Genomic DNA, 227,671 nt, shown 5'->3' with positions numbered 1-227,671 from the left:
ACGGTGACGCCACCGACCTTCTCGATCAGCTGGTGGTCACGCGTGACGCGCGCGCCAGGCGTCAATCCGCCTCCCTATGTCTTCCAGGAGGCTGAACGAATGGACGCGATTTCTCGGCCAAGCGTTGAGTGAGGGTTACCCGCCAACTCAGGAGTTGGATAAAGAAAAGCCGGCGCGGACGCCGGCTTTTATATCCGTTCGGAACTGAATCCGCTTACGCAGCGCGGCGGATCAGGATGTGCTTCTTTTTACCGAGCGAGAGCTTGATTACGCCGTCGGCGGTGATTTCGTTGCTGCCGATCAGACGGCGTTCGTCGCTGACCGCCTCGTCGTTGATGCGCACCGCGCCGCCCTGGACGTGTCGGCGCGCTTCGCCGTTCGAGCCGGCAAGGCCGGCGCGGACCATCAGCGAGAGCAGGCCGATACCGCCGTCGAGTTCGGTGGCAGGGATATCGACCGACGGCAGGTTTTCCGAGAGCCCGCCTTCTTCGAAGGTCTTGCGCGCCGTTTCCGCGGCCTGCTCGGCGGCCGGACGGCCGTGGAGGATCGCGGTAACTTCGGTCGCCAGGATCTTCTTGACCTCGTTCAGCTCCGAGCCGCCGAGTGCCGAAAGCCGTGCGATTTCATCCATCGGCAGCGTGGTGAAGAGCTTGAGGAAGCGCGGCACGTCGGCATCCTCGGTGTTGCGCCAATATTGCCAGAAGTCATAGACGGGGAGCAGGTCGGCATTCAGCCAGACCGCGCCGGATGCCGACTTGCCCATCTTGGCGCCTGATGACGTCGTCAGCAGCGGTGAGGTCAGCGCGTAGAGCTGCTGTGTCCCCATGCGGTGACCGAGATCGATGCCGTTGACGATATTGCCCCACTGATCCGAACCGCCCATCTGCAGACGGCATTCGTAGCGCTTGGCAAGCTCGACGAAGTCGTAGGCCTGGAGGATCATGTAGTTGAATTCCAGGAAGGACAGCGACTGTTCGCGGTCAAGGCGCGTCTTCACGCTGTCGAAGGACAACATGCGGTTGACCGAGAAATGACGGCCGACATCGCGCAGGAACTCGAGGTAATTCAACGAACGCAGCCATTCGGCATTGTTGATCATCAGCGCGGCATTGCCTGACTTGTCGTAGTCGAGATAGTTCGAGAAGCAGTTCTTGATCGAGGCGATATTCTGCTCGATCGTGTCGATCGTCATCAGCTGGCGGGCCTCCTCCTTGAAGGAGGGGTCGCCGACCATGCCGGTGCCGCCGCCCATCAGCGAAATCGGGCGGTGACCCGTCGCCTGCAGCCAGTGCAGCATCATGATCTGGGTGAGATGGCCGACATGGAGGCTGGATGCCGTCGGGTCGTAGCCGATATAGGCCGTCACGGTTTCCTTGGCGAACATATCGTCGAGGCCGCGTTCATCGGAGACCTGATGAATGAAGCCGCGCTCTTTCAGCGTGCGGAGGAAATCGGACTTGAACTCGGACATGGCTTTCGTCTCTTGGTGTCTGCGCTTGACCCATATGGCTTCGCGCAAGTTCGTTGTTGTTGATCTGTCGCGGCGCGTTTAGCACTGTTTTTATAAAAGTGCATCCGGGAATCGCATGGGAGGCAAGCCTGATGGATGTCATCAGAACCGCGATCGGCCTGATGAGCGGCACGTCGATGGATGGAATCGACGTGGCGCTGATCAAGACCGACGGCCGCGGCTTCATCGAGCGCGGGCCGTTCCTGGGCGTGCCCTACGAGGCCGATTTCCGCGGGCGGCTGAAACGGGCGCTGGAACTGGCGCGGCCGCTGACCGACAGGAACGGCCGCCCCGCTGAACTTCGCGACATCGAGCTTGAATTGACCCGACGGCATGCAATTGCCGTTACGGCATTCCTGGAGCGTTTCGGGCTTGCTGCCGATGCCGTCGATGTTCTCGGCTTCCATGGCCAGACCGTGCTTCACCGGCCCGACGAAGGGCTGACGATCCAGATCGGCGACGGCGAAGAATTGGCGCGCCGAACCGGCATACCGGTGGTCTATGACATGCGCGCCAACGATATGGTTCATGGCGGCCAGGGCGCGCCGCTGGTGCCGGCCTATCATGCTGCACTTGCCGGAAAATTTCAGCAGGCCGGGCAGGCTGTCTGTTTCGTCAATATCGGCGGCATCTCCAATCTGACCTTCATCGGCACGGACGGACGGATATCGGCCTTCGACAGCGGCCCGGGCAATACGCTGATCGACCAGTGGGTGGAGATGCAGACCGGCAGAACCTACGATCCCGGCGGCGAGATCGCCGGACGCGGCAAGGTCGTGGCCGCCCTGGCGGAGCGTTATCTTGATAACCCATTCTTCCGCGGCAATGTTCGCCGCTCGCTCGATCGCGGCGATTTCGCGCCGCTTCGGGACGGCGAAGCGAGCCTCGAAGACGGCGCCCGGACGCTCGCGCATGTCGCTGCCGCCGCGATCGTCAAATCCGCCGGTTTCCTGCCCGAGAGCCCGTCGACCTATATCGTCTGCGGCGGCGGGCGGCTGAACGCCACTGTGATGGCGGAGTTTTCGGCCATGGCCGAAGCGCTGGGATCGCATGTATTGACCGCCGAGCAGGCCGGCTTCGATGGCGACGCAATGGAGGCCGAGGCCTGGGCCTATCTCGCCGTCCGCTCGCTGGACGGGTTGCCATTGACATTTCCCGGCACGACGGGGGTCGGCGCCCCCGTCAGCGGCGGGATGCTGGCAAGGCCATGAGCGATGGTATCATCCTGAGACGACGCGACCCAGTTTCCTCAGTCACGACCATGCGGCCGGCAAAGCCCTAACTCTTTATGGCGACTGGCCGGACATTGGATCCACGCCCAGCCTGATTGCCATCCTCGACGCCTCTGACCTGGGCGATGAACGAGAACTTCTTGCGAAGGCCGAGGATCGGCTTCTCGATGAAATGCCAGGACAGCACCGCGACGGCGAGGGCCGAGGGCAGGCCGACGAGATAGAGCGCCAGTGCGCCATATTTCGGATAGAGAAAGACCGTGGGGAACGAGCTGATCCAGATCTGCAAGAACGGATCGTGGTAGAGGTAGACGCCGTAGGAATAGTCGCCTTTCCTGAAAAAGGCGGGAATGGGCACTTCCGACAGACCGATGAAGACGGTGATATAGACAAGGGAAGTGATGACGAGCGGCCGGTTGATCACCGACTCCACTGCGCGGCTGTCGAGCGTGACAATGGCGACGATGCAAACCAGGCAGGCGGCGGCAAATAGCCAGCGGGAATGCGGAATGACCGCTTTGAACTGAAAAGCGACGATGCCCATCATGAACGCCGTTATCAGCTGCGAACCCCGGCTCATGAACAGGAAGCGCGCGATCGGCTTGATCGAGCCTGGGAACAGATAGGGCATCTTCTGCACGATCAGGCCGAGGACGATATAGGCGGCCGTCACGGCGAGCAGCTTGTAGCGCGTCTTCACAATGGCGGTGACCATCAGGAACGACATGATGATGTAGCAGAAGATTTCCCAGGGAACCGTCCAGAGCGCGCCGTTGACACGCTGGCTGGGATTGTCCTGGAAGACACCCGGCAGCTCGTAATGGATCCAGCCGACGATATTCAGGAAGTATTTGAAAAATCGCGGATCGGTAAAATAGTCGGCGTGATAGACGACCGTGATGATCGGCCCGATGATCAGCGAACAAACGACGATATCGACGGCCAATGCCGGGACGATGCGCAAGCCGCGATTGATCAGGAAATTCCGCAGGCTCAGGCGCTGGGCGCTGCCGGCGATCAGAAATCCGCTCAATGCGAAAAACATCGGAACAAGAGCGTATTCGGTAAACCAGAATACCGAGCCTCTGATGAAGGCATCATTCCTTGTCAGCAAAAAGGAATGGGTCAATACGATAGAAAAGGCGAGCCCAATTCGAAGAAAGTCGAACCCCGGACCGATACCCCTATACTTATCCAGGACTTCCCCGAACGACTTGGTCATTGCGGACCTCGCTTTAGTTAGGATCGCGAGGAACCTACCGCACTGCAATATAGATTGCAACACGGTAGGTGATCTGTTCCGGCACAATCGACCCAAGCGACCTGGATCGTGCCGAGCGAGATGGTTTCGGCGCTATGAGGTCAGCGGATCCGCTTGGCGGCCGGCTCCGGCACCAACTCGCCGTTCAGGCGGCGATCGAGGTAGTCCTCGCATTCGCCCATCAGCGTTTCCACCTGGCCGTTGAAGAAGTGGTTGGCGTTGGAAACGGTGCGGTGGGTAATCAGAATGCCCTTCTGGGTCTTCAGCTTCTCCACAAGGCCGTTGACGTCCTTTTCCGGCGCTACCTTGTCAGCCTCGCCGTTGATGATCAGGCCGGAGGAGGGGCAGGGCGCCAGGAAGGAGAAGTCGTAAGTGTTCGGCTGCGGGGCAATCGACATGAAGCCTTCGATCTCCGGCCGGCGCATCAAGAGCTGCATGCCGATCCAGGAACCGAAGGAATAACCGGCGACCCAACAGGTCTTCGAATCAGGGTGCAGGCTCTGCACCCAGTCGAGCGCCGAGGCGGCATCCGAAAGTTCGCCGGCGCCGTGGTCGAATTCGCCCTGGCTGCGGCCGATGCCCCGGAAATTGAAGCGCAGCGTCGTGAACCCGCGCTTCTGGAACATGTAGAAGAGCTGGTAGACGATCTGATTGTTCATCGTGCCGCCGAACTGCGGATGCGGATGCAGAATCAGGGCGATGGGCGCGCTTTTTTCCTTGGAGGGCTGGTAGCGGCCTTCAAGACGGCCGGCTGGGCCGTTGAAAATAACTTCGGGCATTGGTACTCCGGGTTTTATTTCGCGTTCGCGCTGCGTCGGACGACAACATGACTTGACTAGTGTTGTCAGCTTTTCTAAAACGCAGTTTAGAACAATTCGAAACTTGCATGGCGATCCACGCATCGTGAATGTGTCATAAGGCAAGCCCGGCGGAAATTTCAAGAAAAATGAACCGCGGGTGCTGAAGCAAGCTCGTCAAGCGCAGGACTGAAGATCATGGCGCCGCCACGCCTTTATCTCGACTGGAATGCCACAGCGCCGCTGCACCCTGCAGCCCGCGAGGCGATCATGCGCGCCATCGACATATTCGGCAATCCGAATTCCGTTCACGGCGAAGGCCGTGCCGCCCGCGCCGCAATCGAATGTGCACGGCGCAAAGTGGCGGCGCTGGTCGGCACCGACGCCGGCAATGTGATTTTTACCAGCGGCGCCACCGAGGCCGCCAATCTGGTGCTGACACCGGATTTCCGCATGGGCCGCACGCCGCTTCAGCTCGGCCGCCTCTACTTCTCGGCAATCGAGCATCCGGCGGTGCGCGAAGGCGGCCGCTTCGCCAGAGAGAAGATGACCGAGATCCCGGTCACGTCAGCCGGCATCGTCGATCTCAATGCGCTGGGCACGCTGCTTGATGCGCATGACAAGGCCGCCGGCCTGCCGATGGTCGCCATCATGCTCGTCAACAACGAGACCGGTATCGTCCAGCCTGTGGAGGCGGCGGCAAAGATCGTCCACGCTCATGGTGGGCTGCTCGTCGTCGATGCCGTTCAGGCGGCCGCCCGTATCGGGCTCGACATCGGCAGGATCGGCGCCGATTTCATGATCGTTTCCTCGCACAAGATCGGCGGGCCGAAGGGCGCCGGCGCGCTGATTGCCCGCGGCGAGGCGCTGATGCCGCGGCCACTGATCCAGGGTGGCGGCCAGGAGCGAGGTCACCGGTCGGGGACACAGAATTCACTGGCGCTGATCGGCTTCGGCGCGGCGGCGGAAGCCGCGGCCGACGAACTCGAGGCACGCAATGCGGCGATCGGCGCGCTTCGCGAGCGGCTGGAAGCCGGCATGCGTCAGGCGGCAACCGATGTGGTGATCCACGGCGAAGGCGGCGAGCGTGTCGCCAACACGATCTTCTTCACCCTGCCGGGGCTGAAGGCCGAAACCGGGCAAATCGCCTTCGATCTCGAAGGTGTAGCGCTTTCGGCGGGCTCGGCCTGCTCATCCGGCCGGCTCGGCGAAAGCCACGTGCTGACGGCAATGGGGCGCGATACCAAGCTCGGCGGCTTACGCATCTCGCTCGGTTTTTCGACGACGGAAGAGGATATCGACCGGGCGATTGGCGCTTTTGCAAAGATCGCCTGCCGGCGCAGGTCGGCGGGCGAGGCGGCCTGACCGCGTCATAAACTTGCGGAAACGCAAATTTCTGCTTGCCAACCGGGCTGAAAAGTCCCTTTTGGCCTCTTACATCAAGGGCAGGAATTTGCCCGATATCAAGGGCAAGGAATTGCCCGACATCAGGGGCAAGAGAATTGCCCATGCGCTACAAGCTGCCGGACCTTGGATCCGGCGAGATTGGAGAATGAAATGGCTGCCGTGCAGGAAACGATCGACCAGGTCCGCCTGATCGATGTCGACCAGTACAAATACGGTTTCGAGACCGTTATCGAAATGGACAAGGCGCCGAAAGGCCTGTCCGAGGACATCATCCGTTTCATTTCGGCCAAGAAGCAGGAGCCGGAATGGATGCTGGAATGGCGCCTCGAGGCCTATCGCCGCTGGCTGACGCTGGAAGAGCCGACCTGGGCGCGCGTCGACTATCCGAAGATCGATTTCAACGACATCTATTATTACGCCGCGCCGAAGAGCACGCCGGGTCCGAAGTCGCTCGACGAGGTCGATCCGGAACTGCTCAAGGTCTATGAGAAGCTCGGCATCCCGCTGCGTGAGCAGGAGATCCTGGCCGGCGTCGAGAAGCCGAAGATCGCCGTCGACGCCGTCTTCGACAGCGTCTCGGTCGTCACCACCTTCAAGGCCGAGCTGAAGAAGGCCGGCGTAATCTTCATGTCGATCTCGGAAGCGGTCCGCGAATATCCCGATCTCGTCCGGAAATATCTCGGCTCGGTCGTGCCGACCTCGGACAATTATTACGCGACGCTGAATTCGGCTGTCTTCACCGACGGTTCCTTCGTCTTCGTGCCGAAGGGCGTTCGCTGCCCGATGGAGCTTTCCACCTATTTCCGCATCAACGAGAAGGGCACCGGCCAGTTCGAGCGCACGCTGATCATCGCGGAAGAGGGCGCCTACGTCTCCTATCTCGAAGGCTGCACAGCGCCGCAGCGCGACGAAAACCAGCTGCATGCCGCGGTGGTCGAGCTCGTTGCGCTCGACGATGCCGAGATCAAATATTCCACCGTCCAGAACTGGTATCCGGGCGATAAGGAAGGCAAGGGCGGTATCTACAACTTCGTCACCAAGCGCGGCGATTGCCGCGGCGACCGGTCGAAGATCTCGTGGACGCAGGTCGAAACCGGCTCGGCGATCACCTGGAAATATCCATCCTGCATTCTGCGCGGCGACGACAGCCGCGGCGAGTTCTATTCGATCGCGGTCTCCAACGGCCATCAGCAGATCGACAGCGGCACCAAGATGATCCATCTCGGCAAGAACACGTCGAGCCGCATCGTCTCCAAGGGCATCGCCGCCGGCGTTTCCAACAACACCTATCGCGGCCAGGTCTCGGCCCACCGCAAGGCTTCGAATGCGCGCAACTTCACCCAGTGCGACTCGCTGTTGATCGGCGACAAGTGCGGCGCCCATACCGTGCCCTACATCGAGGCGAAGAACTCGACGGCGCAGTTCGAGCATGAAGCGACGACCTCGAAGATCTCCGAGGACCAGCTGTTCTACTGCCTGCAGCGCGGTATCCCGACAGAAGCGGCGATCGCGCTCATTGTCAACGGCTTCGTCAAGGAAGTGCTGCAGGAACTGCCGATGGAATTCGCGGTCGAGGCGCAGAAGCTGATCAGCATTTCGCTTGAGGGCTCGGTGGGCTGACATGAGCGAGGCGGACAAGAAGCGTATTCTTGAACGTCTGGAGAATATGCGCGGGGAGATATTGGCGAAAATTCGCCCCCGCGAGCAAAGAAACGAGACGGAAACGCCGCCGGAGCGGCCTTATGTGTTTCTCCGGCAGCGCATGGAAAAACCGGGAGAGATCATTCAGGGGATCCCGGAATTTCTCGAATGGGTTTGGCTCGTAACGGTCGCGGTTTTCCGCGTTTTCCGTTTTTTGGGGCGATAGCGCCGAGCACAACATGTCGATGTCCTTAGAAATTACGCGAGGCTCCGATGAGCTACGCAGAGAAAACGCAGGAACCAAAGATGCTTGAAATCAGAAACCTCCATGCCCGTATTGCCGAAGACGGCACCGAGATCATCCGTGGCCTGAACCTGACGGTGAAGGCCGGCGAAGTGGCCGCGATCATGGGGCCGAACGGCTCCGGCAAGTCGACGCTCTCCTACGTGCTGTCCGGCCGCAACGACTACGAAGTCACCGAGGGCGACATTCTCTATAATGGCGAGAGCATTCTTGAGCTCGATCCGGCCGAACGCGCCGCCAAGGGTGTCTTCCTCGCCTTCCAGTATCCTGTGGAAATTCCGGGTGTCGCCACCATGCAGTTCCTGAAGGTGGCGATGAACGAGCAGCGCAAGGCGCGGGGCGAGGACGAGCTGACGACGCCGGATTTCATGCGCCGCGTCAAGGATGCCGCCGGCAAACTGCAGATCAACACCGAGATGCTGAAGCGGCCGCTCAATGTCGGCTTTTCCGGCGGCGAGAAGAAGCGGGCCGAGATCCTGCAGATGGCGCTGCTGGAGCCGAAGCTCTGCGTGCTCGACGAAACCGATTCCGGCCTCGACATCGACGCGCTGAAGATCGTTGCCGATGGTGTCAACGCACTGCGTTCGCCTGATCGCGCCGTCGTCGTCATCACCCACTACCAGCGCCTGCTCGACTATATCGTGCCGGATACCGTCCACGTGCTCTACAAGGGCCAGGTGATCAAGTCTGGCGACAAGACGCTGGCGCATGAGCTGGAAGCCAATGGTTATGCCGACATCATCGGCGCGGCGGCCTGATCTCGGGTGGAAAGGACGACGTCCATGAACATGCAGACGACGAGCCGCCTTACTGCGGCCGAAACGGCGCTGATCGAGGCTTTCAACCATCAGATCGGCGATCTGCCGGGCAATGGCGCGGTGACGGCGCTGCGCGACCGGCTTCTCGATGATCTGAAGAAGGCCGGCTTGCCGACGCGCCGCATCGAAGCCTGGCATTACACCGATCTGAAAAACCTGCTGCGCACCTTGCCGCCGCAGGTCGGTGACGCCGGCTCCGACGCGCTTGAGCCGCTCGTTGACGGCTCCACAGTGCTGGCGGTGATCCAGGGCCATGCCAACCAGAAGGCTGCCGCCGACGGTCTTGGCGTTTCGGCCTATAGCGAGCATCTGCTCGACGGCTCTGCCGCGGACGGGCTCGATGCGCTCGGCAGCGACGATGCGGTCGGCCGCATCAATGGCAGCTTCGTGCGCGACGGTTATGTCGTCGACGTGCCTGCCGATACCGAGCTTGACGCTCCGCTCGAAATCCAGTTCGTCCATGCCGGCGGGCAGACACATACGCGTCTTCCTGTTGCCTTTGCCTCCGGCGTCAAAGCGACGGTGATCGAGCGTCATCTTGCGGTGACCGGCGATCCGGCGCTCGTGTCCCACGTCAGTGACATCACTGTCGGCGAGGGCTCGGAGCTGACCTGGATCATCCTGCAGCAGCACGGGGTCGAGGATACGCATCTCGGCCAGATCCGCATCGATCTCGGTGCCGACGCCAAGCTTCGCCTGTTCGTCATCAATGCCGGCGGCAAGCTGGTGCGCCAGGAGCTGCATATCAAGGTGACGGGCGAGGGCGCCGATCTGACGCTGCGCGGGATCAACTTGCTCGGCGCCGACAGCCATACCGACGTGACGATGGTGCTCGGCCACGACGTGCCGCACACCGGCTCGACCGAAGTGATCCGCAATGTCGTCTTCGACCGCGCCAAGGGTGTTTTCCAGGGCATGATCCGGGTGGCGCCCGATGCGCAGAAGACCGATGCCAAAATGGCCTGCAACACGCTTCTGATGTCCGACGATGCCGAATTCTCGGTCAAGCCTGAGCTCGAAATCTTCGCCGACGACGTGCAGTGCGGCCATGGGGCGACGGTGACCGATATCGACGCCAATCATCTCTATTACATGATGGCGCGCGGCATTCCGGAGAACAAGGCGCGGGCGATGCTCGTCAACGCTTTTGTCGCCGAGATCGTCGAGGAACTGGAAGACGAGGCCCTGGTCGAAGCGCTGGAAGGCGTGATTTCGGCCTGGCTCGAAAAGCACGCCTGATCGGATATAGCAATGGACAAGATCGTGCCGGCCACGCCATACGATGTCGACGCCATCCGCCGGGATTTTCCGATCCTGGCGGAGAAGGTGCACGGCAAGCCGCTGGTCTATCTCGACAACGGCGCCTCGGCACAGAAGCCGCAGGTGGTGATCGACGCCATCTCGCACGCCTACGCCCATGAATATGCCAATGTGCATCGCGGCCTGCACTATCTCTCCAATGCTGCGACGGATGCCTATGAGGCGGCGCGCGAGAAGGTGCGCCGTTTCCTCAACGCTCCTTCGGTCAACGACATCGTCTTCACCAAGAATTCAACGGAAGCGATCAACACCGTCGCCTATGGCTGGGGCATGCCCGAGATCGGCGAGGGCGACGAGATCGTCCTGACGATCATGGAGCATCATTCCAACATCGTGCCCTGGCACTTCATCCGTGAGCGGCAGGGTGCCAAACTCGTCTGGGTGCCGGTCGACGACGAGGGCGCCTTCCATATCGAGGGTTTCGAGAAGAGCCTGACGGAGCGCACCAAGCTCGTCGCCATCACCCATATGTCGAATGCGCTCGGCACGATCGTTCCCGTCAAGGAAGTTTGCCGGATTGCGCATGAGCGCGGCATCCCGGTGCTGATCGACGGCAGCCAGGGCGCCGTGCATCTGCCTGTCGACGTGCAGGATATCGATTGCGACTGGTATGTGATGACCGGCCACAAGCTCTACGGCCCGTCGGGCATCGGCGTGCTTTACGGCAAGAAGGAGCGGCTTTCCCAAATGCGCCCCTTCCAGGGCGGCGGCGAGATGATTTTCGAAGTTGCCGAGGACGCGGTCACCTACAATGATCCGCCGCACCGCTTCGAGGCCGGCACGCCGCCGATCGTCCAGGCGATCGGGCTCGGCTACGCGCTCGACTATATGGAGAAGGTCGGCCGCGAGGCGATCGCCCGGCATGAGGCCGATCTTGCCGCTTACGCTGTGGAACGGCTGAAAACGGTCAATTCGCTGCGCGTCTTCGGAACGGCGCCCGACAAGGGCAGCATCTTTTCCTTCGAGCTTGCCGGCATCCATGCCCATGACGTCTCGATGGTGATCGACCGGCAGGGCGTTGCGGTGCGAGCCGGCACGCATTGCGCCATGCCGCTCTTGAAACGCTTCGGCGTCACCTCCACATGCCGTGCATCCTTCGGCATGTACAATACCCGCGCCGAGGTCGATGCCCTGGCCGATGCGCTTGAATATGCGCGCAAGTTCTTTGCTTGAGGAGTGTCCGTGATGAGCCTGGACGAAAGCGAACAGAAGATCGACGTGCGCGAAGGCATCGTGCATTCCAGCATTCCGGCCGATGAGCTGGCGCGGCTCAGCGACGACGTCATCAGCGCGCTGAAGACCGTCTACGATCCGGAAATTCCGGCCGACATCTTCGAACTCGGTCTGATCTACAAGATCGACATCGAGGACGACCGGATGGTGAAGATCATGATGACCTTGACCGCGCCTGGCTGCCCGGTTGCCGGCGAGATGCCGGGCTGGGTTGAAAATGCCGTCGGCGCCGTCGAGGGCGTGTCGGGCGTCGAGGTCGAAATGACCTTCGATCCACCGTGGACCCCGGACCGTATGTCCGAGGAGGCGCAGGTCGCGATCGGCTGGTATTAATGCGCCGGTATTGATCCGTTTACCTCGGGCGACTACATTTTGAATCATGAAGCACCGGATCTTGACCCCGGTTGTGGAAGGAGAATGGGCCGATGGGCTTTGCAGTGATGAGCATGACGGACGGGGCCGCGGCCCGCGTCAAGGCGATCGTCGAGAATTCCGGCCCGGAGGCCAAGGGTGTTCGCGTCGGAATCAAGAAGGGCGGCTGCGCCGGGATGGAATATACCATCGACCTGGTGACCGAGCCCAATGCCAAGGACGATCTGATCGAGCGCGACGGCGCCAGGGTCTGGGTCGAACCGTCAGCCGTGCTCTATCTGCTCGGCACCGAAATGGGCTTCGAGCAGACGACGCTGCGCTCCGGCTTCACCTTCACCAACCCGAACCAGACATCGGCCTGCGGCTGCGGCGAATCCGTCGAGCTGAAGCCCGCCGATCTCGCGGCCCTTGCCGCACAGCGCCAGAGTGAGCCGGCGCATTCTTGAGCCGTTAAAACGGCCACCGGCGCTACATCAGTGGCCGCGTAGCGTTGCGAAAGAGCGCTTAATCGCGCTTGATGCTCATCAGCATTTCCCACATGTCGGCGCCGGTCTCGAAGACTACGGCGTTCGCCTTGTAGCTCTGTTCGGCTTCGAGCAGGTCGGTGAGTTCTGTGGCCGGGTCGACGTCCGACGCCGTCGGGCTGACGGTCGCCTGGACTCCGCCTGATGCAACGGAGGTGAGGCTGGTGTTCAGCCTGGCGTAACCTGATGTGCTGCTGTTTGCGACGTTGTTGGCGATCGCGCCGATCCGCGTCGTCTGCGCCCGCATTCCCGAAAGGGCGGTGTTCGTGATGCCGGATATGCTCATCAGCCGTTTCCCCAGAACTGGATAATCGTCTTTTATCTGCAAGGATTTAGAGAATGCTGAAGGCATTGCCTTAGCAAAGACCTACAGGAGTGCGTCCTGCCTGTTCCGGATTGGCACGGAACCAGCTTCGCTATCGCGACGCCACCCAGTCGTGCCAATCGCTTTCATTGCCGTTGAAGACGTTGAGATCGATCTTGCCTTCGACACCTTCGGAAAGGCCGGAGCCGGAATATTGCCAGAAGAGCCATTTGCGGCCCGGATAGACCTTGGAGGGGTGGGCGGCGACCGAGCGCAGCCAGAAGGGATAGTCGAGCATCTGGCCCTTCAAATTGTCGCGGTAGAAATCCGGCGCGGTGTAGATGATCGGGCGCTGACCGTAGTAGCGCTCCAGCTTGTCCATGAAGACCTGCATCTTTTCCCGGACGCGGGCGGGGGAAATGCGCCGCTTGCAGCTCGATTCGCCATTCCATTCGACGTCGATGACGGGCGGAAGCGCGTTTGCTTCCCTCGGTACGTTGCGGATGAACCAGTCTGCCTGTTCGCCGGCCGTCCGGCACCAGTAGAAGAAGTGATAGGCGCCGTGTTTCAGGCCGGCTTCCTTGGCCCGGCGCCAGTTCTTCTTGAACATCGGATCGAGGTGATCGCCGCCGTCCGTCGCTTTGATGTAGACGAAGTTCGCGCCTTGCTTCCTCAAAGTCTCCCAGTCGATTTCGCCCTGCCAGCGCGATACGTCGACGCCGTGCACGGCGAGCTTTCTCGGCGAAGTGGAACCAAAATTGATCGGCTTGGCGTCGCGGAAGCGGTGGCCGTAAATCTGTCCGCGAGACGGCGATTTCCTGCTGGCATCGGGATCGGCGTCCGGGTTGGCGGGCATCAGCATCGCCACCGGTCTTTCCGTCGGCATCGGCATGCCGACCGGCCTGTCGGCGGGCACGAGCGCCTCAGGTTCGGGAACCGGCCCGGTCCAACTCAACGCTTCCTGTGGCGCGCTTGTCTGTGCCGTGTCGCCAACGGCGGCGGCCGGAATCGGGCCGTTCGGTTTGGTGATCGCATTGGTCGTCTCCGGCGACGGCACGTTGCCCAGCACATCTTCGGCGCCGGAACTGGCGGCGCATCCCGACAGGATCAGGGCGGCAAGGAGGATTGCTGGCAAAGCCGATGGACGCATGAGAACCTGCACGCAAAACAAAAAGGTCGACGGCAACATCCCCGCTAAGGAAAAACCGCCCATTTTCAATTGCTAACAGAGACTTGCTAAGAAAGGTTAAATTTGAACTCACTGCCTCGATACGGGCAGAGCCGAGTTCGGCGCCGGCCATGCATTGAGAGCGCCTGCGAGTAGCCCTTGCTAGTCGGCGAGGTTGCCCCTCATCCGGCTGCCGCCACCTTCTCCCCGTCTGACGGGGAGAAGGGGATTTGCCGCGACCTCTCCGTTCCTCGCTAAGCTTTCGCAAGGCACGTCCCCTCTCCCCGTAAGACGGGGAGAGGGTTAGGGTGAGGGGCAGAACTGGTTACGAACCGGACAGCGGGTTACTCTGCTGCTTCCGCATAGCTTTCCACCGGCGGGCAGGTGCAGATCAGGTTGCGGTCACCGTAGACATTGTCGACGCGGTTGACTGGGGACCAGTACTTGTCGACGCGGAAGGCGCCGGGTGGGAAGCAGGCCTGTTCGCGGCTATAGGGCCGGTCCCATTCGCCGACGAGATCTTCCACCGTGTGCGGGGCGTTCTTCAGCGGATTGTTCACCTTGTCCATGGGGCCGTCTTCGATGGCGCGGGCTTCCTCGCGGATTGCCAGCATCGCCTCGCAGAAGCGGTCGAGTTCGGCCTTGGTTTCGCTTTCCGTCGGTTCGATCATAAGCGTGCCGGCCACCGGCCAGCTCATGGTGGGTGCATGGAAGCCGCAGTCGATCAGGCGCTTGGCGACGTCGTCGACGGTGACGCCGGCGCTGTCGACCAGCGGACGGGTGTCGATGATGCATTCATGCGCGACGCGGCCGCTCTTCGACTTATAGAGCACGTCATAGGCTCCCTTCAGCCGGGTGGCGATGTAGTTGGCGTTGAGGATCGCCACCTTGGTTGCCTGCGTCAGCCCTTCGCCGCCCATCATCAGGCAATAGCTCCAGGAGATCGGCAGGATCGAGGCCGAGCCGAAGGCTGCAGCCGAAACCGCGCCGGGACGGCCGTCGGTTTCGGGATGGCCGGGCAGGTGAGGCGCCAGATGCGCCTTGACGCCGATCGGGCCCATGCCGGGGCCGCCGCCGCCATGCGGGATGCAGAAGGTCTTGTGCAGGTTGAGGTGGGACACGTCGGAGCCGATGTCACCGGGCCGGGACAGGCCGACCATGGCGTTCATGTTGGCGCCGTCGAGATAGACCTGGCCGCCATTGGCGTGCACCAGATCGCAGATTTCCTTGACGGTCTCCTCGAAGACGCCGTGCGTCGAAGGGTAGGTGATCATGCAGCAGGAGAGGTTTGCCGCATGCTCCTCGGCCTTGGCGCGGAAATCGTCGAGATCGATGTCGCCGTTTTCGCGCACCTTGACGACGACCACCTTCATGCCGACCATCTGGGCCGAGGCCGGGTTGGTGCCATGCGCCGAGGTCGGGATCAGGCAGACGTCGCGATGACCTTCGCCGTTGGCGATATGGAAGTTGCGGATCGTCAGCAGGCCGGCATATTCGCCCTGCGCGCCGGAATTCGGCTGCATGGAGAAGGCGTCGTAGCCGGTGACGGCGCAGAGCTTTTCGATCAGGTCGTCGATCATCTCGCGGTATCCGAGCGCCTGGTCCGCCGGCACGAAGGGATGAATGTCGGAAAATTCCGGCCAGGTGATCGGCAGCATTTCCGCCGTCGCATTGAGCTTCATCGTGCAGGAACCGAGCGGGATCATCGAGCGGTCGAGCGCCAGATCCCTGTCGGAGAGCCGGCGGATGTAACGCGTCATCTCGCTTTCGGCACGGTTCATGTGGAAGATCGGATGCGTGAGGTAATTGCTGGTCCTGAGCAGACCCTTCGGCAGCCGGTAGGAAGGCTCGAAATCGGCAATCTTGAAATTGCCGCCGAAGGCGCGCCAGACGGCTTCAAGCGTCGCCGGCCGCGTGCGTTCGTCAAGGCTGATGCCGATCTGGGTGTCGCCGACCTTGCGCAGATTGACGCCTTCGGCGACGGCGGCGCGCAGGATGAGGCCCTGCATGTGGCCGACATCGACGGTGATCGTGTCGAAGAAGCTTTCCGGCTCGACCTTATAGCCGAGCTTTTCCAGGCCCTTGGCCATCAGCACGGCCTTCTGGTGCACCTGCTGGGCGATCGCCTTGATGCCCTCGGGACCATGGAAGACCGCATACATCGAGGCCATGACGGCCAGCAGCACCTGGGCGGTGCAGATGTTCGACGTCGCCTTTTCGCGGCGAATATGCTGTTCGCGAGTCTGCAGCGACAGGCGATAGGCGCGGTTGCCGCGGGCATCGACGGAAACGCCGACGAGACGGCCGGGCATGGAGCGCTTGATGGCATCCTTGACCGCCATATAGGCCGCGTGCGGGCCACCGTAGCCAACCGGCACGCCGAAACGCTGCGAGGAGCCGACGGCGATATCGGCACCCATTTCGCCGGGCGATTTCAACAGCGTCAGCGCCAGGATGTCGGCGGCGACGATCGATATGGCGCCGGCCTGGTGCAGGCGGGCGATCAGGCCGGTGAAATCATTGATGTGACCATGCGTGCCGGGATATTGGAAGATCGCGCCGAAGACGTCGACAGGATCGAGATCGGTGAAGGGATTGCCGACGATGACGCTCCAGCCGAGCGGCTCGGCACGGGTGCGGATCAAGGCAATGGTCTGCGGATGGCAGTCGGCATCGACAAAGAAGGCTTTAGCCTTCGACTTGGCGACGCGCTCGGCGATCGCCATGCCTTCGGCAGCCGCGGTCGCCTCGTCGAGCAGCGAGGCGTTGGCGACGTCGAGACCGGTAAGGTCGCAAACCATGGTCTGGTAGTTCAAGAGCGCTTCCAGGCGGCCTTGGCTGATCTCCGGCTGGTAGGGCGTATAGGCCGTATACCAGGCGGGATTCTCCAGGATGTTGCGCTGGATGACCGGCGGCGTGATCGTGCCGTAGTAACCCTGGCCGATCAGCGAGACCAGCACCTTGTTCTTGTTGGCGGTCTCGCGCAGCTTGTCGAGCGCCTCGCGCTCGGTCATCGGCGCGCCCCAGACGAGCGGCGCCTTCTGGCGGATGGCGGGCGGCAGCGTCGCGTCGATCAGCCCGTCGAGGCTGTTATAGCCGATCACCTTCAGCATATCGGTCATCTCGGCCGGCGAAGGGCCGATATGACGGCGATTGGCAAAATCGTAAGGCTGATAGTCGGTGAATTGGAATTCGGTCGGCGTCGTCATTACGCGGTGAGCTCCTTATAGGCGGCCTCGTCGAGCAGGCCGTCGGCGTCCGCGGGATTGGCAAGCTTCAGCTTGAAGAACCAGCCGGCGCCTTGAGGATCGGAATTGACCAGCGACGGATCGGCAACGATTGCCGGATTGACCTCGGTGATCTCGCCGTCGAGCGGACAATAGACGTCGGAAGCGGCCTTGACGGATTCGACGGTCGCGGCATTGCCGTTCTTGGAGAAGGTCGCACCGACTTCCGGCAGTTCGACGAAAACCAGGTCGCCGAGCTGCTCGACGGCATAATTGGTGATACCAACCGTTGCAACGCCGCCTTCGATCTGCAGCCATTCGTGTTCTTCGGTAAATTTCAGCATTGTTCGTCCTCTCTGGAAAAGATTTAGCGTTTGTAGGTCGGCGTAACGAAGGGCAGGGCGCTGACGGTGATCGGCAGATATTTGCCGCGCACTTCGGCGTAGACGAGGGTGCCGGCCGCAGCATGCGAGACCGGCACGTAGCCCATGGCGACGGGGCCTTCGACGCTGGGGCCGAAGCCGCCTGAGGTGACTTCGCCGATTTCGGCCTTGCCCTCGGCATCGGCATAGAGCTTGGCATGGCCGCGCACCGGCGCCTTGCCCTCGGGCTTCAGGCCGACGCGGCGGCGGGCGGCGCCGTTGTCGAGTTCGGAGAGAATACGGCCGGAGCCCGGAAAACCGCCGGCGCGGGCGCCACCCGAGCGCCGCGCCTTCTGCATGGCCCATTCAAGTGCCGCTTCGACGGGCGACGTGGTCGTGTCGATATCGTTGCCGTAGAGGCAGAGGCCGGCTTCGAGGCGCAGCGAGTCGCGGGCGCCGAGGCCGATCGCTTGGACGTCGGGATGTTCGAGCAGCCGCATGGTGACATCCTCGGCCTTATCAGCCGGGATCGAGATTTCGAAGCCGTCCTCGCCGCTATAGCCGGAGCGCGAGACCAGACAGGACACATCGTGCAGGCGGCAGTGGCGCACGTCCATGAATTTCATGGCCGCCACGTCGGCCCAGAGTTCGGCCAGAACCTCGACCGCGCGCGGTCCCTGCAGCGCGATCAGGGCGCGGTTCAGCAGCGTGATGTCGCACCGGTCGCCGATATGGGTCTGCAGATGGGCGAGATCGGCCTCCTTGCAGGAAGCGTTGACGACGACGAAAAGGTGATCGTCGAGATGGCTGATCATCAGATCGTCGAGGATGCAGCCGCTGTCGTCAGTGAAGAAGCCATAGCGCTGACGGCCTTCGGCGAGGCCCAGGATATCGACCGGCACGAGGCTTTCGAGCGCCAGCGCCGCATCCTCGTAGCTGCCCGACTTCGCCTTCACGATGACTTGGCCCATATGGGAGACATCGAAGAGGCCGGCCTCGGTGCGGGTATGAATGTGTTCCTTCATCACGCCTGCCGGATATTGCACCGGCATATCGTAACCCGCGAACGGCACCATGCGGGCGCCGAGTTGGAGATGCAGGGCATGCAGCGGGGTTTTCTTCAGGGCAGCAGTATCGTCCAAAAGACGCCTCCGGGGTTTGCGCCTTCACAGGAAGGCGCGGGCTCAAATCTGAAGGCGCGGCTGCGCACTTCTCTCCTGAGCCCCCTCTGTCCCTTTGCCTGAGATTGTTATCCCTTCGGCGAGCGTTTCGAGAACGCTTCTCTCCAGAGTTCCGTCTGCCCCTTGCTGGTCCTTTGGCCTGAGAGTTTCCGGGGCGGTTGCTCCTTCGGCACCGGTGACAAGCACCGGATTCTCCCAACAAGGTTGGCGCAATTATCCGGCGGCTGTGGCTCTTGGCAAGCGCCAAATGTCGTCACCGGGCAAATTTTTGTCGTCTTATTCCAATCAGGCCTTAAACTGCGGCAAATCTGCTTTTGCATTCGGGGGCGAAACCGGCTATCGCGACTTGCTGTTGAAGGGGATCTTATGCGGCGGACCGGATTGAAAACGACGCTCTTCCTGCGCATGCTTTGCGCCTTGAGCCTGGTTTTGCTCGGCCTTGCGCATCAGGCGCCGCAGGCTGCCGCCTCCGACAGTTACGATGCGAGCGCCTATGTACTGCCCGACGGTACCGTCGCTTCGCTCTGCGTCACGGTGAAGGACGCCGACGGCAAAACCGTCGCCTTCAAGCCGAATTGCGAAGCCTGCCGGCTGTCGGCCTCCGTCCTTCTGCCGACGCCCGATGCGGGCTCATGGCTCGAACGCAAGCTCGCCTCGTTCGTCAATTCGCCGATCGAAACCTCAGCTGTTCCAGGCGCCAGGGCCGTCAGCCGGCCGAACTCCCGCGCGCCACCCGTCCTCGCCTGATCTGCCTTCGCACCTATGATGCAGCATGCCGGTCCGCCCGAGAGAAGTTCGCGGCCGGCGAGGAGATATCCGATGAAGATCAGCAAGACATTTGGCAAGACATTCGCGCTCGCCGCCCTTCTTTCCGCGACCGCATTCGCCGGCGCAGAGGCGCATGTGACCTTCCTCAACAAGGAGGCGACGCAGGACAGCACCATTCTCGCCACGCTGCAGCTGCCGCATGGCTGCGACGGCAAGGCGACCACGGAAGTGCGGGTCAAGCTGCCGGAAGGCTTCGTCTTCGCCAAGCCACAGCCGAAGGCCGGCTGGGAGCTCGAGGTGAGCAAGGGCGACTACCAGAAGAGCTATGACAATCACGGCGATAAGGTGAAGTCAGGCGCGGTCGAGATCCGCTGGAAGAACGGCAATCTCTCCGACGATTTCTACGACACCTTCGTCATCCAGGGGAAGGTATCGGGCGTCGAGGCCGGCACCTCGCTCGCCTTTCCGGTGACGCAGATGTGCGGCGACACGGTCGAGGCCTGGGATCAGGTGGCGAAGGAGGGCGGCGATGCGCATGGGATGAAAAGCCCGGCACCGCTGTTGAAGGTCGTTGCCGGCGAAGACCAGGGTCACGATCATGACGACATGGCGGGCATGGACATGACCAGTAAAACTGGCATGGATATGACCGGCAAAGCCGGCATGGATATGACCGGTAAAACCGGCATGGATACGAGCGGTATGGGGGCTGCGGCGCCGGCCGGAGAAACGGTCAAGGCCGGCGATCTCGAAGTCTCCGGCGGGTTCGCCAAGGCGATGCTGCCCGGCCAGCCGGTCGGCGGCGGCTTTTTCACGGTGAAGAATAACGGCCAGACGGACGATCGGCTGCTGTCGGTGACCTCGCCTGCAGCGGGCGAAGTTCAGCTCCATGAGATGGTGACGAAAGACAACGTCATGCGGATGCGCCAGCTGAAGGACGGCATCGCCATTGCGGCCGGCCAGACGCTCAAGCTCGAGCCCGGCAACCTGCATCTGATGTTCCAGAAGGTGAAGACGCCGTTCAAGCAGGGCGATACCGTGCCGGTGACGCTGACCTTCGAAAAGGCCGGCAAGGTCGAGCTGGTGCTGCAGGTGCTGTCGGCGCAGGGCAAATAAGCGCGACCGATCCAAACGATAAAGCCCGCGGCTGTGCGCAATCGCGGGCTTTCATGAGGGAGGCGGTTGCCTCAGACCTCTTCGTAGGATTGCAGGGCCTGCTTGAGGCCGGCCTGCGGCTGACGGTTGCCTTTGGCCATCAGGTCGAGCGCCACTTCGGTCGACTGGATGATGCTGGAGGGCTCCTCGGCCTGATCCGGGCTATCGGCCTTCAATTGCCGGTCGGCAAGGCGCTTTGCGTCGCGCGCCGCGGTGCTCGTCGCCACACGCTGGGGAATTCTCAGCGATTCGAAGGCAACGGCAGCGGTGTTGGCCGATATGGACAGAAGCTGTGTCATGCCGCTACGGTATCGGCATGATCTTGGCGCCATCATAAGAAAATCATTGGCATTTTACCGGATGGTAAGAATTCATTCCCTCCCGATTGGAATCCCTGCGCAGTTGCGATAAATCCGGCTGATGATCCAGGCTCTTCTCGTCGCCGTCGGCGGCGCTATCGGTTCCCTTCTCAGATATTATGTCGGCCAGTGGACGCTGAGGCTCATGGGCCCGGCCTTTCCCTGGGGAACGCTTGCCGTCAATGTCGTCGGCTGTTTCGTCATCGGCGTCTTCGCCGAGCTGATCGCGCGCCGGTTCAATGCCTCGGTGGAGCTGCGCCTGTTGCTGATCACCGGCTTCCTCGGCGGCTTCACCACCTTCTCGGCCTTCTCGCTGGATGCGATCTCGCTGTTCGAGCGCGGTGAGGCGGTGGCGGGCGGTATCTATATCGTTGCGAGCGTCGGGCTTTCGATGGCAGCAGTCATGTCAGGCCTTGCCGTCATGCGCGCTTTGGCCTGATTTCTTTTCCGGTTTCCGTTTTGCGTGAAAATGCTCTAAAGGCTGCGGCAAGAACGCCGGCTTGGCCCGTGCGGCAATTTCCGAAAGATTTTTTATGGCTGGCATAGAACATATCAAGGTTGAAGCCGACGAAGCGGGCATGCGGCTCGATCGTTGGTTCAAGGTACATTTTCCCGGACTCGGTTTCGGGCCGCTGCAGAAGCTTCTGCGCTCCGGCCAGGTGCGCGTCGACGGCGGCCGTGTCAAATCGGATGCGCGCGTACAGCCCGGCCAGACGGTGCGGGTGCCGCCGCTCGATGTCGATGCGAAGAAGTCCGGGCCGATCGCCGGCAAGGATCTCAAGCATTCGTCCGATTTCGAACTCCTGTCGCGCATGGTGCTGCATGAGGACGATAAGGTGATCGTGCTCAACAAACCGCCCGGCATTGCCGTGCAGGGCGGCTCCGGCGTGGCCCGGCATATCGACCAGATGCTCGAAGCCTGGACCAGCCCGAAGGGCGAAAAGCCGCGGCTCGTTCACCGCCTTGACCGCGATACGTCAGGGGTTCTCGTGATCGCCCGCACCCGCGGCGCCGCACAGAAGCTCACCGCCGCCTTCCGCGAGCGCGACACCAAGAAGACCTATTGGGCGCTGGTCAAGGGCGTGCCGCGCAAGCACGAGGACAAGATCTCGACCTGGCTCGTCAAGGAACCGACAGCCGATGGCGATCGCATGCGCATCGCCAAACACGGCGAGGACGGCGCCGATCATGCGATTTCCTTCTACCGCGTCATCGAAACGGCCGCCCAGAACCTCGCATGGCTGGAAATGGAGCCTTATACCGGCCGTACCCACCAGCTGCGCGTCCATGCCCTGCATATCGGCCATCCGATCATCGGCGATCCGAAATATTTCGACGACGATCCGAACTGGGATTTTCCGGGCGGCGTCCAGAAGAAGCTGCATCTGCACGCGCGCCATATCGACATCCCCCACCCATCCGGCGGCCGTCTGCGCGTCAGCGCACCGCTGCCGCCGCATATGGTGCAGACCTGGAACCTTCTCGGTCTCGACCTTGCCGGCGCCGAAAGGGACAGCGAATGAAACTCGCGCTTTTCGATTGCGACGGCACGCTGGTCGACAGCGCCGGCCTGATCCACGAAACCATGCGCCGCACCTTCGAAAAGTTCGGCAAGCCGGAACCGCGATTTGAAGATACCAAGGCAATCATCGGCCTGTCGCTCGATATCGCCATCGCCCGCATGCAGGGCAGGCCGCATGTCGAGCAGCAGGATATCGAGATGACGGCGCATTACAAATCGCTGTTCTCGGTGGTGCGCCAGGATCTCGACTACAGGGAGCCGCTGTTTCCCGGCATTCGCGAGATGATCGACGCGATATGCGGGCGCGAGGATCTGCTGATCGGCGCGGTGACCGGCAAATCCAGGCGCGGGCTTGATCTCGTGATGGAGACGCACGGCTTCGACCGACATTTCACCGTTGCGCGCACCGCCGACGACTGCCCTTCCAAGCCGCATCCGGCCATGGTGACGGAATGCTGCGACGAAACCGGCATGAATGCGCGCGATGCCATTGTCATCGGCGATGCGATTTACGATATGCAGATGGCAAAGGCCGCCGGCGCCAAGGCGATCGGCGTTGCCTGGGGTTATGCCAGCGTGGATGAGCTGATCGCCAACGGCGCCGATGCGATCGCCTATCATCCGAACGAGATATTGCGCCATTTTTCCTGAGGTGAGCCCATGCGCGACCTGCTGAACGACCTTTCCGAAGGTCTGAGCCATCCCGACCCGATCCGCCGGGCGCAGATCCAGATGAAGAAGCCGCTGCCGAAGCGTTTCTACGCGGAGGTCGCCGTTGCCGAGCATGAGGGTAGTTTTGCCATCACGCTTGACGGCAAGATGGTGCGCACGCCGGCGCGCCAGGTGCTCGCGGTTCCCACAGAGGCGCTGGCGCGTCTTGTCGCCGCCGAATGGCAGGCGCAGGGTGAAGAGATCGATCCCGTGACGATGCCGGTGACGCGGCTTGTCAACACCGCACTCGACGGTGTCGACGCCAACAGGCAGGCGATCTTTGAAGATATCCTGCGCTTTTCCTCGAGCGACCTCATCTGCTACCGCGCCGATGGACCGGAACTGCTGGTCGAGCGTCAGACCGAGCGCTGGGATCCCGTCGTCGACTGGGCGGCAAACGATCTCGGCGCCCGCTTCATCCTTGTCGAAGGGGTGATGCCGCGTGAGCAGCCGCGCGAGGCGACGGCCGCCTTCGCCGTCACGCTCGCCAGATATGACAATCCGATGGCGCTTGCAGCCCTCCACACAATCACGACGCTGACCGGTTCGGCGATCCTGGCGCTCGCCTTGGCCGAGGGTCACTTGACGATGGAGGAGGCCTGGTCGCTTGCCCATCTCGATGAGGACTGGACGATCGAGCACTGGGGCAGCGACGAGGAAGCCGAGGAGCGCCGCGCCAAGCGCTTTGCCGAGTTCAAGGCGGCGACGGACGTTTTTTTCGCCGTAAGCGCCTGAAACATATTGCCTTCCCAGGCATTATGACGAAATCTGCGACTCCAACGGAGGGGTGCAGGATTTGTCATGAATTGGCTGAGGTCATGTTTTTGCCGGGCCGCACTTGTCTGTGTCGCGCTCACGGCCTGCGTCAGCCTCTCGGGCCCCAAGCCGGCGGCGCCGGTCTATGATGTTCGCAGCGCCGTCGTCCTCTCCGGCCCGAACATGCCGGCCGATCTGCTTTCCGGCATCAACGACCGTGTCAATGCCGCCATCAACGCCACGGTACGCGATACCGTGCTGCCGCGGGTGGTGCTGACAATCCGCGTCGTCTCCGTCGAGAAGGGCCTCGGCTTCCAGAAGGACCGCAACATCGCCAAGGTCAGCATCGACGCTGCCTCCGTCGAGGACGGCTCGGTGATCGCCGTCAGCGCCTTCGATGTCACCAGCATCGCCGCCGATCCCAAGCTTGCCGACGAAATCCTGGCCGAGGACGTCGCGGCAAGGATACGCTCGGTTTTCTCACTCAGCGGGCGAAGCCACTAAAGCATGTCGCCAAAATTGTGCAGCGGTTTTGCGGCAACGGCATGCGAGAAAATAAAGACCTGAAGCGCCGGGAGCGAGTCTGAAAGATCGCGACGCGCTTCAGCACAAGCGGCGAGGGAGATCGCATGAAGGAAATTCTCGAAGAACTGGAACGGCGCCGCGGCGTCGCCCGCCTCGGCGGCGGCAAGGCGCGCATCGACGCCCAGCACAAACGCGGCAAGCTGACAGCGCGCGAGCGCATCGATCTCTTCCTCGACGAAGGCTCCTTCGAGGAGTTTGACATGTTCGTCGAACACCGCTCCACCGATTTCGGCATGGACAAGAGCCGGGTTGCCGGCGACGGCGTCGTTACCGGCTGGGGCACGGTCAACGGCCGCACCGTGTTCGTCTTCGCCAAGGATTTCACCGTCTTCGGCGGCTCGCTTTCGGAAGCGCATGCCGAGAAGATCATGAAGGTGCAGGACATGGCGCTGAAGAACCGCGCGCCGATCGTCGGCATCTACGATGCAGGCGGCGCCCGCATCCAGGAAGGCGTGGCGGCGCTTGGCGGTTATGCCGAAGTGTTCCAGCGCAATGTGCTCGCCTCCGGCGTCATCCCGCAGATCTCGGTGATCATGGGTCCCTGCGCCGGCGGCGACGTCTATTCGCCTGCGATGACCGATTTCATCTTCATGGTGCGCGATACGTCGTACATGTTCGTGACCGGGCCGGATGTGGTGAAAACCGTTACCAACGAGACGGTGACGGCGGAAGAACTCGGCGGCGCCGTGGTCCATACGACGCGCTCTTCGATTGCTGATGGCGCCTATGAGAATGATGTGGAAACGCTGCTGCAGGTGCGCCGGCTGATCGATTTCCTGCCGCTGTCGAATACCGCGCCGCTGCCCGAGATCGAATGTTACCAGTCGGTGACAGAGGTCGACATGTCGCTCGATACGCTGGTGCCGGCCAGCGCCAACAAGCCTTACGATATCAAGGAACTGATCCGGAAGGTGGCGGACGAGGGGGATTTCTTCGAGATCCAGGCGAGCTTTGCCGGCAATATCGTCTGCGGCTTCGGACGTGTCGAAGGCTCCACCGTCGGCTTCGTCGCCAACCAGCCGATGGTACTGGCCGGCGTGCTGGACAGCGACGCCTCGCGCAAGGCGGCGCGCTTCGTGCGCTTCTGCGACTGCTTCAACATTCCGATCGTCACCTTCGTCGACGTGCCGGGCTTCCTGCCGGGCACGGCGCAGGAATATGGCGGTCTCATCAAGCATGGCGCCAAGCTGCTTTTTGCCTATGCCGAAGCGACGGTGCCGAAGCTCACCGTCATCACCCGCAAGGCCTTCGGCGGCGCCTATGACGTGATGGCGTCGAAGCATCTGCGCGGTGATCTCAACTATGCCTGGCCGACGGCGCAGATCGCCGTGATGGGCGCCAAGGGCGCAGTCGAGATCATCTTCCGCAAGGATATCGCCGATCCCGAGAAGATCGCCGCACATACGAAAATGTACGAGGACCGCTTCCTCTCGCCCTTTGTCGCCGCCGAGCGCGGTTATGTCGATGAGGTGATCATGCCGCATTCGACCCGCCGGCGGCTGGCGCGCGGGCTGAAGATGCTGCGCAACAAGGACCTCGCCAATCCCTGGAAGAAGCACGACAACATTCCGCTGTGACATCCGAAAATGAATAAAGCTGCCGGCTCAGGTGTTTGCCTGCTGTCGAAAAAGTGAACGGCCGTCAGCGATCCGTGTGTTCAATCCCCGTCGGCGACGGGCTAACGCTCGGCTGCATTGTTTTAAATGGAGAGGTTTTATGTCAACTTTCGAGCGTCTTTCCGCCTATCGCCCCTATGGGCTGGCCGCTCTCAGAATCATCACCGCGCTGCTGTTCATCGAACACGGCACGATGAAGCTTTTCGGCTTCCCGGCTTCGCAGATGTCCGGCTCGCTGCCGCCGCTGATGCTGTTCGCGGCTCTTCTTGAGCTTGTCGGCGGTATCCTCATTCTCATCGGCCTGCTGACGCGCCCCGTCGCCTTCCTGCTCGCCGGCGAAATGGCAGTCGCCTATTTCATGGCGCATGCCCCGAACAGCTTCTTCCCGGCCGTCAACCAGGGCGACGCCGCGATCCTGTTCTGCTTCGTCTTCCTCTACCTGTTCTTCTCCGGTCCCGGCGCATTTTCCGTCGATAACCGCAAGGCAGTCTGAGCCGACACAGACTGCGGGGCATTTGCGATGCCCCGCAGCATTTTCTTCGTCAGGCCGTGAGTTTGAGGCCGGCGATGCCGCCGACGATCAGCATGATGCAGGCAAGGCGGGAGACACTTGCCTGATCGCCAAGCAGCCAGATGCCGAGGAGCACGGTGCCGACTGTGCCGATACCGGTCCACACCGCATAGGCGGTGCCGATCGGCAGGTGCTTCACCGCCAGGCCGAGCAGGACGACGCTGACCACCATGGATATGACAGTCAACGCGGTCGGCAGCGGCCGCGTGAAACCATCGGTGTATTTAAGGCCGATCGCCCAGCCACATTCGAAAAGACCGGCGAGAAAAAGCAGAAACCAGGCCATACGACTCTCCTTGTTCAAGAGCGAGGCCGTCCCCGCGACGGTTGCATCGGTAAGATGCCGCAGTCGTCTGCGATGACGTCTATATGCGTGAGGAGACGGCCGACTTCAAGGTAGGAATCGACATGGCTGCCATGCCACCCGTTTCTTGCCTGGGCGGGATTACGCCCCACCTGAGTCCGCGGAAAGGCTTTTGGCGCGGCGGCAGAGACGGTCGAAGGTCTCGAGGAAGCGCGAGCGGTCTTTCGGACTGAAGGCGGCGTTGTAACCCTTACTCTCGCCGGTTTCGCGCAAATGCGCGCCGAGATCGCGCATGGCGCTCGCCATGCCGATATTGGTTTCGTCGAATACGCGGCCCGTGGGGCCGCTGACGAAGGCGCCGGTGGCGACACAGCGCACGGCGAGCGGCACGTCGGCGGTGACGACGACGTCGCCTGCGCCGGCGCGCTCGGCAATCCAGTTGTCGGCAGCATCGAAGGCGTTGGAGACGATGACATTGTGGATCATCGGATCGCGGGAAGGGCGCAGGCCCGAATTGGCGACGAAGGTGACTTCGAGGCCGAGGCGTTCGGCGACCTTCAGAATTTCCGGCTTCACCGGGCAGGCATCGGCATCGACATAGATCATGACGGTATCCCTGCCGTCCGGATGGCCAGCTGGCGGACCATGTCGATATGGGGAATGCCGTCTTCCAGATATTCCTCGGACGCCACGCTGAAACCGAAGGCCTCATAAAAGCGGCGCAAATGCGCCTGCGCCGACAAGGCGATGGGGTTTGCCGGATAAAGCCGTTCGCAAGCGGAGATCGCTTCGCTCATCAATGCATCGCCCAAGCGTTTGCCGCGATGGGCGGGTGAGACGACGACGCGGCCGATCTTCGACGGATCATGCGGCGCGTGCGGTTTCAGGATCCGCGCCGAAGCCAGGAGTTTGCCGCTCTCCAGCAGCCGTAGATGCAGAGCATCGATATCCTTGCCGTCGAGTTCCGGATAGGCACAATTCTGCTCGACGACGAAAACATCGACGCGCATTTTCAAGAGGTCGTAGAGCTCCCGTGCGAGGAGCTCATCGACGCTATTGAGGTCGGCCGTGTAGGTCTTGGAAGGCATCAATAGACCACCACGCCGCGGATGCTTTCGCCCTTGTGCATCATGTCGAAGCCCTTGTTGATGTCTTGGAGTGGCATGGTGTGGGTGATCATCGGGTCGATCTGGATCTTGCCCTGCATATACCAGTCGACGATCTTCGGCACGTCGGTACGCCCACGCGCGCCGCCGAAGGCGGTGCCCATCCAGTTGCGGCCGGTGACCAGCTGGAACGGACGGGTGGAAATCTCCTGGCCGGCGCCGGCAACGCCGATGATGATCGACTTGCCCCAGCCGCGGTGGGAAGCCTCAAGCGCCTGGCGCATCACCTTGGTGTTGCCGGTGCAGTCGAAGGTATAGTCGGCGCCGCCGATCAGGTCGCCATTGCGCTTCGTCATGTTGACGAGATGAGGCACGATGTCGTCACCGACCTCCTTCGGATTGACGAAATGCGTCATGCCGAACTTCTCGCCCCAGGCCTTGCGGTCATTGTTGATGTCGACGCCGATGATCATGTCGGCGCCGGCAAGCCTGAGGCCCTGCAGCACGTTGAGGCCGATGCCGCCGAGACCGAAGACGATCGCCGTCGAACCGATCTCGACCTTGGCGGTGTTGATCACCGCGCCGATGCCGGTGGTCACCCCGCAGCCGATGTAGCAGATCTTGTCGAAGGGCGCGTCGGGATTGACCTTGGCAAGGGCGATCTCCGGCAGCACGGTGAAATTGGCGAAGGTCGAGCAGCCCATGTAATGATGGATCTTGTCCTTGCCGATCGAAAAGCGCGAGGTGCCATCCGGCATCACACCCTGGCCCTGGGTCGAGCGGATCGCGGTGCAGAGATTGGTCTTGCGGGAAAGGCAGGAATAACATTCGCGGCATTCGGGCGTATAAAGCGGAATCACATGATCGCCCTTCTTCACCGAGGTGACGCCCGGACCGACATCGACGACGATGCCCGCACCCTCATGGCCGAGGATCGCCGGAAACAGACCTTCCGGATCGGCGCCCGACAGCGTGAAGTCGTCGGTGTGGCAGATGCCCGTCGCCTTGACCTCGACCAGCACTTCGCCGGCCCGCGGGCCTTCCAGCTGCACGGTCATCACTTCGAGCGGTTTTCCGGCCTGAACGGCTACGGCGGCGCGAACGTCCATCTTCCCAATCTCCCTTTTAGCTTTATTTGACGCAGACCTTGGCATGGCCGGGAAGGCCGGCTCAAGAGAAAACAGCTGGCCGGCGCCGCTTTTGGTTCAGGCGAATTCCATGATCACGGCATCGACGGCCAGGCTTTCGCCGGCCGCGGCATTGATCTTCGAGACGACGAGGTCGCGGTCGGCGCGCAGCACGTTTTCCATCTTCATCGCCTCGACGATCGCAAGCGTTTCCCCCGCCTTGACCTCCTGGCCCTCGGCGACCGCGATGGAAACGACGAGGCCGGGCATCGGGCAGAGCAGCAGCTTTGAGGTATCGGGCGGCAGCTTCACCGGCATCAATCTGTCGAGTTCGGCATGACGCGGCGACAAGACCTTGGCCGTTACCGAAAGCCCCTGCCAGTCGATGCGCAACCCGTTGAGGACGGGGCGGATCTGCGCGGTGATATTCCGCCCACCGACCGTGCCGCTCCAGACGGGATCGCCTGGTCTCCAATCGGTGACAACGCTGCTGTTCTCGCCCGCTATCGCCATCTCCATATCGAAGGGGATGGTGACTAGGCCGTCGAGCAATCTGACAGCAACATGGCTGTCGCCTATTTTGACCACCCAGTGCTCGCGCAGCGCGCCCGATGCGGCGCGCAGGCGATCGGCGAAACGCTCGCGCCGGTTCGTTTCGATCAGCGAGGCGGACAGCGCAATGGCGGCAAGCGTGGCCTCTTCCGTGCTGTCCGGCTTCATCGGCGCGAAGCCATCGGGATATTCCTCGGCGATGAAGCCGGTGGATAGCCGGCCCTCGCGCCAACGCGGATGTTTCATCAGCGCCGACAGGAACGGGACATTGTGCTCGATGCCGTCGACGACGAAGCCGTCGAGCGCCCGGCCCATGGCCTCGATCGCCTCCAGCCGTGTCGGCGCCCAGGTGCAGAGCTTGGCGATCATCGGGTCATAATACATCGAGATCTCCGCGCCTTCGAAAACGCCGGTATCGTTGCGGACCACGATATTGCCGGTCCGGCCTTCGGCCGGGGGGCGATAACGCGTCAGGCGGCCGATCGAGGGCAGGAAGTTGCGATAGGGATCTTCGGCATAGAGCCGGCTTTCGATCGCCCAGCCGTCGAGCCTGATCTCCTCTTGAGCGAGGGCAAGCGGCTCGCCCGCGGCGACCCTGATCATCTGCTCGACGAGATCGATGCCGGTGACGAGCTCGGTGACGGGATGTTCGACCTGCAGGCGGGTGTTCATTTCTAGGAAATAGAAGTTGCGGTCGCGGTCGACGATGAATTCGACCGTGCCGGCGCTTTGGTAATCGACGGCTTTGGCCAGCGCCACCGATTGTTCGCCCATCGCCTCGCGGGTTTTTTTGTCGAGGAAGGGCGAGGGCGCCTCTTCCGCCACCTTCTGGTTCCGCCGCTGGATCGAGCATTCACGTTCGCCGAGATAGACGACGTTGCCATGCGCATCGGCCAGCACCTGAATCTCGATGTGGCGCGGCTCGACGATGAACTTCTCGATGAAGACGCGGTCATCGCCGAAGGAGCTTTTCGCCTCCGAGCGGGCGCGCTCGAAGCCATCGCGCACCTCGGCCTCATTCCAGGCGATGCGCATGCCCTTGCCGCCGCCGCCGGCCGATGCCTTGATCATGACGGGATAACCGATTCCGCCCGCGATCACTTCCGCATGGGCGGCATCCTCGATGACGCCGAGATGGCCGGGCACGGTGGATACGCCGGCGGCATTGGCGAATTTCTTCGATTCGATCTTGTCGCCCATCGCCATGATGGCCTTCGGCTTCGGGCCGATAAAGACGATGCCCTGCTTTTCCAGTTCCGCGCAGAAGGAGGCGCGCTCGGAGAGGAAGCCGTAGCCCGGATGCACCGCCTCGGCGCCGGTCGCCTTGCAGGCGGCAATGATCTTTTCGGCAACCAGGTAACTCTCGGAGGCCGCGGCCGGGCCGATATGCACGGCCTCATCGGCCATCTCGACATGCAGCGCATCCCGGTCCGCGTCCGAATAGACCGCGACCGTCAAAATGCCCATGCGGCGCGCAGTCTTGATCACGCGGCAGGCGATTTCGCCGCGATTCGCGATCAGGATTTTCTTGAACATCGAGACTCCACCCAGAAATGCGTTCCGGAGTTTTACGCACAAAACACCGGAACGCACAATCAGGCTTGAAGAGCATCAGGCAGGCTTGAAGAGCTTCAGGCGACAGCCGCTTCCGAGACCGGTTCTTCGTCGACAATGCGCAGCCAGCGGCTGCGCCGCGGCTCGGCATAGTCGCGCAGCTCGGCGGCGGCCATGATGCCGGCCCAGTGCGGATGATTGGCGCCGGGCAGCGTCGCCTGATCGATCTGCTGGAGCACGCCGTATTCGACCGACGAGACGGGAATGACGCCGCCTTCGGCGACGCTTCTGAAAATGCGCATGGTGAAATCGACGTCCTGGCGGGTAATGCCCCGGCGGTCGACGGCGCGCGACAGCTTGTAGCCACCGATATTGTCGGTGATCGCCAGGCGGAGCTGATCAAGCGCAAGCGCTCTCAATTCACCGGGGACATCGGCCGAAATCTCCATGACATGGAGAATGAGCTCGAGTTCCAGCGCCGAGTTGACGACACCATCGGTCGTGAACATGCGCATGATCCAGGCGACGTTGATCTCATCAAGCGAGCCCTGCGGATAGGTGTAATGGACGATGAAGCCGGCGAGCTGCTCGACGAAGAACGCGTTCCACGCGGCACATTTCTCGGGGCAGGAATTGTTGAGCGCCAACATCGCCACGACATCGTCGGATGTTCGGATGCCTTCCGGAAAAGCATGTTTGCGCAGCAGCACTATATCTTCGGCCGTCAGCCGATGCTTTCCGGCCACCACACAGGCCGGGAAAGCGAGACGAAATTCGCTCATGTTTTAGCTCCAGGCTTCATCATGAAGCCGGAAACTGTTTTACCGTCTGCGAATTGACGATCCCTCAAGAAGCGGAGTTAATCCGGTATTCCCGGGATCAGGAGGATTTTAGCGATCGCGCCTGCAGCCGCTCGCGCCAGATGATGAAGAGGCCGGATGCGACGATGATGAAGATGCCGATCCATTTGGATAAATTCGGGAAATCGTTGAACAGCGCATAACCGAGAACGGTCGCCGAGATGATCTCGAAATATTGGAACGGCGCAAGCAGCGACAGCGGCGCGAGCCGGAATGCCCGGACGATCAGCAAATGCGCGTAGCCGGAGATCGAACCGAGGGCGAGAAGCAGGACAAGACCGAGACCGGAGGAGGGCAGCGAGATGGCGAAATCGGCATTGCCGGAACCGCTGCCGACGAAAAGGGCGGCGGCCATGAACAGCGTTCCGCCGATGCCGGCCATCGTCTGCATGGTCAGCGGCGAATCGGCCTCGCCGATGGCGCGGTTGAGGAACAGATAGAGCGAGAACAGAAAGGCGCAGGCGACCGGCAGCAGCGCCTTCAGGCCGAATATTTCGTAGCTCGGCTGAATGACGATCATCGCGCCGCCGAAACCGACGACGATCGCCATCCAGCGCCGCCAGCCGACCTTCTCGCCGAGGAACAGCGCCGACATGGCCGTCAGCATGAACGGCTCGACGAAATAGATGGCGAAGACGTCGGCAAGCGGCATATATTTGACGGCGACGAAGAAAAGCAGGCTCGCAGCGCCATGCAGCACGCCGCGCAGCAGGTTCATCCATGGCCGCTTGGCCGAAAGCGCCTTCAGCCCGAAAACGGCGACGAGAATCGGCAGCGTGCAGGCGACCTGGAAGAAGAATCGGTAGAAAGTCACCTGGCCCGGCGACATCGCCTCGAAGGTCGCCATATATTTGGCGATGGCGTCCATGGTCGGCAGGATCAGCATGGCGCCGGACATGATGGCCATGCCCTGCAGGGAGTTTTGATGGGCTGGATGCTCTGACATGGCGGCCGATTCATGACGGGGATGACGCCATCAACCATGCGAAGGCCGGCCGATCAAGCCGAGCAACCGCAAATAGCGTCGAGGTGAAATCGAAATCGTCGCTTGGAAAGCGTTTCCCTGAAGGGAGATGGTGCGGTCGAGAAGACTCGAACTTCCACGGGTTGCCCCACAGCGACCTCAACGCTGCGCGTCTACCAATTCCGCCACGACCGCATCGTGGTAGGTGCCGATTTGCGTCGGCGGGGCAGCATGTAGCAAAAGCATTTGGGGTGCACAAGGGCGATATGACAGTTTTTTTCAAAACCGGTCACAGCATTTGAATTGGCCCCGAAACGGGTCCATATAGGTTTCCTGCCGCCCCTTTTTTCAGGCATTTCGGGGAGAGCGGCAAGGAATGGCCATGCTTCGCACCGATCTCGAATTCTCCATGCTCCCGAATCTCGGTAACCGCCCGGTGCGCTGGCGCATCGCCGATGGCCTCGTTGCCTATGAGGAGGCGGTGGAGACGATGGAGCGCGAAGTGGCGGTGATATCAGAGGGCGGCGACGAACTCGTCTGGCTCGTCGAGCATCCACCGCTCTATACCGCGGGCACCAGTGCCAATGCCGAGGATCTCGTCCAGCCGGACCGGTTTCCGGTCTTTGCGACTGGGCGCGGCGGTGAATATACCTATCACGGCCCCGGCCAGCGGGTCGCCTATGTGATGCTCGACCTGAAGCGCAGGCGGCAGGACGTGCGCGCCTTCGTCGCCGCCCTCGAGGACGTCGTCATCCGCACGCTTGATATGATGAATGTGCGCGGCGAGCGGCGCGAGGATCGCGTCGGCGTCTGGGTGCGGCGGCCGGAAAAGCCGTTGCTTGCCGATGGAACGATGGCCGAGGACAAGATCGCCGCCCTCGGGATCAGGCTGCGGAAATGGGTGACCTTCCACGGACTGTCACTCAACGTCGATCCCGATCTCGATCATTTCGGCGGCATCGTGCCCTGCGGAATCTCGGCCTATGGCGTGACCAGCCTGGTCGATCTTGGCTTGCCGGTGATGATGGCCGATGTCGATATGCGGCTGCGCACCGCCTTCGAGGCGGTTTTTGGCGAAACGATGAGCGAAAGCTGACGGCGATCGGACCTCAAGCTGCGGCACTCTGCCGTCAGGATCGGCAAAGCAAAAATCGCTGCTCCTTCAGATGTGAGCGAAGGCCTTAACCTATAATTAGCGATCGCGCAGATATAGGTTACCACAATCTCTTGATGTGGAAGTCTTACGAATTATGAAGAAACTGGCAGCGGCAAGCTCGTCATTCCTCGATATCTATTTCGTTCTCGATATCGTCGAAAAGGTCCTGATCTGCTATTTATTCGTTGCAATCGTCATGCGTATCGTGCCGCAGATGCAGGACAACAGAGCGATCATCGATGGCCTGCTGCTTGTTTCGGAAGGCGCAGCCGCCTTTCTGATCCTGACCCGCCGAGCGACGAGGAATGCGTCGCTACGGGTCTATGACTGGACTGTCACCGCCATCGGCACGCTCTTCCCGCTGCTCGTCTCGCCAACGACGACGGAGCCGCTTGTGCCGCTCTGGCTCTGTGGAATAGTGATGTGCCTCGGCTTCATCCTGCAAATATCGGCAAAGCTGGTATTGCGGCGGAGCTTCGGTCTGGTGCCGGCCAATCGCGGCGTCAAGATCGGCGGCCCCTACAGGTTTGTCCGCCACCCGATGTATGCGGGCTATTTGATGACGCATGTCAGTTTCTTCCTGGCCAATCCGTCGCTCTTGAATTTCGCCATTTATGCGACGGCTCTTGCCGCGCAATGTCTGCGCCTCCTGGCAGAGGAGCGTCTTCTCAAGGAGGATCCTGCTTACGCGACCTTCATGACCACGACCCGCTACCGGCTTGTTCCATTCGTGTTCTAAGATGATGTAGAAGCAGCTTGAAAAGAGAAGGGCCGGTTTCCTGGTTGGATTCCGGCCCGTTCTTTTGTTAGCTCAATGCGTGGCGCGGCATGCTTCCGTGCGGGAGGCGCCGCTGTCGGCACCCTTGGTGTGGGAGCCCTTCGGGCCAATCATGCTGTGGCATGGGGGCAGGGCGTTGATGCTCGCCGTGGCGGTCTTGTCGACGGCAGGGGCGGCCATGGCGCTCGGGGCAAAGCCGTCGCGGTCATTGGTGTAGTCGCTGGAATAGGCCGGGGCCTTACGGTTGGTGTAGTGAACGGGGGCCGGCTTGGACATCTGGCTCGGGGCGAAGCCGTCGCTATCGTTGGTGTAGTCGTCGGAATAGCTCGGCTGGGCGAAAGCGGCGCCTGCAAGGCTGACGGCGAACACGGACGCGGCAAGGGCAAATTTGATGCGCATGGGTCTATCTCCTCAATCTACTGTTGAATTTCACAACATAAAACCAACCCTCGGCGCATCAGAGTTCGCGCCCCAATTCAGGCAATTTTGTGATAAGACGGCGGCACAGCCGCGACCTTTTGTCCAAATGAAATCACAGTGTTGTCACTGAAATTGACGTTCGCGTTACGGAAGCCGCCTAAGCAAAATGACAGGATAGGGCTTCTTAAAAATCATGTTGCGATGCAATCTGGAATTGTTAACTTTTTGTAATGTTGGAAGGCGACACACCGAGGCGGCGGGAGGCTTTGCCGTCCCCGCCGACTATCCATGTCTTGCGCGTGAATCAGTCTTCATTCGGGATATGGGCGTCGACACCGGTCAGCTGCAATTTGTTGCGGACGTGGTGGACGCCGTCGACCGACAGCGCGCCGAGTTCGACCTTACGGGCGATGCCGATCGTCTCTACCGAACCTTCCAGCGTGACGACGTGCCCGTCGGCATGAACTTCGATGCTGTTGATGTCGACCTCGGGAATGTTTTCGAGATTGTCGTTCACCCGCGCTTCGAGTTCGTCGCTTTCATCGCGGTCGATGGTATCGGCCCGCAGCGAATCCTTCAGACGGTTCTCGTTGCCGTCTGCATCCGTGCCGTCGATCCGGAAGCCTTTGTTGGGATCGCTGTCGAAATTTGCCGCCGTCTCGCCATAGGGGCGGTTGGCCGGATCGGCACCGGTACCGTCAGCATAGGGCCAACCGTCGTCGAGATTGTGTTCCTCGAGGTCGCGATAGTCTTCCTCGCGGGAAAGCCCTGCCTTTTGGTCAAAAAGCTTGGCACCTTCGCGGGAAATGGGGGGCTTGTCACCTGTCCTTGCCATTGCAGTCGCTCCTAGTTTCTTTGGGGGGAAACGCTGGGTTTCTCTGCTGGAAACGCCGGCAGCGGCGAATGGTTCGGCGCGGGAGCCGATTTGTCAGGCGTGATCGTCAGTGCTTGATTGTCAACTTGGCGCCTTCTCCCATTTCTTCATGAGGCGGTCGCGCTTCAGCCGCGAGAGGCGCTGCAGCCAGAAAATGCCATTGAGCTGGTCGACTTCGTGCTGGATGCAGATGGCGAGGAAATCGTCGGCGACGTCCTCGTGCATGCCGCCCTCGGCGTCCTGATAGCGGAAGCGGATCGACCGCGGGCGCGTGACCTCGTCGGTTGCTCCCGGCATCGAGACGCTGCCTTCGGCATGGCTCATCGTCTCCTTCGAGAACCAGGTGATTTCCGGGTTGACGTAGAGGCGCACGCCGTCGGTCTTGTCGAGCTCCAGCACCGTCAGGCGGGTGAAAACGCCGATATGCGCGGCGGTGATGCCGACGCCGGGCGCGGCGCGCATCGTCGCCAGCAGGTCGTCGGCAAGTGCGGCAAGCGATGAATCGAAGACGGTCACCGGCGCGCAGACGGTCTTCAGACCAGGATGCGGGTAACGCAGGATCGGGCGAATGGGCATGGGGCGGTATTCCTCGGCTCGGATGCGTGGCGAAACTATCGCCGGCCGCGGGCATTGTCAGCAAGCGACAGGTTTGCTGCTTTACGGCAGGGATGCTTTCAGCTAGCAGGAGCTATGGATTCCGGCCGCGTGAACCTCGCGCGGGGATTCGCTTATCTGCTTGTTGACAATATGTTTTCCGCCGACATTCGCGAATGCGGCGCTGTAGTCGTTGAAATTCGAACCAGATGCGAGGGCGGCAGATGACGACGACCGATGGCGAAGACCGCATCCGCAGGCGTCCCGAGGACGAGGAAGCCGATATCTACGACGAGGACGGCAATGTCCGCAGCGATTTCCTGGCGCTGGTCGGCGCCGCGATCGCCGACCGCGACACGCTGTTCCTGCGCCAGAACGTTGCCCGCCTGCATGAATCCGAAATAGGCGATCTGCTGGAAGCGATCCAGCCGGATCAGCGCCTGGCGCTAGTGCGCCTGCTCGGCGACGATTTCGACATGACGGCGTTGACCGAGGTCGACGAGGCGATCCGCCGCGAGATCGTCGACCAGATGCCGAACGAGCAGATTGCCGCCGCAATCGGCGATCTCGATTCTGACGACGCCGTCTACATTCTCGAAGATCTCGACAAGGAAGACCGTGAAGAGATCCTGGCGCAACTGCCGTTCACCGAGCGGGTCCGGCTGCGCAGGGCGCTCGATTATCCCGAAAGCTCGGCCGGCCGCCGCATGCAGACGGAATTCGTCGCCGTGCCGCCGTTCTGGACCGTGGGACAGACGATCGACTACATGCGCGACGAGGAGGATCTTCCCTATTCCTTCTCGCAGATCTTCGTCATCGATCCGACCTTCAAGCTGCTCGGCGCCGTCGATCTCGACCAGATCCTGCGCACCAAGCGGCAGACGAAGATCGAGCAGATCATGCGCGAGACCAACCATCCGGTGCCGGCCGAGATGGACCAGGAGGAGGCCGCCCAGCTCTTCGAGCAGTACGACCTTCTCTCGGCCGCCGTCGTCGACGAAAACGGCCGCCTCGTCGGCGTGCTGACCATCGACGATGTCGTGGACGTCATCCACGAGGAGGCGGACGAGGATATCAAGCGCCTTGGCGGCGTCGGCGACGAAGAACTGTCGGACAATGTGCTGTCGACGGCGCGCTCGCGCTTCCTCTGGCTGTTGATCAATCTCGGCACGGCGATGCTGTCGGCGAGCGTCATCGGCCTGTTCGACGCCTCGATCGAGAAGATGATCGCGCTGGCGGTGCTGATGCCGATCGTCGCCTCGATGGGCGGTAATGCCGGCACGCAGACGATGACAGTGACAGTGCGCGCGCTCGCCACCCGCGATCTCGACATCTACAATGCCGGCCGCATCATCCGCAGGGAAGCGGGCGTCGGCATCCTCAACGGCATCATCTTCGCAACGATCATGGGTGCCATCGCAGGCGCCTGGTTCCACAGCTATCAGCTCGGCGGGGTGATTGCCGCGGCAATGATCATCAATCTGATGGCGGCAGCCCTTGCCGGCATCCTGCTGCCGCTGCTGCTCGACAAGGTCGGGGCCGACCCGGCAATCGCCTCGTCGGTCTTCGTGACGACGGTGACCGACTGTACCGGCTTTTTCGCCTTTCTCGGCATCGCCACCTGGTGGTTCGGTATCTGAGCTGTCAAAATTGACTATTACGTAAAAGTCAATATTATTGCCGGTTCATGACGGGGAACACATGCTGGTGAACAAATATTATAGCATAACGGAGCTGACGCGCGAATTCGGTGTCTCGACGCGCACGCTCCGCTTCTACGAGGACGAGGGACTGATCCATCCGGAGCGGCGCGGGCGCACCCGGCTCTTCCGGCAGGCCGACCGCCGGCTCATCGGGGAAATCCTCCGCGGCCGGCGCATCGGTTTCACCATTGCGGAGATCCGCGAGATCATCCAGGTCTATAAGGAGCCGCCGGGCGAGCTCGGTCAGCTGAAGCTGCTGATGAAGCGCGTCGACGAGAAGCGCGACGACCTGCGCCAGAAGCGCAAGGATATCGACGACACGCTGGTGGAACTCGACAATATCGAGGAGGCCTGCCTCGGCCGTCTCGCCGAAATCGGCGTCACCACCTGAGCCGAGCTGGCGTTATTCCACCTCGGCGCTGCATTCGCCGGCGATCGTCTGGACCCGTTCATCGTTTTGTACGTCGATCTGGTTTGCCTGCAGCTGAGTCAACAGGCTTTGGGCCTGCAATTTGCTCAGCGTGCATTGGCAGAAGCTTTGGCAGAGCGCTTCGCCCTGTTGCATGACGCAAGCGGAGTTGCATTGCTTCAGGTAAGTTTCGGCCGGATCCGGCTGCGGTGGCGGGACGAGAAGGGAAAGCCCGTAGGCGATGGCGATCAGCACCGGCTGATGGATGAGGTAGAAGGCGAGGCTGTGGCGGCCAAGCCGCGCCGGCCACCAGGAGCCGGTGCCAAGGGCGGCAAGCCGATGCGGCAGCCTGGTTCTGATGGCGATCGAGGCGATGCTCAATCCAGCGAAGAACGGCGTTGCCCAGGGAAACAATGGCACGTAGTCGTTCGACCGATCCGGCATGACGGCAAGGCCGATCCAGGCGAGATATTTCGGATCGAAGAAGGACGAGCGCAGCAGGCCGGGCGTGCCGAAATTATCGATGAGCCAGGCGGTAAGGAGCGCTGTTGTCACGATCAGCGTGGCGGCGAGCGGCAGCCTGATGAAAACGATACCGATCAGCGTCAGCACCGCGATACAATGCAGGATGCCGAAATAGATCCACGTCTCCGGCATGGCGATGCGCGTGGCGATCGAGATGACGGCGGCGGCCGCAGCGATCATGCCGAAACGCTTCCAGAAGGAGGGCCAGCGGACCTCCGGCTTGCTCGAAAGCACCAGGCTGATGCCGACGATGAAGAGAAAGGTCGTGGCGATCGCCCGGGCATAGATCTTCAGCCAGCCTGTCTCGGCCGTGCCCGGCGCGAGGTAACCCATGAACTCCATGTCCCAGCTGAAATGGTAGCTCGCCATGGCGATCAGCGCGGCGCCGCGCGCCGTGTCCAACAGGCCGATGCGCGGCGGTCTTGCCGCCGCATCGGCTTCGAATGCCGGCAATGTCATTACAGTTCCTCGGGCAAATCACGTCCGTCGCTCGACGGCATGTCGCGGCGAATGGCGGAAAGGTTGAGATTCGATGGCGGGCCGGCATCCATGATCGCCAGCCGGGCCTGCGAGAAGAATTGCCGCCGCGCCAGCACGAAGATGACGATCGCCGTCGTCGTCATGAAGACATAGGGGTTGATGAACCAGCCGAGATAACCGATCGACAGGAAGATCGCCCGGAGGCCCTCGTTGAAATTGCTGCCGGCAATGACATTCATGCGGATGACGCGTTCGGCGGCCCGCTCGGCGGCGATGATGTCGCTCTCGGCGTCGCGCAGCATCGGGATCGAGCCGAACAGGATGGTGCAATAATTGAACAGCCGATAGGACCAGCCGAACTTGAAGAAGGCATAGCCGAAAAGCGCTGCCAGCCCGCCGACCTTCATCTCGAAAACCGCATGGCCGCCATGCAAGACGAAGGGCAGGTCGGCGAAGACGGCGTCGACCTTCTCCGTCGCCCCGAGCAGCGCGAAGCAACTGCCCAAGGCGAAGATCGAGGTCGACGCGAAGAAGGCGGTGCCGTTCTGCAGGCCCGCCATGATCTGCGTGTCGATCATCTTCAGGTCGCGGCGCAGCGAATTATAGATCCACTCGCGGCGCCGTTCGATCATCGCATGGGTGAGGCTGGTGCGTCCGAAGAAGGTGCGGCCATGCAGCAGCCAGGAATAGCCCATCCAGACACAGGCAAAGAAGGCCAGAGCGATATAGTCCGCCGTCGTCATCAGTGATTCAGTCTCCGCATGAAGTGCGGCCACCTTACATATGCATCGAAATGCTGCAATGACTGGTAAGGCGGGCGTCATCGTTTTAATGTCCAGCCACAATGTCGCACCGGCTGCATGCGATGTCGGTGGTCCGCACGGACGGAAAACCGGCGTCGCTTAAGCTTGCATCCTCGTAATCAGAAGGCACATCCATGTTTCTCTCGGTATTCGATGTCTTCAAGATCGGTGTCGGGCCGTCGAGCTCGCACACGATGGGTCCGATGTCGGCCGCCAACCGGTTTCTCGCGCTGATCCTGTCGAACGAATGGCCGCGCCCGTCCTCGGGCGCGCAGGTCGTGGCGATCACGGTCAGCCTGCACGGTTCGCTCGCGCATACCGGCATCGGCCACGGCACGGGCAGGGCCGTCATTCTCGGGTTGATGGGCGAGGCGCCCGACAGCGTCGATCCCGACAAGATGGACGGTATCGTCGATACGGTGGAGCGCACCGGCCGCATCACGCCGGAGGGCCATCCCGGCTATCAGTTCCAGCCGAAGACCGACCTGATCTTCGACAAGAAACAGCCGCTGCCCGGCCATGCCAACGGCATGATCTTTTCCGCTTTTGACCGGGACGGCCGGCTGCTCGTCAAGCGCATCTATTATTCCGTCGGCGGCGGCTTCGTCGTCACCGACACCGAGCTGGAACAGATGCGGGCAAAGAAGAATGCGGCTGGCGGTACACGCGTGCCCTATCCCTTTGCCACCGCCAGGCAGATGCTCGACATGGCGGAGCGCTCCGGGCTGTCGATCGCCCAGATGAAGCGGGCGAACGAGGAGAGCCAGCGCAGCCCGGAGGAGCTCGATCAGGGGCTCGACCGCATCTGGGAGGCGATGCGCTCCTGTATCGAGCGCGGCCTCAAGGTCGAGGGCATCATGCCTGGTGGTCTCAACGTCAAGCGCCGCGCCCGCCGGATTCACGACAAGCTGGAGGAGGAGTGGCGCAGCAACCGCGTCAACCCGCTGCTCGCCAACGACTGGCTGAGCGTCTATGCGATGGCCGTCAACGAGGAGAATGCCGCCGGCGGGCGCGTCGTCACGGCGCCGACCAACGGGGCTGCCGGGGTCATTCCGGCGACGATCCGCTATTACGAGCATTTCCACGAGGACTGGGATCAGAACGGCATCCGTGATTACCTGCTGACGGCCGCGGCCATCGGCGGCATCATCAAGCACAATGCCTCGATCTCCGGCGCCGAGGTCGGCTGTCAGGGCGAGGTCGGCTCGGCAGCCGCGATGGCGGCCGCCGGCCTTGCCGCCGTTATGGGCGGCACGCCGGAGCAGATCGAGAACGCCGCCGAGATCGCGCTCGAACATCATCTCGGCATGACCTGCGATCCGGTCGCGGGCCTTGTGCAGGTTCCCTGCATCGAGCGCAACGCGCTCGGCGCGGTCAAGGCGGTCACCGCGGCATCCCTGGCGGTCAAGGGCGACGGCCAGCATTTCGTGCCGCTCGACGCCTGTATCGAGACGATGCGCCAGACCGGCAACGACATGAGCGAGAAATACAAGGAAACGTCGACGGGCGGCCTGGCCGTCAACGTCGTCGAATGCTGAGTTTGTGGACTCGTGCGTTAGAGCGGATCAGCGCTTCACGGAAGCGCTGATCCGCTCTAAGCTTTTGTTTTTACGCAATTCCGGACGGAAAACCGCTTAACACTTTTCCTGGAATTGCTTTAGATGCTTGACGCCTGCCGCCAAAAGGATTTCAACGGCGGCATGGCATTGCATCTCATCAAACTCTGTGTCGGCGCCGACTCGATAGACGATCTGCGCGAATGGGTGGCGGAGCGGTCGCTGCGCGCCATCGCCGCCGGCCTCGAGCCGCATTCGGTGCACACGACGCGCATGGTGCCGAAGCGCATGGAGGAGCTGCTTGACGGCGGCTCGCTTTACTGGGTGATCAAGGGGCAGGTACAGGCGCGGCAGAAACTGCTCGGCATCGAGAGCTTTACCGACGGCGAGGGCATCTCGCGCTGCCGGCTGATGCTCGGCCCGGAGGTCATCGAGACGGCTGTGCAGCCGAAGCGTCCCTTCCAGGGCTGGCGTTATTACACTGAGGATGATGTCCCGCGTGACCTGATGAGCCTCGGCGCCGGCACCGTCGAAATGCCCGCGGACCTTCGCCGCGAGCTGACGGAACTTGGCCTGCTCTAACGCCTGTCACCCAAAAACACGTCTCCGGTCTGGGCGGTAGCACCAAACTTTAGCGCAGGCGCAGTTGCACCGGCGCGCTGCCATCAGGCGAGGTCACATGCAGATGGATGCGGGCTTCGGGCTGGGAATAGCGCCAGGCGCGGGCACCATGGCAAAGCAGCAGATTGATGAGGTCGCGGGTCTTCGGAGACTTCGCCTTCGGCCGCTGCAGGCCGATCTCGGCTAGCCGCATCGCCGCCTCGTGCAACGGATGCAGCGATGAACGCCCCTTGGCTGCCATGCGGCGGTCTGAAGGCATTCCCGGAACATTCTCATTGATCGCCATTGTTTTCCCCGTACGCCATACTGATCGAGTTCAAGAACGATGGCCGGAAACGCAAACACCGATTCCGGCCGTTACCGATGCCGCCGGCCATGTTGCAGGCAGCACCGAATAGCTCATTGGGCAGCCGCCCAGCACTTGATACCGGCCTTCTTCAAGGCCTTGCAGGCATTGACCGCATCGTGCTGGTCGTCGAAACCGCCGAAGCGAGCGCGGTAAAGCTGGTCACCGCCGGCGGCATAGGCGACGGCGAAAGGCTTTGCCGAGGCCAGTGCCTTGCCGCCCTTGCTCTTGGCGCTCTCCAGAAGATCCATGGCCATCTGCCGGCTCGGCGAAACGCCGACCTGCACGACCCAGCCGGTCGGGCCATTATTGCTTGAAGCGGCGCCGGCCGAGGTTGGGGTGGTCGAAGCGGTGGTGACGTTGTCGACCGCCGTATCGGCCTGTTCCGGCTGTACGGAAGCGGGTGCCGGCTTCGGCGCGGTGAGCGATGCCTGCTGCTTGAAGGTCGTGGTCTTGACCTTGGTCGGCGCCGGCATCGGCTGGGCGACCAGCGGATTGTCGGATTTCGGCTGAGCGGTTTCGGTATAGGCGACTTCGGTCTCGGCGACCTGATAACGGGCATCCGGCAGCGGGCCTTTATGCGGCAGGCTGAGATCGGCAGCGGCTGCTGAAACCGGCGGCTGCGCTGCGGTGATCGTCTTTGCCACTTGCGGCTGGGCCTTCTGCGGCATGACCGGAGCCGGCGTCACGATCATCGCCGGGGCAGGGGCTGCCTCAGCGATCAGTGCCGACGATCCGCCGCGGCTCGATGCCTTCGGCAGATAGGTGGCGATCAGATTACGCATCTGGGCGTCGCGGGCAGGCGTCGAGGCGCCGCCGAGCACGACACCGACGATCGACTTGCCGTCGACCTGCACGGAGCTCACCAGATTGAAGCCGGCAGCGCGAGTATATCCGGTCTTGATGCCGTCGACGCCGCGCACCGAACCGACGAGGCGATTGTGGCTGCGGATCGTGCGGGTACCGAACTTGAAGGCGCGTGTGGCGAAATAGCCGTAATATTGCGGGAAATGCTGGCGAAGGGCGATACCGAGACGGGCCTGATCGCGCGCCGTCGTCATCTGCGCCGTATTCGGCAGGCCGTTGGCGTTGCGATAGGTGGTGCGGGTCATGCCGAGCGCATGCGCCTTGGCGGTCATCAGCTGGGCGAAGCGATCCTCGCTGCCGCCGCCGAGCATTTCGCCGAGCGCGGTTGCGGCATCATTGGCCGACAGGGTGACGAGGCCGAGAATGCCCTGTTCGACGGTGATCGTGCCGCCGGCGCGAACGCCGAGCTTGGTCGGCGCCTGAGCTGCCGCATGGGCGGAGAAGGGAACCGGCGTATCGAGACGGATGCGACCCTGCTCCAGCGCCTCGAAGGTCATGTAGATGGTCATCATCTTGGTCAGCGAGGCCGGATATTGCAGCCGGTCGGCATTCTCGCTGTAGAGAACGTTGCCGGTCTTGGCGTCGACGACGATGCCCGCATATTTCGAATTCGCCGCTTCCGCTTCGGCACTGACCGAATCGACCAGGACGACCGTGAGGGCCACCGAAAGGATCGCCATGAGCTTTGCAAAAAAGCTGCCGGATCGGGACGATGATACGGAGGAGACTGACCTTGACACTATTCCACTCTTCGCTTGCATTTCAGATATTTGGCATTCGGATTTCGGCGTCGGGACGGCACGCCTCCCGCAGTACAGCCCGTCTTTTGAATTTACCGATTGGGCGTTACCAATCCGTTTATGATGAATCGTTTATTTCGCTGTCCGGGGAGCATTTTAGGGACTTGTCGCAGAACGGTTCATAAGGCGCGCCTCCACAAAGATGCGGATAGCGGCATCAATATGTTCCCAGTCGTTAAGATGGCTGCTTGAAAAGCGGTAGAGGACGCTGAGATCCCTGCCGACTTTGATATCGCGCTGACAATCCCCGCTCGCTGCCTTGTCCGGGGCTGAAGGCAGGATGCAGCGCACGACGTAATCCGGCCCGCCCTTGACAGGCGCCGTCAGCAGCACCTCGTCGCCGTAACCCGCGTCGGCGCGAAGACGGTGCAGCGTCAGGCCGTCGCGGAAGGGCTCTGCCGGTCCTTCGAGCAGGTGTGAATAGATCGGCTCCAGCCGCCCGGACATATCGCGCGACATGGTGCTCTGGGTCAGTTGCAGGAAGATCAGGCCGGAGGATTGGCCGATATCGTCGAATCGAATGTGGTTTTCCTTGCCGTAGCCCTGCATCTCCGGCCAGGCGAGGTAGAGATCGACACGCTCGGCCGCACCATCATGCCTCTGACTCGGGAAGCGGATCGCATTCTCGGGGAATTTCACGGTGTCGCGGCCAATGGCCAGCGTGATATCGGCGGTGCTGTCGGTGTTGCCGGCAAGCGAGATATGCCGGCCAAACCAACGGCCGCCGATGCTGATGGCGACGGTCAGCACCGCAAGAACGGCGATCACCGCCATGGTGCGGAGGAGAAACCCCATGGAAATAAGCGGCTGCTCGTCGGGTGCGCTGTGCGCGGCATGGCTCATGGCGGTGCTTCGTGTTTCGGTCCGCCGCAGGAGGAACATGAGCCGCCGGTGCCGATGATGAGTCTGATCGGCATGATCGGACCGGCACGGTTAATAATTCACTAAGATTGCAGGGGCGTGGGGCGCCTGCGGACAAAAGCCTGTCCAAAAAAAGAGCGAGCCGTTCCCGGGACAGCGGGAACGGCTCTTGGGCGCCGGTCGGGGACGGGATGCGGGGACTGACCGGGCCGCAGGCTGCAACCGGCATGAGCCGGCAGGCTGTTCTTACTTGACGCTACCGACCGCGACAGCGCGCCCGTCCTGGAGCTTCGACCAGCGGGCCGGATTGTCGGCGGACTGACGCTTCAGGTAGGTGTATTCGGTATCCGACCACAGCAGCACCTTGTTGCGCATGTTGTCGAGAATGAAGTCGCCGTGATCGGTACGAACAGTCAGCACGGCATGGCCTTCGCCGTTCGGCTGCAGCACGACGGTGATCAGCGTGTCGGATGGCGAGAAGCCGTCTTCGATCAACATCTTGCGCTTCAGCAGGGCGTAATCCTCACAGTCGCCGACCGTCGTGGGATAGGCCCAGCGTTCTTCGACGCCGTAGATCTGTTCATCCGTCTCCGGCTGGATCGTCGAATTGACGGTGTAGTTGACCTTGAGAATTTCCTTCCAGCGATCCTCGGTGAGGATGGCCGGCCCGGCATCGCCGCCGGCAAAGGAACATTCCGTCGGATTTGCCTTGCAGAATTCATAGTGCCCGATCGGCGGGCTTGCATTGCCTGCCAGGGCCATGCTGGCGGGCATCGCTTGTCCCGAACCCGCCATTGCCATCATGAGGGCACCGGCCAGAAGGCCGCCTTTCCAGATGTTTGCAATTGTCATTGCCGTCTCCCCGTAAGTTGAGGCGACAATGACACGGACGTTTTTATCTCACGGAAAATTACGCAATAGAATTAAAGGCTTAGTTGATTCAAATGCCTGGAAAACTTGACTAAAAACAATCTCGAATGCGAATAAAATTCGACGCGTATTTGTCTCGAAATCGATTAAAATTGTAATTCCCGCAACAAGGCTTTGACCCGCGAAAAGCCTGCACTGCCGTCCTGGCGTTAAGGATTTTCGTTGAGCCGGGTAAGGGCCGTTTGCGGTCCGGCGGCGCGGAGCCGGCCGGCAATGCCGCTGGAATCGGCGGATTCGACGCGCTCGAAAGCTGGCTGTCGCTCGGATTCCGGATTTGGGCGGCAAAATTATTTTTGATGGAGATGGCGAAATCGATCGGTGGCGGCGACGATCGCGGCGCTCATATCGGGATTTGCGGTGGAATGGGCAGCATGCGGAAGAATCTGCAGCTCGCTTTGCGGCCAGGCGCGGGCCAGTTCCCAGGCAGTGACCAGCGGCGCCTCGATATCGAACCGCCCCTGCAGCAGGATCGCCGGAATGCCTGCCAGCCGGTCGGCATTGTTCAAAAGCTGGCCGTCATCCAGCCAGGCGCCATTGGCAAAATAGTGGGTGATGATGCGGGCGCGCGTCAGCAAATAAGCCGGATCGGCCCAGCGGCGCGGCAGGCCTTCAGGATCGGCGAGCAGGATGGAAGCCGCTTCCCAGTCATGCCAGTCGCGCGCCGCCTTCAGGCGCGTCTCTGAGTCGGGATGGTTGAGGAGATGATGATAGGCGGCAACCATGTCCTGGTCTTGCTCCCGGCTGCCCGATGACGCCGCCTGGCGGAAACGGTGCCATTCTTCCGGGAAAAGCGGCGCCATGCCGCGATAGAGCCAGTCGACTTCCGAGCGCCTCGTGGTGGTCACGCCTGATATGACGATCGCTGCGACGCGCTGCGGATGGGTTTCGGCATAGGCGAGCGCCAGTGTCGAGCCCCAGGAATTGCCGAAAACGAGCCAGGTGTCGATATCGAAGAAGACCCGCAGCCGTTCGATATCGGCAACAAGATGCCAAGTGGTGTTGAGGGAGAGATCGGTTTCGGGATCGGCAGCGCTCGGCAGACTGCGGCCGCAATTGCGCTGATCGAACAGAATGATTCGGTAAGCGTCCGGATCGAAATAGCGCCGTGCCGTCGTCGAACAGCCGGAGCCGGGCCCGCCATGCAGCACCAGCGTCGGCCGGCCAGCCGGATTGCCACTGGCCTCCCAATAGATCAGGTTGCCGTCGCCCGTGTCGAGCAGGCCATGATCATAGGGTTCGATTTCCGGATAGAGAGCCGACATCGTTCTGCCTGTCGCAGGTTGTTCTACTCATAATATCTATGGCTGAATGGTAGGAACGACTTGCGACAGGATTTCGCTCCGGGTTTCCGAAGCCTAATTCATTGCCGCTGGCAGATGTCTTGCCGTGAAACTCAAGCTTGTCAACAGGACCTGACCGGGTGCGCGCCCGGCAAGCGCATTGGCAGCACCGTCACATGATCAACTGTCTGCTAAAGCGCGTCGCGATCTTTCAGATTCGCTCCTTGCGCTTTAGCTCTTTATTTTTACGCATGTCGTTGCCGCAAAACCGCAGCACACTTTTGCGCGACATGCTTTAGAGGAATTCGCGTAGCGTCTCGCGGGACTGGATCGACAGGAATTCGATCGCCACACCTTCGACGAAATGGCGGACGACGCGGCCGCGCATGTTGCCGAGCCGCACTGCGGTTCCGATCGACGGGCGCATCTCGACGTCGACGGCGGCGCCCGATAGCGAAAGGTCCATGATCCGGCAGGTATAACGCGTGCCGTCCTCAAGCGTCAGTTCGGTATTCGTATCGCGTGGCGTCAGACGGTCATGGCGACGATCTTCCGGCAGGCCGAGCTCATGTTTGTTGGCAAGCCAGGTGAGCTGGGCGGCGAGCTTTTCCCGCTTCCGCTCGGTGGCGTTGATCGACATGGTGAAGCCGCGGCCATCAAGCGTCTGGACATAACCTTCGACGCGGCCGAGATGGTCGATATAGGCAACGACACGTTCGTTGGTGCGTGGCCGGCCAAGGCAGGTGACGTACATGTCGCCAGGCGACATGTCGATCACCATGCATTCGAACTCCTCGTAACTGGCAAGCATCAGCCGGCCCTGCATATTGATGGGCACACGCTGAAAAACGCCCTGTTCAGGGCGCGGCGCAGGTCTTTGCGTCTGAGCTGGCTGGAACGAGTGCATCAAAAGGCTTCTTTATGAAATCTGAGAGACCGATCATTACCCGCAATCCATTAACAGAAGGTTGTTTTGCCTCATTCTCATATAGCCGAAAACGAGTATGTCCGATGTCCTGAAACGGGACTGTCAGCGCGCCTCCGCACTCGTCAGCAACTGCGACACCATGCGGCGCATGACCTGGCCGAAACCGGCGCTTTTGGCGGCGACGATTTCGTTGATAGGGCGCAGCTCAGCGGCTTCAGCGTTGCCGAATTTTCCGGGCAGCAGACGGCTGCGGTCGAGAGCCAGGAATTCGAGCGGCACGATCTCCAGCCAGCTCGCGGCCGCCGTCGGTGCGATTGCGCCGAGCAGCCGGTCGCAGGCGCCGCCCGGCGAGCGCAGCGGCATCATGATGATCTCGAAGGAGGCCTGATGACCGACGGTGCTGTAGCCGGTGGCGTTGAACAGGGCCGGCAGGACATGGTCCATGACGCCCATCGCGGTGCGTTCGATGTCGGCGTGCTGGCCGTTTGCCCAAAGTGAGGAGAAGCGTGCGCCGCGCAGGTCCCGGCCGAACAGATCGCAGATGCGGGTGCCGGCGAGCCGGAAGGCGATGTCGCCTTCCTCGCGGGTCTCGAGAATGAACAGACTCTGGAGCAGATGGGGGACAGCGGAGGGTTCGACCTGCGCTTTCAGCGGCGCATCGGCTGCGCCGCGGATACGGTTCCAGTAGTCAAAAATTTCGATGGTCGTTTGCACACGCATTTTTCACCAACCTGTCCCATTCCGGGTCATTTTCGGGCAGTCATTGCCCCTACAGGCTCTACCTTGCGGATTTCATGCCAAGTCGCGGCGGTTAAGGTTAAGAAAGGGTTTCGGTTGAGATGCGGTACCTGTCGTGGCACTGTCCAGCCATCGCTTCGACTTTCGAAGTTCAGCACAACCTGCCCGGGCCGAGGTCTTTCCTTGAACTCCGGTATGCCGTCCGGCACTTCGGACGGCTTTTTTTTTGACAGGTGCTCCTGTATGGCTGTGGCCTCAACGAGGCGATACTGAAATGAATGAGCAGACGGCCGAGCCGCACAAGGCGCCCGAACCTCCCGAGGTCCAGCCGCCGGCAAAGCCGCCGCGCGTGCCGGTCTTCAACCTTCCACCGGCGCTGTTCTTCAGCCTTTGTCTGCTTGTGGTCATCTATGCGGTGCAGGAGCTCGTGCTCTCCGACGATGCGCTAAGCTGGCTGTTCTTCACCTTCGGCTTCGTGCCCGCCCGCTATGTGATTCCGCTGTCGCAGCAGGGGCCGGAGCTGTTCTGGACGCCCGTCACCTATTCACTCCTGCATGGCAGCGTCCAGCATATCGTCTTCAACGGCTTCTGGCTGATGGCCTTCGGCGCACCGGTGGTACGCCGCATCGGGACGCTGCGTTTTGTGCTCTTCTGGCTTTTCTCGGCCGTCGCTTCCGCGGCCCTGCACGCGGTGCTGAATTGGGGGGATGTGACGCTTTTGATCGGCGCGTCGGGCGTCATCTCCGGGCTGATGGGGGCTGCGTGCCGATTCGCCTTTCCGGCCGAACGGCGGCCGATGCTGCCTGCGCATCTCAATGCCCGGCTGTCCATCGCCGAGGCGCTGCAGAGCCGCACCGTCGTCATCTTCATGCTGCTCTGGCTGGTCGGCAACGCCCTGATCGCCGTCGGCATCCCGCTCGTCGGCGATAGCGATCAGCCCATTGCCTGGGACGCCCATATCGGCGGTTTCGTCTTCGGTTTCCTGCTGTTTTCACTGTTCGACCGGGCGCCGCGCCCACCAGTGATGGAAGCCGCCGATACGCAGAAGGATATGTTGCAATCCTGAGCCTGTCAGTGCACCATCGACCTATCCGCGATGGGGGGAGAAACCGCCGCGGATGCCTGTGACAAGTGGATCACGGACATAGGAGGTTCGAATGACCAGTTCAGTCAAAGCAATTCTCGACCTGAAGGGCAGGGACGTTTTCACCGCCGGGCCGAACACCACCGTCGCCGAAGCGGCGGTCATCCTCAGCAAGAAGAGGATCGGCGCTATCGTTGTCGTCGGCATGGAAAACCGGATTTCGGGCATGTTCACCGAGCGCGATCTCGTGCATGCCATCGCCAAACATGGCAAGGACGGCCTCGACCAGACGCTGGCCCAGGTCATGACCGCGAAGGTCTACCGCTGCCATGAGGAGACGACCGTCAACGAGCTGATGGAACTGATGACCAGCCGCCGTTTCCGCCACGTGCCGGTGGAACACAACGGCAAGCTTGTCGGCATCATCTCGATCGGCGACGTGGTGAAATCGCGCATCGCCGAAGTCGAGCGCGAGGCCGAGGAAATCAAGGCCTATATCGCCGGCTGAGGTTTTCGCCCTCCTTCGAGGGATGCCGTAGCCCGCGAAACGGCTACGGGCTTGCGGATGATGTCGATCAGGGGGAGCTGGCGTAGACTTCCTGCATGCGCTTGATTTCGGGGAGCCTGGCTCTGGCTTCCTCGTAGCCGCGTTCGATCGCTTCGCCGGCCCGATGGAACTCGGAAAGGCCGATATAACTCAGACGCGGCTGCAGCGAAATATCCGGCGGGTCGCCGGCAAGGCGGGCGCGGGCGATCCTGTCCTGGATGATATTGAAAGCCTGCACCATGACGCCGGTCATGCCGAGACGGGCATAGGGCGCCTCTTCCTGTTTTTGCACTTCCTGCGGCGAGAGGCTGGCATTGTGCCGGACGACGGCCGAGCGGCCATAGAGATCGTAATTGAGATTGACGGCGACGACGAGCGGCTGCTCGTAGGCGCGGCAGACGGAGACGGGGACGGGATTGACCAGTGCGCCGTCGACCAGCGTGCGGTGATTGCTGCGCACCGGCTCGAAAATGCCGGGCAGGGCATAGGAGGCGCGCAGCGCCGTGATCAGCGAACCATTGGCGATCCAGACCTCGTGGCCGGTATTGACCTCGGCGGCGACGGCGACGAAGGGCCGGTCGAGATCCTCGACGTTCAGGCCTTCGAGATGTTCCTGCATGCGCTTGGTCAGCCGCATGCCGCCGAACAGGCCGCTGCCGCCGATGGTGAGATCGAGGAGACTGGCGATCCGGCGCATGGTCAGCGAGCGGGCGAAACTTTCGAGTTCATCGAGTTTGCCGGCGAGATAGCAGCCGCCGACCAGCGCGCCGATCGAGGTGCCGGCAATCATGCCGATCTCGATTTTTGCCTCGTCGAGGGCGCGCAGCACGCCGATATGGGCCCAGCCGCGGGCCGCTCCACCGCCGAGCGCCAGCGCGATCTTGATTCTCTTGACGGGTGCGGGAGGCGGGATCGTCTCAAGTGTGGTCGACATGCCGGAACCGGGACCTTCGCCTTCAGAGCTTTGACGATGCAAATTCCAGCTCAGCATGGCGCTCTCCCCTCCCAGCAGAACACATGGTTTCCGATAGTGTGCCCGATCCGTTTCCAAATGGTATATAGAGGCGACTTCTGGCGCAATAAGGAGCAGATGCCGGGAAATTCCGGCTCCATTTTCCTAGGCTATTTTCCGGGCCTATTTTCCGTAAACGTCCTGCGGATCGAAATGACGCTCGTCGTCGACGATATCAAGCATCGGCTTTCCATCCCGAAGCGTGATCGTTCTGTAGAAGCAGGAGCGGCGGCCGGTGTGACAGGTGGCGTCATGGCCGGCGACCTCGACCTTCAGCCAGATGGCGTCCTGATCGCAATCGGTGCGAATTTCCTTCACCGTCTGGAGATTGCCCGAGGTCTCGCCCTTCTTCCAGATCTTGCCACGCGACCGGCTGAAATAATGGGCCGTGCCGGTCTGGATGGTCAGCGCCAGCGCCTGGGCATTCATGTGCGCCACCATCAACAGCTCGCCGTCGCCGGCGTCGGTGACAATCGCGGTGATCAGGCCACGGTCGTCGAAACGCGGCGTGAAATCGCCGGCGTCTTCCAACGCCGACTTGTCCTCGGATGGTTGACTGAAGATCAATTGGCTCATCGCGGCCCTCCTGAGGGAGCCGGTATCAGCGGCTCCGCACCATGGTCATGAAACGGGCCTGATCGGCCGGCTCGGTCTTGAACGTTCCGGTAAAGGTGGTCGTCAACGTGGTCGAGCCCTGCTTCTGAACGCCGCGCATCGCCATGCACATATGTTCGGCCTCGATCATCACCGCGACACCGCGCGGGTTAAGCGTATCGTCGATCGCCCGGGCAATCTGCGCCGTCATTGTTTCCTGGGTCTGCAGACGGCGGCCATAGATCTCGACGACACGGGCAATCTTCGACAGGCCGAGCACACGCCCGTCCGGCATGTAGGCGACGTGAGCCTTGCCGATGATCGGCACCATGTGGTGTTCGCAATGCGAGAAGAACGGTATGTCCTTGACGAGGACCATGTCGTCGTAACCGGCAACCTCTTCGAAGGTGCGACCGAGCACGTCTTCCGGCGCCATGTCGTAACCGGCAAAAAGCTCGCGGTAGGATTTGACGACACGCGCCGGCGTTTCGATCAGGCCTTCGCGCGTCGGGTTCTCACCGGCCCAGCGCAGCAGGACGCGAACGGCTTCCTCCGCCTCCTGCTGGGAGGGACGATCGGAGTCGCGGTTCGTCTGCGGAAAGTTCTTTACGATGGCGTCCATGAACAATGGTCTCCTGGTCCGCACCGCGGACCGATCTGTCGGAATCGCCACTGGTCAATCCCATGCGGGAATTCATGCACCTTTGGCAGGCTCCGGGGCTTTCGAGGCGCATTCAACACCCCTCCGGCACGGTTTCCCAATCAAACTTACACGAGGCCATTGCATTTTAATGGCCTTCGAACGACATACATATAGGAAGACGGCCATCGTATGTAAGTATCCTCAGATGACACGGTGTGTTTTTTGTTTCAATAACAATAACAGCCCTTATTGAGGCCGATCCGCAGCGATTTTGGAGCGGAAATCCAACATGGACGATATCTACAACAGCAAGATCCTCGAATTCGCCGGCAATATTCCGTTGACCGGCACCTTGGCGGATGCCGATGCGAGCGCCCAGGCCTATTCGAAGCTTTGCGGCTCGAAGGTGCGGATCTGGCTGAAGATGGACGGCGACACCGTCACCGGTTTTGCTCATGACGTGAAGGCCTGCGCGCTCGGCCAAGCCTCGTCCTCGATCATGGCGCGCCATGTCGTCGGCGCTACATCGGGCGAATTGCGCCAGGCACGCCAGGACATGCTCGCCATGTTAAAGGCGGATGGAGCAGGGCCCGAGGGACGGTTCGAGGATATGCGCTATCTGCTGCCGGTGCGGGACTACAAGGCCCGCCATGCCTCGACGATGCTGACCTTCGATGCCGTCGTCGATGCGATCGGCCAGATCGAGGCGAAACGGGCTGAGGTTATCGAGGCGTAACTGAGATGTGTGAGTTCTGCGCCCTGCAGGCCAGCGATGAAGAGGACGGTGGTGCCGCCGGACCCGAGAAGCCGCGTGAAAAGGTCGCACGCACTTCGCGCAATTATACCGGTCCGTTCCGAAAAACTCCCGACCGCCTGCTCGGCATGGGGCTCATCCGCCTCTACCAGCTGACGCTTTCCGGCTTTATCGGCAATTCCTGCCGCCATATCCCGACCTGCTCCGAATATGGCTACGAGTCGATCGCCCGCCACGGGTTGTGGGCCGGCGGCTGGATGACGCTGTTTCGCGTCGGCCGCTGCGGCCCGGGCGGCACCAGCGGCCTCGACCAGGTTCCGGAGATACTCGGCGAAGACTTCCGCTGGTGGACGCCGTGGCGCTATCTCTCCCTCGGACGCAAGAGAGGGTGCGCGCCATGAGCACTTTCATCGCTCTTCTGCACAGCATTGTCCTGACGCCCGACCGCCGCGTCATTATGGAAGATCTGCGCGCGCTTGCCAAAGAACTTGGCTATCGCGAACCGCGCACGCTGGTTTCCACGGGCAATCTCGTCTTCGAGGCCGATGATATGCGGCCGCACGAACTTGAGGTCGCGCTGGAAGAAGGGTTCGAAGAGAAATTCGGCAAACATGTCGATATCATCGTGCGTAGCGACTGCACCTGGATGGCGCTTTGCGGCACCAATCCGTTCCGAGACGGCAACGGCGACCAGGTCATCGTCCGTGTAATGCGCCTGCCGGTCGATCCGGAAAAGGTGGAGGCGCTGAAAGCGCTGATGACGGAGGGACAGCGCATCGCTGTCGTCGGCGGCGATCTCTGGATCGATTTCGCCGGCAAGCCGAGCCAGTCCAAGCTGCTTTCGGCGCTGACGACCAAGCGGATAGGCATCGGCACGATGCGCAACTGGAACACGGTCTGCGGCCTTGCCCAAATGATCATGTAGGCCGGCTGCTTCTTTACTCCCGCGGCAAATCTGAGTATCAGGCGGCAGCGCTTCCAACGAACGGCGGCGCTTCCGTTTCAACCACCCGCATTCGTTGGCGGGACTGGACAAGGAGAATTTCGATGTCTGAAGCCATTTCCCTGACATTTCCCGATGGTTCGGTGCGCAGCTTCCCGGCTGGCGCGACCGGCAGGGATGTCGCCGAATCCATTTCCAAGTCGCTCGCCAAGAGCGCGGTCGCCATTGCGATCGATGGCGCCGTGCAAGACCTTTCCGATACCGTCACCGACGGCAAGATCGAGATCATCACTCGCAAGGACGGCCGTGCGCTGGAGCTTATCCGGCATGACGCCGCACACGTGATGGCTGAAGCCGTGCAGGAACTTTGGCCCGGCACGCAGGTGACGATCGGCCCGGTCATCGAAAACGGTTTCTATTACGACTTCGCCAAGAACGAGCCCTTTACGCCCGACGATCTGCCGAAGATCGAAAAGAAGATGAAGGAGATCATTGCCCGCAATGCGCCCTTCACCAAGCAGATCTGGTCGCGCGACAAGGCCAAGGAAGTCTTTGCGGCCAAGGGCGAAAACTACAAGGTAGAGCTCGTCGATGCGATCCCGGCAGGGCAGGATCTGAAGATCTACAATCAGGGCGAATGGTTCGACCTTTGCCGCGGCCCGCACATGGCCTCCACCGGCCAGATCGGCACGGCCTTCAAGCTGATGAAGGTTGCCGGCGCCTATTGGCGCGGCGACAGCAACAACGCCATGCTGTCACGCATCTACGGCACGGCATGGGCTGACCAGGCTGATCTCGACAACTATCTACACATGCTGGCGGAAGCCGAAAAGCGCGACCACCGCAAGCTCGGCCGCGAGATGGACCTGTTCCACTTCCAGGAAGAAGGCCCGGGCGTTGTCTTCTGGCATGGCAAGGGCTGGCGGATCTTCCAGTCGCTCGTCTCCTACATGCGTCGCCGGCTCGCGGTCGATTACGAAGAAGTCAACGCGCCGCAGGTGCTCGACACCGCGCTCTGGGAAACTTCGGGTCACTGGGGCTGGTATCAGGAAAACATGTTCGCCGTGAAATCGGCGCATGCGATGACGCATCCGGAAGACAAGGAAGCGGATAACCGCGTCTTTGCGCTGAAGCCGATGAACTGCCCCGGCCACGTGCAGATCTTCAAGCACGGGTTGAAGTCCTATCGCGAACTGCCGATCCGCCTCGCCGAATTCGGCCTGGTGCATCGCTACGAGCCTTCGGGCGCGCTGCACGGGCTGATGCGCGTGCGCGGCTTCACGCAGGACGACGCGCACATTTTCTGCACCGACGAGCAGATGGCTGCCGAATGCCTGAAGATCAACGATCTCATTCTGTCGGTCTATGAAGACTTCGGCTTCAAGGAAATCGTCGTCAAGCTTTCAACCCGGCCGGAAAAGCGCGTCGGTTCCGACGCCCTCTGGGATCGCGCTGAGGCGGTCATGACCGACGTGCTGAATACGATCGAGGCTCAGTCCGAGGGCCGCATCAAGACCGGCATCCTGCCGGGCGAGGGCGCCTTCTACGGGCCGAAGTTCGAATATACGCTGAAGGATGCGATCGGGCGCGAATGGCAGTGCGGGACGACGCAGGTCGATTTCAACCTGCCGGAACGTTTCGGCGCCTTCTATATCGACAGCAATTCCGAAAAGACGCAGCCGGTGATGATCCATCGCGCCATCTGCGGCTCGATGGAACGCTTCCTCGGTATCCTGATCGAAAACTTCGCCGGCCATCTGCCGCTGTGGGTATCACCGTTGCAGGTGGTGGTCGCGACGATTACCTCGGAAGCCGACGCTTACGGGCTTGAAGTGGCCGAGGCGCTGCGCGAGGCCGGTCTCAACGTCGAGACCGATTTCCGCAACGAGAAGATCAACTACAAGGTCCGCGAACACTCGGTCACCAAGGTGCCGGTCATCATCGTCTGCGGCAGGAAGGAAGCCGAGGAGCGCACGGTCAACATCCGCCGCCTCGGCAGCCAGGATCAGGTTTCGATGGGGCTCGACGCCGCCGTCGAGAGCCTTGCCTTGGAAGCGACGCCACCAGACGTCCGCCGCAAGGCCGAAGCAAAGAAAGCCAGGGCGGCCTGAAAACGCCTCGATAAAACGTCTCTTTCCGGCAGCGCCATCGGCGCTGTCGGAAATCTGATATAAAACCGCAATATTGTCGCCACAAACGGGGAGCGGGTGATCCCGAGGCCGGCGTGCGCTTCAAAGAATTGTCCTATGCCAATGACCGAGATCCGCGGCTGAAGCGCTGGCTGATCCGCTCGATCGAGGGGCTTTCGGGCCGCGATCACTATGTCAGGCTCTACGACATCTGGCGCAGCGAGATCATCGGGAGGAGTGACCGGGTGTTCGCCAAGACGCTCGATCTCATCGACGGCGCGGTCGACGTCAAAGGCAACTGGCCGCTCGACCCCGTTCCCGCCGAGCCGATCGTCATCGTCGCCAACCACCCCTTCGGCATTGCGGTGCTGGCGCTTGCCGAACAGCTCGGCCGTCCCTTCAAGGTGCTGATCCACAACGACCTTTTGAAAATACCCGAGATGGCGTCCTATTCGCTGCCGATTTCCTTCGAGGAAACCAGGCAGGCAATGGCGATGAACTTGAAGAGCCGGAACGAGGCGGTGCGGCTGCTCAAGGAAGGCACCACCATCGTTGTTTTTCCCGCGGGCGGGGTTGCGACCGCGAGGCGAGGATTCGGCCGCGCCGAGGATCTGCCGTGGAAGATCTTTCCGGCAAAACTCATCCAGGCGGCGCATGCCAGCGTGCTGCCGATCTATTTCGAGGGTCAGAACGGCCGGCTGTTCCATCTGGCAAGCCTGGTATCGATGACGCTGCGCCTGTCGCTGCTGATCGGCGAGTTCCGCCGGCTGTCCGGCAGCACGATCACGGTGCGTGTCGGCAAGGTGCTGACCTGGGAGGCGCTGAGCAGCGGCGGCGACCGCAAGGGTCTGCTGGCCCGTCTCTATGAGGCCGTCTTCTCGATGGCGCCGCCGAAGCGCTCTCTCCAAACGTTTCGGCTAAGGCGAAACCGCTCGCGGTAAATCAATCGAGGCTGGTGTCGTCGCCGCCTTGCGGCGCGAGCTGTTCATAGGAAGGGAGCGGCGCCACCGGAGCCGGCTGGACGCCTGGCGGCGGCGGCGTTCCCACAGGCACTTGCTGTACCGTGCGGGCCGCGTCGTTCACCGGCGGCTGCGGCTGCTGGTCCTTCATCAGAACCTCGACATCGGTGTTCCTGCCGGCGACGACGGTGAAATCGCGCTGGTAGATCTTGTCCTTGTTGCGGGCGACGGCAGAATATCCGCCTTCGGCGAGAACCATGGTCGGGAAGGCGCTGACGCTTTCGCCGACGCTGTCGCCGGCCGCCGTCAGGATCGACCATGCCGTATCGGCAATCGCCTCGCCGCCAGCATCGGAGACCAGCTTGAAGGTGACCTGCGCGGCGCGATGCTGGATCGTCGCTTCGGTCAGCTTGCCGGCTTCGACCTGGATGTCGGCGCGGATAACGGCGTTGACGCTGCCATATTCGGAAACGATATGATAGGTGCCGGCATTGAGGCGGACGACGGTGTTCGGCGAGACATCGGCAACCACAAGCCCGCGCTCGCCATCCTCGCGCACTTCCGAGGAATAGATCGAAAAACTCAGCTGGTCGGGGCGGATGCGGGCATCGGTGCCGGAGACGGCATTGAGCAGCAGGCCGCCGGCATCGAGGACCATCACCTGCTTGTCGACCGCGCCGTCGGCGGGCACGGTGAGCTTCTTGGTTACGCCGGCGCGGCCGAAGGAGACGTTGACGAAATAGTCGCCGGGCGCGAGCTGGAAGGCAGCGGGTCCGCCCTTGGCGCTGGCGATCAGCGGCAGTTTGCCGTCGGTTCCGGCAATCGGGCTGAAGACATACCAGGATAGGCCTTCTTCGACTGGCGTGCCGTCCGCCGTCAGCTTGGCTTCCATTGGCACATCGCGCAGCTTGACCCCTTCAGGCGCCGTGCCGGGCGCGATGAAGGCATCGAGCTTCGGCATCTTCGACGTCGATTCAAGCTGTTTGAATTCCTTGAAGGCATCCTGAGCGCTGGCGCCTGGAGACGTCAGGATCGTCAGGGCAATGGCAAGGCCGATGCGTGCAAAAGGCGAAATGCCAAACATCTGTTTCGTGAACCGATTGACTTCTGAAATCGCAAAGGCCACTTCAAGACCAACGCGATGGCAAATTCAAGACCCAGCCTTTGCAGCAGCATAAAAATGAGAGTTTCTCCCGCATGAAATCCGATATCAAGCTGATCGACTACCTCGCCGTGCGCCGCTCCATCCCCGCTTTCCAGATGTGCGAACCAGGCCCCGAAAAGGCCGAAATCGAGGAGATCCTGCGTCTGGCCTCGCGTGTTCCCGATCACGGCAAGATCGCGCCGTGGCGCTTCATCGTCTATCGCGGAGGCGAGCGCGCTCGCCTCGGTGAAGAGCTTCTGACCTTGGCGCTCGAGACGAAGCCTGAGCTTTCCGAAGAGATGATCCAGGTGGAACGCGCGCGTTTCACCCGCGCGCCCGTGGTGGTCGCCGTCGTCAGCAAGGCGGGGCCGCATATCAAGATCCCCGAATGGGAGCAGCTGATGTCGGCCGGCGCGCTCTGCCTCAACGTCATCCTCGCCGCCAATGCCAGCGGTTATGTCGCCAACTGGCTGACGGAATGGTTCGCCTATGATGAGCGCGCCTATCCGCTGCTCGGCGTCGGGCCTGATGAAAAGGTGGCGGGCTTCATCCATATCGGCTCGACGACATTTCCGGCGATCGAGCGGCCGCGGCCGGAACTTGCCGATACCGTGACCTGGGTCGGCGGGGAGGGCTGATGTTTTACACCACCGACGAAAACCGGCACGGGCTGGCGCATGATCCGTTCAAGGCGATCGTGTCGCCGCGCCCGATCGGCTGGATCGGCAGCAAGGGCCGGGATGGTTCGATCAACCTCGCCCCCTATTCCTTCTTCAATGCCGTTGCCGACCGGCCGAAGCTGGTGATGTTTTCATCCGCCGGGCGCAAGGACAGCCAGCGCAACGCGGCCGAGACCGGCGTCTTCACCTGCAATTTCGTCGGTCGCGATCTCGCTGAGAAGATGAACCTCTCTTCGGCGGCGCTGCCCTATGGCGAGAGCGAATTTGACTTTGCCGGCCTAACGGCCAAGCAGGCAGAACTCATCGACGCGCCCTATGTCGGCGAGGCTTTCGCGGTGCTCGAATGCAGGGTTACCGAAATCATCGAGCCGAAGACGCTGTCGGGCGTGCAGTCGGAAAACGTCCTTGTCTTCGGTCAGGTGGTCGGCATCCGCATCGACGAGGCGATCGTCAGGGATGGCCGCTTGGACATGTCGATCGCCCGGCCGGTGGCCCGCATGGGCTACATGGATTACAGCGAAGGCAGCGATGTTTTCGAGATGTTCCGGCCGCATCTGCCGAAGGTCTAGATCGACCGCAAGGCGTACAAAGGCTTAAGAAATATGGTGAACCAATCTTAAACCTTTTGCCGCTACGGTCGCAGCATTGAATGAAGCGCGAGGGAATCGCGTTCAAGTGCTGGGGCGTCGCGTGATCATAGAAGCTTTCCTTCGGTGGATCGAAACGGCCAAGACCGGTGACCGGGCCCGGGCCGCAAACGCGCTCGGGCGGGCCTATCTGCAGTCGGAGATGACAGGGGACGAGCGGTCGGCAGCCGAGATGGCGATGACCTTCTTGCTCGACGATCCGTCACCGCGCGTGCGGCTGGCACTGGCCGAGGCGATCGCCTGGTCGCCCGATGCGCCGCGCAGCCTGATCCTCTCGCTTGCCGAAGACCAGCCCGAAGTCGCCTGCCATGCGGTGACCTGTTCGCCGCTTTTGAGCGATGCCGATCTGGTCGATCTTGCCGCGCGCGGCAACGGCGCCACCCGCATGCTGATCGCGGCGAGGGCGCAGGTAACGCGCCCGGTTTCCGCAGCGCTTGCGGAAGTCGGCGACGAGGAAGAGCTGCTCTGCCTGCTCGAGAACGACGGCGCGGTGATCTCCGGCCAATCCCTGAAACGCATCGCCGAGCGGCTCGGCGACGGCTGCGACATCCGCAACCTGCTTCTCGACCGCAGCGATCTTCCCGCCGACGCCCGCCAATTGCTCACCCAGCATGTCAGCAATGCGCTGGTCGGGCTGCCGCTCGCACAGGCGGCGATTGGCCTGCAGCGGCTGCAGCGCATCAGCCGCGAGGCGACCGAGGCTGCCATCGTTTCGATCGCCGGCGACATCGCGCCGCGCGAGATACCCGACCTCGTCGAACATCTGCGCCTCAACGGCCGGCTGACGCCATCCTTCCTGATGCATGCGCTCTGCGCCGGCAAGGTGGATTTCTTCGCCGGCGCAATCGTCGATCTGACGGGTTGCGGCGAGCGCCGGGTGCGCTCGATCCTGGCGACCGGGCGCATGCATGCGGTGCGCGCGCTCTACGAATCCGCCGGCCTGCCGAGGGATATCAGCGTGATCTTCGTCGAGGCGACGCTGCTGTGGCGCGAGGCCGCCAGGAAAGCGCCGGGCAGCGTGCTCGGCAATGTCTGCAGCCGTCTGCTTGAAAAATTCCGCCATCATGACGGCGCACATGGCGCGGTCGGCGAGTTGCTCGACATGGTGGAAAAGCTCGGGGTCGCCGAACAGCGGCAATCCGCCCGGGTCTATGCGGCGCTTGCGGCGGCTTAATCGGCCAGTCGCGTCACCACCCAGGAATAGCTGGCGGAGACGAAATGCACCGGTTTGGCGAGCGTGTCCTTGACGCTCCTGCCGGTGGGCAGATGGTCGCGGACCCGTCCGGCTATGTCGTCGGCAAAACCGAGCAGGCCCTGGGGGTGCTGTTCGGCCGCTTCAGGAAGGGCCGGCGGCACGGGAGCCGGCTTCGGCGGTTCGGCGGCAGCGACGGCTTTCGGCGCCTCGCAGACAGCAATCACCGAGGGATAGCTGACATTGGCATAGGTTTTCAGCCGACGTTCGGCTTCGGCATCGCAGGCGGCAACCGTCTCCCAGCGTTTGTCGACCGTCGCGACATAGCTGCACTGGCTGATGGAATCGTCGCAACCGAGAATGGTCATCGCGATCAGCACCGCTTGCATATTTTGCCTCCTTGGCTATTGAGCGTGTCATCGTCTTAGAGGGTGCAATTCCAACCGAATGAAGGCAGGGGCATTAACTCTTGGTCATGTCGGGAGAAATTGTGCCCTGCGCCAGCAGAAAGAGGCAGCATGTCCGTCACCATTGCCCTGGAGCCACCGCGTCAGGACGGAGTCATTCGCCTTCTCGACCTTTCCGATGCCTATGCGCAGTCGCTCTATCCCCCAGAGAGCAACCATCTGGTCGACCTCTCCTTGCTGGAGAAGCCTGCGGTGAGTTTTCTCGTCGCGCGCAACGGCGACGCGATCGTTGGGTGCTGCGCGCTGGTCGAGGCCGGCGATGGCACGGCGGAGATCAAGCGTATGTTTGTCGACCCCGAGACGAGGGGCCTGAGGATCGCCAGCGGCCTGATGGACGCGCTCGAAGCGATCGCCAAGGAAAAGCGGCTGTCGGCAATCCGGCTCGAAACCGGCATCTACCAGCCCGAGGCAATCGCGCTCTACCGCAAATATGGATATCGGGACATCAAGCCTTTCGGCAGCTATCTGCCGGACCCGCTCAGCCTGTTCATGGAAAAGCGGCTGGGATGACGGTCTGCGAAGGCCGGTTCAGCCTTCGGCGATACGGGGGATTGCCGGCGGGGCTTGCTCGTCGATGAGGACCTGCGGTCCCGTCTCGCCCTTTTCGGCGTTGCGGGCCTCGTGGATCCATTCGCGCCAGATGGCGACGATCAGCGCCATCAGCACCGGGCCGATGAAGAGGCCGAGGAAGCCCATCGTCTTGACGCCGCCGACGAGGCCGAAGAAGGTCGGCAGGAAGGGCAGCTTGATCGGGCCGCCGACAAGCTTCGGCCGCAACGTCTTGTCGACGATGAAGAGCTCGACCGTTCCCCAGACGAAAAGGCCGATGCCGGCGACATGCGAGCCGCTTGCCAAGAGATAGATCGACACCAGCGTGAAGGAAAGCGGTGCGCCGCCCGGTATCAGCGCCATCACGCCCGTCAACACGCCGAGCGTGACGGGCGAGGGCACGCCGGCGATCCAGTAAGCCAGGCCGAGCACGATGCCTTCGCCGATCGCAATCAGCGTCATGCCCATGACGGTGGAGCTGATCGTTGCCGGCACGACGCGGGAAATGCGCTCCCAGCGGTTTGGCAGGATGCGCTCGCCGAGCATGTCGATCTGCTTGGAGAAGGAAAAACCGTCGCGATAGACGAAGAACAGCGCGATCAGCATGAAGAGCAGCGTCAGCAGCAGGTGGAAGGCGCCGCCGCCGGCCGCAAGCACGGCACGGTAGATATTGCCGATATTGGCGCCGCTGACCGCCTGGATCAATTCGCCCAGAGCGCCGGGGCTGCCGATATATTTGGTCCAGGCTTCATCGAGATAGGAGCCGGCCCAAGGCAGTGCGACGATCCAGGCCGGTGTCGGGGCGCCGGCGCGGTTGGCATGGATTGCCCAGGCAACCCAGGTGCGCACCTCACCCGTCGTATAGGTGATCGCAAGCCCGATCGGGATGACCAGGAAAGTGACGATCATGATGATGGCGATCGTCGCGGCGATCGTCGTATTGCCGCCGACGCGGGCAAGAAGCTTGCGGTAGAGCGGCCAACTGGCGAAGCCGATGACCAGGGCTGCCAGCACCGGCACGAGGAAACCGTAGAAGAAGTAAACGCCCGCCGCAACGACCAGAACCAGCAGCCAGCGCGCCGCCGAGATGGAGGGTATCAGCGGCGTCCGTGTCGGCGCTGATGATCCGAGCCATCGTGGTTCATGATTGCTTTTCTGACGGTCGAACACACCCACGCGCGCCTCTTCTTATTCTTGTCTTCTGGTTATGGGCTATGAACCCGGCGGTTTCAAGGTCCGCACCATGAAAGCGTATCCAAAGCGTCGCTATTCGGCCGTCAGAGCCGATATCTTACTGTTGCGGACGGCGCAAAATCTTGAAAGCGTAGAACTGCGTCTTTTGCGCCGCCGAGAAATTATTGTCGGAGCCGAGAATGAGGACGTCGGTTCCATCCTTGGCCTTGCCGAGCGACATGGCCTCGATATTGTCGGGGATAAGGCCGATTGCTCTCAGATCAAGCACCTGGCTCTTGCGGGCGGGGACGACGCGCTGGTCGTTCTTGGCGAGCGAAGCGATGGCGGATATGTCGGTGGCGTCGGTCAGATCCATCATCATGATCTTGACGTTGTTGCCAAAGCCCTGGGCGTAGCTGCGCTCGACGGCGAGAAGGCGGTGATCGTCAAGAGCGAGCATTTCCGACATGCCGTTATCGTTGCCGCCATCGGCCTTGGTAGCGGCCTGCGGGATCGGTGAGATCGGGTAGACATATTGAGCCTTCGGTTCGCCGGTTGCGCCGTCATAACGGATGATGCGCGACAGGCTGCCCGTGGTCAGCGAGGGATTGGGGCCGTCCTGATAGAGCGCGGCTTCGACACCGACGAAAACATCGCCCGAAGGCGCCACGGCAATATCCTCGAAGGCGAGGTTGTCGCGGATGCCGGTCGACTTGTCGGCTGTGGGCGCAAAGCCTTCCGGCAGCTTGAATTCACGCACGAAAGAGCCGTCCGGCGCAGTCACGCGGACGAAGGGCGACAGCAGCGCCTTGGCGTCGCCTTCGCTGCCCCAATAGATGCCGTCCTTGCCGAGGCGGATCGATTCAGGATCGACGGTTTTGGCGGCGAAGGGCTCGCCGTTTTTGTCCTTCAGCGTGACATGTTTGACGATGGAAACGCCCTTGAGGCCCGACGCGTCGACATCGACGTCGAGTTCATAGAAGCGGGCCGGGGCCTTGTCCGAGCGGTCGTCACTGATGGCGATATAGTGGCCGGTGGCGGCATCGAAATCGAGGCCGGAAATGCCGCCGAATTCGACGCCGTTTTCCATCCGGCCTGTGGGGATAACGAATTCACCGAGATAGGACAGCGAAATGCCGGCGGCGCAATCGCTGAAGGGGCAGGCGGTCTCGAAGGTGGCGCCGATACCGGTGGCCCCAATATCGGTGGCGCTGACAGTAACTGTGCTGGACAGGAGAACGAAAGCGGCAGTCGCGAGAAAACGCTTGGTCATGGCAAAATCCGGCAAAGGGTTGAAAACGGTTCGAACCGGCGCAGCCGCTCTTCCCAGGGGGAGGCCGCACGCCGACCGCTTCATGCGCCGGTTGTTTGACGGAGTTGTTACGGTTCTTCGTCAGTTCCGTGAAATCGCAGATGCTAAAATGAGGGCCGAGCCGAACGGTATCTACTCCCGTTCGGCTCGGCCCGCAGATGCCTTAAATATCGAGGTTTTCGGCGAAGGCCGCGCGTTCCTGGATGAAGCGGAAGCGGGCTTCCGGCTTGGTGCCCATCAGATCGTCGACGGCGCTGCGGGTGCCCTCGAAATCCACCTCGTCGATCAGCACCTTGAGCAGGGTGCGTTTGGACGGGTCCATCGTGGTTTCCTTGAGCTGGGCGGGCATCATCTCGCCGAGACCTTTGAAGCGGCTGATCTCGACCTTGGCCTTGCCCTTGAACTCCGTCTGCATCAGCTCGGCGCGATGATTGTCGTCGCGGGCATAGGCGGATTTCGACCCTTGGGTGATCTTGTAGAGCGGCGGCACGGCGAGGAAGAGGTGGCCGCCGCGCACCAGCTCCGGCATCTCCTGATAGAAGAAGGTGATGAGCAGCGAGGCGATGTGGGCGCCGTCGACGTCGGCATCGGTCATAACGATGATGCGCTCGTAGCGCAGATCTTCGTCGCGGTATTTCGAGCGGGTGCCGCAGCCGAGCGCCTGGATGAGATCGGCGAGCTGCTGGTTGGCGCCGAGTTTTTCGCGGCCGGCGCTGGCAACGTTGAGGATTTTACCGCGCAGGGGCAGAATTGCCTGGTTGGCGCGGTTGCGCGCCTGCTTAGCCGAACCGCCTGCCGAATCGCCCTCGACGATGAAGAGTTCGGCGCCTTCGGCGGTGTTCTGCGAGCAGTCGGCGAGCTTGCCGGGCAGGCGCAGCTTGCGCACCGCCGTCTTGCGGTTGACTTCCTTTTCCTTGCGGCGGCGCAGCCGCTCCTCGGCGCGCTCGATCACCCAGTCGAGCAGCTTGGCCGACTCGTTCGGGTTGTCGGCAAGATAATGGTCGAAAGGATCGCGCAGCGCGTTCTCGACGATGCGCTGGGCCTCGACGGTCGCGAGCTTATCCTTGGTCTGGCCGACGAATTCCGGCTCGCGGATGAAGACCGAGAGCATGCCGACGGCCGAGATCATCACGTCATCCGTGGTGATCTGCGCGGCGCGCTTGTTCTGCGTCAGCTCGGCATAGGCCTTCAGGCCCTTGGTCAGCGCGATGCGCAGGCCGGCCTCATGCGTGCCGCCTTCGGGGGTCGGGATGGTGTTGCAATAGGAATGCACCTGCGGATCGCCGCCATACCAGGTGATCGCCCATTCCATCGAGCCATGGCCGCTGGTTTTCTCGGTCTTGCCGGCGAAAATCTCGCGGGTGACGGTGAATTCCTTGCCCATCGTCGCCTGGAGATAATCCTTCAGGCCGCCGGGGAAGTGGAAGACCGCTTTGTCAGGGACCTCGGAGCCTTCGGGCAAGACGCCCTGCTCGCAGCTCCAGCGGATCTCGACGCCGCCGAAGAGATAGGCCTTCGAGCGCGCCATGCGGAACACCCGGGCGGCATCGAACTTCATGTGATCCCCAAAGATCTGGGGGTCAGGATGGAAGCGCACGCGGGTACCGCGGCGATTGTGGACGTCGCCCAATTCTTCAAGCCCGCCCTGCGGCAGGCCGCGGGAGAAGCGCTGGCGGTAGAGCTTGCGGTTGCGCGCGACTTCCACTTCGAGATCGTCGGAGAGCGCGTTGACGACCGAGACGCCGACGCCATGCAGGCCGCCCGAGGTCTCGTAGGCCTTGCCGTCGAATTTGCCGCCGGCATGCAGCTTGGTCATGATGACTTCGAGCGTCGACTTGCCCGGCACCTGCGGATGGTTCTCGACCGGGATGCCGCGGCCGTTGTCGGAGACGGTGAGGTAACCTTCGAGGTCGAGATAGACCTCGATGAAATTGGCGTGTCCGGCGACCGCCTCGTCCATCGCGTTGTCGATGACTTCGGCAAAGAGGTGATGCAGCGCCTTTTCGTCGGTGCCGCCGATATACATGCCCGGGCGCATGCGCACCGGCTCGAGGCCTTCGAGGACGCGGATCGACGAGGCGCCGTATTCGTCGGCGTTCGACGTGGTGGGTGCCGGGCGCGAAGAGGCTCCCGCAGCAGAGGGGGCTCCAGCAGCAGGTGGGGCAGCCGCCACCGGCGGCCGTTCGGCCGCAGCCGCAGGCTTCTGCGCCTCCTCGCGTTTTTCAGAGAGGGGCATTCCGGAAAAGAGGTCGTTGCTATCGTCCATGGAGCCGTTCAGATCTTCATCCTGTCTTGGGTCTGGCTTGGGGCTTGCATCCTCCGCCGACCCAAAATCACCGCATTTCATGTCACGTTTGCGAATCAGGCAGATTTTGCCAGAAAGCACCTCTATACGCGACACCGCCAGTTTTGGCGGGCTTTTCACACATGATTTGCGTTGCCGGGCGCGGAATGGCAAGCGGCGGCAGGCTTCAGGAACCATCCGAATGCGAATGTCCACAAGTCATTGCACCATCATCACTGCAATTGCGGCGTTTTTTCTATCCGCGGCTGTCCTGACCGCTGTTGGCCCAGCGCGGGCGGGCGATGCGCTGCCGCCTTTCAAGGACGATCTGTTTTCGAAGCAGGCCATCTTGCAGACAGGTGATGACGGTGCCTTCGAGGTCATCGACTATGATGAGATGCGCGATATCAACGGCCGCGACCAGATCCCGCAAAAGCGGGTGCAGCAGAAATATGTGGCGCTCGGCATCCGCAAGGCCCAGGTCGACGAGACGCTGTCTCCGGACGGTGTCAGTCTCGATGTCACCAGGGTGGGACAGGCCCAGAATGCCGCCTTCACCGTGATTTTCATCCATGGCCGCGACGGCGATCGCCGGCTCGGCGCCAACGACTACAGCTTCGGCGGCAATTTCAACCGGCTGAAGAACCTCGTTGCCGGCAACGGCGGCGTTTATTATTCGCCGACCGTCCGGAGTTTCGACAGCAACGGCGTTGCGGCAATCGCCGGCCTCATCCGCTATGCCAGTGCCCAATCGCCCGGCCGGCCGATCATCCTGTCCTGCGCCTCGATGGGCAGCCAGGTCTGCTGGGGTATTGCGCGCGACGGCGACAGCGTCAAGCGGCTGAAGGGCATGCTTGTCATGAGCGGCGTCACCGATCCCGATTTCACCCGAAGCGCCTTCTATAAAGCGAAGCTGCCGCTCTGGTTCGCCCATGGCAGCCGCGACCCGGTTTATGCAGCGAGCACCCAGCAAGCGCTGTTCGAAAGCCTGCACAAGGCCAAATATCCGACGCACTTCACGCTGTTTCAGACCGGCAACCACGGGACGCCGATCCGGATGGTCGACTGGCGCCGGATCCTGAACTGGATTCTTGCCGGCTGAAGCGTGCCGCCGACCGATTTTCGGCAGAAATATAGGCGGGATCGCCGAGATTCCCCTTACGTCAAGGTATGATGCTTTTCTTTGCCGCGCGCTTTTGATATTGCCCAAGGCATATGGAAAATTTGGAAGGCTGGCATGACACCTGACGTGCGCCCGCTCGTGGCGGGAAACTGGAAAATGAATGGCATGCGTGCCTCCCTGGATCAGATCAAGGCGATCGCCGAGGGCGTTTCCTCGCCGCTCGCCGACAAGGTCGAAGCGCTGATCTGCCCGCCTGCGACGCTGCTCTACGTGGCGACCGCGCTCTGCACCGACAGCCCGCTGTCGATCGGCGCTCAGGACTGCCATCAGAATCCGTCAGGTGCGCATACCGGCGATATCTCGGCCGAGATGATTGCCGATTGTTTCGGCACCTATGTCATTGTCGGCCACTCCGAGCGCCGCACCGACCATGCCGAAACGGATCATCTGGTCCGCGCCAAGGCGGAGGCTGCCTTTGCCGCCGGGCTGACGGCGATCATCTGCATCGGCGAGACGGCCGATGAACGCCGCACGGGCCAGGCGCTCGACGTCATCAAGCGTCAGCTTTCCGCCTCGGTTCCGGACAGCGCCGCCGCCGAGAACACCGTCATCGCTTATGAACCGATCTGGGCGATCGGCACCGGTGTGACGCCGACGGCGGGCGATGTCGAAAAGGCACACGCCTTCATGCGCGCCGAGCTGGTGGGCCGTTTCGGCGGTGAAGGCCGCAAGATGCGTCTTCTCTATGGCGGCTCGGTCAAGCCGGCCAATGCCGGGGAGCTGATGGGCATCGCCAATGTCGACGGCGCGCTGATCGGCGGGGCGAGCTTGAAAGCCGCCGACTTCCTCGCCATCTACCGGGCCTATGAGGCGCTGCTCGCCTGAGGCATTGTTCATTCCCGGTTTATTCGTTTATTCCAGGGCGTATTCTGGGCCGAAGGGCTTGGAATAGATGAAAGCCTCATGTAAAGAGCCGCCAGAATTCTTAACTTTGTCCGTCTCCAAACGGGCAGGACTGGACCCATGCAGACCGTATTGATTGTCATTCATCTCATGATCGTGCTCGCCCTCGTCGGCGTCGTGCTCATCCAGCGTTCGGAAGGCGGCGGCCTCGGCATCGGCGGCGGTTCGGGCTTCATGTCGGCGCGCGGCACGGCCAATGCGCTGACGCGCACGACCGCGATCCTTGCGACCCTGTTCTTCATCACCTCGCTCGGCCTCGGCATTCTGACGCGTTACGAAGGCCGTCCGAGCGATATTCTCGACCGCATTCCGGCAACGGGCGGCCAGGGCAACGGCATTCTCGATTCGCTCGGCGGCGGCGCGCAGGCTCCGGCAAGCCAGCCGGCCGGCAACGGCGTTCCGAGCAGCGGCGCGGCAACGCCTGCACCGCAGGCTCCGGCTGCTCAAACCCCGGCAACTGAGGCTCCGGCTCCGGCAACGACCGCTCCGGCGGCCCAGGCTCCGGCGGCCACCGAGCCTGCAACGAGTGCCCCGGCAGCGCCCGCAACTCCGGCCGCGCCGGCACCGGCTCAGCCCGCCGGCGTCCCGACGGGACAGTAAACCGGTCTTCGACATAAACCGCCGGCAGGCCCTTGGGTCTGCCGGTTTTCTTTTGTTCAGATTCCTTCGCCACGCTCCGAAAATTCCGGAAAAGAGTTTTTGGGGCTGGTGGAATCGTTTTTGAAAAGGTATCCGGTGAATCCCATGGCGCGATACGTATTCATCACTGGCGGCGTGGTTTCCTCTCTCGGAAAAGGAATTGCGGCCGCGGCTCTCGGAGCGTTGCTGCAGGCCCGTGGATATCGGGTACGGCTTCGCAAGCTCGACCCCTATCTGAACGTGGACCCGGGCACGATGAGCCCGACCCAGCACGGCGAGGTCTTCGTCACCGACGACGGCGCGGAAACCGATCTCGATCTCGGCCACTATGAACGCTTCACGGGGCGTTCGGCGACCAAGACCGACAACATCACCACCGGCCGCATCTACAAGAACATCATCGACAAGGAACGGCGCGGCGACTATCTCGGCGCGACGGTGCAGGTCATTCCGCACGTCACCAACGAGATCAAGGATTTCGTCATCGAGGGCAATGACGACTACGACTTCGTCATCTGCGAGATCGGCGGCACGGTCGGCGACATCGAGGCGATGCCCTTCATGGAGGCGATCCGCCAGCTCGGCAACGACCTGCCGCGCGGCACCGCGGTCTACGTCCACCTGACGCTGATGCCCTATATTCCGGCCGCCGGCGAGCTCAAGACCAAGCCGACCCAGCATTCGGTCAAGGAACTGCAGGCGCTCGGCATTCATCCCGATATTCTGCTGGTGCGCGCCGACCGCGAAATTCCGGAAGCCGAGCGCCGCAAGCTTTCGCTGTTCTGCAACGTGCGCCCGTCCGCCGTCATCCAGGCGCTCGACGTCGCCAACATCTACGATGTGCCGATTGCCTACCACAAGGAAGGCCTTGATGACGAAGTGCTGGCAGCCTTCGGCATCGAGCCGGCGCCGAAGCCGCGTCTCGACCCGTGGGAAGAGGTCTGCAACCGTATCCGCACGCCTGAGGGCGAGGTGACGATCGCGATCGTCGGCAAATATACCGGCCTCAAGGACGCCTATAAATCGCTGATCGAGGCGCTGCACCACGGCGGCATCGCCAATCGCGTCAAGGTCAAGCTCGAATGGATCGAGTCCGAGGTCTTCGAAAAGGAAGATCCGGCGCCGTACCTCGAAAAGGTGCACGGCATCCTCGTGCCGGGCGGCTTCGGCGAACGCGGTTCGGAAGGCAAGATCCACGCAGCGCGTTTCGCCCGCGAGCGCAAGGTGCCGTATTTCGGCATCTGCTTCGGCATGCAGATGGCCGTCATCGAGGCGGCGCGCAATCTCGCCGACGTATCCGGCGCCTCCTCGACCGAATTCGGCCCGACCAAGGAGCCGGTGGTCGGCCTGATGACCGAATGGGTCAAGGGCAACGAGTTGCAGAAGCGCACGGCAGCCGGCGATCTCGGCGGCACGATGCGCCTCGGCGCCTATAAGGCGGCGCTGAAGAAGGGCACGAAGATCTCGGATATCTACGGTTCCACCGATATTTCCGAGCGGCATCGCCACCGCTACGAGGTCAATGTCGACTACAAGGACCGGCTCGAGAGCTGCGGCCTCGTCTTCTCCGGCATGTCGCCGGATGGTGTGCTGCCGGAGACGATCGAATATCCGGATCACCCGTGGTTCATCGGCGTGCAGTATCACCCGGAACTGAAGAGCCGGCCGCTCGACCCGCATCCGCTGTTTGCCAGCTTCATCGAAGCGGCGACGGAACAGAGCCGCCTCGTCTAATCACGATGAAGATCCAGATCGCGCGACGTCAAGCGCGATCTGGGCAAGTGCTTGTGGTGCTCTATATCGCCGGCATGGCCATCCGACGCAGCACGACCGTTTCACGCTTCATCGCCGCGCCGCCTGAACGCATCTACCGTGCCTTCCTGGATGCCGAAGCGGTCGCCACCTGGCTTCCGCCCGGTTCGATGCGGGGAATCGTCCATGCCTTCGAGGGCAGGGAAGGCGGTGCCTTCAGCATGTCGCTGGTCTATCCCGATGATGCGGCTGGGCAGCCAGGCAAGACCTCGGACAAGACCGACAGGTTCGAGGGCCGTTTCGCGCGGCTCGTGCCCAACGAGCAGATCGTCTGGGCCACGGTCTTCGAGTCCGACGACGACAGCTTTTCCGGCGAGATGACGGTCAGCACGACATTGTCGCCTGTGAATGGCGGCACCGATGTGACGATGGTCTGCGACGATATCCCGGCGGGCATTCGCCTTGAAGACAATGAGGAAGGCTGCCGTTTGACGCTCGACAACCTCGCCGCTTTCGTCGGCGGTTGAAGCCTGGGCGGCAGGAGCATGCCCCGCCGCCGAATTCGATCGTCAGGCTGCGGCCGGCAGCGGGCCGATATAGACCGAGCGCGGGCGAATCAGCCGGCCGTCGAGCGCCTGTTCGCGGGCATGCGCCAGCCACCCGACAGTGCGGCCGATTGCAAAGACGCCGGTGAAGGCCTCCCGCGGGAAGCCGAGCGCTTCGAGCAGCAGCGCCGTGTAGAATTCGACGTTGACGTCGAGCGGCCGGTTCGGCTTGCGCGCCTTCAGGATTGCCAATGCGGCGGCTTCCACGGCTTGCGCCAGCGTGCCGCGGGCGGGGTCGACCTGCCCGGTTGATATCAGCGGCTTCAGAGCGCCCTTCAGCGCATCGGCGCGCGGATCGCGGACGCGGTAGATGCGGTGGCCGAAACCCATCAGTCTTTCGCCGCGATCGAGCGCTTCGCTGAGCCATTGGCCGGCATTCTCTGCCGTTCCCACGGCATCCAGCATGTCGAGCACCGGGCCGGGCGCACCGCCATGCAGCGGTCCCTTCAGGGCGCTCAGCGCGGCCAGGACCGAAGAGGTGAGGCCGGCCTGCGTCGAGGCAATGACGCGCGATGCGAAGGTCGAGGCGTTGAGGCCGTGATCCGAAATGGTCACGAGGTAGGCGTCGAGCGCGGCCGTCTGCTCCTTGCTCGGCAATTGTCCGGTCAACATGCGCAGGATATCGGCAGCTTGCGGCAGCGAAGCGTCGGGCGCGATCGGTCTTTCACCGCGCTGCAGGCTGAGAATCGCCGGCAGGAAGACCGCAGGCGCCGCCAGAAGGCTGAGCGCGGTATCGAGATCCTCGCCGTCGGGCAGTCGGGCGATCAGCGCCCGCATCGCATCAACCGGCGGCAGCGTCAGCAGAGCGGCATCGGCGGCCCCGATGTGGTGGAAAATCCGTGTTCGGGCATTCGCCAGCCACGCGCGCAACTGCGCCTGATCGAAGCTTCTTTCGATCAGCCCGTCGAGCAGCAATGCGGCGACACCTTCATAGCTGCAGTCTGCAACCAGATGGTCCAGCGAGACGCCGCGGATGATCAGCCGCCCCGCTTCGCCATCGACATCCGAGAGCTGCGTTTCGGCGGCAATGACGTCTTCCAAGCCATTTTTCATATTGTTTCTCCTTTACCGCCCGGATGATCCGGCCTAGTTTCATTGACGTCAATCTTGATGCTATTGATCAATATGAGGCTCCGATGCCGTGGCTGACCGCCGAGGAGGCGCTGCAGGCGCTGAAGACCAAGCCGCAGACGCTCTACGCCAATGTCAGCCGCGGGCGCATCCGCGCCAAGCCCGATCCTGCCGACCCGCGACGCAGCCTCTACCAGGCTGCCGACGTGCAGCGGCTGGCCGAACGCCATGCCGGCCGGCGTAAAGCCGAAACGGTTGCCACCGAGACGATCCGTTGGGGCGACCCGGTGCTCTCCTCGGCGATCTCCACCATCATCGGCGGACGGCTTTTCTATCGCGGACGGGATGCCGCCGATTTCGCCGACACGGCGACGCTCGAGCAAACGGCGGCATTGCTCTGGAACGGTGCGGAAGCACTTGCTTCCCGCACCGCGGCGGGACATGCGGCTCCGTCGCTTCAGGCTGCGTTCCTGGCACTGGCAGCGCGGGTGACATCGGATCTGCCGTCGCTCGGCCGCTCGCAGGCAGCCCTTCGCCGGGAAGCAAGCGAGGTGCTTTGCACGGTCGCCGATGCGCTGGCGCCGGGGTCTTCGGATAGGCCGCTGCATCTTCGACTGGCGGAAAGCTGGCAGCGGCCGAATGCCGCCGATTGCCTGCGCCGGGCGCTGGTGTTGCTTGCCGATCACGAACTCAACGCCTCGACCTTCGCGGCGCGGGTGACGGCATCGGCGGGTGCTGCTCTATCAGCCTCGGTGCTTTCCGGACTGGCGACGCTGACCGGACCGCTGCATGGCGCCGCCTGGCAGGGCGTCGACGCCCTGATCGAGGCGGCTTCGGCTCTCGGGGCGGAGCAGGCGATTCGCCGCACGCTTGCCCAGGGCCATCGCCTGTCGGCCTTTGGCCATCCGCTCTATCCGGATGGCGATATCAGGGCTCTGGCGCTGCTTTCACACTTTCCCCTGCCGCAGCCGTTTGCCGAGCTCCGGGAAACCGGCGAGCACATGGTCGGCGAGAAGGTCAACGTCGATTTCGTGCTTGCCGCGATGGCCGCCGCCTTCGATCTGCCGCGGGAGGCGCCGATCATCATGTTCTCGCTTGCCCGTTCCACCGGCTGGCTGGCGCATGCGATGGAGCAGATCGACAGCGGCGAATTGATCCGGCCGCGGGCCCGTTATGCCGGGCCGTCGCCCGAAACCACCGCCAGCCCTTAAGAATTGGTTAGGGAAATATCCGAATTCGGCTATCATGCCCGACATGGAAGAAGACGGTTGGCGGGCGCTTTCGAAAAGCTGTCCGCACGGTCATGGGGGCTTTCCATGCATACGACCTTTCGCAGCCTGCTTGCCGCCGCACTCGCTGTCGGCCTTATTCCGCATGGAGCGGCCTTGGCGCAGTCTGCCGGCTGCACGATTGCGCGCGACGCCAGCGCCCGCCAGGTGTTCACTTGTCCAGGCGGGGTAAAGATCACGGCGGAGGCCGGCGCTTCCTTCCGCCTTGCCGACCGCAACCGTGACGGCAGCCCCGATTCGGCATCGCTGCGGCGCAAGGCGATCCTCGTCGATGTCGACAGCAGTCAGCATGTCGGCGGTTTCCAGGTGGTGACGCCACAGGCGATCGCTGCCGTGCGCGGCACCCAATGGGCCGTCGACGTCGCCAGTGGCAAGACTTCGGTGCTGGTCGTCAGAGGCAGCGTCGCCGTCCGCCGGCCGGCCGGCGAGCAGGTGGTGCTGTCGCCGGGCGAGGGTGTCGACGTCAGCAGCGGGTCGGAACCCCTCGTCGTGCGTCGCTGGCCGGCACCGCGCGCCGCCGCCCTTCTTGCCCGCCTCGGCCAATAAATCCATGAACCATCGCCTGCAGACGGTGATCGCGCTGCTGCTCGCCGGTCTTTGGGGAGCAGCGCTCGGCTATGCCAATCTGAAGGGCGGAAGCGGCCTGCTCGACCGGATGGAGGCATCGCTTGCCGATATCCGCAGCGTGGTCATCGGGGCGACGACACCGCCCCCCGTCGTCTCGATCGTTGCGATCGACGACCGCACCGCCGCCGCCCATGGTTATCCCCTTGATCGGGCCACGCTTGCGCGCCTCGTCGGCGCGATCACCGCCTTGAAGCCGAAGGCGCTGGCGCTCGACATTCTGCTTGTCGATCCGGGGCCGGAGGAGGGCGATGCGGCGCTGACGGCCGCGCTTGCAGAAGGCCCGAGCGTGATTGCCGCCGCGGCCACCTTTGCCAGAAGCAGCCAAGAGGTCACCGATGGGGCGAACGATCCGCTTGCCGCTATCCCCGAGGCAAACCAGATTCTGTTGCCGCTTGCCCGCTTCGCCGAAGCAGCCGCCGTCGGCATCGTCAATGTAGCAACCGACCAGACCGGCACGCCGCGGTTCATTCCGCTGATTTCGCGCGGCGCAGACCGATTGGATCCGGCCTTTCCGCTGCGCGCCGCGTCGGTGGCGCTCGGCGTCGATCCGACCATCGAACGCGATGCCATCATGCTCGGCGCGCTGCGCATTCCCACAGATATCGGCCAGCGCCTGCCGGTGACCTTCTATGGTGGGCGCGGCAGCATCGCCACATCAAGCGCCGCCGATGCGCTTGAGGGCAAGCTTTCGGCGGATGCGGTCGCAGGACGAATCGTCGTCATCGGCTCGACGGTCACCGGCGGCGGCGACGTCTTCCCGACGCCGTTCGATCCGGTCATGCCCGGCGTCGAGGTGATGTCGACGGCGATCACCCATCTCGTCACCGGCGACGGCATGGTGCGCGATCACAGAATGAGGCTGATCGATGCCGCCACGGCCATCGGATTGCCGCTGGTTTTCGTCTCGTTGATCGCCTGGCGGCGGAGCGCGGCGGGCTACATCATCATCGTGCTGACGCTGATCGTCTGGGCGTTGCTCAATCTGTCGGCCTTTGCGCATGGCTACTGGCTGAGTGCGGCGCTGCCGATCGCCGCGGCGCTGCCGCCGGCGCTGATTTTCGGTGCGGCCGAACTCTGGCTCGACCGCGGCCGCGCCCGCCACTTCGCCGAGCAAAGCGCGCTCCTGCAGCGTATCGAGGCGCCCGGCCTTGGCGAGTGGTTGGCGCGGGATCCGAATTTCCTTGCCCAGCCGGTGCGCCAGAACGCGGCCGTCATCTTCATCGATCTCTCGGGTTTCACTGGCCTCAGCGAAAAGCTCGGGCCGGTCAAGGTCAGCCAGGTGCTGAGCGGCTTCTTCGAACTGATCGACGAGGAGACGCGCGCTCACGGCGGCGCCATCACCAGTTTCATGGGCGATGGGGCGATGATCCTGTTCGGCCTGCCGGAGCCTGCCGATGACGATGCCGCCCGCGCGGCTGCCTGCGCCGTCAGCCTGTGCGAGCGCACCCGGGCCTGGCTCCAAGCGCATGCGGGCTTTGCCGAGAAGAAGATCGGCTTCAAGGTCGGCGCCCATTGCGGGCCGATCGTCGCCTCGCGGCTCGGCACCGGCGACCGGCAGCAGATCACGGCGGCGGGCGACACCATCAATGTCGGCAGCCGGCTGATGGAGGTGGCCGCCCTCCATGGCGTCGAACTGGCGCTGAGCGCCGAAATCGTCCGCTCCGCGGGCCCCGACAGCGCGCTGCTGCAGGCCGGCCGGATGGAGGGTCCGTTGGAAACGGCGCTGCGCGGCCGGGCAAGCCATATCGACACCTGGCTGTGGCGCAGCCGCACGCTTTGACAATCGCCGCCGGAGCGGCTAGGAACGGCGCAAATACCCCGCCGGCTGGCTCCGGCCATGGCGCAATTCGCGCCTGACAGCTCCGAAAGATCGAACTCATGACAGAATTCAACGGCGTCGTTCCGGCGATCGCCAAGGCGTTGCAGAAGCGCGGTTACGCCGAACTCACCCCGGTGCAGAAGGCAATGCTCGATCCGGCGCTCGCCGCTTCCGACGCGCTGGTCTCGGCCCAGACCGGTTCCGGCAAGACCGTCGCCTTCGGCCTGGCGCTGGCGCCGACGCTGCTCGAGGGCGGAGAGCGCTTCGGCAATGCCGGCGCGCCGCTTGCGCTTGTCATCGCCCCGACGCGCGAACTTGCCCTGCAGGTCAAGCGTGAGCTCGAATGGCTCTACGAAATGACCGGCGCGGTGATCGCCAGCTGCGTCGGCGGCATGGACATCCGCAGCGAGCGCCGCTCGCTCGAACGCGGCGCCCATATCGTCGTCGGCACGCCGGGCCGCCTCTGCGACCATATCCGCCGCAGGGCGCTCGACATGTCTGAACTGAAGGCCGCCGTGCTCGACGAGGCCGACGAGATGCTCGATCTCGGCTTCCGCGAAGATCTGGAATTCATTCTCGATTCGGCGCCGGACGAGCGCCGGACGCTGATGTTTTCGGCAACGGTGCCGGCGGCGATCGCCAAGCTTGCCAAAAGCTATCAACGCAACGCCGTGCGCATCAGCACCGCGGCTGAGGCAAAGCAGCATGTCGATATTGAATATCGCGCGCTGATGGTGGCCCCCAGCGACCGCGAGAATGCGATCATCAACGTGCTGCGTTATTACGAGGCGACCAACGCCATCGTCTTCTGCTCGACGCGTGCGGCCGTCAATCATCTGACCGCTCGCTTCAACAACCGCAATTTCTCCGTCGTAGCGCTTTCCGGCGAGCTGACGCAGAACGAACGCACCCATGCGCTGCAGGCGATGCGCGACGGGCGCGCCCGCGTCTGCATCGCAACCGACGTCGCTGCTCGCGGCATCGACCTGCCGGGTCTCGATCTGGTCATCCATGCCGACCTGCCGACCAATCCGGACACGCTACTGCACCGCAGCGGCCGCACCGGCCGGGCCGGACGCAAGGGCATCAGCGCCATGATCGTGCCGCTGAATGCACGGCGCAAGGCCGAGCGCCTGCTTGAAAATGCCGGCATTTCCGCCGCCTGGGCGCGGCCGCCGTCGGCCGAAGAGGTAAACGAGCGCGACGACGAACGGCTGCTTGCCGATCCGATCTTCAGCGAAGCGCCGCAGGAGGAAGAACAGGGGCTGGTGCAGCAGCTGCTTTCCAGCCACGGCGCCGAAAAGCTCGCCGCCGCTTTCCTGCGTCTTTACCGTACCAACCATTCGGCGCCGGAAGACCTTCTCGAGGTTACCGTGCAGGACGGGGGCAGCCGCAAGCGCCGCGACAATGCCGAGCCGTTCGAGCCGGCACAGAGGGGACCGCGCGAGGATTTCGGCGCCAGCGTCTGGTTCTCCGTTTCGGTCGGACGCAAGCAGAATGCCGAGCCGCGCTGGCTGATTCCGATGCTCTGCCGCAACGGCAATGTGACGAAGCGCGAGATCGGTGCGATCAAGATGCAGCCTGAGGAAACCTTTGTGGAGATCGCAGCAGCGAGTGCCGAAAGCTTCCTGGCAGCGATCGGACCGAACAAGGCGCTCGAACGCGGCATCCGTGTGACCAAGCTTTCCGGCACGCCGGATTTCAGCCGGGCGCCGTCGCCGAAGCCCTATGCCGGCAAGCCGTCGCGTGACGAGCGACCGGGCGACACGTTCCGCGAGGAACGCCGCAACAATAAGTTCGGCAAGGCTCCGGGCGGCGGATATGCAGCAGCCGACAATAGCGGCCAGCAAAGACAGGATAGCTGGAGCAAGAAGCCCGGCAAGCCCGGCTTCGATGGCCCGAAATTCGACAAGCCGAAATACGACAAGCCGAAATTCGAAGGCGGCAAATCCGAAGGCGCCAAATCCGAACGCCCGAAATTCGAGGGCAAGGGCGGCGCCGGGGCGAAGGGCAAGTTTTCGAAGAAGAAGCCCGGCTGATTGCGCCGGCAGCCCTTCGCCGGGTGAGGCGGAGGGCTTTATCAAGGCCGATAAGTGCTCCAGGAGCATTTCGGCTTCGTCGCGTGCGACGACGTGGAATTCCTCGACGGCGGCATGCCGAATCTCGCCCTAGCGGGCAGGGAGCATGATGATGAAGCGCTCCGATATGCCGCATCCCGTTCGGGTCACCTTCATCCAGGCCAATCTGCCGGTCTCACCCGTCCCGGCCATTCCCGAAATCCTCCTCCATACGGCAGGTCCTGCGAGTGGGCTCTGGCGGCTTGCCGGCCGCGAAGAAGCCGATCCGGCGCCCTACTGGGCCTATCCTTGGGCCGGCGGCGCCGTGCTTGCCCGCCATCTGCTCGATCGCCCGGAAGTGGTCGCCGGCCGCCGCGTCCTTGATCTCGGCGCCGGCTCCGGGCTCGTCGCCATCGCGGCGGCGAAGGCCGGAGCAGCCGCGGTTACGGCGGTCGATGTCGATGCCAATGCCATTGCTGCTATCGGTCTCAACGCGGCGATCAACGGCGTGGACATCGTTGCCGTCGCCGCCGATATCATCGAGGCACCGCCGCCGGAGGAGACTGATCTCCTCGTCGTCGGTGATCTGTTCTACGACCATGCGCTTGCTTTACGGGCGATGGCTTTCCTGCGGCGTTGCCAGTCCGCCGGCATCGAGGTGCTGATCGGCGATCCCGAGCGCGCTTACCTACCGCAAGCACAACTGAAGCGAATCGCGACGCATGCGGTTGCGGAATTTGGCGCGGGGTCCAGCGGCGGAATGGTGCAGGCGGGCGTGTTTTCGCTTTCCTGAAGCAGTTGGAAAGTCGGAACTATGCCAAAAGATCCGGCCGCAACAGCATGACCGGGCAGGGCGCTCCGGCCGGCAGTTCCGGCGCATGTGGCGGGCGGATGATGAGGCAATCGGCCTGGGCAAACACTTTCATCATCGAGGAATCCTGCTTGCCGAAGGCCTCGGCGAGCCAGGTTCCGGCGGCGGACTTCGACAGTTTCGCCCTGATATAGTCCTGGCGGTGGTCGTTGGCGCGCAGTGGGGTGGCTGCCCCCACCATTGCCTCGCGCCGCACCGGCGGCAGGGAAGCGAGCTTGCGGATCAGCGGTTCCAGGAAGAGCAGCGAGCAGACGAGGCTCGAGACCGGATTGCCGGGCAGGCCGAGCACATGGGTCTCGCCGAAGCTGCCCACCATCAGCGGTTTGCCGGGCCGCATGGCGATGCGCCAGAAATCCAGCTGCATGCCGGCCTCGATCAACGTCGCCTGCACCAGATCATGGTCGCCGACCGAAGCGCCGCCGAGCGTGACGATGACATCGGCCTCAGCGGCCCGCGCCGTATCGATCGCCGCGGTAATCCTCACCTTATCGTCCGGGACGATGCCGAGATCGAGAACGTCGGCGCCGGCTTTGCGGGCAAGGGCTGCGATGCCGAAGGTATTGGAAGCGATGATCTGCGAAGGGCCGGGCGTGCTTCCGGGCGGCAGCAGTTCGTCGCCGGTTGCGAGAATGGCAATCAGCGGGCGTTTGAGGACCTCGACATCGGGCCGGTTCATGCCGGCAGCGACCGTCAGCCGCGAGAAATCGAGCACGGTGCCGGCCGCGAGCACGGCTTCGCCTTCGGTAAAATCCTGGCCGCGGGGACGTACATGCTGGCCCTGCCGCACGGGGAAATTGGTGCGGACGCCGTCTTCGATCTTCTCTGCATCCTCCTGCAGCAGCACGCTGTCGGCGCCTGCCGGAACGGGCGCGCCGGTGAAGATGCGGACGGCCTCACCCTTGCCGACGCTTCCTTCGAAGCCGTGGCCGGCGGCAGACGTGCCGATGACCTTCAGCACGGCGCCCGGCTCCGGCGCATCGTCGCGGCGCAGCGCATAGCCATCCATGGCCGAGGCATCGAAGGGAGGCTGGGTTATCCCGGACTTGAGATCGACGGCCAGGACGCGGCCTTCAGCCTCGGCGAGCGGCAATGTCTCGGATGCCGCGACGGGCGTTGCGCGGGAGAGCAGCCGGCTTAAGGCCTCTGCGACCGGGAGAAGGTTCATCTCGCCTCCGGATGACGGAAATCGCCCGACTTGCCGCCGGATTTTTCGAGCAGCCTGACGCCGCCGATCTCCATTGCCTTATCGGCGGCCTTGGCCATGTCGTAGATGGTAAGGCAGGCGACCGAGACGGCGGTCAGCGCCTCCATCTCCACACCGGTCTTGCCGGTCAGCTTGGCGGTTGCCGTGACGCGCAGGCCCGGCAGGGCGGCATCTTCCTCGATCTCGACGGTGACCTTGGTCAACATCAGCGGATGGCAGAGCGGAATGAGATCAGCGGTGCGTTTTGCCGCCATGATGCCGGCAAGGCGCGCCGTGCGGATGACATCGCCCTTCTTGGCATTGCCCTGGCGGATCAGTGCCAGCGTTTCCGCCGCCATTTTCACATGGCCCTCTGCCGTGGCGATGCGCACCGTCTCGGCCTTGTCGGAGACATCGACCATATGCGCCTCGCCGGAGGCATCGATATGCGTGAGGCCGGGCTTTCCGCCGCTCATATCATTCGGCCGCGATGGCGGCTTCGCCGAAGAGCAGCGCGCGGGTGGCGGCCGTTACGTCGTCTTTTCGCATCAGGCTTTCGCCGACAAGGAAGGTGCTGATATCGACGGCCTGCAGACGCTTGCAATCGGCATGGGTGAAGATGCCGCTTTCGCCGATGAGGAGTCGGTCGGCGGGAACCATTGAAGCAAGCGTCTCGCTGACCGTCAGGCTGACCTCGAAGGTCCGCAGATTGCGGTTGTTGATACCGATGAGCGGCGAGGAAAGCTTCAGCGCCCGCTCCATCTCCTCGGCATCGTGAACCTCGACCAGCACATCCATGCCGAGCGAGAAGGCCTCGTCCTGCAGCCGCTCGGCCTCGTCATCGGTCAGCGACGCCATGATCAGCAGAATGCAGTCGGCGCCCCAGGCGCGCGCCTCATGGACCTGATAGGTCTCGAACATGAAATCCTTGCGCAAAGCGGGCAGGGCACAGGCGTCCCGTGCCGTCGTCAGGAATTCCGGGGCACCCTGAAAGCTCGGCGTGTCGGTCAGCACGGAAAGGCAGGCGGCGCCACCGGCTTCGTAAGCCTTTGCCAGCGCCGGCGGATCGAAATCCGGGCGAATGAGGCCCTTGGACGGGCTCGCCTTCTTGATCTCGGCGATCAGGCCGAAATTGCCGGCGTCACGCTGGGCAACGAGCGCCTTGTAGAAACCACGCGGAGCGGACTGGCCGGCCTGCATCGCCTTCAGGTCGGCAAGCGACACCGCAGCCTTGGCGGCGGCGATTTCCTCGCGCTTGTAAAGTTCGATCTTCTTCAGAATATCGCTCATCGGGCAATCCTAGTCGATATCGTTGGAAACGGCGATGAGTTTGTCGAGGGCAAGCGCGGTGGCACCGCTATCGAGCGACTGCGCGGCAAGCGTCATGCCATCGCGAATCGTTTCGACCTTGCCGGCGATGACGAGCGATGCCGCGGCATTGGCGAGCGAAATATCACGATAGGCGTTCTTCGCGCCGCTGAGCACCTCGCGAAGCGCTGCGGCATTGGCGACGCCATCGCCGCCCCTGATGTCGGCGAGCACGCAAGGGCTAACGCCGAAATCGGCGGGCGATAGCTCGAAGGTGCGGATCTTGCCGTCTTCGAGCGCGGCCACCTTGGTGATGCCTGTCGTGGTGATCTCGTCGAGGCCGTCGCCATGGACCACCCAGACGCATTCGGAGCCGAGATCGCGCATGACCTCGGCGAGCGGCACCAGCCATTGCGGCGAGAAGACGCCAAGCAGCTGGCGGCGGACGCCGGCCGGACTGGAAAGCGGGCCTAACAGGTTGAAGATGGTGCGGGTGCCGAGTTCGACGCGGGACGGGCCGACATGGCGCATGGCGGAATGATGAAGCTGCGCGAACATGAAGCCGACGCCGGCCTCGGCGATGCAGCGGGAGATGATCTCAGGGCCGACATCGAGCTTGACGCCGAGTGCGGCGAGATTATCCGCCGCACCCGATTTCGAGCTCAGCGCCCGGTTGCCGTGTTTTGCGACGGGGACACCGGCGCCGGCGACGATGAGCGCCGCCAGCGTCGAGATATTGTAGGTACCGCTGGCATCGCCGCCAGTGCCGACAATGTCGATCGCATCTTCAGGCGCTTCGACGGTCAGCATTTTCGAGCGCATCGCGGTGACGGCGCCGACGATCTCGTCGACGGTTTCGCCACGCACGCGCAGCGCCATCAGGAAGCCGCCGATCTGCGAGGGCGTCGCCTGGCCCGACATCAGAATGTCGAAGGCGGCGCGCGCCTCGTCACGCGTCAGCGGCTCGCGGCTTGCGGCCTTGGCCAGGAACGGCTTCAGATCGGTCATAAGGCCTCCTAGCGAAGCGTCGCCTGCTCGGCGAGCGTCTGGTTGATCTGAGCGCCGTACTGCGTCTGCAGCAGGTTGACCATCTGATCGAGAATATCGTCGCCGGCGGCATTGGCCATGGCGGTGATCTGGGCATCGCGGTTGTTCAGCGCGTCGCTGGTCGGCTCGCTGTTGACCTCGGTGACCTTCATCAGGATCTGCGTCGACGGATCGGCGCCGACGGCACTCGCGACCGCGTCGACGGGGCCGGAGAAGGCGGCGGTGACGCCGGCGCGGCCAAGCACCGGATCATCGGTGGCGCGGGTAACGCCGCTCTTGCTTTCAACGGCGATGCCGAGCGGCGTTGCGATATCGGCAAGCGCCGTACCCTTGGCGGCCTCGGCCTTCAATGCCTCGGCCTTTTTGGCAAGTTCGGCCTTCTGCTGTTCAGCCGTCCAGTCTTCGACCGCCTTTTCGCGCACTTCGGCGACCGGGCGCTCGCGGGTCGGGGTAATTTCGCGGACGTTGAACCAGACATAGCCGTCATTGCCGATCGGCAGCGGCGGCGCATCGACGCCGACTTCGGTCTTGAAGGCTTCGCCGAGCAACTGCTGCTTGACGGGAATATCCTTGACCTCTTTGCCGTCCTTGTCGGCGCCGGTCATATCGACGGCGTCGACGGTCACGGCCTTGAGCTTCAGCTGGCCGGCAATATCCTCGAGCGTGGCGCCGCCGGCGCGCAGATCCTCGATGCGGTCATGAACGTTGATCACCTCCTGCGAGGCATTGGAAAGCGCCAGCTGCTTGCGGATATCCTCCTTCACCTCGTCGAAATTCTTGGTGGTTTCCGGCTTGATGTTGGTGATGCGCAGGATGACGGAGCCGAAGGAGCCCTCGACGACAGGTGTCGTGCCGCCGTCCTTCGAAACGGCGAAGGCCGCATCGGCAACGGCCTGGTCGGGAACCTTGTCCTTGGTGAATTCGCCGAGCAGCACGTCGCTTGCCGTCTTGCCCTGGTCGGAGACCAGCTGGTCGAAGCTGGTGCCGCCCTTCAGCGCCGTTTCGGCGGCAACGGCAAGATCCTTGCTGGTGAAAGTCAGCTGTTCGATGGTGCGGCTTTCCGGCGTGCGGTAGGTGTCCTTGCTCTTGTCGAAAGCTTCGTGGATCTGGTCGTCGGTGACGGTCGCAGCGTCGGCGATATCGGCGGGCTGCAGCGAGAGATAGACGAGCTTGCGGTATTCAGGCGCCTGGTAGCGCTGCTTGACGCCGTCGAACCATGCCGCCAGCACGTCGTCGGCAGGCGCTTTGATCGGCTCGATATTGGCGTTGGTGAGCAGCAGATAGTCGATGCTGCGGCTTTCATTGCCATAGAGCTTCAGAGCGTCGATCAGCGTCTTCGGGGCGGTGAAGCCGTTCGAGATGGCATCGACGACCTGGCTGCGGACAGCGACCTTGCTGCGCTCCTTGATGTAATCGTCCTGGCGGATATTGGCGTTGCGCAGGCGCGAGATGAAGAGTTCACGATCGAACTTGCCGTTGACGGCCTTGAAAGCCGGATCGTCGGCGATCAGCTGGGCGAGGCGATCTTCGGACAGGCCGAGGTTCATGTCTTCGGCGAGCTGGTCGAGCGAGGCGCCGGCGACGAGCTGGGCAAGCACCTGCTGCTCGACGCCGAAAGCGCGAGCCTGTTCCGGAGTGAGACGCGTGCCGAACTGCTGGCCGAGGCTTGCCACCTGGCGCTGGTAGGCGAGGTGGAATTCGTTGACGTCCACATGCTGATCGCCGACGGTCACGACCGTGGTGCTGTTGCTGCCGGTAATCAGCGACCGGGAGACGCCCCAGATGCCGAAGGACGCGACCAGCAGAAGCATCAGCAGCTTGGCGACCCAAGTCTGAGCGGCTCTTCTCAGGATATGGAACATAGAAACGCAAACCTCGCAGTATCATTGAGCCGCGCGCGGGCGGACATTCGACGTTCCTTAGAACAAACCCGACAGGAAATGAAGAGTTTGTCGCGCGAAAAGCTGCGCCGGGCGGCGGCGGCCGCGTGGCGGCTCCGCGGCCAACAAAAGATCGGCTGCGGCGGAACCTTTCGGGCCGCCATTTCGTTGAAGCGGCATCCCATGCAACAGGAGCAGACCATGGCCGACTTGAAAACCGCTTCCGCCGAATCCACCGCTGCGCGCGTCAAGGCTGATATGGCAGCAGACGACCTGTCGGCGCAGGTCGCAGCCCTTCGCAACGATCTCTCCCGGCTGACGGAAAGCGTGGTCGCGCTCGGGCAGGGGGCAAAGTCGGCAGTTACCGACGAGGCGTCGCTGATGACGGAACAGCTGCGCGACAAGGTTCGTGAAGAACCGCTCATGGCGCTCGCGGTGACCGCAGGCATCGCCTATGTTTTCGGCCTGCTGAGCCGCCGCTGAAAGACAATTCGGGATAGAGAAAAGCCGGACGCCAAGCGCGCCCGGCTTTTCACCATGTCTGCGGCAATCAGCGACGGATGACGCGGCCGACGAAAATCAGAATGCAGGCACCGATGAAGCCGGTGATCAGATAACCCAGCCAACCGGCCAGCGGCTGGATGTGCAACAGACCCAGGATCCAGTTGGCGACGATGGCGCCGACGATGCCGAGCAATATGTTCATGAGCAAACCCATATTGCTGCTCATGACCTTTTCCGCCAGCCATCCGGCGATGCCGCCGATGATGATGGCTGCAATCCAACCCACGCCTGCGTTTTCCATGGTTATCTCCCTCCTGGCAAAACGAGTCACAGAATGCACGAAACGAAAGGAAGTTCCACTCCCAGTTACGAGATTGCCTGCCGCTTCAGCAACTTATGTGACTTACGGCTGCAGCACGGTCACGGGGGAGTTCAACGCGTATGAAGCAATCTGGAACAACAGGCCGGCAATGGCAATCATTGCGAATCCCAACGGCATGATGAGGCTTTTGGTAAACATTGTTCCTCTCCCCTTTGCATAAAGCATAAGCGGAAGCGGACGACGCGCAAGTATATTGTTAATGAATAGTTAAGTATGGCATTTAACTAAAATGTATTACATTGTCAAATGCTATAATACTTGCGGAAATTGAAATATTTCTTGTCTGTCATTTAAGGGTGCACGCGCCAAGATCCGGGTCTATTGCGCTCGGATCTATCTCGGCGGTTTGCGGAAGACGACTGGCGTGGGAATCTCTACGTCCGGTGAACGACGAGCATGAAGACGAGGAAGGACGCTGTCGCAACGGTCGCAGCGAAGGCAATCTGATAATCCATGTCGTGAACCCCGGTTGGATGGCTTCCGTAAACGCCGGTGGCGCCATTGAGTTCCGTATGCGGTGGATTGATTTTGCCGGGGAATGCATCATCTTTCCCTGATCGCCATTCCATCCGGGGAAAACTTGATGTCAAAAGCTGCAATCGCCTTTGCCTGCATTTGCCTGCTCACGCTGTCCGCCTGCGGCAATACCGCATACGGGCTGAAGAAGGATGGACAGGAAGCGAGCCACGCCATGGACAATGCGACACATCGGGTGCTTTCCGCAGGCGCCAAGAAGTAAGGCGGGCGCCAAGAAGTATGGCGCGGGAAAAAGAATCACGGCGAAAAAAGCCCGCCTGGGGTGAGGCGGGCTGGCAATAACAGGGAGAATGGACGGATAGACGCCGTCTCTGCTAATAAAGCACTTCCTTAAGCGCTTGGCTTTACGTCATTCGACGTATCCGCCACCGTTCCGGCAGCAGCCTATACGATGAGGCTTCTGAATCGGATCAGAAGTTGCCCCAGTTCTGGGCGCGGGCACGGGCGCGAATAATCCGGTATTCGCGACCGCCATAGAGCGAGCCGATTGTCAGCATAAGCGTCAGAACGTCCCAGATGATATGCATTTTATCCTCTTAGGTTGGACGGGCTCTGCCGTCGATCGGTTGATGCAGAATAGCAATCTTTCGAATGTGCTTATATGACAAGAAATCGGGATAAGCAGGAAGCTGGCAGGGCGCGCCTCACGCAGAGGAAAGCCGGCCCATGACGATTTTCTCCGTCCGCCACATCACGTCCTATCGTTACGTCAGGGATGTCGATTTCGGCGAGCATCGCTTGATGTTCCGGCCGCGTGACAGCTTCGACCAGCGGCTGATCGAAGCGTCGTTGACGATATATCCCGAGGAAAGTCATGTGCGCTGGATCCACGATGTTTTCGGCAATTGCGTGGCGCTCATCGATATTTCGAGGCCGGCGTCCGAGCTTCGTTTCGAAACCTGGATCACGCTCGATCATACGCCCCAGGTTGCCCTCGACCTCAAGGTGGACGATCAGGCGCTGACCTATCCGTTCTCCTACGACAAGGACGAGATCGCCGATCTGACGCCGGCCATGCAGCGCCATTATCCCGACCCCAACGACGAGGTCGGACGCTGGGCGCGCCGGTTCGTGCGCCAGGGGCGCCCGACCGAGACCGGGCATATGCTGATGACGCTCTGTTACGCCATTCGGGAAAGCTTCGTCTATGCGCGCCGGATGGAGCACGGAACGCAGACGCCGCTGCAGACTTTGCAGCTCCGCTCCGGCACCTGCCGGGATTTTGCGCTGCTGATGATGGAGGCGGCACGCGTCCTCGGCCTCGCGGCGCGGTTTGTCACCGGCTATGTCTATGTTCCCGACCGGGACGGCTCCACCGTGCTCGGCGGCGGTTCCACCCATGCATGGTGCCAGGTTTACCTTCCCGGCGCAGGCTGGGCGGAGTTCGATCCGACCAACGGCATCGTCGGCAACCGCGACCTCATTCGGGTCGCCGTCGCCCGCGATCCGCGTCAGGCCGTCCCGTTAAGCGGCAGCTATGATGGCGACGGGGCGGATTTCGACAGCATGACGGTGCAGGTCAACGTCACCACCAAGTAATCCTCGGTTTGGGCGCGGCGACAGTTGCGGCTGCGGGAACCGGGCAGCACGATCGGCGTTGCATAGTCACGCCACCTGTCGGGATGTTAGGACGCCACCATGAAGATACGCGCCGGGTTTCATCTGGGCTATGAATGCATACAGCCGACGCCGATGCTGCTCGCTCTCAACATTCATCCTTCGCGCCGCGCCGATCTTCTCAGCGAACAGGTGCTGACATTCGACCGGCCGATCGAGGCCTGGGAATATACCGACGGTTTCGGCAATGCCTGCAGCCGGATCGTCGCCCCGGCTGGAGTAACGACGATTTCCACGGCGTTCGAGATCTACGACAGCGGCCAACCCGACGTCGTTCCCGACGATGCCGTCCAGCATGCGATCAACGACCTGCCGGACGAGGTGCTCGTCTTCCTGCTCGGCAGCCGCTATTGCGACACCGACAGGCTTGCCGATTTCGCCTGGGCAACCTTCTCGTCGACGCCGCTCGGCTGGGCGCGCGTCCAGGCGATCTGCGATTTCGTCCATGACCATATTACCTTCGACTATCTGAAGGCCGATCTTCTCCGGACCGCGCATGGCGGCTTCGTCGACAAGGCAGGTGTCTGCCGCGACTTTGCCCATCTCGCCATCGCGCTTTGCCGATGCATGAATATCCCAGCCCGATATTGCACCGGCTATCTCGGCGATATCGGCGTTCCGGTCGATCCCAATCCGATGGATTTCAGCGCCTGGTTCGAGGTCTTTCTCGGCGGCCACTGGCATACGGTGGATGCCCGCCACAACACGCCGCGAATCGGCAGGATCCTGATGGGCACCGGCCGCGACGCCACCGACGTCGCAATGTCGACGGCCTTCGGGCCGGCAGTGCTTTGCCGCTTCGAGGTGATCACCGAGGAAGTGCCGCAGGAAGCAGCTGATAAGGCCGATCCTATGCCTTCTTGAGAAACTCCGTTTTCAACACCAGACCCTTGACCTGCTTGGTGTTGCACTCGATCTCACCTGGATTGTCGGTCAGGCGAATGCCCTTGACCAGCGTTCCGCGCTTCAGCGTCTCCGAGGTTCCCTTGACCTTGAGATCCTTGATCAGCGTTACGGAATCGCCGTCGTGAAGCTGGCTTCCGTTGCTGTCCTTTACGATGATGTCGGCCATGATGTTCCCACCTCACAATTCGCCTGATGATCTCGGGCGGGAAATCACGTCGACGCGGGATAGTCAACCACGACCATCCGATTGATCGTTCGTCGATCACGTTGCCGCGCAGGCCTCCCGAACGCAGCCGCGCAGCCAGCGGTGGGCCGGATCGGCATCCATCCTTGGATGCCACAGCAGGGAAAGCGTGATCTCGGGGATCGGAACGGGCAGGGGAAAACTGTGCATTCCCTGGCGCAACGCCCCCGTGTGCCGTTCCGGAACGCTGGCGATCAGATCCGAGGTGCGGGCAAGCGCCAGCGCTGTGGAGAACCCACCGACGATCGTGGCAATCTGCCGTTCGAGCCCGAGCGCATCGAGGGCTTCATCGATCCGTCCCTTGTCGAGCCCGCGCCGGGAGACGGCGATGTGGCGGCCGGCAGCATACAGGGCGGGCGTGACCTCACCCTGGCAGAACGGATGCCCTGTCCGCACGACACCGACGAAACGATCGCGGAACAAGGCCTGCGCCCGCACCTCCGGTCCCATCGTTTCGCCGACGACGCCGGTTTCCAGGTCGACGCTTCCGTCGCGCAACGGGGCGCTGTCCTTATCCGGTTTCTGCACGAAGCGCAGCCGCACGCCGGGCGCTTCACCACCGAGGCGGGCGATCAGATCGGGTCCGAAGGTCTCGGCGAAACCTTCGCTGTTGCGCAGCGTGAACGTCCGTACCAAGCGTTTGAGATCAAGCACCTCGGCAGGGCGCAGCACCGCTTGCGCATCCTCGACGATCCGGCCGACCCGCTCGCGCAGTTCAAGCGCCCGGGGCGTGGGGACGAGGCCGCGGCCGGCGCGCACCAACAGCGGATCGCCCGTCGTCTCGCGCAGTCGCGCCAGCGCCCGGCTCATGGCCGACGGGCTGAGCCGCAGCCTGTGGGCGGCGCGGGCAACGCTGCCTTCGGCAAGCAGCACATCCAGGGTGACGAGCAGGTTGAGATCGGTTGTCGACATGCATCCGATATAACACGGCTTCATATGGCGTCCAACGCACGAATAGAATGCAAATGCTGCGTGTTCCGCCATATTTGGCGGAGGACTATGTTTGCCGGCGGCTCCCATTCCGGAGCGAGAAAAACGGAGTCTACGGTGAAACCGATCATTGCAGGGCCCGGCGAGGCCGCCGCCGAACGCCCCTATTCCGCCCGCTGGGCGCTCGCCAGCCTTTCCCTCTCGATGCTGCTGCCATCGCTCGGCACCAGCATCGCCAATGTCGGCCTGCCGAGCCTGGCGCGGGGGTTCGATGCCGCCTTCCAGGATGTCCAGTGGATCGTGCTCGCCTATCTCCTTGCCATTACCACTTTGATCGTCAGCGTCGGGCGGCTCGGCGATGTCACCGGCCGGCGACGGCTGCTGCTCATCGGTATCCTGCTCTTCACGCTGGCCTCGGTCCTCTGCGGTCTTGCGCCGACGCTGTGGCTGATGATTGCGGCGCGCGCGCTGCAGGGTCTGGGCGCGGCGATCATGATGGCGCTGACCATGGCCTTTGTCGGTGAAACGGTGCCGAAGGCGAGGATCGGCAGCGCCATGGGGCTGCTCGGAACGATGTCGGCGATCGGCACCGCTCTTGGGCCCTCGCTCGGCGGTCTGCTGATCGCCTATTTCGGCTGGCCGGCGATCTTCCTCGTCAACGTGCCGCTCGGCCTGGCGACCTTCGTTCTCGCCTATCGCTGTCTGCCGGACGATATCGGCGGGAGGAAGAAGGATCGGGCCGGCTTCGACAGAGTGGGCACGCTGCTGCATGCCCTGACGCTGTCGGCCTATGCGCTGGCGATGACGATTGGGCATGGCAGCTTTGGCTTGCTGAACCTCGCCCTGCTGCTCATGGCCGGTTTCTGCGCCGGCCTCTTCGTCTTCACCGAGGCGAGAACGGCATCGCCGTTGATCCAGCTGGCGGTGTTCCGCGATCGCGTGCGCACCGCCAGCCTGGCGATGAACGGGCTCGTTTCCACAGTGATGATGGCGACGCTGGTGGTCGCGCCCTTCTATCTCTCCCGTGCGCTCGGGCTCAACGAGGCGCTGGTTGGCGCCGTCATGTCGATCGGTCCGGTGATCTCCATCCTCAGCGGTGTCCCAGCCGGCCGCCTCGTCGATCGTCTGGACGCGCCGTTGGTGGTTGCCGCAGGGCTCGTCACCATGGCCGCCGGTTCCATCGCTCTCGCCGTGCTGCCCGGAATTGCCGGCTATATCGCCGGCATCGCTCTGCTAACGCCTGGCTATCAGCTGTTCCAGGCAGCCAACAACACAGCCGTCATGGGAGATGTGCACCCCGACCAGCGCGGCGTCATCTCCGGCATGCTCAACCTGTCGCGCAATCTTGGGCTGATTACCGGCGCATCCGTCATGGGAGCCGTGTTCGCGCACGGGTCGGCGAGCTCAGAGATCGCCGCGGCACGTCCCGAGGCCGTTCATTCAGGCATGCAGATCACCTTCGGCGTCGCAGCCGCATTGATCGCCATCGCGCTGACCATCGCGGTCGGGACTTACCGGCGGCGAACCAGTTCCGAAGGAGCATGACCGCGCCTGGTAGGAAGATGCGAACCTGCTGCCGGCTCGGACCGGATCTTCGGGCGCAGGCCGTTAGGAATTCAATCTGCCTCAAGCTTACCTGTAAAGCGGTTTCGCCCGTTCCAATAGGAGCACTGCGGGCAGGCCTCACCGACAGGATAGTCGATTCCCTCTTCGTGAGGGCAGCCGAAGATTCCATCCATCGCCGCCACCGACTTCACGTCATTCTCGCGCAGGAATGCAACGATCTCGGCGATAACGGTCTCGTCCGTCCTGGGTAGCCGCGGATACCTCGCTTGGCCTTTTTCTCGAGCCATTTCCGTGGCTGCCATCCCAATTTTATCGCGCCGCTCGCCTTTCGGTGGTTTGCTATTCTATCCCTCGTAGTTCGTGGGATACAATTCGGCATCAATAATATGGGTCGAGGATATGGCGCGCAAGAAACAATGGGTCAAAGTATCCCCAAGGGAGAAACCGGCTGCAGCCGACGTTCTCGAGAAACAGGCTATTATTGCTGCCTGCGAGGCCTTCATTCGCAATATCCTGAAGCCACGTTTCCTGCCTGAAATCCGGCAGACAGAATGGAACTATGTTGTTGATATCAGAGGCTCATGGGCGGGAAATCGGTATCGTTTCATGCAGCGCTACAGGTCCGGCATGGATCACAATCGCGGCGAGGAGTTCGACGCCCCCTTCGCCCGTATCGACCGTATGGGACCAGATCGGTACGATATCTATTGGATGCGGCACACGGGCAAATGGTGGCGGCTTCATGCCGGGGTGACACTTGCCGAGGCGCTTCGAATCCTCGAAACTGACGGCATACTGCATCCGGTCTGATCAAGGCATAACGCAGACTTGAACCGCCTTCGTCCACGATGAAATCCCGGCAGCCACTGTTATGAGCGAATATCAATATTACGAGTTCCAAGCGATCGATCGCCCACTCAACGACGCAGATCGCCGAGCCCTTCGGGATTTATCGACGCGGGCGCGGATCACCTCCACGAGCTTTACCAATTCCTACGAGTGGGGCGACTTCAAGGGTGAGCCCGTCGACCTCATGGAACGCTGGTTCGACATGCACCTCTATCTCGCCAACTGGGGGACGCGGCGCCTGATGATCCGTTTCCCGAAGCGCCTGATCGACGAGCAGCGCGTGGATGGATTTCTCGGTGTGGTCGATGGCGCCGAACTTAGGACATCGGGCGAGAACCTGATCCTCGACATCCTGCCCGAGGAGTCGGAGCCTGATGATGATGACTGGGACGACGACGGATCGGGCTGGCTCGCGGCGCTGACGCCATGCCATATGCGGATCGCCCTCGAGCCCAGGCAGGGGCGCCACCACTTCCGGCCCAACAGCCTCCGCCTGGACGGCCATCAGCCACAGCAGATAAAAGAGCCTGAGATCACCGCGCAGCACATCCTCGCATGCAATAAGCGGTCGAACCTTAGACCAAGGTCCGATCGGTCCCGGACTTCGTGCCCATAGCAACTCACGGTCACCGTAATAGATTGCGCAGCATTGATAGTGTTGCGGAGTTTTGCGGTGACGAAGATTTTCGTTGTGGGAATGATACTGATGCCGGTGATATTCTGGGGTTCTGTTGGCATCTGGGTCTACTCGCTGTTTTCGTGAGCGGGTGCGGCCTCCTCAGCTGCCGATCATGCTATATCCAGGCCCTAAATCCCTTAATCGGGCTGCACCGCAAACTTAGAAAACATGTGGGACACGCCCCCCGGCGTTGTAAAGGCAATTGCCCGGCCATCAGCCAAATCTTTGCCAAGCCATGCCATATTGCCGCATGGAGGTCACGACGGCAACCATGAACGTATTCTTGCCTGATCCCATGAAAGACTGGGTTGAAGCACAAACGAAAACAGGGCGCTACGCAAATGCGAGCGACTACGTGCGCGATCTGATCCGCAGGGATCAAACGCGCAACGACAAGATCGCGGCCATGCAGCGTTTTATCGATGATGGCCTGAATAGCGGCATCGGCAACCGCTCAAAAGACGAGCTTTTTGCGGCTGCTCTGACACGTGCTGAAACGCGGCAAGGCAATCGCTAATGGGTTTTCGCCTTTCCGTTGAGGCGGAAGATTTCATGCTGGATCGACCGTCATTCTGAGATCGTGCAAGCAAAATTTTGCCGACCGGCAGTATGGCGGAAGAGGTGGGATTCGAACCCACGGTACGGTTTCCCGCACGCCGGTTTTCAAGACCGGTTCCTTAAACCACTCGGACACTCTTCCATCTGATTGAAAGGTTGAGAAATCGACATTCCGTTGATTTCTACGAACCGGCCATTGCTTCCGGTTTGCTACCCAATCATTCGATGGCTGGCTTTTTAGCAGCTTTGGTAGCAGCGTCAACTTGCCCGTCAGCATTTGTCGGCATCTGCGCCGATTGCAGTTCCAGCGCATAGGTCTTTGCCCGTTCGCTCATTGGAAATGACTGGCGTTGTCGCCGGCTTGAGCGTTTACTGTGTTGATCTGGCGGAGGAAAAAACCATGGCCATGTATCTCACGCGCTTCAGCTACACGCCCGAAACATGGGCGCGCATGATCGATAATCCCGAGGATCGCCGGGAGGCGGCCCGTCGTTACATCGAATCGGTGGGCGGCAAGCTCCATGGGTTCTGGTATGCCTTTGGCGAGCATGATGGTTGGAATCTGTGGGAGGCGCCCGATAACGTCTCGATGGCGGCCGTCGCGCTTGCTATCGGGGCGGGAGGGGCGGTCAGTTCCATGGAAACCACGGTCCTCCTCAGCGTCGAGGATACGATCGAAGCCTTGGGAAAGGCGAAGTCGGTGCGGTATCGCCCGCCGGCAACATAGGGGCGGAGGCCCGGCCTAAATCATCCTATTTTAGCGTCCGTCGGATCCGAGGCCTTTCGGACCGTTTAGCTGGTTCATATCCTGGCAAAGAGAGCGAACCGCTTCCATTGTCACCGCAAGTGCCGACATCAGCATTGCGATGTCGTTCTCTTGATCCAACTCAGAAAGCGCGCGCGCTCGAACATTCAGCTGCCGGCTCACGGTGTCGAGCTGTGTTATGGTTTCATCGTTCATAGTGATCCTCCATAGGCATAACCCTCAAAGCCCTTGGCGGACATTTCGTTCCCGGAGAGGATCGAGGTAGATCGGCGATGGAGCCGTGCCGGCGGCGTTTCAATATGGAGCTTTTCGGGCGTCTGAAGCGGCCGGATGTTTACCATATGCCCCGCATCGGCACGGGAATTTCAGGCTTCTTTGCCGCAGCGGCAGGGCAGGGCGACAGGGCTCGCGTTAGTGGTTTATAAACCATAATCACGAGAATTATGGCTATCGCTGCGAAATCGTTCGTAAATTTGCCACGAACTTCGCAAGATTAAAGCCTCGTTAGGCGGGCGGGGATAAGGCGTATTGGCCCAGTATGGGGCAAAGTTCCTTAACCATAACGATCTTTGAGCGGCGTGGGACATATGAAATTGGGATACGGGGCGGCGTCTTTCGCAACGACAGCACGGTGGCTGGCGGTATCGGCGATGTGTGCGACGGTTGCGGCGTGCGGCACGACGCAGGCGGTGCCGAAGAAGAAAGCCCACGGCAAAGAATATTTCTCCGAATCCGAATATGGCGTGAAGGCGAGCCCGCGGGTCGCCACCGGCAACAATATTCCCAAGGGCGGCGGCCGCTACATCGTCGGCAATCCTTACGAGGTGAAGGGCAAGTGGTATTATCCGAAGGAAGACTTCGCCTATAACAAGGTCGGCGTCGCTTCCTGGTATGGCTCGGCCTTTCATGGGCGCCTGACGGCGAACGGCGAAGTCTACGATCAGATGCATCTTTCTGCAGCGCATCCGACCTTCCCGTTGCCGAGCTATGCGCGCGTCACCAATCTCGAAAGCGGTTCCTCCGTGATCGTGCGCGTCAACGATCGCGGCCCCTATCACGAGGGCCGCATCATCGACCTGTCGAACAAGACGGCCGACATGCTGGATCTGCAGCATAGCGGCACCGGCAAGGTGCGCGTGCAATATGTCGGCCGTGCCCGTATGGACGGCCACGACATGCCCTATCTGATGGCCTCCTACTCGCCGAAGGGCAGCCGTATTCCCGGCGTCAATCCGGAAGGCCAGATCGCAACCGGCGTGATGGTCGCCTCCAACAGCCGCAAGATCACCCGCGACCAGCTGCAGAGTTCGGAAGATTACGAGACGCCGGCCAGCGTGCCGGTACCGATGTCGGCGACCTCCTATGCCGGCTCGACGCCGAGCGCCCGATATACTGCGGCGCCCGCTCTTGCTCCGGGTGCCCATGTCTTGGTTGCGCCGCCGGCACCGTCCGCAAACAATGCCCCGCAGGCCTTCGACCAGATGGTCGTGTTGCCGGAGATTGGTCCCATGCCCTATGAACGGCCGCTCAGCTCCCTCGCGCTCGGTTACCAGAATGAGGACGTGAAGACGGTGACCGTCGATCTCGCCTTCGACGCGGTGATGGCGCGCAATGACGGGCTGACGCAGGAGTCGATCCTGGCCTCGGCCAAGCGTCGTCAGGCCAAATTCGCCCCGCGCTGAGCGCGGCGATTGCATCGGATTTCCTCTCGCTCTAACCTCCTGACGACACGCCGCTCGATCAATGGAAACTCCTGATGCTGAAGCCTGTGCTTCGCCGTTTAGACCAGTTCAGCTTCCTATCGAAGCGCAGAACCGCTCTAACCTTTTGTTTCCACGCAATTCCGGACGCAAAACCGCTGCGCACTTTTGCTGGAATTGCTTTGGCATGCCTCCTGCCGTTGACCACCGGAGCGCTTGCGGCCGATAGCGGCGCCGCCGGTTTCGCCACCAAGGCGGCGCAGGCCTATATGATCGAGGCCGCCACCGGCACGGTGCTTCTCGCCAAGAACGAGGACCAAGGCTTTTCGCCGGCTTCGCTCGCCAAGCTGATGACGATGGATCTCGTCTTCGACGCGGTGACCAAGGGCCAGATCACCTTCGATACCGAATATCCCGTTTCCGAATATGCCTGGAGAACCGGCGGCGCGCCGTCGAGGACGGCAACGATGTTTGCCAGCCTCAAATCGCGCGTGCGCGTCGAGGACCTGATCAAAGGGGTCGCCATCCAGGGCGCCAATGACAGTTGCATTATCCTCGCCGAAGGCATGGCCGGCAGCGAGCAGCAATTTGCCGAGTCGATGACGCGGCGCGCCCGTGAACTCGGCATGGAGAAAGCCGAGTTCGGCAATTCCACCGGCCTTCCGGATAGAAAGAGCAAGGTGACGGCGCGCGAGATGGTGACGCTCGCCACGGCCCTGCAAAAGTCCTATCCGAACCTCTACCCCTATTTTGCGCAGCCGGATTTCGAGTGGAACAAGATCTTCCAGCGCAACCGCAATCCGCTACTCGGGCTCGATCTCGGTGCCGACGGGCTGGCAACCGGTTTTACCGAGGGCGAGGGTTATTCGATCGTCGCGTCGGTTGAGCGCGACGGAAGACGGCTGTTTCTGGCGCTTGCCGGCATCGCTTCCGACAAGGAGCGGACGGAGGAGGCCAAGCGGGTGCTCGAATGGGGGCTGACGGCCTTTGAGAGCCGGCAGATCTTCGCCGAGAACGAAGTGATCGGCGCCGCCAGCGTCTATGGCGGCACGGCGCGCACAGTCGATCTCGTGGCCAAGGCGCCGGTCAGCGTCTATATTCCGATCAGCAATCCCGACCGGCTGTCGGCGCGCATCATCTATCGCTGGCCGCTGGCAGCACCGGTGCAACCGGATACCCAGGCAGGTACGCTCAGGATTTTTGCAGGCAGCCGGCTGCTCAGGGAAGTGCCGCTCTATACCGTGCAGGCGGTCGGCGAGGGCTCGCTCAGCAGCCGGGCTGTTGACGCCATGCTGGAACTCGGCGAATCGCTGTTCTTCTCCTGGCTCTGGGACAAGTCCGCGCCGGGCTGAGCGCCGGTTTTCCGATGCAATTTGCCGGGAAAGGTGAATATGTCGCCGCGGCGAAAGGTTTTCCTTCCTGCTGTCTTCGGATAGATAGAAGAAGCAAGGCGCGTGCGGCGCCTGGAATGCGGGAAGTTGTCATTGTCATCCGGTACGGGATTGTTCGTTACGTTTGAAGGTGGGGAAGGCGCTGGGAAATCCACGCAGATCCGCCGCCTCGCCGAGGCGCTGAAGGGCGACGGTCACGATGTGCTGGTGACGCGGGAACCGGGCGGATCGCCGGGCGCCGAGGCCGTGCGCCACGTGCTCCTGTCGGGGGCTGCTGAGGCCTTCGGCACGCGGATGGAGGCAATCCTGTTTGCGGCGGCGCGCAACGACCATGTCGAAGAGGTGATCCGCCCCGCACTGGCTGCCGGCAAGATCGTGCTCTGCGACCGTTTCATGGATTCCTCCCGCGTCTACCAGGGCGTCACCGGCAATCTCGAGCCCGATTTCATCGAGACGCTGCAGCGCATCGCCATCAACGGCGTCATGCCGGATTGCACTGTGATCCTCGACATCCCCGCCAAGATCGGGCTGGAGCGCGCGCAGAAACGCGCCGCCGCCGACGCTCCCGATCGCTTCGAGAAAGAGCGGCTTGAAACCCACGAGAAACGGCGCGAAGCCTTTCTCGATATCGCCGTCCGCGAGCCGGAGCGCTGTCATGTGATCAACGCCATGCAGAGCGAGGAAGCAATCGCCGCCGAGATCGTGGCGATCGTCCGGCAGCTCATGTCGCCTGCAGGCCATGCGCGCATGCCGGAAGCCGCACATCATGAGTGAATCCCGTTATGAGTGAAGAAAGGCCCGGACTGCTCGACGGCGCCATCTGGCCGGGCGAAAATACCAGGCTGTTCGGCCATGAGGAGGCGCAGGCCTTCCTTGCGCAATCCTACCGGTCCGGCAAGGGTCACCACGCCATCCTGATAGAGGGGCCTGAGGGCATCGGCAAGGCGACGCTCGCCTTCCGCTTCGCCAATCACGTGCTCTCCTATCCCGATCCTGCCACCGCGCCGGAGACGATCGGCGATCCGGATCCTGCCTCGTCCGTCAGCCGGCAGATCAACTCCGGCGCCTCGCATAATCTTCTGCATCTCGCCCGGCCCGTGGATGAAAAGACCGGCAAGGTGAAGTCGGCGATCACCGTCGACGAGGTGCGCCGCGCCGGTAAATTTTTCTCGCAGACCTCAGGAACCGGCAATTGGCGGATTGTCATTATCGATCCGGCCGACGACATGAACCGCAATGCGGCCAACGCCATCTTGAAGATTCTGGAAGAGCCGCCGAAGCGGGCCTTGTTCCTGGTGCTCTCGCATGCGCCGGGACGATTGCTGCCGACGATCCGCTCGCGCTGCCTGCCGCTGAAGCTGGCGCCCCTTGCCGACGATGCGCTCATGGCGGCGCTTGCCCATCTCGGCATATCGGGCGAGGGCGGGGCGGTGCTTTCGGCCGCCAAGGGCAGCGTCGGGGAGGCGCTGAAACTGCTGAATTACGGCGGCGGAGAGATCATTGCCGCCTATGACGAGATGCTTGCCGCCGAAGGGCCGACGGCCCGCAAGGCGATGCATCGGCTGGCCGACGCGCTTTCGGGGAAGGAAAGCGACACGATCTTCGATTTCTTCGTCAGCCATGTCGGCGACGACATCATGAACCGGGCACGCGCAGCGGCAGGCGAGGGGCAGATCGCAGCTGCAGAGCGGCTGGCGCGGCTCTATTCCGAGATCACCGAACGGCTGACCATCTCGGATGCCTATAACCTCGACCGCAAACAGACGATCATCGGCATTCTCGCCGATATCAAGCAGCCGGGTCTCTAATTCCGTCCTGATTCTCCGATCAGCCGGTCAGCAGCTTGACGGCGACGACCGCGAGTGTCGCGGCAAGGACGATGCGGATGGTGCGCTCGTGCAGCTTCGGCGCCAGAAGGCTGCCGATGATAATGCCGGGGATGGAACCGATGAGCAGGGCAAACAGCATCGGCCAGTCGATTTCGCCGATCAGCCAATAGCCCGTGCCGCCGATCAGGGTCAGCGGGACCGCATGGACGATATCGGAACCGACGATCTCGCGCACATCGAGCCTGGGATAGAGGACGAGCAGGATCGTCACACCCAGCGCGCCGGCACCGACAGAGGTCAGGGTGACGAGGACGCCGAGCAGGAATCCGAGAATGACGGTGAGGGCAATGATGGTTCTCGGCTGCGGCGGCGTGCGGTCGCCAATGGCGCGGCGCGCCAGCTCGAGGATCGGCCCCCGGAAGACCAGCATGATCGCGGTCATGACAAGAAGCCAGCCGAGCGCCGTGGTGATGGTATTGGTGACGCCGATGCTTTTGCGATCGACGCCCGCCAGCAGCCAGAGCATCAGCAGGGCGGCCGGCACGCTGCCGATTGCAAGACTGCCGACGATCTTCCAGTTGACGCGCCCGTGCATGCCGTGAACGGCGGTGCCGGCGGTCTTGGTGATCGCCGCATAGAGAAGATCGGTGCCGACGGCGGTGGCGGGATGGACGCCGAAGAGCAGCACCAGCAGCGGTGTCATCAGCGAACCGCCGCCAACGCCGGTGATGCCGACGAGCGCGCCGACAAACAGCCCCGAAAGTGAATAGAGAGGTTCGAACGTCAATCAAGCGCCTCCGACGGCGCACGGCCACGACAAACCGGATAGATGAAAACTGGCACTTCGTTCTGCCTCGCCCTCTTTTCCATGACGGGTAGATTGCGGCAGAAGCTGAGTCAAGTTCACCGCGGCCCGCGTCCCGGAAATCATTGGCAGCGGCAAAACTTGATGTTTCGCTTGACGGTGACATGCGCTAAGAGCGGCTGACCATTTTTATAGAGTAAGCCGGACATTGGCCGCCATGACAGACAAGACACCCTTCTACATCACCACCGCGATTTCCTATCCCAACGGCAAGCCGCACATCGGCCATGCCTATGAGCTGATCGCGACGGATGCGATGGCGCGCTACCAGCGCCTGGATGGCAGGGATGTGTTCTTCCTGACCGGCACCGACGAACACGGCCAGAAGATGCAGCAGACGGCGCGCGCCGAGGGGATTACCGCCCAGGCGCTTGCCGACCGCAACTCCGGCGAATTCCAGGCGATGGCCAAGCTGCTGAACGCTTCGAATGACGACTTCATCCGCACCACGCAGGAGCGTCATCACGAAACATCGCGCAATATCTGGAACCTGATGGCCGAGAATGGCGACATCTACAAGGATAGCTATGCCGGCTGGTATTCAGTGCGCGACGAGGCCTATTACCAGGAAAACGAGACGGAGCTGCGCGCCGACGGCGTGCGCTACGGGCCGCAGGGCACACCTGTGGAATGGGTGGAAGAGGCAAGCTACTTCTTCAAGCTCTCCGAATACCAGGAGAAGCTGCTTGCGCATTACGAGGCGAACCCCGATTTCATCGGCCCGGCCGAGCGCCGCAACGAGGTGATTTCCTTCGTCAAATCCGGCCTCAAGGATCTCTCGGTCTCGCGCACGACCTTCGACTGGGGCATCAAGGTGCCGAACGATCCCGCCCATGTCATGTATGTCTGGGTCGACGCGCTGACCAACTACATCACCGCGACCGGCTACATCGAGGACAGGAACGGCCCGCGGGCGAAATATTGGCCAGCCGATGTGCACATTATCGGCAAGGACATCATCCGCTTCCATGCCGTTTACTGGCCGGCCTTCCTGATGTCGGCAAAGCTGCCGCTGCCGAAGCGGGTCTTCGCCCATGGCTTCCTGCTCAACAAGGGCGAGAAGATGTCGAAATCACTCGGCAACGTCGTCGATCCCGTCAATCTGGTCAGCCATTTCGGCCTCGACCAGGTGCGCTACTTCTTCCTGCGCGAAGTCTCGTTCGGCCAGGACGGCAGCTACAGCGAAGAGGCGATCGGTATCCGCATCAACTCCGACCTCGCCAACGGCATCGGCAACCTCGCCAGCCGCTCGCTGTCGATGATCGTCAAGAACTGCGACGGCAAGATCCCGGAATGCGGGGTGCTCAGCGATGAAGACAAGGCTATGCTGGCGCAGGCCGATGCGCTGCATGCCTCGACGCGCGACGACATGGGCAAGCAGCAGATCCACCGGGCGCTCGCCTCGATCATTTCGGTCGTCTCCGAGACCGACCGCTATTTCGCCGGCCAGGCGCCGTGGGCGCTGAAGAAAACCGATCCGGCGCGCATGGGCACGGTGCTTTACGTCACCGCCGAAGTGGTACGCCAGATCGCCATCCTGCTGCAGCCCTTCATGCCGGATTCCTCGGGCAAGCTGCTCGATCTGGTCGCGGCACCTGCAGACAAACGCGATTTTGCTGCTCTTGGCGAATCCGGCCGTCTCCTTGCCGGAACGCCGCTCGAAGCGCCGACGCCGGTCTTCCCGCGCTACGTGGCTCCGGAGGCTTGAGGCCGTGCTGATCGATACGCATTGCCATCTTGATTTCGCCGACTTCGAGGCGGAGCGCGACGAGATCGTTTCGCGCGCCCATCAGGCGGGCGTCAAGCAAATGGTGACGATTTCGACGCGGGTGCGCAAGCTCGACCGGCTGCTTGCGATCACCGAGAAATATCCTTCGGTGTTCTGCTCGGTCGGCACGCATCCGAACAATGCCGACGAAGAGCTGGATATCCAGACGGAAGATCTGGTGCGCCTTGCCAACGCCCATGAGAAGGTGGTGGCGATCGGCGAGGCCGGCCTCGATTATTTCTACGATACGCAGAAGCCCGAGGACCAGCAGACCGGCTTTCGCCGCCATATCGCGGCGGCGCGCGCCACACAGCTGCCGCTCGTCATCCACAGCCGCAGCGCCGATGAGGACATGGCAACGATCCTGACCGAGGAAACGGGGAAGGGGGCTTTCCCCTTCATCCTCCATTGCTTTTCGGCAGGTCCGGAACTGGCGCGAACCGGCGTCGAACTCGGCGGCTATGTTTCCTTTTCGGGCATCCTGACCTTCCCGAAATCGGAAGAGCTGCGCGAGATCGCCAAGACGATCCCCCAGGATCGGCTGCTGGTGGAAACGGATGCGCCGTATCTGGCGCCGAAGCGCTGGCGCGGCAAGCGCAACGAACCGTCCTATGTCGTCAACACCGCCGAGGTGCTCGCCGAGACGATCGGCCTCTCCTACGCGGAGGTCGCACGGATGACGACGGAGAACGCATTGCGCCTGTTCACGAAGATGCCGAGGGTCTGAGAGCGTGCTCTACCGGCGGCGCTTCACCATTCTCGGCTGTTCGTCGTCACCCGGCGTGCCGCGCATTACCGGCGACTGGGGCGCCTGCAGTCCCGCCAATCCGAAGAACCGGCGCACGCGCGCCGCCTTCATGGTGCAGCAATTCGTGCCGGATGGCGGTGTCACCACTGTCGTTATCGATACCGGACCGGATTTTCGCGAGCAGATGATCAGGGCAGGGGCCGACCATGTCGATGCCGTGCTCTACAGCCATCCGCATGCGGATCATATTCATGGCATCGACGATCTGCGCGGCTATTTTCACAATACGCGCCGGCGGGTGCCGATCTTTGCCGACCAATATACGATGGACAGGCTGCGCGAAGCCTTCGGCTATTGCCTGGAAACGCCGCCGGGCAGCAACTATCCGCCGATCGTGCTGCCGGTAGTCATCGAAAACCTCGACGAACCCGTCGAAATCCGCGGCCCCGGCGGCAAGATACGATTTCATCCGCATCTTCAGCAGCACGGCGACATCCACTCGCTCGGCTTTCGGATCGGCGATGTGGCCTATTGCAGCGATATCAGCGACTTCCCGCCGCAGACCGTCGACAAGCTTCAAAATCTCGATGTGCTGATCATCGACGCGCTGCAATATACCTACCATCCGAGCCATTTGTCGCTGGAACAGTCGCTCGACTGGATCGGCCGGCTGAAACCGAAACGGGCGATCCTCACGCATATGCACACGCCGCTCGATTACGACGTTGTGATGGCTGAGACGCCGGACCATGTGGTCCCGGCCTATGATCAGATGAGCTTCGAAACCGAGGTCAGGATCGGGGCTTGAACTCCGCCCCATAGCATGATGCCGAAACCTGTGTGGTTGCGGACGACATCATGCTCTCGGTCTTTCATGTAGAACAAGGTTCAGTTTTTAGGCCGATTGGGGCCTAAAATCATCCTGTTCCGGCGCCACTACATGTAGGGCATAACCTCGACGGCGCCGCGATAGATCATGTCGAGCGAAACATAGAGGATGATCAGCAAGCCGACATAGGCGATCCAGCGATGGTTGTTGAGCAACCGGGCGATCAGATTGGCGGCGATGCCCATCAGTGCGATCGACAGGGCAAGACCGATGATCAGCACGCTCGGATGTTCGCGCGCCGCACCGGCGACGGCGAGCACGTTGTCGAGCGACATGGAAACATCGGCGATGACGATCTGGGTCGCCGCCTGGAAGAAGGTCTTTTTCGGCGCGCCTTCGGCGCCCGCTGCGTCATGGTTGTCGCCATGACCGGCGCGAATTTCGCGCCACATTTTCCAGCAGACCCAGAGAAGCAGAAGTCCGCCGGCCAAGAGCAGGCCGACGATCGCCAAGAGATAGACAGCAACACTGGCAAAGAGAATACGCAGGACGGTCGCGGCCGCTATGCCGACGATGATCGCCTTTCGGCGCTGCGTGGCCTCAAGCCCGGCAGCGGCGAGACCGATAACCACGGCGTTGTCGCCGGCAAGAACGAGGTCGATAGCAATGACCTGCAGCAAAGCCGTCAGACCGGCTGCCGTAAAGATGTCCATATGAAATATCCCCAATGCGTCAAAAGCCGTGCTAGCGTCTCGACGGTTTGACGTCAACCGCTAGAGCGCCTTGAATTGCGGCGGCGCGGGAAAACGATCCTCGATGCCAAATCGTTCCTCAATTTAATATCGGTGAGCCGCCATTGTGGGGGCGGGCGGTGCGACTGAAGCCTCCATCGCCTGCCCACGCATTGGCTTGGAACATTCCATTCGCCCACCTGTTTTTCTGATCAGGAAACCAGCCGCCGGATCGGCGGCGTGGGTCTATGCATCGAGAGGAGATTTCCCGTGAGCAGCATTTACCACGATACCAATCCAGCCTTCTCCGGCCCGACAGGAGGCAGCAGTCTCACCGCATTTTTCGACAGCCGATCGGAAGCCGAATCCGCCGTCTCCCGTCTCGAAGACGCGGGCGTGCCGGTTGCGAGAATAAGGTTGATGCCAGGCTATGAGGCCGACGAAAAAACCGCCGGTGCGATGAGCGACGACCGCGGCGACTTCTTCGACGCGCTGGCCGACTTCTTCTTTCCCGACGAGGATCGTGCTGTTTACGCAGAGGGGTTGCGGCGGGGCGGCTTCCTCGTTCAGGTCAACGATATCGATGACGCGCTCTACGAGACCGTCCACGATATACTGGACGACGAGGGCAGCATAGACATGGACGAGCGGGCGGACCTCTGGTCGCTGGAAGACAGGCAACAAGGCGCGTCCAATACCGGTTTTGCCGGCCAACCCTCCGGCGGCAAAGCATCGGAAGACCTCGCCGTGTCAGAGAATGCATTCGACGATACGCGCCCCGTAGCGACGCGCGACACCGTGCATGGAAGCGCCAAGGTGCGTGCCTACACCTATAGCCCCACCACGCCATCGGACGATGCCAACGGCCAATCGCAGAGCCAGTCGCAAGGCGGATCCCAGCAGAGCCAGGGTTTCCGGCGCGACCACTGATCCTCTGACCTGCACTGGAAGGCGCGGCCCCGATGCCGGGCCTTCATCTCATCCCGCTTGTTTATTCGAGGATATGTCCATGCAATCATCCATCAATCGCGACGGGCGCCTTCCCGACCCCGATGAACTGATCGCCGAAGGTGAACCGCCTTTTGCCGATGCCGCCGTTGTAAGCACGCGTGAAAAAGTCGACGAAGATCTGAGCGGCCTGCAGCAGGAGCTCAGGCTGCTGAAGGCTCGGATAGGCATGCTGCGCGAGGACGCGGAGGCGGCGCTGAAGGCAAAGGCCACATCGGTCGATGCAAACGCCCATGTCCAACTTGGCAGCTATCCCTGGGCGAAGCTTGCCGCAGCGATCTGCGCAACCTTCATTGTAGCCAGGCTGGTTCGAAATGTGCCGCTGGGGGTCATGCTTGCCGGCTTTCCCGGTCATCTCTCCGAGGCGAGATGGCGTTGACCGGCGAGCTTTGAATCGCTGCACAAGAGCAGGCGCATCGACCTCGATGCGTCGAAGGAAATCAATGAAGCGGCGCGATGCCGGAAGGTATCGGCGTGGCAAGCTCTTTCAGAATCGCCTCAAGCGCGTCGGCCGTCGCCTGCAGCCCGGATGACTTCGCAATTTTGAACGCCGCGCTGCAATGCGCAGACAATTCGTCTTGCTGGCTTTGATCATTCGTCCGAAAGACGATGCCCGCATAGTGCGATGGATTTCCGGCGGCATCCCTGAAGCAGCGGCCGAAGGCGGCAACGGCTACGATTTGTCCGCTTCGATCAAATACCCGATAGTCATGGCGGTAGGGATCTCCTGTCACCACCGAGTCTGAAATCGCCTTGGCCACGGATGGTTTGTCGTCCGGATGAATCCTGTCGAGGTATTTTATGATCGGCAGCCCCGCGATGGTCTGCTCCGGATCAAGCCCAAAGAGGTTTGCCAGCGCCGAATCCGCGTAAACCGTGTCGGTCGCCAAGTCCCACGTGAAGATGCCAGGCTCTTCGGCAAGGTCCATTCCGTATCCCCAGTCTGACCTGCCGGTTGACCATGTCACGCGGCTGGTGCCAGTCAATCTTAGCCTCCTTTCGATCGGGCGCAATATCGACTTTTCTAATCTTGCTCGTGCAAGGGCCCGAGACCGCCATACTAGCTCGCAACACGCCTCGTGCTCGTGCGCACCAAAGGAAGCCGGGGACGGCGATAGACGCTTTGAGCCGCCGTTCGCTCGAAGTAGTGTTTCGAAAAACGCCATTCAGTTCGGGGGACACAATGGATTTTTTGAACGTCGCGGCGATCGTATTCTTCCTGCTCGTCTGGGTGGCACTCGAGCCTTTGATGGCAATGGGGTGGCCGCGGCGAAACGACAGTCTTTCCGTCGATATGGTGCGCATTCGCGCGGCCTGGATGCGGGAGGTGCTGACCCGAGACAATAACTTCATCGGCGACGCGGCAATCCTCGGGCACACGATCAATTCGGCATCCTTCTTCGGATCGGCCAACCTCATCGTCATCGTCGGGCTCAGCGGTGCGCTGTTCATGGAGCCGAATTATGGATCGGGCGGCGGGCTGATCGCGCTGTTTGCGGCGCAGGATCCCGCCTGGTTCTTCCAGTGCAAGGTGCTCCTGATCATGGCGACCCTGTTGCGCGGCCTGTCCGATTTCATATGGGCGGTCCGGCAGATCAACTATTGCCTTGCGGCGATCGGGGCAAGCCCGTCGCGCGATGAAGATCGGGACATCGTCAGCTGGACAAACGCGCTCACTCTGGTCTTGAACCCGGCTCTTCGCTCGTTCAGCGTCGGCGTCCGATCCTACTATTTCACCGTCGCTGCCGCCTTCTGGTTCATCGGGCCGATCCCCTTCATTGTTGCAACCATCCTCAGCGTCGGCGTTTTGATCTGGCGTCAATCCTGGTCGGATGCTGCAAAGGGGATCATGGCCATACGCAGGCTGCTGGATTAGGATTGCCTGCGGTTCAGGGCAACGTGATAGTCTGCTGGCCGACGATGAGCAGAAGCGATATCTTATGGGCGGGGGCCAATGGATCGTCTCGAAGCGATGCGCATATTGCTGGCCGTTGTCGACGCCGGAAGCATCTCGGCCGGCAGCAGGCGGCTGAACGCGCCCTTGCCCAGCGTCAGCCGCAAGGTGGCCGAGCTTGAACGCCATCTCGGCGCAAACCTCGTCGTCCGCACCAGCCGCAATCTTCAGCTCACCGATGCCGGCCGCGACTATGTCGACGCCGCCCGAAAGATCATAGCGGATATCGATGAGGCGGAGCGAAGGGCGTCGGGCGAATACCAGACGCCCAGAGGCGCGCTCACGATCACGATGCCGATCGAATATGGGAGCCGGTATGTGCTGCCCGTCGCGCTGAGCTTCATGGACAAATATCCGGAGGTGTCGCTGCAGCTTCTGTCGCTCGACCGCACGGTCGATCTCGTGTCCGAGCAGGTGGATATCGCCATTCGTCTCGGCGACCTCGCCGACAGTTCCCTCCATGCCGTCAAAACCGGCGAATTCCGCCTGCTGACCTGCGCGAGCCCTGCCTATCTCGCGCGGCATGGCGAACCTCAGCGCCCAGGCGATCTCATCGATCGCGACGGGATCTTCTTCAACAAGCCGGCATTCTTCTGGACATTCGACGTTGAGGGAAAGCCGATGGAGGCGATGCCCCGCAACCGGCTGGAAGTGAATACCGCGGCGAACTGCGTCGCAGCCGCCGTCGGCGGAGCAGGGATCGCGCGGCTCTTCGACTACCAGGTTCCAGACCAGCTGGCGTCCGGCGCGCTGGTGCCCATCCTGCGGGATTTCGATGGAGCACCACAGCCGATTCATATCGTTTACGCCCGCCAGGGGATTCTGGCGCTGAAGGTACGCGCTTTTGTCGATTGGGCTTTGCCCCGGTTGCGTGCGCCATCAAAAATCTTTGATAATCCAATTTTATCCGAATGATGTACGGATTTCTTCAACCGTATGTTTCGCATTTTGAAGATGGGGAAAGTGGCCGATACCCGGCAGGATATCGATTTCCACATCGATCCTGGCGGCAAATTCGATGCCCATTTCCTTGTTGATGTAGAAGTCCTGTTCGCCCCAGACGAGCTTGACCGGCGTCTTCAACCGGTCGAGATTGGCCTCGAGGACGTTCTGGTCGCGCGTGAAATTCGCATAGTAATGGGCAAAGGCGTCCGCTGACGTCATTCCACCGAAGCTCCACGAATGGACCATGTCCCGCTGAACGTCGGTCGGCAGATCGAATTGTTCCGCGGGCGACAGACCGCGCCTGTGCACGTTCTGAAGGATCTCGTCGCTTGTCTTGTTCATATAGGCTCGGGTCGGCGAGGCCGTCGGCTCAGCTTTGAGATTCTGCAGGTTCTCCCACATGTATTGCGGCCGGTCGAACGGCGCGAAGTCTCCGACGATGATCCGCCTGGCGATCGCCGGCTCATCGAGAGCCAGCAGCAGAACGGGGAGGGCGGCAATATCGGTCGCATAGATCACGAGGTTCGAATGGTCGATTCCTGCCGTCTCGATGTAGGACTTCAACACCGCCGCGTAGTCCTGGGGCGCATAGGAAAACCGCTGCAAGATCGGGCGCGACGACTGTCCATAGCCCGGCCAATCAAAGGCGTGAACGTCGTAGTCGCGGGCAAGCGTGCTCGCAATGTCCTTCCAGACCATCATCGTTTCCGGAAACCCATGCAGGAAAAGCACGGTGCCTTTTGGCGCCGGCGCGCGAACTATCATCCTCCTCAGCGTGAGCATCTCGTCGACCTTGATGAAATCAACGTCACCGTGCTGGATTTCGGCGGAGGCGAAGATTTTTCCGACGGGGAGGGATGGAATAGCTGCGAACGATGCAGCCCTATTTCCGGTTTTGTCTTCAGACATGTGAGTTCCTTTCCTGAACGACAGGTCCATAAGTAGCCACGCCGTCACCGCGCAGTAGCCGGAAAAATTGAGAGGTAGCCTCTTGATCGTGGTCGCTGTCACGGCGCTGGCCGACCGAGAGGCTGCCTCTCAGTTTCCCCGGGTACCGGTCCTGCGTCGCGCCACCCAAGTAACCACCAGCAGCCGATTTGAGACAGCTCGCGGGGGATGGCAGAGCGCGGCGGCGACAACATAAGGAAGAGCTGATATGACTGACATCACATTGAACCCTATGCGGTCACCAATGGCACCCCTTGCCGAACCTGTCCGTTGACTGTCGATGTCATGAAAGGACACACGTCATGGCACTGCTGACCTCTTTGAACCACAGGCTTCTATCGCGACGCGCGCTGCTGTCAGCGGGTGCCACGGCCGGCTTATCCGCCGTTCTGCTTCCGCTGGCGCCGGAAGCCGCCGACGCTATAGGCACCGCAGCCGGGGAAATCCGACCATTCAGGGCCGACATCCCCGAGGCAGCGCTTAAGGATCTCAGGCGGCGACTTGCCGCAACCCGATGGCCCGACGGCGAAACCGTCACGGATCGTTCGCAGGGTGTTGAGCCCGACAGGCTGAAGGAGCTGGTGGGCTACTGGCAGTCATCCTACGACTGGCGCAAGGCAGAGAGCCGGCTGAATGCCTTTCCGCAATTTCTCACCAATATCGACGGTGTGGACATCCATTTCATCCATGTTCGTTCCCGTCATGAAAACGCGCTGCCGCTGATCATGACCCATGGCTGGCCAGGGTCGGTGTTCGAACTGCTCGATGTCATCGGGCCGCTCACGGACCCGACGGCGCATGGTGGTACGGCGGAGGACGCCTTCCACTTGGTGATCCCGTCGATTCCGGGATTCGGCTTCTCCGGGAAGCCGTCGACCACGGGTTGGAACCCGCAGCGGATAGCAGCTGCCTGGGACGTGCTGATGAAACGGCTCGACTATATCAGCTATGTCGCGCAAGGCGGCGACTGGGGCGCCATCATCAGCGACGCCCTGGGTCGCCAGGCACCCGATGGGCTGCTCGCCATCCATGTCAACAGGATCGAGCGGGCCACGACGTTCCCATCGGATGCAGCCCAGGCTCTTAAAAACGGAGGGCCGGCTCCCGACAATCTGTCTGCGGACGAGAAGGTCGTCTTCGACGAGGCGCGGAACTTCCTCAACAACGGCTTCGGCTATGCCGCGATCATGAGCACACGTCCGGAGACGGTCGGTTACGGCATTGCGGATTCGCCAGTTGGCCTCGCCGCCTGGCTTTACGACAAGATCGCCGACTGGGTGTTCACTCGAGGCGATCCGGAACAGGCGCTTGGCAAGGATGCGATCCTCGACAATATCACGCTGTACTGGCTGACGAACACCGGCCCCGCGAGTGGCCGCATCTATTTCGAAAACGCCATGGCGGGCGCAAAGCTCACGGAGGTCAAAGTGCCGGTCGCCGTCACCATATTCCCCGGAGAGGTCTACAAACCGCCGAAGCACTGGTTGTCGAAGGCCTATCCGAAGCTGGTCTACTATAACCGCGCACCCAAGGGCGGCCACTTCGCGGCCTGGGAAGAGCCGGAACTCTTCAGTCAGGAAGTCAGGGCAGGGTTCAAAACGGTACGATCATGAGCAACCGCTGATAGCTGAGCGGCAGGTTTCAGGGGCAGGGGCAGGGCGAGCTTTGCGTCCGCCAGACAGGTCGTCGATTGACGTCGATTACGCAACGCTTCACAACGTCCGAAGTTGCTAGAAACGACGCCAGCTTCGCGGGGACCAGGGCTATATGCGCATCAACGACGACCGTCATTTTTTCGGCAGAGTGTCCACACTCCTGACGGTGGTATTTGCGACGCTTCTGTTCGCGAGCGTAACCGCCGCCTTAGCGGCCGAACCGACCAATTCCTCGGGACCGATCCGGGTTATCATCGAATTGCCCAACGATGATGCCGGACGCGCGCTGGTCAATCGGATCGTTCCCGGCAATCAGGAACCGGCGCAGCCGGCAGCGGCCCCGCAAGAGGCGGCACCGCCGTCGATTGCCACCGCATTGCAGGATTTGCGCCAGAGGTTGCTCACGCTCGTCGATGCCGTTCCAACGCTTCCGGGACAGGTTCAAACGGCGATCCGGGTCTTCCAAACGGATGATCGCATCGATGCTGTCGGACTGATCCTGGCGGTGACACTCTTCATTGCAGGCGGATTCGCTGCCCAGCGCCTTGCCTGGTGGTCCGGGCGAGGGCTGCTTCATTTTGTGCTGACCGCGCCTGCCGACACTGTGCGGCAACGGATCAAGCTCCATGCGGCCCGGCTTTCAATGGGCCTTCTCGCGCTGGTCGGCTACCTCATCGGCAGCCTCGGCGCCTTTATCCTCTTTCCTTGGCCTGCCGTGTTTCGCGATATCGCGCTCATTCTGCTGTCAGCGGCGCTGATGGTGCGCCTTGGCGTGCTTGTCGGCCGCATCGTGATTGCGCCCGGCGCCCGTCTGCCGCATATGCGGCTTCTGACGCTTGTCACCTCGCTTGCCTGGTTCTGGTACTACTGGCTTCTCGCAATCGTCGCCGTGCTGGCAGTTGGCTGGGCGATCATCGAAGTGTTCCAGACCATCGGGGCTTCGCCCATCCTGGTCGATCTTTTTACCGCGGCGTGGCTCGGTGTGGTTTCAATCACGCTGATTGCCATGATTTGGCTGCGGCATTTTCGTTCCGACGGGCCGCCGGTGAACCGGCTGGTCTGCGTCGGCTTCAGCGCGAGCATCGTATTATCGTGGCTGTTATGGGTGTCCGGGCTGCGTGGAGTATTCTGGACGTTGATCGTCTTGACGCTTCTGCCGCTTACCGTTTCCGTGGCGCGTGATGTCATCGGTCGCATTGTTCGATCCGGCGGCGAGCACGCCGTTGAAGATCCGGCTATCGTCGGATGGTCGGTCGTCATCATGCAAACGCTTCGTAACGGCCTGATCGTGGTCGCCGCGCTGCTGATTGCCCGCGCTTGGAATGTCAATCTCAGTGACCTTGCCGCTGCCGAAACGGTGACCACCCGTTTGATCCGCGCAGGCATCCGCATCGTTATCGTGCTGCTGGTGACCGACGTCATCTGGAAGCTCGCAAGCACGCTGATCGACAGTCAGATGGCGGTGGCGTCGCGAAGTGCGGAGGCGGGGCATCTTGACGGACCCGAAGCGCGCCGGCGCCAGCGGTTGAATACCCTGCTTCCGATCCTTCGCAACGTGCTGTTTCTGGCGATCGGCGCTGTCGGCTTCCTGATGATCCTGGATGCCGTCGGCATTCAGATCGGACCGTTGCTGGCCGGCGCCGGCGTCGTCGGCATCGCCGTCGGCTTCGGCGCACAAACACTCGTCAAGGATATCATCTCCGGCGTCTTCTATCTGTTCGACGATGCCTTTCGCATCGGTGAGTATATTCAGGCGGCAAAATACAAAGGGACGGTCGAAGGTTTCTCGCTGCGATCGATCCGCCTGCGACACCACCGCGGTCCGGTCACCATCGTTCCTTTCGGCGAACTCGGCGCGGTGCAGAACCTGAGCCGCGACTGGGTGATCGACATTATTACGCTGACCCTGAACTATGACAGCGACCTTGAGGAGGTCCGCAAGACCATCAAGCGCATCGGCGTCGACTTGCTGGACGATCCCGAACTCGGGCCCAACATCATCGAGCCCTTGAAAATGCAAGGGATCGAGCAGATGGCCGATTACGGTGTGCAGATCCGGCTGAAGTTCATGGCCAAACCCGGCGAACAATTCGGCGTTCGCCGAAAGGCACTCGCCATGCTCAAGAAGACATTCGCGGAAAAAGGAATCCAGTTTGCAACTCCGACGGTTCATGTTTCCAGCGGGACGGCCGATGCAGCAGCTTCCGCCGCCGCTACGGAGCTACAAAGACCGGCAAAAGGGATCCCAACACTTCAGGACTAGCTGCCTCGAGCACGGCGCGAGCTCGGTGAGAGTGGCCGGCAAATGATCGACCACTCTATGCCATTGTAATCAAATGGCATTCTTATGTTCCATAATCTGTCTTATGCGATTTTTTGTTGTAGGAGCTATTTAGTAATGCGACAGTTGGGCCAGTTAGAGATGCGACAGTCTCGCCTTTCGACGTGCTGGTCAATGCCAACGTTGGGAGCAAGGATGACGACTTTCAGCCTGGTCGAGACCATGAGCGGTCGGAGTCGTCATGTCCTTTATGATCACCATGTCGCAGAAAGAATTGCATCGCCTCGAAGTTGTTCAGAAGATCCGTGATCGACGCCTGAGCGTCGTCCAGGCGACTGAGGTGCTCGATCTCAGCCGAAGTCAGGTTCATAGGCTGCTGCAGGCTTATGATCGTTCCGGTGAAGCCGGTCTTGTTTCGAAGAAGCGATCACGGCCGAGCAATCGGCGCCACAGCGAGGATTTTCGCAATGCGGCGCTGGATCTGATCCGCGAACGCTATCCGGATTTCGGTCCGACGTTAGCACGCGAGAAACTGATCGAACTGCATCAGATTTCGGTCGCCAAGGAGACGTTACGCCAATGGATGACCGAGGCCGGCATCTGGATCTCGCGACGCGAACGCAAGAAGCGGATTTTTCAGCCGCGCGGCCGGCGGGATTGTCTCGGCGAGCTCGTCCAGATCGACGGTTCGCATCACTGGTGGTTTGAGAACCGCGGTCCCAAATGCGCCCTGCTCGTCTACATCGATGATGCTACCGGCAAGCTCTTGCATCTGCGGTTCGCCGGATCGGAGAACACCTTCGACTACCTGCATGCGACGAAGGCCTATCTGCAGCAATGGGGCAAACCTCTGGCATTCTATAGCGACAAGCACGGTGTCTTCCGCCCGGTCCATGCATCGGAGAAAGACCGGACGAGCGGCCTGACGCAGTTCGGTCGTGCCCTTTATGAGCTCAACATCGATATCATCTGCGCCAACACCCCGCAGGCCAAAGGTCGCGTGGAACGCGCCAATCAGACGCTGCAGGATCGATTGGTCAAGGAACTGCGGCTGCGCGGCATCGACACGATCGAGGCTGCAAACCTCTATGCACCGGCGTTCATTGCGGATTTCAATGCTCGTTTCGGCAAGCCGCCGCGCAATCCGAAGGACATGCATCGGCCGCTGGCCGCACATGAGAACCTCGATGCCGCCATGTGCCGGAAGGAGGTCCGCACGCTGTCGCAGTCCCTGACGCTACGCTACGACAAGGTCCTGTTCATCCTCGATCCGACGGAACAGGCCAAGGCGCTGGCGGGTAAGAAGGTCGTCGTCTGCGACTATCCGGATGGTCGCCTCGAGATCATGCACGAGAGTTTTGCCCTGCCCTACAGAACCTTCGATAAGTTGCGATCGATACATAGACCCGAAGTCGTCGACAACAAGCGTTTGGACGACATGCTTTCGATCGTCGCTGAGCTGCAGGCTGGACGTGAACTGCAGCGCAGTAAGAGCGGCCCGCGCCGCACCGGTCAGACGGATCATATGTTTGGGATACCGGATGGTAGCCAGGGCAACGGTTATCAAAAGCGTGGTCGCAAGCCCGGCCCGCGGACGGACTTCATGAACGATCCGGAAGTCATTGCCAAACGGCAGAAGGCGCTGGCGCGGATGGAGGCTGCCGAATGAATGGTGTCGCCATAGTCTCAAAGCTAAAGCCGAAGGGTGCCTCTCACCCGCCCCCTCCCTACCCTTGCAACCCGGACCAGCCGGTTCGGTCGGGGGCTGATCGCCAGTGCCAGTGTCGCGTTTCTAACTGGCTGACGACGTCGCGCCTCTAATCAGCTTTGACATTTGTTGTAGCCGCAAAGTTAGAATGTCCTGTTTCTGCAAAGTTGGAATGTCACACTCCCCGCGTTTTCGATTACGTGGGAGATGAGATGACAAGCCAGCTGGCTGGCAATCCCTGAGAACAAAGCTGGAGGCAAGCCTGCCAGACCTGTAGAATGTTTAGCCCCGTCGCGCAGATCGCGCAGCGATCCGAGTCAGCACACGGGACGACGAATTCGCGCAACTCTCGCTGCATCATTCAAGGTTCCGCAGTCATTTCTGCGTGCTCCGCCGGGTATCACTCGTTCACTAGGTCGTTCAGCGACCAGCGACGGCAATGTCGGCATGCAATTCGATTTTGGAAGCACGGCGCGGTCCCGTTCAAACGCTGGAGCATAAAGCGGATAACCATCCACCAGGATCATGACAATAGAAACTTCGGAAGCTGAAGCCGACGGAGGCACCCTCACCCCGATCTGCCCAAGCAATCAGCACCAGCCAGTCAGATCGTGCTAGGTCATCGCGCAGTGTGGCAGACCAATGTCCCAACCAAAACAATGACTTGGAGATTTCTAAATATCTTAACGCGATACAGGATCGGCTTTTCTCGCAGGCTGGCCGGTTTAGCGTTGCCTTAAAGAAACTGTGCAAGGATGCACTGTGTCCATCCGCGCCGGCAACCTGATGAAGTTTCGAAGAAATCCAAAGATAGTACGTGGCCTCGCTGCCTCCGCAGCCAGCCACGCAACCGCATTTGCTCCGGCACTATTTGCGGCAATTATTGCAGTCATTGTCGTCTGGGTCGCAACGAACTGGCGGCTGGAGCGATCGCTGGCCGAGGAACGTTCGATTGTTGCGGGCGAGCTTGCCACAATATCATCTCGGCTTCAGACGAACCTCAATAGCAATGTGAAGCTGCTGCAAGGGCTGGCGGCTGGCATCGCAGTCGACCCGGCAATGGGCCAAGACGGATTTTCCAAGCTTGCCGCGCAGATCCTGCAGCCTGATTCACAATTGCGCAGTTTCGCTGCGGCGCCCGACATGGTGGTCCAGTGGGTTTACCCGGAAAAAGGAAACGAAAAGGCCATTGGGCTCGACTACCGAAAGAATGATAAGCAACGGGCTGCGGCGATGCTGGCGCGCAACACCCACAATATCGTTCTGACAGGGCCGGTGGAACTCGTCCAAGGCGGAACCGCTTTCGTCGTCAGGTGTCCGATTTATATGAATGACGGAAAGAGCCAGATCTTTTGGGGTCTGCTCTCCGGAATTGTAGACATTCCAAGGCTTTATGGCGATAGCGGCCTTGGATCGACCGAACTAGAGGTTGCCATCAGCACGGTGCCGGAGCCAAATTCGCCGAAACAGGTTTTTCTCGGAAATCTGGAAACTTTTTCGAAGCAGCCGGTCGTGACATCGGTTGACATGGCTTATGGCCGATGGACTTTCGGTGCGGTGCCCAAGAACGGATGGGGCCAAAATAACGGGATCGGCATTTTTGAGTTTTATGCAAGCCTGTTGGCCCTCTGTGTCGTTGCGCCAATCATTTGGATCGGCTTCCTGACCAAATCACGCCAAAGAACGATCGAGAAGCTTCGCCTTCACAAGAAGAAGCTCGTTCGAGCGCGGCAACGGCTGGAATATCTGTCGTTGCACGACGCCCTGACGGGGCTGGCGAACCGACGGTTCGTCGACCAGATGATCTCGCAACCACGGAGACCCGATGGCGAAGACTGTCTGATCCTCATTCATATCGACCTCGACCGATTTAAAGAGATCAACGATACCAAAGGGCATGCCGGCGGTGACATGGTCCTGCAAACAACCTCTTCGCGCCTCGCCGATTTGACCGGCCCAACCGACGTCGCGGCTCGGATCGGCGGGGACGAGTTCATCTTCGCCAGATGGAGCGCCAATCCCGAGCCTGAAGCAGCCGAATTGGCCAAACAGATCGTCGACGCGCTCCAGCAACCCATTCTTATCGACGGGGCGGAGTATGTGGTCGGAGCAAGCGTCGGCGTTGCCTGGGAGACTGAACCTGCCTCCGGGCGGGATCTCGGTCAGTTGCTTCTCAATGCCGATTTGGCTCTATACGAAGCGAAGAAGGCGGGCCGCGGCCGCGCGGCCATTTTCACCGAAGAGCTTCGCAGCGCCGCAATCCATTCAAAAGAATTGGCAGATGAGTTCAACCAGGCGCTCGACCGCGATGAGCTCGTTGCATTCTTCCAGCCGCAATTCCATGCAGATACGTTGGCTATATCAGGCGTCGAGGCCCTCGCCCGCTGGGATCACCCGCGAAAAGGTCTGCTCGGCCCGAACAATTTTCTCGACGCAGCGGAAAGGCTGGGGCGTAGCGGCGACATGGATAGGCTGATCCTGCACAAGGCCCTGTTCGAGCTGACGAGATGGGACAGCCTGGGAATGCAGATCCCGCGTGTCTCCGTCAATATATCGGCGCGCCGACTGGCGCAGGCAAATCTGCTCGCCGAACTGTCCGGGCTTCCCGCAGCGAGGGGTCGCCTCTGTTTCGAGCTGCTCGAGACAATTTCCTTCGACGAGCTTCAGCCTGCCCTCAACGAGGTCATTCCGGCAATCAAAGCGCTCGGCATTGAAATCGAGATCGACGATTTCGGCACGGAACATGCCAGCATCATCAGTCTGCTTCGATTTGAGCCGCGACGACTTAAGATCGACCGCGAAATTATCAAGCCGATCATAGCCTCGCCATCACAACGCCGCCTGGTTTCCTCGATTATCGAAATCGGCCGGTCACAGAATATCGACATTGTCGCCGAGGGCGTGGAGACAATGGAGCACGCGAAGATCCTGAAAGATCTCGGTTGCCATTTGCTGCAAGGCTACGCTCTGGCGCGGCCAATGACGTCGGAGCAGTTGATCGAATTTTGCCGCACGAAGGACAAAGGACTGACGCAGGCAGGCTGATGCGATGATGGGCTTGCGAAGCTTCGATCTCATCCCGCCGCAAGCCGCAACGGTGGCGAGGGAATCCTCGTCCGTGCTCACCCTCGTCTCGATGGCTGCCCTTGGCCTGTCGGTGAACATGCGGACAGACTTTGCCTCCGGCGGGCGCGTGCTGCTGGCCGGGCTGCTGTCGATGCTGGCGCTGGCGTTTATGAGCGCCATCGGCCTGATGATCCTTCACGCCAACTGAAATCCTGCTTGCGGGCCTCACGCAGGAGGTTCATGCTTGTCTTCTGTTTTGAGGCGTCGGTTGCGGCCGGGATAGCCGTCGCATATCTGGCCTTTCGTGGGACGCGTGCGATGGAGTGCGCCGGCTGCGGTTTCGATATTCAGAGTGGTTTTGCCTTCTGCCCGCGATGCGGCGCCAGGCAGCCCCTCTCTTGTGCCGCCTGCGGCTGCGCCTGTCAGCCGGATTTTGCCTTCTGCCCGAGATGCGGCGCGGCGATCTCAGGCCAAGTCCCGCCTGCGCCGAAGCCAAGCATCGAGGTGGTGCCGCATAAATCAGACAGCGATGCCGACCGGCGGCCGGTCACGGTGCTCTTTGCCGATCTCTGCGGCTTCACTACGCTGAGCGAGCAGATCGACCCTGAAGTCATGCGGGTGCTGCAGAACGAATTGTTCGAAGAGATGACCCAGGCGGTCGAGGCTTATGGCGGCTTCGTCGACAAGTTCGTCGGCGATGCGCTGCTGGCGCTGTTCGGCGCGCCGGTTGCCCATGAAGACGACCCGGTCCGGGCGCTCGGTGCCGCACTCGACATGATCCGTCGGGCGACTGACGTCGGCGACCGCTGGCGCTCACGCGCCGGCGTACCGCTGCGTCTGCATATCGGCATCAATAGCGGACCCGTCGTCACCGGCGGCTTCGGCGCGGTCAGCACCAAATCCTATTCGGTGACCGGCGACACGGTGAACACCGCCCAGCGGCTGCAATCGATGGCCGGCGAAAACGATATCCTCGTCGGGCCGCTGACCTATCGCCTCACCCGCCATGCCTTTGCCTTCGACAGTCTCGGCGCGCAGACGCTGCGCGGCAAAAGCGGAAATGTCCTCGTCCATCGGTTGGCGGGGCTGCTGGAAGCGCCGCATACGGCCCGCGGGCTCGAAAGTTTCGGCCTTCAGGCGCCGATGATCGGACGCGATGGCGAGTTGTCGCGGCTGCTGACCTGCCTCGATCTCGCCTGCGGCGGTGCGGCGCAACTCGTCCGCCTGATCGGCGAAGCCGGTATCGGCAAATCCCGGCTGGTCAACGAATTCGTCGGCACCGCCGGCGATGCGGACCGTTTCCCTGGCCTTGCCATCCGCAAAGCCACCTGCTCTCCCCTCGGCGAACAATCCTATGGCACGCTCGCCGCGGTCGTGCGCAGCGCTTACGGCATCGGCGAGCGGGATGATCTCGCCAAAACACGGCAGCTGCTGACAACCGGATTCCGCGCTCTCGATCTCACCCAAGAGGATGTCGAGGGGCTTCTGCCGCTCTTTCTGCATGTCCTGGGCCTCGGCGATCCCGACGGGGCATTGCGGCACATCGAGCCGGAACAGCTGCGGCGACAAATCTTCTATGCCGTGCGTACCGTCTTCGAGCGGCGGCTGGCGCAAGGCCCTCTGCTGCTCGTCATCGAGGATCTGCACTGGGCGGACGTTGCCTCGCTGGAAGTGCTCCGCTTCATGATGGATCGGCTGGAGCGCAGCCGGCTGATGCTGCTGGCGATCTACCGGCCGACATCGCAGACAGACCCACTGAACTCCGATCGCGTCAATGTCACCGTGCAACGTCTCGACCCGCTCTTTGCAGCCGATGGGCAGAAGCTGCTTGCTGCCTTTTTTGGCGAGAGCCATAGCAAGCTGCCGGTTGCCATGCGCAAGCGCATCCTGGATCGCGCCGGCGGCAATCCGCTTTTCATCGAAGAAATCCTGCGCGGATTGATCGACATGGGCACGCTGCACCATGACGGTCATCGCTGGCATGTCGCAGCCGACGACACCGATGTCGATATCCCGGTCAATCTGCAGGCGCTGCTGCTTGCCCGCGTCGATCGCCTGCCGCAAGAGATGAGACGCTTGGCGCAGGAGGCGGCGGTCGTCGGCCCAAAGTTCGATACCGCCCTGCTCCGCACCGTCGCATCCGACCCGGCCGGCGTCGACGCGGCGCTGGATTTTCTCTGCGATGCCAATATCATCGAGGAATTGCGCGGCCCGGATGCCGCCGGGTCACCTGGCTATCGCTTCAGCCAGACGCTGATGCATGACGTCATCTACCATAATCTGCTGCTGCAGCGACGCATGGAGCTGCATGGCAGGATCGGCCGGGTTCTGGAGCGCCAATATGGCGAGGCGCCCGACCGGGCCGAGCATCTGACGCAGCTCGGCCACCACTTCAGCCTGACCACCGAGAAGGCCAAGGGCGCCGGCTACCTGATGGCGGCGGGCGATCTGGCCCGCAAGACCTACGCCAATGACGATGCCATGCGGCTCTACCATCAGGCCCTTGCCGCCTTCGCCAACGAGCCGGAGGTGTCGCCGGAGCAGTTGGCGCTGATGGAGCGTCTTGGCGATCTCTGCGGCCCCGCCGGCCGGCGCGATGCTGCCTTGACCCATTATCAGCGGGCGCTTGCGATCCACCGCACCAAGGACGATCGGATCGCCGCAGCACGGATCCTGCGAAAGACCGGCCGTCTGCATCTCGACGCTGGGCGCCGCGACCAGGCGGAGACCCATTGCGCTGCGGCCGAAGCGTTGATCGCGACGATCGATGCGCCGGTCGAACATGCGCACCTGCTTCAGGAGCGCGGCCATCTGGCCTTCCGCATGGGCGATCAGGCCGCTGCCGCCGAATGGGCGACGCAGGCGCTGCAACGCCTGCAAACGCTGCCGGTCGACGGAACGACCGAGGCCGGACGGGAGGCAGCGCGGGCGATGGCGGAAGCGTTGAATACCAAGGGTGCGGCGCTGGCGCGGCTCGGGCGCCGCCGCGATGCGGTGCAGGAAGTCGAGCGCAGCCTATCGGTCGCTGAAAAGGCCGATCTGCAAAGTGCGGCGTGCCGCGCCTATTCCAATCTCGGTGTTCTCTACACCATCGTCGATCCGGCCAACGCCATCAGGATCTGCCGGCGCGGACTGGAGGTCGCCACCCGTATCGGCGATCTCGGCTTCCAGGCGCGGCTTCTTGCCAATCTCGCGGTTTCCTGCTGCACCTTTACCGATCGCTGCGCGGCCGAGGGTGTTCCGGCGGCGGAGAAGGCCGTCGAAATCGATCGGGCGCTCGATCAGCGCGACCACCTCTCCGTGCCGCTGATCGTCCTCGGGCAGATTCATCAATGCCACGGGCAGCCGAAGCTAGCTCGTAAGTATTACGAGGAAGCCCTTGAGGTCGCAAAGGAAATTGACGAGCCGCAACTGCTCTTTCCGTGCTATGATGGCTTGGCGACACTGAGCCTCGAACATGACGATATGGACGAGGCGGAACGGTATTTCACGCTGGCGCAGGATGTGTGCATCCGCCACAACCTCGATCCAGGCACACTCGTCGTTTTGCCGTTTCTCGACTGACCTTCCTCCCGGTGTGATTTCTGGAGAGCGGTTAGTCCAATCAAGTCAAATAGATAAAGGGAGGAATTAATCATGCAGGAGAACCACTCGGAAAGACCATTACAGCCTGGAGATCGCGCGCCGAACGTGGTGCTGGATGCGATTACCCGCCAGGGCAAGATCGCCATCGATGATTTTCGCGGCCAGAAACCGGTGCTTGTCGGGCTGTTTCGCGGACTGCATTGCCCCTTCTGCCGCCGGCAAATCGCCGCCATGGCCGAACTCACCGGTGCATTGCAGGAAAAGGGCATCGACAGCCTGACTGTCGTGAATACCCCGATCGAGCGGGCCCGCCTCTATTTCCGCTACCACCCGCTTCCCAACCTGCTGGCTGCCTCCGACCCGGAACGGATGTCGCACAGGGCGTTCGGCCTGCCGAATGTCCAGTTCACCGAAGACGAGAATGACTGGCCGCATAAGCTCAGCATGAGCACGGTGACATCGATGCGTATCGACATGCCGGGTGAGCTCCCGGAGCCGATGGATGTGATGGCGGCGGTGGACTATCTCGACAAGGCGGATGGCTACGAATTCACCGAGGACGACACGCAGATGATTGCGACCGGCCATGGCCAGCTCGTCGGCGAATTCCTGCTCGACCGAGATGGCGTCGTGCGCTGGTGTTTCACTGAAGTCGAGGACGGTGGCCGTCATATGTTCGGTGGTCCCGCCCCTCGGGAAGTGATGTCGGCAGCGTCGAATATGGCTGTTTGAAGCGAGTAATCTTTCGTTCGGGATTGCTCCTCGGCGTCTATATCGGGCGCGAGGCCAGCCAGTCGTGGAAGGCCGCAACCTCGTATCGACGCAACGCCTTTGGCGCTGCGACGATGTAATATGCCCACTTCACAGGCCAACGGACATCCGGCAACAGATGGACCAGCCTGCCGCTGTCGAGTTCCTGTGCCACGAGCGCCTTGCGCACGAGGGCGACGCCCCTCGCCGCGACGGCAGCCTGGATCACTGCCGCCGTGGAATTAATCTTCAGCCCGCGTTCCGCCGGAACCTGGTTTGCGCCGGATTTGGCCAGCCATTCCGCCCACGTCGGAAAGTCGCCGCCCGGATGCGGCGTGCCGTCATGGATCAGCGTCTGTTCGACGATCCAGCCGGCGGTCACCTCCCGATCCACCGGCTGGAGCCTGTTGTGGCAAACCGCGATAATTTCCTCGTCCATGAGGAATGTCGATTTCACGCCCTTCCAGGCGCCAAGACCGCAGCGTATGCCGATATCAGCCTCGCCCTGGGCCAGATCGATGACCCTGTCGGAAACGTCAAGCCGGACATCGATTGTCGGGTAGTTCGTCGAGAAGTCGTCCAATCTTGCCAGCAGCCAGTTGGCAACCAGTGCCTGGGACGCCGTGACCACCACGACCGACCGGGCTTTCCTGCCGCGAAGCTTCCGCAGCCCGGTCTCGAGACGATCGAGCCCTTCAGCGATATCATCAAGCGCGTCCTGCACCTCGTCGACAGGCGTCAGCCTTTCGGCGCCGGAGCGGCTTCTTCTGAACAGCGGATAGCCGACCCAATCCTCCAGCGAACGGACGAGCTGCCCGACGGCAGGAGGCGTGACATCCAGCTCGGCTGCCGCTCCGACAAAGCTGCCATGTCTCGCGGAGGCCTCCAGCGCCTGAAGGGACTTCAATCTGGTCAGGTCTCTCATCTCACTCACGACAAAGATTTTCTTTCTTTGCGGTATGCCCGCTTTTCCTGGCCAATGCAATCTTGCGCGTTACCCTGGAGGCAAGACAAAGAGGTTTGCGAAGATGTTTCAGGGAAAGACGGCGTTGATCACCGGCGGCTCGCGCGGGATCGGTCTCGCGGCTGCAAGGCAATTGCGCGATGGCGGTGCGCGGGTGGCCATTGCCGGCCGATCGCAGGAGAAGCTCGACAACGCCGTGGATAATTTGGGCGGTGGTATCGTTGCGATCCGTGCCGACATGTCCTCGCTTGATGATCTGAATCGCATGCGAGAAGAGCTTCAGCATGCGTTCGGGTCGCTGGACATTCTCTTCGCAAATGCCGGTGTGGCGCTCGGTACGCCGCTCGCAACCACGGAGGAAGAAACCTACGACACGATCATGGATGCGAATGTGAAAGGTGTCTTCTTCACGGTGCGGGCTGTGCTGCCGCTGATGCGCGAGGGCGGCTCGATCATTCTCAATACCTCCTGGCTGAACCAGGTCGGCACGCCGGGACGGGCGGTCCTTTCCGCTTCCAAGGTGGCCGTTCGCTCCTTCGCGCGGACGATGTCGGCCGAACTGATCGACCGCAAGATCCGGGTGAATGCCGTCAGCCCCGGCTCGATCGAGACACCTATTCACCGCGGAAAGAACCAGACCGAGGAAGAGTTTCGCGCCTATGCGGAGCGGGTCGGCGCACAGGTGCCGATCGGGCGCATGGGCAGGCCGGAGGAGATCGCAGCCGCCGTCTGCTTCCTTGCCAGCGACGCGTCGAGCTATATGCTCGGTGCGGAGATTGTCGTCGACGGCGGCAGATCGGAGCTTTGACCATGTTGCTCAACGACAACCTCTCTGAGCGCGCCCTCGTGCATGCCGGCCGGCTCGAATGGATGCCGAGCCCCACGAAAGGCGTGGATCGGCGGATGCTGTTCCGCATCGGCGGCGAAAAGGCCCGCGCCACCTCGATCGTGCGTTATGCGGCCGGCAGCCGGTTCCCGCATCACGAACATCCAGGCGGCGAAGAGTTTCTCGTTCTGGACGGCATCTTTCAGGACGAGAGCGGCGATTTCCCCACCGGCAGCTACGTTCGAAATCCTCCCGGAACCGGACATGCGCCGGGAAGCGAGAACGGGTGCGTGATCTTCGTCAAGCTCTGGCAGTTCAAGCAAGGCGACCGGGAACGGATCGTCCGCCTGCCCGGTCAAGGTCGAAGCGGCGAGCTTGGCGGTGCGGTAACGTCGTCGACAACCCTCTTCGATGGAGCAGACGAGCGTGTGAGGCTCGAGGACTGGCAGGCACACGCCGACATCGAGCTCGCCAATCCCCAAGGACTTGAGCTGCTGGTGATCGACGGTCCCTGACTGAGGCCGGCGACACACTTGAACGCTGGAGCTGGCTGCGCCTTCCCCGGGGGCAAATATTCCGCGCGCGGGTCGGAGATCACGGCGCAAAGGTCTGGTACAAGTCGGCCCCTCTGCTTCACAACGACGTCTGTAGCTTCGACCAGGTCGACGATAAAGGGCACGCGAGATGAAGGCATGCAGAGTAGCCGTCGTTGGTGCCGGCCTCGCCGGCCTTTATGCGGCCCGCGCGCTCCATGCTTCGGGTATCGATGTGATCGTTCTCGAAGCGCGGGATCGGCTGGGCGGCCGCATTCTGACGGCCGATGAAACCGGCATGCCGGCGGAAGACGGCTTCGACCTCGGCCCATCCTGGTACTGGCCGCAGATGCAGGCGGCGATGGAGACGCTGATCGGCGAACTCGGCCTGCATTCCTTCGCGCAAAACAGCGAGGGCAACGTGATCATCGAAAGGATGTCCAGGGAGACGCCGCAGCGCTATCAGCCCACAATGGTGGAGCAGCAGTCGATGCGGCTTTCCGGCGGCATGGCATCGGCAGTGCGCGTATTGGCGCGCGACATTCCCGCCGACCGTATCCTCCGCAATGCGACGGTGACCGCGATGTCGCTGTCCGGCACCGGGGTTCAACTCACCGTCGAGAGAGGCAAGGGAAGCCGCGACATCATCCAGGCAGAGCAGGTTGTCGCCGCCCTCCCGCCGCGGCTGCTGGAAGCGACCGTAAGTTTCAGCCCGCAACAGGATCCGGCAACCGCTGCCCGGTGGCGCGACACTGCCACATGGATGGCTCCGCACGCGAAGTTCTTTGCCGTCTACGACGAAGCATTCTGGCGAACAGCCGGCTTATCGGGCACCGCGCAGAGCATGGTCGGACCGCTGGTGGAAATCCATGACGCGACGACCGCCTCGGGCAAGGCCGCCCTCTTCGGCTTCCCGGGTGTCGGCGCCGATCAGCGGGCTGCGCTCGGCGAGGAAATGTTGAAACAAGCCTGCCTGGCACAGCTCGCCAAATTGTTCGGCTCCGCGGCTCTTAAGCCTCGGGCGGTTCTGTTGAAGGACTGGGCAGCCGATCCGCTGACAGCCACCGCCGCCGATCGTGTGGGTGGTGCGCATCCGCTGCCGGGAAACTCGCAATGGGTGTCTGGCCTGTGGAAGGACCGCCTCATCCTGGCGGGAAGCGAGACAAGTCCTTCCGAACCTGGTTATCTCGCCGGCGCAGTCGTCGCTGCCGGTCGCGCGGTCGCCGACATTCTGTCGAAGATGGATTCCAGATGAACCTCATGCATCAGGCCTCGGCCGACCCGGTAGCCGCAAAACGCAACTCCTGGGTGCTCACCGTTGCGCAGGCCTTCGGGGGCGCCAATGCTCCAATCATCGTCTCGCTCGGCGGCCTGGTCGGGCAGCATCTGTCGACCGATCCGGATCTCGTCACGCTTCCCGTCAGCCTGCTCAGCCTTGGGCTGGCACTCGGGACTCTGCCTGCCGCCTGGGTGATGCGTCGGTTCGGACGCAAGCCCGGATATCTGCTGGGCTCGGTGATCGGCATGGTTTCGGGGCTGATCGCGGCGCTCGGGATCGTGCTCTCCAGCTTCCTGGTCTTCTGTCTCGGCACCTGCCTCGCCGGTTTCTATTCCTCCTATGTGCAGAGCTACCGCTTCGCCGCGACCGACAACGCCACCGCGGCGCAGAGCCACAAGGCGATCGCCCGCGTCATGGTCGGCGGCCTGATCGCCGCGATCATTGGCCCGCAGCTCGTCATCTGGACGCGCGACGCTTTGCCGGGGACACCCTTCGCCGGGAGCTTCCTCAGCCAGGCCGTTCTCGCCGCCCTGGCGTTTCCGGTGCTGCTCATGCTTCGCACATCGACGCCGCCGACCGCTCACGCGTCGGAAAGCGCCCTGGAGCGGCCCCTTGCCCAGATCCTGACATCGCCGCGCTATCTCCTCGCCATCGCAACCGGTGTCGTGTCCTACGGCCTGATGACCTTCGTGATGACCGCGTCGCCGATCGCCATGGTCGGACATGGTCACTCGATCGACCAGGCGGCATTGGGCATCCAATGGCATATTCTCGCCATGTATGCGCCGAGCTTCGTCACCGGCCGCCTGATGGTGCGTTTCGGCAAGGAACGGGTCGCGGCCGTCGGTCTGCTCCTCATCGGCTGCTCGGCGGCCGTCGCGCTCTCCGGCTTCGACATCTCCCATTTCTGGCTCTCGCTGGTTCTGCTCGGGATCGGTTGGAACTTCGGCTTCATCGGAGCAACCGCCATGGTGGCCGACTGCCATACGCCGGCCGAACGCAGCAAGGTACAGGGGGCAAACGACTTTGTGGTCTTCGGTACGGTCGCCTGCGCGTCCTTCTCCGCCGGGTCGCTTCTCCACAGCTCCGGCTGGGAAACGATCAACTGGATCGTGCTTCCGGCAGTCGCCCTGGTGCTGGTTCCCTTGGTCTGGCGGGCGGCGCGGCCCGGCGATCACTCGGGAAGTCCGGCCTTGCGGTAGCCATCGACGAAATGCTCGAGCGTGCGAGCGTCGCGGAATGGCTCGGTCGCCGCCCAGTGGCCAATGGAGAAATGCGGGTTGGCGACGAGGAAGAGATCGGTCTCGGCGCGTGCCTCGTCGAGCCGGCCGAGCTGGGCAAGGCTTGCCGCGAGGAAACGGCGTGAGCTTGTGCGATAGGTCTCGTCGCGGCGCAGCGTCTCGACGGCGGCCGCATATTGCCCGGCCGCATATTGCGCCTGGCCGAGCGTCAGATAGTACCAGCTTGCCGGAAACGGGTTCAGCCGGAACGCTTTGCGAATATGCTCGAGCCCCTCGCCGACCCGACCGGCAAGGACGGTGATGTCCGATAGCGCCGCAAAAGTATCGGCCTCATTCGGGTCGAGCTCGATCGCCTTGGCGAATGCCGCATCCGCTTCGGCGAAGTCGCGCTCATAGGCAAACAGGTAAGCCAGGACCCAACGGCAGCCGGCATCGTTGGGATCGAGCGTGACGGCCCTGCGTGCCAGTTCTAAAGCGAGGTTACGGTTGAATTCCGTCGGCCCGCCGCTATGGATCCATCCCATCCAGTGGTTCATGGCAAGCCAGCGATAGGCCTCGGCATAATCAGGGTCGAGGGAGACGGCTCGCGTCAGCATCAGATGCGCTTCCTCAGCCGTCTGCGGAGAATCATCCATCAGCCTGCGCGCCCGCACACAAAGATCATAAGCCTCGAGGCTGCTTGGCCGGTTGCGCGGCGGTGGTGCACGCAGCCGCCCGAGCAGCGCCTCGACGATCCTCTCCGTCACCTCGTCCTGAACGGCAAAGATATCGTCGAGGCTGCGATCGAAGCGTTCGGCCCACAGGTGATCGCCGCTGATGGCGTCGATCAGCTTGGCATTGATGCGGACCCGTCCTGCGGCGCGTCGGGCACTGCCTTCGAGCAGGTAGCGCACGCCGAGTTCCCCAGCGATGTCTCGCATGTCAACCGCCTTTCCCTTGTAGGAAAAAGCCGAGTTGCGGGCGATAACGAACAGGCCCGGCATCCTGGAAAGGTCGGTAGTCAGGTCTTCGGTCAGCCCATCGGCGAAGAACTCCTGCTCGGGGTCATCGCTGATATTGACGAAGGGCAGGACAGCAATGGATGGCCTGTCGGGCAGCGGCAAAGCCTTTCGCTTGACGCCGCCGGGCTGATCTAGGGCCCCGGTAAAGCGGTAGCCGACGCGCGGAACCGTGGCAATCCACTCGCCGCCGTCAGCAGCCGGGCCAAGCAGCTTTCGCAGCTGTGCGATCTGGACGGTGAGGTTGCCCTCCTCCACCGCTCTGCCCGGCCAGGCCGCATCCATCAACTCGGCTTTGCCGAGAATTTCGCCGGGCCGCCCGACGAGCGCCGCAAGCAGCTTCACCCCGCGGTCGACGACGGCCACGGGATCGTCATTCCGAAGGAGCGTTCCCGCAGCCGGATCAAGCACGAACGGACCAAAAGCAAAACGCGATGCCTGCATAGACGCATCCTAGAGTCTTTAAAGCTTGGATGAAACTGTTCGTCCGGGACACAATCGACGGCTTGCTGCGAGAAGCAGGATCAAGCTTGCCGGACGATGGCGCCGATCGCATTGACGAGAAGCCGCGAGGCGGTGAGCGCCGACAGGCCGTCAATGTCGGTGGGAGGATAGAACTCGACGAGGTCGAATCCCGCAATCCTCGTCCGCCTGCCGAGGCCGGCGATCAGGTCGATCACTTCAGTGTAGGTGAGGCCGCCAGGGGGCCGCGCCGCCACACCGGGCATGATGCCTGGATCGATGCTGTCGCAATCAAGGGTGACGACGACCTGCGCTCCTTCCGGGATATGCTGGAGGGCGGCGCCGACGCCCTGGCTATGAACCTCGCGAGCGGTGACAAAACAGCTGCCATAGCGTTGCGCCGCTTCGATGTCGGCGGTGCGCGCGCTGCCGACGCTGCGCAGGCCGACTTGCACCATGCCGGCGACATGCGGCATCTCGCTCGCCCGGCGCATCGGACTTGAATAGCCGTGATGTTCGCCATGCACCTCGTCGCGCCAATCGATATGGGCGTCGATCTGCAGGATCCAGACCGGCCCTTGCGCCGCAAAACCGGCAAGGAAAGGAATGGTCACGGAACAGTCGCCGCCGAGCAGGATCGGTATGGCCGGCAGTGCCAATACCTCACGCGTCTTCGCCTCGATCCGAGTTCGGTTGCCGATATTGTCGTGCATGGCGGTCTCGACATCGCCGGCGTCGATGCATGAGATCGGCTGGCCGTCGAACAACGGACCGCCGAGATCGAAATCCCAGTGCTCGACGAGCCCGGCATCGTCCTGGCTTGCCGCACGGATGGCGCCGGCCGCCAAGGCATAGCCGCTGCCGTCCTTGCCGGGATAGGTGGTGCCGTGGGCGGCGGCGAAAATCACCGCGCGGGGCAAACGCTCATCGGCGAGGCGATTGGGAAAGCCGAGAAAGGAGGGCGAGGTGGTCATTCCTGATGGTCCTGCGTTCGATCCTGACCTGTTTAGCGCCTTTGGAAATTTTTGAGAACTTTTTGGGAGAGCTTAATTACGCCGCTCGCCATATCCCGCAGAATTCATCCTCCCGAGCCCGGGTTCCAAGGTTCTAAGAACATTGAGGTCTGACGAGGACATCTGCATGAGCGCCGAAAACATCCTATCACCGAGGGAGGTCCGTATCCTATGGGCGGCGATGGCGGGGATCATCGCGACCGTTACGGTATTCGCCGTGGCGCAGGGGCTGACCTATCCGCTGCTGAGCTTCATCCTGGAGCGGCAGGGAACGACATCCGTCCTGATCGGCCTGTCGGCGGCGATGACGCCGCTGGGCTTCATTGTATCGGCGCCCTTCATTCCGGCGCTCTCGCGGTACCTCGGCGGAGCGCGGCTGGCCATTCTGTGTTCGATCCTGGCCGCCCTCACCCTGATGGCGATTGGCTTGATGCAGAATGTTTGGGCCTGGATGCCACTGCGCTATCTGCTCGGCGTCTTCGCCAATCCGCTCTATGTGATCAGCGAGACCTGGCTGATCTCGATCACGCCGGCGCCGCGGCGCGGCCGCATCATGGGCCTATATTCGTCGATCGTTTCGGCTGGCTTCGCCATCGGCCCGCTGTCGCTCGGCTTCACCGGCACGGAGGGCTGGCCGCCCTTCATGATCGGCATCACGGCCTTCCTCGCCTGCGGCTTCATCGTGCTGGCGGTCGCACCACGCGTGCCAAAGATCTCAAGCGATGGCGAGGCAACATCGCTCGGCAGCTTCTTCGCACTGGCGCCGCTGCTGTTGTTTGCTGTTTTCATGGCTGCCGCCTTCGAGCAGATCCTGCTTTCCCTATTCGCGGTCTATGGCGCGGCCCTCGGCAGCGCCGAAGAACGGATCGCAGCGCTCATCACCTGTTTCATTGCCGGCAATGCCATGATGCAGATCCTGCTCGGCCGCGTGGCCGAACGGCTTGGCTCGACAGGGACCATGTCATTCTGCGTCCTGGCTTGCCTTGCCGGCTGCCTGCTGCTGCCGCTGGTCTTCAACGCATGGCTGATCTGGCCACTGGTTTTCGTCTGGGGCGGCGTCTCGTTCGGGATCTACACCATGTCGCTGATCCAGCTCGGCGAGCGTTTCACCGGCCAGGCCCTGATCGCCGGCAATGCGGCCTTCGCCTTGGCGTGGGGCATCGGCGGGATGGCGGGCTCGCCCGCGGCGGGATTGGCGATGCAGCTGGTCGGACACCAAGGGCTGCCGATGTCGCTTGGCCTGCTCAGCTTTATCCTGGCGCTGGTTCTGATCGCCGGGAGACGGCGGGGCTGACGGAGGCCATGCCGCCGACATGCTGCCTATGCGGCAAACACATCCGCCGTCTCGCTCTATCTCGCGCTGGGCTTCACGCTTCGAACATGCGCGTGGTCAAACGCCGCGGTTGAGCGATCGTACGACGGCGCTCAAGCCCCAGAGCGCCTATCTTACCGCCGCCGGCAGCACTTCGAATTTCCAGAAGTTCTCCGGGCTGAAATAGCTCCCGGCAAACGCGCGAATATCCCCGGCGGTGACCTTGGCGTAGCCGCTGAGACTGTTGCGAATCCGCTCCAAACGACGCGGATCCGTCTGAGCGCCCCGCAGAGATTCGATCCAATATTCGTTGCTCTGCCGCTGATGCTTCAGTGTCTCGATGATCGGTTCCCGGGCGCGCGCGAACTCGTCCGGGGAGACATCATGCGACCGCAGGTCATTAGCGATGTCGTCGGCAAGTGCATAGAAACGCCCGATCTTTGCCGGCTCCGTCTCGACGTAGAAAAATGCGTAGCCATAGCCGGGGATTTCCCGTGACAGGTTCGCGTCACCCTCCAGGACGTAGCTTGCGCCTTCCGCAATACGAAACTGGTCGATCAGCCTGTTCTGGAAAATCTGGGTGGCGATATTGGCGGTGAAGGACCGCGGCAGATCGGAGAGCAAATCGCCGATCGGGGCCCCGAAGGCGGCGGCCGCGTTATCCGCCCTGCCGCTATGGGTCAGCAAGACGGGCGTCTTGTTCGCCGCCGGAAAACGCACGTCACCCCAATCCTTGCTCGGCGCGGCCTCCGGCCGCGGCGGCAAAGCGCCAAAGGTTTCAGCTGTCATCCGGATCGCGTCATCCACCGTGACGTCGCCGACGATGGTGATATCGATCGGGCCGTTGGAAACCATAGGCCGGAACTGCGCCTCGAAATCGTCCGGCTTGGCGGCGGACAAGGCAGCGCGATCGGGGAAGGTCCAGCGCGGATCGCCGGAATGCACGAGACCTCCGAAATCGCGACTGACAACGCCGCCGGGGGTCGCCTGATACTGATCGAGGCCGCTCAAATAGGCCTGCTGCACCCGCTTGAATGCCTCCGGGCGGTACGCGGGATCGGCGGTGTATGCCGTCATCAGCTGCAATTGCGTCGCAAGATCTTCAGTCCGCGTGCGACCGTCGAAACTGAAGGAACTGTCGCCGACCGAGAAGTCGATGCCGACGATGTTCGCCGTCAGCGCTTTCTGGATATCCTGGTAATCCATGGCCTTGACGCCGGACAGCGCGACAGCCGGAGACGCCCAGATCGGGGCGGGATGGTCTTGCGGCAGGTCTAGCCGGCCGCGGCCGATATCTTCGCGCACCAGCACTTCGTTGGCGCGCAGCTTGGTCGGCTTGACCGTAAGCCGGACGCCGTTGGAAAAGCGCACCATAGTCACGCCGAGGTCGTCGACGGCGCGGCGTTCGACCACGGTTCCCGGCTCGCCGAAATGGGTGTAGGGCCAGGCGACGTCGGCTGCACCGGATGATGCCGAGACGGTTATAGCCTTTGACGCATCATAGGCTTGCCGAACCGCGTCGGCTCCGCCCTGGGGTGATTGGGCGGTCTGCAGCACGACCTGCGGACCGTTGCCGGAGAAGGCATGCCGCAGCGCCTGATTGACCTCGGCCGCCGTGACGCCCTTCGTGATCGTCTCGAACAGCGAAAGGTCTTCGGCGGGCGACGTGAAGACCTGATTGTCATCGACGCTGCTGGCCAGTATGGAAGCGATGTCGGTGGTCGTGCGCGTCGCGGCTCCGGCCGCGGCAGCCTGGAGGAACGAGCGATATTCGAGGATTTCACGATCGAGTTCAGCCTGCGCAACGCCGAACTCCTGGATACGCCGCTGTTCCTGGTCGATGGCCGTGAGCGCCGCCTGCCATTTATCCGGCTCGGAATTCGCCACGATCAGGACGATATGCGCGGAATCGAGAAGATCCTGGGAGCCGGCAACCGCACTGATGAAAGGGGCATCCGCCTTGCTGGCGATGGTGCTCACCCGGCGTTTGAGCACCAACAGGCCGAGATCTTCGATAAGCTGCATGCGGCGCTTGGCAAATGTGTCAGGCGCGGCGTCATTAGGACGCGTCCAGGCAATCTGGATGCTGGTCATGCCGCCGGGAACAGCGAGGACGTCGGCGCTTTCGCCTTTCGTCTCCAGTGTGCCCAGATCCGGTTTTGTCGGTGTCGGACCCACGGCCTTCCAATCGCCGAAGTGCTGCCGGATTTGGGCCTCCATGGCGGCCGGATCGATATCGCCCACCACCATCAGCGTTGCCCGATCGGGCCGGTAATTGGCCCGGTAATAATCACGCACGAGGTCCACAGGCGCATTGCTGATGATGTCGGTTTTGCCGATCGGCACGCGGATGGTGGCGCGGCGGCCGGCAAGCAAGGAATTCATGATTCCGAGCCCTGCGCGATATTGCGGCGTGTCGCGCAGCCGCTCCTCCGACAGGATGACGCCGCGTTCGCGATCGAAGGCGCCGGCATCGAGGGTCAGTTCGCTTGCCGTCTCCCGCATCAGCATCAAGCCCGTCGAAACCGTGTCGGCATCGACCTCGGGAAGATCGAGCGCATAGACAGTCTCGTCGTAAGAAGTGTGGGCGTTGGTATCAGGCCCAAAGGCCAGGCCCTTGCGCTGCAGGATACGGATAATCTCCCCTTCGGCGACATGCGTCGAACCCTTGAAGGCCATGTGCTCCAGAAAATGCGCCAGGCCCTGCTGGTTGTCGTTTTCCTCAAGTGAGCCGGAGCCGATGCGAAAGCGGATCGCTGCCTGCCCGGGTGGCGTGGCATTGCGCATGATCGCAAACCGCATTCCATTGGCGAGCGTGCCGAAATGGACGTTGGTGTCGGCTTGGAGGTCGCTTTGCGTTTGTGGCCAGGACGTCGACGAAGTGTCCGCATAGGCCGACGACGCGAAGCTTGCGACCAGGGCGACCGTCGCGAAAAACCGCCAGGCAGCGGAGCATTTGATTTTATGAGACATTCTTGTCCAGGGATGAGCGTGAAAGAGATGGATCGCGTTGATCCGACTATTCCACAGGTTGCATTTCTCTTCAACTTCTATGTGTGCCAATGGACAAGACGGCAAAACTCCGGCCAGCCGCTTCCGCCAATGTCAGACCAATGTCATCGAAACCTCCTAAGGGATTGCGCCTTATCTGTCACCAGGAGGCGTTTTCGATGGCTACATTGCAGCAGGTCGCTTTCCGGGCCGGATGTTCGCTGGCAACAGCAAGCCGGGTTCTCAACCGTGACGGACCGGCGAGCGACCTGATGGTGCGCAAGGTACGCCGCGCCGCCGCAGAACTCGGCTATCGCCCGGCCGGCCTTTCCGCCGGGCGACTCGGGCGCCGGCCGGTGGTCGGCGTACTGATTCCGAGCATCACCAATCCTGTGTTTGCCTCGTCGCTGTCGAGCATCCAGAACCGCATGCTGGTCGCCGGCCACGGCGTCTTGATCGCCCAGTCGAATTACGATCCGGCACGCGAGGCTGACGCCGTCGCCGCCCTGCTCATCGACCGGCCGACCGGGCTGATCCTCACCGTCTGCGATCCGTCGACCAGCGAGGCGCTGCTGGCCAGGCTGCCGCCGACCGTGCTGCTCAACAACCTGCCGACGGCGCAATTTCCGGCGGCCGTCACCGCCGACAATCGCGGCGCGGGCCGCGAGATCGCCACCTTCCTGATCGGCATGGGCCATCGTCGCATTCTCTTCCTCTCCGGCAATTTCGCCGCTTCCGACCGCGCCCGCCTGCGCTACCGCGGTTATCTCGACGCCATGGCCGAGAACGGGCTGTCACCGCTCGACACCGTGCAGATCCCCTTCGTCGGCGGCTACGACCAGATCGACCTCGGCACTGCGATGACCGCGCTTGCGCCGACGGCGATCATCGCCTCCAACGACCTTCTGGCGCTCGGCGTCATCGGCGCGCTGAAGCGCGAGGGGCTTTCGGTGCCGGGGGATGTGTCGGTCGCCGGCTTCGACGGCATCGCCATCGGCCGGCTGATCGATCCGCCGCTGACGACAATCGAAATGCCGGATGCCAGCATGGGGGCGACGGCCGCCTCGCTGCTGCTCGACATGGCGGAGAACGCTGCCCCTGCCCGCCATCTTGATGTCGCCTATGCACTGCGCCGCGGTGGCACGGTGCGGGCCATCCGAGACGCTTGAAAACAAGGAGGGCCGCCATGCGCTCGGCGTGGCGGCCCGGCCCTTCCTTATCGGAAAAGCGATCAGCTGCGCGGCAGCATGCCCTCGACATCGGCGGCCGCGTCGTCGAGCGCTTCCTTCGGCTCGGCCGACTGGTCGACGATGCGCGAGAGATTGTCGACGATCGTCTGGGTGACCTTGACGCCGTTGGAGCCGGGAAAGGCATACCACGGGATCATCACCGGCATCTGGCTGAGGCCTGCCCGGAACAGCGGGTTCTGCTTGTAGAAATCACCGAGATATTCAGGCGACTTGGCGGCAAGCTCGTTGTTCGGGACGTAACCGGTGCCGGGTACGACGACGGAAGCGCCGTAAGGGCCGGCGGCGAATTTGGCGAACTTCCAGGCAGCATCCTGCTTGGCGGCGTCATGCGTCAGGATGACGACGGCGTTGCCGCCGGTGGGAAGACGGCCGTTGACCGGATCGATCAGCGGGATCTTGGCCGTGCGCAGATCGAATTTGTCGCCGACATTCTTGATCGTGTTGCGCAGCGCGCCAGTCGTCTGGAATTCGAAACCGACCTTGCCGGCTGCGAAAGCCTGTTCGCCGGCAGGCTTGGTGAAGACCGGCATGCCGCCCTCGGTGACCAAACGATGCAGGACCTCGACGGCCTTCTTGCCTTCTGGACCATTGAAGGCGACCTTGCTCTCATCATCGCTCAGCATCCTGCCGCCGGCGCCGAAGAGCAGTGCCGAGAACATCCAGTCGTCGCCCTGCCAGCGGAAATCGATGCCGTCGACGCCGTTGCCGAGCGCCTTGATCTTGCCGCCGAGCGCGATGACCTCGTCCCAGGTCTTCGGCGGATTGTCGGGATTGCCGCCGGCCGCCTTCACGAGATCGGCGTTGTAATACATGATCGGATTGGAGGTCGCGAAAGCGAGGCCCACTTGCTTGCCCTTGACCTGGGCAAGTTTGAGGATCGTGTCGGAGAAGCCCTGCTCGGCCATGTTGCCGTCTTTCTTGACGAACGGGCCGAGGTCGACGGCAACGTCGCGTTCGTCGAGCATGCGCAAGCGGTTCAGGCCGATGAAGGTGATGTCGGGCATTTCGCTGGTGCCGACCTGGCGAAGGATCGTCTGGATGCCTTCTTCATAGGTTGCCGAGGGGCTGGCGAACTGGATCTTGATATCGGGATTTTCAGCCATGAACTTCTTCGAGATCGTGTCCATCACGTCCTTGAAGAAGCCCGGCATCGGGTAGTGAACCGTCAGCGTCGTCTCGGCATGCGCGGGAAGCGCGATTGCCATCGATACGGCCGCTGCGGCGAGAAGCTGGGTGATATGTTTCATCGCTCGTTCTCCTGGTTGAAGCCGGTCAGCCTTTGAGACCGGTCATGGTGATGCCTTCGACGAAACGCTTCTGCGCAAGCAGGAAGGCGGCGACGAGAGGAAGGGTAATGATCAGGGTCGCCGCCATCAGCGCGCCGTAGTCGTCGCCGGCCTCGGCGGCGCGGAAATACATCAGCCCGAGCGGCGGCGTGGCATAGTCCTGCTTGCTGATGACGATCAGCGACCAGTAGAGATCGTTCCAATGGGCGACCACCGAGAAGATAGCGAAGGCGGTGACCGCGGGCCAGGCATTCGGCACTATGACACGGGCGACGATGCCGAGCTCCGACATGCCGTCGAGACGGGCGGCATGAATGAGATCGTCGGGCATGGCGCGGAAGAACTGCAGGAACATGAAGATCGCGAAGACCGAAATGGTAAAGGGCGCGACAAGAGCGGCATAGCTGTTGAGCAGCGAGGCGCGGTCGAAGGCGACATAGAGCGGTAGCGCCGTCGCATGGATCGGCACGAGAAGGCCGAGCATGACCAGCACCATCATGGCCCGCGCCGCGCCGAAACGCAGCTTGGCCATGGCGTAGGCGCAAGGGATCGCCACCAGCACCTGGAAGAAGAAGATCAGCCCGCAGACGACGACGCCGTTCCACAGGAGCCGCGCCATCGGCACCCGGCTCAAGGCCTTGGCGAAATTCTCGGCATAGGCGAGATGCGCCGGGATCAGCGACAGCGACGAGGTGAAGATGTCGCTCTGCGTCTTGCCGGCCGCCGAGATCATGAAGATGTAAGGCGCGAGGAAGATGATCGCCCCAAGGGAAAGCAGGCTCAGGCGGATGACCCTGCCGAGGGAAAAGGCGCTCGTCATCATGTGTAATGCACCCGGCGGTCGAGAAGGCGGTACTGCAGGAACATCAGCACCACGAGGATCAGCAGGAACACTACGGTCATCGCCGAGGCATACCCGACGCGCAGGTAGACGAAGCCCTCCTGGTAGATCGTAAAGAGCAGCACCTCGGATGCCTTGTTCGGGCCGCCCTCGGTCAGCGTCTTCACCGTCTCGAAGACCTTGACCGCATTGGTGATGCTGATGGTGATGACGAAGAGCGTCGTCGGCCCGAGCATCGGCCAGGTCACCAGCAGGAAGCGGTCGAGCGAGGATCTGGCGCCGTCCACTTCGGCTGCGGCGTAAAGCTCGCGCGGAATCGCCGTCAGCCCGGCGAGAAAGAGCACCATGTTGAAGCCGGCGGATTGCCAGACGCCGATGATCGACAGGCTGTAGAGCACTGTGCCGGAGCTTCCCAGCCAGTTCGGACCCGGCAATCCGGCAAGCGCCAGCAGCGCATTGAGCGGGCCGATCGTCGGGTGGAACATATATTGCCAGACGGTCGCCATGGCGACGATCAGCGAGGCGACCGGCAGGAAATAGGCGGTGCGGAAGAAGCTGCGGGCGGCGGTCTCGCTTTCGATCAGCATGGCGATGCCGAGACCGAGCAGGATCGAGACCGGCGCCACGATCGCCGTATAGACCGTGGTATTCCACAGCGACTTGCGAAATGTGCGGTCGGTGATCAGGTGAGCGTAGTTTTCGAAGCCGACGAAACGGAACTTGCCGTAGCCGAGTTCGAAATCGGTAAAGCCGAGCACCACGACAGCCGCGACCGGCAACAGTACGAAGAGAAACAGCAGCGTTATCGCCGGCAGCACCAGCATCCAGGCGATGCGCGCCTCGCTGCGGCGATGGGCAATGGCGGAATGACCAGGGATGGCCAGGGAGGCGACGCTAGCCATGCGCCCTCTCCCGCTCGGCATCGGCATTGGTATCGGTACCGGCGAGCCCGGCATCAGCGGCGCTGAGCCCGGCATCGCCACCGGCGACAAAGCCGGCCAGCCGGCTGCCGTCCTCGGCAAAGATCAGCGTGCGGCCAGGCGACAATCGCAGCCCCACGGCATCCCCGGCTGCAAGCCCGGAGGCTTCGGACGGCTGTACCTTGGCGATGATAGTCTCGCCGATCGCGTCGAGCCGGCAATGGAGGATGACTTCGGACCCCAGAAATTCGACGCGTTCGATCCGGGCGGCAAGGCCGTCATGCCGGCTCTTGGCGAGAAAGACGAATTCCGGGCGAATGGCGAGCGTCACCGGCCTCTTCCTGTCAGGCGCATTTTCCAGCGTCAGCCGCAGGCCGCCGCAGAGAACGACGCCGCCTTCGGCAAAGGCCGGAAGCAGGTTGATGCGCGGCTGGCCGATGAAGCGGGCGACCTCGATATGGGCCGGATCGTCGTAGATGACCTCAGGACTTGCGATCTGCAGCAATCGGCCGCCCATCATCACGGCGACACGGTCGGCCATCGACAGCGCTTCCGCCTGGTCATGGGTGACATAGAGCGTCGGCACGCCGGCGCGGCGATGCAGTTCGACGATCTCGCCGCGGGCGTGGACACGCAGGTTGGCGTCGAGGTTGGACAGCGGCTCGTCCATCAGGAAGATGCTCGGCCGGCGCACCATGGCGCGGGCGAGCGCCACGCGCTGGCGCTGACCGCCCGACATCTGGCCGGGCTTGCGGTCGAGTAGATGGTCGATCTTCAGCGATGTCGCCATTTCCCTGACATCGCGGGCGATCGCCGCGCGGGTAGCACGCTGACCTGGAACCAGCGATCCGATAAAAGGCAGCCGCTCTGTTCTCGACAGCCGCCGCATCGCCAGCGGCACGGCGATATTTTCAGCGGCCGTCAGATGCGGATAGAGCGCGTAGGACTGAAAGACCATGGCAATGTTGCGGTCGGCAGCCGCGACGCCGGACATATCCCGTCCGCCGATCAGGATTTCGCCATGATCGGCATGGTCGAGGCCGGCCAGGACGCGCAGCAGCGTGCTCTTGCCGCAGCCGGAAGGGCCGACCAGCGCGATGAATTCGCCGGCGCCGACATCGAGGCTGACGCCATTGAGGATCTGGTTGCCGCCGAAGGCCTTGGTGATGCCGCGAAGCGAGAGCGCGCTCATTCGACGGGTTCCCGCGGCTTGACAGCCTGGGGATAGACCTCGAGCACGACATCGTCGAGCACATGCGCGGTCATGCCGGGAACGGCGACGATCTCGCTTTCGACTGATGTATCGAACTCGTGGACGACGGCGCCGATCAGGCGCTCGCCCGGCATCTCGCGCTCCATCTTGTCAATGATGAAGGCGGCTGACGGACCCCAGGTCAGCTGGGTGTTGTCGAAGCGGCCCTGCCAGGCCCAGTGAAGCTGGCCGCTGGCAAACAGCGCCACGTCGTGGGCTGCTATCAGATCATAAAGCCGCCGGCGCTGCGCCGGACGAACGCTCCAGTAGCCGGTATCGCCTTCATCGGGCGCATCGACGAAGAGAGGTTTGTGCGCGAAGAGAGCCACGCGCCGCCCTGCCCTGTCTTCGAGCGCCTTGGCGAGCCATTCGAACTGCGCCTCTTCTTCCTCGTCCTCATGGCCGAGAAGCAGCGAATTCAAGCCGATGAAGCGCCAGCCGGCCGCATCCTCCAGCCAGCGATCGTCACCGGCAAGGCTGCGCCAGCGGGCCAGCCGCTCAGGATTGACGGGTTGGTCCGATCCCTTGAGATGGCCGACATCGTGATTGCCGGGGACGATCAGCATCGGGACCGACACCTGGCGCATCAGATCCATCGAGAAGGTGATGTCCTCGTCCTTGTCGGCGCCGTCGACGGTGAGATCGCCGGTGTGGATGATCAGATCGGCGCCGGTCGCTTCGATCCAGCTCAGAAGCGGCGCCCAGTTGCCGTTGAAATGCGGTTTGTTCGGGCTGAAATGGGTGTCGGTGATCTGAATGATTTTCATGAGCGTGTCTCCGAGACCTTGGAAGTGCGTCGTGCGCACTCCCTTCTCGGGCCCTCTCTAGAAGGCTCCCATGTCAATCAGACATCTGACGTTTTCAGCTGTTTCTCAGTTTTGACACCGATTTGTCACGCAAGGAAAGGCTGTGCGCCGGAATGGGCAGCCTTTTCCGGCCTTTGGAATTCAAAAGGTGGTGCGATCAGTGTCGTCGCGCGTTGGCGGGAATGGACGATACCGTTGCCGAAACAGGGTCGCTTGCCGGAAAGCTGTCCTCAAGACCTTCATTGAGCTCCTCCTCCAGCACCGCGCTGTCGTGGGTCGAACGGGCGCTCGGTTGGCCGATCAGGCCCTTGCTGCCTTCGTCGAAATTGCCGTTGCTCAAGGCATCGTATCGATTGATGCTGCCATCCGCCTCTCCGCCGGCAAAGCTGGTCAGCTGAACCATCATCACCTTGGCGTGGTCGACGGCCTTGGAGTGGTCGAGTTCGCCGTTGGAGTTGTCGATCTTGACGGAGATCGATTCCCCTCCCTCGCCCAAGAATTCGACGGTGAAGATGTCACCGGCCTGTGACACTCGCGTATCGATCAACTGCATGGAAACCTCCTGTGTCCGTCGATATCAACGGCAATCACGGTCCGTGAGTTCCACGGCAAGGTCATCCAGCGCCGACGTGTGTGGCCCGGACCTTGGCAACCGCTGTGCCTTTTCGTGACGCTTATGGTTAATTTATTAATAATTCAGGATTTATAAAGGGAACGAAGCGGCCTTTCCGAGTGTTGATGGTGCGCCGCGGAGGAACCCCGATGATCCTGAAAATCCTTGCCCCCAAGATCGACACCGATAGCCATGATACCGGCACCTATCCCGATGGGATCTTTGCTGAAAACCGGATCGATCTTTCCAGCCGCGACGGCCGCCGCCGCTCGCCGCATGAGCGCGACTACGGCGCCGACAGGAAACTGGACAAGCTGCCGCTCGGCTTTGCCTGACCGCTCCCGCCTCCCATCACAGCCTGCGGAAGACCAACACGCCTGACGCAGGCAATACGGCGTTCAGCGCTCCTGCCGTGGCTCTGATCTTCTCGCCGTGACTGCCGATGTTCCAGCCGCCATATTGGCCGGCTGGCGGCCAACCGGAAAAGTGCAAGCAAAGATTGATCGTCTTATTGCGCGAACTGTCGCCCGTTACGGGCCACATTCGGAACAACATATCATGATTAACAAGCAAACACTGCACGACCACCATCGTGTATTGAATCAAATTTGCGGCAGCAAATGGGGATATATTCCCACGGTCTATTCCTCTTAAACCGGGAGAAAACCATGGATAAAGCCGTTAGAATAAACGATATTATTCACTCCTTCGGAATTGATCCGCATATTTCCTCCGCGGCGGACGACAAGCTGCTGCTCGACCATTCGATTTTCGCCGCGCTCAGCCTGTCCGCATTTTCGGATGAGAATTTCGTTCTCGGCACGAAAGCGCTCGGGGCGGATGACAAGCTGATCTACGATCAGGCGAGCGGCACTCTCTCCTTTGACGCGGATGGGAGTGCGGCAGGCACGGCGATCGCTGTCGCGGATCTCGACAATTACGCGGCACTTCACTTCAAAGATTTCATGCTGATCTGACCCGGCCAGGCCCGCCGCTATTCGGCGGCGTGCGGCCGCACCACGCGCTTTTCCAGGCTCCCCTTGCCGTCATCGCATCGCCGGCCACATTCCTCCATTGACGCCACTCATCACTGGAAAAGCCCTTGCCTTGGATCGCCTATATCGTCCATTTCATCGCCGCTGCATTTCTGACCAACGGCATCCCGCATTTCGTCAACGGCGTCAGCGGCCGGCGTTTTCGCACCCCATTCGCAAATCCCGGTTCGCCGACGGCGAATGTCGTCTGGGGCTGGGCGAATTTCCTGATTGCCTTCCTGCTGTTTGCCAATATCGGGCCGCTCTATATTGGCACTCCGGGTGATACGATCTTCGTCGCGGCCGGCATGCTCTTCACCGGCATCCTGCTCGCGTGGTTTTTCGAGCGCAATGAGCGTTAATCTGGTGGCACCTCCTGACCGCTGATTAAGAGCGCAAACCGGTCGGGAAGCTAAGCCTGACGGTCGTTCCGTTTCCGGGAGAGGAATAGATGGACGCCTCCCCGCCGCTCTGACGGACAAAGCCGTACACCATGGCAAGGCCGAGCCCTGCTCCACCGTGGGAACCTCGCGTGGTGAAATAGGGCTCGAAAGCTTTGTCTATCACCTCTGGGCTCATGCCTATGCCGCTGTCGGTCACCGAAATCAGCAAGATTTCCGTCGTTGCCGTCGCGCCGATAACGATGATGCCTCCCAGCGGCATCGCTGCCGAAGCGTTGAGACAGAGGTTCAGAACGGACTGTTCCAAGAGAGCCGCGTCGAGCGATACGACCGGCAGGTCAGCATCCAGCTCCAGCTTTATATGGCACTTTGCACCGACAGCGATCTCCAGGATATCGGCCATCCCGCGGAGGAGACTGCCGACATCCACCGGGCTTGGATAGAACGGCTGCTGGCTGCCGATCGATAACATGCTGCCGGCTAGCGATCGTCCCCTCTCGGCCGCCTTGCGGATCCGGGCAATGTTGCGTTTTTGCCGATCGTTGAAGCCGGTTTCACGCTCCAGAAGGCCGAGGCTGCCGGTGATGATGCCGATCATGTTGCCCACTTCGTGGCTCACCTGATGCGTCATGCGCATGATACCGTCCAGCCGCTGAACCTTTGCCGCTTCCGCCTCCTGTCGATCCATCAGCGTTACGTCGCGCGCAAGAAGAACGATGCCGCCCTCCGGCTGTCGTGACATGGAAATCTCAACTACCCGCTGGTCACCGGTCCGATGGCGGATGACGGCACGCTCCAACAGGGCGCCGCGGTCCGGATCTGAGGGCAGCAAGGCGGGATCAATCTCCGGCACGGGCTCGACAAACCGGCGCAGCGGCAATTTGCGCGCGGAACCCGAGTGGCCAAACAGTTCGATGATCCGCCTGTTCATGGTGATCGGTCGCCCCATCTTGTCGAAAAGCGCGATCCCCTCGTTCATGTTGCGAAAGGTCGACCGGATGGTGCGGGCGGCGGCTTCTGCCGTGCGTCTTAATCGAGACACGCGATCCACGCTGTCCTTGAAGGCGCGGAACGCATCCAGCAGACGCACAAGCTCGGTTTCATTTCCGCCGTAGGCTGGCGGCCCCACTTCGTTTTCACCCTTGGCGAGCGCATTCATGCCGTTCGACAGCGCCACGATGCCCCGTGACACGCGCATGACCGACCGGATGGAGAATATGGCCATGACGAGCACGAGCAGAAAAGCCAAGGCCACGGTGACCAGGAGCCGGCTCAAGGCATCGGAGGTCGAAAGCAGATCGTCATTCAGCTGGCGTGCAACTGCATCGCTTTGCGTCTCCGTTGCATGAGAGAGGTCGCGGGAGACGGCATGCAGCTTTGCGACCGCCGCCCGGATCGCGAACATATTCAAAAGGTATCGTGTTTGAGCTTCGAACACGCGCTCATACGGCTGCAACTCGGCAGGCGAAATCCTCGACTCCGGCTCGGTCCCCCCTTGCGCCTTGGTGGTACCCGCCACGTATCGCCTGCGAAGTTCGCCAAGCTGGAAAAGACTGTCGGAGGTGGAAGCCGCTTGCACGATTCCGTTCACTTGACGGCGCAGATCGGGATCGACAATGCCCTTGCCGGTCGCCACCTCCCCTAGCGCCGCCGCGGCTTCAGCCTTGTGGTTCTGGGCGGCGTCGGCGTCCCTGGCAAGCACAAGCGTCTGTGTCCTGATAAGGTCGAGAAGCTCAACCATCCTCGCGCTGGCAAAGCCGCGCGCAGACTGGTCTGCTCCGTGCGGCTCGGCCGTCTTCAGCAGGCTGTCGACCTGCAGCACGACAGCGCGGCTCTCGCTCGCCACCCGGTAGGGCGAGGTCGAGTTCATCAGGAAGGGCGCGCTCGACACCAGATCGGATACTTGCCGGGAAACAAGCGAGGCTTTGGCCAGGCTCGTGAAGGCCTGTAGGCCATAGGCAGCCATTTCGTCACGGGCGCGCTGCAGCCCGTAGATCGCGATCGCTGAAAGACTGAAAACCAGGAAGCAGATGAAGGCAATCGCGAAAGGCAAGCGAAAGGCAATCGACGACAGAAAGGAGCGGCTGATCACGCTGACGGCTCGCCGTCGCCAGTGTGCAGGACATAGCCCTTTCCGCGTCGTGTCTTGATATGGCGCGGAAGGTCGGGATTGCGTTCGATTTTCCGCCGGAGCCGCAGAACCAGGACGTCGACGTTGCGGTCGATGTAGCGATCACTTTCCGAGCCAAGCCGATCGAGGATCTGCGCTCGGCTCACCGGCTGATTGGGGGTCTGCGCAAGGATTTCAAGCAAGGCGAACTCAGCCGTTGTCAGCGTTTTGCTGCGATCTGCGAGGCAGACGGCTTGCCGGCCCATCAGATCGATTGCCCAGTCGCCAAGCAGCAAAGAGGGACGTTCGTGCTCCCGCTCGCTCTCCTTTTCCTGTTTCAGCGACGGCACGGTTCGCCGTAAGACAGCTTTGATGCGGGCCGTCAGTTCGATCGGTTCGAACGGCTTGACGACATAATCATCCGCAGCGGTTTCAAGGCCGAGGACGCGATCGGCAGCACTGCCGGCTGCCGTCACCATGACGATGCCGATATTGATCTCTGACCGCAGTTTTTGGGCGAAAGCTCGGCCGGATGTACGCGGCAGGTTATGATCGACAAGCACCAGATGCATCTGCTCTCGCGCCAGGATATCGGTCGCCTCCTCGGCGGATCCCGCGCAGGTCGGTATCCACCCCTCGGCCTCGACGAGATCGGAGATAAGCTCCGCCATATCAGGATCGTCCTCGACGATCAGAATTCTAACCTTCTGATTCAGCACAGCTTGATCCTCCCCCCGCTATCATAGGCATGCCGCCGCCAATGTTCAAAGACTTGCTGATGATGAGGTTTGTCACATTTGTAATGAATGTAACGTCGTTCGGCTCGGCGGTGAAAAATCGGTAACCATTCTTCGATTGCGGTGACGTGAAGATCTGACATGCTGGCTGTGGAGATTGGAACGGGAAGGTTCCAAGGGAGGCTTGCGTGAGAACATTGACCGCTTTTGCTGCGGGCATGGCTTTCTGGCTGTGCGGCGCAAGCCAAGGCATGACCGAGGCGAGATTGAACGTCCTGTGCGGCGTCGACGAAGCTTGGTGCATGACCATGGAAAAAGCGTTCGAGGCCCGGGCGGGTATCGATATCTCGATGGTTCGCAAGAGCACTGGCGATATACTCGATCAGATCCGTGCCGAAAAATCACATCCGACAGTGGATGTCTGGTGGGGTGGAACTGGCGATGCCCATCTCCAGGCTGCCTCAGAGGATCTGCTCGATCGATATCAGCCCGACCATGAACACGACATGCTGCCTTGGGCGCAGAACTTTTTTGCCATGTCCGGCTCACGTTCGGCCGCCATATATGCGGGGGCTTTGGGCTTCGCCTACAATTCCGATCTCCTCGCAGCGCTGAAGCTTCCGGCCCCGACCTGCTGGCAGGACCTGACGAAAGAGGCCTATCGCGGCCATATCCAGTCCGGCAATCCGAACTCCTCCGGAACGGCTTTCACGATGCTCGCCACGCTCGTGCAACTCCTCGGCGAAGAGGAAGCGTTCCGGTACATGGCGGCGCTCAACCGCAATATTGTCGAGTATACCCGGTCCGGCTCGGCGCCGGTAAAGGCTGCCGCCCGGGGCGAAATCCTGATCGGCATCTCGTTCATGCATGATGCGGTCACCCTGAAGGAAGCAGGCGCCCCTCTTGTCATCGTCGCTCCCTGCGAAGGGACGGGTTACGAGATCGGTGCGGTCAGCATCGTCAAGGGTAGCCGCAACGCCAGAGCCGCCCAGGCCTTTGTCGATTTCGCCCTCAGTCCGGAAGGCCAGGCGACAGGAGCCGCCGCCGGCCAGAACCAGGTTCCGTCGAACGCCAAAGCGGCTTTGCCGCCGGCTGCCCCCGACATCACCATGATCAAGATGGTGGATTATGACTTTGCAACATTCGGCTTGTCCGATGAGCGAAGTCGGCTGTTGACCCGTTTCGACACCGAGATTTCCCCGACCCAATAGGCCGGGATCCGACTTCCATCCGACCCCTGACAACCCGGTGCGATCGACGCGCCGCGACGGGCAGCGCTTGTGTCGCTGACCCACCCCCTCTCAGACGCAAGCAACAGGAGGATACCCATGCGACTGACAGTTCTTTCCACGCTTCTCTTTGCCGGAACGGCGCTGGCTGCCGGTTCGGTCCAGGCCGCCGGCGAGCTCAACCTCATCTGCTCGGCCGATGTCGTCATCTGCGAGCAGATGCAGGGCGACTTTGAAAAGGCTCACGACATCAAGGTGAATATGGTGCGCCTGTCATCGGGCGAGACCTATGCCAAGATACGCGCCGAGGCTCGCAACCCGAAGACCGACATCTGGTGGGCCGGCACGGGGGATCCGCATGTCCAGGCAGCATCGGAAAACCTGACGCTGGAATACAAGTCGCCAATGCTCGACCAGTTGCAGGATTGGGCCAAAAAGCAGGCGGAGAGCACCGGTTTCAAGACGGTCGGCGTCTACGCCGGTGCGCTCGGCTGGGGTTACAACACCGAGATCTTCAAGACCAAGGGTTACAAGGAACCCCGCTGCTGGGCCGATCTCCTGGCGCCGGAATTGAAGGGCGAAATCCAGATCGCCAATCCGAACTCCTCGGGCACTGCCTATACGGCACTCGCTTCGCTGGTGCAGATCATGGGCGAAGACCAGGCCATCGACTATCTGAAAAAACTAAACGCCAACGTCTCGCAATACACCAAATCCGGATCGGCTCCTGTCAAGGCGGCGGCGCGGGGCGAAACGGCCCTCGGCATCGTCTTCATGCATGACGCCGTCGCGCAGACCGCCGAAGGTTTTCCGGTCAAGTCGGTCGCGCCATGCGAGGGCACCGGCTATGAAATCGGCTCCATGTCGATCATTAAAGGCGCCCGCAATCTCGACAATGCCAAGATCTGGTACGACTGGGCGCTGCGACCCGAAGTGCAGTCGCGCATGAAGGATGCCAAGTCCTTCCAGCTGCCGTCGAACAAATCGGCGGAGGTGCCGAAGGAAGCGCCGAAGTTCGAGGACATCAAGCTGATCGACTACGACTTCAAGACCTATGGCGATCCGGCAAAGCGCAAGGCCCTGCTCGAGCGCTGGGATCGGGAAGTCGGCGCCATCGCCAACTGAAGATCGATGAGTGGCACGGCATCGCGGACGGTTCCGGGGTGCCGATCCATTCTCCCCTTTCATCAACGTGAAATAAGCGAGGTATGCCATGAGACGTGGCAATCGCCGATTGGACATCGTCCTTGGCCTGGGGGCGGCTGCCCTGATCATTGTCCCGTGGTATCGCATCGAGGGCGGCTTCTTCGGATTCAAGTGGCTGTCTGCCTTCCCCTTCTCCGCCGATGCGGCGCCAGGCGTGCTGCAAATCCTGCAGCACGGAAGAAGTTGGCTTGCGGGCGTGGTCCTGCTCTTTCTGCTCTGCTGTTTGGCGCGTCTGGTGCGCGATCCGATGCGGCGCGGAACCTTGCTCGCCTCGCTCGGTGCCGTCGGCCTCGTCTTCCTGTCTCTGCAGGGATTGGCGATCGGCTTTTCCGGTTGGACCTGGGCAATCAGTGAAAACCTGTTCGGCATGTTATCCGAGGGACAGCCATCGATGGGTGCCGGCGCGGTCCTCATAGCGCTGGTTTTCGTTCTTCTCTTTGCCTTCGGACTGGCCGAACGCGGGGTGATGAAGGGGGACGCCTTCATCGTCGGTTCGATTTGCATTCTTGCGTTTCTGGTCACCGTCTTCGTTTTCTATCCGATCGGCAGCATGTTCATCGCTTCGGTGCAGGACTTCGACGGCTCCTTCAATCCGGATGGTCTTATACGCAACATTCAGGACCCCGGCATTTGGAGCCTGGCCTGCATAGCGGGCGAAGAACGTTGCGGCGTTGCCTGGCGCACGCTCCTTCTCGCCCTCATGACCGCTTCCGGCTCGACCCTGCTCGGCCTCGGCTTTGCGCTGGTGGCGACGCGCACGCGCTTTCCGTTCAAAAAGGGATTGCGCCTGCTGACGGTGCTGCCGATCATTACACCGCCCTTCGTCATCGGCCTGGCGCTGACACTGCTGTTCGGCCGCGCCGGGATCATCACCGAGACATTGTCCAGCCTTTTGGGCATCGAGCCGGGCCGGTGGCTCTATGGGCTCACCGGCATTTGGATCGCCCAGGTTCTCTCCTTTACGCCGATCGCCTTCCTCGTCCTCATCGGCGTCGTCGAAGGCGTCAGCCCCTCGATGGAGGAGGCATCGCAGACCCTGCGTGCCGGTCGCTGGCGCACGTTCTGGCGCGTCTCCCTGCCGCTGATGAAGCCAGGTCTCGCCAATGCCTTCCTGATCGGGTTCATCGAGAGCATGGCCGATTTCGGCAATCCGCTGGTGCTCGGCGGCACGCATGGCGTGCTTTCGACGGAAATCTTCTTTGCGGTCGTGGGCTCGCAGAACGATCCGTCGCGCGCCGCCGTTCTTGCCATCGTGCTCCTCTGCTTCACACTTTCGGCATTCCTTGCCCAGCGTCTTTGGCTATCGGGCAAGAGCTTTGCCACGGTCACCGGCAAGGGCGACAGCGGCGCCCATATCGCCTTGCCGCGCGGCCTTTCCATTGCCGCGCATGTGGTGGTCATTCCGTGGATGATTTTCACCGTCGTCGTTTATGGAATGATCCTGATCGGCGGTTTCGTGAAAACCTGGGGCCTCGACAACTCGTTGACGCTCGGCCACTACGTTCGCGCCTTCTCGATCGATTTCTCCAATGGCGGGATCGCTTGGACCGGCGTGGCGTGGAATTCCTTCTGGACGACGATGGAGATCGCGCTCGTCTCCGCGCCCTTGACCGCTGCGGTGGGCTTGCTCACAGCCTATATCATCGTACGGCAGAAATTCGTCGGGCGGAACGTCTTCGAATTCGCCCTGATGATGAGCTTCGCCATTCCCGGAACGGTCATCGGCGTCAGCTACATCATGGCTTTCAACCTGCCTCCGGTCGAGATGACCGGCTCGGCGCTGATCCTCGTCCTGTGCTTCGTCTTCCGCAATATGCCGGTCGGCGTTCGCGGCGGCATCGCAGCGATGAGCCAGCTCGACAAGAGCCTGGACGAAGCGTCGCTGACTTTGCGTGCGGACAGTTTCCGCACGATCCGCAAGGTGATCCTGCCCTTGCTGCGGCCAGCCATCACCGCTGCGCTGGTCTATTCCTTCGTTCGCGCCATAACCTCGATCAGCGCCGTCATCTTCCTCGTCAGCGCGGAATACAACATGGCCACGTCCTATATCGTCGGCCTCGTCGAGAATGGCGAATACGGCGTGGCGATCGCCTATTCATCCATGCTGATCGTGGTCATGAGCATTGTCATCGCCGGCTTCCAGCTCGTCGTCGGCGAGCGCCGTCTACGCCGCGAAAATCGCGTCGCCGGCACCAGCCCAGCTCCCTCTGTTCCTCTCGGTCAGGAGAAAACCGCATGATCACCGTCAAACCCGGTTCCGTCACCTTCCAGAACGTGCGCAAGTCTTTCGGTGCATTTACGGCCATCCCGGACCTTTCTCTCACCATCGAGCCTGGCACGCTGGTAACCTTGCTCGGCCCATCCGGCTGCGGCAAAACCACCACGCTGCGCATGCTGGCCGGGCTCGAGCATCCGACATCCGGACGCATCCTGATCGGCGGTGCTGAAGTTACCATGCTGCCCGCCAACGAGCGCGATGTCTCGATGGTGTTCCAGTCCTATGCCTTGTTTCCGCACATGACGTCGCTCGATAACGTCGCATACGGCCTGCAGTCGTCGGGTCTCGGCAACAAGGAAGCCCGGGAAAAGGCTGAGGAAGGATTGAAGCTCGTCGGCCTTGCGGGCATGTGCCATCGCCTGCCGGCCGAGCTTTCCGGCGGCCAGCAGCAACGCGTCGCGGTTGCCCGCGCGCTTGTGCTCGAGCCGCAGGTGCTGCTGCTCGACGAACCGCTCTCCAACCTCGATGCACGCCTGCGCCGCCGGGTGCGCACGGAAATCCGCGAACTGCAGCAGCGGCTCGGTTTCACCGCCGTCTATGTCACGCACGACCAGGATGAGGCTCTGGCGGTGTCCGACCGTATCATCGTCATGAAGGATGGCGAGATCGCCCAATCCGGGACGCCGCGCGAGCTCTATGAAACACCGGCATCGTCCTTCATCGCCGATTTCATGGGAGAAGCCAATGTCATCCCTTGCGAAGTGATCGGCGTCGAAGGTACGGAGGCGCTCATCCGCGTGGCCGGCGTGGACCATCGTTTGCCGGGCCGTAACGCAAAGCCCGGCATGGCAAAACTCGCTGTGAGGCCCGGATCGATCACCATAGCGGCAGCCGGCCAGCAGGGCCTGCCGGGACGCGTGCTCCACAGTGCCTATCTCGGCGGGCATGTCGAATATGAAGTCGAGACCGATGTCGGAACGCTGTTCATCATCGACCACGCAGTCGAAAGGAACCTGCCGCCTTCGAGCGATGTCACACTCGGGTTCGAGAACCGTGGCATCGCGCTGATCAATGCCTGAAACATTTGGGCCTGAAACATTTGGGCCTGAAACATTTGGAATGCGAATAAAGGATAGCAATATGACTATGCATGACACCGACCTGGAGCGGCGCTTCACCCTGGCCAAATCCCTTGCTGCGGAAGCTGGTGCTATGGCGCTCGACTATTTCAATAAGCGCGAGACTCTCGTGATCGAAACAAAGCGCGATCTTCAGGATGTCGTGTCGATCGCCGATCGGAGCGTCGAGACCTTTCTGCGCGAGCGGGTTGCGGCAGCAATTCCCGAGGACGGTTTCCTCGGCGAGGAGTTTGGCCATCAAGCGGGAGGTTCCGGCTATACCTGGGTTGTCGATCCAATCGACGGCACCGCGCCATTCGTCAATGGCATGCCCACCTGGTGCGTTTCGATCGCTGTCCTCTATCAAGGCGTCCCGGTCATCGGCGTGATCCAAGCGCCCTGTGCGAATGAGCTTTATGCCGCAGCCGCCGGCCTTGGAGGGAGCTTGAATGGCGAGAGGCTTTCGCTCGATCCCTCCCGCACGATACAGAACGCCATGACCGGTATTGGCTGCAATACGCACGTCGCTCCAGAGATTGTCGGCTCCATCATAACAGCGTTGCTCGCCAGCGGCGGCACGTTCATTCGGAACGGCTCCGGAGCGCTTATGCTTGCCTATGTGGCTGCAGGGCGTCTTGTCGGCTATTACGAACCTCACATGCGGGCTTGGGACTGCATGGCCGGCTATTGCCTGGTCAAAGAGGCCGGGGGCGAGTACCTACCCTTTCCGACCGAGGGGGAAGATCTGTTCAAGGGCCATCCCGTTCTTGCGAGCAATGTTTCCGCGTATCCGGAGTTGCTGGCAATTCACAATCTGCGTAACGGCGATAGGACCGCATTATAGAGCACGCTAAGTGGCGGCGAGCGCGGGGATGACAACGGCGAATGGTTGCGCCTACAACTGATTGTCAGAATCTGTCATGAACAGGCTCAGGCAGGTGAAGAACAAGCGACTTCAATAACCTTCGATCGCCATGAAGACTCCGAGAAAACGCAGCAAGCCTCGACCAGACAAGTCTCAGCCATTGCTGCGGCAGCTCGCCGCCGTTCCTGCCAAGCTGTTTTCGGGCGCATTCCGCCAACAGTACGGCGCGATTTGCTTCCGCTTCATCAATGACGGACCGGGAATCGAAATCCTGGTGATCACATCGCGCGAGAGTGCGCGCTGGGTCATTCCGAAAGGGTGGCCGATGAAAGGGAAGAAGCCGTTCGAAGCGGCGGCGATCGAAGCCTGGGAGGAAGCAGGCGTGCGCGGGACGGTGAGGAAGAAACCGGTCGGCCGCTACACTTATCTGAAAGACCTCGACGATGGCGACGTAGCTCCCTGCATCGTCGATTTGTTTCAGGTTGAAGTCATCGAGATCAGCAACGACTTCAAAGAGCAAGGCCAGCGCATTTTGGAATGGGTCAGCCCCGATGAAGCGGCACGACGCGTTCGTGAGGTGGAACTGAAATCGCTGCTCGTCGAATTCGACGTTCGCCGGCGCAGGAAGCGCGATGCTCGCTGACAGCTGTCCTCCATTAGTTACTTGCATGATGATAGTCACTGCTGTAGTGACATCACCATGCAGCGGACGAGCTTCAGCCAATTCAAATGCCCGGCAGCGCGCGCGCTCGACAGCGTCGGCGACTGGTGGAGTATCCTCATCCTGCGCGACGCCTTTCAGGGGATTTCGCGCTTCGACGATTTCCAGAAGAGCCTCGGCGTGGCGCCGAACATCCTAACGCGGCGGCTGAAACACCTGACGGATCAGGGGCTGTTCGAGCGGCGGCTCTATCATCAGCGCCCTGCCCGCTACGAATATCGGCTGACGGACAAGGGCCGTGATTTCTTTCCGGTGCTGATGACGCTGTTTTCCTGGGGAAGCCGGCACATTCCGGAAGAAGATCTTGCCTTTCTGCTCAGCGACGCCGCCTCCGGCAAAGAGCGCCAGGCGGTGCTGGTCGACGCACGGACCGGCGAACAAGTGACTCCCGAAAACACCAGCCTGCTTGCAGGCCCCGCAGCCGACGACGCGGTGCACGAGCGGATCGCCCGCATGCGCGCCTGGTATCTCGGCATCGACGCATAGAGAGGAAACTATCATGGATCGCATCGTCGTCACCGGCATGGGACTTGTCTCGCCGCTCGGCAGTGGCGTCGAGCTCGCCTGGAGGCGCCTTCTTGACGGCGGCTCGGGGCTGAGGCTGCTTTCGGACGATGTCGTCGGCGAGCTGCCGGCCAAGGTCGGCGGCATTGTTCCCGGCACGACCGAGGATGTGGAGGCCGGTTTCGATCCCGACCGTTACATCACGCCCAAGGACCAGAAGAAAATGGACCGCTTCATCCAGTTCGCCATGGCGGCGACGGAGGAAGCGGTGAAGCAGGCCGGCTGGATGCCGACCGACGAAGCGAAACGCGAGCGCACCGCAACGATCATCGCCTCCGGGGTCGGCGGCTTTCCGGCGATCGCCGAAGCGGTGCGCATCGGCGAAACGCGCGGCGTGCGGCGGCTGTCCCCCTTCACCGTGCCCTCTTTCCTCGTCAATCTCGCCGCCGGTCAGGTCAGCATCCGTTACGGCTTCAAGGGGCCGCTCGGCGCGCCGGTGACGGCGTGCGCGGCCAGCGTCCAGGCGATCGGCGATGCGGCGCGGCTGATCCGCTCCGGCGAAGCGGATGTGGCGATCTGCGGCGGCGCCGAGGCCTGTATCGACAAGGTGAGCCTCGGCGGCTTTGCCGCTGCGCGTGCGCTTTCCACCGGCTTCAACGAGACGCCGGAGCTGGCGTCGCGGCCCTTCGACACGGCGCGCGACGGTTTCGTCATGGGCGAAGGCGCCGGCATTCTGGTCATCGAAACACTTGAGCATGCGCTTGCCCGCGGGGCGACGCCGCTCGCCGAACTCGTCGGCTACGGCACGGCGGCGGATGCCTACCATATGACCTCAGGCCCCGAAGACGGCGACGGCGCGCGCCGGGCAATGGAGGCAGCCCTCCGGCAGGCGAAGATCCCGGCATCCGAGGTCAAGCACCTCAACGCGCATGCGACCTCCACACCGGTCGGCGACAGAGGCGAGATCGCGGCGGTCGCCACGGTCTTCGGCCGCAATGGCGGCATTGCCGTCAGCGCGACGAAATCGGCGACCGGCCATCTGCTGGGTGCTGCCGGCGGGCTGGAGGCGATCTTCACCATCCTGGCGCTGCGCGACCAGATCGCGCCGCCGACCCGCAACCTGGATCAGGCCGATGCCGCCGCCGATGGGATCGATATCGTCGGCAAGACGGCGCGGTCGCTGCCCATGGACTACGCCATCACCAACGGTTTCGGCTTCGGCGGCGTCAATGCCAGCGCGCTCTTCCGCCGCTGGTCGTAAAGTCCGCTTTTCTTAAGTAAAAAATCGCCTACACTTCTATTCTATCGGGGATCATTCTCCGATAGAGCTGGAGATCCCCCATGCGCGCCTTCTTCGCAGTTGTCATTCTGTGTGCCGCGTCCCTCTTCTCCACCGTATCGGCTCGCGCCGAAGACCCGATCGACACGACGCGGACGATGATCGAGGAACAGATCACGGCCTTCCTCAAGGACGACGCCGAAACCGCCTATTCCTTCGCCGCTCCCGGCATCAGGGCGATGTATCCCGACAAGAACCTGTTCTTCGCCATGGTGAAAAAGAGTTACGAGCCGGTCTATCATCCAGGCAACTACGCCTTCGGCCGCAGCCGCTCGATCGACAACGGCGCACTGATCTATCACGAAGTGCTGATCTCGGGCCGCGATGGCAAGGACTGGACGGCGATCTACCAGATTACCCGCCAGCCGGACGGCAGCTACAGGATCAACGGCGTGCAGATCATGCCGGATGCCGACAGCAAAGGGATCTGACGCGCTATTCTTGGCTGGATGAAACACTGCCCAGCACCTGGATCTGTTGCACTAACTATTTTGAAATGGTGCTGGAGTAAAAAACCGCCAGCAGGGGATTGGCAGATTGAATACCGGAAAGCAATTTTTCACGGCTCTTGAAGCGTTGCGGGGAATCGCGGCCATCATGGTCATGTTCCTACACACCGGCGGCACGCTTGGTCCGATACCTGTCAATATCAGCTACCTTGCCGTTGATCTCTTCTTTCTCTTGAGCGGCGTCGTTCTTGCAAATTCATACGAAAGGCAACTGGCAACGGGACAGATTTCGCCTGCCGGATTTCTGCTGCAGCGGATCATTCGGCTTTATCCTGTTTATCTGCTTTCTCTTCCTGTTGGCCTTGTCAGCTATTCAGTTCAATTCGGCTTCGATTACCTTACCCTGATCGGCCTTCTGCTGAGGGCGATTCTGTTCATTCCAAATGCAGGCACGGGCGGCGCCTTTCCGTTAAACGGGCCGAGCTGGTCGCTCTTCTTCGAACTCTGGGCTGGAGTGCTGTTTTCCATTCTTCTCGTACGACTATCGTCCAAAACCTTGCTCGCCATCGCCCTCGGGACAGCGGGTATCACCTTGTACGGAGCCCTTGGAGGCAATTTCGACATTGGCCATCAGGCGGGCTACTTCGGATTTGGCTTTTCGAGAATTTTGTTCTCGTTCTCGCTCGGGATCTGCCTTCACAGGTTGTACGAGCTTCGGACGCTGAATGAAGTCAATAGAGGCAACACCATCGGCATTTTCCTCTGCGGTTGCCTGATTGCGATCACGAATATACCCGCAAGCACATTCTACGGTTTTCCCTATTTTGATCTTTTCATATGCTTGGTGATTTTCCCGGCCATTGTCTGGGGTGCGATGCGCACTGGGCAGACCGGCCTTGTCGAGCTGGCATTTCGTTGGCTGGGGATCGTTTCCTATCCGATTTATATCCTGCACGCGCCCATCTTCGAGTTGCTGCATTTGCTGCGGCAAAAGGGCTTTGACCTTCCTGCCTCCCCTGCAGCCGGTATGGTCGTCGTGATAGCGATTTTCATCATGGCCGGCGTCGTCGCCATTCACTTCGACGAGCCGGTGCGCAAAAAGCTCAAAACAATGATTGCGCCAAGACCAGCATCTGAGCTTCCCGCGGAGAGCCGCGCTGGAGCGAGCTAGCCTTAGACCGGGTCGAGATCGCCTCTTGCCCATTCCTCCATCGTCTCCGCCATGAAATCGGCGAAGCGGCCTTCGGCGATCGCCTTGCGGATGCCCTGCATCAGTTCCTGGTAATAGGCGAGATTGTTCCAGGAGAGCAACATGCCGCCGAGTGCTTCGTTGGAGCGGACGAGATGGTGCAGATAGGCGCGTGAATAATCGCGCGAGGCCGGGCAGTTCGACTGATCGTCGAGCGGGCGCATATCCTCGGCATGACGGGCATTGCGGATATTGACCTTGCCGCGGCGGGTAAAGGCCAGGCCGTGGCGGCCGGAACGGGTCGGCATGACGCAGTCGAACATGTCGATGCCGCGGGCAACCGATTTCAGGATATCATCCGGCGTGCCGACGCCCATGAGGTAACGCGGCTTTTCCCCGGGGAGCACCGGCAGTGTCGTGTCCAGCATCTGCAGCATGACATCCTGCGGCTCGCCGACGGCAAGGCCGCCGATGGCATAACCCTTGAGGTCGAGCTCGCTCAGCGCCTGCGCCGAACGAACGCGCAAAGCGGGAATATCGCCTCCCTGGACGATGCCGAACATCGCCTTGCCAGGCTGCTCGCCGAAGGCGACCCGGCAGCGCTCGGCCCAACGCAGCGACATTTCCATGGCGCGCTCAATCTCCCGCGGCTCAGCCGGCAGTGCCACGCATTCGTCGAGCTGCATCTGGATGTCGGAGCCGAGAAGGCCCTGGATTTCGATGGAACGCTCCGGCGACATATGGTGCAGGCTGCCGTCGACATGCGACTTGAAGGTGACGCCCTGCTCGTCGAGCTTGCGCAGACCGGAGAGCGACATGACCTGGAAGCCGCCGGAATCCGTCAGGATCGGGTGCTCCCAGCGGATCAGCTTGTGCAGGCCACCGAGGCGGGCGACGCGCTCGGCGCTGGGGCGCAGCATCAGGTGATAGGTATTGCCGAGGATGATGTCGGCGCCGGTTTCGCGCACCTGGTCGAGATACATCGCCTTGACCGTGCCGACGGTCCCCACAGGCATGAAGGCCGGCGTGCGGATCGTGCCGCGCGGCATGGAGATTTCGCCGAGGCGCGCGCCGGCATCGGTCTTCTTCAACGTGAATTGGAAGTTCTCTGTCATTTGTCTTTCCGGAAAAGAAGGCTCGCGTCGCCGTAGGAGTAGAAGCGGTAGCCTGTCGAAATGGCGTGTTTATAGGCCGCGTGCATGGTTTCGAAGCCTGAAAAGGCCGAGACCAGCATGAACAGCGTCGAGCGCGGCAGGTGGAAATTGGTCATCAGCATGTCCACAGCCTTGAAACGGTAGCCGGGCGTGATGAAAATGCCGGTGGCGCCGCTCCAGCCGCGGATCTCGCCGCTTTCTTCCGCGGCACTTTCGATCAGCCGCAGCGAGGTGGTGCCGACGCAGACGATGCGCCCGCCCCTTGCCTTGACGGCGTTCAGCCGGGCGGCGGTCTCTGCGCTGACAGTGCCGCTTTCCAGATGCATCTTGTGATCGGCGGTATCGTCGGCCTTGACGGGCAGGAAGGTGCCGGCGCCGACATGCAGCGTGACGAAGTGACGTTCTATGCCGGCTCTGTCGAGTGCTTCGAACAGCGCGGGCGTGAAATGCAGGCCGGCGGTGGGCGCGGCGACGGCGCCCTCCTCGCGGGCATAGATCGTCTGATAGTCCGCGCGGTCGCGCTCGTCCTCGGGACGCTTGGCGGCGATATAGGGCGGCAGCGGAATGTGGCCGACGGCGGCGATCGCCTCGTCGAGCGCCGGGCCGGAAAGATCGAAGGCAAGCGTCACTTCGCCCGCTTCGCCCTTTTCCTCGACGGTGGCATCGAGCGAACCGAGCAAGCAGCTTTCACCCGAATGACCGAAGGCGATGCGGTCGCCCTCCTTGATGCGCTTGCCGGGCTTGGCAAAGGCCTTCCAGCGGCTGGGGCCGACGCGCATATGCAGCGTTGCTGACACCTGCTGGCCGCCGGCGCCGTCGCGATGGCGAATGCCTTCCAACTGAGCGGGAATGACCTTTGTGTCGTTGAAGACCAGCGCATCGCCCGCCCGCAGGAAGGATGGCAGATCCCCGACGCGGTGATCGGAGAACGCGCTTTCCGCATGGGGCCTGCTTTCCGCATGGGGTACGCTTTCCGCATGGGGCCTGCTTTCCGCATGCGGATTGACGACGAGCAGGCGCGCGCTGTCGCGCGGCTCGGCAGGCCGCAACGCGATGCGTTCATCCGGCAGATCGAAATCGAAAAGGTCTACGCGCATAACGGCACTTTCAGGCAAAGCGAAACCCGCCCCCACGCGGTTGACGCGCAAGAGCGGGTTTCAGCAGAAATCACAATCAGACGTCGGCGGCAACCCGCATCGAGACGATCGAGTCCGGATCGGAAACCGGCTCGCCGCGCTTGATCTTGTCGACGTTGTCCATGCCTTCGATGACCTGGCCCCAGACGGAATACTGCTTGTTCAGCCAGGGCGCGTCGGTGAAGCAGATGAAGAACTGCGAATTGGCCGAGTTCGGGTTCTGCGAACGGGCCATCGAGCAGGTGCCGCGCGTATGCGTGGTGGCGGAGAATTCAGCCTTCAGATCCGGCTTGGAGGAGCCGCCCATGCCGGCACGGCCGGGATTGAAGGTTTCCGAACCCTTCTTGCCGAATTCGACATCGCCCGTCTGCGCCATGAAATCCTGGATGACGCGGTGGAAGACGACGCCGTCATAGGCCTTTTCGCGGGCGAGTTCCTTGATGCGGGCGACATGCTCCGGGGCGACCTGCGGCAAAAGCTGAATGACAACCTTGCCCTTGGTGGTTTCCAGAATGATCGTGTTTTCGGGATCCTTGATCTCGGCCATTGTCTTCTCCTCTTGTTTCTCTCGTAACTTACTTCTTGCCCAGGGTGACCTTGATCATCCGGTCGGGACTTTTGACTTCGCCGTTCTGGCCTTCGCCGCGCTTGATCTTGTCGACATTCTCCATGCCGGAAACGACCTTGCCGACAACGGTGTACTGGCCGTTGAGGAAGGAGCCATCGGCGAACATGATGAAGAACTGCGAATTGGCGGAATTCGGATCCTGCGAGCGGGCCATGCCGACCGTGCCGCGCACGAACGGGGTCTTGGAGAACTCGGCCGGAATATCCGGCATGTCGGAGGAGCCGGTGCCGGCGAGGCTCGCATCGAAACCCTTTTCCATATTGCCGTATTTGACGTCGCCGGTCTGGGCCATGAAGCCGTCGATGACGCGGTGGAAGGCGACGTTGTCGTATTCGCCCTTCTTGGCCAGCGCCTCGATCTGGGCGACATGCTTCGGCGCAACCTCAGGCATCAGTTGGATGACGACGGGGCCGTTCTTCAACTGGATGGTGAGATAATGATCGGCTGACTGGGCGAAGGCATCCCCCGCGAAGGAGGCGAGATACAACACGCCGGCAAATGCGAGATAAAAGAGTTTCATGTGGGCTCCGTTGCGGCGGGTTCCGCCTGGTCTTTGCGCGCTGGACTTGGTTCTTATCAGACTTTGTACTTGTTAGACTTGTACTCGTCAGTCTGGGCGCTTGGATGTGAGGGCTTGCAAGACGGCGGCCGGCACGAAGGCGCTGACATCGCCGCCCATGGCGGCGATCTGGCGGACCAATGTGGCGGTAATGGGCCGCGAGGCCGTGCCCGCCGGCAAAAAGATGGTCTGGATATCAGGCGCCATCGTCCGGTTCATGCCGGCCATCTGCATTTCGTAATCAAGATCGGTGCCGTCGCGAAGACCGCGGATCAAAAGCGTGGCGCCATGGCTGCGGGCGGCATCGACGACCAGATTGTCAAAGGCGACGACGTCGATGTCGCCGGTCTTGCCGGGCAGCACTTCAGCTAGCGAAAGGCGGATCAGCTCGGCTCTCTCCTCGAAGGAAAAGAGCGGCGTCTTGCCGGGATGGATGCCGATCGCGACGATCACCTTTTCGGCGACGTTCAGCGCCTGGACCAGAACATCCACATGCCCGTTGGTGATCGGGTCGAAGGACCCGGGGTAAAAAGCTGTCGTCATCTGGCCCGACCGTTGGTTTGACGCCTTTTGTCACGGATGCTGCCTTCTCGCAAGTCATTTGGCCGCAAGTGATTTGGCCAATCATCCCGGACGGTTGAACGGCGGATGAATGGCCCGTTCAAGGCGGTTTCAGACAGGATCTGCTTAACTCGGATCATCAACGCAGCCGATGCCATTCCGGCAACCGGCGCTCCCCGAAAGACCAAGTCCATGCTGATCGTGCTCGTTGCACTTGCCGTCGTTTCCTCCCTCGCCGCTGAGATGGCCTATGGCTATTTCGCCGACCGCTACGAGGTGAACTGGGTACGGCCGGCGCTTGCCGAGCATGCGGCGATCGTGCGCGCCCAAGGCCGGTTGCGTGCGAAAAACGAGGTTTGAATCTGAACGCCAGATGAACGAGACATTCAAGGAGGCTTCAGATCGGCATTGGTAAACACCGGTCAACATCCGGCGGAACCATTTTAAAACGGATGCGTTCATTCAACCGACACATAGATGCGATTATCGCGGCAGGAAGGACTAAAGATGCCCGGCAAGATTACGATGATTAACGTGCTCTGGATGGTAATGGTCACGGGCATGCTGACCGCAACTGTCGCTCTCTATGATCAGAAGATTGATACGTCCAAGGTTTATGGTCCCTACGCTTCGGCCCGGACGGCCGTACTGGGCCAGTACTGAGGGGCGAGAACGCAACTCCCCAGGAAAGGAATGCCTATGTTCACGATCTTGACAGTGCTCACCGCCCTCATCAGTGTCATGTTCATAGTGTCTGTCGCCTCGACGATATCAGCGCTCCGGCGCGAAGGTGAAGAGGTAAAGGCGCTGAACGAAAAACATAGAGCGTTCTAACCTTGCTTTTTCCAAGCCCTTCCCCTGAGCGGCACCCTTCCGCTGCCCAGGGCCTTTCAAAGCCGGATGCACCCAGCGTTCGGCTTTTTCTTTGGGCCTGGTCTTGAACCACTCCCTAAAGCGCGTCGCGATCCATGCTTTAGCTTGAAAAGAAAAGGGCGGCCCGAAGCCGCCCCGTTCATCTGATCATTCCTCGGCCGGCCCGGCCGGATCACCATCGGCAATCGGCGCCTCACCGGCAGCACCTTCGTCGGTCGCAGGGGCGCCGCCTTCGGCAACCTCGACAGCCTCCTCCGTCTCATCCTCCTCAGGCTCGCTGATGCGCTCGACCGAGACGACCTTTTCGTCCTTAGCCGTCGAGAAGATGGTGACGCCCTTGGTGGCGCGGCTGGCGATGCGGATGCCGCCGACCGGCACGCGGATCAGCTGGCCGCCATCGGAAACCAGCATGATCTGGTCACCGTCATCGACTGGGAAGGCCGCAACCAGTTCGCCGATCTCGCCTGTCTTCGACGTGTCGGTGGCGCGGATGCCCTTGCCGCCGCGGCCGGAGATGCGGAAGTCATAGGAGGAGGAACGTTTGCCGAAGCCTTTCTCGGAAACAGTGAGCACGAACTGCTCGAGCTGCTTCAACTCCTCGTAACGCTCGTCGGAGAGCTGTCCCTCTTCGGTGACCTCCTCGCCGACCAGCGCGATCTCCTCGGCCTCACCCGTCGTCAGGCGGCGGTCGTTGGCGGCGCGCTTCAGATAGGCGGCGCGTTCCCATGGCTCGGCGTTGACATGGCGCACGATGGTCATCGAGATGATGCGGTCGCCGCCGGCAAGGCTGATGCCGCGCACGCCGATCGAGTTGCGGCCGGCAAAGACGCGGACGTCGTCGACGGAGAAGCGGATGCACTGGCCGAGCGCCGTCGTCAGCAGCACGTCGTCACTTTCCGTGCAGGTCTCGACGGAGAGGATTTCGTCGCCCTCCTCCTCGAGCTTCATGGCGATCTTGCCGTTGCGGTTGACCTGGACGAAGTCCGACAGTTTGTTGCGGCGAACCGTGCCACGCGTTGTCGAGAACATGACGTCGAGATTGTCCCAGCTCTCCTCGTCCTCGGGCAAGGGCAGGATTGTGGTGATGCGCTCGCCTGGAGCGAGCGGCAGCATGTTGATCAGCGCCTTGCCGCGCGACGTCGGCGTGCCGATCGGCAGGCGCCAGACCTTTTCCTTGTAGACGATGCCGCGCGAGGAGAAGAACAGGACCGGCGTATGGGTATTAACAACGAATAGCCGGCTAACAAAATCCTCGTCGCGAGTGGTCATGCCGGAGCGACCCTTGCCGCCGCGGCGCTGGGCGCGGTAGGTGGTCAGCGGCACGCGCTTGATATAGCCAAGATGCGAGACGGTAACGACCATGTCCTCGCGGGCGATCAGATCCTCGTCGTCCATTTCGAGGCCGCCATCGACGATCTCGGTGCGGCGCGGCGTGCCGAATTCGTCGCGAACGGCGATGAGCTCATCCTTGACGATGGTCTGAATGCGGACGCGTGAGGAGAGAATATCGAGGTAATCCTTGATTTCCTCGCCGATCTTGTTGAGTTCGTCGCCGATTTCGTCGCGGCCAAGCGCCGTCAGGCGGGCAAGGCGCAGTTCGAGGATGGCGCGGGCCTGCTCTTCGGAAAGGTTGTAGGTCAGGTCCTCATTGATGCGATGGCGCGGATCGTCGATCAGACGGATCAGGCTTTCGACATCTTCGGCCGGCCAGCGGCGGGTCATCAGCTCTTCGCGGGCCGACTGCGGATCGGGCGCCTGACGGATGACGCGGATGACTTCATCGATATTGGCGACGGCAATGGCGAGACCGACCAACACATGAGCGCGGTCACGCGCCTTGCGCAGCAGGAATTTCGTTCTCCGGCTAACGACCTCCTCGCGGAAGGAGACGAAGGCGCGCAGCATGTCGAGCAGGGTCAGCTGCTCCGGCTTGCCGCCGTTCAGCGCCACCATGTTGCAGCCGAAGGACGTTTGCAGCGGCGTATAGCGATAAAGCTGGTTGAGAATGACCTCGGCATTGGCGTCGCGCTTCAATTCGACGACGACACGATAACCCTGGCGGTCGGATTCATCGCGCAGGTCGGAGATGCCTTCGATGCGCTTGTCGCGCACCAGTTCGGCCATCTTCTCGATCATCGTCGCCTTGTTCACCTGGTAGGGAATTTCGGTGATGATGATCTGCTCGCGGTCGCCGCGCATCGGCTCGATGGCCGCGACACCACGCATGATGACCGAACCGCGGCCGGTCTCATAGGCCGAGCGAATGCCGGCACGGCCGAGGATCTTTGCACCCGTCGGGAAGTCGGGGCCGGGAATGATCTGCATCAGGTCCGGCAGTTCGATCGCCGGATCGTTGATCAGCGCGATGCAGCCGTCGATGACTTCTGACAGGTTATGCGGCGGAATATTGGTCGCCATGCCGACGGCGATGCCGCCGGCGCCGTTGACGAGCAGGTTCGGGAATTTGGCCGGCACCACGACCGGCTCGGAGAGCGTGCCGTCGTAGTTGTCGCGGAAATCGACGGTTTCCTTATCGAGATCGTCGAGCAGCGAATGGGCAGCCTTTTCGAGGCGGCATTCGGTGTAACGTTCGGCCGCCGGCGGATCACCGTCGACCGAGCCGAAATTGCCCTGGCCGTCGATCAGCGGCAGACGCAGCGACCAGGGCTGGGCCATGCGGGCCAGCGCATCATAGATCGCTGAATTGCCGTGCGGATGGTATTTACCCATCACGTCACCGGTGACGCGGGCGCATTTGACGTATTTCTTGTTCCAGTCGATGCCGAGCTCGGACATGCCGTAAAGGATGCGCCGGTGCACGGGCTTCAGGCCGTCGCGCACGTCGGGCAGCGCGCGGCTGACGATGACGCTCATAGCGTAATCGAGATACGACCGCTGCATTTCCTCCATGATGGAGATGGGCTCGATGCCTGGCGGGAGCTTCCCGCCGCCGGGGGGTGTTTGCTCAGTCAAAACAGATCACGATCTCTTCTAGAATCACTTGAAGATTTATAGCGGAAAGCCTGTTCCCGCGCCAATTTCACGGGGCGTTTTGAACAGGCTTTTGCGGCTTAAAGAGGGTAAAACATGCAAGTCGCTCGGCCACACCGGACAAATCCGCCGCGGGCCGCCGCGGGATATTTGCCAAATCGTAATCGCCGCTTCACAATCACAAAAACCACGCATAAAAACCACGCGACTATATGGGGTTTTCGAGGGACGATGGCAAGCGCCGACCAATTGATCAACGCCTTCACGACGCTCATCGTCACCATCGATCCGCCGGGGCTCGCGCCGATCTTCCTGGGGCTGACGACAGGCATGAGCCGCGCCCAGCGCACGCAGGTGGCGCTGCGCGGCTCGACCATCGCCTTCATCATCCTTGCCGTCTTCGCCCTGTTCGGCGCGAGCGTGCTCGGCGTGCTCGGGATCTCGATCGGCGCCTTCCGCATCGCCGGCGGATTGCTGCTCTTCTGGATCGCCTTCGAGATGGTGTTCGAGCGGCGGCAGGAGCGCAAGGAGAAGGCCACCGAGGCGGCTGTCACCAAGGATCATATCGAGAATATCGCCGTCTTTCCCCTCGCCTTGCCGCTGATCGCCGGCCCGGGCGCGATCTCGGCGACGATCCTGCTTGCCGGCACGCTGCCGACATCCGTCGAAAAAGTCCAGTTCATCGCCGTCATCGCCGCCAATCTGTTGCTGACCTTTCTCATGCTGCTGATCGCCGATAGGCTCGACCGCTTCCTCGGCGTCACCGGCCGGGCGATCCTGACGCGGCTCCTCGGCGTCATCCTCGCCGCCCTTGCAGTGCAATTCGTCGTCGACGGCGCGAAAGCGGCGCTCAATCTGATCAGCGCGACGCCGCACTGATTGGTGCAAAACCAAAGAAAAAGAGCATGACGCCATCAAAGGCATCATGCTCTCGGATAGTTTACAGATCCGGGAAAAACGGTCGATCAGAACGGGATGTCGTCGTCGAGATCGCGCGAGAAGTTGCCGCCGCCACCGCCGCGGCTTGGCGATGATGAAGGAGCCGGGGCGCCGTAGTCATCGCCATAATCATTATTGCTGCTGCCTCGGCCGCCGCCGGAGCTTGCACCGCCGCCTTCGCCGCGGCCGTCAAGCATGGTCAGGGTCGAACCGAAGCCCTGCAGCACCACTTCCGTCGAGTAGCGGTCCTGGCCCTGCTGGTCCTGCCATTTGCGGGTCTGCAGCTGACCTTCGATATAGAGCTTGGCGCCCTTCTTCACATATTGCTCGACCACCTTGCAGAGGCCCTCGTTGAAGACGACGACGGTGTGCCATTCGGTCTTTTCACGGCGCTCGCCGGAATTGCGGTCGCGCCAGGTCTCCGAGGTCGCGATACGGAGATTGGCGATCGGCCGACCATCCTGCGTGCGGCGGATTTCCGGGTCCGCACCGACGTTTCCAATGAGAATTACCTTGTTTACGCTACCAGCCATGCTTCTCACCCTGCCTGCCGCCCTGCCCGGCGGCGTTTCAATCGATCGGCGCACCTTAAACCATCACGGACCGCCGATGCGCATGGGCGGCATTTAATCCACATGTTTATCCATCAGAACGCCGCATGCATCCATCAGGAAATTTGTTCTTTATTTGTTCTAGTTTATCCGTATGATCCTGTCAACAGAATCGAAAACCTTCAGTGTTGCAGACATTCAGCCTCGACTCGCCGGTCGGCATCACTAAATAAGGGCTGTTATCCCAAAGGACCAAAGCTGAGACGATGAGCGAACTGAAGACGATCTCCATCCGCGGCGCGCGCGAGCACAATCTCAAGGGCATCGACCTCGATCTGCCGCGCAACAAGCTGATCGTCATGACCGGGCTTTCGGGCTCCGGCAAGTCCTCGCTTGCCTTCGACACGATCTATGCCGAGGGCCAGCGCCGCTATGTCGAGAGCCTGTCGGCCTATGCCCGGCAGTTCCTCGAGATGATGCAGAAGCCCGACGTCGACCAGATCGACGGGCTGTCGCCGGCGATCTCGATCGAGCAGAAGACCACCTCGCGCAACCCGCGCTCGACGGTCGGCACAGTGACCGAGATCTACGACTATATGCGCCTGCTCTTTGCCCGCGTCGGCGTTCCCTATTCGCCGGCGACCGGCCTGCCGATCGAGAGCCAGACGGTCAGCCAGATGGTCGACCGCATCCTCGATTTCGGCGAAGGCACCCGTCTTTATATTCTCGCGCCGCTCGTGCGCGGGCGCAAGGGCGAATACAAGAAGGAACTGGCGGAGCTGATGAAGAAGGGCTTCCAGCGCGTCAAGGTCGACGGCCAGTTCTACGAGATCGCCGAGGCGCCGGTACTCGACAAGAAATACAAGCACGACATCGACGTGGTGGTCGACCGCATCGTCGTGCGCTCGGATGTCTCGGCCCGCCTGGCCGACAGCCTGGAGACCTGCCTGAAGCTCGCCGATGGGCTGGCGGTTGCCGAATTTGCCGACAAGCCGCTGCCGCCGGAAGAGACCTCGGCCGGCGGCTCGGCCAACAAGTCGCTGAACGAGACGCATGAGCGCGTGCTGTTTTCGGAGAAATTCGCCTGCCCGGTTTCCGGCTTCACCATTCCCGAGATCGAACCCAGGCTGTTCTCGTTCAACAATCCCTTCGGCGCCTGCCCGACCTGCGACGGCCTCGGCGCCCAGCAGAAGATCGATCCGGATCTGATCGTACCCGAGCCCGAACGGACGCTGCGGGACGGCGCGATCGCTCCCTGGGCCAAGTCGACCTCCCCCTATTACAACCAGACGCTCGAGGCGCTCGGCAAACATTACGGCTTCAAGCTCGGCACCCGCTGGAACGATCTCTCCGACGAGGCCAAGGACGTCATCCTCAACGGCACCGAGGACAAGATCGAATTCCATTATGCCGACGGCGCCCGCTCCTATACGACGCAGAAGAATTTCGAGGGCATCATTACCAATCTCGAGCGCCGCTGGAAGGAGACCGATTCCGCCTGGGCGCGCGAGGACATCGAGCGCTTCATGTCGGCAGCCCCCTGCCCGTCCTGCAGCGGCTTCCGCCTGAAGCCGGAAGCGCTGGCGGTGAAGATCGCCACGCTGCATATCGGTGAGGTCACCGGCATGTCGATCCGCGTCGCCCGCGACTGGTTCGAGACGCTGCCGGCCAGCTTCAACGCCAAGCAGAACGAAATCGCCGTGCGCATCCTCAAGGAAATCCGCGACCGGCTGCGCTTCCTCAACGATGTCGGCCTGGAATATCTGAGCCTGTCGAGAAATTCCGGCACGCTGTCGGGCGGCGAAAGCCAGCGTATCCGGCTGGCCTCGCAGATCGGCTCGGGGCTGACGGGCGTGCTCTACGTGCTCGACGAGCCGTCGATCGGCCTGCATCAACGCGACAATGCCCGGCTGCTCGACACGCTGAAGCACCTGCGCGACATCGGCAACACCGTCATCGTCGTCGAACATGACGAGGATGCGATCATGACGGCCGACGACGTAGTCGATATCGGCCCGGCCGCCGGCATTCACGGCGGCCGGGTCATCGCCCACGGCACGCCGCAGGATATTATGGACAATCCGCAGTCGCTGACCGGCAAATATCTGTCCGGCGAACTCGGTGTTCCCGTTCCCCACGAGCGCCGCAAGCAGAAGAAGGGCCGCGAGATCAAGGTGGTCGGGGCGCGCGGCAACAATCTGAAGAACGTCACGGCGGCAATCCCGCTCGGCGTGTTCACCGCGGTGACCGGCGTTTCCGGCGGCGGCAAATCCACCTTCCTGATCGAGACGCTCTATAAATCGGCCGCACGCCGCGTCATGGGCGCACGCGAAAACCCCGCCGACCACGACCGCATCGACGGCTTCGAGCATATCGACAAGGTGATCGACATCGACCAGTCGCCGATCGGCCGCACGCCGCGCTCGAACCCGGCGACCTATACCGGCGCCTTCACGCCGATCCGCGACTGGTTTGCCGGTCTGCCGGAAGCAAAAGCGCGCGGCTACCAGCCGGGCCGCTTCTCCTTCAACGTCAAGGGCGGGCGCTGCGAGGCTTGCCAGGGCGACGGTGTCATCAAGATCGAAATGCACTTCCTGCCCGATGTCTACGTCACCTGCGACGTCTGCCACGGCAAGCGCTATAACAGAGAGACGCTCGACGTGACCTTCAAACAGAAGTCGATCGCCGACGTGCTCGATATGACGGTGGAGGAAGGCGTCGATTTCTTCGCGGCAGTACCAGCCGTACGCGACAAGCTGCAGGCGCTGAAGGATGTCGGCCTCGGTTACATCAAGGTCGGCCAGCAGGCGAACACACTTTCCGGCGGCGAGGCGCAGCGCGTTAAGCTCGCCAAGGAGCTGTCGAAACGCTCGACGGGGCGCACGCTCTACATTCTCGACGAACCGACGACCGGCCTGCATTTCCACGACGTCGCCAAGCTGCTCGAAATGCTGCACGAACTGGTGAACCAGGGCAACTCCGTGGTGGTGATCGAGCACAATCTCGAAGTCATCAAGACGGCCGACTGGGTGCTCGATTTCGGCCCCGAAGGCGGCGATGGCGGCGGCGAGATCGTGGCGTTCGGCACGCCGGAGGCGATCGTCAAGGAGAAGCGCTCCTATACCGGACAGTTCCTCAAGGAATTGCTGGAGCGGCGGCCGGCAAAGAAGGCGGTTGCGGCGGAATGACGATGAGGCTGGCGTCGCCCGATGATCTGGAAAGGGTCGCGACGCTGACGGCAGCCGCCTATCGGCCCTATACCGAGCTCTTCGGCGCTCCGCCGATCCCGGTGACGGAAGACTATATGCCACGGATCGAACGCGGCGAGGTCTGGCTGTGCGAGGTCGGCGGCGAAACGGCCGGCCTGGTTGTCGTCGAGCGGCATTCCAATCACCTCATGCTGTTCAGCATCGCGGTGTCGCCGGCCTTTCAGGGTGGCGGGCATGGGCTGGCGATGCTCCATTGGCTGGAGGGCAAGGCGCGCGAATGGGCGCAGCCTGAGATCCGGCTCTACACCAATGCCCTGATGGAACGGAATATCGCGCTTTACAGCGCCTTCGGGTTTCAGGAAACGGGTCGCCGGCCGAACCCTTATCGGCCAAGATGGACCCTCGTCGACATGATGAAACAGATCAACGCAGCCTGAGCGGCTGTGAATGGGGAGGACGACATGACGAAATCCGGCACTATCCGCACCGGCATCGGCGGCTGGACCTTCGAGCCCTGGCGCGGGCATTTCTTTCCCGATGACCTGAAACAGAAGGACGAGCTGAACTATGCCAGCCGCCAGCTGAAGGTCATCGAGGTCAACGGCACCTATTACAGCACGCAGAGGCCGGCGGTTTTCGCCAAATGGGCGGCTGATGTGCCAGACGGTTTCATCTTTTCGCTGAAGGCGACGCGTTTCGTCACCAATCGGCGGGTGCTTGCCGAAGCCGGTGAATCAATGGAACGCTTTCTGTCATCCGGGATCAGCGAGCTCGGCGATCATCTCGGGCCGCTGCTCTGGCAGTTCGCGCCGACGAAGAAATTCGATCCGGACGATTTCGAGGCTTTCCTGAAGCTGCTGCCGGAAAAGCAGGATGGGCTGGCGCTTCGCCACGTGGTCGAGGTGCGCCATGATTCCTTCAAGGTGCCGGAGTTCGTGGCACTGCTTGCCAAATACGGCGTGGCGCCTGTTTGCGCCGAACATTTCGAATATCCGATGATCGCCGACGTTACGGCCGATTTCGTCTATGCCAGGCTGCAGAAGGGATCGGACGATATTCCGACCTGCTACCCCGACAAGGACCTGAAAGCCTGGGCGGAACGCATCGAGACCTGGGCCGAGGGCAAGGTTCCCTCCGATCTGCCGCTGATCGACGGGGAACGCAAGGTCAAGGCCGAGCCGCGCGACGTCTTCGCCTTCATGATCCATGAGGGCAAGGTCAACGCGCCGCATGGGGCGATCGCCCTGCAGAAACTGCTGGCGAAGTAAGCCAGCGCCCCGAGCCTCGGAGTGGCTATGTACCGACCGGGTTAAAGTGGCAAGACATGGGCCGCAAGTTCTTCCGCCGTCAGCCCCTTGCCGGCACGGTGGGCGGCCTCTCCATGCAGCCAGACGCCGGCGGCTGCGGCCTCGAAAGCCGGCAGACCTTGCGCGAGCAATCCGCCGATGATGCCGGCGAGCACGTCGCCGGAACCGGCGGTGGCAAGCCAGGCAGGTGCGTTGGTATTGATCAGCGCACGGCCGTCCGGCGCGGCGATGACGGTATCGGCGCCTTTATAAACGATCGCCGCGTTGGCGCGGCGGGCGGCGGCTAAGGCCTTGTCCACCTTCCCCAGCGCATCGTCGCTGCCGATATCGGGAAAGAGCCGCGAAAATTCGCCCTCGTGCGGCGTCAGCACCAGGCGCGGCTCACCGCCGAAAAGATCGAAAAGCTGCTGCGGATCGTCCTTGAACGAGGAGATGCCGTCGGCATCGAGCACCAGCCGGCGTTCGGCGAGCGACGAGACGAAGGCGCGCGCCCTGGCGCCGATGCCGAAACCGGGGCCGAGAACGAAGGTCTGCAGCCGCTTGTCGGTGAGCCAGTCTTCGAGGTCGGCCGCATCATCGATCGCATGCAGCATGACGGCGGTGAGATGCGCAGCATTGGCGGCTATCGCCGCATCAGGGGCCGCGATCGTCACTAGGCCGGCCCCCGCCTTCAGGCCCGAGATCGCCGACATGCGCGCGGCACCCGTCTTATCAGCCTCGCCTGAGAAGACGACCAGATGACCGCGCTTGTATTTGTGGGTTTCCAGCTGCTCGGCCGGCAGCACACCCTTCCAGGCGTCCGGCCTGTTTTCGGCGATGACGCCACTCGCCTCGGCCCTGATGATGCGGGCGGGAATGCCGATATCGAAGACCTCCAACTCACCGCAAAGCTCCCTGCCCGGCATCAGCAGATGGCCGGGTTTGCGGGTCATGAAGGTAATGGTGTTGCTGGCGCGGAAGGCAGCTCCCAGCACTCTGCCGGTACGGCCGTCCAGGCCGGAGGGCAGATCGATGGCAAGCACGGGAAGACCGGCCTCGGCGACCCGATCGATCACCGCGCGGACATCGGCCGGCACATCGCGGCCGAGCCCCGCGCCGAACAGGCCGTCAATGACGACGTCGCCGATTTCGGGACTATAGAGGTGGAGCGGTTCCCCCCGCAGCGCGCATCCGGCTTTCGCACGGGCTGCATCGCCCATCAGCCTGGAGGGATCGGCAAGATGGAAGAGCACCACTGGAGCCCCGCCCTCCTGCAGATGTCGTGCGGCGACATAGGCGTCGCCGCCATTGTTGCCCGGCCCGCAGAGCACGACGAAGCGCAGGGCTCCGGCATGAAGGCACAGGGCCGCAGCCGCAGCCGCCGCACCTGCCCTTTCCATCAGGCCAAAAGAATCGATACCGGATGCGGCAGCGGCCGCGTCGACGGCGGCCATTTCGGCAGGCGTGAGAAGAAGGTGGGACAGTTGGTGGCTCATCGGCCTATTCAATCGAAAAACGCCTAAAAAACAACCGCCTGAAATCATAAAGAAAAGAACCAATTTTGTGCATTTGCCTATATTTTCATCTTAACCAGACGTGGTTGCGCGACTCCTTAAACATGGGTTTTTTCGGATTTTCGATATGATTTTGATCGAAGGGCGGAGTTTCGCGACTGTTTTGTCATCAAATCGACATCAGAATCTCCGCAAATGCGGCGGTTTCGGCAAAATCCGAAGATTTTTTTAAGAAGACGGATTTCAAACTGGCACGATATCTGCATCATATCCGGCGAGCGGGAAAATTCCTGCCATAACGGGAGAAGCGGAGAGACATTTTCTCATGAAAAAGATCGAAGCGATCATTAAGCCTTTCAAGCTGGACGAAGTGAAGGAAGCTCTTCAGGAAGTCGGCCTGCAGGGGATCACGGTCACTGAGGCCAAGGGTTTCGGCCGTCAGAAGGGTCACACGGAACTTTACCGCGGTGCCGAATACGTCGTCGACTTCCTGCCGAAGGTCAAAGTCGAAGTCGTGCTGGCCGACGAAAACGCCGAAGCCGTCATCGACGCGATCCGCAAAGCGGCGCAGACCGGCCGTATCGGCGACGGAAAAATCTTCGTCTCCAACGTCGAAGAGGTTATCCGTATCCGTACCGGCGAGACCGGCATCGACGCCATCTGACCCACTTTGCCAAGCGCGCAAAGTTCGATACGGTCAGCGCAGCTATGTATTGTCATCGTAAATCGGAGGAAGGTATTTAATGGCGACCGCAAGCGAAATTCTGAAGCAGATCAAGGAGAACGACGTAAAGTTCGTCGATCTGCGCTTCACCGACCCGAAGGGCAAGCTGCAGCATGTGACGATGGACGTTGTCTGCGTCGACGAGGACATGTTCGCTGACGGCGTGATGTTCGACGGCTCCTCGATCGGCGGCTGGAAAGCCATCAACGAGTCCGACATGGTGCTGATGCCCGACACCGAGACGGTGCATATGGACCCGTTCTTCGCTCAGTCGACCATGGTCATCGTCTGCGATATTCTCGATCCGGTTTCCGGCGAAGCTTATAACCGCGATCCGCGCGGCACCGCCAAGAAGGCCGAAGCCTATCTCAAGGCATCGGGCATCGGCGACACGATCTTCGTCGGCCCGGAAGCCGAATTCTTCGTCTTCGACGACGTCAAGTACAAGGCTGATCCCTACAATACCGGCTTCAAGCTCGATTCGACCGAACTGCCGTCGAATGACGACACCGATTACGAAACCGGCAACCTCGGCCATCGCCCGCGCGTCAAGGGTGGCTATTTCCCGGTTCCGCCGGTCGACAGCGCCCAGGACATGCGTTCGGAAATGCTGACGGTTCTCTCCGAAATGGGCGTCGTCGTCGAAAAGCATCACCATGAAGTCGCCGCCGCCCAGCACGAACTCGGTATCAAGTTCGATACGCTGGTGCGCAACGCCGACAAGATGCAGATCTACAAATACGTCGTGCACCAGGTGGCCAATGCCTATGGCAAGACGGCGACCTTCATGCCGAAGCCGATCTTCGGCGACAACGGCTCGGGCATGCACGTGCATCAGTCGATCTGGAAGGGCGGCAAGCCGACCTTCGCCGGCGACGAATATGCCGGTCTCTCCGAGAGCTGCCTCTACTACATCGGCGGCATCATCAAGCATGCCAAGGCGATCAACGCCTTCACCAATCCGTCGACGAACTCCTACAAGCGCCTCGTCCCGGGCTATGAGGCACCGGTGCTGCTGGCTTACTCGGCCCGCAACCGCTCGGCCTCCTGCCGCATTCCGTTCGGCACCAATCCGAAGGCAAAGCGCGTCGAAGTCCGTTTCCCGGATCCGACCGCCAACCCCTATCTCGCCTTCGCCGCCATGCTGATGGCCGGCCTTGACGGCATCAAGAACAAGATCCATCCCGGCAAGGCCATGGACAAGGATCTCTACGACCTGCCGCCGAAGGAATTGAAGAAGATCCCGACCGTCTGCGGCTCGTTGCGCGAAGCCCTTGAAAGCCTCGACAAGGACCGCAAGTTCCTGACGGCCGGCGGCGTGTTCGACGACGACCAGATCGATGCCTTCATCGAACTGAAGATGGCAGAGGTGATGCGTTTCGAAATGACGCCGCATCCTGTCGAATACGACATGTACTATTCGGCCTGATCGGCCTGAACACGGAAAGTCCCGGTCTGCCGGGGCTTTCCCCTCCCAGGGTCATGGACGCCAGCAGGAGGATATGACGTTCATGTGACGCGCTTGCGCAAAAATCTTGATTTGCGCGGCACCAATCACCAAATTTGGTGATGAAAGGAAGTCGTACCATGAAAGAAAGAGTAGCAAAGTTCAGTATCGGCGAAGTGGTCCGGCACAAGGTTTTCCCGTTTCGCGGCGTCATCTTCGACGTTGATCCGGAGTTCGCGAATACGGAGGAATGGTGGAATTCCATTCCGGCCGAGGTGCGCCCGAGCAGAGACCAGCCCTTCTATCACCTGCTCGCGGAAAATGACGAAAGCGAATATGTCGCTTATGTCTCCGAGCAGAACCTGATGAACGATGAAAGCGGCACGCCGCTTCGCAACCCGCAGATCTACCAGATTTTCGATCAGGCCCCGTCAGGGCAGTTCAAACCCAAGATGAGCTTCGCCCACTAAATCAAAAGTGCCGATCAAAGAACAAGGCCTCGCCTCTCCCAGCGAGGCCTTTTCTTTTGGCACAAAAAACCCGGCATGAAGCTGGGTTTCTATTCAATATGGGCGGCGGCAGGATTACTGCGCCTTGGCTGCCTTCTGGGCGTCTTCCAGCTTCTTGCGGGCTTCTTCGGCCTTCTTCTGCATGCTGTCCTGCAGGCTGCGCTGGCTTTCAGCGAGCTTGGATTCGGACACCGGTTCGCCGTCATAAGCGCCGGTGAAGCCTTCGAGCGAAATCTTGATCGGGTTCGGGGCGCGGCGGAAGTTGATCGAGGTGAAGATCACGTCGCTGCCCTTCTTGAGGCTGGCGATCATCGCGTCGGTCAGCGGGACTTCGGCCGTGCACTTGTCCGGCAGGCAGACGGCGTAGTCGAGCTTCTGGCCCTTGCCGCCGTCGATCTGCATGATGACGCCCGGGGGGATCAGGCGTGCGGTGGGAACCGACACCTGCAGGAGCTTGCGGTTGATCTTGCCGGAGACCGAGATCAGGCCGACGGCCGTGACAAGCTGGCCGCCATTGGCGAGAATCAGGTTCTGGACAACACAGATGTCGTTGTCTTCCTGCTTGCTGCAGGTCTTGTACCAGCCGAGCTTGGGCGCCCCGGCGGCCTGCGCCTGGCCCTCGGCCGGAGCCTGTGCCGCCGCATCCTGTGCGAAGGAGGAGACCGGAGCCGAAGCGGCGCCGAACATCACTGCCAGAACGGACAGCGCTGCCCGCATTTTCTTTTCAGACTTGAACATCATAACGAATTCCGTCTCCTGATATCCGTTCGGGGCAGCGACTTGCCGCCCCAACCATCGGGTCGTTCGGCACCCACCTCTTAAAAAAATAAGGCAAATGCATGACCCCGAAACTTCGGGTTCACCTGTTACATCGCAGCGTTCAAGATATCCAGCTTTTCTTTGGCAATTTGAGGAGCATTTCGTCGCGATGCCAAAGAAATCGCCGCTTCGTGTTGGAATCGCTCGACCCCATGATAATCTCCGCGGTGAATCATGCCCGTTTTCGTGGTTGCAAGGATTGCCGAATGCTCCGGATCGTCGTCCCCCTCGTCCTCTCGCTGCTGTGCGGCGCTGTTGCCGCCGAGCCGCTGCATGGCATCGCGATGCATGGCGAGCCGGCGCTGCCGGCCGATTACAAACACTTCCCTTACGTCAATCCCGACGTGAAGAAGGGCGGCAAGATAACCTACGGCGTCGTCGGCACCTTCGACAGCCTCAACCCGTTCATCCTGAAAAGCATGCGCACGACGGCGCGCGGCATGTGGGATCCGGAATATGGCAATCTCGTCTACGAATCGCTGATGCAGCGCTCCAGGGACGAGCCCTTCACGCTCTACGGCCTTCTTGCCGAGACGGTGGAATGGGACGACGCCCGGAGCTTCATCCAGTTCAACCTCAATCCGAAGGCGAAATGGGCCGATGGCCAGCCGGTGACGCCCGAGGATGTGATGTTCACCTTCGAGCTGATGCGCGACAAGGGGCGCGTGCCCTTCGCCAACCGCCTCAACGTCGTCGCCAAGATGGAAAAGGTCGGCGAGCACAGCGTGCGCTTCACCTTCAACGATAAGGCCGACCGCGAGACTCCTTTGATCTTCGGTCTTTTCCCGGTCCTGCCGAAACACGCGATCGATCCGGAAACCTTCGACCGCTCGTCGCTGACACCGCCTGTGGGGTCCGGTCCCTACAAGGTGAAGACGGTGAAGCCCGGCGAGAGCATCACCTATGAGCGCGATCCCAATTACTGGGGCAAGGACATTCCCTCCAAGGTCGGCACCGACAATTACGATCAGATCACCGTCCAGTATTTCCTGCAGGACACGACGCTGTTCGAGGCCTTCAAGAAGGGCGATGTCGACGTCTATCCCGACGGCAATCCCGGCCACTGGGCCAATGCCTATAATTTCCCCGCGGTCACCTCAGGCGCCGTCGTCAAGGACGTATTCACACCGAAACTGCCGAGCGGCATGCTCGGCTTCGTGTTCAACACGCGCCGGCCGATCTTTGCCGACACCAAGGTGCGCGAGGGCCTGTCGTTGGTGTTCGATTTCGAATGGGCAAACAAGAACCTTTATTCCGGCGCCTATAAGCGCACCCAGAGCTTCTGGCAGAATTCGGAGTTGTCCAGTTTCGGCGTTCCCGCCAATGCGGCCGAACTTGCGTTGCTCGGACCGATCAAGGACAAAATCGCACCCGCGATTCTCGACGGCACCTACAAGCTTCCGGTCACCGACGGCTCCGGCCGCGACCGCGATGTGCTGAAGCAGGCCGTCGGACTGTTGAAACAGGGCGGCTATACGATCCAGGGCGGCAAGATGCTGGATGCCTCCGGCCGCCAGCTCGCCTTCGAGATCATGACGCAGAATGCCGATCAGGAGAAACTCGCCATTGCCTATCAGCGTTCGCTGCAGACAATCGGCATCGCCGCTTCGATCCGCACCGTCGACGATTCGCAATACCAGAGCCGGACAAACAGTTTCGACTACGACATGATCATGAAGTCCTATACATCGTCGCTGTCGCCCGGAAACGAACAGCTCGGCCGCTGGTCGTCGGCTGCGCGCACGCGCGAGGGTACGGACAGCTTTGCCGGCGCCAATGATCCCGATATCGACACGCTGATCGACCACTTGCTCAGGGCACGCTCGGCTGAGGATTTCACCGCGGCGGTGCGCTCCTACGATCGACTGCTGCTTTCCGGCCATTACGTGCTGCCGCTCTATCATATCGACCAGCAATGGGTGGCTCACAGCAAACGCATCGGCGGTCCCGACAGCGTACCGCTCAATGGCTATCAACTACCGGTCTGGTGGGATACGAGCGTGCAGTAGAAGCAGCCGAACCGCGCGGCCTTTATGTCTCCCTTGGGAGACTTATAGACATAAGGAAGATCATCATGGAGCGTATCACCATCGACGTCGTCTCGGATGTCGTCTGCCCCTGGTGCTATCTCGGCAAGGCGCGGCTGGAGCTCGCCATCGCCGAGGTGCAGGACGAAATCGGCGTCGACATCAACTGGCGGCCGTACCGGCTCAACCCGGACTATCCCAGGGAGGGCGTTGACCAGAAGAAGGCCCACAAGATGCTGACAGATTTAGGCCGCGAGGTCGGCATCGCCTTCGATTTCGAGGCGATCAAGATCGGCCCGAACACGCTCGATGCGCATCGCCTGATCCACTGGGCGATGATTGAAGGCCGCGAGAAGCAGGACAAGGCCGTTGCCGCGCTGTTCAAGGCGAATTTCGAGGAGGGCCGCAATGTCGGCGACCATGCGGTCCTGCTCGATATCGCCGAAAAGGCCGGCCTCGACCGCTCGGTCATCGCCTCGCTGCTCGCCTCCGATGCCGATCGCGATCTGATCGTCGCCGAAATCAAGGCGGCGCAGGAGATGGGCGTCAACGGTGTGCCGTTCTTCATCTTCGATCAGCAATATGCTGTCAGCGGCGCGCAGACGCCGGATGTGCTGGCGAATGCGCTCCGCGATATCGCCAAGGCCAAGGCCGAGGCGCGATCGGGCCTCAACTAACAAACCCGACGACGGGCTCAGCTCACCCCAGCACCGGAACGCAGCGCACCTCGGTCTTCACCGAATTGGCGATGAAACATTCCTCATGGGCGCGATGATGCAGGGCTTCGAGTTCGCTCAGCGAGGGCTGCTTGTCGCCGGAGAAGACGACATGCGGGCGGAGCGTCACGACCGTCATGGCGAGACGGCCTTCGGCATTCTTCTCCATGATGCCCTCGGCGGCATCGGTGTAGCCGTCGACGCAGAAGCGCTGTTTTGCGGCAATCGACAGGAACCAGAGCATGTGGCAGCTGGAGAGAGAGGCGACGAAAGCCTCCTCCGGATCGACGGCGTCCTCGGCCGAATAAGGCAGGGGAACGACGTGGGCCGACGAGGAGGCGCGCAGCTCGATACCGCCGTCGAACGTCCAGCGATGGGCGCGGCTGTAGCGATTGTCGGTGAAGGTCTCGCCGTTTCGCTCCCAGGCGATCGTCGCGCCGTATGTCGCCATCTCAATCTCCCTTTGTTTATTTCGCCATCTCGGCCAGCTGCGTCATGATCACGGCAGCGCCCTGCAGGCGTTTTTCCGGGGTCGGCAGGTCGCGGGTCAGGAACAGGCTGTGGTCGGGGCGGATCTTCGCCATCGCGCCCTGCTTGCCGATATAGCCGACGAGGTTGGCCGGATTAGGGAATTCCTTGTTGCGGAACTGCACGACGACGCCCTTCGGGCCGGCATCCAGCTTTTCGACATTGGCGGTGCGGCAGAGCGACTTGATGTAGACGATCTTCAAGAGATGCTGGACTTCGATCGGCATCGGCCCGAAACGGTCGATCATCTCGGCGCCGAATCCGTCGATCTCCTTGAGTTCGGTGATTTCGCCGAGACGGCGGTAAAGCGCCATGCGCAAATGCAGGTCGGGCACATAGCCCTCCGGGATCATCACCGTCGTTCCGACGGAGATCTGCGGCGACCAGCCGGTGTCGTGGATCTCGTCGACGCCCTTGACCTCGGCGACCGCCTCTTCGAGCATCTGCTGGTAGAGCTCGAAGCCGACCTCCTTGATGTGGCCGGACTGCTCCTCGCCGAGCAGGTTGCCGGCGCCGCGAATATCGAGGTCGTGGCTGGCCAGCTGGAAGCCAGCACCGAGTGTGTCCAGCGACTGCAGCACCTTCAGCCGGCGGTCGGCGGTTGCCGTCAGCACCTTATTCACAGGCAGTGTGAAGAGCGCGAAAGCGCGCACCTTCGAGCGGCCGACGCGGCCGCGCAGCTGATAGAGCTGGGCAAGGCCGAACATATCGGCGCGGTGGACGATCAGCGTGTTGGCTGTCGGCACATCGAGGCCGGATTCGACGATGGTTGTGGACAACAGCACGTCGTAGCGGCCTTCATAGAAGGCGTTCATGATGTCTTCGAGTTCGCCGGCCGGCATCTGGCCGTGGGCGACGGCGACCTTCAGCTCCGGCACGTCGGACTGCAGGAAGGCATTGATATCGGCAAGATCGGCAAGCCGCGGGCAGACATAGAAGCTCTGACCGCCGCGATAATGCTCGCGCATCAGCGTCTCACGGATGACCAGGCTGTCGAAGGGCGAGATGAAGGTGCGCACCGCCATGCGGTCGACCGGCGGCGTGGTAATCAGCGACAGTTCGCGCACGCCGGTCATGGCAAGCTGCAGCGTGCGCGGGATCGGCGTCGCCGACAGCGTCAGCACATGCACGTCGCTCTTCAGCTCCTTCAGCCGCTCCTTGTGCTTGACGCCGAAATGCTGCTCCTCATCGATGACGAGCAGGCCGAGATTGGCAAATTTGATGCCGGCGCCGAGCAGCGCATGCGTACCGACGACGATATCGGTCTTGCCTTCGGCGACTTCCTTCTTGGTCAGCGCCAGCTCCTTGGCCCCAACCAGGCGTGAGGCCTGCTGGATGCGCACCGGCAGGCCGCGGAACCGCTCGGAAAAGGTCTTGAAATGCTGGCGGGAGAGCAATGTCGTCGGCACGACGATGGCAACCTGGACGCCATTCATCGCGGCAACGAAGGCGGCGCGCAAGGCCACTTCCGTCTTGCCGAAGCCGACGTCGCCGCAGACGAGACGGTCCATCGGCCGGCCGGCGCCGAGATCGGAACGCACCGCATCGATGGCGTTGTCCTGGTCCTCGGTCTCATCATAGGGGAAGCGTGCGGCAAATTCGTCGTATAGGCCGTCCGGCGTCGTCAGCATCGGCGCGTGGCGCGTCAGCCGCTCGGCGGCGATGCGGATCAGCGCATCGGCCATGTCGAGCAGGCGCTTCTTCAGCTTGGCCTTGCGCATCTGCCAGGCGCCGCCGCCGAGCTTGTCGAGCTGCGCCTCGGTGCCCTCGCCGCCGTAGCGGGAGAGAAGATCGATGTTTTCGACCGGCAGGAAGAGCTTGGCCTCGTCGGCATATTGCAGTTCGAGGCAGGCATGCGGCGCGCCCGCGGCCTCGATGGTCTTCAGCCCGATGAAGCGGCCGATGCCGTGTTCGGCGTGGACGACGATCGAGCCCTCGTCGAGGCCGGCGACCTCGGCGATGAAATCGGCGGCGCGCTTGCGGCGCTTGGAGCGGCGCACCATGCGGTCGCCGAGAATATCCTGCTCGCCGATGACGACGAGATCGCCCGCCTCGAAACCGGATTCGAGATTGAGTACCGCGGCGGCGGCCTCGCCCTTCGCCAGCGAACCGAGATCCTTCAGCGCCTCGATCGGCTTGACCTTTTCCAGGCCGTGTTCGTTCAGCACCTGCAGCAGGCGCTCCAGCGAGCCTTCGGTCCAGGCGGTGACCAGCACTTTCGCGCCGGCAGCGCGGCGGTCGGCGATATGTTTGACGACGACGTCGAAAATGTTGATGCGCTCGGCATCGCCGCCGCCCTCGGCATTCGAGCGGGCCCAGCGCTGGCCTTGGCGGGCCTCGATATTGACGACGCGGCGCGCCTCGCCTTCGATTTCGTTGAAGGGGCTGATGCGGATCGCACCGAGCGCGTCGAGGGTTTTGGCGAAAAGCTTGCTGTCGAGATAGAGCTGGCCCGGCGTCACCGGCTTGTAAGGCGTGCCCTGCGCCATCTGGCCCTTGGCCGGCTGACCGGAATTCAGGCGGGCGTCGTAATAATCGAGAACCAGCTTGGAACGCTCCTCGGCCGCCTCACGCACCGTGTTGTCGGTGACGATACGGAAGCCGCTGAGATAATCGAAGATGGTATCGAGCTTCTCGTAAAAGAGCGGCAGCCAGTGCTCCATGCCCGGATAACGGCGACCTTCGGAGACGGCGAGATAGAGCGCGTCATCACGCGTCGTCGCGCCGAAGGCCGAGAGATAATTCTTGCGGAAGCGGCTGATCGTATCCGGTGTCAGCGTCACCTCGCTCATCGGATTGAGATCGAGGGAGCGCACCTGGCCGGTCGTGCGCTGGCTGGCCGGATCGAAGCTGCGGATCGATTCCAGCGTGTCGCCGAAGAAGTCGAGGCGGACCGGCTCTTCCGAACCCGGCACGAAAACGTCGAGAATGCCGCCGCGCACGGCGTATTCGCCGACTTCGCGAACGGTTGCGACGCGGTCGAAGCCGTTGCGCTCCAGGCGCCCGGCAAGATCGTCCATCCGCAGCTGATTGCCGGGGCGGGCCGAAAAGCTCAGGCTCTCGATGACATCCTGCGGCGCCACCTTCTGCAGCATGGCATTGGCGGTGACGAGCACGATCGCCGCATGCGGCTTCTTCCGGTGGGCGATGAGGCCGCCGAGTGCGGCAAGCCGGCGGGCCGAAGTATCGGCGCTCGGCGAAACGCGGTCATAGGGCAGGCAGTCCCAGGCCGGCAGGGTGAGAACCGGAATATCGGGGGCGACGAAGCCCAGCATCTGTTCGAGATCAGCCATGCGGTGGCCGTCTGATATGACATAGGCGACCGGCTCGCCTGCGCGGGCGAGCTCGGCCAGCAGCAGCGGCTCGAGGCCGACAGGCACATTGCCGATCGTCAGCGGCTCGGCAATGGCCGCAAGCTTCTTCGCATCGAAACCAGGGATCATTCCGGCGTCCTGAGGGGCTTGTCGAAATCGGGCGTGTAGGCGGCAAGGCGGGCAAACATCGGCGTCTGGAAACGCTCGGGGACGGGCCATGTTCCCATGATCCAGCGAACAAGATCATTGTCTTCTTCCGCCATGATCGTCTCGAACTCGTCTAGCTCAGATTCCGAAAGCGTCGCGATCTCGGCTTCGGCGAACTGGCCGAAGACCAGATCCATCTCGCGGATGCCGCGATGCCAGCAACGGAATAGGATCCGGCGGCGGCGCGGGTCGAGACCGGCACTCGTGAGCGTGACACCTGTCATGGCATTACCTTCCTGTTGATGCGCCTCTATAGACCCTGGAAAGCGGCTTGTCAGCCTTGCCAAGGCCGCATTGTTCATCGCATTTTGGCCGCATGCGCCCCGCCATTCTCGATCCTCTGTTTTCTCCCATTTCGGGCCTTCCGGGCGTCGGCCCGAAGATCGCCGAACTGCTGGTCAGGCTGCTCGGCCGCGAGACGCCGGAGGATTGCCGGGTCATCGATCTGATCTTCCACGCGCCGTTTTCGCTGATCGACCGGCGCAACCAGCCGGGGATCGCCCGCGCGCCGCAGGGTGCGATCGTGACGATCACCGCCCGCGTCGACCGGCACCAAGTGCCGCCGCGCGGCAAGAGCAATGTCCCCTACCGGGTCTTCCTGCATGACGAGACCGGCGAACTGACGCTGGTCTTTTTCCGCGGCCAGGCCGCCTGGCTGGAAAAACAGCTGCCAGTCGATGCTGAGGTGACGGTCAGCGGCAAGGTCGACTGGTTCAACGGCCGCGCCTCGATGGTGCATCCCGACTATATCGTCAGGGCCGAAGAAGCGGAGAACCTGCCGCTCGTCGAGCCGATCTATCCGTTGACGGCGGGGCTTTCGCCGAAAACCTTGCGCAAGATCATCGACGCCGCCCTGCCGCGGTTTCCCGAGCTGCCGGAATGGATCGACACGGCGCTGGCACAGAAGCAGGGCCTACCAACAATCCGCGACAGCTTCCACATGCTGCACGAGCCGCGCGACCCCAGTGATATCGACCCGCAGGCCCCTGCCCGTCGGCGGCTCGCCTATGACGAATTCCTCGCCGGCCAGCTGTCGCTGAGCCTGGTCCGCCAGAGGCTGCGCAAGGTGGCGGGCCAGCCGGTGCAAGCGACGGGCGAAGTCAGCGCCAAAATCCTGAAATCCCTGCCCTTCTCGCTCACATCGAGCCAGAACGAGGCGATCGCCGAGGTTTTGAAGGACATGGCCGGCACCGAGCGCATGCTGCGCCTGCTGCAGGGCGATGTCGGTTCCGGCAAGACGCTGGTGGCGCTGATGGCGATGGCAGCGGTGATCGAAAGCGGCGGCCAGGCCGTGCTGATGGCACCGACCGAAATCCTGGCGCGCCAGCACCACGCGACGATCTCGAAATTCGCCGCCTCCACCGGGCTTGGCATCGAGATCCTGACCGGCCGCACCAAGGGGCGCGAACGGGAGGAGATCCTCGAGCGCATCGCATCGGGCGCCGCGCAGATCATTATCGGCACGCATGCGCTGTTCCAGGACAGCGTCGCTTACGCCAAGCTGATGCTGGCCGTCGTCGACGAGCAGCACCGTTTCGGCGTGCATCAGCGACTGAGGCTGACCGCCAAGGGCATCTCGCCGCACATGCTGGTGATGACCGCGACACCGATCCCGCGCACGCTGGTGCTTGCCGCCTTCGGTGACATGGACGTTTCCAAGCTCACCGAGAAGCCGGCTGGGCGCAAGCCGATCCAGACGATCACCGTGCCGCTGGAACGAACGGGCGAAATCGTCGGGCGGCTGCAAAGCGCGCTTGCCGAGGGCAAGAAGGCCTATTGGATCTGCCCGCTGGTCGAAGAATCCGAAGAGCTCGACCTGATGTCGGCCGAGGAGCGGCATGCGACGCTCGTTGCCGCGCTCGGCCCCGATATCGGCCTCATTCACGGCCGCATGAGCGGGCCGGAGAAGGATGCGGCGATGATGGCGTTCAAGGGCGGCGAGACCCGTCTTCTCGTCGCCACCACCGTCGTCGAGGTCGGCGTCGACGTGCCGGATGCGACGATCATGGTGATCGAACATGCCGAACGCTTCGGCCTGGCGCAATTGCACCAGTTGCGCGGCCGCGTCGGGCGCGGTGACGAGGCCTCAACCTGCATCCTGCTCTACAAGGGCCCGCTCGGCGAAACCGGCCATGCCAGGCTTTCGATCATGCGCGAGACCGAGGATGGCTTCCGCATCGCCGAGGAAGACTTGAAACTCCGCGGTGAAGGTGAGCTGCTCGGCACGCGCCAGTCCGGCACGCCGGGCTTCCGCATCGCCAGCCTCGAGGCGCATGCCGACCTCCTGGAAATCGCCCGGAAGGATGCCGCTTATCTCATCGAGCGCGATCCTGAACTGACTGGCGACAGAGGAACGGCGATCCGCACCCTGCTCTATCTCTTCCGTCGCGACGAGGCGATCCGGTTCTTGAGAGCAGGATAAGCGCGCCACGGCGCGCTTTAATCTTCTTCCCATGCATGTCGTTATCCCAAAACCGCCAAACACTTTTGGGCGACATGCATCAATCTGCCTTGGAAACCGCCACCGGCTTCGGCCGCGGCAGATGCTTCTGCTTCGGTTCGGGCGGCTTGTGCTCGGGGGCGACGAGGCCGCCCGAGATCAGGAACTTGGCGGCGTCTTCCGGGCTCATGTCGAGCAGGACGATCTTTTCGCGGGGCACGAAGACGAGGAAACCCGCCGTCGGCACCGGTGTCGGCGGCAGGAAGACGGCAACCATATCCTGGCCCATGTCATTGAACTTCGTCGCGATCTCGCCCTTGGCGTCGGTGGCGATGAAGACCAGCGCCCAGAGGCCGGGACTGGGATATTCGATGAGGCCGACCTTCTTGAAGGAGTTCGCCTGTTCCTTCAGCACCGTTTCGAAAATCTGCTTCACGCTTCTGTAGACGGTGCGCACCAGCGGCATGCGCTGAACGATCGATTCGCCGAAACGGACGATGCTCTGTCCGATCAGGTTCTTGCCGAGGAAGCCGACGACGGTGATCAGCACGACGGCAGTCAGCAGGCCGAATCCGGGAATGGCGAAATTGAGGTAGCTTTCCGGATTCCAGCGCGCCGGAATATAGGGCCTGACCCAGCTGTCCGACCAGTGGATGAAGGTCCAGGTCAGCCAGATGGTAATGGCGATCGGCGCGCAGATGATCAGGCCTGCGAGAAAATTATTCCTCAGCCGGGTCGCGACCGGCATTCTGGGGGTGTTGTCGGTCATCTCTCCTGATGAACTCCATCTCGGTCCTGGACAGGCCGGAACGCCGGCCCTTCCCCCTTGTCCGCCGACCAAAATTGCCAGAATTCGGGGCGTCGCACAATATGCTTCGGCGCGAAGATCAGGTCGTTGCGGGCTTATTCCACTGTCACGGATTTCGCCAGATTGCGCGGCTGATCGACATCCGTGCCCATGAAGACGGCGGTGTGATAGGCGAGCAGCTGAATCGGCAGCGAGAAGATCATCGGCGCGATGATTTCGTCGACCACAGGCAGGGTGATGGTCGCCATGGTCGGCAGTTTCGAGGCGGCAGCCCCGGCCTCATCGGTGATGAAGATGATGCGGCCGCCGCGGGCTGCGACCTCCTGCATATTCGAGACGGTCTTTTCGAAGAAGCGGTCGAAGGGGGCGATGACGATCACCGGCATGTTCTCGTCGATCAGCGCGATCGGCCCGTGCTTCAATTCGCCGGCGGCATAGCCTTCGGCGTGAATGTAGGAAATTTCCTTGAGCTTCAGCGCGCCTTCCATGGCGAGCGGGAAACTGGTGCCGCGGCCGAGATAGAGCACGTCCTTGCATTTCGACAGCTCGCGCGACAGGCTTTCCATCTGCGGCTGGATGAGGTTCAGCACTCGGCTCATGATGCGCGGCATTTCGGCGAGGTGACGCACCAGCGCCCTCTCCTCCTCGGCGCTCACCGTGCCGCGGGCCTTGCCGGCGCCGATCGCCAGCGATGCGAGCACTGCCAGCTGGCAGGTGAAGGCCTTGGTCGAGGCGACGCCGATTTCGGGGCCGGCCATGATCGGGAAGACGGCGTCGGATTCGCGGGCGATCGTCGATTCGCGGACATTGACGACGGCGCCGATCTTCAGGCCGTTGTCGCGGCAATAGCGCAGCGATGCCAGCGTATCGGCGGTCTCGCCGGACTGGGAGATGAAGAGCGCTGCCTGCGACGGCGACAGCGGCATTTCGCGATAACGGAATTCGGAGGCGACGTCGATCTCGACCGGCAGGCGGGCATAACGCTCGAACCAGTATTTGCCGACAAGGCCGGCGAGATAGGCGGTGCCGCAGGCCGAGATCGCCAGGCCGGTCGCCGCTTTGAAGTCGATCGCAGCGGCGTTGGCGCCGATCGTGTTCTCGGCGAAATCGACGTAATGGCTGAGGGCGTGGGAGATCACCTCCGGCTGCTCGTAGATTTCCTTCTCCATGAAATGGCGGTGGTTGCCCTTGTCGACGACATAGGCGGTCGCCTGCGAGATCTGGCGGGCGCGCTTGACTGGCTTGCCGGCGAAATCAATGACGGCGACGCTGTCGCGGGTGATGACGGCGCAGTCGCCGTCAACCAGATAGGTGATCTCGTTGGTGAAGGGCGAGAGCGCGATCGCATCCGAACCGAGGAACATCTCGCCGCGGCCGTAACCGACGGCCAGCGGCGGGCCGGAACGGGCAGCCATGATCGTGCCGGGATCGGCCTTGAGCATGACGGCGAGCGCATAGGCGCCGGTCAGCCGGTTCAGCATCTGCAGCATGGCGGCGCGCGGCTCCAGGCCCTCACGCAGGTATTTCGCCATCAGCTGGGCCACGACCTCGGTGTCGGTCTGGGTTTCGAAGACCGCACCCTCCGCGGTCAGTTCGTCGCGCAGCTCGGAGAAATTCTCGATGATGCCGTTATGGACGACGGCGACACCTTCGACGAAATGCGGATGGGCATTGGTTTCGTTGGGAACACCGTGGGTCGCCCAGCGCGTATGGGCAATGCCGACCACACCCGGCAACGGCTCGGCGTCGAGGCGCTTTTCCAGATTGAACAGCTTGCCTTCGGCGCGGCGGCGATCCATCACCCCCTCATGGATGGTGGCGACACCGGCAGAATCATAACCGCGATATTCGAGACGCTTCAGCGCATCGACCAGGCGCCCGGCAACAGGCTGAGTTCCGACGATCCCGACAATTCCGCACATGCAATATCCCCACTCGAGCATTTCCGCAGAAATGCTCTTCTGTTTTCTTCGCCCAAATAACGAGGCCAGTCCTAGCGATTCCCGCTTAGTTATCAATCACCTCGGCGGTCACTTTCAATTTCCGCCGGTTACGCAAAGCTGCCTCAGGCCTTAGCCTTCTTCGCGGCCTTGATGGCGAGCGCGCGCTCGCGCAGCAGAGAGGCGCGGCCGGGCTTGATCTCCTGCCGCGCGCGGCCGAGCGCCAGCGCATCGGCCGGCACGTCGGCGGTGATGACGCTGCCGGAGGCGATATAGGCGCCGTCGCCGATCGTCACCGGCGCGACCAGCGAGGAGTTCGAACCGATGAAGGCGTTTTCGCCGATCACCGTCTCACTCTTGTTGACGCCGTCATAATTGCAGGTGATCGTACCCGCGCCGATATTGCTGCCGGCGCCGATGACGGCATCGCCGATATAGGTGAGATGGTTGACCTTGGCGCCCTCGCCGATCCGGCCGTTCTTGACCTCACAGAAATTGCCGACCTTCGAACCATTGCCGAGATCGGCACCCGGCCGCAGCCGCGCGAAGGGTCCGACGGTCGCGCCCTGGCTGACATGAGCGCCTTCTATGTGCGAGAAGGCGTGAATGACGGCGCCGCTGTCGATCACCGCGCCGGGACCGAAGACGACGTTCGGCTCGATCAGCGCATCCTGGCCGATGACGGTGTCGTAGGACAGAAAGACCGTTTCCGGCGCGATCATGGTGACGCCTGAAAGCATCAGCTGGTGGCGGCGGCGCTCCTGCCAGAAGCGCTCGATGACGGCAAGTTCGGCCCGGGTGTTGCAGCCGGTCATCTCGATTTCAGGCGCATCGACGGCGGTGACGCGGCCCCCGAGCGAGCGGGCGATCTCGACGAGATCGGTCAGATAGAATTCGCCCTTGGCATTGGCGTTGCCGATGCGCGAGAGCAGGTCGAGCGCCTTGCGGCCGTTGATCGCCATCAGCCCGCTGTTGCACCAGGTGACGGCGCGCTCGGCATCGGTCGCATCCTTTTCCTCGCGGATGGCGCTGAGTTCGCCGTCCTTGACGAGCAGGCGGCCGTAGCCGGTCGGGCGGTCGGTGTGGAAGCCGATGACGACGATATCGCTGCCATCGGCAAGGCCCTGACGGGCGGCCTTCAGCGGCCCATCGGTCTGCAGCGGCACGTCGCCATAGGTGACAAGAATATCGTCATAACCCTTGGCGATCGCCTCGCGCGCCGCCAATACCGCATGGCCGGTGCCGAGGCGCTCTTTCTGCAGGCAGGCTTCAATGCCGACGTCGGCGATGCTTGCTGCCTTTGCCACCTCCTCGGCATCGCGGCCGACGACGAGTGCGACGGAGGATATGCCGGCGGAGGCGACCGCCTCGACCACATGGGCGATCATCGGCCGGCCGGCGACCGGATGCAGCACCTTCGATTTCGAGGATTTCATCCGCGTGCTGTCACCGGCGGCAAGGATGACGGCAAGACAAGTACGTTCCATGATCTGCTCCGCGAATCCGCGCCATGAGGCGGCTTTGTTGCCTCATACTGCATAATTCGTGAAATCGGAATCGATTTTCGGAAAGCACGCGGCGCGGATTGAAAGCCTTGCAGCGTGCTTTGCGCGCCCCAAAAGATGCATGGCGCCGCAGTCAGCAATGCCTTTACTGATGTGAAATTTCGGTCGAAATCGGCACGATGACGGTTTCGGAACCACGGGCGACGAAGGCCTCGTGCACATGATGGCGACCATCCAGAATGACGAGCTCCATGGCGCGGCGCGCAGCAAGGCTGTCGCCGGAAACGATCGCGTCGACGATGCGCATGTGGGTGTCGGCGATATTGGCAAAGCCGTTTTCGGATGGCGGCGTGCTCATGCGGAACATGCCGACGAGGGCCGCTTCGATGAGGCTGCCCAAGGTGCGCATGAAGGGATTGTGGGAAGCTTCGGCCAGCGCCAGGTGAAAGTTAAGGTCGGCGAGCGCAAGGCTGTCGGCAGTATGGCCGCTCGCCGCCATCTCGAGCGCCAGTGCGCGCAGCGTCTCGATATCCTCGGCATTCGCCCGTTCGGCGACGAGACCGGCGGCGAAGGGTTCGATGGCGAGACGAATATCGTAGAGCTGCAGCAGGAACTCTTCCGTCACGCCATTGTCGAAATGCCAGGCGATGATCTCGCTGTCGAACATGTTCCAAAGGTTCTTTTCGGTCACACGCGTGCCGACCCGCGCCTTGGCGACGACCATGCCCTTGGCGGCAAGCGTCTTCATCGTCTCACGCAAGACGGTACGGGACACCTTGAAGCGTTGCGCCAGTTCGGTGTCGCCCGGCAGGATCGTGCCGACGGGATAGGTGCCGGCGACGATTTCCTTGCCGAGTTCGTCGACCACCTGTGCGTGGCTCGTCCGGGTTCTGCGCCCCGTCTTGCGGGTCTCGTCCAATTTGTTGCGCAAGCGATCCCTCTCCCCTCAGGCGTACCTCTTGTTCAGACTGGAAACGAACAGGATGGCTTTCTGCATCAGGATGAATGCAAACAGCAAAAGCCCAATCAGGATCTTGGTCCACCAGCTCGACAGCGTACCGTCGAAGGTGATGTAGGTCTGAATGAGCCCCTGGATCAGGATACCGATCAAGGTTCCCGCCACGAATCCCGCTCCTCCGGTCAGCAGCGTCCCCCCAATGACGACCGCCGCGATGGCATCGAGTTCGACACCGACTGCTGCAAGAGAATATCCGGCAGAGGTGTACAGCGAAAAAACGATCCCGGAAAGGCCTGCCAGAAAGCCCGACAGAGCATAAATCTGGATTGTCGTGCGTCCCACCGGCACGCCCATCAGCCGCGCCGTCTGCGGGCCGCCGCCGAGCGCATAGACATTGGTGCCGAAGCGGGTCCGCTGGGCGATGAAAATGCCGACGGCAAAGACCAGAAGCATGATGGCGCCGATCAGCGTCAGCCGTCCGCCGCCGGGCAGCCGCCAATAGAGGCTGGTCAGCGTCGAATAATATTCGTGGTCGATCGGAATGCTGTCGATCGAGAGCACGAAGGCCATGCCGCGCGCCAGGAACATGCCGGCAAGCGTGACGATGAAGGCCGGCATCTCGAGATAATGGATGATTGCACCCATGACCGCGCCGAAGGCAGTGGTGATGACGAGCACCAGCGCGAAGGCGAGCAGCGGATGGATCGAGGTTTTCTGCAGGATCACCGCCAGGAAGACGCCGGTGAAAGCGATGATCGATCCGATCGACAGATCGATGCCGCCGGAGATGATGACGAAGGTCATGCCGACGGCGGCGATGCCGAGAAAGGCGTTGTCGGTCAGAAGATTGCCGATGACGCGGGTCGACAGCATGTTCGGATATTGCAGCGTGCAGCCGGCATAGGCGAGCACGAAGATGACGATGGTCGCCAGCAGCGGCAGGTATTTGGAGTTCATTTCGGCTGCTCCCTTCCGCCCTGCCGGCGGCTGGCGAAGATGGCGAGCGATTGCACCGCCGGCGACTGGATGACGAGGATGACGATAATGATGACCGCCTTGATGATCAGGTTGAATTCAGGCGGGAAGCCGGAAGACAGGATGCCGGTATTGACAGCTTGGATGATCATCGCGCCGATCAGCGATCCGAGAATGCTGAAGCGGCCGCCGAGCAGCGAATTGCCGCCGACGACGACAGCGAGGATGGCATCGAGTTCCAGCCAGAGGCCGGCATTGTTGGCGTCGGCACCCTTGATGTCGGCGGCGACGATGATGCCGGCGATCGAGGCGCAGAGCCCGCTCAGCATATAGACGGCCATCAGCAGCACCGGCGTCTGAATGCCGGAGAGCGTGCTGGCACGACGATTGATGCCGACGGCCTCGATCAGCATGCCGAGCGCCGTGCGGCGCACAAGCAGGATGACGAGCAGGCCGACGAGCAGCCAGATGACGACAGGCATTGGCAGGAGGGCCATGGAGCCGCTGCCGAAGAAGGTCAGCCCGTCATCGTTGAAGGTGAGGATGGCGCCTTCGGTGATGAGCTGGGCGATGCCGCGGCCGGCGACCATCAGCACCAGCGTGGCGATGATCGGCTGGATATTGAGGACCGCCACCAGGAAACCGTTCCAGACGCCGCAAGCAATGCCGATCGCCAGCGTCAAGACAATGGTGTAACCAACTGAATTTCCTGAGACAATCGACGAGGCGGCGACGGCGCCGCAGATGGCGATAACCGCCCCGACGGAGAGGTCGATGCCCTTGGTGGCAATCACCAGCGTCATGCCGATCGCCAGCAACGCCACCGGCGCGCCGCGATTGAGCACGTCGATCAGGCTGCCATAGAGCCGGTCGTTCTGAACCACGACATTAAAAAACTGCGGCGACGTCATGAAATTCAACAAAAGAATAACAGCGAGCGCGATCAATTGCGGCGCCAGGCGAAAAGCCAGCGCGTTCAGCGAGGACCTCATGCATCCTCCATCTTGTGTTCGGCGGCAGCGATGGCATCGACGATGCCGGCGGCGGTGATACGTTCCCCGGTCAACTCGGCGATATGCTGCCTGTCGCGAAGGACGATGACACGTGAACTATAGGCGACAAGCTCTTCAAGTTCCGATGAAATCACGATCAGCGACATGCCTTCGGCGCAGAGCTGTTCGATAAGGCGGATGATCTCGGCATGGGCGCCGACATCGATGCCGCGGGTCGGCTCGTCGAGGATCAGGAACTTCGGGTTGGTCGCCAGCCAGCGGGCAAGGATCGCTTTCTGCTGGTTGCCGCCGGAAAGCAGGCGGATCGGCTTCTCGCGGTCGGTGGTGCGGATATCGAGCGCCTTGATGTAGCGGTCGGCAAGCGCATTCTGCTCGGCGCGCGACAGCGGCCGGGTCCAGCCGCGGCGGGCCTGCAGCGCAAGCGCAATGTTCTCCCGGATCGACAGGTCGCCGACGATGCCGTCGGTCTTGCGGTCCTCGGGGCAGAAGCCGAAGCCTTTTTCGATTGCGGCGCGCGGGCTCGAAAGCGTGACCGGCTGGCCGTCGATCGTGGCGCTGCCGCTATCGGCATGTTCGACGCCGAAGAGCAGTTCGGCGGTTTCGGTGCGGCCGGAGCCGAGCAGCCCGGCAATGCCGACCACTTCGCCGGCGCGCACATCGAGATCGAAGGGCTTGACCTTGCCGCGCTTGCCGTAGCCTGCGAAACGATAGCGGACCTCGCCGGCAGCAAGGCTGCGTTCCCTGACCGTCTCCTCGACATGCGCCAATTCGCGGCCGAGCATCATGGCGATCAGGCCCTGGCGCGGCAGATCGGCGACGTCGCGGGTGCCGACGAGCTTGCCGTTGCGCAGCACGGTGATGCGGTCGCTGATCGCATAGACCTGCTCGAGAAAATGGGTAATGAAGACGATGCCCAGACCGCGCTTCTTCAGGTCCTCGATGATGCGGAAGAGCAGCGCCACTTCCTGGTTGTCGAGGCTTGCCGTCGGCTCGTCCAATATCAGCACCTTGCCGGAAAGATCGACGGCACGGGCGATGGCGACCACCTGCTGGACGGCGACGGAGAAGCGGCCAAGCTCGGCGGTGACGTCGATATCGATGCCGTAACCGGTCAGCAGTTCGCGCGCCTTGCGGTTCATCGCGCGCACGTCGGTCATGCCGAAACGCCTTGGCTGGCGTCCAAGAAAGAGGTTTTCGGCGACGCTCAGATTGGCCAGCAGGTTGACTTCCTGGTAGACCGTGCCGATGCCGAGCTTCTGGGCGGCGAGCGTATTGGCCGGATTGATTTCCTGGCCGTCGAGCGTCAGGCTGCCCTCGTCACGATGATAGGCGCCGGTGATGCATTTGATCAGTGTCGATTTGCCGGCACCGTTTTCGCCCAGCAGCGCGTGCACCTCGCCCTTGCGCAGCGTGAAATCGACCTTGTCCAACGCCACCGCGCCGGGAAAGAATTTCGATATTCCGGAAGCCGCGAGAACGTTCTCGAAATCGTGAATCATAAGGGTCTGTTTTCCTGATATTGACGGCAAAAGCCGCGCCGCGGCCGGACATGACGTCCCAAGGCGGCAAGGCAGTTCCGCACCGGTCCATGATGGGCCGGTGCGGTTCTACAGCGCTTGATTGCTGCATCATTTCCCCCTCAATCGCTCCCGATTCAGGGATTATGCAGCGGCGTCAAATCAGATCAGTAGCCCTGACCCTTCTTCTCTTCGTAGACCTTCATCGGCTCGTCGGCAGGCGTGTAAAGCTTGGATTCGGTCTGGATCCACTTCGGCGGAGCCTTCTTGTCCTTCAGGTAGGCGTCGAGCGCATCGAAGGCCGGACCTGCCATATTCGGCGTCAGCTCGACCGTGGCATTGGACTCGCCTTCAAACATCGCCTTGAAGATATCCGGAACGGCGTCGATCGAGACGACGAGGATATCCTTGCCGGGCTTCAGGCCGGCTTCCTTGATCGCCTGGATGGCGCCGACGGCCATATCGTCATTATGGGCGTAGAGAGCGCAGATATCCTTGCCGCCATTCTCGGCCTTCAGGAAGCTTTCCATGACTTCCTTGCCCTTGGTGCGGGTGAAGTCGCCGGTCTGGCTGCGAACGATCTTGAGGTTGTCGTGGCCGGCGAGCGCTTCTTCGAAGCCCTTCTTGCGGGCGATGGCCGGCGACGAACCGGTCGTGCCCTGCAACTCGACAACGTTGCACTTCTTGTCGCCGACGGTCTTGACCAGGAAGTCACCAGCGACCTTGCCTTCGTGGACGAGATCCGAGGTAACAGCCGTCAGGTAGAGATCGTCTGGAGCCTTGATGGTGCGGTCAAGAAGGATGACCGGAATCTTGGCTTCCTTGGCTTCCTTCAGAACGTCGTCCCAGCCGGTTTCGACGACCGGAGCAATGAGGATGGCATCGACGCCCTGAGCAATGAAGGAGCGCAGAGCCTTGATCTGATTTTCCTGCTTCTGCTGCGCATCGGCAAACTTCAGATCGATGCCGCGCTTCTTGGCCTGTTCCTTGGTTACAGTCGTTTCAGCCGCGCGCCAGCCCGATTCCGAGCCGATCTGCGAGAAGCCGACGGTCAATCCGGCGGCCGAAGCCGAACCGAACATGCAGGCAGCAAGAATCGTGGCACTCAAAAGTGCAGTCTTCAATTTCATGATTTCCTCCCAAGCCGCGTCTCGCGGCGCAGGGTCAAAAAATCATATAGTATTACTTTTGTAAATCGGAATCTTTGCATGCAGCGCAGCAAAAAAAAGAGCGCCCACAGGGGCGCTCTTCGCAACTGCGAATTGAAGGCGGCTTATTGCGCCGGCAGCTTGTCGTCGACGCCTTCGACATAGAAATTCATGCCGAGCAGCGTGCCGTCATCGGCCTTCTCGCCGGCCTTCAGCCAAGGCGTGCCGTCCTGCTTATTGATCGGACCGGTGAAGGGATGCACCTCGCCCGACTTGATCTTGGCTTCGGTTTCCTCGGCCATCTTCTTCACGTCGTCAGGCATGTTGGTGTAGGGCGCCATCTTCAGGATGCCGTCCTTCAGGCCGTCCCAGCTCTGCTCGGACTTCCAGGTGCCGTCCAGAAGCGCGTGAACACGCTTGGAGTAGTAGGTGCCCCAGGTATCGACGATCGCCGTCAGCTGCGCCTTGGGGCCTGCCGCGATCATGTCGGATGCCTGGCCGAAGGCGTGGATGCCGCGTTCTTCGGCAACCTGCATCGGCGCCGTGGTATCGGTGTGCTGGGTCAGAACGTCGACGCCCTGGTCGACCATCGCCTTGGCGGCATCGGCTTCCTTGCCCGGGTCGAACCAGGTGTTGACCCAGATGACCTTCAGCTTGAAGCTCGGATCGATCGACTTGGCGCCCTGCTCGAAGGAGTTGATGCCCATCACCACTTCCGGGATCGGGAAGGAGGCGATGTAGGCCGCACCATGGTTCTTCGAGGTCTTGGCGGCGATCTGGCCGAGGATGTAGCGGCCTTCATAGAAGCGAGAATTGTAGGTGGCGAGGTTGGGGCCGGATTTGTAGCCGGTGCCGTGCTCGAACTTGACCTTCGGGAACTTGGCGGCAACCTTGACTGTCGCATCCATGAAGCCGAAGGACGTCGTGAAGATCAGCTTGCAGCCGGAACGGGCAAGGCGCTCGATGGCGCGCTCAGCGTCCGGGCCTTCCGGCACGTTTTCGAGGTAAGGCGTTTCGATCTTGTCGCCGAATTCGGCCTGGACCTGCTGGCGGCCGAGATCATGCGCCTGCGAATAACCGCCATCGGTGTGCGAACCGACATAGACGAAGCAGACCTTCGTCTTATCGGCAGCCTGAGCGGCCGACGAGATGCCGATCACGGCGGCAGCCGAGGCGGCGAGTGTCAATGCGTATTTCTTCATGGGAACCCCTGTTGGTTTGAAGTTATTGCGGAAACCCGTCTTTATCGTGTTGCTTTATCGCTCCGGCACGAAGGCTTTTCCGAGCGAGGCGGGCGTATTGATCAACGTCGTGCGCCGATTATGAGAAATGATGATGAGAACCACAATAGTCGCGGCATAGGGCAGCATCGAGAGGAACTGCGAGGGAATGCCGAGACCGAAGGCCTGTGCGTGCAGCTGCAGGATGGTGACCGCGCCGAAGAGATAACCGCCGGCAAAGACCCGCCACGGCCGCCAGGAGGCGAAGACCACCAGCGCCAGCGTGATCCAGCCGCGGCCGGCCGACATGTTCTCCGCCCATTGCGGGGTGTAGACGAGCGACAGCTGCGCGCCGGCAAGCCCGGCGCAGGCGCCGCCGAACATCACCGCCAGATAGCGCGTGCGGATAACCTGAATGCCGAGCGCATGCGCCGAAGCGTGACTGTCGCCGATCGCCCTCAGCTTCAGCCCGGCCCGGCTGCGGAACAGGAACCAGCTGACACCGACCACAAGCGCAATCGACAGGTAGAAGATCAGATCCTGCCGGAAGAGAACGTGGCCAATGACCGGAATGTCGGAGAGGACCGGAATGACGATTTCTCCCAGCCGGATGCCGGGCATGCTGACATAGGCTTCGCCGAGCATGCCCGATACGCCGAGGCCGAGAAGGGTGAGCGCCAGTCCCGTCGCCACCTGATTTGCCACCAGCGTCAGCGTCAGGAAGGCGAAGAGAAGCGAAAAAAGCGCGCCCGCGGCAATGCCGCAGACGATGCCGACATAGGGCGAGCCCGAGATCTGCGCGCCGGCAAATGCAGCGACCGCGCCCATGATCATCATGCCTTCGACGCCGAGATTGAGAACGCCGGAACGCTCCGTGACGAGTTCACCGAGGGCGGCGATGACGAGCGGCGTCGAGGCGGTGATGACGGTCAGCAGGATGGCTTCGAAGATGCTCATGCCGCCCCACCTCTCAGCCGCGACCAGACGATGCGGATTTTGTAATAGATCAGCGTATCGCAGGAGAGCACGAAGAAGAGCAGCAGGCCCTGGAAGACGCGGGTGACCTTGTCGGAGACGCCGAGCGACAGCTGTGCCGCCTCGCCGCCGAGATAGGTCAATGCCAGCACCAGGCCGGAGGCGATGATGCCAAGCGGATTGAGGCGTCCCAAAAAGGCGACGATGATGGCGGTGAAGCCGTAGCCCGGCGAGATCGCCGGCTGCAGGTGGCCGATCGAGCCGGAAACCTCGGCTATCCCGGCAAGGCCGGCAAGAGCGCCGGAAAAGAGGAAGCTGAACCAGATCATCTTCTTCGACGAGAAACCGGCAAAGCGCCCTGCCCGCTCCGACTGGCCGAGCACGACGATCTCGAAGCCTTTCAGCGTATAACGCAGCATGAACCAGACGCCGATCGCCGCGATAATGGCGAAGATGAAGGCCCAATGGGCTCGGCCCGATTCTTCCCAGATCGCCGGCAGCACCGCCTCAGGGGCGAAATCGCGCGAGACCGGAAAGTTGAAGCCCTTCGGATCGCGCCAGGCGCCGCGGATCAGCCAGTCGAGGAAGAGCTGGGCGATATAGACCAGCATCAGCGACGTCAGGATTTCGTTGGTGTTGAAATGCGCCTTCAACAGCGCCGGAATGGCGGCGAAAAGCGCACCGCCGAGCGCTCCGAGGATGAGCATCAGCGGCAGGACGAGCGGCGAATGCCAGTCGTAGAAGACGATCGGCAGATAGGAGCCGGTGATGGCGCCGATGGTGAACTGGCCTTCGGCGCCGATATTCCAGTTGTTCGAGCGATAGCAGACCGCCAGGCCGACGGCGATCAGGATCAACGGTGCGGCCTTGATCGCCAGTTCGTGCAGCGACCAGACCTCGAGCAGCGGCTCGACAAAGAAGGCGTCCAGCGCCTCCACAGGGTCCTTGCCGAGCATGGCGAACATGATGGCGCCGAACACCAGTGTCAGCACAAGGGCCAGCAGCGGCGAGACGAAGGTATAGAGCTTCGAGACGTCGGGGCGTTTTTCGAGTTCAATGCGCATGGGCTGCCTCTTCAATGCGCATGGGGCGCCTCTGGAGCGCCGCCGCTCTGATGCAGGCCGCCCATCAGCAGGCCGATCTTTTCGCGCGTCAGTTCGCCTGATGGAAACGGGCTGGAAAGGCGTCCCTCGGAGATGACGGCGATATCGGTCGCCACTTCGAAGATCTCGTCGAGATCCTGACTGATGACGACGACGGCGGAGCCGGCCTTTGCAAGATCGACCAGCGCCTGGCGGATGCGGCTTGCAGCCCCGGCATCGACACCCCAGGTCGGCTGGTTGACGACCAGCACGGCCGGCTGGCGGTCGAGTTCGCGGCCGACGATGAATTTCTGCAGATTGCCGCCGGAGAGCGAGCCGGCGGCCGGGTCGTCGCCGCTCTTGCGCACATCCATCGCCTCGGAAATCCGCCGTGCGGCAGATTTTACCGCGCCGTGGCGGATGATGCCGAGCAGGCCGAGAAACGCCTTGCGATCCGACTGGCTGCGGGCGAGCACCAGATTGTCCGACAGTTTCATCGCAGAAACGGCGGCATGGCCATGCCGCTCCTCCGGCACGAAACCGGCGCCGAGCAGGCGGCGGGCGGTGATGCCCTCGGTGCCCACAGGCTTCTTGCGGATGACGATTGCCTCGGGCGAAGCGACCGGATATTCGCCGGAGAGCGCATCGAAGAGCTCGCTCTGGCCGTTGCCGGCAACACCGGCAATGGCAAGGATTTCGCCTGCGCGCACAGCCATGGAGACATCGCGCAGCGGCATGGCGAATGGCGTGCGCGCGGGAACCGACAGGTTGGCAACGGCAAGCTGCACCTCGCCCTTGTCCGAGCGCTCGGGATGGGTGACGGTCGCCACCTCGCTGCCGACCATCATCCGGGCAAGCGAGGCAGGCGTTTCCTGCTTCGGATCGCAGGCGCCGGTGACGCGGCCATGGCGCAGCACGGTGGCGCGATCGCAGATGCGCTGCACCTCTTCCAGGCGATGGCTGATATAGAGAACCGAGCGGCCCTCGGCGCGCAGCTTGAACAATGTTTCGAACAGCCTATCGGCCTCCTGCGGCGTCAGCACCGAGGTCGGCTCGTCGAGAATGATCAGCTTCGGGTTCTGCAGCAGCGCGCGGACGATCTCGATGCGCTGGCGCTCGCCGACCGAGAGATCGGCGACATGGGCATGCGGGTCGAGCGGCAGGCCGTAAGCTTGAGAGAGCGCCCTCGCCTCCTCGGCGATCTTGCCGATCGGAATGGCATCATCGAGCGACAGCGCAATGTTTTCGGCAACGGTCAGCGCCTCGAACAGCGAAAAATGCTGGAAGACCATGCCGATGCCGAGCTTGCGGGCCTCGCCCGGCGAGGTGACCGTGACCGGCTTGCCTTCCCAGAGGATTTGCCCGTTGGTCGGCTCCAGAACGCCGAACAGCATCTTCACAAGGGTGGATTTGCCTGCGCCATTTTCGCCGAGAAGCGCATGAATTTCGCCCGGCGCGATATCGAGATCGATTTCATTGCAGGCGGCAAAGCCACCGAAAAACTTCGTCAGCTTCTGGACGGATAGTAACGCACCGGACTCCGGCACATTCAATGGCGACACGTTCCCCTCATTTCTTCTGCTGATCGGCCCGTTCGGATCTCATGGAATCAGCAGCGTCGTTCCTGTTGTTTTTCTTGTTTCCAGATCCGCGTGAGCCTGCCCAACCTCACGCAACGGATAGGTTTGATTGATATTGATACGCACTTTGTTGCTTTGCACAACATCAAATAGCGCCTTGGCGCTGTCGATCAGCTCCTGGCGGGCGGCGATATAGGTGAAGAGCGTCGGCCGCGTCGCAAACAGCGAGCCCTTCTGCGCCAGCATCGCCAGGGTAAAGTTCTCGATCGGCCCGGAGGATTGGCCGAAAGAGGCAAAAAGGCCGCGCGGCTTCAGGCAATCGAGCGACTGTGGAAAAGTATCGCGGCCGATCGAATCATAGACGACATCGACGCCCCTGCCGGCGGTGATCTCGCGGACCCGGACGGCGAAGTCTTCGCTCTTGTAGTTGATCGCGTGGTCGTAGCCATGGGCGAGCGCCAGCTGGACCTTGTCTTCAGAGCCCGCCGTGCCGATGACGGTGGCGCCGAGCGCTTTTGCCCATTGGCCGGCGATCAGCCCAACGCCGCCGGCGGCGGCATGAAACAAGAGGACCGTCTCGGGGCCGACCTTGAAGGTGCGATTCAAGAGATATTCAGCGGTCATGCCCTTCAGCATCATCGCCGCTGCCGTTTCGAGTTCGATGCCATCGGGCACATGCACCAGATGGCGCGTCTCGATATTGCGCTCGGCGCTATAGGCACCGTCGGCGCTGGCATAGGCGACACGATCGCCGATCTTGAAATCCACAACGCCGGGGCCGACCGCCGTCACGGTGCCGGCGCCCTCCTTGCCGGTGACGAAGGGCAGATGCGGCGCCTTGTAGGTGCCGTTGCGGAAATAGACATCGATGAAATTGAGGCCGACCGCCGCCTGGCGGATCTGCACCTCGCCGGCTGCGGGCGACGGCAGATCGAGTTCGACATAGTCGAAGACCTCCGGCCCGCCCGTTCTCGAAAATGAAACCGCCTGCGTTTTCGTCATCTTGGTCATCCTAAGCTTTGCGTCCGAGGGCGGGGAAGAATTGCAGCACCGCGCCGATGACGTAAAGATAGAGCCCGGTCACGATGAAGAGAATGAGCGCCCATTCGGGCGTGTCGAAGTGCATCAGCAGCGAAAAAATGCCCAGCGCCGACCACAGGAAGAAGACGCCGAGATTGAGCGGGCGCAGCCTTTTGACGCGGACCGGGTGCAGGAAATTGATCGGCAGGAAGGTCAGCACCACCGAAACCGTCACGACGGCGAGCGCCGTCGTCGCGCTGGCATCGATAACGAACAGCGTGAAGACGATCATGTTCCAGACGACGGGGAAGCCGGAGAAGAAATACTCGTCGGTCTTCATGCCCATATCGGCATAATAGATGGCACTGGAAACGACGATCATGCCGGCGGCGACGAAGGACCAGGGCTCGCCGATCATCCCGCTTTGATAGAGCGCGAAAGCCGGCAACAGCACATAGGTGACGTAATCGATGATATTGTCGAGCGTATCGCCGGACCAGTTCGGCAGCACTTCCTTGACGCGCACCTTGCGGGCGATCGGCCCGTCTATGCCGTCGACGAGAAGGGCCAGGCCCAGCCACCAGAACATGTCGATAAAGCGGTGCTCGGCGGCGGCAACGACGCCGAGGAAGGCCAGGAAGGATCCGGAGGCCGTCAGGATGTGGACGGAAAAGGCGCGCATCTCCGCGTAAGGAACGCGCTTGTACTTAAAAATCTTCATATTCCCCCGACCGCCCTATCGCGCTCGCCCCGGCAAGCTTGTTTTTGCCAACCATCACCGGCCCCTCATTCCTGAATCGGGTCCCGACGCCGTAGGTCTTTGTTGTCGCACCGTTTTTGCCGAAAACCGGCGTGCAGTCCAGGCGCGCCGCCCTAATATGCATCCTTTGCCGGGCTTCGCCAGCGGGAAATACAACATTGCCCGCTGCCCCCTGGTTGGCCATTGAATCCTGACAATGACATGCATATTTCCCTTCAGGCGCACTGCGTGGAATGGAATGCCTTTAATTCGAGCCCGATATGTAATATCTGCCTCGCATCCGACAGTTCATCCGACGAAACGGGATCCGCTACCGCAATGAACGCGCCTGCAAAGACCGAAGACTTCGCCTCGTCCATCCCCGCCGGCGTTTACGCCGAGACGGTGCTTTCTGTGACGCATTACACCGACCGGCTCTTCCGTTTCACGATGACCCGGCCGCAGGGCTTCCGTTTCCGTTCCGGCGAATTCGCGATGATCGGCCTGATGGTCGAGGGCAAACCGGTCTTCCGCGCCTATTCGATCGCCAGCCCCGCCTGGGCCGAAGAGCTCGAATTCTTCTCGATCAAGGTGCCGGACGGCCCGCTGACTTCTCACTTGCAGGCGATCAAGCCGGGCGACCAGGTGCTGATGCGCAAGAAGCCGACGGGCACGCTGGTGCTCGACGCGCTGACGCCGGGCCGCCGCCTCTATATGTTCTCGACGGGAACCGGCATTGCGCCTTTCGCCAGCCTGATCCGCGATCCCGAAACCTATGAAAAGTTCGAGGAAGTCATCCTCACCCATACGACGCGCGATGTCGCCGAGCTGAAATACGGCTTCGACCTCGTCGAGGAGATCCAGAACGACGAGTTGCTGAAGGAAGTCGTCGGCGACAAGCTGCGCCACTACGCGACCGTCACCCGCGAAGATTTCGAATATCGCGGCCGCATCACCGACCTGATCTCCTCCGGCAAGCTGTTTACCGATCTCGGCGTGCCGCCGCTCGACCCGGCGATCGACCGCGGCATGATCTGCGGCTCCTCGGCCATGCTGAAGGATACAAAGGAGCTGCTCGAAAAGGGCGGCCTCAATGAAGGTGCCAACAGCAAGCCTGCCGAATTCGTCATCGAACGCGCCTTCGTCGGCTGACGTTTCCTTCGACACCCTGATCTGACGACGGCTCCGGAAACGGGGCCGTTTTTATGGGCGGGCGAGATAGTCGATCAGGGTCGCCATCGCAGCATGCGCCTCCTCCGGCCTGCCCTGCCGAATGGCGCGGATGACGGCGACGTGCAGCGCAATGGCGCGGTCCATGCGCTCCGGATTTGCGGTGGAATACCAGAGGCGACGCGCATGCGTCTGCACCGGGCCAAGTGCCGCCATGATGAAGCCGTTCGGACAGGCATCCTCGAGGATTTCGTCAAAGGTCTTGTCGGCGGCGAAGAAGCCGGCGAGATTGCCGGTGACGGCGCAGTCCTCCATCGCGCGGGCGCAGTCGCCAAGGCGGACGCGCTGTTCGTCCGTCGCATGTTCGGCTGCGAGGCTTGCCGCAATCGGCTCCAGCTCGCGGCGCACCTGCATGACATTGCCGTGATCCCCGGGCGCAATCTCGGCCACCTGCAGCCCGACACGCGGCTTCACCAGGACCAGCCCCTGCCAGGCAAGCTTCTGGATCGCCTCGCGCACCGGCGTGCGCCCATGGCCCGCCATATCGATCAACTGCTTTTCGGTGACCAGCGCACCCGGCTTCAGCACCAGCGTCACGATCAGATGCTCCAGCGCGAGATAGGCAAGATGGCTCTGTGACGTCTGCATGCCGGAAATCCGCTGATCAATCTGATATATCACATAGTGGCACGGTCAAAAACCGAAGACAAGTCGGCATTGAAATATCAGAATGGAGACAAAGAGATAACAGCCGTGTGAATTCGACGAATGCGATTGCTGACCTGGTCGTCTGCGCCGCAAAAGAACTCCCTTCACTCGCCCCACCCTCCGTCATGCTCGGCCTTGAGTCGAGCATCCGCACCACATCCACCAGCGATAATGGCATGGATCCTCGGCTCAAGGCCGAGGAATACAGAGAGCGGGATTGGCGTTCTTCCCGAACTCACCCACGGCGTAAAGAGCCGCCCCGCGTCGAGCGCTCTATGATACCGGCGCCTACCCTTCCGGTCAGCTCTTGCGAAATGCCCGGCTGGATACCGAAATCGAATTTTGACAGGGATCTTTTGCATTGGCGAACACATAACCGTCAGCCTTGTGAAGAGCGCCGAACTCCAGACCGTTCTCTGCGCACCGCATGCAGAAGGCCTCGACATCCTCTACGTCGAAGACGAGCTTGACGATGGATTGGCCGCTCCGCTGCCCTTTGGCCGCCTGATGCAGCATTATATTGGCGCCGCCGTCCTGAGCGACGAGTTCAACGATGCGATCGCCGGGCAGGCTGGTCGCCTTGAATCCGAAATGCTTCTCGTAAAACCGCGCCGTTTCCTCGACGTTCCCGGCGTAGATCACCAGCCTGTTGAGCGGCATGACGGAGCCTCAGCTTTCCTCAAGTTTACTTCGAGCGCAACGCAACCGCTATTCCTGCGGCTGCGTTGCCTCAGGCCAAACTTAACTGAACAGAGTTCCCGAAACCTGCGTGCCATCCGCAAGGTAGAAGAACTCGATGCTGTTTGCTCCGGCGTACCAGTCTTGCAGTATCACCGTAGCGTTTTCATAGCCTGTGCCGGCCGTCGCGTCGGCATGAGATTGAAGAACAAGATCATCCCCCACTCTCATGTTATCCAAATCCGCAAAGGACAGAACCCTGTCCAGATACACGGCGTCACTTCCTCCGACACCGGTGTCCTTGATTGTCGCAGCAAGAGCCATGTTCACATGGTAGGTGTCGCCATCATTGCCGCCATCGGCGAAGCCTTGGCCCAATATCAGGTTCAACGTATCGCTGCCGTCGTCGCCATAGAGGTGGAAATCGCCAGTGCCGCTGAAGAGCGTGTCATCGCCGCTGCCGCCATGCAGCTGATCGGCTCCGCCGCCGCCATTCAGCGTATCATTGCCGGTGCCGCCGGTGATGATGTTGTCGCCGGTGTTGCCGGTCAGTGTTGCGTTGCCGGTGCCGGTGAAGGTCAGCCGCTCGACGTTGGTGTCGTTCGCCATCGAATAGGTTGTCAACGTGGTGCGGATCTCGTCCGTCCCCTCTCCAGCAGCCTCCGTGATCGTCACGCCCTGGGCGTCGACAAGGTAGATATCGTCTCCCGCGCCTCCGACGAGGGCGTGTCCTGATGTCGAAGAGCCCAGAGTGTCGGCGAAGGAAGAGCCGACGACCCGTTCGAAGTTGGCGAGAACATCACCCATTGCATCGCCACCGCTGACGACATTGGTCGTCAGGTTGATATTGACCGCATCACTGGAGAGCGAATAATCGATCGTATCCAGAGTGCCCGCTCCGCCATTCAGATGGTCCGCCGAAGCTGAACTGAAGAAGGTGTCGTTGAAGTTCGAACCGATGAACGTCTCGATGCTGTCGAAGCTGTCGCCGGCGGCGTCACCTGTATGGACCCCGGTCTTCAAATCGAGAGTGATCGCGGCTGTCGCATTGGCATAGCTGGCGGTATCCGTCCCGGCACCACCGATCAACTGGTCGGCTCCGGCACCGCCGATCAGCGTATCGTTGCCCGTTCCACCTGATATGACGTTGTCGCCGGCATTGCCGGTCAGGGTCGCGTTGCCGGTGCCGGTGAAGGTGAGATGCTCGACATTGGCGTAGGCCGCCATCGAGTAGGAGGTCGCGGTGGTGCGGATCTCGTCGTCGCCGGCGCCTGACGATTCGGTGATGACGATGTTCTGGGAGCTGACGACATAGGTATCGTTGCCGCCGCCGCCCTGCAGCGTCTGGGTGGCCGTGGCGGTCGAGCCGAGCGTGTCTGCGAAGGCCGAGCCGATGACCTGCTCGATGCTGATGAGTCTGTTGCCCTCGGCGTCGCCGCCCGATGCGATAGTCGTCACGCCGCTCGCCCCAAGGATCACGCTGACCGCTGCAGCCGAAGAGGAATAGCTGACGGTGTCGGTGCCGACACCGCCGTTGAAGGTGACGGCCGTACCGTTGCCGACGAAGGTGTCCTTGGAGGAAGAGCCGATGAACGTCTCGATACTGCTGAAGGTATCTCCGGCGGCATCGCCAATGTGGACGCCAGTCTTCAGATTGATCGTGATTGCGGCCGCTGCATTGGCATAGCTGGCGGTATCCGTGCCGGCCCCGCCGATCAGTTGATCGGCGCCGGCGCCACCAATCAGCGTATCATTGCCGGTTCCACCTGATATGACGTTATTGCCGCTATTGCCGGTCAGGGTCGCGTTGCCGGTACCGGTGAAGGTCAGCCGCTCGACATTGGCGAAAGCCGCCATCGAATAGGTTGCCAGCGCGGTGCGGATTTCGTCCGTGCCCCCGCCAGTGGCCTCCGTAATCGTCACGCCTTGGTTGCCGACGAGATAGATATCGTCTCCCGCTCCTCCGACGAGGGCGTGCCCAGAAGTCGAAGAGGCCAGGGTGTCGGCGAAAGAAGAACCGACGACCCGTTCGAAGTTGGCCAGAACGTCACCCGCCGCATCGCCACCGCTTACGATGTTGGTCGTCAGGTCGACGTTTACCGCATCACTGGAGAGCGAATAATCGATCGTATCCAGCGTGCCTGCTGCGCCATTCAGAGTGTCCGCCGAAGCCGAGCTGAAGAAGGTGTCGTCGAAGTTCGATCCCTCGAATGCTTCGATGCCGGTAAAGGTGTCGCCGGCGGCGTCGCCCGTGTGGACCCCGGTCTTCAGATTAAGCGTGATCGCAGCCGCCGCGTTGGCATAGCTGGCGGTATCCGTCCCTGTGCCGCCAATCAGCTGGTCGGCGCCCCCGCTGCCGATCAGGATATCGTTGCCGCCAGCGCCGTCCAGGATATCGTTGGCCGCGCCTCCGGTGAGGATGTCATCGCCGGCGCCACCGGTCAGGTTCACTGCCCCGGTGCCGGTGAAGGTCACCCGCTCGATATTGGTGTAGTTCGCCATTGAAAAGGTTGTCAGCGAGGTACGGATCTCGTCCGTGCCCCCGCCAACGGCCTCGACGATGGTGACGCCCTGGTTGTCGACCAGATAGATATCGTCTCCCGCTCCGCCGACGAGGTTATGTCCAGCCGTGGAAGAGGCCAAGGTATCGGCGAAGGACGATCCTACGACTCGCTCGATGTTGACGAGGCTGTTGCCTTCAGCGTCGCCGCCCGTTGCAACCGTCGTCACCCCGGCAGCCCCAAGGGTCACGTTGACGGCCGCAGCCGAGGTGGAATAATCGACGATGTCGGTGCCGGCGCCGCCGTTGAAGGTGATGGTCGTGCCGTTGCCGACGAAGGTGTCGTTGGCGGACGAGCCGCTGAGCACCTCGATGCCGCTGAAGGTGTCGCCGGCCGCATCGCCTGTATGGACGCCGGTCTTCAGATTAAGGGTGATCTGGCCGGTATAGGCTGCGGTATCGTTGCCCGTGCCGCCATCCAATTGGTCTGCCCCCGCGCCACCGGTGAGGGTGTCATTGCCGTCGCCGCCCTGGAGCACATCATTGCCTGCGCCGCCGATGAGGATGTCGGTGCCGGCGCCGCCGAATAGCTGGTCATTGCCGGCGCCGCCGTCCAGGGTATCGTTGGCGATCCCGCCGGTGATGATGTTGTCCAAGGCATTGCCCGTGCCGACGAAGTTGACACTGCCGGTGAAGGTCAGCCGCTCGACATTGGCGTAGCCCGCGATGCTCAGCGTCCCCTGCGCCGTCTGCACCGTGTCGTCGCCTTCGCCAGCCGCCTCGACGACGCTGACGCCCTGCACGCCGAGGATGTAGACGTCGTTCCCGGTCCCGCCCTGCAGCACGTGCCCGGGTCCCGCCGAGACCAGCAGATCGTCATAGGCCGAGCCGATCGCCTTCTCGATGTTGGCATAGGTGTCGCCGGCAGCATCGCCGCCGCTGCCCGTGCTGGTCCAGAAGTCGACGTTCACCCCAGCCGTCGAGGTCGAATAATCCACCGTGTCGACGCCGGCGCCGCCGTTGAAGAAGCTGGCGTCCGAGCCGCTTACGAAGGTGTCGGCAGAACTCGTGCCGATGAAACCCTCGATCGAGGTGAAGGTGTCGCCGGCCGCATCGCCGGTGTACACGCCGGTCTTCAGGTTGATCGTCACAGCCGACGTGCTCGAGCTATAGCTCGCATTGTCAGCGCCGTCGCCGCCATCCAATTGGTCTGCGCCTGCGCCGCCGATCAGGATGTCGGTGCCGGCGCCGCCGAATAGCTGGTCATTGCCGGCGCCGCCGTCCAGGGTATCGTTGGCGATCCCGCCGGTGATGATGTTGTTCAAGGCATTGCCCGTGCCGACGAAGTTGACACTGCCGGTGAAGGTCAGCCGCTCGACATTGGCGTAGCCCGCGATGCTCAGCGTCCCCTGCGCCGTCTGCACCGTGTCGTCGCCTTCGCCAGCCGCCTCGACGACGCTGACGCCCTGCACGCCGAGGATGTAGACGTCGTTCCCGGTCCCGCCCTGCAGCACGTTCCCGGATCCCGCCGAGACCAGCAGATCGTCATAGGCCGAGCCGATCGCCTTCTCGATGTTGGCATAGGTGTCGCCTGCAGCATCGCCGCCGCTGCCCGTGCTGGTCCAGAAGTCGACGTTCACCCCAGCCGTCGAGGTCGAATAATCCACCGTGTCGACGCCGGCGCCGCCGTTGAAGAAGCTGGCGTCCGAGCCGCTTACGAAGGTGTCGGCAGAACTCGTGCCGATGAAACCCTCGATCGAGGTGAAGGTGTCGCCGGCCGCATCGCCGGTGTACACGCCGGTCTTCAGGTTGATCGTCACAGCCGACGTGCTCGAGCTATAGCTCGCATTGTCAGCGCCGTCGCCGCCATCCAATTGGTCTGCGCCTGCGCCGCCGATCAGGATGTCGGTGCCGGCGCCGCCGAATAGCTGGTCATTGCCGGCGCCGCCGTCCAGGGTATCGTTGGCGACCCCGCCGGTGATGGTGTTGTCCAAGGCATTGCCCGTGCCGACGAAGTTGACACTGCCGGTGAAGGTCAGCCGTTCGACATTGGCATAGCCCGCGATGCTCAGCGTCCCCTGCGCTGTCTGCACCGTGTCGTCGCCCTCGCCAGCCGCTTCGACGACGGAGACGCCCTGAACGCCAAGAATGTAGACGTCGTTTCCAGCCCCACCCTGCAGCACATGTCCTGGCACCGCCGAGACCAGCGTGTCACCATAGGCCGAGCCGATCGCCTTCTCGATGTTAACATAGGTGTCACCGGCAGCATCGCCGCCGCTGCCCGTGCTGGTCCAAAAGTCGACGGTCACCCCAGCCGTCGAGGTCGAATAATCCACCGTGTCGACGCCGGCGCCGCCATCCAATCGGTCTGCCCCTGCGCCGCCGATGAGGATATCGTTGCCTCCGAGGCCGGAGATTTGATCATCTCCGCTCGTGCCATTCAGAGTATCGTTACCTGCCGTTCCCGTAATGACTGCCATTTTAGCCCCCTGGCGATTCAAATGTTGAAATGAATTGATGTTGTTCGTCCCGAAACACGTGCTCGAGGTGGTCGCTGATTGGGTTCAGGAAATAAGGAAGGACCGTTCGATCCGTCCTGCGAATGAAAACCTGCGTGGCGGGTAGGAGCTTGAGATCGCGAGCTTTTACCGTTCGTCTTGAGGTATCGTCTGAAATCACAGCAAAGGCGCGTTTTGTCAGCGCACCATCAACCACTGCAGCCATGCGTAGCATCACGCGCTCGCGAATTACCTCAACCACGAGTCCTGTTGTGAGAAGGATTGGGGCCATTAGCGTCGGAACGCTCTTGCTCGGCATCGCCCGATCGCAGACCTCGATCGTGAAAATCGGCGTGGCGAGCTCCAACCTATTGATTAGACGCGAAAAGAGAGGCGCGCCACCTGAAGCGGCAAGGCAAATCCGATACTCTTGAGGCTGCTTCCTACCCAGCACCGCATCTCTCTCGCCGCTATAATCCCCATGAGATCGTTAGGGCGACAGAAATTCAGGCGCAACTTTTAATTTAAAATCTTGACATGCAGCAGAGATTATGCCCGCCATAGTATTAAACCTCGGGCCAAAGCGGTAGAGAAATATCTATTTATGATTGAATTCAGCCTCTTAAGGCACATCCGAATTCAATGAAAAGAGAAGTTTGGATGGCTCCAAATTGGGTCGTCTCCGAGGAATTATTCCACAACATTTCGGAGCACGAGCCGCGACCTCAGAAAGCGCCAACGCCAACAAACGACGCATTGGAATTGCGACAGCAAGACGGGCGAAGCTTCTCTCCTATGCAGCTATCTCACAATGACCGAAGTCGGAATGATGCCGAGTGCTACTGCGAGATAGCCAGCATGACGCGGTCCACGAGCATCGAGTTTTTCCGTGGCGGAATTCAAGGCTGCCCGCACGGCGGTGCCCGAAACTGACCGCATGTCGCCAATTTGTTTGATTTCATAACCGGCAACGTAAAGCGCCAGATAGTCCGTTTCCTTGGTGGTCAATGCGGCAACGCGAGAAGGTTGCGCTGCGGGTTTTGTCTCGATCTCAGCCGTCCGGAGCTGAATGGCTTTGCCGATCTGAATGAGCGATGGCAGAGCACGGCCCTTGAAAGTCGCCCAATCCTCCCCCTCAAGATTTGATGTGACGCTGAAAAGCGCCCGCCCCGCCTGGGCATCGACAAGAGGTATGGAGATGCCGTTATTGCCGACCCCATGGCGCTCTGCTTCCGCGAAGAACGATGCTGTTTCCTTCGATGCAGACCTCAAATGGCCCCAGTCTAACGGTTGAGATGTTTTGCGTGCGGCGATCTCGATGGGGTCGGTCCGAAGGTAATTTTTCGACTGATAGAGTTTCTTCCACCTGTCGGAATAGGTTTCTGCAACGAGCCGTTCATTGGCCATCCGGCCCGGAATGAAAAGAGCTTGATAGGCAAGATTGGCAGCCCCGACCAATGCGCGCAGCTGGTGGACAATTGCCGAGAGATGGCCAATTTCATGGAGGTTGCGGATGCAGTGGAATGCTTCCTGCAGGATACGCTGATCGACAGACATTTTCTTCCGAAATCAATATTTCTAATCAGCAGCAGGCCGAAGCGACCCGCATGCTTTTGATATACATTTATTACAACGAGGATTTTACAGTGTGGGTTGTATTTATCCAGTCTGCATTATTGCGATGCAGAATTGACAATTGTCACACGACATCGCGGAGGGATCTCAAGCACTCGTACAGCGATCCATCCAGCGTAGCCAATGATGAGATCCCCATGCACCCTGCCATGACGCATTCATCAGGGTCACTCGTGCCGCAGCGCCTCGATCGGGTTCAGCTGCGCTGCCCGTCTCGCCGGGAAATAGCCGAAGATCATGCCGATTGCGGCGGAGAAGAGGAAGGCGACGGCGATCATCATTGGGCTGAAGACGAAGGGGACTTTCAGCAGCGTCACGGCGCCGAAGCCGAGGCTGAGGCCAAGCACGATGCCGGTGATGCCGCCGAAGAGTGAGAGCGCGACGGCTTCGACCAGGAACTGGGTGAGCACCTGATTTTCGAGCGCGCCGATCGCCAGCCGGATGCCAATCTCGCGGGTTCGTTCGGTGACGGAGACCAGCATGATGTTCATGATGCCGATGCCGCCGACGAGCAGGCTGATGGCGGCAACGGCGCCGAGCAGGCCGGTCAAGAGCGTCGTCGTGCCGGTCATCGCCTCGGCGATCTGGGTCATGTCGTTGACGTTGAAATCGTCCTGCCGGCCGGGGATGATCTTGCGGCGCTCGCGCAGCAGATCTTCGACATCAGACTGCACCTTGGCTGTGGAAACCCCGTCGCGCGCCGAGATGATGATCTGCGGCACGTTGCTGTTGCCGCTGATGCGGCGCTGGAACACCTTGACCGGCATAATGACGACATCGTCCTGATCGGTGCCCATGCCGGACTGGCCGCGCTTGGCAAGCACGCCGATGACGGGGCATGAGACCTTGCCGACGCGGATCTGCTGGCCGGTTGGATCGGCGGCGCCGAAGAGCTGCGAGCGCACCGTTTCGCCGATGATGCAGCGGGACTGGCCGCGCTCCTCGGCGGGGGTAAAAGTGCGGCCAAGCGCCAGGTTCCAATCCTGTGCGACGAAATAGTCGTTGGTGGTGCCGGAGACGCTGGTCGAATGGTTCTGGCCGCCTGAGATGACCGTCGCCGTCGACTGATTGAGCGGCGCCACGGCTCTCAAGCCGCTGATCTGGTCGCGGATGGCGGCGACGTCCTTGACGCTGAAGCGCTTGGCCTCGGAGCTCGCCCGGCCGGGGCCGAACTGGCCGGGGCGGACGAACAGCATGTTGGTGCCGAGCCGCGACAGTTCGGTCGAGACCTGTGCGGTGGTGCCATTGCCGATCGTCACCAGCGCGATGACGGCGGCAACGCCGATGACGACGCCGAGCACGGTCAGGAAGGAACGCAGCATGTTGCGGCTGATGGCGCGCAATGCCAGCTTCAGCGTCTCAAAGAACATGATCCGCCCTCCTGCGATGCTCGACCTCGGTCTCCAGCTTGCCGTCGACGAACCTGAGCAGCCGCTGCGCATAGGCGGCGATATCGGGCTCATGCGTGACCATGACGATGGTGATGCCCTGCTCGCGGTTCAGCCGCGTCATCAGATCCATGATCTCGACGCTGGTCTTCGTGTCGAGATTGCCTGTCGGCTCGTCGGCAAGCAGCAGCGCCGGCTCGGTGACGATGGCGCGGGCGATGGCGACACGCTGCTGCTGGCCGCCGGATAGTTCCTGCGTCTTGTGATGCTCGCGGCCGGAGAGGCCGACCAGCGCCAGGGCTTCGCGGGCCCGCTCCCGCCGCTCACGCACCGCCATGCCGCGATAGATCAGCGGCAGCTCGACATTCTCGACCGCCGAGGTGCGCGACAGCAGGTTGAAACCCTGGAAGACGAAGCCGAGCATATGGCGGCGCAGGAGCGTCAGCTGGCTTCGGTCGAAGCCGCTGGTCGGAATACCTTCGAAGACGTAATCGCCAGCGCTCGGCACGTCGAGGCAGCCGAGGATGTTCATCGCCGTCGACTTGCCGGAGCCCGATGGGCCCATGATCGCGACGAATTCATGGGCGTTGATCGCAAGGTCGACATGGTCGAGGGCGCGGATTGCCGCCTCGCCCTCACCGTAGACTTTCGAGACCTGCCTGAATTCGATGAGCGGCGGGCTTGCCATCCGTCTCTCCGCCTAGTTCGCACGCGTCGTGGCGTCGGTCACCAATGCGTCATTTTCCTTGAGCTCACCGGAGACGACCTGCGTGAACTGGCCGTCGGACGAGCCGACCTGGATTACGACAGGCGCGGGCCGACCTTCGCGCAGCACCCAGACGCGCCGCTCGGCGCCCGTCAATGCCTGGCCGGAATTGCCGCCGCGCTGGCGTGGCGGGCCGAAGATGCCGAAAATGCCGCGGCCGCGCCGTCCCGCCTGCGCCGGCGCGTAGCGCAGCGCGGCGTTCGGCACCATCAGCGTATCCTTGACGGCTTCGACGGTGATGTCGGCCGTCGCCGTCATGCCGGGGCGCAGCAGGAGGTCGGCATTGTCGACCGAGAGCACCGCCTTGTAGGTCACGACATTGTTGACCACTTCGGAGGCGAAGCGGATCTGTTCGATCTCGGCGGGAAAGCTGCGGTCGGGATAGGCGTCGACCGTGAACTTCGCCTTCTGGCCGACGGCGATCTGGCCGACATCGGCCTCATCGACATCGACCTGCAGCTCCATCTTCTTCAGGTCGCCGGCGATGGTGAACAGGATCGGCGCCGAAAGCGAGGCTGCGACCGTGGCACCCGGATTGACGGCGCGCGTGAGGATCACGCCGTCGATCGGCGAGACGATCTTCGCCTTGGCGAGATTGACCTCGGCAAGCTGCAGGTCGGCCTCCGAGGCGAGCACCTCGGCTTCGTTGATCTGTTTGGCGGCGACGGCGGAATCATATTTGTAGGTGGCGTCGTCGAGGCTCTGCTGGGTCGAGACGTTGCTCTTGACCAGGCTCTTCAGCCGCTCGAGCGAGGTATTTGCCGATTCCAGATCGGCATTGGCCTTGGCGACGTTCGCCTTGGCAGAATTCAGCTTGGCGCGCGAACTCTTCACATCCGCTTCCAGCTTGTTGGTATCGAGAAGCGCCAGCACGTCCCCCGCTTTAATCGTGCTGTTGTAATCGACATTGACGTCGCGGACCGTACCGGAAAGCTCGCTCGATATATCCACCTGCTCGGTCGGCTGCACCGAGCCGGTAGCGGTGACGAGCACCGTCAGATCGCCCCGTTTTGCCGGCTGAGTGGCATAGCTCACTTCGCTTTGCCCGCGGCCCATATAGAAATAGGCGGCGCCGGCGGCAGCAGCGACGAGGATCAGCAGGATGAACAGGCGTCCACGCCAGCGGCTGCGCTTGCCCTGACGTCCCGATGCGGCAAGCACCGCCGCGAGATCGGACGCGCCGCTTGTCTGTGGCCCGGTCTTCTTGCCGGTTCCGGTGTCGTTCATGTCATCCTCGATAGTCATTGGCCGTGTCGGCCCTTGCAGCGAAATAAGCACAGCGCAGATGAACCGGGCATTAGCGTTGCCGCCGAAGTGGCACGGAATTGCGGATGGGGGAAATGAAATATTGGTAAGAAAAGTCAAGTTTTCGCGCGGAGGCGCTCATCAATCGGCATCGCCGGCATATTGCCCCGCGCTCGGCAGCGGATGAAGCCAGGGTTCCCGCCGCCTGATCCAGACTTCATGATCCGGCGCGAGGTCCGTCGGTGGGCTGTCAAGCGAACCGAGGCGGATTTCCGCGGCCTCCTCCCGCAGGCAGAAAAGCCTGCTGCCGCAGGCGGGGCAGAAGCTGCGGCCGGCAAAGGTGGCGATCTCGCCGTTATGGGAAAATGCCCGGCGCGGCCAGACGGCAAAGAAGACGAAGGCCGAGCCGCTCGATTTGCGGCAATCGCCGCAATGGCAAAGGCCGACGCGAAGCGGCTCGCCTTCGACGCGATAGCCGACTGCCCCGCACAGGCAGCTTCCCGTCCGGATCCGCATAGCGACCGTCAGGCGTCGAGACTGGTGGGCAGCCCCGGCGGGCGCCGCTTTGCCGCCATCAGCAGATCGAGTTCGGTGGCCGATGGGCCGAACTTGTCGTAGAGGCGCTTTGCCTCCTTGTCGTCAAGCCGGTATTTCTTGGCAAATTCGCCGATACTGTAGGGGCGGCCACGCAACACTCTTCGCGCCGGGGTCGCCGTATTCGGTGCGTCGGTCATGGGTTTCTCCTTTCTTTCCATGCCTTTTAAGTTAGAGCGATGGGATCGATTGGAAAGAGCCGACGGCTTGGCGCGGGCTTCCCGCATGGTTGGATCTGGTTGAGTGCGGAACCTTCCTGCCGCCAGGCGCATTCTCGAATCGAGGTTGCGGGCCGCGCCAAGCGGACGCGGCGGTGCTGGAGAACATCGGGATTTTTCCGCTTTCTCCCGATGGCCAACGAAACGGCAGGCGAGCTCCCTACCCGTCCGGTCCGCTTCCTCATCCCTTCCTTCCCGCACGAGATCACGAAATATTAAAATCGGGAACGCATGCGCCAGAGGAAGGTTCTCCCCCTGAGGTCGACGTGGCCTCGTTCAAACCCAAGGAGAACCGAATGGCAAACCAAGGTGGAACCCCTGAACAACACGTCAAAGCCGGGCAGCAGAGTCATAAGAACGACACCAATGCCCGCAGCGCCTCATCAGGCGGTCGCGACGCGCAGTCCAGCGGAACCCGCGGCGGCAGCCATGAACAGCATGTAAAAGCTGGTCAACAAAGCCACAAGAACAGCCACTAGAGCTGTCTTGATACGAAAATTCCCGGCTCGCGCCTCCATTCCGGCGCGGGCTTTTTCTTGAAATTCGTGTCACCTTGTTCGCGTCACGCGCTTCGGCAGAATGTCGGCAGATCAGCACATCACGCCCCATAGTGTTCGCGGACCGTCTTGAACGTCGATCAATGCTTCAGTAGCTTGAAAAGCGCAATTCAATGCTTGCGGGAAAATGACTAAAATTAATCTCAGCGCGCCTCAAATCGATTTGCTCTTTCAATCCTACATGCTAGGGATGATCGTAGCGCATATACCAATATTTTTTGAAGGCATCGGCCTAATTACATTAGTTTTTAAGTTTATTTTTTCATTGCCGGTCATATTCGCTATTTATTTTCTATATCTCTGGAAATGCACACAGATAAACTCGCGCCCATTTTTTGGGGCCGCCCTGGTGTTTACAATCTCATTGTGCCTGGTTGTCTTCATTTACTTTGCGATGTTCTATAGCGAAAACGATTTCCGCCTTCTATATGTGTTCCTAATTCTCGCAGCTCCATCATCGCTAATCGCATGCATTTATTTCGCGGTCAGGCTGTGGTTGCGGAAAAAAATCTCCGATTGGCCGGTGGAAGCCAAGCTCAAATGAAGACTTCCCCGTCAACATCAATCGCCAGCTGATAACCCGGACATCCCTCAGCTTCAGGACAGACGCCTTCCGTCCTCGCCGAAAAGATGCAGCACAGCGGGGTCGAGATGCAGCGGCAGGCTGTCGCCCGATTTCATCCGTTGCTGGCCGGCAAAGACGGCGATCAGCTTCTTGCCCGCTGCGTCGGCGTGGACGACGGTTTCGGAACCCAGTTCCTCGACGAGGAGGATGCGAGTGTCCAGCTTGCGCGCGTCAGTCCCATCGGCAAGGGTGATGTGCTGCGGGCGGACGCCGATGCTGATCCTCTCGCCGATCGGGCGCGTTTCCCGGGCAATAACGGAAAGGCGATGGCCGCCGACGGTTTCGACTTGGGTGATACCGCCTTCGTGGCCGACGATGGCGCCTTCCAGGAAGTTCATGTGCGGGGCGCCGATGAAACCGGCGACGAAGCGGTTGGCCGGCCTGTTGTAGAGTTCCAGTGGCGTTCCCACCTGCTCGATCCTACCGCCTCGAAGCACGACGATGCGGTTTGCAAGAGTCATCGCCTCGACCTGATCATGGGTGACGTAGATCATCGTCGCCTTCAGGCGGGCGTGGAGGGCGGCAAGCTCGGCGCGCATGCTGACCCGGAGCTCAGCGTCGAGATTGGAGAGCGGCTCGTCGAGCAGGAAGGCATCCGGCCGGCGGACGATGGCCCGGCCGATCGCGACGCGCTGGCGCTGCCCCCCGGAGAGCTGGCCCGGGCGGCGCTGCAGGAAAGGCTCGATCTCCAGCATGCGGGCGGCGTCAGCGATGCGCGCTTCGATCTCGGCCTTGGCCACCTTGGTATTCTCGAGACCGAAGGCAAGGTTTTCCCTGACACTCATATGCGGATAAAGTGCATAGGACTGGAAGACCATGGCAAGGCCCCGGTCGGCGGCGCCGATCTCGGTGACGTCCTTACCATCGATGGCGATGCTGCCGCCTGTCGGCTTGTCGAGGCCGGCAATCAGGCGCAGCAGCGTCGATTTCCCGCAACCGGATGGGCCGACGAAGGCGACGAACTCACCGTCATTGACCTCAAGCGAGACATCGCGGATGACCTCGACGGAGCCGAAATTCTTGACGATGTTCCTGAGCTCGAGCCCGCTCATGCACTCTCCTGTATTTTTATAGCCTGGCCTATTTCAGGCCCGAGCCGGCAATGCCTGTGGTGATGAAGCGCTGCAGGAAGACGAAGATCAGCACGACGGGGATCATCGAGACGACGGTCATGGCGAGGATGTAGTGCCATTGCACATTGAGCTCGCCGGCATAAACGTTGAGGCCGACCTGCAGCGTATAGAGCTCCTTGCGCGAGAGCACGATCAGCGGCCAGAGGAAATCGTTCCAGCGCCAGACGACCGAGAAGATCGCCAGCACCGCAAGCGCCGGCGCCGACAGCGGCAGGATGATGCGCCAGTAGATCTGCCATTCGCTGGCCTTGTCCATGCGCGCTGCGTCGATCAACTCGTCGGGGATGGTCAGCATATATTGGCGCAGCAGGAAGACACCTGTCGGGGTGGCGACCGTCGGCAGGATGACGCCCCACAGGCTGTCGAACAGGTTCAGGGTGCCGATGACGGAATAGAGCGGCACGACGATCACCGAGAGCGGCACCATCAGCGTCGCCAGGATCATCAGCATGACGGCGGTGCGGCCGGGGAACTGGTATTTCGACAGTGCGAAGGCGGCCATGGAATTGACGAGCAGCGTGATCGCAGTCGCCATGACCGTAACGAAGACGGAGTTGCGCAGGAACAGGAAGAAATCGAAGCGCTGGAACGGTTCGGTGTAGTTGCCGGCGGCGAATTCGACCTTGCGCACCGGAGTGCGGTCCTTGATGTTCGCCTTGACGATTTCACCCGGCTGTTTCGGATCGACCATCTGGCCGATAATGCCGATGCGGCGGACTTCGGCGAGCACACGGCTGCTGCCGTCCGGCATCGTGACGTTATAGAGCGGCAGCGGCTTGTCGTAGCCCGGCACAACAGCCTGTTCGGTGACATAGGGCAGGAAGGACGGCGGGAACTCGGCAAGTGCGGCCGGCGTCTTGAAGGAAGAAAAGACCAGCCAGACGGCCGGGCCGAACATCAGGAAGACGCCCGAGACCAGCCAGATCCAGGTGACCACGTCGGTCCAGTGCCAGCCGCGGCCGCGGCGGCGCAGGAGAAAGGCGCCGACCGCGCTCATTGGCGTGTTCCCTTCTTCTCGTTGCGGCTGCTGACGCCGAGCTGAATCAGCGTCAGTATGACCAGTACGATGCCCATCAGGATCGAGGCGGCCGAGGCAAGCCCCGGATTGCGCAGCGAACTGGCAAAGCCGGTCTCGTAAATATACTGGGTGATATACATGGTGCTGGTGCCAGGGCCGCCGCCGGTCAAGACGAAGACCTCGTCGAAGATCTGCACGGCGCGGATCAGCGCCAGCACCAGGACGACGATAAGATTCGGCATCAGGAGCGGCAGGGTGATGCGCCGGAAGATGCGGGTGGGGCTCGCCTTGTCCATCGCCGCCGCCTCGTAGAGATCCCTGGGGATCGCCTGCAGGCCTGCGAGCAGGATCAGCGCATAAAAGCCCATATGCGCCCAGACCGAGACGAAGACGGCGAAGAAGAAGGCCCAGAAACGATCGCTGAGCCAGGAGAAAGGTTCGAAGCCGAAGGGACTCAGCGCGTAGTTCAACAGGCCCTGGCGCTGCAGGATCCATTTCCAGATCAGGCCGACGACGACGGGCGATAGAAGCACCGGAAAGAAGAAGACGGCGCGCCAGAAGCCGCGATTGGAAAGCTCGCGGTTGAGGATCAAAGCCGTCGCAAGCGCTGCAACCAGCATCGCCGAGACCTGGAAGACGACGAAGACGGCAGTGTTGCGCACCGCCGCCCAGAATGTGTCGGCCGCGCAGGTCGAGGGGTCGAGATAAGAACCGCAATCGAACAGGATGCGATACTGCTCGGCACCGACATAGGTCCTGTTCGGCAGGAAGATGGCGCCGCCGCTCGTCGTCGAATAGATGAAGTTGATGACCAGCGGCAGGAGCACGAAGACGGTGAAGATCAGTATGTTGGGCGCCAGGAAGACGCCCGCCATGCCGTTCAGCCCCGTCAGCTTCTGCCAGGCGCGCATGGGAATATCGACGATGCCCATCAGCAGCCGGACAGGCGCATTGAGCGCCTGCCGCAGGCCGGCTTTCGCCGGCGGTTCGGAAGAAACCGTCTTTCCCGCCATCTCTACGTCCGTCAGTTGGCGCCGACCTTGGCCTTGATGTCCCCGTCGATGCGGGCATAGGCGTCGTCGAGCTTCATCTCGCCGGCGATCACCTGGCTGATGCGGGCAACGATGGCGCTGTAATAGGCATCCGACCATTTCCAGCCCGGCAGCTTCATGGCCGGCGCCGCCGTCTGACCGGCCGCGGCAACGAAGGCCTTCAGCGCCGCCTGCACATGCGGATTGTCGGTCTTGAAGTCCATCTGGCCGGCGGCCACACCCTTATGCGCTGGAATGAACAGGCTGCGCTCGGCGAATTCCTTCTGCACGTCAGCACTTGCCAGGTAATCCATCACCTTGGCGACGTCCTTGGGGTTCTTGGTGTATTTGACGGCGACGAGACCCGCGCCCCCCTGCATGCCGGTGCAGGCTGCCGTGCCACAGGGGCTTCCGGCCATGACCCAGTCGAAACTGTCACCGATCTTCTGAGCGAAGCCCGAAATCTGCCAGCTGCCGGAATAATAATAGGCAAGGCCGCCATTGATGAAATCTTCGGCGGCGGCGCGATAGGTGGTGCCGGCAGCGCTGACCCAGACATCCTTGTTGACGATGCCCTCTTCGTTCCACTTGACGAAGCGGCTGAGGAATTCCTTGGCGCCCTGATCGATCGGCGCCGGCTTGCCGTCGGCGGCGATATAGTTGGCGCCGTAGGAAATGTTCGGGCCGGAGACGCGATGGCCGGAGCGGTCGATCGCCATGGCGAAGACCTTCTGGCTGTCGGCGACCTTCTTGGCGGCCGCTGCCCAGTCGTCCCAGGTGGCCTTCGGACCCGGGATTTCGACACCGGCCTGATCGAACAGCGTCTTGTTGACGAAACCGCCGGTCAGGGTGATCTGCGTCATGAAGCCGGTAATGGCGTTCGAGCCGTCTGGACGCAGCCAGTCAGCCTGGGCGCCGAAGTTGTCGTCCCAATATTTCGCATCGGCAACGAGCGGGCGTAGATCGAGCCAGTGCTGCGCCTGCGCCTTCAAATTGGTGACGCGGGCGATGTCAGGCCCCTTCCCGGCTTCGAGCTGCACCGGCAGCTGTTCCTTGACAACGTCGTAGGAGACTTCGTCGAGGATAACGTTGACATCGGGATTGGCCTTCGAGAAGCGCGCCAGCAGATCCTTGATGACAGCGCCTTCGCCGCCGTCGGAATACCACATGATGCGCACGTCGCCGGCATGGGCGGCAACGGAACTCAAGAGAACCGCAGCCAAAGCCGCGCCGATCGATTTCATTCTGGTCATTTTCTCCTCCTCCTGACCGATGAATTCCCACAGCGCCGCGCGTCTTTCCAGACGCGCAAAGGACGCTGTAACACTTTGAATTGCTGCATAATTTTATCCTTAATCGCTTCCGATTTAAGGAATTATGCAGTAGGCCCGGCCGGGTCCTCCACCTGCCGGGAATGTCGTCTATGAGGCCGCGCGCCGAGGCTGCCTACCTGGTATCTCAAGATGTACCGCGTCTCCCCGCACCGACCAGTCCGACGGGCGAAGAATGCGGCCTTCGGCGCGCACGGCGCCGTCTTCTTCGAAGACGATCTGACCATAGTCCGGATCGATGACGATCAATGCGCCCTCGCCGTCCCGGCGGGCCGCGAGCGTGGCGAAACGCGCCCGCATGCCGTCGAGGCCGCCCTCGCGGCCGCAATCGGAAAGACGGACGATCCAGCGGCCCTTGCGGCCGGAGAGGCGCAGCTCGACATCCGTCGTCGGGCCGTGTTTCACCTGTTCGAGCGCACCGTTGCCGATCAGCATTGCAAGCCCGTTGCCGGCGCGGGCAAGCGCCAGGTTGCCGTCGACCATCGTGTCGTCGAAGGCTTCGAGCGGGAACCAGGCATGGGTGAAATCCGGCTGGCCCTCGTGGATGTCGAAATCGAGAATGGCGAGATCACGATATTGATGGACGCGCGGCAGCGTTCCGCAGCCGCCCCAGAAGCTCGGCCGGCCGTAACCGAACTGGATGGTTTCGCCAGGATGGTTGATCCAGATCTGCGCTTCCGGCCGGTCGCCGAGCCGCAGATGCAGCACCGTCTCCTGATAGCCCCAGGCGCCGGGGCGATAATGGGCGATGGTGCCGAGCGCGGTGTCGCGCGTCTTGTAATGATAGAGGGCGGCAAAACGGTTCTCGCCCTGGGAAAAGGTCCATTCCTGCGCGTCGTCGGCGTCATGCGCGGCGATCGCCGCAAGCGCCTCGGGAAACTGCAGGCCGTGGTCGCGGATGCAGACGGCAAGCTGCGGCAAAGCGTGGACGCGCCGGCCATACCAGCCGCGGCCCCAGAGCAACCTAGAAATGGCCGAGAGTTCGACCGAGCGGCCGGGGCGCAGCGTATGTTCGTAGGAGCGGCCCTGGCTGCCGGTCAGCATGCCGTGATGGGCCGAACGGGCGACGATCTCCATCAGGCGGACGATGCTGGCCTTCGCCCGGGCGCGGATCGTCTCGTCCGGCGCGCAGGCGGCAAGCGCCGTCAGACCCTTGAGGTCGATCGGGAAATAGGGAACGGAATTCCACTCGGCCATTTCCCAGTGCTCGAAATGATCGAGCCAGGCCCGGACCCGCTCTTCGCCGACCTTCATCTGCTCGGCGCCGGTGCGGCCGGAGCGGACGAAGACGGCATCGGGGAAAAGCCGGCCGCCGAGATAGGCGGCGGTGTGGAAGAGCAACGCGTGGTTTTCCGAAAAATACCACTGAACGTCGTTGCCCGGTTCGTCCATCCAATAGCGGTAGCGGAGAACGGCGTGTTCGATCCTCTGCTTGAGAGCCTGCGACAGCAGATCGCTCCTTTCGCAAGCTGGTGCTGGAAACGGCAAGTGCCGTCAGCTACGCCCTGCCGGCGAGCGTCGCCGGCAAGAAGGTCATGCTCGTCGCCTCCGGCGCTGCGATGATCGACTATGTCCGCAACCAGTTCACGCTCCATGTGCTCGAAGGCCTGAATGCCCGCGCAGCCGCCCTCGGCATCGAGCTGGCGATGCGCCCGGTCGCCGATAAGGCCGATGAAGCCCGCGTCGTCGCCGAGATGCGGGACGACCCAGGCTTTGGCGGCATGCTGATCCTGACCGTCGACGAAGAGGATATGCTGGCGGCGGCGGCCGGCCTCGGAAAGCCCGTCGTGCTCGTCAACAGCGACGATCCCTATATGCGGCTTTCCAGTGTGACGCCCTGCAACCGCTCGGCCGCCTTCATCGCCGCTGAGCGGCTGATCGAGGCCGGGCACCAACGCATCCTGTTCATGCTGCGCCCCGGACGGCGGACGATCGAGCGGCGCCTGGAGGGCTGGCGCGATGCCCTGCAGCATCACGGGCTGCAGGCCGATGCCGATCTGGTGCTCGAAGTCGATGACTGGCTGCCGGAATTGGGCGCCGAGGCGATCACCCGCCTCGTCCGCGACAAAGGCCTTTGCTTCACCGCCATCCTGACAGCGGGCGACAGCCTTGCCAACGGCGCCGTGCGCGGATTGCAGGCGATGGGGTATGCCGTGCCGCAGGACATTTCCGTCATGGGCATCGACGACCTGCCGCAATCGGCCTTTCTCAATCCGCCGCTTTCGACCGTGCATATTCCGATGCGCGAACTCGGCGCCACCGCGCTCGATCTGTTGCGCGACATGATGCTCGGCCTGGCGACGCCGCGGCGTCGCGTCGAGCTTTCCTGCCACCTTGTGGAAAGGGGCAGTGTCGCAGCCGTCAACGGAACAGCAGCGGGAAATATCAGGCCTCGATAAAGCTCGCTTCGAACAGTTCGCGGGCATAGGCATCATGGGTCACGCCGGCCTGCAGATCCTCCCTGGTGAGTTCGTCGACGAAAAGACCGTTCTTCATGATCAGCACCCGGTCGCACATATGGGCGATCACCGCGAGGTCGTGGCTGACGAGCAGATAGGTCAGTCCCTTTTCCTCACGCTGATCAGCCAGCAGGTTGAGAATTTCAGCCTGGACCGAGACATCGAGCGCCGATGTCGGCTCGTCGAGCAGCAGGATGGGCGGCGACAGGATCAATGCCCGGGCGATTGCCACGCGCTGTCGCTGGCCGCCGGAAAGCTCATGGGGAAAACGATTGGCGAAGCTTGCAGGCAGTCCCACCTGGATCAACGCCTTTTCGACCTTCGACCAGATATCGGAATGGCACATGGCGCGCAGCGGTTCGGCCAAAGCGGTGCCGATGCGATGGCGCGGATGCAGGGATCCGTAAGGGTCCTGAAACACCATCTGAGCGAATTTCAGCTCCTCGCGGGAGCGATGCTTGCCGATCGGTCTGCCGCCAAGCTCGATCTGCCCGGTCCAGCCCGCCTCCATTCCGGCGAGGCACCGCAGCACCGTCGATTTGCCGCAGCCGGATTCGCCGACAATGCCGAGCGTCTCGCCCTGGTTGACCTGAAAACTGATGCCCCTGACAACATGGTTGCTTGATTTGCCCGAGGCAAAGACGACATCGAGGTCGCGGACATTGATCATTGCGCCGTCTCCAGATCAAGTTTTGCCCGGTCGAGAACCGCCAGCCGGCGGACCGGGTTCTTCGGGTCGGGCAGCGCGGCTATCAGCCCGCGGGTATAGGGATGGCGGGCCTCTTCGAGACTGGTCAGCGTTTCGACGATGCGGCCGGCATACATGACGATGATGCGCTCGCAAAAGGCCGCCACCATGCGGATGTCGTGGCTGATCAACAGCAGGCCAGAATTGTTCTCGCGCACCAGTTCGTCGAGCAGCAGCAGCACGTCCTTGCGGACGCTGACATCGAGCGCGGAGGTCGGTTCGTCGGCAATGACCAGCTTCGGCCGCGCCAGCAGCATCATGGCGATCATCACGCGCTGGCCCATACCGCCCGATATCTGGTGGGGATAAAGCGCCATGACCCGGTCCGGATCGCTGATACGCACCCTTTCCAGCATGGCGCGGGCGGCGTCGAGCGCTTGGGCCTTGCCAAGGCCAAGGTGAAGGCGGGCGGCCTCGGCGATCTGTTTGCCGATCGAGAGCACCGGATTCAGCGAATAACGCGGATCCTGCATGATCAGCGCGATGTCCTTGCCGCGAAGCGCGCCCATCTGCCGCTCGCTCTTTGACAGCAAGGGATCGCCGCCGAGATCCAGGCGTTCGGCAGAGACCACCGCTGCCGGCGGCAGCAGGCGCATGATGGCGCGCCCCGTCGTCGATTTGCCGGAACCGGATTCTCCGACGATGCCGACCCTTTCGCGCCCGACGTCGAAACTGACATTGGAAACGGCGGGCACGGCGCCGCGGCCGAAGCGGACGGTCAATCCCTTGACGGAGAGAACAGGCTGAAGATCACGATCATTGATTTCACGATCTGGCATGGCGGGGATCCAGAATGTCGCGCAGAGCATCTCCGGCGATGTTGAAGGCAAGGCTGGTGAGAAGGATGGCGATGCCCGGCATGACGGCGACCCACCAATAATCCAGCATGAACTTACGGCCGTTGGAAATCATCGCCCCCCATTCCGGCGCCGGCGGCTGGGCGCCGAGGCCGAGAAAGCCGAGGGAAGCCGCCGTCAGAATAATGCCGGCCATATTGAGGGTCAGGCGGACGATGACCGAGGGAACGCACATCGGCGCGATATAGAGAAGAAGGATGCGGATCGGCGAGGCGCCGTAAAGGCGGGCGGCGACCACATAATCGGCGTTTCTGACGACCAGCGCCTCGGCGCGCGCAAGCCTGGCAATCGGCGGCCAGGCGGTCAGCGAGATCGCGATGATTGCCGTGGTCAGGCCGGCACCGAGCGCTGCCGCAAAAGCCAGCGCCAGGATTAGCGACGGGAAAGACAGAACGATATCGGTCGCCCGCATCAGCAGCGCATCGATGCGCCCGCCGAAAAACCCGGCAACGACGCCGATCAGCAGGCCGATCGGCCCGACGATCAGGGAGATCGACAGCACGGTCTGGATGGTGATGCGCGTGCCGAAGATCAGCCGGCTTAAAATGTCCCGGCCGAATTCATCCGTGCCGGCCCAATGCGCCAGGCTCGGGGCTTGCAAGGCATCGCCAAGCGACTGCACGACCGGATCATAGGGTGCCAGAAGCGGCGCAAAGATCGCGATCAGGCATAGCAGGCCGAGGATGATGAAGCCGGCAAGGCCAAGCGGCTCGGCAGCCAATTTGCGGCCGGCACGCGCAAACGACGCCGCGATGCGGGTCGCGACACTTGGCGGGCGAATCCGAATGTCACTGCGGACGGCGTCGCTCATCGGGCAGCCTCCCGCATGCGCGGATCGAAGACGGCGTAAGCGACGTCGGCGAGGAAGTTTAACAGCATGAAGATGAATCCCACGATGATGGTGCCGGCCACGATGGCGTTCATATCGCCGATCATGAGGGCGTTCGTCATGTATTGGCCGATGCCCGGCCAGGAGAAGACGATCTCGGTGACGACAGCGCCTTCGAGCAGGCCGCCATAGGAAATCGCCAGGATGGTGATCAGCTGCACCGCAATGTTCGGCAGGACATGGCGCCAGATCGTGCCGAAGGGGCTGACACCCTTGGCGCGGGCCGCGATGACATAATCCTGGCTCAACTGCTCCAGGGTGAAGCTGCGTGTCATCCGGGTGATATAGGCCATTGCCGCATAGGCGAGGATGATCGCCGGCAGAATGATGTGGCCGAGCGCATTCCAGAAGATTTCGGTCTCGCCCTGCAGCAGGCTGTCGATCAGCAGCAGCCCGGTCTGCGGCGTGACGAGGCCTTCGTAGAAGACATCGATCCTGCCCGGCCCGCCGACCCAGTTCAGGCCGGCATAGAAGATGACGAGCCCGACGATGCCGAACCAGAAAACCGGGATCGAATGCCCGACGAGCGCCACCACCCGGGCGATCTTGTCGATGAAGCTATCGCGAAACAGAGCCGCGACCAGGCCGAGCGGCACACCGACGAATGTCGAAATGATCACTGCCAGCGTCGCCAGTTCGAACGTCGCCGGAAATGCCTGGGCAAGGTCCGACGAGACGGGATTGCCTGTGAGGACGGCGGTGCCGAAATCACCATGCGCCAGCCCGTTCAGATAGAGGAAAAACTGCTGGTAGATCGGCAGATCGAGCCCAAGGCGGGCCCGCATCGCCGCATAGGCAGCGGGATCGGCGAGTTCGCCGACGATCGCGCCGACCGGATCGGTGGGCAGGACGCGGCCGATCACGAAGGTCACACAGAGGAGAATGAACAGGCTGACCAGCAAATGCGCCAGGCGTCGGCCAAATTCGGCTACGGAGAGTTCCTTCATGATCGGCTGCCTTAAGAGTCTTACTGGGTTTCGACCTTGGTCACGTTCTCGAGACGCGTCATTTGCGACGGATGTCCGACATATCCCTGGACCCTGCCGGTGAGGACGATCGGCTCAAAGCGCTCGAACATCGGCAGCACGGCCGGCTTCTGTTCGACGAACATCTTCTGCATCTGAACGTAGAGTTCGCCGCGCTTCTTGGCGTCCGGCTCCATCGATGCTTTTGCGGTCAGGGCTGTCAGCTCTGGAATGTCCCAGGCCGAGCGCCAAACGAAATTGCCGGCATTGTTGGCCTCTTTCGAGTTGTCGGGATTGGAGGAAAACTGCTCCATCGAGCCGAGCACATTCGGCATATAGGCGCTGGTCTGCGGGATCAGCAGATCGAAATCCCGGGCGCGATGGGCGGCAATGATTTCCGAGCCGTTGCCCTGCTGGATGTCGATCTTGATGCCGACCTGGGCAAGCGATGCCTGGATGGCAGTGGCAAGATCGATGCGCGGCGTTTGGGCAATGGTCTTCAGCGTCAGCGAGAAGCCGTCCTTGAAACCTGCTTCGCTCAGCAGCTGCTTGGACTTTTCGACGTTGAGCTGCCAATCCGGGCTCGGGATCGCATACTCGAAGTTCTCCGGAACGGGAACGGTTCTTGCCCGTCCGTAAGGTCCCATGATCGTCTTTTCGATGCCCTTGTAGTCGATGCCATAGGCAATCGCCTCGCGGACCTTGGGATTGGAGAGGTACTGGTTGCCGGCATTCATCGACAGTACGTAGAAGCCGCCGGTCGGGATCCGCTGGATGGCAAAGCCCTGCTTGGCCTGGAACGTCGCGAGATCGGAGGCTGTCAATGCGCTCGCAATATCGATATCGCCGCGCT

General features: G+C 61.9%; 211 protein-coding genes, 2 tRNA genes, 5 pseudogenes and 1 riboswitch (2 of these 219 running past the window's edge). Of the genes and pseudogenes, 107 read left to right on the top strand and 111 right to left on the bottom strand.

Annotation, left to right across the window (positions count from 1 at the left end; genetic code table 11):
- Positions 1 to 132, top strand: the final stretch of a protein-coding gene (locus tag CO657_RS09575; RefSeq protein ID WP_054183127.1) for a hypothetical protein. The gene continues 150 nt to the left of window position 1, outside the view; only the last 132 of its 282 coding nucleotides appear in the window; the start codon falls outside the window, past its left edge; the stop codon is at positions 130 to 132.
- 82 nt (positions 133 to 214) lie between these two features.
- Here CO657_RS09575 and tyrS read toward each other — a convergent pair whose 3' ends face one another.
- Positions 215 to 1,471: a tyrosine--tRNA ligase gene (gene tyrS / locus CO657_RS09570; RefSeq protein ID WP_054183062.1), complete on the bottom strand. Its 1,257-nt coding sequence runs from the start codon at positions 1,469 to 1,471 to the stop codon at positions 215 to 217.
- Between the two features lie 131 nt (positions 1,472 to 1,602).
- On the opposite strand from tyrS, the gene CO657_RS09565 reads away from it, so the two are divergent.
- A complete protein-coding gene (locus CO657_RS09565; protein ID WP_054183063.1) occupies positions 1,603 to 2,721 on the top strand; it encodes an anhydro-N-acetylmuramic acid kinase in 1,119 nt (372 codons plus the stop codon).
- A gap of 67 nt (positions 2,722 to 2,788) precedes the next feature.
- Here the strand turns inward: CO657_RS09565 and CO657_RS09560 are convergent, their stop codons facing one another.
- The gene (locus CO657_RS09560) at positions 2,789 to 3,964 is read right to left on the bottom strand and encodes an acyltransferase family protein (protein WP_054183064.1); all 1,176 of its coding nucleotides are present in this window, start codon (positions 3,962 to 3,964) and stop codon (positions 2,789 to 2,791) included.
- 140 nt (positions 3,965 to 4,104) lie between these two features.
- Positions 4,105 to 4,782: an alpha/beta hydrolase gene (locus CO657_RS09555; protein ID WP_003568896.1), complete on the bottom strand. Its 678-nt coding sequence runs from the start codon at positions 4,780 to 4,782 to the stop codon at positions 4,105 to 4,107.
- Positions 4,783 to 4,998: 216 nt separating this feature from the next.
- Here CO657_RS09555 and CO657_RS09550 point away from each other — a divergent pair, with 216 nt between their 5' ends.
- The 8 genes from CO657_RS09550 (at position 4,999) to sufA (ending at position 12,341) form a co-directional block, all read left to right on the top strand.
- Positions 4,999 to 6,165, top strand: coding sequence for a cysteine desulfurase family protein (locus tag CO657_RS09550; protein ID WP_054183065.1), 1,167 nt, complete (start codon positions 4,999 to 5,001; stop codon positions 6,163 to 6,165).
- A 192-nt stretch (positions 6,166 to 6,357) separates the two neighbouring features.
- Positions 6,358 to 7,827, top strand: coding sequence for a Fe-S cluster assembly protein SufB (gene sufB / locus CO657_RS09545; protein WP_054183066.1), 1,470 nt, complete (start codon positions 6,358 to 6,360; stop codon positions 7,825 to 7,827).
- 1 nt (position 7,828) lies between these two features.
- Complete coding sequence (locus CO657_RS09540) at positions 7,829 to 8,074, top strand: hypothetical protein (protein ID WP_003586275.1); 246 nt, start codon at positions 7,829 to 7,831, stop codon at positions 8,072 to 8,074.
- A gap of 80 nt (positions 8,075 to 8,154) precedes the next feature.
- The gene (gene sufC, locus CO657_RS09535; RefSeq protein WP_054183128.1) at positions 8,155 to 8,910 is read left to right on the top strand and encodes a Fe-S cluster assembly ATPase SufC; all 756 of its coding nucleotides are present in this window, start codon (positions 8,155 to 8,157) and stop codon (positions 8,908 to 8,910) included.
- A 24-nt stretch (positions 8,911 to 8,934) separates the two neighbouring features.
- Positions 8,935 to 10,209: a Fe-S cluster assembly protein SufD gene (gene sufD, locus CO657_RS09530; RefSeq protein ID WP_054183067.1), complete on the top strand. Its 1,275-nt coding sequence runs from the start codon at positions 8,935 to 8,937 to the stop codon at positions 10,207 to 10,209.
- Positions 10,210 to 10,221: 12 nt separating this feature from the next.
- Positions 10,222 to 11,463, top strand: coding sequence for a cysteine desulfurase (locus CO657_RS09525; protein ID WP_054183068.1), 1,242 nt, complete (start codon positions 10,222 to 10,224; stop codon positions 11,461 to 11,463).
- Between the two features lie 12 nt (positions 11,464 to 11,475).
- Positions 11,476 to 11,856 (top strand): SUF system Fe-S cluster assembly protein, encoded by a 381-nt coding sequence (locus CO657_RS09520; RefSeq protein WP_003586279.1) that lies wholly within the window; start codon positions 11,476 to 11,478, stop codon positions 11,854 to 11,856.
- Between the two features lie 92 nt (positions 11,857 to 11,948).
- Entirely contained in the window at positions 11,949 to 12,341 is a 393-nt protein-coding gene (gene sufA, locus CO657_RS09515; RefSeq protein WP_003586280.1) for a Fe-S cluster assembly scaffold SufA, read from the top strand.
- 58 nt (positions 12,342 to 12,399) lie between these two features.
- On the opposite strand, the gene CO657_RS09510 is transcribed toward sufA, so the two are convergent.
- From CO657_RS09510 to gcvT, 5 genes are all read right to left on the bottom strand, one after another.
- Positions 12,400 to 12,705 (bottom strand): flagellar basal body rod C-terminal domain-containing protein, encoded by a 306-nt coding sequence (locus CO657_RS09510; RefSeq protein ID WP_010066077.1) that lies wholly within the window; start codon positions 12,703 to 12,705, stop codon positions 12,400 to 12,402.
- 130 nt (positions 12,706 to 12,835) lie between these two features.
- On the bottom strand, positions 12,836 to 13,873 hold the full coding sequence (locus CO657_RS09505) for a glycoside hydrolase family 25 protein (protein ID WP_003586283.1): 1,038 nt from the start codon (positions 13,871 to 13,873) through the stop codon (positions 12,836 to 12,838).
- Positions 13,874 to 14,235: 362 nt separating this feature from the next.
- On the bottom strand, positions 14,236 to 17,100 hold the full coding sequence (gene gcvP, locus CO657_RS09500; RefSeq protein ID WP_054183069.1) for an aminomethyl-transferring glycine dehydrogenase: 2,865 nt from the start codon (positions 17,098 to 17,100) through the stop codon (positions 14,236 to 14,238).
- On the bottom strand, positions 17,100 to 17,462 hold the full coding sequence (gene gcvH / locus CO657_RS09495) for a glycine cleavage system protein GcvH (RefSeq protein ID WP_003586285.1): 363 nt from the start codon (positions 17,460 to 17,462) through the stop codon (positions 17,100 to 17,102). The genes gcvP and gcvH overlap by 1 nt, the downstream gene beginning before the upstream one ends.
- Positions 17,463 to 17,485: 23 nt before the next feature.
- Positions 17,486 to 18,622, bottom strand: coding sequence for a glycine cleavage system aminomethyltransferase GcvT (gcvT, locus tag CO657_RS09490; RefSeq protein ID WP_054183070.1), 1,137 nt, complete (start codon positions 18,620 to 18,622; stop codon positions 17,486 to 17,488).
- A 156-nt stretch (positions 18,623 to 18,778) separates the two neighbouring features.
- Positions 18,779 to 18,869: riboswitch (glycine riboswitch) on the bottom strand.
- Positions 18,870 to 19,027: 158 nt separating this feature from the next.
- Between gcvT and CO657_RS09485 the strand changes: the two genes are divergently transcribed.
- Entirely contained in the window at positions 19,028 to 19,408 is a 381-nt protein-coding gene (locus CO657_RS09485; protein ID WP_054183071.1) for a hypothetical protein, read from the top strand.
- 72 nt (positions 19,409 to 19,480) lie between these two features.
- The gene (locus CO657_RS09480) at positions 19,481 to 20,545 is read left to right on the top strand and encodes a DUF1775 domain-containing protein (RefSeq protein ID WP_054183072.1); all 1,065 of its coding nucleotides are present in this window, start codon (positions 19,481 to 19,483) and stop codon (positions 20,543 to 20,545) included.
- Between the two features lie 71 nt (positions 20,546 to 20,616).
- Here CO657_RS09480 and CO657_RS09475 read toward each other — a convergent pair whose 3' ends face one another.
- On the bottom strand, positions 20,617 to 20,883 hold the full coding sequence (locus CO657_RS09475) for a hypothetical protein (protein ID WP_003586292.1): 267 nt from the start codon (positions 20,881 to 20,883) through the stop codon (positions 20,617 to 20,619).
- Between the two features lie 121 nt (positions 20,884 to 21,004).
- On the opposite strand from CO657_RS09475, the gene crcB reads away from it, so the two are divergent.
- From crcB to CO657_RS09440, 7 genes are all read left to right on the top strand, one after another.
- Positions 21,005 to 21,382 (top strand): fluoride efflux transporter CrcB, encoded by a 378-nt coding sequence (gene crcB / locus CO657_RS09470; protein WP_003586293.1) that lies wholly within the window; start codon positions 21,005 to 21,007, stop codon positions 21,380 to 21,382.
- A gap of 94 nt (positions 21,383 to 21,476) precedes the next feature.
- Positions 21,477 to 22,466 carry an RluA family pseudouridine synthase gene (locus tag CO657_RS09465; protein ID WP_003586294.1) on the top strand — a complete coding sequence of 330 codons (990 nt, stop codon included), beginning with the start codon at positions 21,477 to 21,479 and terminating at the stop codon, positions 22,464 to 22,466.
- Positions 22,463 to 23,116, top strand: coding sequence for an HAD-IA family hydrolase (locus CO657_RS09460; RefSeq protein WP_054183073.1), 654 nt, complete (start codon positions 22,463 to 22,465; stop codon positions 23,114 to 23,116). Before CO657_RS09465 ends, CO657_RS09460 begins: the two co-directional genes overlap by 4 nt.
- 9 nt (positions 23,117 to 23,125) lie before the next feature.
- Positions 23,126 to 23,911: an ATP12 family chaperone protein gene (locus CO657_RS09455; RefSeq protein WP_054183074.1), complete on the top strand. Its 786-nt coding sequence runs from the start codon at positions 23,126 to 23,128 to the stop codon at positions 23,909 to 23,911.
- A gap of 66 nt (positions 23,912 to 23,977) precedes the next feature.
- Positions 23,978 to 24,436, top strand: a complete 459-nt coding sequence (locus tag CO657_RS09450) for a calponin homology domain-containing protein (protein ID WP_054183075.1) — start codon at positions 23,978 to 23,980, stop codon at positions 24,434 to 24,436.
- Positions 24,437 to 24,561: 125 nt separating this feature from the next.
- Complete coding sequence (locus CO657_RS09445) at positions 24,562 to 26,094, top strand: acyl-CoA carboxylase subunit beta (RefSeq protein ID WP_054183076.1); 1,533 nt, start codon at positions 24,562 to 24,564, stop codon at positions 26,092 to 26,094.
- A 139-nt stretch (positions 26,095 to 26,233) separates the two neighbouring features.
- Positions 26,234 to 26,626 carry a DoxX family protein gene (locus CO657_RS09440; protein ID WP_054183077.1) on the top strand — a complete coding sequence of 131 codons (393 nt, stop codon included), beginning with the start codon at positions 26,234 to 26,236 and terminating at the stop codon, positions 26,624 to 26,626.
- Between the two features lie 49 nt (positions 26,627 to 26,675).
- Here the strand turns inward: CO657_RS09440 and sugE are convergent, their stop codons facing one another.
- From sugE to CO657_RS09400, 8 genes are all read right to left on the bottom strand, one after another.
- Positions 26,676 to 26,990, bottom strand: coding sequence for a quaternary ammonium compound efflux SMR transporter SugE (sugE, locus tag CO657_RS09435; RefSeq protein WP_003586300.1), 315 nt, complete (start codon positions 26,988 to 26,990; stop codon positions 26,676 to 26,678).
- Positions 26,991 to 27,149: 159 nt separating this feature from the next.
- On the bottom strand, positions 27,150 to 27,614 hold the full coding sequence (locus CO657_RS09430; protein WP_054183078.1) for a YaiI/YqxD family protein: 465 nt from the start codon (positions 27,612 to 27,614) through the stop codon (positions 27,150 to 27,152).
- Positions 27,611 to 28,096, bottom strand: a complete 486-nt coding sequence (locus CO657_RS09425) for a GNAT family N-acetyltransferase (RefSeq protein ID WP_054183079.1) — start codon at positions 28,094 to 28,096, stop codon at positions 27,611 to 27,613. Before CO657_RS09425 ends, CO657_RS09430 begins: the two co-directional genes overlap by 4 nt.
- Positions 28,096 to 29,223, bottom strand: a complete 1,128-nt coding sequence (locus CO657_RS09420) for an S-(hydroxymethyl)glutathione dehydrogenase/class III alcohol dehydrogenase (protein WP_012555864.1) — start codon at positions 29,221 to 29,223, stop codon at positions 28,096 to 28,098. Before CO657_RS09420 ends, CO657_RS09425 begins: the two co-directional genes overlap by 1 nt.
- 96 nt (positions 29,224 to 29,319) lie before the next feature.
- The gene (locus CO657_RS09415; RefSeq protein ID WP_054183080.1) at positions 29,320 to 31,329 is read right to left on the bottom strand and encodes an acetyl-CoA carboxylase biotin carboxylase subunit; all 2,010 of its coding nucleotides are present in this window, start codon (positions 31,327 to 31,329) and stop codon (positions 29,320 to 29,322) included.
- 95 nt (positions 31,330 to 31,424) lie between these two features.
- Positions 31,425 to 32,129 carry a hypothetical protein gene (locus CO657_RS09410; protein WP_012557766.1) on the bottom strand — a complete coding sequence of 235 codons (705 nt, stop codon included), beginning with the start codon at positions 32,127 to 32,129 and terminating at the stop codon, positions 31,425 to 31,427.
- Positions 32,130 to 32,226: 97 nt separating this feature from the next.
- Complete coding sequence (locus CO657_RS09405; RefSeq protein ID WP_054183081.1) at positions 32,227 to 33,153, bottom strand: DMT family transporter; 927 nt, start codon at positions 33,151 to 33,153, stop codon at positions 32,227 to 32,229.
- A gap of 128 nt (positions 33,154 to 33,281) precedes the next feature.
- Positions 33,282 to 33,366 (bottom strand) — tRNA-Leu (locus tag CO657_RS09400).
- Positions 33,367 to 33,547: 181 nt separating this feature from the next.
- Here CO657_RS09400 and lipB point away from each other — a divergent pair.
- Both lipB and CO657_RS09390 read left to right on the top strand, forming a co-directional pair.
- Complete coding sequence (lipB, locus tag CO657_RS09395; RefSeq protein ID WP_054183082.1) at positions 33,548 to 34,267, top strand: lipoyl(octanoyl) transferase LipB; 720 nt, start codon at positions 33,548 to 33,550, stop codon at positions 34,265 to 34,267.
- A 154-nt stretch (positions 34,268 to 34,421) separates the two neighbouring features.
- Entirely contained in the window at positions 34,422 to 35,066 is a 645-nt protein-coding gene (locus CO657_RS09390) for a methyltransferase family protein (RefSeq protein ID WP_012557763.1), read from the top strand.
- Between the two features lie 72 nt (positions 35,067 to 35,138).
- Here CO657_RS09390 and CO657_RS09385 read toward each other — a convergent pair whose 3' ends face one another.
- From CO657_RS09385 to CO657_RS09375, 3 genes are all read right to left on the bottom strand, one after another.
- Positions 35,139 to 35,504, bottom strand: a complete 366-nt coding sequence (locus tag CO657_RS09385; RefSeq protein ID WP_054183083.1) for a hypothetical protein — start codon at positions 35,502 to 35,504, stop codon at positions 35,139 to 35,141.
- 325 nt (positions 35,505 to 35,829) lie between these two features.
- Positions 35,830 to 36,360 (bottom strand): BON domain-containing protein, encoded by a 531-nt coding sequence (locus CO657_RS09380; protein ID WP_012557761.1) that lies wholly within the window; start codon positions 36,358 to 36,360, stop codon positions 35,830 to 35,832.
- Positions 36,361 to 36,480: 120 nt separating this feature from the next.
- Positions 36,481 to 36,975 (bottom strand): peptide deformylase, encoded by a 495-nt coding sequence (locus CO657_RS09375; protein ID WP_054183084.1) that lies wholly within the window; start codon positions 36,973 to 36,975, stop codon positions 36,481 to 36,483.
- A gap of 242 nt (positions 36,976 to 37,217) precedes the next feature.
- Between CO657_RS09375 and mgtE the strand changes: the two genes are divergently transcribed.
- The gene (mgtE, locus tag CO657_RS09370; protein ID WP_012557760.1) at positions 37,218 to 38,633 is read left to right on the top strand and encodes a magnesium transporter; all 1,416 of its coding nucleotides are present in this window, start codon (positions 37,218 to 37,220) and stop codon (positions 38,631 to 38,633) included.
- A gap of 61 nt (positions 38,634 to 38,694) precedes the next feature.
- Positions 38,695 to 39,087, top strand: a complete 393-nt coding sequence (locus CO657_RS09365; protein WP_037073057.1) for a MerR family transcriptional regulator — start codon at positions 38,695 to 38,697, stop codon at positions 39,085 to 39,087.
- Positions 39,088 to 39,099: 12 nt separating this feature from the next.
- Here the strand turns inward: CO657_RS09365 and CO657_RS09360 are convergent, their stop codons facing one another.
- Positions 39,100 to 40,089 carry a heparan-alpha-glucosaminide N-acetyltransferase gene (locus CO657_RS09360; protein WP_054183085.1) on the bottom strand — a complete coding sequence of 330 codons (990 nt, stop codon included), beginning with the start codon at positions 40,087 to 40,089 and terminating at the stop codon, positions 39,100 to 39,102.
- Positions 40,089 to 40,853, bottom strand: a complete 765-nt coding sequence (locus tag CO657_RS09355; protein WP_012557758.1) for a DUF599 domain-containing protein — start codon at positions 40,851 to 40,853, stop codon at positions 40,089 to 40,091. The genes CO657_RS09360 and CO657_RS09355 overlap by 1 nt, the downstream gene beginning before the upstream one ends.
- 194 nt (positions 40,854 to 41,047) lie before the next feature.
- Between CO657_RS09355 and CO657_RS09350 the strand changes: the two genes are divergently transcribed.
- A complete protein-coding gene (locus CO657_RS09350) occupies positions 41,048 to 42,451 on the top strand; it encodes an L-serine ammonia-lyase (RefSeq protein ID WP_054183086.1) in 1,404 nt (467 codons plus the stop codon).
- 162 nt (positions 42,452 to 42,613) lie between these two features.
- Positions 42,614 to 43,051, top strand: a complete 438-nt coding sequence (locus tag CO657_RS09345; protein WP_054183129.1) for a DUF1489 family protein — start codon at positions 42,614 to 42,616, stop codon at positions 43,049 to 43,051.
- A 49-nt stretch (positions 43,052 to 43,100) separates the two neighbouring features.
- Here the strand turns inward: CO657_RS09345 and CO657_RS09340 are convergent, their stop codons facing one another.
- The 7 genes from CO657_RS09340 to CO657_RS09310 form a co-directional block, all read right to left on the bottom strand.
- Positions 43,101 to 43,376: a hypothetical protein gene (locus CO657_RS09340; protein WP_003586322.1), complete on the bottom strand. Its 276-nt coding sequence runs from the start codon at positions 43,374 to 43,376 to the stop codon at positions 43,101 to 43,103.
- Between the two features lie 113 nt (positions 43,377 to 43,489).
- Positions 43,490 to 45,064, bottom strand: a complete 1,575-nt coding sequence (locus CO657_RS09335) for an SPOR domain-containing protein (RefSeq protein WP_054183087.1) — start codon at positions 45,062 to 45,064, stop codon at positions 43,490 to 43,492.
- 135 nt (positions 45,065 to 45,199) lie between these two features.
- Positions 45,200 to 45,985, bottom strand: a complete 786-nt coding sequence (locus CO657_RS09330; RefSeq protein ID WP_054183088.1) for a hypothetical protein — start codon at positions 45,983 to 45,985, stop codon at positions 45,200 to 45,202.
- Between the two features lie 225 nt (positions 45,986 to 46,210).
- Positions 46,211 to 46,816 (bottom strand): transglutaminase-like cysteine peptidase, encoded by a 606-nt coding sequence (locus tag CO657_RS09325; RefSeq protein ID WP_012557754.1) that lies wholly within the window; start codon positions 46,814 to 46,816, stop codon positions 46,211 to 46,213.
- Between the two features lie 365 nt (positions 46,817 to 47,181).
- Entirely contained in the window at positions 47,182 to 48,156 is a 975-nt protein-coding gene (gene pip, locus CO657_RS09320) for a prolyl aminopeptidase (RefSeq protein WP_054183089.1), read from the bottom strand.
- Between the two features lie 313 nt (positions 48,157 to 48,469).
- The gene (locus tag CO657_RS09315; protein WP_003586329.1) at positions 48,470 to 49,081 is read right to left on the bottom strand and encodes a PilZ domain-containing protein; all 612 of its coding nucleotides are present in this window, start codon (positions 49,079 to 49,081) and stop codon (positions 48,470 to 48,472) included.
- 123 nt (positions 49,082 to 49,204) lie between these two features.
- Positions 49,205 to 49,822, bottom strand: coding sequence for a PAS domain-containing protein (locus CO657_RS09310; RefSeq protein WP_003586330.1), 618 nt, complete (start codon positions 49,820 to 49,822; stop codon positions 49,205 to 49,207).
- A gap of 292 nt (positions 49,823 to 50,114) precedes the next feature.
- Between CO657_RS09310 and CO657_RS09305 the strand changes: the two genes are divergently transcribed.
- Both CO657_RS09305 and CO657_RS09300 read left to right on the top strand, forming a co-directional pair.
- A complete protein-coding gene (locus tag CO657_RS09305) occupies positions 50,115 to 50,906 on the top strand; it encodes a rhomboid family intramembrane serine protease (RefSeq protein WP_054183090.1) in 792 nt (263 codons plus the stop codon).
- Between the two features lie 91 nt (positions 50,907 to 50,997).
- Positions 50,998 to 51,432 carry a CBS domain-containing protein gene (locus CO657_RS09300; protein ID WP_003586334.1) on the top strand — a complete coding sequence of 145 codons (435 nt, stop codon included), beginning with the start codon at positions 50,998 to 51,000 and terminating at the stop codon, positions 51,430 to 51,432.
- A 67-nt stretch (positions 51,433 to 51,499) separates the two neighbouring features.
- On the opposite strand, the gene CO657_RS09295 is transcribed toward CO657_RS09300, so the two are convergent.
- From CO657_RS09295 to folE, 3 genes are all read right to left on the bottom strand, one after another.
- Positions 51,500 to 52,462, bottom strand: coding sequence for a patatin-like phospholipase family protein (locus CO657_RS09295; protein WP_054183091.1), 963 nt, complete (start codon positions 52,460 to 52,462; stop codon positions 51,500 to 51,502).
- A gap of 144 nt (positions 52,463 to 52,606) precedes the next feature.
- A complete protein-coding gene (gene hisI / locus CO657_RS09290; protein WP_003572988.1) occupies positions 52,607 to 53,059 on the bottom strand; it encodes a phosphoribosyl-AMP cyclohydrolase in 453 nt (150 codons plus the stop codon).
- A gap of 25 nt (positions 53,060 to 53,084) precedes the next feature.
- Positions 53,085 to 53,699: a GTP cyclohydrolase I FolE gene (folE, locus tag CO657_RS09285; RefSeq protein WP_003586337.1), complete on the bottom strand. Its 615-nt coding sequence runs from the start codon at positions 53,697 to 53,699 to the stop codon at positions 53,085 to 53,087.
- A gap of 310 nt (positions 53,700 to 54,009) precedes the next feature.
- Here folE and CO657_RS09280 point away from each other — a divergent pair, with 310 nt between their 5' ends.
- The 5 genes from CO657_RS09280 (at position 54,010) to CO657_RS09260 (ending at position 58,487) form a co-directional block, all read left to right on the top strand.
- On the top strand, positions 54,010 to 54,456 hold the full coding sequence (locus CO657_RS09280) for an iron-sulfur cluster assembly scaffold protein (RefSeq protein ID WP_012557747.1): 447 nt from the start codon (positions 54,010 to 54,012) through the stop codon (positions 54,454 to 54,456).
- A 5-nt stretch (positions 54,457 to 54,461) separates the two neighbouring features.
- Positions 54,462 to 54,875 (top strand): membrane protein insertion efficiency factor YidD, encoded by a 414-nt coding sequence (gene yidD / locus CO657_RS09275; RefSeq protein ID WP_054183092.1) that lies wholly within the window; start codon positions 54,462 to 54,464, stop codon positions 54,873 to 54,875.
- Positions 54,872 to 55,399 (top strand): DUF1697 domain-containing protein, encoded by a 528-nt coding sequence (locus CO657_RS09270; protein ID WP_003586340.1) that lies wholly within the window; start codon positions 54,872 to 54,874, stop codon positions 55,397 to 55,399. The genes yidD and CO657_RS09270 overlap by 4 nt, the downstream gene beginning before the upstream one ends.
- Positions 55,400 to 55,521: 122 nt before the next feature.
- Positions 55,522 to 57,528 (top strand): threonine--tRNA ligase, encoded by a 2,007-nt coding sequence (gene thrS / locus CO657_RS09265; RefSeq protein ID WP_054183093.1) that lies wholly within the window; start codon positions 55,522 to 55,524, stop codon positions 57,526 to 57,528.
- 113 nt (positions 57,529 to 57,641) lie between these two features.
- A complete protein-coding gene (locus tag CO657_RS09260; RefSeq protein WP_054183094.1) occupies positions 57,642 to 58,487 on the top strand; it encodes a lysophospholipid acyltransferase family protein in 846 nt (281 codons plus the stop codon).
- 1 nt (position 58,488) lies between these two features.
- Here the strand turns inward: CO657_RS09260 and CO657_RS09255 are convergent, their stop codons facing one another.
- Entirely contained in the window at positions 58,489 to 59,589 is a 1,101-nt protein-coding gene (locus CO657_RS09255) for a hypothetical protein (RefSeq protein WP_054183095.1), read from the bottom strand.
- Between the two features lie 113 nt (positions 59,590 to 59,702).
- Here CO657_RS09255 and CO657_RS09250 point away from each other — a divergent pair, with 113 nt between their 5' ends.
- The 3 genes from CO657_RS09250 to CO657_RS09240 all read left to right on the top strand — a co-directional run bounded on the left by CO657_RS09250 (position 59,703) and on the right by CO657_RS09240 (position 62,150).
- Positions 59,703 to 60,287: a nitroreductase family protein gene (locus CO657_RS09250; RefSeq protein WP_054183096.1), complete on the top strand. Its 585-nt coding sequence runs from the start codon at positions 59,703 to 59,705 to the stop codon at positions 60,285 to 60,287.
- Positions 60,287 to 60,898 carry a flavin reductase family protein gene (locus CO657_RS09245; RefSeq protein WP_054183097.1) on the top strand — a complete coding sequence of 204 codons (612 nt, stop codon included), beginning with the start codon at positions 60,287 to 60,289 and terminating at the stop codon, positions 60,896 to 60,898. The genes CO657_RS09250 and CO657_RS09245 overlap by 1 nt, the downstream gene beginning before the upstream one ends.
- Before the next feature lie 106 nt (positions 60,899 to 61,004).
- The gene (locus CO657_RS09240) at positions 61,005 to 62,150 is read left to right on the top strand and encodes a DUF2336 domain-containing protein (RefSeq protein WP_054183098.1); all 1,146 of its coding nucleotides are present in this window, start codon (positions 61,005 to 61,007) and stop codon (positions 62,148 to 62,150) included.
- Here CO657_RS09240 and CO657_RS09235 read toward each other — a convergent pair.
- A complete protein-coding gene (locus CO657_RS09235) occupies positions 62,147 to 62,557 on the bottom strand; it encodes a hypothetical protein (protein WP_003586350.1) in 411 nt (136 codons plus the stop codon). The two genes, CO657_RS09240 and CO657_RS09235, sit on opposite strands and share 4 nt — an antisense overlap.
- Positions 62,558 to 62,686: 129 nt before the next feature.
- Between CO657_RS09235 and CO657_RS09230 the strand changes: the two genes are divergently transcribed.
- Entirely contained in the window at positions 62,687 to 63,145 is a 459-nt protein-coding gene (locus CO657_RS09230) for a GNAT family N-acetyltransferase (protein ID WP_054183099.1), read from the top strand.
- An 18-nt stretch (positions 63,146 to 63,163) separates the two neighbouring features.
- On the opposite strand, the gene CO657_RS09225 is transcribed toward CO657_RS09230, so the two are convergent.
- The 3 genes from CO657_RS09225 to parE form a co-directional block, all read right to left on the bottom strand.
- The gene (locus CO657_RS09225) at positions 63,164 to 64,360 is read right to left on the bottom strand and encodes an AI-2E family transporter (RefSeq protein ID WP_054183100.1); all 1,197 of its coding nucleotides are present in this window, start codon (positions 64,358 to 64,360) and stop codon (positions 63,164 to 63,166) included.
- 115 nt (positions 64,361 to 64,475) lie between these two features.
- Entirely contained in the window at positions 64,476 to 65,630 is a 1,155-nt protein-coding gene (locus CO657_RS09220) for an esterase-like activity of phytase family protein (RefSeq protein WP_054183130.1), read from the bottom strand.
- A gap of 202 nt (positions 65,631 to 65,832) precedes the next feature.
- The gene (gene parE, locus CO657_RS09215) at positions 65,833 to 67,935 is read right to left on the bottom strand and encodes a DNA topoisomerase IV subunit B (protein ID WP_054183101.1); all 2,103 of its coding nucleotides are present in this window, start codon (positions 67,933 to 67,935) and stop codon (positions 65,833 to 65,835) included.
- Positions 67,936 to 68,155: 220 nt separating this feature from the next.
- Between parE and CO657_RS09210 the strand changes: the two genes are divergently transcribed.
- The 5 genes from CO657_RS09210 to CO657_RS09190 all read left to right on the top strand — a co-directional run bounded on the left by CO657_RS09210 (position 68,156) and on the right by CO657_RS09190 (position 72,957).
- A complete protein-coding gene (locus tag CO657_RS09210; RefSeq protein ID WP_054183102.1) occupies positions 68,156 to 69,055 on the top strand; it encodes a phospholipase in 900 nt (299 codons plus the stop codon).
- A gap of 135 nt (positions 69,056 to 69,190) precedes the next feature.
- A complete protein-coding gene (gene tpiA / locus CO657_RS09205; RefSeq protein WP_012557734.1) occupies positions 69,191 to 69,961 on the top strand; it encodes a triose-phosphate isomerase in 771 nt (256 codons plus the stop codon).
- A 138-nt stretch (positions 69,962 to 70,099) separates the two neighbouring features.
- Positions 70,100 to 70,639: a preprotein translocase subunit SecG gene (gene secG, locus CO657_RS09200; protein ID WP_003586358.1), complete on the top strand. Its 540-nt coding sequence runs from the start codon at positions 70,100 to 70,102 to the stop codon at positions 70,637 to 70,639.
- Positions 70,640 to 70,783: 144 nt separating this feature from the next.
- A complete protein-coding gene (locus CO657_RS09195; RefSeq protein ID WP_012557733.1) occupies positions 70,784 to 72,412 on the top strand; it encodes a CTP synthase in 1,629 nt (542 codons plus the stop codon).
- A 74-nt stretch (positions 72,413 to 72,486) separates the two neighbouring features.
- Positions 72,487 to 72,957, top strand: a complete 471-nt coding sequence (locus tag CO657_RS09190) for an SRPBCC family protein (protein WP_012557732.1) — start codon at positions 72,487 to 72,489, stop codon at positions 72,955 to 72,957.
- A gap of 42 nt (positions 72,958 to 72,999) precedes the next feature.
- Here the strand turns inward: CO657_RS09190 and CO657_RS09185 are convergent, their stop codons facing one another.
- Complete coding sequence (locus CO657_RS09185) at positions 73,000 to 74,088, bottom strand: citrate synthase/methylcitrate synthase (protein WP_012557731.1); 1,089 nt, start codon at positions 74,086 to 74,088, stop codon at positions 73,000 to 73,002.
- Between the two features lie 83 nt (positions 74,089 to 74,171).
- On the opposite strand from CO657_RS09185, the gene CO657_RS09180 reads away from it, so the two are divergent.
- The 5 genes from CO657_RS09180 (at position 74,172) to CO657_RS09160 (ending at position 80,691) form a co-directional block, all read left to right on the top strand.
- A complete protein-coding gene (locus CO657_RS09180) occupies positions 74,172 to 75,317 on the top strand; it encodes a citrate synthase (protein ID WP_054183103.1) in 1,146 nt (381 codons plus the stop codon).
- A 105-nt stretch (positions 75,318 to 75,422) separates the two neighbouring features.
- Positions 75,423 to 75,941: a FecR domain-containing protein gene (locus CO657_RS09175; protein WP_054183131.1), complete on the top strand. Its 519-nt coding sequence runs from the start codon at positions 75,423 to 75,425 to the stop codon at positions 75,939 to 75,941.
- A 4-nt stretch (positions 75,942 to 75,945) separates the two neighbouring features.
- Positions 75,946 to 77,802 (top strand): CHASE2 domain-containing protein, encoded by a 1,857-nt coding sequence (locus CO657_RS09170; RefSeq protein WP_054183104.1) that lies wholly within the window; start codon positions 75,946 to 75,948, stop codon positions 77,800 to 77,802.
- A 98-nt stretch (positions 77,803 to 77,900) separates the two neighbouring features.
- Positions 77,901 to 79,880 (top strand): DEAD/DEAH box helicase, encoded by a 1,980-nt coding sequence (locus tag CO657_RS09165; RefSeq protein ID WP_012557727.1) that lies wholly within the window; start codon positions 77,901 to 77,903, stop codon positions 79,878 to 79,880.
- Between the two features lie 151 nt (positions 79,881 to 80,031).
- A complete protein-coding gene (locus CO657_RS09160) occupies positions 80,032 to 80,691 on the top strand; it encodes a class I SAM-dependent methyltransferase (RefSeq protein ID WP_054183105.1) in 660 nt (219 codons plus the stop codon).
- 19 nt (positions 80,692 to 80,710) lie between these two features.
- Here the strand turns inward: CO657_RS09160 and CO657_RS09155 are convergent, their stop codons facing one another.
- The 5 genes from CO657_RS09155 to CO657_RS09135 are packed head-to-tail and all read right to left on the bottom strand — an operon-like array spanning position 80,711 to position 86,169.
- Complete coding sequence (locus CO657_RS09155; protein ID WP_012557725.1) at positions 80,711 to 81,934, bottom strand: molybdopterin molybdotransferase MoeA; 1,224 nt, start codon at positions 81,932 to 81,934, stop codon at positions 80,711 to 80,713.
- Entirely contained in the window at positions 81,931 to 82,428 is a 498-nt protein-coding gene (gene moaC / locus CO657_RS09150) for a cyclic pyranopterin monophosphate synthase MoaC (protein WP_012557724.1), read from the bottom strand. The genes CO657_RS09155 and moaC overlap by 4 nt, the downstream gene beginning before the upstream one ends.
- 1 nt (position 82,429) lies before the next feature.
- Positions 82,430 to 83,242 carry an indole-3-glycerol phosphate synthase TrpC gene (trpC, locus tag CO657_RS09145; RefSeq protein WP_012557723.1) on the bottom strand — a complete coding sequence of 271 codons (813 nt, stop codon included), beginning with the start codon at positions 83,240 to 83,242 and terminating at the stop codon, positions 82,430 to 82,432.
- A gap of 9 nt (positions 83,243 to 83,251) precedes the next feature.
- Positions 83,252 to 84,268, bottom strand: a complete 1,017-nt coding sequence (gene trpD, locus CO657_RS09140; RefSeq protein ID WP_003586378.1) for an anthranilate phosphoribosyltransferase — start codon at positions 84,266 to 84,268, stop codon at positions 83,252 to 83,254.
- An 8-nt stretch (positions 84,269 to 84,276) separates the two neighbouring features.
- Positions 84,277 to 86,169, bottom strand: coding sequence for a peptidylprolyl isomerase (locus CO657_RS09135; RefSeq protein WP_012557722.1), 1,893 nt, complete (start codon positions 86,167 to 86,169; stop codon positions 84,277 to 84,279).
- 219 nt (positions 86,170 to 86,388) lie between these two features.
- Here CO657_RS09135 and CO657_RS09130 point away from each other — a divergent pair, with 219 nt between their 5' ends.
- Positions 86,389 to 86,670 carry a hypothetical protein gene (locus tag CO657_RS09130; RefSeq protein ID WP_003586381.1) on the top strand — a complete coding sequence of 94 codons (282 nt, stop codon included), beginning with the start codon at positions 86,389 to 86,391 and terminating at the stop codon, positions 86,668 to 86,670.
- A gap of 67 nt (positions 86,671 to 86,737) precedes the next feature.
- On the opposite strand, the gene CO657_RS09125 is transcribed toward CO657_RS09130, so the two are convergent.
- The gene (locus CO657_RS09125) at positions 86,738 to 86,992 is read right to left on the bottom strand and encodes a GlsB/YeaQ/YmgE family stress response membrane protein (protein WP_003586383.1); all 255 of its coding nucleotides are present in this window, start codon (positions 86,990 to 86,992) and stop codon (positions 86,738 to 86,740) included.
- Positions 86,993 to 87,656: 664 nt separating this feature from the next.
- Here CO657_RS09125 and CO657_RS09115 point away from each other — a divergent pair.
- The 3 genes from CO657_RS09115 to CO657_RS09105 all read left to right on the top strand — a co-directional run bounded on the left by CO657_RS09115 (position 87,657) and on the right by CO657_RS09105 (position 90,091).
- Positions 87,657 to 87,812, top strand: a complete 156-nt coding sequence (locus CO657_RS09115) for a hypothetical protein (RefSeq protein WP_012557721.1) — start codon at positions 87,657 to 87,659, stop codon at positions 87,810 to 87,812.
- 464 nt (positions 87,813 to 88,276) lie between these two features.
- Entirely contained in the window at positions 88,277 to 89,149 is an 873-nt protein-coding gene (locus tag CO657_RS09110; protein WP_003586387.1) for a transglutaminase family protein, read from the top strand.
- A 99-nt stretch (positions 89,150 to 89,248) separates the two neighbouring features.
- Complete coding sequence (locus tag CO657_RS09105) at positions 89,249 to 90,091, top strand: transglutaminase-like domain-containing protein (RefSeq protein WP_054183106.1); 843 nt, start codon at positions 89,249 to 89,251, stop codon at positions 90,089 to 90,091.
- Here CO657_RS09105 and CO657_RS09100 read toward each other — a convergent pair.
- Positions 90,078 to 90,299 carry an alkylphosphonate utilization protein gene (locus tag CO657_RS09100; RefSeq protein ID WP_003586391.1) on the bottom strand — a complete coding sequence of 74 codons (222 nt, stop codon included), beginning with the start codon at positions 90,297 to 90,299 and terminating at the stop codon, positions 90,078 to 90,080. The genes CO657_RS09105 and CO657_RS09100 overlap by 14 nt on opposite strands.
- Positions 90,300 to 90,395: 96 nt before the next feature.
- Positions 90,396 to 91,289, bottom strand: coding sequence for a LysR family transcriptional regulator (locus tag CO657_RS09095; RefSeq protein WP_054183107.1), 894 nt, complete (start codon positions 91,287 to 91,289; stop codon positions 90,396 to 90,398).
- 135 nt (positions 91,290 to 91,424) lie between these two features.
- Here CO657_RS09095 and CO657_RS09090 point away from each other — a divergent pair, with 135 nt between their 5' ends.
- The gene (locus CO657_RS09090) at positions 91,425 to 92,852 is read left to right on the top strand and encodes an MFS transporter (RefSeq protein WP_054183132.1); all 1,428 of its coding nucleotides are present in this window, start codon (positions 91,425 to 91,427) and stop codon (positions 92,850 to 92,852) included.
- A gap of 71 nt (positions 92,853 to 92,923) precedes the next feature.
- On the opposite strand, the gene CO657_RS09085 is transcribed toward CO657_RS09090, so the two are convergent.
- On the bottom strand, positions 92,924 to 93,175 hold the full coding sequence (locus CO657_RS09085; RefSeq protein WP_245292966.1) for a hypothetical protein: 252 nt from the start codon (positions 93,173 to 93,175) through the stop codon (positions 92,924 to 92,926).
- A 97-nt stretch (positions 93,176 to 93,272) separates the two neighbouring features.
- On the opposite strand from CO657_RS09085, the gene CO657_RS09080 reads away from it, so the two are divergent.
- The 3 genes and pseudogenes from CO657_RS09080 (at position 93,273) to CO657_RS09070 (ending at position 94,918) form a co-directional block, all read left to right on the top strand.
- Complete coding sequence (locus tag CO657_RS09080) at positions 93,273 to 93,683, top strand: DUF3024 domain-containing protein (protein WP_054183108.1); 411 nt, start codon at positions 93,273 to 93,275, stop codon at positions 93,681 to 93,683.
- Positions 93,684 to 93,744: 61 nt separating this feature from the next.
- Positions 93,745 to 94,149 (top strand): annotated as a pseudogene (locus CO657_RS38205) (hypothetical protein); the annotation flags it as partial.
- 523 nt (positions 94,150 to 94,672) lie between these two features.
- On the top strand, positions 94,673 to 94,918 hold the full coding sequence (locus tag CO657_RS09070; RefSeq protein WP_197283887.1) for a type II toxin-antitoxin system ParD family antitoxin: 246 nt from the start codon (positions 94,673 to 94,675) through the stop codon (positions 94,916 to 94,918).
- A 93-nt stretch (positions 94,919 to 95,011) separates the two neighbouring features.
- Here the strand turns inward: CO657_RS09070 and CO657_RS09065 are convergent.
- Positions 95,012 to 95,101: transfer RNA gene (locus CO657_RS09065), tRNA-Ser, on the bottom strand.
- A gap of 258 nt (positions 95,102 to 95,359) precedes the next feature.
- Between CO657_RS09065 and CO657_RS09060 the strand changes: the two genes are divergently transcribed.
- Positions 95,360 to 95,686, top strand: coding sequence for a GYD domain-containing protein (locus tag CO657_RS09060; RefSeq protein ID WP_054183110.1), 327 nt, complete (start codon positions 95,360 to 95,362; stop codon positions 95,684 to 95,686).
- Between the two features lie 30 nt (positions 95,687 to 95,716).
- Here CO657_RS09060 and CO657_RS09055 read toward each other — a convergent pair whose 3' ends face one another.
- Entirely contained in the window at positions 95,717 to 95,920 is a 204-nt protein-coding gene (locus tag CO657_RS09055) for a hypothetical protein (RefSeq protein ID WP_054183111.1), read from the bottom strand.
- A gap of 392 nt (positions 95,921 to 96,312) precedes the next feature.
- Between CO657_RS09055 and CO657_RS09050 the strand changes: the two genes are divergently transcribed.
- The 4 genes from CO657_RS09050 (at position 96,313) to CO657_RS09035 (ending at position 100,624) form a co-directional block, all read left to right on the top strand.
- Entirely contained in the window at positions 96,313 to 97,407 is a 1,095-nt protein-coding gene (locus CO657_RS09050; RefSeq protein ID WP_054183112.1) for a septal ring lytic transglycosylase RlpA family protein, read from the top strand.
- A 287-nt stretch (positions 97,408 to 97,694) separates the two neighbouring features.
- Entirely contained in the window at positions 97,695 to 98,777 is a 1,083-nt protein-coding gene (locus tag CO657_RS09045; RefSeq protein ID WP_245292967.1) for a D-alanyl-D-alanine carboxypeptidase family protein, read from the top strand.
- A 132-nt stretch (positions 98,778 to 98,909) separates the two neighbouring features.
- On the top strand, positions 98,910 to 99,590 hold the full coding sequence (gene tmk, locus CO657_RS09040; RefSeq protein WP_054183113.1) for a dTMP kinase: 681 nt from the start codon (positions 98,910 to 98,912) through the stop codon (positions 99,588 to 99,590).
- 8 nt (positions 99,591 to 99,598) lie between these two features.
- A complete protein-coding gene (locus tag CO657_RS09035) occupies positions 99,599 to 100,624 on the top strand; it encodes a DNA polymerase III subunit delta' (protein ID WP_054183114.1) in 1,026 nt (341 codons plus the stop codon).
- Positions 100,625 to 100,643: 19 nt separating this feature from the next.
- Here CO657_RS09035 and CO657_RS09030 read toward each other — a convergent pair whose 3' ends face one another.
- Positions 100,644 to 101,432 carry a sulfite exporter TauE/SafE family protein gene (locus CO657_RS09030; protein ID WP_054183115.1) on the bottom strand — a complete coding sequence of 263 codons (789 nt, stop codon included), beginning with the start codon at positions 101,430 to 101,432 and terminating at the stop codon, positions 100,644 to 100,646.
- Between the two features lie 235 nt (positions 101,433 to 101,667).
- On the opposite strand from CO657_RS09030, the gene metG reads away from it, so the two are divergent.
- The 3 genes from metG to CO657_RS09015 are packed head-to-tail and all read left to right on the top strand — an operon-like array spanning position 101,668 to position 104,834.
- Entirely contained in the window at positions 101,668 to 103,218 is a 1,551-nt protein-coding gene (metG, locus tag CO657_RS09025; protein WP_012557711.1) for a methionine--tRNA ligase, read from the top strand.
- A gap of 4 nt (positions 103,219 to 103,222) precedes the next feature.
- Positions 103,223 to 104,005, top strand: a complete 783-nt coding sequence (locus CO657_RS09020; protein WP_012557710.1) for a TatD family hydrolase — start codon at positions 103,223 to 103,225, stop codon at positions 104,003 to 104,005.
- A gap of 4 nt (positions 104,006 to 104,009) precedes the next feature.
- Complete coding sequence (locus CO657_RS09015) at positions 104,010 to 104,834, top strand: MBL fold metallo-hydrolase (RefSeq protein ID WP_054183116.1); 825 nt, start codon at positions 104,010 to 104,012, stop codon at positions 104,832 to 104,834.
- Positions 104,835 to 104,962: 128 nt separating this feature from the next.
- On the opposite strand, the gene CO657_RS09010 is transcribed toward CO657_RS09015, so the two are convergent.
- Positions 104,963 to 105,568, bottom strand: a complete 606-nt coding sequence (locus CO657_RS09010) for a TerC family protein (RefSeq protein ID WP_012557708.1) — start codon at positions 105,566 to 105,568, stop codon at positions 104,963 to 104,965.
- A gap of 288 nt (positions 105,569 to 105,856) precedes the next feature.
- Between CO657_RS09010 and CO657_RS09005 the strand changes: the two genes are divergently transcribed.
- Positions 105,857 to 106,516, top strand: coding sequence for a hypothetical protein (locus CO657_RS09005; protein WP_054183117.1), 660 nt, complete (start codon positions 105,857 to 105,859; stop codon positions 106,514 to 106,516).
- A gap of 79 nt (positions 106,517 to 106,595) precedes the next feature.
- Positions 106,596 to 106,973: a hypothetical protein gene (locus CO657_RS09000; RefSeq protein WP_054183118.1), complete on the top strand. Its 378-nt coding sequence runs from the start codon at positions 106,596 to 106,598 to the stop codon at positions 106,971 to 106,973.
- Positions 106,974 to 107,034: 61 nt separating this feature from the next.
- Here the strand turns inward: CO657_RS09000 and CO657_RS08995 are convergent, their stop codons facing one another.
- Positions 107,035 to 107,523, bottom strand: a complete 489-nt coding sequence (locus CO657_RS08995; protein ID WP_012557706.1) for a PAS domain-containing protein — start codon at positions 107,521 to 107,523, stop codon at positions 107,035 to 107,037.
- 254 nt (positions 107,524 to 107,777) lie between these two features.
- On the opposite strand from CO657_RS08995, the gene CO657_RS08990 reads away from it, so the two are divergent.
- Positions 107,778 to 108,470: a DUF599 domain-containing protein gene (locus CO657_RS08990; protein WP_003586416.1), complete on the top strand. Its 693-nt coding sequence runs from the start codon at positions 107,778 to 107,780 to the stop codon at positions 108,468 to 108,470.
- Between the two features lie 78 nt (positions 108,471 to 108,548).
- Positions 108,549 to 109,463 carry a LysR family transcriptional regulator gene (locus tag CO657_RS08985; protein ID WP_054183119.1) on the top strand — a complete coding sequence of 305 codons (915 nt, stop codon included), beginning with the start codon at positions 108,549 to 108,551 and terminating at the stop codon, positions 109,461 to 109,463.
- Here CO657_RS08985 and CO657_RS08980 read toward each other — a convergent pair.
- Entirely contained in the window at positions 109,452 to 110,402 is a 951-nt protein-coding gene (locus CO657_RS08980; protein WP_054183120.1) for an alpha/beta fold hydrolase, read from the bottom strand. The two genes, CO657_RS08985 and CO657_RS08980, sit on opposite strands and share 12 nt — an antisense overlap.
- A 341-nt stretch (positions 110,403 to 110,743) precedes the next feature.
- Between CO657_RS08980 and CO657_RS08975 the strand changes: the two genes are divergently transcribed.
- From CO657_RS08975 to CO657_RS08940, 7 genes are all read left to right on the top strand, one after another.
- Positions 110,744 to 112,054: an epoxide hydrolase family protein gene (locus CO657_RS08975; RefSeq protein WP_054183121.1), complete on the top strand. Its 1,311-nt coding sequence runs from the start codon at positions 110,744 to 110,746 to the stop codon at positions 112,052 to 112,054.
- Positions 112,055 to 112,208: 154 nt separating this feature from the next.
- Positions 112,209 to 114,359 carry a mechanosensitive ion channel domain-containing protein gene (locus CO657_RS08970; protein ID WP_054183122.1) on the top strand — a complete coding sequence of 717 codons (2,151 nt, stop codon included), beginning with the start codon at positions 112,209 to 112,211 and terminating at the stop codon, positions 114,357 to 114,359.
- A 259-nt stretch (positions 114,360 to 114,618) separates the two neighbouring features.
- Positions 114,619 to 116,046, top strand: coding sequence for an ISNCY family transposase (locus tag CO657_RS08960; RefSeq protein WP_054186386.1), 1,428 nt, complete (start codon positions 114,619 to 114,621; stop codon positions 116,044 to 116,046).
- 825 nt (positions 116,047 to 116,871) lie between these two features.
- On the top strand, positions 116,872 to 119,130 hold the full coding sequence (locus CO657_RS08955) for a bifunctional diguanylate cyclase/phosphodiesterase (protein ID WP_054185324.1): 2,259 nt from the start codon (positions 116,872 to 116,874) through the stop codon (positions 119,128 to 119,130).
- Positions 119,131 to 119,134: 4 nt separating this feature from the next.
- Positions 119,135 to 119,359 (top strand): YeiH family protein, encoded by a 225-nt coding sequence (locus tag CO657_RS08950; protein WP_037073077.1) that lies wholly within the window; start codon positions 119,135 to 119,137, stop codon positions 119,357 to 119,359.
- Positions 119,360 to 119,469: 110 nt separating this feature from the next.
- On the top strand, positions 119,470 to 122,715 hold the full coding sequence (locus tag CO657_RS08945) for an adenylate/guanylate cyclase domain-containing protein (RefSeq protein WP_054185323.1): 3,246 nt from the start codon (positions 119,470 to 119,472) through the stop codon (positions 122,713 to 122,715).
- Positions 122,716 to 122,787: 72 nt separating this feature from the next.
- Positions 122,788 to 123,468, top strand: a complete 681-nt coding sequence (locus CO657_RS08940) for a peroxiredoxin-like family protein (protein ID WP_003586427.1) — start codon at positions 122,788 to 122,790, stop codon at positions 123,466 to 123,468.
- Between the two features lie 37 nt (positions 123,469 to 123,505).
- Here CO657_RS08940 and CO657_RS08935 read toward each other — a convergent pair whose 3' ends face one another.
- On the bottom strand, positions 123,506 to 124,411 hold the full coding sequence (locus CO657_RS08935; protein WP_054185320.1) for a LysR substrate-binding domain-containing protein: 906 nt from the start codon (positions 124,409 to 124,411) through the stop codon (positions 123,506 to 123,508).
- Positions 124,412 to 124,514: 103 nt separating this feature from the next.
- Here CO657_RS08935 and CO657_RS08930 point away from each other — a divergent pair, with 103 nt between their 5' ends.
- The 4 genes and pseudogenes from CO657_RS08930 to CO657_RS08915 all read left to right on the top strand — a co-directional run bounded on the left by CO657_RS08930 (position 124,515) and on the right by CO657_RS08915 (position 128,290).
- Complete coding sequence (locus CO657_RS08930) at positions 124,515 to 125,258, top strand: SDR family oxidoreductase (protein ID WP_054185319.1); 744 nt, start codon at positions 124,515 to 124,517, stop codon at positions 125,256 to 125,258.
- A gap of 2 nt (positions 125,259 to 125,260) precedes the next feature.
- Positions 125,261 to 125,964: pseudogene (locus CO657_RS08925) on the top strand (cupin domain-containing protein).
- The gene (locus CO657_RS08920; protein ID WP_054185318.1) at positions 125,961 to 127,064 is read left to right on the top strand and encodes a flavin monoamine oxidase family protein; all 1,104 of its coding nucleotides are present in this window, start codon (positions 125,961 to 125,963) and stop codon (positions 127,062 to 127,064) included. The pseudogene CO657_RS08925 and the gene CO657_RS08920 overlap by 4 nt, the downstream one beginning before the upstream one ends.
- The gene (locus CO657_RS08915) at positions 127,061 to 128,290 is read left to right on the top strand and encodes an MFS transporter (RefSeq protein WP_054185317.1); all 1,230 of its coding nucleotides are present in this window, start codon (positions 127,061 to 127,063) and stop codon (positions 128,288 to 128,290) included. The genes CO657_RS08920 and CO657_RS08915 overlap by 4 nt, the downstream gene beginning before the upstream one ends.
- Here CO657_RS08915 and CO657_RS08910 read toward each other — a convergent pair.
- Positions 128,263 to 129,771: a winged helix-turn-helix domain-containing tetratricopeptide repeat protein gene (locus CO657_RS08910; protein ID WP_054185316.1), complete on the bottom strand. Its 1,509-nt coding sequence runs from the start codon at positions 129,769 to 129,771 to the stop codon at positions 128,263 to 128,265. The two genes, CO657_RS08915 and CO657_RS08910, sit on opposite strands and share 28 nt — an antisense overlap.
- Before the next feature lie 80 nt (positions 129,772 to 129,851).
- Positions 129,852 to 130,763, bottom strand: a complete 912-nt coding sequence (locus CO657_RS08905) for an agmatinase (RefSeq protein WP_054185315.1) — start codon at positions 130,761 to 130,763, stop codon at positions 129,852 to 129,854.
- Positions 130,764 to 130,929: 166 nt separating this feature from the next.
- On the opposite strand from CO657_RS08905, the gene CO657_RS08900 reads away from it, so the two are divergent.
- Positions 130,930 to 132,096 carry an MFS transporter gene (locus CO657_RS08900; protein ID WP_054185314.1) on the top strand — a complete coding sequence of 389 codons (1,167 nt, stop codon included), beginning with the start codon at positions 130,930 to 130,932 and terminating at the stop codon, positions 132,094 to 132,096.
- Between the two features lie 147 nt (positions 132,097 to 132,243).
- On the opposite strand, the gene CO657_RS08895 is transcribed toward CO657_RS08900, so the two are convergent.
- Entirely contained in the window at positions 132,244 to 135,087 is a 2,844-nt protein-coding gene (locus CO657_RS08895; RefSeq protein WP_054185313.1) for a M16 family metallopeptidase, read from the bottom strand.
- A gap of 197 nt (positions 135,088 to 135,284) precedes the next feature.
- Between CO657_RS08895 and CO657_RS08890 the strand changes: the two genes are divergently transcribed.
- A complete protein-coding gene (locus CO657_RS08890; RefSeq protein WP_054185312.1) occupies positions 135,285 to 136,274 on the top strand; it encodes a substrate-binding domain-containing protein in 990 nt (329 codons plus the stop codon).
- Between the two features lie 62 nt (positions 136,275 to 136,336).
- On the opposite strand, the gene CO657_RS08885 is transcribed toward CO657_RS08890, so the two are convergent.
- The 6 genes from CO657_RS08885 to CO657_RS08860 form a co-directional block, all read right to left on the bottom strand.
- On the bottom strand, positions 136,337 to 137,602 hold the full coding sequence (locus CO657_RS08885) for an ABC transporter substrate-binding protein (protein WP_054185311.1): 1,266 nt from the start codon (positions 137,600 to 137,602) through the stop codon (positions 136,337 to 136,339).
- A gap of 25 nt (positions 137,603 to 137,627) precedes the next feature.
- A complete protein-coding gene (locus tag CO657_RS08880) occupies positions 137,628 to 138,464 on the bottom strand; it encodes a carbohydrate ABC transporter permease (protein WP_054185310.1) in 837 nt (278 codons plus the stop codon).
- Positions 138,461 to 139,384, bottom strand: a complete 924-nt coding sequence (locus CO657_RS08875) for a carbohydrate ABC transporter permease (protein WP_012557685.1) — start codon at positions 139,382 to 139,384, stop codon at positions 138,461 to 138,463. The genes CO657_RS08880 and CO657_RS08875 overlap by 4 nt, the downstream gene beginning before the upstream one ends.
- A complete protein-coding gene (locus CO657_RS08870) occupies positions 139,377 to 140,594 on the bottom strand; it encodes an ABC transporter ATP-binding protein (RefSeq protein WP_054185309.1) in 1,218 nt (405 codons plus the stop codon). The genes CO657_RS08875 and CO657_RS08870 overlap by 8 nt, the downstream gene beginning before the upstream one ends.
- Positions 140,591 to 141,421, bottom strand: coding sequence for a metallophosphoesterase family protein (locus CO657_RS08865; protein ID WP_054185308.1), 831 nt, complete (start codon positions 141,419 to 141,421; stop codon positions 140,591 to 140,593). The genes CO657_RS08870 and CO657_RS08865 overlap by 4 nt, the downstream gene beginning before the upstream one ends.
- 196 nt (positions 141,422 to 141,617) lie before the next feature.
- Positions 141,618 to 142,013, bottom strand: coding sequence for a hypothetical protein (locus tag CO657_RS08860; protein WP_012557682.1), 396 nt, complete (start codon positions 142,011 to 142,013; stop codon positions 141,618 to 141,620).
- A gap of 209 nt (positions 142,014 to 142,222) precedes the next feature.
- On the opposite strand from CO657_RS08860, the gene CO657_RS08855 reads away from it, so the two are divergent.
- The 3 genes and pseudogenes from CO657_RS08855 (at position 142,223) to CO657_RS08840 (ending at position 143,469) form a co-directional block, all read left to right on the top strand.
- Entirely contained in the window at positions 142,223 to 142,408 is a 186-nt protein-coding gene (locus tag CO657_RS08855) for a hypothetical protein (RefSeq protein WP_012557681.1), read from the top strand.
- Positions 142,409 to 142,801: 393 nt separating this feature from the next.
- A pseudogene (locus CO657_RS08845) lies at positions 142,802 to 143,050 on the top strand (calcium-binding protein); the annotation flags it as partial.
- Positions 143,051 to 143,175: 125 nt separating this feature from the next.
- Positions 143,176 to 143,469 (top strand): hypothetical protein, encoded by a 294-nt coding sequence (locus CO657_RS08840; RefSeq protein ID WP_012557680.1) that lies wholly within the window; start codon positions 143,176 to 143,178, stop codon positions 143,467 to 143,469.
- Between the two features lie 25 nt (positions 143,470 to 143,494).
- Here CO657_RS08840 and CO657_RS08835 read toward each other — a convergent pair whose 3' ends face one another.
- Both CO657_RS08835 and CO657_RS08830 read right to left on the bottom strand, forming a co-directional pair.
- Positions 143,495 to 145,600 (bottom strand): ATP-binding protein, encoded by a 2,106-nt coding sequence (locus tag CO657_RS08835; protein ID WP_012557679.1) that lies wholly within the window; start codon positions 145,598 to 145,600, stop codon positions 143,495 to 143,497.
- Complete coding sequence (locus CO657_RS08830) at positions 145,597 to 146,337, bottom strand: response regulator transcription factor (RefSeq protein WP_012557678.1); 741 nt, start codon at positions 146,335 to 146,337, stop codon at positions 145,597 to 145,599. Before CO657_RS08830 ends, CO657_RS08835 begins: the two co-directional genes overlap by 4 nt.
- 236 nt (positions 146,338 to 146,573) lie before the next feature.
- Between CO657_RS08830 and CO657_RS08825 the strand changes: the two genes are divergently transcribed.
- The 10 genes from CO657_RS08825 to CO657_RS08780 all read left to right on the top strand — a co-directional run bounded on the left by CO657_RS08825 (position 146,574) and on the right by CO657_RS08780 (position 157,175).
- Entirely contained in the window at positions 146,574 to 147,566 is a 993-nt protein-coding gene (locus tag CO657_RS08825) for an ABC transporter substrate-binding protein (RefSeq protein WP_041671429.1), read from the top strand.
- A gap of 117 nt (positions 147,567 to 147,683) precedes the next feature.
- Complete coding sequence (locus CO657_RS08820; RefSeq protein ID WP_012557676.1) at positions 147,684 to 148,709, top strand: ABC transporter substrate-binding protein; 1,026 nt, start codon at positions 147,684 to 147,686, stop codon at positions 148,707 to 148,709.
- A gap of 88 nt (positions 148,710 to 148,797) precedes the next feature.
- Positions 148,798 to 151,029 carry an ABC transporter permease gene (locus CO657_RS08815; RefSeq protein WP_012557675.1) on the top strand — a complete coding sequence of 744 codons (2,232 nt, stop codon included), beginning with the start codon at positions 148,798 to 148,800 and terminating at the stop codon, positions 151,027 to 151,029.
- Complete coding sequence (locus tag CO657_RS08810) at positions 151,026 to 152,087, top strand: ABC transporter ATP-binding protein (RefSeq protein ID WP_054185306.1); 1,062 nt, start codon at positions 151,026 to 151,028, stop codon at positions 152,085 to 152,087. Before CO657_RS08815 ends, CO657_RS08810 begins: the two co-directional genes overlap by 4 nt.
- 61 nt (positions 152,088 to 152,148) lie before the next feature.
- Positions 152,149 to 152,970 carry an inositol monophosphatase family protein gene (locus CO657_RS08805; protein ID WP_012557673.1) on the top strand — a complete coding sequence of 274 codons (822 nt, stop codon included), beginning with the start codon at positions 152,149 to 152,151 and terminating at the stop codon, positions 152,968 to 152,970.
- Between the two features lie 130 nt (positions 152,971 to 153,100).
- A complete protein-coding gene (locus CO657_RS08800; protein WP_012557672.1) occupies positions 153,101 to 153,634 on the top strand; it encodes an NUDIX hydrolase in 534 nt (177 codons plus the stop codon).
- Between the two features lie 57 nt (positions 153,635 to 153,691).
- On the top strand, positions 153,692 to 154,198 hold the full coding sequence (locus CO657_RS08795; RefSeq protein ID WP_054185305.1) for a winged helix-turn-helix transcriptional regulator: 507 nt from the start codon (positions 153,692 to 153,694) through the stop codon (positions 154,196 to 154,198).
- Between the two features lie 13 nt (positions 154,199 to 154,211).
- Positions 154,212 to 155,477 (top strand): beta-ketoacyl-ACP synthase II, encoded by a 1,266-nt coding sequence (gene fabF, locus CO657_RS08790; protein WP_054185304.1) that lies wholly within the window; start codon positions 154,212 to 154,214, stop codon positions 155,475 to 155,477.
- A gap of 80 nt (positions 155,478 to 155,557) precedes the next feature.
- Positions 155,558 to 155,986 carry a DUF4864 domain-containing protein gene (locus tag CO657_RS08785; RefSeq protein ID WP_054185303.1) on the top strand — a complete coding sequence of 143 codons (429 nt, stop codon included), beginning with the start codon at positions 155,558 to 155,560 and terminating at the stop codon, positions 155,984 to 155,986.
- Positions 155,987 to 156,092: 106 nt separating this feature from the next.
- A complete protein-coding gene (locus tag CO657_RS08780) occupies positions 156,093 to 157,175 on the top strand; it encodes an acyltransferase family protein (RefSeq protein ID WP_012557669.1) in 1,083 nt (360 codons plus the stop codon).
- 2 nt (positions 157,176 to 157,177) lie between these two features.
- On the opposite strand, the gene tgt is transcribed toward CO657_RS08780, so the two are convergent.
- The 5 genes from tgt to coaD all read right to left on the bottom strand — a co-directional run bounded on the left by tgt (position 157,178) and on the right by coaD (position 161,213).
- Positions 157,178 to 158,308 (bottom strand): tRNA guanosine(34) transglycosylase Tgt, encoded by a 1,131-nt coding sequence (tgt, locus tag CO657_RS08775; RefSeq protein WP_012557668.1) that lies wholly within the window; start codon positions 158,306 to 158,308, stop codon positions 157,178 to 157,180.
- The gene (gene queA, locus CO657_RS08770; protein WP_012557667.1) at positions 158,305 to 159,444 is read right to left on the bottom strand and encodes a tRNA preQ1(34) S-adenosylmethionine ribosyltransferase-isomerase QueA; all 1,140 of its coding nucleotides are present in this window, start codon (positions 159,442 to 159,444) and stop codon (positions 158,305 to 158,307) included. Before queA ends, tgt begins: the two co-directional genes overlap by 4 nt.
- Positions 159,445 to 159,520: 76 nt before the next feature.
- The gene (locus CO657_RS08765) at positions 159,521 to 160,030 is read right to left on the bottom strand and encodes a peptidylprolyl isomerase (protein WP_003573154.1); all 510 of its coding nucleotides are present in this window, start codon (positions 160,028 to 160,030) and stop codon (positions 159,521 to 159,523) included.
- 28 nt (positions 160,031 to 160,058) lie between these two features.
- On the bottom strand, positions 160,059 to 160,631 hold the full coding sequence (locus CO657_RS08760; protein WP_003586475.1) for a peptidylprolyl isomerase: 573 nt from the start codon (positions 160,629 to 160,631) through the stop codon (positions 160,059 to 160,061).
- 87 nt (positions 160,632 to 160,718) lie between these two features.
- A complete protein-coding gene (coaD, locus tag CO657_RS08755) occupies positions 160,719 to 161,213 on the bottom strand; it encodes a pantetheine-phosphate adenylyltransferase (RefSeq protein ID WP_054185302.1) in 495 nt (164 codons plus the stop codon).
- Positions 161,214 to 161,318: 105 nt separating this feature from the next.
- On the opposite strand from coaD, the gene CO657_RS08750 reads away from it, so the two are divergent.
- Together CO657_RS08750 and CO657_RS36700 are read left to right on the top strand one after the other, a co-directional pair.
- Positions 161,319 to 161,591: a hypothetical protein gene (locus CO657_RS08750; RefSeq protein ID WP_054185301.1), complete on the top strand. Its 273-nt coding sequence runs from the start codon at positions 161,319 to 161,321 to the stop codon at positions 161,589 to 161,591.
- 147 nt (positions 161,592 to 161,738) lie between these two features.
- Positions 161,739 to 161,894 carry a hypothetical protein gene (locus CO657_RS36700; protein ID WP_003586478.1) on the top strand — a complete coding sequence of 52 codons (156 nt, stop codon included), beginning with the start codon at positions 161,739 to 161,741 and terminating at the stop codon, positions 161,892 to 161,894.
- A 357-nt stretch (positions 161,895 to 162,251) separates the two neighbouring features.
- Here the strand turns inward: CO657_RS36700 and gyrA are convergent, their stop codons facing one another.
- Positions 162,252 to 165,077: a DNA gyrase subunit A gene (gyrA, locus tag CO657_RS08745; protein ID WP_012557664.1), complete on the bottom strand. Its 2,826-nt coding sequence runs from the start codon at positions 165,075 to 165,077 to the stop codon at positions 162,252 to 162,254.
- 249 nt (positions 165,078 to 165,326) lie between these two features.
- Here gyrA and CO657_RS08740 point away from each other — a divergent pair, with 249 nt between their 5' ends.
- Positions 165,327 to 165,974, top strand: a complete 648-nt coding sequence (locus CO657_RS08740) for a MarC family protein (RefSeq protein ID WP_054185300.1) — start codon at positions 165,327 to 165,329, stop codon at positions 165,972 to 165,974.
- A gap of 86 nt (positions 165,975 to 166,060) precedes the next feature.
- On the opposite strand, the gene CO657_RS08735 is transcribed toward CO657_RS08740, so the two are convergent.
- A complete protein-coding gene (locus CO657_RS08735; protein ID WP_003586486.1) occupies positions 166,061 to 166,567 on the bottom strand; it encodes a single-stranded DNA-binding protein in 507 nt (168 codons plus the stop codon).
- Between the two features lie 284 nt (positions 166,568 to 166,851).
- Between CO657_RS08735 and uvrA the strand changes: the two genes are divergently transcribed.
- Genes uvrA through CO657_RS08720 form a run of 3 tightly spaced genes read left to right on the top strand, consistent with a single transcriptional unit; the run spans position 166,852 to position 171,062 of the window.
- On the top strand, positions 166,852 to 169,773 hold the full coding sequence (gene uvrA, locus CO657_RS08730; protein ID WP_054185299.1) for an excinuclease ABC subunit UvrA: 2,922 nt from the start codon (positions 166,852 to 166,854) through the stop codon (positions 169,771 to 169,773).
- The gene (locus CO657_RS08725) at positions 169,770 to 170,231 is read left to right on the top strand and encodes a GNAT family N-acetyltransferase (protein ID WP_054185298.1); all 462 of its coding nucleotides are present in this window, start codon (positions 169,770 to 169,772) and stop codon (positions 170,229 to 170,231) included. The genes uvrA and CO657_RS08725 overlap by 4 nt, the downstream gene beginning before the upstream one ends.
- A gap of 24 nt (positions 170,232 to 170,255) precedes the next feature.
- Positions 170,256 to 171,062 (top strand): DUF72 domain-containing protein, encoded by an 807-nt coding sequence (locus tag CO657_RS08720; RefSeq protein ID WP_054185297.1) that lies wholly within the window; start codon positions 170,256 to 170,258, stop codon positions 171,060 to 171,062.
- 41 nt (positions 171,063 to 171,103) lie between these two features.
- Here CO657_RS08720 and CO657_RS08715 read toward each other — a convergent pair whose 3' ends face one another.
- A complete protein-coding gene (locus tag CO657_RS08715) occupies positions 171,104 to 172,576 on the bottom strand; it encodes a bifunctional ADP-dependent NAD(P)H-hydrate dehydratase/NAD(P)H-hydrate epimerase (RefSeq protein ID WP_054185296.1) in 1,473 nt (490 codons plus the stop codon).
- Positions 172,577 to 172,919: 343 nt separating this feature from the next.
- On the opposite strand from CO657_RS08715, the gene CO657_RS08710 reads away from it, so the two are divergent.
- From CO657_RS08710 to hspQ, 3 genes are all read left to right on the top strand, one after another.
- Entirely contained in the window at positions 172,920 to 173,258 is a 339-nt protein-coding gene (locus CO657_RS08710; protein WP_003539626.1) for a P-II family nitrogen regulator, read from the top strand.
- 79 nt (positions 173,259 to 173,337) lie between these two features.
- Positions 173,338 to 174,747 carry a type I glutamate--ammonia ligase gene (gene glnA / locus CO657_RS08705; RefSeq protein ID WP_003559365.1) on the top strand — a complete coding sequence of 470 codons (1,410 nt, stop codon included), beginning with the start codon at positions 173,338 to 173,340 and terminating at the stop codon, positions 174,745 to 174,747.
- A 158-nt stretch (positions 174,748 to 174,905) separates the two neighbouring features.
- The gene (gene hspQ / locus CO657_RS08700; protein ID WP_003539613.1) at positions 174,906 to 175,235 is read left to right on the top strand and encodes a heat shock protein HspQ; all 330 of its coding nucleotides are present in this window, start codon (positions 174,906 to 174,908) and stop codon (positions 175,233 to 175,235) included.
- 114 nt (positions 175,236 to 175,349) lie between these two features.
- Here the strand turns inward: hspQ and CO657_RS08695 are convergent, their stop codons facing one another.
- Positions 175,350 to 176,015, bottom strand: a complete 666-nt coding sequence (locus CO657_RS08695; protein WP_054185295.1) for an invasion associated locus B family protein — start codon at positions 176,013 to 176,015, stop codon at positions 175,350 to 175,352.
- A gap of 284 nt (positions 176,016 to 176,299) precedes the next feature.
- On the opposite strand from CO657_RS08695, the gene CO657_RS08690 reads away from it, so the two are divergent.
- Both CO657_RS08690 and CO657_RS08685 read left to right on the top strand, forming a co-directional pair.
- Complete coding sequence (locus tag CO657_RS08690; protein WP_054185294.1) at positions 176,300 to 178,102, top strand: extracellular solute-binding protein; 1,803 nt, start codon at positions 176,300 to 176,302, stop codon at positions 178,100 to 178,102.
- 65 nt (positions 178,103 to 178,167) lie between these two features.
- Positions 178,168 to 178,797, top strand: coding sequence for a DsbA family oxidoreductase (locus CO657_RS08685; protein ID WP_054185293.1), 630 nt, complete (start codon positions 178,168 to 178,170; stop codon positions 178,795 to 178,797).
- Between the two features lie 22 nt (positions 178,798 to 178,819).
- Here the strand turns inward: CO657_RS08685 and CO657_RS08680 are convergent, their stop codons facing one another.
- From CO657_RS08680 to CO657_RS08670, 3 genes are read right to left on the bottom strand one after another with little or no spacing between them, the layout of a single operon-like run.
- The gene (locus CO657_RS08680; RefSeq protein WP_003586495.1) at positions 178,820 to 179,287 is read right to left on the bottom strand and encodes an OsmC family protein; all 468 of its coding nucleotides are present in this window, start codon (positions 179,285 to 179,287) and stop codon (positions 178,820 to 178,822) included.
- Positions 179,288 to 179,303: 16 nt separating this feature from the next.
- Positions 179,304 to 182,807 carry a transcription-repair coupling factor gene (gene mfd / locus CO657_RS08675; RefSeq protein ID WP_054185292.1) on the bottom strand — a complete coding sequence of 1,168 codons (3,504 nt, stop codon included), beginning with the start codon at positions 182,805 to 182,807 and terminating at the stop codon, positions 179,304 to 179,306.
- Positions 182,804 to 183,109 carry an FAD assembly factor SdhE gene (locus tag CO657_RS08670; RefSeq protein ID WP_054185291.1) on the bottom strand — a complete coding sequence of 102 codons (306 nt, stop codon included), beginning with the start codon at positions 183,107 to 183,109 and terminating at the stop codon, positions 182,804 to 182,806. The genes mfd and CO657_RS08670 overlap by 4 nt, the downstream gene beginning before the upstream one ends.
- A 92-nt stretch (positions 183,110 to 183,201) precedes the next feature.
- Between CO657_RS08670 and recG the strand changes: the two genes are divergently transcribed.
- Positions 183,202 to 185,307, top strand: a complete 2,106-nt coding sequence (gene recG / locus CO657_RS08665) for an ATP-dependent DNA helicase RecG (protein ID WP_054185322.1) — start codon at positions 183,202 to 183,204, stop codon at positions 185,305 to 185,307.
- Positions 185,308 to 185,386: 79 nt separating this feature from the next.
- Here recG and CO657_RS08660 read toward each other — a convergent pair whose 3' ends face one another.
- From CO657_RS08660 to pcsA, 14 genes are all read right to left on the bottom strand, one after another.
- Complete coding sequence (locus CO657_RS08660) at positions 185,387 to 186,094, bottom strand: DUF502 domain-containing protein (RefSeq protein WP_003586501.1); 708 nt, start codon at positions 186,092 to 186,094, stop codon at positions 185,387 to 185,389.
- Positions 186,095 to 186,228: 134 nt separating this feature from the next.
- The gene (gene glmS / locus CO657_RS08655) at positions 186,229 to 188,055 is read right to left on the bottom strand and encodes a glutamine--fructose-6-phosphate transaminase (isomerizing) (protein WP_054185290.1); all 1,827 of its coding nucleotides are present in this window, start codon (positions 188,053 to 188,055) and stop codon (positions 186,229 to 186,231) included.
- A gap of 143 nt (positions 188,056 to 188,198) precedes the next feature.
- On the bottom strand, positions 188,199 to 189,560 hold the full coding sequence (gene glmU, locus CO657_RS08650) for a bifunctional UDP-N-acetylglucosamine diphosphorylase/glucosamine-1-phosphate N-acetyltransferase GlmU (protein WP_054185289.1): 1,362 nt from the start codon (positions 189,558 to 189,560) through the stop codon (positions 188,199 to 188,201).
- Between the two features lie 163 nt (positions 189,561 to 189,723).
- A complete protein-coding gene (locus tag CO657_RS08645; RefSeq protein WP_003586505.1) occupies positions 189,724 to 190,509 on the bottom strand; it encodes a FadR/GntR family transcriptional regulator in 786 nt (261 codons plus the stop codon).
- Positions 190,510 to 190,524: 15 nt separating this feature from the next.
- Positions 190,525 to 191,493, bottom strand: a complete 969-nt coding sequence (yjfF, locus tag CO657_RS08640) for a galactofuranose ABC transporter, permease protein YjfF (protein WP_012557650.1) — start codon at positions 191,491 to 191,493, stop codon at positions 190,525 to 190,527.
- Positions 191,490 to 192,503: an ABC transporter permease gene (locus CO657_RS08635; RefSeq protein ID WP_003586508.1), complete on the bottom strand. Its 1,014-nt coding sequence runs from the start codon at positions 192,501 to 192,503 to the stop codon at positions 191,490 to 191,492. The genes yjfF and CO657_RS08635 overlap by 4 nt, the downstream gene beginning before the upstream one ends.
- Positions 192,500 to 194,023, bottom strand: coding sequence for a galactofuranose ABC transporter, ATP-binding protein YtfR (gene ytfR / locus CO657_RS08630; protein ID WP_054185288.1), 1,524 nt, complete (start codon positions 194,021 to 194,023; stop codon positions 192,500 to 192,502). Before ytfR ends, CO657_RS08635 begins: the two co-directional genes overlap by 4 nt.
- A 185-nt stretch (positions 194,024 to 194,208) precedes the next feature.
- Positions 194,209 to 195,171, bottom strand: coding sequence for a galactofuranose ABC transporter, galactofuranose-binding protein YtfQ (gene ytfQ, locus CO657_RS08625; protein ID WP_054185287.1), 963 nt, complete (start codon positions 195,169 to 195,171; stop codon positions 194,209 to 194,211).
- Positions 195,172 to 195,314: 143 nt separating this feature from the next.
- Entirely contained in the window at positions 195,315 to 196,391 is a 1,077-nt protein-coding gene (locus CO657_RS08620) for a BMP family ABC transporter substrate-binding protein (RefSeq protein WP_054185286.1), read from the bottom strand.
- A 54-nt stretch (positions 196,392 to 196,445) separates the two neighbouring features.
- Entirely contained in the window at positions 196,446 to 197,366 is a 921-nt protein-coding gene (locus CO657_RS08615; protein WP_003586514.1) for an ABC transporter permease, read from the bottom strand.
- Entirely contained in the window at positions 197,363 to 198,448 is a 1,086-nt protein-coding gene (locus tag CO657_RS08610) for an ABC transporter permease (RefSeq protein WP_003586516.1), read from the bottom strand. Before CO657_RS08610 ends, CO657_RS08615 begins: the two co-directional genes overlap by 4 nt.
- 11 nt (positions 198,449 to 198,459) lie before the next feature.
- Positions 198,460 to 200,028 (bottom strand): ABC transporter ATP-binding protein, encoded by a 1,569-nt coding sequence (locus tag CO657_RS08605; RefSeq protein WP_012557646.1) that lies wholly within the window; start codon positions 200,026 to 200,028, stop codon positions 198,460 to 198,462.
- Between the two features lie 39 nt (positions 200,029 to 200,067).
- Positions 200,068 to 201,048, bottom strand: coding sequence for a quinone oxidoreductase family protein (locus CO657_RS08600; protein WP_054185321.1), 981 nt, complete (start codon positions 201,046 to 201,048; stop codon positions 200,068 to 200,070).
- 10 nt (positions 201,049 to 201,058) lie between these two features.
- On the bottom strand, positions 201,059 to 201,787 hold the full coding sequence (gene pcsA / locus CO657_RS08595; RefSeq protein ID WP_003586520.1) for a phosphatidylcholine synthase: 729 nt from the start codon (positions 201,785 to 201,787) through the stop codon (positions 201,059 to 201,061).
- Positions 201,788 to 202,144: 357 nt separating this feature from the next.
- Here pcsA and CO657_RS08590 point away from each other — a divergent pair, with 357 nt between their 5' ends.
- Positions 202,145 to 202,957, top strand: coding sequence for a ferredoxin--NADP reductase (locus CO657_RS08590; RefSeq protein ID WP_012557644.1), 813 nt, complete (start codon positions 202,145 to 202,147; stop codon positions 202,955 to 202,957).
- 51 nt (positions 202,958 to 203,008) lie between these two features.
- Here CO657_RS08590 and CO657_RS08585 read toward each other — a convergent pair whose 3' ends face one another.
- The 10 genes from CO657_RS08585 to CO657_RS08540 all read right to left on the bottom strand — a co-directional run bounded on the left by CO657_RS08585 (position 203,009) and on the right by CO657_RS08540 (position 215,127).
- Positions 203,009 to 203,623, bottom strand: a complete 615-nt coding sequence (locus CO657_RS08585; protein WP_012557643.1) for a GntR family transcriptional regulator — start codon at positions 203,621 to 203,623, stop codon at positions 203,009 to 203,011.
- Between the two features lie 360 nt (positions 203,624 to 203,983).
- Entirely contained in the window at positions 203,984 to 204,343 is a 360-nt protein-coding gene (locus CO657_RS08580; RefSeq protein ID WP_012557642.1) for a VOC family protein, read from the bottom strand.
- A gap of 81 nt (positions 204,344 to 204,424) precedes the next feature.
- Positions 204,425 to 209,341 carry a beta strand repeat-containing protein gene (locus tag CO657_RS37095; RefSeq protein WP_128715531.1) on the bottom strand — a complete coding sequence of 1,639 codons (4,917 nt, stop codon included), beginning with the start codon at positions 209,339 to 209,341 and terminating at the stop codon, positions 204,425 to 204,427.
- Position 209,342: 1 nt separating this feature from the next.
- The gene (locus CO657_RS08570) at positions 209,343 to 209,813 is read right to left on the bottom strand and encodes a 6TM ABC transporter family protein (protein ID WP_054183134.1); all 471 of its coding nucleotides are present in this window, start codon (positions 209,811 to 209,813) and stop codon (positions 209,343 to 209,345) included.
- 347 nt (positions 209,814 to 210,160) lie between these two features.
- Positions 210,161 to 210,916: an autoinducer binding domain-containing protein gene (locus CO657_RS08565; protein WP_054183135.1), complete on the bottom strand. Its 756-nt coding sequence runs from the start codon at positions 210,914 to 210,916 to the stop codon at positions 210,161 to 210,163.
- 245 nt (positions 210,917 to 211,161) lie between these two features.
- A complete protein-coding gene (locus CO657_RS08560; RefSeq protein WP_054183136.1) occupies positions 211,162 to 212,364 on the bottom strand; it encodes an ABC transporter permease in 1,203 nt (400 codons plus the stop codon).
- On the bottom strand, positions 212,354 to 213,070 hold the full coding sequence (locus CO657_RS08555; RefSeq protein WP_054183137.1) for an ABC transporter ATP-binding protein: 717 nt from the start codon (positions 213,068 to 213,070) through the stop codon (positions 212,354 to 212,356). The genes CO657_RS08560 and CO657_RS08555 overlap by 11 nt, the downstream gene beginning before the upstream one ends.
- Positions 213,071 to 213,082: 12 nt before the next feature.
- Positions 213,083 to 214,375, bottom strand: coding sequence for an efflux RND transporter periplasmic adaptor subunit (locus CO657_RS08550; RefSeq protein ID WP_054183138.1), 1,293 nt, complete (start codon positions 214,373 to 214,375; stop codon positions 213,083 to 213,085).
- Positions 214,376 to 214,534: 159 nt separating this feature from the next.
- A complete protein-coding gene (locus CO657_RS08545) occupies positions 214,535 to 214,909 on the bottom strand; it encodes a GFA family protein (RefSeq protein WP_054183139.1) in 375 nt (124 codons plus the stop codon).
- Positions 214,910 to 214,917: 8 nt separating this feature from the next.
- On the bottom strand, positions 214,918 to 215,127 hold the full coding sequence (locus CO657_RS08540; protein WP_054183140.1) for a hypothetical protein: 210 nt from the start codon (positions 215,125 to 215,127) through the stop codon (positions 214,918 to 214,920).
- Positions 215,128 to 215,501: 374 nt separating this feature from the next.
- On the opposite strand from CO657_RS08540, the gene CO657_RS08535 reads away from it, so the two are divergent.
- Entirely contained in the window at positions 215,502 to 215,684 is a 183-nt protein-coding gene (locus CO657_RS08535; protein WP_082366277.1) for a hypothetical protein, read from the top strand.
- Between the two features lie 675 nt (positions 215,685 to 216,359).
- Here CO657_RS08535 and CO657_RS08530 read toward each other — a convergent pair.
- From CO657_RS08530 to CO657_RS08510, 5 genes and pseudogenes are all read right to left on the bottom strand, one after another.
- Positions 216,360 to 217,439 (bottom strand): ABC transporter ATP-binding protein, encoded by a 1,080-nt coding sequence (locus CO657_RS08530; protein WP_054183142.1) that lies wholly within the window; start codon positions 217,437 to 217,439, stop codon positions 216,360 to 216,362.
- A gap of 28 nt (positions 217,440 to 217,467) precedes the next feature.
- Positions 217,468 to 218,517 carry a carbohydrate ABC transporter permease gene (locus CO657_RS08525; RefSeq protein ID WP_054183143.1) on the bottom strand — a complete coding sequence of 350 codons (1,050 nt, stop codon included), beginning with the start codon at positions 218,515 to 218,517 and terminating at the stop codon, positions 217,468 to 217,470.
- Entirely contained in the window at positions 218,514 to 219,551 is a 1,038-nt protein-coding gene (locus CO657_RS08520) for a carbohydrate ABC transporter permease (protein WP_054183144.1), read from the bottom strand. The genes CO657_RS08525 and CO657_RS08520 overlap by 4 nt, the downstream gene beginning before the upstream one ends.
- Positions 219,552 to 219,562: 11 nt before the next feature.
- Entirely contained in the window at positions 219,563 to 220,822 is a 1,260-nt protein-coding gene (locus CO657_RS08515; protein ID WP_054183145.1) for an ABC transporter substrate-binding protein, read from the bottom strand.
- 168 nt (positions 220,823 to 220,990) lie between these two features.
- Positions 220,991 to 222,358, bottom strand: a pseudogene (locus tag CO657_RS08510) (hypothetical protein); the annotation flags it as partial.
- Between the two features lie 5 nt (positions 222,359 to 222,363).
- On the opposite strand from CO657_RS08510, the pseudogene CO657_RS08505 reads away from it, so the two are divergent.
- Positions 222,364 to 223,299, top strand: a pseudogene (locus CO657_RS08505) (LacI family DNA-binding transcriptional regulator); the annotation flags it as partial.
- Here CO657_RS08505 and CO657_RS08500 read toward each other — a convergent pair.
- The 5 genes in view from CO657_RS08500 to CO657_RS08480 are tightly spaced (at most 20 nt apart) and all read right to left on the bottom strand, a layout consistent with a single transcriptional unit that may run on beyond the window.
- The gene (locus tag CO657_RS08500) at positions 223,286 to 224,029 is read right to left on the bottom strand and encodes an ABC transporter ATP-binding protein (protein WP_054183146.1); all 744 of its coding nucleotides are present in this window, start codon (positions 224,027 to 224,029) and stop codon (positions 223,286 to 223,288) included. The pseudogene CO657_RS08505 and the gene CO657_RS08500 sit on opposite strands and share 14 nt — an antisense overlap.
- The gene (locus CO657_RS08495; RefSeq protein ID WP_197283889.1) at positions 224,026 to 224,886 is read right to left on the bottom strand and encodes an ABC transporter ATP-binding protein; all 861 of its coding nucleotides are present in this window, start codon (positions 224,884 to 224,886) and stop codon (positions 224,026 to 224,028) included. Before CO657_RS08495 ends, CO657_RS08500 begins: the two co-directional genes overlap by 4 nt.
- Positions 224,873 to 225,775 carry an ABC transporter permease gene (locus CO657_RS08490; protein ID WP_054183147.1) on the bottom strand — a complete coding sequence of 301 codons (903 nt, stop codon included), beginning with the start codon at positions 225,773 to 225,775 and terminating at the stop codon, positions 224,873 to 224,875. The genes CO657_RS08495 and CO657_RS08490 overlap by 14 nt, the downstream gene beginning before the upstream one ends.
- On the bottom strand, positions 225,772 to 226,800 hold the full coding sequence (locus CO657_RS08485) for an ABC transporter permease (RefSeq protein ID WP_054183148.1): 1,029 nt from the start codon (positions 226,798 to 226,800) through the stop codon (positions 225,772 to 225,774). The genes CO657_RS08490 and CO657_RS08485 overlap by 4 nt, the downstream gene beginning before the upstream one ends.
- 20 nt (positions 226,801 to 226,820) lie before the next feature.
- Positions 226,821 to 227,671, bottom strand: the 3' portion of a protein-coding gene (locus tag CO657_RS08480) for an ABC transporter substrate-binding protein (protein WP_054183149.1). 745 nt of this gene lie beyond the right edge of the window; 851 of the gene's 1,596 nt are visible here — the last part of the coding sequence; the start codon falls outside the window, past its right edge; it ends in the stop codon at positions 226,821 to 226,823.

Source organism: Rhizobium acidisoli (assembly GCF_002531755.2).
GTDB lineage: Bacteria > Pseudomonadota > Alphaproteobacteria > Rhizobiales > Rhizobiaceae > Rhizobium > Rhizobium acidisoli.
Note: the sequence above shows the minus strand (reverse complement) of the source record. Positions and strands in the feature narration are given on the sequence as shown.

Bases quoted from the DNA above. Each gene is read 5' to 3' on its own strand.
- tyrS (WP_054183062.1), bottom strand. From the start codon at position 1,471: ATGTCCGAGTTCAAGTCCGATTTCCTCCGCACGCTGAAAGAGCGCGGC.
- CO657_RS09565 (WP_054183063.1), top strand. From the start codon at position 1,603: ATGGATGTCATCAGAACCGCGATCGGCCTGATGAGCGGCACGTCGATG.
- CO657_RS09560 (WP_054183064.1), bottom strand. From the start codon at position 3,964: ATGACCAAGTCGTTCGGGGAAGTCCTGGATAAGTATAGGGGTATCGGT.
- CO657_RS09555 (WP_003568896.1), bottom strand. From the start codon at position 4,782: ATGCCCGAAGTTATTTTCAACGGCCCAGCCGGCCGTCTTGAAGGCCGC.
- CO657_RS09550 (WP_054183065.1), top strand. From the start codon at position 4,999: ATGGCGCCGCCACGCCTTTATCTCGACTGGAATGCCACAGCGCCGCTG.
- sufB (WP_054183066.1), top strand. From the start codon at position 6,358: ATGGCTGCCGTGCAGGAAACGATCGACCAGGTCCGCCTGATCGATGTC.
- CO657_RS09540 (WP_003586275.1), top strand. From the start codon at position 7,829: ATGAGCGAGGCGGACAAGAAGCGTATTCTTGAACGTCTGGAGAATATG.
- sufC (WP_054183128.1), top strand. From the start codon at position 8,155: ATGCTTGAAATCAGAAACCTCCATGCCCGTATTGCCGAAGACGGCACC.
- sufD (WP_054183067.1), top strand. From the start codon at position 8,935: ATGAACATGCAGACGACGAGCCGCCTTACTGCGGCCGAAACGGCGCTG.
- CO657_RS09525 (WP_054183068.1), top strand. From the start codon at position 10,222: ATGGACAAGATCGTGCCGGCCACGCCATACGATGTCGACGCCATCCGC.
- CO657_RS09520 (WP_003586279.1), top strand. From the start codon at position 11,476: ATGAGCCTGGACGAAAGCGAACAGAAGATCGACGTGCGCGAAGGCATC.
- sufA (WP_003586280.1), top strand. From the start codon at position 11,949: ATGGGCTTTGCAGTGATGAGCATGACGGACGGGGCCGCGGCCCGCGTC.
- CO657_RS09510 (WP_010066077.1), bottom strand. From the start codon at position 12,705: ATGAGCATATCCGGCATCACGAACACCGCCCTTTCGGGAATGCGGGCG.
- CO657_RS09505 (WP_003586283.1), bottom strand. From the start codon at position 13,873: ATGCGTCCATCGGCTTTGCCAGCAATCCTCCTTGCCGCCCTGATCCTG.
- gcvP (WP_054183069.1), bottom strand. From the start codon at position 17,100: ATGACGACGCCGACCGAATTCCAATTCACCGACTATCAGCCTTACGAT.
- gcvH (WP_003586285.1), bottom strand. From the start codon at position 17,462: ATGCTGAAATTTACCGAAGAACACGAATGGCTGCAGATCGAAGGCGGC.
- CO657_RS09485 (WP_054183071.1), top strand. From the start codon at position 19,028: ATGCGGCGGACCGGATTGAAAACGACGCTCTTCCTGCGCATGCTTTGC.
- CO657_RS09480 (WP_054183072.1), top strand. From the start codon at position 19,481: ATGAAGATCAGCAAGACATTTGGCAAGACATTCGCGCTCGCCGCCCTT.
- CO657_RS09475 (WP_003586292.1), bottom strand. From the start codon at position 20,883: ATGACACAGCTTCTGTCCATATCGGCCAACACCGCTGCCGTTGCCTTC.
- crcB (WP_003586293.1), top strand. From the start codon at position 21,005: ATGATCCAGGCTCTTCTCGTCGCCGTCGGCGGCGCTATCGGTTCCCTT.
- CO657_RS09465 (WP_003586294.1), top strand. From the start codon at position 21,477: ATGGCTGGCATAGAACATATCAAGGTTGAAGCCGACGAAGCGGGCATG.
- CO657_RS09460 (WP_054183073.1), top strand. From the start codon at position 22,463: ATGAAACTCGCGCTTTTCGATTGCGACGGCACGCTGGTCGACAGCGCC.
- CO657_RS09455 (WP_054183074.1), top strand. From the start codon at position 23,126: ATGCGCGACCTGCTGAACGACCTTTCCGAAGGTCTGAGCCATCCCGAC.
- CO657_RS09450 (WP_054183075.1), top strand. From the start codon at position 23,978: ATGAATTGGCTGAGGTCATGTTTTTGCCGGGCCGCACTTGTCTGTGTC.
- CO657_RS09445 (WP_054183076.1), top strand. From the start codon at position 24,562: ATGAAGGAAATTCTCGAAGAACTGGAACGGCGCCGCGGCGTCGCCCGC.
- CO657_RS09440 (WP_054183077.1), top strand. From the start codon at position 26,234: ATGTCAACTTTCGAGCGTCTTTCCGCCTATCGCCCCTATGGGCTGGCC.
- sugE (WP_003586300.1), bottom strand. From the start codon at position 26,990: ATGGCCTGGTTTCTGCTTTTTCTCGCCGGTCTTTTCGAATGTGGCTGG.
- CO657_RS09430 (WP_054183078.1), bottom strand. From the start codon at position 27,614: ATGATCTATGTCGATGCCGATGCCTGCCCGGTGAAGCCGGAAATTCTG.
- CO657_RS09425 (WP_054183079.1), bottom strand. From the start codon at position 28,096: ATGCCTTCCAAGACCTACACGGCCGACCTCAATAGCGTCGATGAGCTC.
- CO657_RS09420 (WP_012555864.1), bottom strand. From the start codon at position 29,223: ATGGACGTTCGCGCCGCCGTAGCCGTTCAGGCCGGAAAACCGCTCGAA.
- CO657_RS09415 (WP_054183080.1), bottom strand. From the start codon at position 31,329: ATGTTCAAGAAAATCCTGATCGCGAATCGCGGCGAAATCGCCTGCCGC.
- CO657_RS09410 (WP_012557766.1), bottom strand. From the start codon at position 32,129: ATGAGCGAATTTCGTCTCGCTTTCCCGGCCTGTGTGGTGGCCGGAAAG.
- CO657_RS09405 (WP_054183081.1), bottom strand. From the start codon at position 33,153: ATGTCAGAGCATCCAGCCCATCAAAACTCCCTGCAGGGCATGGCCATC.
- lipB (WP_054183082.1), top strand. From the start codon at position 33,548: ATGGCCATGCTTCGCACCGATCTCGAATTCTCCATGCTCCCGAATCTC.
- CO657_RS09390 (WP_012557763.1), top strand. From the start codon at position 34,422: ATGAAGAAACTGGCAGCGGCAAGCTCGTCATTCCTCGATATCTATTTC.
- CO657_RS09385 (WP_054183083.1), bottom strand. From the start codon at position 35,504: ATGCGCATCAAATTTGCCCTTGCCGCGTCCGTGTTCGCCGTCAGCCTT.
- CO657_RS09380 (WP_012557761.1), bottom strand. From the start codon at position 36,360: ATGGCAAGGACAGGTGACAAGCCCCCCATTTCCCGCGAAGGTGCCAAG.
- CO657_RS09375 (WP_054183084.1), bottom strand. From the start codon at position 36,975: ATGCCCATTCGCCCGATCCTGCGTTACCCGCATCCTGGTCTGAAGACC.
- mgtE (WP_012557760.1), top strand. From the start codon at position 37,218: ATGACGACGACCGATGGCGAAGACCGCATCCGCAGGCGTCCCGAGGAC.
- CO657_RS09365 (WP_037073057.1), top strand. From the start codon at position 38,695: ATGCTGGTGAACAAATATTATAGCATAACGGAGCTGACGCGCGAATTC.
- CO657_RS09360 (WP_054183085.1), bottom strand. From the start codon at position 40,089: ATGACATTGCCGGCATTCGAAGCCGATGCGGCGGCAAGACCGCCGCGC.
- CO657_RS09355 (WP_012557758.1), bottom strand. From the start codon at position 40,853: ATGACGACGGCGGACTATATCGCTCTGGCCTTCTTTGCCTGTGTCTGG.
- CO657_RS09350 (WP_054183086.1), top strand. From the start codon at position 41,048: ATGTTTCTCTCGGTATTCGATGTCTTCAAGATCGGTGTCGGGCCGTCG.
- CO657_RS09345 (WP_054183129.1), top strand. From the start codon at position 42,614: ATGGCATTGCATCTCATCAAACTCTGTGTCGGCGCCGACTCGATAGAC.
- CO657_RS09340 (WP_003586322.1), bottom strand. From the start codon at position 43,376: ATGGCGATCAATGAGAATGTTCCGGGAATGCCTTCAGACCGCCGCATG.
- CO657_RS09335 (WP_054183087.1), bottom strand. From the start codon at position 45,064: ATGCAAGCGAAGAGTGGAATAGTGTCAAGGTCAGTCTCCTCCGTATCA.
- CO657_RS09330 (WP_054183088.1), bottom strand. From the start codon at position 45,985: ATGTTCCTCCTGCGGCGGACCGAAACACGAAGCACCGCCATGAGCCAT.
- CO657_RS09325 (WP_012557754.1), bottom strand. From the start codon at position 46,816: ATGACAATTGCAAACATCTGGAAAGGCGGCCTTCTGGCCGGTGCCCTC.
- pip (WP_054183089.1), bottom strand. From the start codon at position 48,156: ATGTCGGCTCTCTATCCGGAAATCGAACCCTATGATCATGGCCTGCTC.
- CO657_RS09315 (WP_003586329.1), bottom strand. From the start codon at position 49,081: ATGCACTCGTTCCAGCCAGCTCAGACGCAAAGACCTGCGCCGCGCCCT.
- CO657_RS09310 (WP_003586330.1), bottom strand. From the start codon at position 49,822: ATGCGTGTGCAAACGACCATCGAAATTTTTGACTACTGGAACCGTATC.
- CO657_RS09305 (WP_054183090.1), top strand. From the start codon at position 50,115: ATGAATGAGCAGACGGCCGAGCCGCACAAGGCGCCCGAACCTCCCGAG.
- CO657_RS09300 (WP_003586334.1), top strand. From the start codon at position 50,998: ATGACCAGTTCAGTCAAAGCAATTCTCGACCTGAAGGGCAGGGACGTT.
- CO657_RS09295 (WP_054183091.1), bottom strand. From the start codon at position 52,462: ATGCTGAGCTGGAATTTGCATCGTCAAAGCTCTGAAGGCGAAGGTCCC.
- hisI (WP_003572988.1), bottom strand. From the start codon at position 53,059: ATGAGCCAATTGATCTTCAGTCAACCATCCGAGGACAAGTCGGCGTTG.
- folE (WP_003586337.1), bottom strand. From the start codon at position 53,699: ATGGACGCCATCGTAAAGAACTTTCCGCAGACGAACCGCGACTCCGAT.
- CO657_RS09280 (WP_012557747.1), top strand. From the start codon at position 54,010: ATGGACGATATCTACAACAGCAAGATCCTCGAATTCGCCGGCAATATT.
- yidD (WP_054183092.1), top strand. From the start codon at position 54,462: ATGTGTGAGTTCTGCGCCCTGCAGGCCAGCGATGAAGAGGACGGTGGT.
- CO657_RS09270 (WP_003586340.1), top strand. From the start codon at position 54,872: ATGAGCACTTTCATCGCTCTTCTGCACAGCATTGTCCTGACGCCCGAC.
- thrS (WP_054183093.1), top strand. From the start codon at position 55,522: ATGTCTGAAGCCATTTCCCTGACATTTCCCGATGGTTCGGTGCGCAGC.
- CO657_RS09255 (WP_054183095.1), bottom strand. From the start codon at position 59,589: ATGTTTGGCATTTCGCCTTTTGCACGCATCGGCCTTGCCATTGCCCTG.
- CO657_RS09250 (WP_054183096.1), top strand. From the start codon at position 59,703: ATGAAATCCGATATCAAGCTGATCGACTACCTCGCCGTGCGCCGCTCC.
- CO657_RS09245 (WP_054183097.1), top strand. From the start codon at position 60,287: ATGTTTTACACCACCGACGAAAACCGGCACGGGCTGGCGCATGATCCG.
- CO657_RS09235 (WP_003586350.1), bottom strand. From the start codon at position 62,557: ATGCAAGCGGTGCTGATCGCGATGACCATTCTCGGTTGCGACGATTCC.
- CO657_RS09230 (WP_054183099.1), top strand. From the start codon at position 62,687: ATGTCCGTCACCATTGCCCTGGAGCCACCGCGTCAGGACGGAGTCATT.
- CO657_RS09220 (WP_054183130.1), bottom strand. From the start codon at position 65,630: ATGACCAAGCGTTTTCTCGCGACTGCCGCTTTCGTTCTCCTGTCCAGC.
- parE (WP_054183101.1), bottom strand. From the start codon at position 67,935: ATGGACGATAGCAACGACCTCTTTTCCGGAATGCCCCTCTCTGAAAAA.
- CO657_RS09210 (WP_054183102.1), top strand. From the start codon at position 68,156: ATGCGAATGTCCACAAGTCATTGCACCATCATCACTGCAATTGCGGCG.
- tpiA (WP_012557734.1), top strand. From the start codon at position 69,191: ATGACACCTGACGTGCGCCCGCTCGTGGCGGGAAACTGGAAAATGAAT.
- secG (WP_003586358.1), top strand. From the start codon at position 70,100: ATGCAGACCGTATTGATTGTCATTCATCTCATGATCGTGCTCGCCCTC.
- CO657_RS09195 (WP_012557733.1), top strand. From the start codon at position 70,784: ATGGCGCGATACGTATTCATCACTGGCGGCGTGGTTTCCTCTCTCGGA.
- CO657_RS09190 (WP_012557732.1), top strand. From the start codon at position 72,487: ATGGCCATCCGACGCAGCACGACCGTTTCACGCTTCATCGCCGCGCCG.
- CO657_RS09185 (WP_012557731.1), bottom strand. From the start codon at position 74,088: ATGAAAAATGGCTTGGAAGACGTCATTGCCGCCGAAACGCAGCTCTCG.
- CO657_RS09180 (WP_054183103.1), top strand. From the start codon at position 74,172: ATGCCGTGGCTGACCGCCGAGGAGGCGCTGCAGGCGCTGAAGACCAAG.
- CO657_RS09175 (WP_054183131.1), top strand. From the start codon at position 75,423: ATGCATACGACCTTTCGCAGCCTGCTTGCCGCCGCACTCGCTGTCGGC.
- CO657_RS09170 (WP_054183104.1), top strand. From the start codon at position 75,946: ATGAACCATCGCCTGCAGACGGTGATCGCGCTGCTGCTCGCCGGTCTT.
- CO657_RS09165 (WP_012557727.1), top strand. From the start codon at position 77,901: ATGACAGAATTCAACGGCGTCGTTCCGGCGATCGCCAAGGCGTTGCAG.
- CO657_RS09160 (WP_054183105.1), top strand. From the start codon at position 80,032: ATGAAGCGCTCCGATATGCCGCATCCCGTTCGGGTCACCTTCATCCAG.
- CO657_RS09155 (WP_012557725.1), bottom strand. From the start codon at position 81,934: ATGAACCTTCTCCCGGTCGCAGAGGCCTTAAGCCGGCTGCTCTCCCGC.
- moaC (WP_012557724.1), bottom strand. From the start codon at position 82,428: ATGAGCGGCGGAAAGCCCGGCCTCACGCATATCGATGCCTCCGGCGAG.
- trpC (WP_012557723.1), bottom strand. From the start codon at position 83,242: ATGAGCGATATTCTGAAGAAGATCGAACTTTACAAGCGCGAGGAAATC.
- trpD (WP_003586378.1), bottom strand. From the start codon at position 84,268: ATGACCGATCTGAAGCCGTTCCTGGCCAAGGCCGCAAGCCGCGAGCCG.
- CO657_RS09135 (WP_012557722.1), bottom strand. From the start codon at position 86,169: ATGTTCCATATCCTGAGAAGAGCCGCTCAGACTTGGGTCGCCAAGCTG.
- CO657_RS09130 (WP_003586381.1), top strand. From the start codon at position 86,389: ATGGCCGACTTGAAAACCGCTTCCGCCGAATCCACCGCTGCGCGCGTC.
- CO657_RS09125 (WP_003586383.1), bottom strand. From the start codon at position 86,992: ATGGAAAACGCAGGCGTGGGTTGGATTGCAGCCATCATCATCGGCGGC.
- CO657_RS09115 (WP_012557721.1), top strand. From the start codon at position 87,657: ATGTCAAAAGCTGCAATCGCCTTTGCCTGCATTTGCCTGCTCACGCTG.
- CO657_RS09110 (WP_003586387.1), top strand. From the start codon at position 88,277: ATGACGATTTTCTCCGTCCGCCACATCACGTCCTATCGTTACGTCAGG.
- CO657_RS09105 (WP_054183106.1), top strand. From the start codon at position 89,249: ATGAAGATACGCGCCGGGTTTCATCTGGGCTATGAATGCATACAGCCG.
- CO657_RS09100 (WP_003586391.1), bottom strand. From the start codon at position 90,299: ATGGCCGACATCATCGTAAAGGACAGCAACGGAAGCCAGCTTCACGAC.
- CO657_RS09095 (WP_054183107.1), bottom strand. From the start codon at position 91,289: ATGTCGACAACCGATCTCAACCTGCTCGTCACCCTGGATGTGCTGCTT.
- CO657_RS09085 (WP_245292966.1), bottom strand. From the start codon at position 93,175: ATGGCAGCCACGGAAATGGCTCGAGAAAAAGGCCAAGCGAGGTATCCG.
- CO657_RS09080 (WP_054183108.1), top strand. From the start codon at position 93,273: ATGGCGCGCAAGAAACAATGGGTCAAAGTATCCCCAAGGGAGAAACCG.
- CO657_RS09070 (WP_197283887.1), top strand. From the start codon at position 94,673: ATGAACGTATTCTTGCCTGATCCCATGAAAGACTGGGTTGAAGCACAA.
- CO657_RS09060 (WP_054183110.1), top strand. From the start codon at position 95,360: ATGGCCATGTATCTCACGCGCTTCAGCTACACGCCCGAAACATGGGCG.
- CO657_RS09055 (WP_054183111.1), bottom strand. From the start codon at position 95,920: ATGAACGATGAAACCATAACACAGCTCGACACCGTGAGCCGGCAGCTG.
- CO657_RS09050 (WP_054183112.1), top strand. From the start codon at position 96,313: ATGAAATTGGGATACGGGGCGGCGTCTTTCGCAACGACAGCACGGTGG.
- CO657_RS09045 (WP_245292967.1), top strand. From the start codon at position 97,695: ATGATCGAGGCCGCCACCGGCACGGTGCTTCTCGCCAAGAACGAGGAC.
- CO657_RS09035 (WP_054183114.1), top strand. From the start codon at position 99,599: ATGAGTGAAGAAAGGCCCGGACTGCTCGACGGCGCCATCTGGCCGGGC.
- metG (WP_012557711.1), top strand. From the start codon at position 101,668: ATGACAGACAAGACACCCTTCTACATCACCACCGCGATTTCCTATCCC.
- CO657_RS09010 (WP_012557708.1), bottom strand. From the start codon at position 105,568: ATGGACATCTTTACGGCAGCCGGTCTGACGGCTTTGCTGCAGGTCATT.
- CO657_RS09000 (WP_054183118.1), top strand. From the start codon at position 106,596: ATGCAATCATCCATCAATCGCGACGGGCGCCTTCCCGACCCCGATGAA.
- CO657_RS08995 (WP_012557706.1), bottom strand. From the start codon at position 107,523: ATGGACCTTGCCGAAGAGCCTGGCATCTTCACGTGGGACTTGGCGACC.
- CO657_RS08990 (WP_003586416.1), top strand. From the start codon at position 107,778: ATGGATTTTTTGAACGTCGCGGCGATCGTATTCTTCCTGCTCGTCTGG.
- CO657_RS08985 (WP_054183119.1), top strand. From the start codon at position 108,549: ATGGATCGTCTCGAAGCGATGCGCATATTGCTGGCCGTTGTCGACGCC.
- CO657_RS08980 (WP_054183120.1), bottom strand. From the start codon at position 110,402: ATGTCTGAAGACAAAACCGGAAATAGGGCTGCATCGTTCGCAGCTATT.
- CO657_RS08975 (WP_054183121.1), top strand. From the start codon at position 110,744: ATGGCACTGCTGACCTCTTTGAACCACAGGCTTCTATCGCGACGCGCG.
- CO657_RS08970 (WP_054183122.1), top strand. From the start codon at position 112,209: ATGCGCATCAACGACGACCGTCATTTTTTCGGCAGAGTGTCCACACTC.
- CO657_RS08960 (WP_054186386.1), top strand. From the start codon at position 114,619: ATGTCCTTTATGATCACCATGTCGCAGAAAGAATTGCATCGCCTCGAA.
- CO657_RS08955 (WP_054185324.1), top strand. From the start codon at position 116,872: ATGAAGTTTCGAAGAAATCCAAAGATAGTACGTGGCCTCGCTGCCTCC.
- CO657_RS08950 (WP_037073077.1), top strand. From the start codon at position 119,135: ATGATGGGCTTGCGAAGCTTCGATCTCATCCCGCCGCAAGCCGCAACG.
- CO657_RS08945 (WP_054185323.1), top strand. From the start codon at position 119,470: ATGGAGTGCGCCGGCTGCGGTTTCGATATTCAGAGTGGTTTTGCCTTC.
- CO657_RS08940 (WP_003586427.1), top strand. From the start codon at position 122,788: ATGCAGGAGAACCACTCGGAAAGACCATTACAGCCTGGAGATCGCGCG.
- CO657_RS08935 (WP_054185320.1), bottom strand. From the start codon at position 124,411: ATGAGAGACCTGACCAGATTGAAGTCCCTTCAGGCGCTGGAGGCCTCC.
- CO657_RS08930 (WP_054185319.1), top strand. From the start codon at position 124,515: ATGTTTCAGGGAAAGACGGCGTTGATCACCGGCGGCTCGCGCGGGATC.
- CO657_RS08920 (WP_054185318.1), top strand. From the start codon at position 125,961: ATGAAGGCATGCAGAGTAGCCGTCGTTGGTGCCGGCCTCGCCGGCCTT.
- CO657_RS08915 (WP_054185317.1), top strand. From the start codon at position 127,061: ATGAACCTCATGCATCAGGCCTCGGCCGACCCGGTAGCCGCAAAACGC.
- CO657_RS08910 (WP_054185316.1), bottom strand. From the start codon at position 129,771: ATGCAGGCATCGCGTTTTGCTTTTGGTCCGTTCGTGCTTGATCCGGCT.
- CO657_RS08905 (WP_054185315.1), bottom strand. From the start codon at position 130,763: ATGACCACCTCGCCCTCCTTTCTCGGCTTTCCCAATCGCCTCGCCGAT.
- CO657_RS08900 (WP_054185314.1), top strand. From the start codon at position 130,930: ATGAGCGCCGAAAACATCCTATCACCGAGGGAGGTCCGTATCCTATGG.
- CO657_RS08895 (WP_054185313.1), bottom strand. From the start codon at position 135,087: ATGTCTCATAAAATCAAATGCTCCGCTGCCTGGCGGTTTTTCGCGACG.
- CO657_RS08890 (WP_054185312.1), top strand. From the start codon at position 135,285: ATGGCTACATTGCAGCAGGTCGCTTTCCGGGCCGGATGTTCGCTGGCA.
- CO657_RS08885 (WP_054185311.1), bottom strand. From the start codon at position 137,602: ATGAAACATATCACCCAGCTTCTCGCCGCAGCGGCCGTATCGATGGCA.
- CO657_RS08880 (WP_054185310.1), bottom strand. From the start codon at position 138,464: ATGATGACGAGCGCCTTTTCCCTCGGCAGGGTCATCCGCCTGAGCCTG.
- CO657_RS08875 (WP_012557685.1), bottom strand. From the start codon at position 139,384: ATGGCTAGCGTCGCCTCCCTGGCCATCCCTGGTCATTCCGCCATTGCC.
- CO657_RS08870 (WP_054185309.1), bottom strand. From the start codon at position 140,594: ATGAGCGCGCTCTCGCTTCGCGGCATCACCAAGGCCTTCGGCGGCAAC.
- CO657_RS08865 (WP_054185308.1), bottom strand. From the start codon at position 141,421: ATGAAAATCATTCAGATCACCGACACCCATTTCAGCCCGAACAAACCG.
- CO657_RS08860 (WP_012557682.1), bottom strand. From the start codon at position 142,013: ATGCAGTTGATCGATACGCGAGTGTCACAGGCCGGTGACATCTTCACC.
- CO657_RS08855 (WP_012557681.1), top strand. From the start codon at position 142,223: ATGATCCTGAAAATCCTTGCCCCCAAGATCGACACCGATAGCCATGAT.
- CO657_RS08825 (WP_041671429.1), top strand. From the start codon at position 146,574: ATGGCTTTCTGGCTGTGCGGCGCAAGCCAAGGCATGACCGAGGCGAGA.
- CO657_RS08820 (WP_012557676.1), top strand. From the start codon at position 147,684: ATGCGACTGACAGTTCTTTCCACGCTTCTCTTTGCCGGAACGGCGCTG.
- CO657_RS08815 (WP_012557675.1), top strand. From the start codon at position 148,798: ATGAGACGTGGCAATCGCCGATTGGACATCGTCCTTGGCCTGGGGGCG.
- CO657_RS08810 (WP_054185306.1), top strand. From the start codon at position 151,026: ATGATCACCGTCAAACCCGGTTCCGTCACCTTCCAGAACGTGCGCAAG.
- CO657_RS08805 (WP_012557673.1), top strand. From the start codon at position 152,149: ATGACTATGCATGACACCGACCTGGAGCGGCGCTTCACCCTGGCCAAA.
- CO657_RS08800 (WP_012557672.1), top strand. From the start codon at position 153,101: ATGAAGACTCCGAGAAAACGCAGCAAGCCTCGACCAGACAAGTCTCAG.
- CO657_RS08795 (WP_054185305.1), top strand. From the start codon at position 153,692: ATGCAGCGGACGAGCTTCAGCCAATTCAAATGCCCGGCAGCGCGCGCG.
- fabF (WP_054185304.1), top strand. From the start codon at position 154,212: ATGGATCGCATCGTCGTCACCGGCATGGGACTTGTCTCGCCGCTCGGC.
- CO657_RS08785 (WP_054185303.1), top strand. From the start codon at position 155,558: ATGCGCGCCTTCTTCGCAGTTGTCATTCTGTGTGCCGCGTCCCTCTTC.
- tgt (WP_012557668.1), bottom strand. From the start codon at position 158,308: ATGACAGAGAACTTCCAATTCACGTTGAAGAAGACCGATGCCGGCGCG.
- queA (WP_012557667.1), bottom strand. From the start codon at position 159,444: ATGCGCGTAGACCTTTTCGATTTCGATCTGCCGGATGAACGCATCGCG.
- CO657_RS08765 (WP_003573154.1), bottom strand. From the start codon at position 160,030: ATGGCCGAGATCAAGGATCCCGAAAACACGATCATTCTGGAAACCACC.
- CO657_RS08760 (WP_003586475.1), bottom strand. From the start codon at position 160,631: ATGAAACTCTTTTATCTCGCATTTGCCGGCGTGTTGTATCTCGCCTCC.
- coaD (WP_054185302.1), bottom strand. From the start codon at position 161,213: ATGACGACAGCTTTTTACCCCGGGTCCTTCGACCCGATCACCAACGGG.
- CO657_RS08750 (WP_054185301.1), top strand. From the start codon at position 161,319: ATGAATGGCCCGTTCAAGGCGGTTTCAGACAGGATCTGCTTAACTCGG.
- CO657_RS36700 (WP_003586478.1), top strand. From the start codon at position 161,739: ATGCCCGGCAAGATTACGATGATTAACGTGCTCTGGATGGTAATGGTC.
- CO657_RS08740 (WP_054185300.1), top strand. From the start codon at position 165,327: ATGGCAAGCGCCGACCAATTGATCAACGCCTTCACGACGCTCATCGTC.
- CO657_RS08735 (WP_003586486.1), bottom strand. From the start codon at position 166,567: ATGGCTGGTAGCGTAAACAAGGTAATTCTCATTGGAAACGTCGGTGCG.
- uvrA (WP_054185299.1), top strand. From the start codon at position 166,852: ATGAGCGAACTGAAGACGATCTCCATCCGCGGCGCGCGCGAGCACAAT.
- CO657_RS08725 (WP_054185298.1), top strand. From the start codon at position 169,770: ATGACGATGAGGCTGGCGTCGCCCGATGATCTGGAAAGGGTCGCGACG.
- CO657_RS08720 (WP_054185297.1), top strand. From the start codon at position 170,256: ATGACGAAATCCGGCACTATCCGCACCGGCATCGGCGGCTGGACCTTC.
- CO657_RS08715 (WP_054185296.1), bottom strand. From the start codon at position 172,576: ATGAGCCACCAACTGTCCCACCTTCTTCTCACGCCTGCCGAAATGGCC.
- CO657_RS08710 (WP_003539626.1), top strand. From the start codon at position 172,920: ATGAAAAAGATCGAAGCGATCATTAAGCCTTTCAAGCTGGACGAAGTG.
- glnA (WP_003559365.1), top strand. From the start codon at position 173,338: ATGGCGACCGCAAGCGAAATTCTGAAGCAGATCAAGGAGAACGACGTA.
- hspQ (WP_003539613.1), top strand. From the start codon at position 174,906: ATGAAAGAAAGAGTAGCAAAGTTCAGTATCGGCGAAGTGGTCCGGCAC.
- CO657_RS08695 (WP_054185295.1), bottom strand. From the start codon at position 176,015: ATGATGTTCAAGTCTGAAAAGAAAATGCGGGCAGCGCTGTCCGTTCTG.
- CO657_RS08690 (WP_054185294.1), top strand. From the start codon at position 176,300: ATGCTCCGGATCGTCGTCCCCCTCGTCCTCTCGCTGCTGTGCGGCGCT.
- CO657_RS08685 (WP_054185293.1), top strand. From the start codon at position 178,168: ATGGAGCGTATCACCATCGACGTCGTCTCGGATGTCGTCTGCCCCTGG.
- CO657_RS08680 (WP_003586495.1), bottom strand. From the start codon at position 179,287: ATGGCGACATACGGCGCGACGATCGCCTGGGAGCGAAACGGCGAGACC.
- mfd (WP_054185292.1), bottom strand. From the start codon at position 182,807: ATGATCCCTGGTTTCGATGCGAAGAAGCTTGCGGCCATTGCCGAGCCG.
- CO657_RS08670 (WP_054185291.1), bottom strand. From the start codon at position 183,109: ATGACAGGTGTCACGCTCACGAGTGCCGGTCTCGACCCGCGCCGCCGC.
- recG (WP_054185322.1), top strand. From the start codon at position 183,202: ATGCGCCCCGCCATTCTCGATCCTCTGTTTTCTCCCATTTCGGGCCTT.
- CO657_RS08660 (WP_003586501.1), bottom strand. From the start codon at position 186,094: ATGACCGACAACACCCCCAGAATGCCGGTCGCGACCCGGCTGAGGAAT.
- glmS (WP_054185290.1), bottom strand. From the start codon at position 188,055: ATGTGCGGAATTGTCGGGATCGTCGGAACTCAGCCTGTTGCCGGGCGC.
- glmU (WP_054185289.1), bottom strand. From the start codon at position 189,560: ATGGAACGTACTTGTCTTGCCGTCATCCTTGCCGCCGGTGACAGCACG.
- yjfF (WP_012557650.1), bottom strand. From the start codon at position 191,493: ATGAACTCCAAATACCTGCCGCTGCTGGCGACCATCGTCATCTTCGTG.
- CO657_RS08635 (WP_003586508.1), bottom strand. From the start codon at position 192,503: ATGAGGTCCTCGCTGAACGCGCTGGCTTTTCGCCTGGCGCCGCAATTG.
- ytfR (WP_054185288.1), bottom strand. From the start codon at position 194,023: ATGATTCACGATTTCGAGAACGTTCTCGCGGCTTCCGGAATATCGAAA.
- ytfQ (WP_054185287.1), bottom strand. From the start codon at position 195,171: ATGAAATTGAAGACTGCACTTTTGAGTGCCACGATTCTTGCTGCCTGC.
- CO657_RS08620 (WP_054185286.1), bottom strand. From the start codon at position 196,391: ATGAAGAAATACGCATTGACACTCGCCGCCTCGGCTGCCGCCGTGATC.
- CO657_RS08615 (WP_003586514.1), bottom strand. From the start codon at position 197,366: ATGAGCATCTTCGAAGCCATCCTGCTGACCGTCATCACCGCCTCGACG.
- CO657_RS08610 (WP_003586516.1), bottom strand. From the start codon at position 198,448: ATGCGCATTGAACTCGAAAAACGCCCCGACGTCTCGAAGCTCTATACC.
- CO657_RS08600 (WP_054185321.1), bottom strand. From the start codon at position 201,048: ATGACGAAAACGCAGGCGGTTTCATTTTCGAGAACGGGCGGGCCGGAG.
- pcsA (WP_003586520.1), bottom strand. From the start codon at position 201,787: ATGAAGATTTTTAAGTACAAGCGCGTTCCTTACGCGGAGATGCGCGCC.
- CO657_RS08590 (WP_012557644.1), top strand. From the start codon at position 202,145: ATGAACGCGCCTGCAAAGACCGAAGACTTCGCCTCGTCCATCCCCGCC.
- CO657_RS08585 (WP_012557643.1), bottom strand. From the start codon at position 203,623: ATGCAGACGTCACAGAGCCATCTTGCCTATCTCGCGCTGGAGCATCTG.
- CO657_RS08580 (WP_012557642.1), bottom strand. From the start codon at position 204,343: ATGCCGCTCAACAGGCTGGTGATCTACGCCGGGAACGTCGAGGAAACG.
- CO657_RS37095 (WP_128715531.1), bottom strand. From the start codon at position 209,341: ATGGCAGTCATTACGGGAACGGCAGGTAACGATACTCTGAATGGCACG.
- CO657_RS08565 (WP_054183135.1), bottom strand. From the start codon at position 210,916: ATGTCTGTCGATCAGCGTATCCTGCAGGAAGCATTCCACTGCATCCGC.
- CO657_RS08560 (WP_054183136.1), bottom strand. From the start codon at position 212,364: ATGTTCTTTGAGACGCTGAAGCTGGCATTGCGCGCCATCAGCCGCAAC.
- CO657_RS08555 (WP_054183137.1), bottom strand. From the start codon at position 213,070: ATGGCAAGCCCGCCGCTCATCGAATTCAGGCAGGTCTCGAAAGTCTAC.
- CO657_RS08550 (WP_054183138.1), bottom strand. From the start codon at position 214,375: ATGAACGACACCGGAACCGGCAAGAAGACCGGGCCACAGACAAGCGGC.
- CO657_RS08545 (WP_054183139.1), bottom strand. From the start codon at position 214,909: ATGCGGATCCGGACGGGAAGCTGCCTGTGCGGGGCAGTCGGCTATCGC.
- CO657_RS08540 (WP_054183140.1), bottom strand. From the start codon at position 215,127: ATGACCGACGCACCGAATACGGCGACCCCGGCGCGAAGAGTGTTGCGT.
- CO657_RS08535 (WP_082366277.1), top strand. From the start codon at position 215,502: ATGGCAAACCAAGGTGGAACCCCTGAACAACACGTCAAAGCCGGGCAG.
- CO657_RS08530 (WP_054183142.1), bottom strand. From the start codon at position 217,439: ATGAGCGGGCTCGAGCTCAGGAACATCGTCAAGAATTTCGGCTCCGTC.
- CO657_RS08525 (WP_054183143.1), bottom strand. From the start codon at position 218,517: ATGAGCGCGGTCGGCGCCTTTCTCCTGCGCCGCCGCGGCCGCGGCTGG.
- CO657_RS08520 (WP_054183144.1), bottom strand. From the start codon at position 219,551: ATGGCGGGAAAGACGGTTTCTTCCGAACCGCCGGCGAAAGCCGGCCTG.
- CO657_RS08515 (WP_054183145.1), bottom strand. From the start codon at position 220,822: ATGACCAGAATGAAATCGATCGGCGCGGCTTTGGCTGCGGTTCTCTTG.
- CO657_RS08500 (WP_054183146.1), bottom strand. From the start codon at position 224,029: ATGATCAATGTCCGCGACCTCGATGTCGTCTTTGCCTCGGGCAAATCA.
- CO657_RS08495 (WP_197283889.1), bottom strand. From the start codon at position 224,886: ATGCCAGATCGTGAAATCAATGATCGTGATCTTCAGCCTGTTCTCTCC.
- CO657_RS08490 (WP_054183147.1), bottom strand. From the start codon at position 225,775: ATGAGCGACGCCGTCCGCAGTGACATTCGGATTCGCCCGCCAAGTGTC.
- CO657_RS08485 (WP_054183148.1), bottom strand. From the start codon at position 226,800: ATGAAGGAACTCTCCGTAGCCGAATTTGGCCGACGCCTGGCGCATTTG.